The sequence below is a fragment of the Sphingomonas sp. NIBR02145 genome, from assembly GCF_027359115.1.
Lineage (GTDB): Bacteria > Pseudomonadota > Alphaproteobacteria > Sphingomonadales > Sphingomonadaceae > Sphingomonas > Sphingomonas kyeonggiensis_A.
Genome location: NZ_CP114791.1, coordinates 3,777,641 through 4,008,326, shown reverse-complemented (window position 1 = coordinate 4,008,326; position 230,686 = coordinate 3,777,641). Strand labels below are relative to the sequence as shown.

The window sequence follows — 230,686 nt, the reverse complement described above, 5'->3', positions numbered from 1 at the left end:
CGCGCGTTCAGATAGGCTGCCAGCTCGGTACCCTTGATCCAGGGCGCGCCGAAGCGGAGGAACGGGGCCTCGCCCGGCCCCTTGATGTTGACATTGGTACCCTCGAGCAAGGCCGTGCCGGCATAGGCCGTGGCTTGCGTTATGCTGCGCAGGTTAGGCGAGGGGTTGATCCACAGCAGCCCGGTCTGGTCGTACCAGTCGGCGCGCTTCCAGCCGGTCATCCGAACCACGGTCAGCCTGGCGCCGATCCTGTCCTCGGCGTTGAACAGGGTCGCCAGCTCGCCCATCGTCATACCCGGCCGCATCGGCTCGCTATGCGCATTGGTGTAGTCCTCGCGTCCCGGTGTCGAGACCGGCCCCTGCGCCGCCAGCCCGCCCAGCGGGTTCGGCCGGTCGAGTATGATCACTTCCACGCCGTTCGCCGCACAGGCCTGGAGGAAATATTTGGTGAGCGTCTGGAAGGTCCAGTAGCGCACGCCGGCATCCTGCAGGTCGATCACCACCGCGTCGAGCCCGGCAAGCTGCGCCGCGCTTGGCCGCTTCTCGGCATCGGTGCGGCCATAGAGGCTGACGATCTCCAGGCCGCTTGCCGCATCGCGCTTGTCGTCGATGTCCATGTCGTCGGTCAGCGCATTGATGCCGTGCTCGCCGCTGAACAGCTTGGCGACCACCATGCCCGGCACCGCCGCCTGCCCCTCGGTGCGCAGTACGTCGATCGTGCGCCGCCCGTCGCGGTTGACGCTGATCGGGTTGGCGAGGATCGCGAGCCGCAGCTTGCCGCCATGCCGCGCGGCCACCGCCCGTAGCTGCGCGAAGCCGGTCTGCTGCAACACATCGATCCCGGTACGCACCTGTGCCGCTGCCGGCATCGCCATCAGCAACGCCAGCAGGACTAGCAGCCGCCTCACTTCGCCGCATCCAGCGCCGTCAGCACGGCGGTGTGGATCGCCGGCCGCGCCTTGAAGATCTCGGCATTGTTGCGGGTCGGGTTCACCCGGTTGGTGAGCAGGATGATGAACGCATCGCGGTCCGGATCGATATAGATCGACGTGCCGGTAAAGCCGGTATGGATGATCGCGCGAGGCGAGCCCAGCGGCCCCGTGAATCCCTTCTCCGAAGGCATGTCCCAGCCCAGCGCGCGGCTGCTCCCGGCGGGCAGGCCCTGGGGCTGCATGAACAGCTTCACCGTCTCGGGCTTGAGCAATTGCCGCCCATGCCAGCGGCCGTGATTGAGATAGAGCTGCCCGATCCTGGCTAGGTCCACCGCGGTCGAGAACAGCCCGGCATGGCCGGCAACGCCGCCCATCACATAGGCATTCTCGTCATGCACCTGCCCGCGCATCAGCCGGTGACGGAACTTGTCGTCCTGCTCGGTCGGCACGATCCGGGACATCAGCTTCGGCGACGGGTTGAACCCCGTGTCCTTCATGCCGAGCGGCCCGAACAGCTCCTGCTTCAGGAACCTGTCCAGCGGCTGGCCGGCGATACGCTCGACGATCTCGCCAACCAGGATCAGGTTGAAGTCCTGATAGACATAGACCGTCCCCGGCGGGCTGCCGACCGGCATGGTATGGATCTGGCGCAGGATGCCGGCGCGGTCGCTGGCATTGCCCCACAGCACCCCAGCGGGTGCCTTGAACCCCGAGCTGTGGCTGAGCAGATGCCGCACGGTGATCGCCTCGTGCCCCGGCGTGCCGGCGAATTCGGGGAGGTAGCGCTGCACCGGCGCATCGAGATCGAGCCGCCCGCGATCGTAGAGCAGCGCCGCCGCGCTGGTCGTCGCCACCACCTTGGTGAGCGACGCCAGGTCGAAGATCGCATTGCGGGGCATCGCCGGCGCGCCCGCTTCGCTGTCGATATGGCCGAACGCCTTCACGGCCAGCAGCTTGCCATGCTGACCGACCGCGAGAACCGCACCGGGAAACGCCTTGCCGACCCAGGCATCGACTTCGGCAAAGGCAGGGGCCAGCTGCACATGGCGCGCGGCGGCATGGGAAGCGGGGGACGGCGCGGGATTGGCCGCACCGGGCAGGAGCAGCGCGCCGGCGGCCAGCAGCGGCCAGTATCGTCCCGTCGCGGCCATCTTCTTCTCCCCAGCGTCCCGCATTTCGCGGCAGCATGGGGTGGGTGCGGGCACGGGGTCAAGGAACCGCGCCTTGCCCGCCTATAACCAGCGGGCAAGGCGCCAGTGCATCACTGCGCGGCTTCGTCCGCGTCGATCACGCCATTCTTGTTGGCATCGGCCCGGTCGAACTTGGCGAGGTCCTCGGCCGCCAGCTCGTCGGCGCTGACACTGCCGTCGCCATTGGTGTCGAGCCGCTTGAAGCGACGATCGACCTTGGCCTGGTCCATCGTCTCGCCGCGCTTCTCGGCTGCCTTGGTCATGAACGCCAGCAGCTCCGCCGGGCTCGCCTTGCCGTCGCCATTGGTGTCGAGGTTCTTGAACTTCTTGGCCGATGCCGCCTGCGCCTCGGCGCGGGTCTGGCCGGCCTTCTGCGCCAGCGCCTGGCCCGAGATCAGCAGCGCACCCATGGTAATCGCGATCTTCAACGTCTTCATGTCCAACTCTCCTTGGTTTTTCTTCTCGATCAGAACCGGAACCCGGCGCTCGCGCGTGCGGTCACGCCCGATCCGCCGCTACCCGTCTCCCCGCGCACGCCCATGCCCAGGACGAAGCGGCCGACATTGGTGGAAGCATCGATCCGCCCGGTCACCACCGTGCGGCCGAACTGCGTCCCGCTCGCCTCGAAACCATTGCCGGTATCGACGAACTTGAACAGCCGCCGCGCTTCCGGATCGCCAAGATAGGAGCGCCCGCCCAGGTCGCCGCTCAGCGTCACGCCGTTGATCGTCGCGGTGCCGCGCACGCCGTAATTGGCCAGCGTCGTGGTGCTGCGCGCCTTGCCGGCGACCAGCGCCGCGGCGCCGCCCCATTCCTGTACCCGGTCGAAGCTCGCCGAGCTCACGCTGGCGCCGACATAGGGGCCGACGCGCGCGCCCTTGCCCATCGGCGCCATCCAGGCGAGCTCGCCGAAGCTGGTATAGCTATGGCCATCGCCGTCCGAGGTGAGGTGATTGGCAAGCCCGCCGAACGCGATCCGGCGATCGGTCGAGAAGGTATGCGCCGAATAGCCCGCGCCGCCCGCGATGCGCAGCCCGCCCCAGCTATAGCCGAAATAGGCAAAGGCCGAATTGCTCACCAGCTGGCCGTCGCTCGCCCGCGCATCGAGGCTGATGTCGTTCTTCGCATAGCGATAGGAGAAGCCGTAGCGCAGCGTATCGCCGGTCACTTCGATGCCACCCGAGATCACCTGGCGATCCGACTCGATGCCCGCCAGGCCATCGCGTGCACGCGCCTTGAGCTGGCCGAGGTCGCCCGCGATCCAGGCGGTCTTCTTCTGCCCGCGCGGCCCGTCGATCCGCCCGATCAGCTCGCGCGCGGTGTCATGCCCGTCGCGCCCGGCGACCGTCATGCCGGCCGCGAACACTTCGCCCGAAAGCTGGTCGAACGCATTCCGCGCATCACCGGCGTTGAGCCCGATCACCGCGTCGAACACCTCGCCCGAGCTTCGCGCGCCGACCGCGGCGGCAACCGCGACCTGGTTCGGCGTCTGCGCCACCGCGCCCAGGCTCACATCGTTGCGCAGCAGCCGCAGCTGCACGCTCGCCGCGCTGTAGACCAGCGACGGCGTCAGGAAGGCGAGATCGGTGACGACGCTGCCGAACGTACCGGTCAAGCTCGATCCGGACAGGATCGTGTAGGTGGTGAGCGGCAGGAAGTTGGTCGCCCCGCCGGTCAGCACCGAGACCGAGCCGCCATTGATCGTCACCGCGCCCGTCGCGATGATCTGGTCCGAGATGCCGGTCGGCGACACTTCGACCTGATAGGTCGATCCCGCCGCGAAGGTCAGGCTGCCCGCCACGTTGAGCGTGCCGATCGAATTGCCCGGCGCCACCGTGCCGGTGACGCTCAGCGATCCGGTCCTGCCGGATCCGCCCAGCCGCCCGTTCGCACCGATCGTCAGCGTGCCCGTCAGCGAGCCGTTCACCACCAGCAGGCCCTCGTTGATCGTGGTCGAGCCGGTGTAGGTGCTGGCGCCGTTCAGCGTCAGCGTGCCGGCACCCGACTTGACCAGCCGGCCGGTTCCCGAGAGCACGCCCGAATAGCTCGAGCTGTTCACGCTGTTCACGGTCAGCACCGCGCTGCCGAGCGCGATGTTGCCGTCACCGGCCAGCCCGCCCACGGTCGTCGCGAAGTTGGCCAGGTTGACCGCGCCCGGCGCCGTCACGGTCAGCACGCCGCTGCCGAATGCGTTGGCGATGCCGGCGGCCAGCGTGCCGCCGGTCACGGTCGTGCCGCCGGAGTAAGTGTTGGCGGCGCCAAGCGTCAGCGTGCCGGTCCCTGTCTTCACCAGGCTGCCGGTGCCGCTGATCACGCCGGTGAAGCTGCTGTTCGTGGTGCCGCCGGCGCTCAGCGATCCGCTGCCGAGCAGCACGCGTCCCGCGCCGCTCAGCGTCCCCGCAGCTACAGTACCGCCATTGACGTCGAGCGTCGCGCCGCTCGCCACGCTCAACGCACCGCCGCCGGCGATCGAGCCGCCATCCAGCCGCAGCGTGCCCGCCGAGACATTGGTGGCGCCGGTATAGCTGTTCGCTCCCGCCAGCGTGAACACGCCGCTGCCCGCCTTGGTCAGCCCGCCGCTGCCGCTGATCGTCCCGGCATAGCGCGTGTCGGTGTTGCCGCCGCCGGTGGTCAGGCTGCCGCCCGAAAGCGTCACGCTGCCTGTACCCGCAAGGCCGGCAATGGTCTGCGAGGCAGCAAGGTCGAGCGTTGCGCCTGTCGCAATGGTCACGCTGGTGCCCGTCGGCAACGCCCCGCCCACCCCGGCACGAAGGATACCGCCCGCAACAATCGTCGCGCCGGCATAGCTGTTGACGCCGGACAGGATCAGCGTGCCCGTATCGAGCTTGTTGATCCCGCCATTGCCGCCGATCCCGGCGCTGATCGTCGCGGCCACGCCCGGATCGACACGGATATTGGTCTGGGCATCAGCCAGGCTCAGCGTCCCGGTGCCCGCCGCGATCACATAGCCGCCGGTCATGAACTGCATGCCGGTGACGCTGATCGCGCCGTCGACCGTGACGGTACCCGCCGGCCCCTGGAACACGGCGAAGCGCCCGCCCCAGCTGTCGTTCACCGCGCCATTGGCATCGGTCCAGTTGGTTCGGGCACTGGTCCAGCTTCCCGAGCCACCGCCGACCGCGCCATTCGCGCTGGTGCCGGCACCGTCCCAGAACTGAATCTCGGGGACGATATTGTCATAGACCAGGTTGATCTGGTTCCCGACCGAGGTCTGCAGGTTGATGTGCGGGACATTGGAACCCGCCGGCAGCGCGCCGATAGCCAGGCCATTGTCGGTGAGCGCGCCCGTATAGTTGATCAGGCGATAGACGCCGACGCCGAAGCCGCCGAGATCGGTAACGTTGAGCGTGCCGTCCAGGGTCAGGTCACCATTGACCTGGATCCGGTCGCTCACGCCCGCCACGTTCGGCGCACCCAGGCCCATGTCGAGCACGGAGCCGGCGGAAAGCACCAATCCACCGGTAGTCAGCGTCCCCGCCCCGGCGCCACCGGCCGCGAGATGCGCGCCGTCGGCGATCGTCACCACGCCGCCCGCGCTGCCCGATCCGCTCAGCGTCGCGCCGCTCGCGACATTCACCGCGCCCGCGACGCTGCCATCGAGCTGCAGCGTGCCCGCATTCACCTCGGTCGCGCCGAGATAGGCATTGGCGCCGCCCAGAGTCAGCGTGCCGGTACCCGTCTTGGTCAGCCCGCCGGAGCCGCTCGTCACACCGCCGAAGCTGTCATTGGCGTTGAGCCCGCCGGTGGTGAGGTTCGCGCCGAGCAGCACGCCGCCGGCGCCGTTGAGCCCGCCGATGCTCTGGTCCGCACGGATATCCAGCGTCGCGCCTGCGGCGACATTGACGTTGCTGGTCATCGGCAAGGCCCCGCCGTTCAGCGCGACCAGTGTGCCACCCAGCACATTGGTCGCGCCGGCATAGCCGTTGGTCCCGGACAGGATCAGCGTGCCGGCATCATTCTTCACCAGCCCGCCGCTGCCGCCGATGCCGGCGCTGATCGTCGCGGCCACGCCCGGATCGACGCGGATATTGGTCAGCGGGCTGTCGGCGCTCAGCGTGCCCGTGCCGGCGGCGATCTCATAGCCATCGGTCATGAACTGCGCGCCGGTGAACAGGATTGCGTCGTCCACCGTCACCGTGCCGGCGGTGCCGCCGAACACGCCGAATGCACCGGACCAGGCGCTGTTGTTGGTCGCCGCCGCGTCGGTCCAGTTGGGGAAGCTGTTGGTCCAGCTGCCGCTACCGCCCTGTGCGATGCCGTCGCCCGAATTGTCGGTGCCATCCCAGAACTGGATCGTGGTCGCCGCCGGCGTGCCGTAGATCAGGTTCACCTGGGTCGCGACCGAGGTCTGGACGGTCATCAGGCTGCCATTGGCGCCGGCCGGCACCCCGCCGATCACCAGGCCGTTGTCGGTCAACGCGCCGGTATAGTTGATCAGCCGATAGACCCCCTCGCCGAACCCGCCGACATCGGCCACGTTGAGCGTGCCGTCGAGGATCAGGTCGCCATTCACCTGGATACGGTCGCCGGTGCCGGGCGCGGCGAGATCATAGTTGAGCACCGAGCCTGCCGAAAGGACCAGCCCGCCGGTGGTCAGCGTCCCAACCCCGCCGCTGCCGGGCGCCAGGATCGCACCGGATGCGTCAAGCACACCGTTGATCCGGCCTGCCCCGGAAAGGCTGGTGCCCGCCGCCATCGTCACATTACCCGACCAGCGGCCGGATAGCGCCACGCCGCCGCCGTTGATCGCCAGCACACCGCTCGCCGTATTCTGGCCCGACAGCGTCAGCGTGCCACCGCCGACCTTGGTCAGCCCGCCAAGCTGGCTGACCACGCCGGAGAAGCTGGTGTCGCCGCCGAGCCCGCCGGTGGTGAGCGTAGCGCCGCTGGCGCTGCCAGTGTTGACGAAGCCGTCCCCCGAAAGGTTGCCGATCGTCTGGTTGTACCCGATCTGGGTGTTGCTTCCCGAGCTGTTCACGCCATTCAGGTCGAGCGTGCTGGTGCCGGTGACGATCACCGCCGAATTCGCCGAGAAGGCGTTGTCGAGCAGGCCGCTGCGCAACATGCCGCCACCGCTGATGATGGTGTCGCCGGAATAGTTGTTGGCAGTGGTCAGCGTCAGGTTGCCGGTGTTGACGAGCTGGAGCCCGCCGGTGCCGCTGATCGCGCCGAAGCTCTGCAGGTTGCGGGTGCGGTTCAGGATCAGCGTGCCGTTGTTGACGATCGCGCTGCGGACCTCGCCGCCGGTCGTGGCGTCGAAATCGTCGAGCCGCAGGGTCGCGCCCGCTGCGATCGTCGTGCCGAAGCGCGGCGTCTGGGTGTTGATGATGCCCCAGGTGCCACCCTGCACATTGAGCGTGTCGAAGCCGGTGGTGGAAACCAGCGTCTGCGATCCCGTGCCGGTCAGGTTCAGTATGTCGTTGGAATTGGTGTTGGTGGTCGCCGCGATGGTGCCGTTGATCGTCGCGCCGGTCTCGATCGTCAGCGTGTTGACCGTGCCCGCGATCGGCGAACCGCCGAAATTCACCGCATAGCCATTCGCGTTGGTGCCGGTGCCGGCACTGGTGGTGCTACCCGCAGCCAGCGTCACGCTGTTCAGATAGCTGTTGTTGACGACCAGGCCGGTGGTCGAGCTGACCGAATAGCCCAGGTTGATCCGGATCGCCTCGTTGGTCCCGCTGCCACCGCCGGAGCTGGCGATCGTCCCGCGGTTGACGATCGCGGTATTGCCCGTGCCGATAATCCCGTACAGGCCGGTGATCACGCCGCCGGCCTGGTTGGTAACGTCCAGCGTGCCGGCATTGTGACCGCGTACCGCTTCTCCCTGGGTCGCCGCGGCACCGTTTCCGGTGATCGTCCCCGAATTGGTCAGGATCAGCGCACCGGTGCTGACGATGCCCTGCGATCCGGTGATCGAGCCCCCGGCGCGGTTGACGACGTTGAGCGTGACGCGCGTGGCGGCAAGATCGATGCCCCGCCCCTGCACGGTCACCGCGCCATTATAGTCGATCCCGGTGCTCAGGATCGTGCCGCTGTTGTCGATGGTGACGGTGCCGGCGCTGTACCCGGCCGTGGTCTCGGAAAAGCGGATCGCGCTGTTGCCCGATCGGATCGTGCCACGGTTGGTGATCAGGGTGGTGCGATCGGCGAAATCGCCGCTGCTGCTGATCCCGCGGCCGTTGCTGTTGGTCGAGGTCGCACCGGTTTCGAGCGTGCCGTCATTGGTGATCACCACGCCGGTGCCGGTGCTGGTGCCGTTGACGCTGATCGCCTGGTTGCCGGTAGGCGTCGCGATCGAGCCGGTGGATGTCACCGTCACCGTGCCGGCACCGCTCACATTCACGCCGGTGGTGCGCACCGTCGAGACCGTGGTCTGGGCATAGGCCGTGCCGGGCAGCGCCACGAAGCAGGCGGAAAGCAGCAGGCGGGTGCGCAGGCTGCGCGCGCGGATCGTTCTAGTCATGAGTCATCCCCCCATCGCGGCGCGTGCCGCATGGCCAAGTCCGGCGCGGAGCCGGGTTTCGCGATTTCTGGTGGGGCATGCGCGCGGCAGCGGCCGCGTCCCTACGGCCCCTCGTTGCGTGCGCTTATCTTCGCATCCGCATCCGGCATCTCTCCCTGGCAGCGTCCGGCTTGCCCGTGCATGCGGGTGCCGCTTTTGTCCTCAGGGATAAGGCCAGACCTTCAATCCGGAGTCAATAGAATGGTTAGTCCAGATTTGGCATATTGGTTCGCATACCAGTAAACAGACCAGTACAGCCGACTTGCATGCGAAAACGCGCGCCGCAGCAGGTGCCGGACGCGCGCTGGAGTAGCGGTATCGAAAGGAGTCCGGTCGTTCAGCTCAGCTGGGCGCTGATCAGGAAGCGGTTGCGGCTGGCCTCGGCCTTGCGGCGCAGCTCCATGATCTCGCGTTCTTCCGATGCCTTGAGCATCGCCTCGAGCAGCCGGCTGAAATGCTTGCGCATCGCCGTGCGCGCCGCCACCGAGTCGCGGTTCTTCAGCGCCTCGAGCACCGCGGCGTGCTCGTCATGCCGGCTGTCCTCGTCCTTGCTGCACACCGAGGCGTGGAGCGCGCAGATCTCCGGGATCTCGGTGCGCATCCGCCACAGGGTGGTGATCACGAACATGATCGCCTGGTTGCCCGATGCCCCGGCAATGGCGAGGTGGAAGGCGCGGTCCGCTTCGGTGGCGGCGGCGCTGCCCTCCTCGGCCTCGTCCATGGCGGCCACCAGCGATTCGAGCACCTGGAGCTGCTCGTCGCTGATCGTCGGCGCGGCGAGCGCGGCCGCCTCGGACTCGAACAGCGAACGCGCCTCGGTGAGCTCGAACGCGCTCACCACCGGCAGCTGGCCGACGCTCGGCTCGTTGCGATCGCAGACATAGACGCCCGAGCCGGTCTTGATCCGCACCAGCCCCTGGGCCTGGAGCGCGATCTCCGCCTCGCGGATCGTCACCCGGCTCACCCCCAATCGCTCCGCCATCTCGCGCTCGCCGGGCAGCCGCGAGCCGGGAGGGAAAGTGCCCTCCGCGATCATCGCCGCGATGCGTTCGGCGATATCCTGGAAGAGACGGCGTTCGGCCATTGGGTCCTCGGGTAGCTTGGTCTGACGATCAGCAATGCCCCAGGCTGCGGGATTTTGGAATAGGCAATTGGTCCGCAGCCTGCTTCCGGTCCGCCTTAACGGAGACGAACGCGGAAGCTCAGGAAATATTGCGGGCCGTAATATTCCACGTTCCGGGTGCTGCCGACGACCGGCATATACTCGACGCGCGGCTCGTTGAAGATGTTCAGCGCCTGGAAGCGGATGTCCGCCTGCTTGTTGATCTTGTAGCTCATGTTCACGTCGAAGGTGTTGTTGCCCTCGACATAGCGCAGCTGGGTGTTGTCGCTGGTGAACGACTGATAATAGCGCGAGCGATAGCGATAGATGCCCTGCAGCGAGATCGGCCCGATCTCGTAGAATGCCTGGGCCGAGAAGACGTGCTTCGAATAGCCGCTCAGCCCCGCCGCCGGGATCAGCCCGGGGATCACGTCGCCGGTCGCGCTGTCGATGATATCCCCATAACGAATGTCCTGCGTCTTGTAGGTCGACCAGGCGTAATTGTAGCTCAGCTTAACGCCCAGCCCGTCGAGCGGATGCGGCAGCCAGCTGAACCGGTTCGACGCAGTGAACTCGACGCCGTACAGGTCGGACTTGTCCTTGCTGTTGGTCGTCTGGGTGACCGGCACCGCATAATCCTGGCCGCCGATCGTGAAATTCTCGTCGGTCGTGATCGGGATCTTCCCGCCGGTGAAGCGCTTGTAATAGGCGGTCGCGGCGAACAGCGTGTCCTTGTTGGCGTAGTATTCGTACGCGAGGTCGGCGTTCCACGACATCACCGGCTTCAGCCGCGGGCTGCCGGTGGCGATGATCGAGTTGATCGCATCGGTGACCGAGGTGAAGCCGTTGCCCACTTCCAGCGTGATGTTGCGGCCGGCACCCAGCGCGCTCGGCGCGGGGCGCGACATCGCCCGGTAGATGCCGGTGCGGATGCGCGACTTGGGGCTCAGGTCGAAGATCGCGTTGACGCTCGGCAGCCAGCGCATCGAGCCCGAGGTGATCCGGGTCGGGGTGAAGCTGCCATTGGCGCGCAGCGAGATGCTGCCGTCGCTGTTGTTGATCACGTCGAGGCCCGAGCGCAGGCCCTCCGCCGTCACCTGGGTATGCACCCCGCGCACGCCGAAATTGCCGCGCACCGCCAGGCCGCCGATATGGCCCGAATAGGTCGCCATCGCATAGCCGGCCCAGGTCTCCTCGGTGACGTCCGAATTGTCGACCGAGCGCAGGTCACCGGTATTGCCGGGATCCTCGGTGCCCAGATAGTTGCGGAACTGGCAGAGCACGTCGAAGGTCGCATAGCTGCCGACGCTCGGGCTCGGCGCGTCGCCCAGGAAGCTGCGCTCCGGGAAGGGGGTGCGGCAGGCCAGGTTGACCGCGCGGTCCACCGCCAGGTCGTTCTGCTGGATGATCAGGTCGTTGCTGTAGCCGAAGAAGCTGCGCTTGGCCCAGCGCCCGCCCACGTCGATCCGCTCGATGAAGCCGTCGAGCTTGTAGCTCGCGTCCAGCCGCGCCGAATGAATCTCGTCGTCGCGCCCGTCCTGTGATCGGGTCAACTGCGCATCGTCGCTGAACGCCGTGTAGTCCGCCGGGTTGAAGCGCGAATCATAGGTGAAGACCGGCAGGAAGCTCTGCGTGAAGTCGACATGATAGGGGATGCGCTGGTTGTTGATCGCCGTGCGCACGCCGTAGATGTCGAGCGGATCGGTGCGCAGCCGTACGGTGCGCGTGATGTCGAGCCGCTTGGTGTGCGAATAGCCGTAATCGGCGCTCACCGTCAGCCGGTCGGTCGGCTTCCATTCGACATTGCCGCCAAAGCCCAGATACTTCTCGTCGCGCAGGAACAGGCCCGACAGCGTCTGCAGCGTCGCCGATCCGTCGGCCGAGAGCATCTGGTGGTCGTCGCCGATCACGACGTTGCGCAGATTGTAGCGCCCTTCCGCCGTGCCGAAGTCGTTGCGTGCCTCGCTATACTGGCGCCGCGAATATTGCAGGTCGAGATTGACGTCGATCGTCGGGCTCGGCTGCCACTGGACCGCGCCGAACACCGCGTTGCGCAGGTCCGAGGTGGTCATCTGGCGATAGAGGTACGAGTTGGACGCGTGGTAATAGGGCGTGCCCGAATTGCCCTGCTGGCGGGTCACTTCGGTGCAGTTGGTGGTCGAGACCACCGCCGCGTTGCAGGTGAACCAGGTCGAGCTGGTATAGAAGCGCTCGACCGGATCATTCACGTCGTTGCGCTGATAGCCGATCGAGATGCCGATCTTGCCCAGGTCGCCCGCGTTGAACTGGTCGATATAGCTGATCGTCGCGCGGTAGCCGTAGGGGCTCTTGCCGCTGATCCGGTCCTGATAGGGATTGTAGTTGCCCTTGATCTCCGCCTGGATGTTGCGGCGCTTGTAGTCGAGCGGCTTGCGCGTCTCGAGCTCGATCAGGCCGGCCACGCCGCCTTCGATCAGGTCGGCCTGCTGCGTCTTGTAGATCTTGATCGCGTTGAACAGCTCGGAGGGGAACTGGCCGAAATTCACCGCGCGGTCGCCCGAGCCGTTGGTCGCCTCGCGCTTGTTGAGCGTGGTCATGCTCAGCCCCGAGCCCAGGCCACGGATCGAGACTTCGGTCGGGCCGTAATTGGCGCGGTCGATCGAGGCGCCGGTGATCGTCGCGATCACTTCGCCGACCGACTGGCCCGGCAACTCGCCGATTTCCTTGGAGGAAACCGAATCCACGATCGCATCGGAATCGCGCTTGGACTGGATCGAGCTCTGGATCGTCTCGCGGATCGCGGTGACGATGATCTGGTCTTCCTGCTGCGTTTCCTGCGCCACTTCCGGCGCGGTCGCTTCGGCAGGAGCCTTGCCGGCGGGCGCCGGCTGCGTGTCCTGCGCCCAGGCAGGCGCCGCCGTCAGCGCCGCGGCGATCGACACGCCGGTCAGCAGGGCCGAGCGAGCGCGCATGCGCGCACGGATGGTGCCCAAAGCCATTCGAATCCTCCCCAATCTTCTTTTTATACCAATTCTAGGTACCACAGGTCCGAAGACTGTCAATGATATCTTGATACCAATTATCCAATCCGCTTAGTGCAATGCAGCAAAGCCACAGGGGAGGATTGGATGGCAACCGGACTAACCAGCAGCGGACCAGCACGGCTGATCGGCTTTGGCGAAGTGTTGACGCGGCTCGCGACCCAGGGTCGGGTACAGCTGCCCCAGGCGCAGAGCCTCGACGTGCATATCGGCGGGGCGGAGGCCAATGTCGCCGCCGCGCTCGCGGCGCTCGGGCACCGCACCGCGATGGTCTCGGCACTCCCCCGGGGCGGCCTGGGCGACGGCGCCTGGCGCGCACTCGCCGCCGCCGGCGTGGACCTGACCCGGAGCTTCCGCGCGCCGGGCCGCCAGGGCCTGTATTTCCTCAGCCCGGGCGGATCGTTGCGCGCCTCGGAGATCCTCTACGACCGCGCCGGCAGCGCCTTCGCGTCGCGGGACTGGTCCGCATTCGACTGGTCCGCGGCGTTCGAAGGCGCTGAATGGCTCCATGTCTCGGGCATCACCCCGGCGCTGGGTCCCGATCTCGCAGCCGCCACCGGCGCCGCGATGACGGCTGCCCGAGCCGCCGGCCTGCGCGTGTCGTTCGACGGCAACTACCGTGCGAACCTGTGGACGAGCTGGGACAGCGATCCGCGCACGATCCTCACCGGGCTGGTCCGCCAGGCCGACCTGTTCTTCGCCAATCACCGCGACATGGCGCTGCTGCTCGACCATCCCTTCTCCGGCGATGGCGAAGCGCGACGGCGAGAGGCTGCACTGGCCGGGTTCACCGCTTTCCCCAACCTGAAGTGGATCGCCTCGACGGCTCGCCATGTCGAGACCAGCGACTGCCATCGCCTGGCCGCGCGCATCGACACGCCCGAGGCCGGCTTCCAGACCGCCGAAGTCGCGATGCCCGGCATCATCGACCGGATCGGCGGCGGCGACGCCTTTGCCGCCGGCGTGCTGCACGGCCTGCTCGAAGGTGCCTCGATCCCGCGCGCCGCCGAACTCGGCCTGGCCCTGGCCTGCCTCAAGCACAGCGTGCCGGGCGACATGGCGCTGTTCTCCCGCGCCGATGTGGAGGGCTTCTCCGGCGAAGGCGCCGACGTGAAGCGCTGAGGGCCGGCCCAAGCCATATCGTCATGCTGAACTTGTTCGGCTCCCAAGGCTCCCCGGGCGATATCGCTGGTGGAGAATTGGACCCTGAAACAAGTTCAGGGTGACGATAGCTTGCAATGTAGGATTCCGCCTGCTTGGCTCACGCGGCCGGGCCACCACCCGGCCGCTCTTTCAATCTGCAGGAAAAATAGGATCACGCGCCCGCAACAATGTTGCGAGATGCAACGCGTTACCGAGAAAACAGGGAAAATAGCGGCGGCAGAAACCCGCTCTTGGACTGTACTTCGTGTACTTTGCCGAGTGACGGCCGCCGCCAATGTTGGAGCGCTAGAACCAGCCCCAGATCGGGTTCGCCGGATCGGCCAGCAGCTTCACCGTCAGCGCCGCCGAGAGCAGCACCAGCAACGGCCGAACGCCGCGCCCGCCGAAGCGGATCGCCAGCCGCGCGCCGATCTGGTTGCCCGCCATGTTCGCCAGCGCCATCGCGATGCCCAGTCCCCAGAGCAGCTTGCCGCCGGCGATCATCGCCAGCAGCCCGGCCAGGTTGGTCGACAGGTTGAGGAACTTGGTGTTGCCGATCGCCCGCACCAGCCCGAGCCCGGCCAATGCGACCAGCGCCGTGGTAAGGAACGATCCGGTGCCCGGCCCGAAGAACCCGTCGTAGAAGCCGATGCCGGTCACGATCAGCGTCAGCCCCTTCGGTCCCACCCGGGCATGCCGGTCCGCTTCGCTCATCTTCGGCGCGAGCAGGAAATAGAGCCCCATCAGGATCAGCAGCACGGGCACGAAGGCGGCAAGGAAGTGCGAGTCGATCAGCTGGAGCGTCACCGCCCCCGCCGCCGCGCCGACAAAGGCCCCCGCCGCGGGCAGCGCGAAGCGCCGGAAGTCGACATGGCCGGCCCGGGCATAGGTGAACAGCGCGGAGCCGGTGCCGCAGGCGCTCGCCAGCTTGTTGGTCGCAATCGCCGAGACCGGCGGCACGCCCATGGCCATCAGCGCGGGCAAGGTGATCAGCCCGCCGCCGCCCGCCATCGCATCGACGGTGCCGGCAAGCAGCGCCATGGTGACGAGGAAAGCGAGGATGTCGGGGGTAAGGTGCATGCGGTCCCGTTAAGGCGATGCCGCAAAATAAAAAAGAAGGCGCGGCCGAGGGAGTCGGACCGCGCCTCCAGGGACGGAGTGGGTCAGGGCAGCAGCTGGCTGCTCAATTCGGGAACCGCGATCGCCAGGTCGTAGGCGACGATCTTGGCGAAGGCCTTGGCGCCGGCTTCGCCGACATGGGTATAGTCGAACTTCTCGACGATCCGGCCGCGCGGGCCGGTCTTCGGAAGCGTCGATGCGGGCGGCGATTCCGGCGCGGGGCGCGGGCGCAGCGTGGTGCCGGCCTTGCCTGCCGCCACTTCCTCGGGAAGCGGCTCGGCCATCGCCAGCTTCATCGATTCGACTGCGCCGAGCTGCTCGACCGCCTTCGCACTGTCGCGGTTCAGCTCGATCACCGGCGCCTTCATCTCGACGCCGATCTTGCGCACCGCATCGGCCCAGGCGGCGAGCGTGTTGTTGAGCTTGCCGCCCCGGAATTCGCGGCGCGACAGCGGGGTTACCAGCACCGGCACGGCGCCGGCGGCGCGGACGTCGAGCACCATCTGCCTGAGGTTCGACTGGAAGTCGGTGTTGAGGTCGGTCCAGCGCTCGGCCTTGGTCGACTGGTCGTTATGGCCGAACTGGATCAGGACGTACTTCTTGGCATAGCCCGGAACCGCAGCCTCGCCGAGCGCGATCTTCCACGAACCCTCGGCCTGGTAGCTGCGGGTCGAGCGCCCGCCCCGGCCCATGTTGAGGCAGGCGATGTTCGACTTCACATGATAGGCGCAGAAGGCAGATGCCCAGCCGCTGCCCGGCGCCATGGTGGAGTCGCCGACCAGGATGATCTTGTAGGCGGAGATCGGCGGCGCATCGGTCCGCTTCTCGCGCTTCTCGAGCGCAGGCTGGGCCTCCGAAGTCTGGGCGAAGGCCGCCCCCGGAACCGCCAGCAACGCTGCCAGCGTGATCGCCATTTTCAGCATGTGTAACCCTCCCAGTTGCGGCCTTCTGTCCCTCGATCAGGAGAAGGCGAGGCCGCCGTTGATGTCCATGTTGACGCCCGTCAGGAACGACGAGTCGTTCGAGGCGAGGAAGACAACCGCCGACGCCACTTCGTCCGGATGGCCCTCGCGGCGCAGCGGCGTGTTGCCGGCCACCGCCTTGCGGCCCTCGGGCTTGGAGAAGGTGTCGTGGAAGCTGGTGCCGATCAGGCCCGGGCACAGCGCGTTGACGCGGATGCCCTGCGGACCCAGTTCCTTGGCGAGGCCGCGGGTGAAGGTCATCAGCGCGCCCTTGGCGGTCGCGTAGATCGACGCGCCCGGCCCGCCGCCGTCCCGCCCGGCGAGCGACGACAGGTTCACGATCGCGCTGCCCTCGCCCAGGTGCGGCAGCACCGCCTTGGTGACGAGGAAGGCGGACTTGAGGTTGAGCTCCATGACATGGTCGAAGAACGCCTCGTCCATGTCGGCCAGCGTCTTGCGGGCGACCATGCCGCCGGCCACGTTGACCAGCACGTCGACGCGCTCGCCGAACGCCGCGGTGGTCTCCTCGACCAGCTTCGCCACTTCGGCCGGCTTGGTCACATCGGCCTGGATCAAGATCGCGGTGCCCCCTGCGGCCTCGATCTCGGCGACGGTCGCCTTGGCGGCGGCTTCGTCGCTGCGATAGTTGACCGCGACCTTGGCGCCCTGCGCCGCGAGCTGCAGCGAGACCGACTTGCCGATGTCACGCCCGCCGCCGGTTACGATGGCGACCTTGTCCTTCAATTTCATGCTGGATTCCGTTCTGGGGAGGTAGTGCCCTCGGCGCGCGGAAGCCCGCGACCGAGGAGCAGGATGGAGAGGAGCGCGAGCGGGACGATCGCCGCGGCCAGCGCGAAGATCGGCGCATAGCCCTGGGTGGTCATCACCGGCACGAGCCAGGTGGTGATGAGCGTGCCGGCCACGGCGGCGGTGCCGCTGATCCCGGCGAGCGAGCCCACCGCGCCGCCGGCGAAATAGTCGCCCGGCATGGTCTGGATGTTGTTGATCGCCACCTGGAAGCCGAACAGGATCACCGCGATCAGCAGCACCGCGCTGAGCGGCGTCGAGGCCTGGGCGGTAAGCAGCAGCGCCGGCAGCATGATGACGCAGCCGATGGCGATGGCGAGCTTGCGCGCCGACAGCGCGCTCCAGCCCCGCGCGATCAGCACGCCGGAGAACCAGCCGCCGCCCAGGCTGCCGAGCATCGCGCCGACAAACGGCACCCAGCCGAACATGCCGATCTGCTTCACATCGAAGCCGAAGGTCTCGGCCAGGTAGATCGGCAGCCAGGAGACGAACAGCCACCAGACAGGATCGAGGAAGAAGCGGCTGAGCAGGATCGCCCAGCTCTGGCGGTAGCGCAGCAGCTCGAGCATGCCCGGTGCGGGTGCCTCGGCTTCGGGCGCGTCGTTGGCGGCGGGGCGCGCGTTGATATGGGCGCGCTCCTCGTCGCTCAGCCAGGGATGGCGATCGGGATCGGCGCGGTAGACGAACAGCCAGGGGATCAGCCAGACAAAGCCGAGCACGCCGACCAGCACAAAGGTCGCCCGCCACCCGAACGACCCGTAGAGCGCGGCAACAGCCGGCGCGGCGATGATCGCGCCGATCGCGGCACCGGCATTGAAGATGCCCTGCGCGAAGGCGCGCTCCTGTGGCGGGAACCACAAGGCATTGGCCTTGACCGCGCCCGGCCAGTTGCCCGCCTCGGCCACACCCAAAGTGACGCGCAGGCCGATCAGCATGCCCAGCGAGCGGACGAGTGCGTGCGCGCCGATCGACAGCGACCAGACCGCGATCGCGATGACGAAGCCGATGCGCGTGCCGATCCGGTCGAGCAGCTTGCCGAACAGCGACTGGCCGAACGCATAGGCGACCATGAACATGGTCACGAGCAGTGCATAATCCGCCTTGTCCGCGCCAATGTCCTTAGACACCGCCGGCCACATCACGGCGAGCGCGTTGCGATCGATATAGTTGATGACGGTGACCAGCCCGATCAGGCCGATCACGAGCCAGCGAAGCCCTTTGACCCTGGTCATCGGCTCAGTTTCCCTTGCCCGCATCGAAGCGCGCGAAATGGCCCTTCCAGTCGAGCTTCCTGCCATCGACCGTCGCCGAGTGCGCCGCATTGGCATCGGCCGAGACGGCGATCGCCAGCGTCACCCGGCGGCCATCGGCCAGCCCGATGGTGATCACGTCGGCATCGCCGGTGCGAACATGGGTGAACAGCTTCACCCGGCTGTTGCTCGCGGTGGTCTTCTCCTCGCCCGCGTCATAGTTGCCATGCGGCTCGAGCAGGTTGACGAACTGGGCGTTGGTCGCCCCGGTCACGCGCTCGATCAGCAGCGGCTCGCGGCGCAGGTTGAAGCGCGGATCATTCGCGCCGCTCTCGCCCAGGATCACGCTGGTGCCTGCCGGCGCGAGCATCCGGTAGGTGTAGAAACGGTTGTCGTTGATCCAGGTGACCGCGCCATTCTCGGCAGTCGGCGTACCCGTCGCATCGACCCAGATGTGCTGGTAACCCGCCGCCTTGCCGAGCACCGGCCGCTCGGCGGTGTTCGACTGGAGCGGGAAACCGATCGCGGTGATCTGCCCGGCATAGTGCAGCGGCAAGTCATAGGTGGCGGGCTTGTCGCCGGTCACGTCGAGCAGGTCGACGATCATCGGGCTCTCGACGCCGTCCACCGGCAGCTGGATCAGCGTGCGGCGATAGCGGACGCCGGGATAGGCGCCGACCATGTCGGCGGTGCTGACCGTCGCCTGCGGGGTACTCGCCCAGAAGAGCTGCTTGGGCGCGAGCTTGTCGCCCACCTTCCACTTGCCGCCGAAATTGCTGGTCTCGTTCACGACCAGCGTGTTGTGGGCGACGGTCTGCTTCGCCCAGCTCTCATTTTCCTTGAGGTAGCGCCCGCCGTCCTTGCTCTCGACATTGAGGAAGCGCGCCGCGCCGTAATCGGTCACGATGGCGTGGCCGTTGTCGTAGAGAATCCAGTTCAGCTTGTCGAAATGGCCATGGCCCATGCCCATCGCGGCATTCTTGGCGACCAGTACCTGGTCCTTGTCGCTCGGCCCCGAGCGCATGATCGCCAGGCCGCCCATATCGCCCTTGGGCCCGTCGCTCAGGAACTGCGAGGCGAAGGGGAAAGGCCTGGCCTTGCCGGCCGCGAGATCGCGCGCGACCATCAGCCCGTCGGGCGTCAGCACGGTGCGGCCCTGCCACTGCGCGATCGACAGCAGCGCCGGATCCTTGGTCACTTCATAGCCGATCGCCACCGACTGATAGAGCTCGTCGGTCTTCAGGCTCTTGTCGGGCATCGCATCGTTGAACGGGAAGAAGAAGCCGTCATAGGTCGTCTGGATCGAGGTCCGGATCGCCTTCAGGAGCACGCCGCCGCGATGCTCGAAGATCTTCTGCTCGGGCTGGTTCGCCTGAATGAAGCGGGCGAACAGCACGAAGGGCAGCATCGCATAGCGCTGATAATAGGGCCCTTCGACATAATAGCCGTCGGGCGAGAAGAGCTGGTCGATCTGCGCCAGGAAGCCGAACTTGCCGTCACGGTGCAGGCCCTTCAGCGCCACTTCGACAAAGTCCTTGTCGCGCAGCGTATAGCCGATCATCCCGACCGCAGCGCAGGCCCAGGTCGCATGGTTGTGGATCTGGTCGAATTCTTCCGCCTGGCCGGCCGACAGGAAGGTCGCCATCGGGCGGAAGACCTTGTCGTCGATCGTCGCGCGATCGGCGGCGCTCAGGCTGTCGCGGATCGCGTCATAGCCCTGCACCGCATAGACCGCCCAGACGGCGTCGTTGAGGCTCTGCCAGAAGAGCCGGCCCGGCCGCTGGTCGCTCGCCGCGGGATGGTTGCCGAGCGTCGGATAGAGCCTGGCATATTCGAGCAGCTCGGCCTTGGCGAAATCGGCATAGCGCTGCTCGCCGGTGATGCGGAACAACAGCCCGGCGCCATAGATCGCCGTGTAGTTCCGCTTGTGCTGCTCATGCGTGTAGCCGCCACCCGGATCCTTGGGCTGGGGCACGATCACGCCGGCCTTGATCGCCTTGTCGACTTCGCGGCGGACGCGCTTCAGTTCGGCGTTGAACAGAGGATAGGCCGTGGCTTCCTTGGCCGTGGCCGCCATCTCCGATGCGCGGAACAGCGTGGGCTGGGTGCCGGGCGCGGTCTGCGCCAGAGCGGGCGTGGCGAGCAGGGCGGAACCGGCTAGGAGAAAAGCGAAACGAGTCATCAATTGCTTCCCGGAAGCGGCGAGGCCGCAGGCTTGGCGTACCAGGAGACACCCGTCTCCTCGCGCGTGATGGGCTTGAGCGTGCGATCGGCACCGAGCTTGGCCAGCGCCGGATCGCTCGGATAGAGCAGGCCGTTGGCGGCGCGCTTGAGCGTCACCTGGCGGCGGTCGATCTGGATCGGCAAGGCAGCGGGTCCCGGCACGGACAGGACATTGCCGGTGAATGTGATCCCGGCGATGTCCGCCTTGGCGACAAAGGGATCGCCGCGCTTCGCGTTGACGAAGAGGTTGGCCACGAAGCGCGTCGAGACCGGCGGCAGCGACAGTTCGGCGTCCGCGCCATTGCCCAAAGTCACCGTCGCCGCTTCGATCAGGCTGTTCCGCTCGATCAATGCATCCTGCACCTGCTCGTAGCGGTTGGTCGGCGAGTTTGGCACGCCGTTCATCAGCGAGAGCGCGCTGTACGACCCGTCGCCGGCCAGACCCTCGAGATAGTTGTTCCGCACCACCTGGCGCCGGTTGATCACGCGGATACCGCCGGTGCGCTTCACGCCATTGCCGAAGAAGACATTGTCCTCGATCCGGTTGCCATGGCCGTGGCGCATCACAAAGGCGCCCTGGCTCTCGACCACGACATTGCGGCGCAGGATGTTCGCGCCCGACTTGATCGAGACGATCTCGACCTCGCCGTTGCAGCGCTCGAAGAAATTGTCCTCGACGATCGTGAAGGAATCGCTCTGCGATTGCTGGCTGGTGCCAATGCGAATCGTCTCGCCGCCATTTTCCCCCAGGGGAGGCCGCGGGCCGAAGTAATTATGGTCGATCCGGTGGTGGTTCTCGCTTGGGCCATAGGCGGCGCGGACCACCACGAGCATCGCCCCGCCATGGACCTTGCCGGCGAAGTGCGAGTGATCGACGCGGTTGCTGCTGCCGTAGAGCGAGACCCAGTGATCGGTCTTGGCCTGTGTCGGCGCGCCATAGCCGTCGACGACGATCCCAGTCAGGCGCGAATTCTCGGCCCAGCGTTTGGTATCGAAGCGAAAGGCGATCAGATCCTCATCGGTGCCGTGCCCGTCCCTGAACACCAGGTTGGAGACGACCAGCCAGTTGCCCGCCATGCGCAGGCTCGAGGCCCCGGTCAGGATAACCTTGCCCGGCGTCTCAGCGGTAAGCGTGATCGGCTTGGCCTCGCTGCCCTGGCCGGAGAAGCGCACCGCAAAGTCGCGCCACTCGCCATTGGCGAGGATGATCCGATCGCCCGGCGACAGCGCCTTCGCGGCCGCTCCATATTCCTGCTGATTATGGACAAGGGTGTCGCGCGCCGCCGCCGGACCGGCAGCCACCGCAAGCATCCCCATCGACAGCGCCCAGAGTCGCAACGAGTCCTCCCCACCGGCTCTTTTGGCCGATGTGGATGCCTACCAGTCGCATGAATTACGTGCAAGCCAATTTGAATACCAATTCACTGGACCAGAATTGGTAGAGTGGTTCTATACCAGATCAGCCTCGCGCGCTGCCTCCGAACAGCGGTGCCAGCGTCACCGCCACCGCGCCGACCAGGATCGCCGACACCATCGGATCGAGTTCGTCGGCCAGCCAGAAATAGCCGGCAACGCCCGCCACGCCGGCCAGTCCAACCGCCGCCAGCAGCGAAGCGGCGCGCACCAATGCGCCGGCGCGGCGCGGCCAGCCGTCGATGACGTGCCGTACGCGATCGAGCATCACGGCGCTGAGCCCCGCGGCTTCCGCCCGTGCGATCTCACCCGAGTCGAGCGCCGCGCCGTCGAGACGATAGAGAATGGCGAAGCGCCGCAGCGCCTCCAGCCGGGCATTGGCGAGGCCGGATACCCGGCGCGAACCGAACAGCATGGCAGCGATCCGCTCGATCCGACTCGGCCCACGCAGCGAGGCGCGACCATCGGCCTGAGAAAGCTGGAGCGTGCGTAGCTCGAGCGAGGTAAGCGCGGCTTCGGCCGAGACGGTGCCGGCGAGCCCTTCGAGCAGCCCCGCCCTGGTATCGAGATACGCCATGATGTCCTCCTGTTTGCAGCCGGGCATCTAGGCGCGTCGAACGCCGTTGATTAGCCGTGCGCGTGGCATCGCAAGGTTTCCGCAACTGCACCGATCCGCAGCGATGACGTTGCGGTTGTCCCGCTTCCGCATCTCGCCCGGCCGGAACAACCGGATATCCGAAAGTATGACCAAACAGGACTTGATACCTTATATCATCACGGCTACCGCAACGCAGCAAGTTCCATGGTTCGGGAAGATTCGTTGATGTTGTTGCGTCCGCTGTTGCTCGCCTCCGCCGCCCTGCTCGCGCTTCCCGCGCACGCCGAAGAGACTCCGGCCAACGGCAACACCGCCCCGGCAACCAGCAGCACCGAATCCAAGGCGCCGGCCACCAGCGACCAGGATCATGACCAGCCCGGCGCGCAGATCGTCGTCACCGGCACCCGCGCCCGCAACACCGCGGACGTGCTCGGCGGCACCGCAGTGCTCGCCAAGGAAGAGCTGACCCGCGACCTGCGCCCGACGATCGGCGACACACTGGCCAACCAGCCCGGCGTCTCGGCTACGTCCTTCGGTCCCAATGCCTCGCGCCCGGTGCTGCGCGGCTTCATCGGTGCCCGCGCCCCGCTGCTCACCGACGGCATCGGCAGCATCGACGTGTCGAACACCTCGGCCGATCACGCGCCGATCATCAACCCGCTCACCGCCGACCGCATCGAAGTGCTGCGCGGCCCGACCGCCTTGATCTTCGGCCCCTCGGCGATCGGCGGCGTGGTCAACGTCATCGACAGCCGCATCCCGCGCCACATGCCCGACGAAGTGGTGCATTTCGACGGCATCGCCAGCTATGGCAGCGCCGCCGATGAGCGCTCGGTCTCGGGCACGGCGGATGTGCCGGTGACGAGCAAGATCGTCCTCCACGCCGATGGCAGCTTCTCGCAGACCGGCGACCAGCGCACCGGCGGCTATGTCCTCAGCCGCGAGCTGCGTGCCCAGGCGGCCGCGAGCGCCGATCCCGAAATCCAGGAACTGGCCGACCTCAAGGGCAAGGTACCCAACACCGCCGGCAAGACTTGGGACGTCGCCGGCGGCGCCGCGATCATCGACGGCAACAACAATCTCGGCTTCTCGGTCAGCCATTTCGACACGCTCTACGGCGTGCCCGTCCGCTATTCGCTCGATCCATCGGTCGAGGCCGAGCAGGTGCGCCTCCACGCCCAGCAGACCCGCGTCGACGTGCGCGGCGAGGTCAATATCGGCGACGGCTTCTTCAAGCAGCTCCGCACCCGCTGGGCCGCAGCCGACTACAAGCATAGCGAGATCGCGGAAGACGGCGCCGTCGGCACCACCTTCTACAACCAGGGCTATGAGGGCCGGCTCGAGATGGTCCAGTCGGGCCGCGGCGGCTGGGACGGCCTGATCGGCGGCCAGTTCTCGCTGCGCGACATGCACGTCGTCGGCGACGAGAAGTTCCTGCCCAAGAACTCGGCGCAGCAGTTCGGCCTGTTCACGCTCCAGTCGCTCGATCTCGGCGCGTTCAAGGCCGAGGCGGCGGCGCGCTTCGAGCACAACAATGTCAGCGCCCAGGCCGATGCCGACATCGGCAACCCGGCGTATAACCGCAACTTCAACAGCTTCTCCGCCTCGCTCGGCGCCAGCTATGCGGTGGCCGACGGCATGCGCTTCGGCGTCAACGTCTCGCGCGCCGAGCGTGCGCCGACCCCGGAAGAGCTTTTCGCCAACGGCCCGCACGCCGGCACCCAGGCGTTCGAGATCGGCAACCCGAATTTCGGCACCGAGAAGAGCTGGGGGGTGGAAGCCACGTTCAAGGGCTCGGGCGACGGCTTCGCCTTCTCGACCGCAGCCTATTACAACTGGTTCAAGGGCTATATCTACGACTCGCCGACCGGCGCGACCCAGGATGACCTGCCCGTCTTCCAGTACAACCAGTCCGATGCCCGCTATTACGGCTTCGAGGCCGAGGGCTCGCTCCGCCTGGCGACGGTGAAGGACTTCACGGTCAACGCCACCGCGCTGGCCGATTACGTCCATGCCGAGATCGTCGGCACCGGCCCCGCCCCGCGCATCCCGCCGCTGCGCATCAATGGCGGGCTGGAAGCGACCTCGGACGCCTTCACCCTCCGCGGCGAAGTCGAGCATGTCTTCGACCAGACCCGTATCTCGGCCTTCGAGACGCCGACGAACGGCTTCACCTTCGTCAACGCCTCGGTCTCGTGGAAGCCCTGGGGCGCCGGCTCGAACACCAGCCTGCAGCTCTCGGCGAACAACATCTTCGACGTCGAGGCCCGACGCGCCGCCAGCGTGCTCAAGGACTATGCCCCACTTCCTGGCCGCGACATCCGCGTGACCGCGCGCATCCAGATCTGACCTTGCACCAATCCTCCCCCTCCCTTTGCGGGGGAGGATTGGATAGGGTCGACCGATGCACGCCGCTCCCGAAGCCCCGCCAGTCTCCCGCCGCCTGCCCTGGCCGATCCTCGCCGGCGCCGGGCTCGCGCTTTTCCTCCTCGCCCTGCTATGGTTCGGCCACGAACTTGCCGAGGGCGACGGCGCGACCATCGACCGTGCGGTCATGCTGGCGATGCGCGTCCCCGGCCATCCGCTCCAGCCGATCGGCCCCGCCTGGCTCCCCTCCGCGGTGCGCGACGTGACGGCGCTCGGCAGCACCACCGTGCTGAGCTTCATCGTGCTGGTCGCTGCGATCTTCCTCGGGCTCGCCGGGCGCCTGCGCACCGCCCTGCTCGTGGTCGGCGCTTCGCTGCTCGGCTCGATCGCAGTCGAGACGATCCGCGGCTTCGTCGCCCGCCCCCGGCCGCAGCTGACCGGCCAGCTGATGGAAGTGAACTCGGCCAGCTTCCCCAGCGGCCATGCCGCGATCAGCGCGATCGTCTATCTGACGCTCGCCACCCTGCTCTTCCCGGTGCTGCCCGACCGCCGCATCCGCGCCTTCGTGCTGATCGTCGCGCTGGCGCTTACCACCTCGGTCGGCCTCAGCCGCCTCTATCTCGGCGTTCACTGGCCGAGCGACGTCCTCGCCGGCTGGGCGTTCGGCGGGGTCTGGGCAATGCTCTGGTGGCGGATCGAGCTGGAACTGCTCGGCCGCGGAAAGCGGCGCTGAACCGTCAGCCCTGGCGCTCGGCGAGCTTGCGTTCCCAGGCAAGCGCGTCCTTGACGATACCTTCCAGGTCATCGTGCTTCGGCCGCCACGGCAGCGCCGCCAGGATCGCGCTGTTGTCGGCAACCAGCGCATCGGGATCGCCCGCACGCCGCCCCTCGAGCTTGCGCTCGATCGTCAGGTTGGTCACCCGATCCACCGCGTCGAGCACCTGCAGCACCGAGAAGCCGCGGCCATAGCCGGCGTTCATCGTGTGGTTCTCGGTCGGCTTCGCGATCAGCAGATCGAGCGCGTCGACATGCGCGGCGGCGAGATCGCTGACATGGATATAGTCACGCACGCCGGTGCCGTCGGGCGTGTCGAAATCAGTGCCGAACACCGAGACATGGCTGCGCTTGCCGGTCGCCGCCTCGGCCGCGATCTTGATCAGGTGGGTCGCACCCGCGGTCGACTGGCCGGAGCGACCCTGCGGATCGGCGCCGGCGACGTTGAAGTAGCGCAGCGCCGCATAGTTGATCGGATGGGCGGCGGCGACGTCCTTGAGCATGATCTCGGTCATCAGCTTGGACATGCCGTACGGGTTGATCGGCTGCTTCGGGCTGTCCTCGCGCACCGGCACGACTTCGGGGATGCCATAGGTCGCCGCGGTCGAGGAGAAGATGAAGTGCTTCACGCCCTCTGCCACCGCGCTCTCGATCAGCGAGCGGCTGGCGGCGGTGTTGTTGCGGTAATATTTGAGCGGGTCGGTCACGCTCTCCGGCACCACCACCGAGCCCGCGAAGTGCATGATCGCGATCACGCCGTGCTCCCGGATCGCGGCGCGGACCTTGTCGTCATCGGCGATGTTGGCGACCACCAGCTTGGCGCGCGGATCGACGGCCCAGTCGAACCCGGTGACCAGGTTGTCGACCACCACGACCTTCCAGCCCGCATCGAGCAGCGCCAGCACCGCATGGCTGCCGATATAGCCCGCCCCGCCCGTAACCAGCACCGTGCCTTCGCGCATACCAAACTCCGCATTGTTCTTCGCGCGTCCAATCCTATCTTTGCGCCGATAGCAAGGAGTTCGCGATGAGCATTGAAACCGCTACGCTGGCCGGAGGGTGCTTCTGGTGCACCGAGGCCGTGTTCAACGATGTGATCGGCGTCCAGTCGGTCGAAAGCGGCTATATCGGGGGCACCAAGGAAAACCCGACCTACAAGGAAGTCTGCTCGGGCACGACCGGCCATGCCGAGGCGATCCGGGTGAGCTTCGATACCGACCAGATCTCGTATGGCGAGATCCTCGACATCTTCCTGGCCACCCACGATCCCACCCAGCTCAACCGCCAGGGCAACGATATCGGCACCCAGTATCGCTCGGCGATCTTCCCGCATTCGGCGGAGCAGGAGCGCGAGGCGCTGGATGCGATCGACCGCGCCCGGCCGGACTGGCCCGCGCCGATCGTCACGGCGATCGAGCCGCTGGGCGAATGGTGGTCGGCCGAGGATTACCACCAGGAATATTGGCAGGGCGAAGGCCAGCGTAACCCATACTGCCTGGCGGTGATCCCGCCCAAGCTGCGCAAGCTCCGCAAGAGCTTCGCGGCGCGCAGCAAGGAAGGCGCGACGGCAGCCTGACCCGGACAATCCTCCCCCGGCATCGCCGGGGGAGGATCCTGGCCTATTCCGCGCCTCCCGGCAGCGCCGCGCCCTCGATCGGCGGACGCTTGCCCGCTTCGGCACCGAGCGCCTTGTAGACGAAGCCGCCGAGCAGCCCGCCGACGATCGGCGCAATCCAGAACCAGAGCAGTTGCTGGAGCGCGATGCCGCCCTCGAGCAGCGCCGGCCCCGTCGAGCGCGCCGGGTTGACCGAGGTGTTGGTCACGGGGATCGAGATCAGGTGGATGAGCGTCAGCGCCAGGCCGATCGCGATCGGCGCGAACCCGGCCGGCGCGCGGCTGTCGGTCGAGCCCATGATCACCATCAGGAACATGAAGGTCAGCACGACCTCGATGACCATGCCTGCCTGGAACGAGAAATGGCCGGGCGAATGTTCGCCGAAGCCATTGGAGGCAAGGCCGCCCGCATAGCCCGGCGCGCCGCTGGCGACGTACCAGAGCAGCCCCGCGCCGATCACCGCGCCGATCACTTGCGCGATCACATAGAGGGGGATGTCCCTGGCCGGAAAGCGTCCGCCGGCCCACAGGCCGAAGGTCACCGCCGGGTTGAGATGGCAGCCCGAGATATGGCCGATCGAATAGGCCATGGTGAGCACGGTCAGGCCGAAGGCGAGGCTGACGCCTGCCAGCCCGATGCCGACCTCGGGAAATGCCGCGGCCAGCACCGCGCTGCCGCATCCACCGAAGACGAGCCAGAAAGTGCCGATGAGTTCGGCGAGACCACGTTGCACATTGCTCATGCTGTTGCCCTCCTGCTGTGTTCGGCCTCTCCCCTCCAGACCTGCGCAAATTTGTAGGTCTGTGCGGCGGAAAAGCAAAGCCGGGCGGATGGCGGTTGCGGCGCCGCGGCGGCTGTGGTGAGGGGAAGGCGATGAGTCTCCCCAGTCGCAGCTTCGCCGCCTTCCTGTTCGACATGGACGGGACGCTCGTGAACTCCATGGCGGTGGTCGATCGCGTCTGGCGCGCCTGGGCGGCCCGCCACGGCGTCGAGACCGATCCGTTGATGGCAGCACTCCACGGTGTCCGCGCGATCGAGACGATCCGCCGCTTCGCGCCCGCCGGCGTGGATGCCGAGGCCGAGACCGAAGCGCTGACCCAGGCCGAGATCGACGATATCGAGGGGCTGGCCGAAGTGGGCGGCGCCGCGGCCTTCCTGGCGCGGATCCCCGCCGGGCGCTGGGCACTGGTCACCTCGGCCCCGCGCGCGCTCGCGCTGCGCCGGCTGGAAGCCGCCGGCATTCCCCGGCCCGAGGTCGTCATCACCGCCGAGGATGTCGCGCACGGCAAGCCGGCGCCCGATTGCTTCCTGCTCGGGGCCGAGCGGCTTGGTGTCGAAATCGCCGATTGCCTGGTCTGGGAAGACAGCCTGGCCGGTCTGGCCGCCGCCGATGCCGCGGGGGCTGCCGCGGTGGTGATCACCGAGACGCATCACGAGGTGATGGACACGCCGCACCCGCCACGAGTCGATTATCGCGGCCTCGACGTCGAGATCGATATGCATGGCTGGCTGAAGCTGGTCGCACGCTAGTCCGCGGCGGGCGCCATGCTTGCAATGTAGGATTTCGCCTGCTCCATACTGGTGGATGCAAGCCGGCGCCTTTTCCTCTCTGGCACACCCTCGCCGCACGCCGCCGCCCCGGGGTCCGAAAACCATCCCCCGTAGCGTAGCATATGCTTCGTAAACTTCCGTGCGCTTCAGGGGGCCGGTATCGGCCTGGGCCTGGTGCTGGCAAAGCCTCGCCTAGAAGGCGGCGCGGCGCAGGCGGTCGTTGATCGCCAGGCCGATGCCGCTAGCGGGGATCGGCGCCACGGCGATGGCGAGCGCGTCGCTCGCATCGGCGCGGTGGAGCGCGTCGAACAGGTTCGCGGCGGCTTCGGTGAGGTCACCGGTCGCGGAGAGAGTCTCGGTGCCGTGGATCGGGCCGAAGCCGATGAGGTACTCGCCGTTCTTCGCCTCGGTCGCGTGGAGGCGTACCGGCTTGGACGGGGCATAGTGGCTGTCGAGCTGGCCCGGCGCGATGATGCCTTCACCGTTCCCCGGCGAAAGCCGGGGCCCAGGGGCACCGGGGAACAACTCCGCCTGGGTCAGCGGCCCGGGCCGCAGGATCTGATTGCCCATCACGATCGTCGATTCCACCCCCGCCGGGGTCGCACCATCGTCGATCACCAGCGGGATGCGCCCGGCGAGGCTCTTCGCGACATGCTCGGCGCGGGTCGGGCTGATCGAGCCGCTGGCATTGGCCGAGGGCGCTGCGAGCGGCTTGCCCGACGCTTCGAGCAGCGCCTGCATCGCGCGATGGCGCGGCACCCGGATCGCGATCGTGTCGAGCCCGGCCGTGACCAGCGATGCGATCCCGGCGTCGGGGCGTACCGGCAACACCAGGGTCAGCGGCCCCGGCCAGAAGCGCGTCGCCAGGTCTCGTGCCTGCGGATCGAACACCGCGATACGCTCCGCGGCGGCGAGGTCCGGCACATGGACGATCAGCGGGTTGAAGCTCGGCCGACCCTTGGCCGCATAGATGCCCGCGACCGCGCGCGACTCGGTGGCGTCAGCGGCCAGGCCATAGACCGTCTCGGTCGGCACCGCGACGCATTCGCCGGCGCGAATCAGCGCCGCCGCCTCGGCGATCGCGGCCATGCCGTAGGGTAAGACTCTCGGATTTGTCGGGCTCACTTTGGGCGAGCTATACGGCGCGAAACCAGACCACAAGAGAGGCCCTATGTTCACCCCCGCCACCGCCGATCAGCGCTTCGTGCTGGAGACCATCGTCCGACTGGGCGAAATCAGCGCGGAAGCCGCCGAAATCGCCGACGCGGTGCTCGACGGTGCCGGCCAGTTCGCCGCCGGCGAATGGGCGCCGCTCGAGCGGCTCGGCGACACCGACGGGCCGAAATGGACGCCCGAGGGCGTGAAGATGCCGGCCGGCTTCGCGGCGGCCTACCAGGCCTATGTCGAGGGCGGCTGGGGCACGATCGGCTCGCCGGCCGAGCATGGCGGCCAGGGGCTGCCGGTCAGCCTGTCGATCGCGGTTCTGGAGACCTTGGGCACCGCGAACATGGGCTTCGCGCTCGCCCCGATCCTGACGGTCGGCGCGGTCGAGGCGCTGATGCATCACGGCACGCCCGAGCAGCAGGCGCTCTACCTGCCGCATCTGTCGACCGGCGCCTGGACGGGCACGATGAACCTGACCGAGCCGCAGGCAGGCAGCGATGTCGGCGCGCTCAAGACCCGCGCCGAACCGGTCGGCGACGGGACCTTCCGGATCAAGGGCACCAAGATCTTCATCAGCTTCGGCGACCACGACATGGCGGAGAACATCGTCCATCTCGTGCTGGCCCGCACGCCGGGCGCCCCGGCCGGGACCAAGGGCATCTCGCTGTTCCTGGTGCCCAAATACCGCCTCAACGCGGACGGCACCCCGGGCGACTTCAACAACGTCCGCACTGTCTCGATCGAGCATAAGATGGGGCTGCATGCCTCGCCGACCTGCGTGCTCTCGTTCGGCGACAATGACGATTGCATCGGCGAGTTGGTCGGCCCCGAGCTGGGCGGCATCCGCGCGATGTTCACGATGATGAACAATGCGCGCCTCAATGTCGGCCTGCAGGGCGTGCAGGTCGCCGAGCGCGCCACCCAGCGCGCGGTCGCCTATGCCCGCGAGCGCGTGCAGGGCTATCGCGGCGGCGAACAGGTCGCGATCGTCGAGCATCCCGATGTCCGCCGCATGCTGTTGCGCATGAAGGCGCAGACCCAGGCGGCACGGGCTTTGGTCTACTATGCCTTCGGCCAGCTCGATCGCGCCCGTGCCGGCGATGCCGAGGCGGAGAAGCGTGTCGAGCTGCTCACCCCGCTCGCCAAGGCGCACGGCACCGATCTCGGCAACGAAGTCGCCAGCCTGGGCGTCCAGGTCCACGGCGGCATGGGCTATATCGAGGAGACCGGCGCGGCCCAGCATTTCCGCGACGCCCGGATCACACCGATCTACGAAGGCACCAACGGCATCCAGGCCGCCGATCTGGTCGGCCGCAAGCTGAGCATGGACAATGGCGGCACGCTGCTCGGCCTGATCGGGCAGATGCGCGGAGACGCCGAGGATACCGGCCTCGTCAACCTGATCGACGCCTGCGAGCAGGTCGCGCGCAACCTGCTGTCAAGCGAGGCGGATGACCGGCTGGCGGCGAGCTATCCGTTCCTGACGATGCTCTCAACCGCCGTGTGCGGCTGGCTGATGGAAGCGAGCGGGCGCGCGGCGGCGCGCAGCGAGGGCGATCCGGCGTTCCTCAAGATGAAGCAGGCGGCTTCGCGCTTCTATGTCGCGCAGATCGTGCCCGAGGCGCTGGGCCTGATGCCGGCGGCGATGGCCAAGGCGGAAATGCTCTACGCGATCGATGCCGAGGGCTTCGCCGCGTAGAGCTTCCCCCTTTTGAAGGGGCCAGCATAACAAAAGCCGGCGGGATGCCCGCCGGCTTTTACCGCCGAAACGGCTGGAATTACGCGATTAGTTGTAGCGGTTGCCGCCCGGATCGGCGCGGAAGCCATTGTCGGCGCCGCCACCCTGGCAGCGCTGGTCCTCGGGGTGCTTCTTGCAGAGCTTGCGCAGCTCCTTGCCTTCGCGCGCTTCCTTCTCGCGCATCTTGCGGCCGTAGTTGCGGTCGGCCTCGTCCTGGCTGGTCGTCGCCCAGTCGGCCGCCTGCGCACCGACGCGGACCGGCATGGTGGCGACATCGACCACGGTCTTGGCGATGCAGCCGCCGCTCAGCAGCGGCAAGGCAATGATGATCGGCAGCAGAAACTTGCGCATAGAAAACCCTTATCCCCCCTTGTGCGCCCCCGCCGCAGCGTCGCGCGCCTCAACCCCAATATAGGGGAAATCGGTGAAGAAACCGTCCACGCCAAGCCCGATGAAATACAGGATCTCTTCTTTCAGGCGACCATGATCGGCCGGATTTGCGCCGGAACGGTAGCTGGGCAGGAGGAAGAAGTTCTCCGCCCGGAACGTCCAGGGATGGAGCTTGAGCCCCGCGGCATGCGCGTCGGCGATCAGCGTGGTCGCCGGGCCCGTGGCCGGCTGGATCATCGTAAGCTCCGGTCCGATGCCATAGGCATAAGCGGCAACTGCCTTGAGCCCCTCGGGCGTGATCATGGCCTTGTAGCTCGGCTGCGCGCCGTCCGCCGGCGCGCCCGCACCCGCCATCAGCTGGATCAGGCGGACCCTGGTCATCGCCTTGAGCTTCTTGAGGTTGTTCACCTCGAACGACTGGATGAACACCGGCGCATCGGCGCGGTCCCAGCCCGCCGCCTTGAGCTTCTCGACCAGCCGCTGCTCGAGCGGCAGCCCGATCGAAGCGAAATAGCTGGGGTGCTTGGTCTCGGGGTAGATGCCGATCGTCCGGCCGGTCTCCTTCGACGCCTTCTTGGCCAGCGCGATGACCTCGTCGAGCGTGGGCACTTCGGCCTGGCCATCGAACTTCGTGTTGTCCGGACGCAGCTTGGGCAGGCGCTCCTTGGCGCGCAGCGTCTTCAGCTCGGCGAGGGTGAAGTCCTCGGTGAACCAGCCGGTCATCGTCTCGCCGTCGATCATCTTGGTCGCCTTGCGATCCGCGAACTCGGGATGGCTGGCGACGTCGGTGGTCTCGGTGATGTTGTTCTCGTGCCGGGCGACGAGCACGCCGTCCTTGGTCGGCACCAGGTCCGGCTCGATGAAATCCGCGCCCTGCTCGATCGCGCGCCGGTAAGAAAGCAGAGTGTGCTCGGGGCGCTCGCCCGAGGCGCCGCGATGCGCGATGACGATAGGCTTGTCGGTCTTCCCGTGCATGGCGTGATCCTGCCCCAGCGCGGCGCCCGGCACCACCATCATCAGCGACAAAGCGGCAATCAGCGATCTCGTCACGAAACTCTCCACTCGTTACGGGGTTGGGCCTAGGCTGCGGATGTGACGGTTACGAGGCGATATGGCGGATAATGACAGCGTGCTCGCGGCGGCACGCGCCTGGAGGGGCGAAAGGCTGGCGCTGGCCACCGTCGTATCGACCTGGGGGTCGGCACCGCGCCCGCGCGGCAGCCATATGCTCGTCCATGCGGACGGGCGGTTCGCGGGCTCCGTCTCTGGCGGCTGTGTCGAGACCGATATCCTGCAGGCCGCCGCCGAGGTGATCGCGGGGTCGCCTCCGGTGGTGAAGACCTATGGCGTCGCCGATCCTGCCGCCTGGGAAGTCGGGCTACCCTGTGGTGGCCAGATCTCGGTGCTGGTGCAGCCGGTCTCCGAGGCCGGCTTTCCCCCTGCCCTGTTCGACGCGATCGATGCGGCGCGGAGCCGGGGCGAGACGCTGGACGTCGGCACGGACCTGGCCAGCGGACTTTCGGCCGAGGGGCCGGGGGCGTTCGTCAACCGCTATGATCCGCCGCGCCGGCTGCTGATCGTCGGGGCGGTGCAGATCGCCCAGACGCTTGCCGGCCTTGCCCGCGAACTGGGCATCTCGACGACGGTCATCGATCCGCGCGGGAGATTTTTGACCGCTGAACGGTTTCCCGGGGTGATGCTCGACGACCGCTGGCCAGACGAAGCCGTGACCGCGCTGCAGCCGGATCCCGCCACAGCGGTGGTGACGCTCAGCCATGATCCCAAGATCGACGATGCCGCGCTCATCGCGGCCCTCCGTGCACCTACCGGCTACGTCGCCGCGCTCGGCTCGCGCCGCAGTCAGGCCGCGCGGCTGGAACGGCTTGCCGCGGCAGGAATTGCCCCCACCGATCTCGACCGTATCGAGGGGCCCGCCGGCCTCGACATCGGCGCGATCGGCCCGGCCGAGATCGCCCTTTCGATTGCCGCCGCCATGGTGAGGAGATTCCATGCTCAAGCCTGACCAGGTCGCCCTGATCCTGCTCGCCGCCGGCCGTTCGCGCCGCTTCAACGATGGCGACAAGCTCGCCGAGCCGTTCCTCGACAAGCCGCTGGCCTATCATGTCGTCACCGCGCTGGAGCGGGTGAACTTCTGCGCGCGGATCGCGGTGGTTTCGGACACCGAGCTCGACTTCGCCGCACTTGGCTATGACGTGGTCGAGAATCCCGATCCCTCGCTCGGCCAGGCGCGCTCGCTTTGCCTGGGGGTAGCGCGGGCGAAGGCGCTGGGCGCCGAGGCGGTGCTGGTGGCGCTTGCCGACATGCCGCGCGTCACCGCCGCGCATATCCGCCGGATGATGGACGCCGCCGACGGGCCCGCGACGATCGTCGCCTCGTCCGACGGTACCCAGCCAATGCCCCCCGCGCTGTTCGGCAAGGACATGTTCGATACGCTGCTCAAGCTCGAAGGCGACCAGGGCGCCCGCGACCTGATCCGGCGCGGCCGCCACGTGATCGCGCCGCCGGCCGAACTGGTCGACATCGACACGCAGGAAGACTTGCGCGAGCTGCGCGAACTCTACGGGCTGCGCACCGATGGGCTGCCCGAGCTCCCGCCCGCGCTCGTCATTCGTGACGAAGCGCGTCGATCGGATTGAGGCTCGCCGCGCGCCGCGCCGGGAAATAGCCGAACACCACGCCGATGATCGCCGAGATCGCGAAGGCGATCACGTTGATCTGCACGTCAAACAGGAAGGGCAGCGAGCCCAGCCACGACATCAGTGCGACGGCAAATTGCGCGATCAGCAGGCCGATCACGCCGCCCAGCATCGACAGCACCACCGCCTCGACCAGGAACTGCATCAGCACCTCGCTCGCCACCGCGCCGATGGCCAGCCGGATGCCGATCTCGCGCGTACGCTCGGTGACCGACACCAGCATGATGTTCATGATGCCGATGCCGCCGACGATCAGGCTGATCATCGCCACGGCGGCGACGATCTGGGTGAGCAGCGTGGTTGTGCCGGTCAGCGTCTGGCTGATCTGGGCGGTATCGAAAATGTTGAAATCGTCCTGCTTGCCGCCGGTGATGTTGCGCCGTTCACGCAGCAGATCGGTGATCGAGGACTGGATCTGCGCGCTGTCATAGGCCGGATCGGTGCCGACCAGCATGAGCCGGATATCGGTGCTGCCGGTGAAGCGGCGCTGGACCTGCTTGATCGGCATGATCACGACATCGTCCTGATCGCCGCCGAACCCGGCCTGTCCCTTGGTTTTGAGCACGCCGATCACGTCGCAGGAGATACCGTTTACGCGGATGCGCGAGCCGGTTGCGGCGCCACCGCGGAAGAGGTTGGTCTGGATCGTGGTGCCGATGATGCACACGGCCTTTCCGGCCTGCTCCTCCGCCCGGGTCCAGGTGCGCCCTTCGATCAGTGGCCAGGGCGATACTTCGAAATAGCCATTGGTGGTGCCGTTGACCGTCGTCGACCAGTTGGCACCGTTGTAGATCACCGTCGCGGTGGTCTGCGCTTGGGGCGCGACCGCAGTGACGCCGGCGACCTGGTCGCGTATCGCCGTGACGTCGGCCGGCTTGAAATCGGGTGGGCGCGGGCCGCCGCCGCCGCGGCCGAAACCCTGGCCGGGACGGATCTGAAGGATGTTGGTGCCGAGCGCAGAGATCTGCTGCTGCACCGCCGCCGTCGTCGCCTTGCCCAGCGTCACCATGGTGACCACCGCGGCGACGCCGATGATGATGCCGAGCGCCGTCAGGATCGAGCGCAGCTTGTGGCGCAGGATCGAGCGGATCGCGAGGACGAAGGTCGTGCCGAACATTATTCCGCCACCGCCTGACCTGCATGGTGATTGCTGTCGATCCGCTCGACCAGCCCATCCTTGAAATGGACGATCGTGTGCGCGAACGCCGCCATGTCCGGCTCGTGCGTGACCATCAGCACGGTGATGCCGCTGGTCTTGTTGAGGTCGGTGAGCAGTTGCATGATCTCCACCGAACGCTCAGAATCGAGGTTGCCGGTCGGCTCGTCGGCGAGCAGCACGTCCGGGTTGGTGACGATCGCGCGGGCGATCGCGACGCGCTGCTGCTGGCCGCCGGAGAGCTCGGCGGGGGTATGGTCCCACCAGTCCTTCAGCCCGACCTTGTCCAGCGCCGCCATCGCCATCTCGCGGCGCTGCGCCTTGGGATCACCGCGATAGAGCAACGGCAGCTCGACATTCTCGAGCGCCGAAGTGCGCGCAAGCAGGTTGAAGCCCTGGAACACGAAGCCGAGATATTTCCGCCGCAACAGCGCGCGCTGGTCACGCTCCAGCTTCTCGACATGCACGCCCTTGAACAGGAACTCGCCCGCGATCGGCACGTCGAGGCATCCCAGGATGTTCATCGTGGTCGACTTGCCGGAGCCCGAAGGCCCCATCACCGCGATGAAGTCTCCGGCGTTGATGTCGAGATCCACGCCCTTCAGCGCCTGGAATGCCGTCGGCCCCTCGCCAAAGGTCTTCACGATCCCGCGCAGCCGGATCAGCGGCGCATCACTGTCCGCCACGCTGGCCTCCGGCACCCGAACCGCCCTGGCCGCCGCCCTGACGACGCTGCCCGCCCGAGCGGCGCGTGGCTGAGGCGCCATTGGCGAGCTGGCCGGTGATCACCTTGTCGCCGGGCTTGAGATTGCCGCCGGTGATCTCGGTGACGGTCCCGTCGGTGCTGCCTGTGGTCACATCCACCGCCTGCGGCTTGCCGTCGGCGCCGAGGATGTAGACGGTCTTCTGGCCGCCACGATCGCTGCCCGTCGCGGTCTTCTGCTGGCCGCTATTGCCGCGTCGCGGACGGCTGGGAACCAGCGCGCCGGCAATGCCGCTGTTGGAACCGCCACTGCCCGCGCCCTGCCCTGCCGCGGTGGGCGTGAAGCGCAGCGCCGCATTGGGGACCAGCAGGACATTCTGGCGCGCCATGGTCACGATATCCGCCGTCGCCGTCATGCCTGGGCGGAGCTGCTCATCCGCATTGGAGACCGAAAGATCAGCGGCATAGGACACGACCTGGTTCGCGGTCGTGCTGGTGCTGGTCGAAGACGAGGAGCTGGCGTCCTGGACCGACAGGTTGGAGCCGACCTCCACCCGCGTGATCTTCGCCGGGAAGGTCTTGCCCGGGAAGGCATCGACCGTGAAGCTGGCGAGCTGCCCCTCGCGAACCTGGCCGACATCGGCCTCGTCGATCGCGACTTCCAGCTTCATCTGCGACAGGTCCTGCGCGATCACGAACAGGGTCGGCGTGTTGAACGAGGCGGCGACGGTCTGACCCGGATCGACCTGGCGCGCGAGGATCACGCCGGTGACGGGGGAGCGGATGATCGCCCGGGTTCGCTGGGTCTGCGCCGAGGAAAGCTGCGCGCGTGCCGAGGTGACGTTGGCATTGGCGGCGTTGAGGTTGGCAAGTGCGCGATTGCGGTCGCCGATCGCGCTGTCCATTTCGGTCTTGGCCGGCACCTTGCCGCCCGAGAGCCGGCTGACTTCCTGATAGCGCGCCAGGGTGGCGTTGCTCTGCTGCAGCGTCGCCTTGGCCTGGCCGACCGCGGCGATGTTCGCCGCCAGCGTCGCCTCGGCCTGCTTGACCTGGTCGTCGAACTGCGAGGGGTCGATCAGCGCCAGCGGCTGGCCGGCGGTTACGCGGTCGTTCACGTCCGCCAGCACCTTGATGACCTGGCCCGAAAGCTGCGAGCCGACGGTCACCTGGTTGGTCGGCGCCAGCTTGCCGGTGGCCGAGACCGTGACGGTCAGGTTGCCGCGCGCGACATCGTCGGTCGCGTATTTCACTTCTTCCTTGCCGCCGAGGAAATGCCAGAGCAGCAGCACAACGAGCAGCGCGCCAAGGCCGATCAGCCCCCATTTGAGCCAGCGCCGCCACCACGGGCGCGGGGGCGTGCCGAGAAAGGCGTCGAGATTCTGGTTGGGATCAGTTGCCATTCGTCGTGCCGCCTGTCGTGGAAGTCGTGGAGACGCTGGGGGTGGTGCTGGCATCCCAGCCTCCACCCAGCGCCTGATAGAGCTGGATCAGCGCAGTCGATTCATCCGACCGGGCCGAGACCAGGCCGTTCTTCGCCGAGATCAGCGAGGACTCGGCCTGGTTTAGCGTGGTGAAATCGGTGAGGCCCGAGCGATACTGCATGCGGGCAAGCAGCGCCTGGTTGTTCGCCGCATCGAGCGCGACGGCGAATTCCTGCTCGCGGCGCTGCGCCGTCTGCATCGCGACAATCGCGTTCTCGATATCCTCGAGGCTGGTCAGCACGGTCGACTTGTAGGCGAGGAAGGCGCCGTCCGCCGCCGCCTCTGCCGAACGTACCTGGCTGCGCCGCGTGCCGCCGTCGAAGATGGTCTGGGCGATGTTGCCGAACAACCGCCCGGTGATCACATCGAACAGCGAGGACAGCGCGCTGCTGCCCGAATCGATGCTGCCGCCGATCGACAGAGAAGGATAGAGCTGGGCGGTGGCGACGCCGATATTGGCGCTGGCCGCGGCGAGGTTGCGCTCGGCCGCGCGGACATCGGGACGCTGGCGCAGCGTGTCCGCGGGAATGCCGGCCGCGACTTCCGCCGGCCCCTTGGGGATCGGCTTCACCGCTTCCATCTCGGCCTTGAGCGCGCCGGGTGCCTGGCCGGTGAGCACGCCGAGCCGCGATACCGCGCTGTTGTAGCTTGCCTCCAGCGTCGGGATCGTCGCGGCGAGCTGCGCGCGGCTGGCGCGCGCCTGTTCCTGGTCGACCGAGGAGACGAGACCGGCCTGGACGCGCCAGCCGGCGATCTCGAGATTGTCGTCCGCGATGCCCAGGCTATCGCGGGCATTGGCGATCTGCGCCTGCGCCACCCGGGCGAGCACATAGTTGCGCGCCGTCTCGGCCTCGACCGAGATCAGCACCGTCGCATAGTCGAACCCGCTCGCTTCATAGGCGGCCCGCGCATTCTCGACGCCGCGCCGTACCCCGCCGAACAGGTCGACCTGATAATTGGCATCGCCGCCGATCGTGTAGCTGGTGCTGCCGCCCTGCGAGATGCTGGTGACGGTACCATCCGGCAGGGTGGTCGTCCGCGTGCCGCCGCGCAGCGACTCGCTGTGCGAGACCCCGCCAGAGGCGCTGAGACTGGGCAAGAGGTTCGCGCGCTGCTGAACGAGCCCTTCGCGAGCCTGGCGCAGCCGGACGACCGCTTGCGCTACATCCAGGTTGGCGGCCTGGGCGCGCTGGACGAGGCTGGCGAGCATCGGATCGTCGAAGCGCGTCCACCACTGGCTGAGGTCTTCCCGCGCCTTTTGCTCGGCGGAGACCGACCAGGCATCGGGAACGCCAAGCTCGGACGCCGCGCGCGGATGATAGTCCGGGCCCACCGCACAGGCGGCAAGCGGCAGGGCGAGCAACAGGCTCAGGGTCAGCGGACGGTTTGCCATGGCACTCTAGATGTTTCCGAAGCCGTTTCGGTTCCAGAAGAATATTGTCGCAATATGTCGCGGGTCATGCCGGATCATGCGCGGAATGGAGATTCTGCGCTTGGCGTGGCGCCTTCGCTTCGGCAGAGAGGCGCCAAATCAAAACGAGGAGCCGCAGCGATGAGCGATACCGTCAGCGTACACCCCGTGCCCGAGAGCTGGGCGCGCACCGCTCGGGTGGATGCTGCGGGCTATGAGAAGCTCTACGGCATGAGCCTGGCCGATCCCGGCAGCTTCTGGCTGGAGCAGGCGCGCCGGCTCGACTGGATCAAGCGCCCGGAGATCGCCGGCGACTGGTCATTCGACGAGGCCGATTTCCGGATCAACTGGTTCGCCGACGGCAAGCTCAACGTCGCCGCCAACTGCGTCGACCGCCACCTCGCCAAGCGCGGCGACACGATCGCGATCATCTGGGAACCGGACGCGCCGGACGAGGAGCCCAGGCGCTTGACCTATCGCCAGCTCCATGCCGAAGTCTGCCGCTTCGCCAATGTGCTCAAGGCGCAGGGCGTCAGGAAGGGCGACCGCGTCACCATCTACATGCCGATGATCCCCGAGGCGGCGTTCGCGCTACTCGCCTGCGCGCGGATCGGCGCGATCCATTCGGTGGTGTTCGGCGGCTTCTCGCCGGAGGCACTGGCGGGCCGGATCACCGATTGCGATTCCAGCGTGGTGATCACCGCCGACGAGGGCCGGCGCGGCGGCAAGAAGGTACCGCTCAAGACCAATGTCGATGCGGCCGCGGCGCATGTCAGCTGCCTCGAAAAGGTCATCGTGGTGAAGGCCACCGGCGGCGACATCCCGATGCAGGAAGGCCGCGACCTCTGGTATCACGAGGCCGCCGCCGAGGTTCCCGCCGACTGCCCGGCCGAGCCGATGGGCGCCGAGGACCCGCTGTTCGTCCTCTACACCTCGGGATCGACCGGCAAGCCCAAGGGCGTGCTGCACTCTTCGGGCGGCTATCTGCTCTGGGCGAGCCTGACGCACGAACTGGTGTTCGATTACCGGCCCGGCCAGATCTATTGGTGCGCGGCGGACATCGGCTGGGTCACGGGCCATAGCTATATCGTCTACGGCCCGCTGGCGAACGGCGGCACCACGCTGATGTATGAGGGCGTGCCCAACTGGCCCGATGCCAGCCGCATCTGGCAGGTGGTCGACCGCCACAAGGTCGAGATCCTCTACACCGCGCCCACGGCGCTGCGTGCGCTGATGAAGGAGGGTGACAGCTACGTCACCAGCACCTCGCGCAAGTCGCTGCGGCTGCTCGGCTCGGTCGGCGAGCCGATCAACCCCGAGGCCTGGCGCTGGTACTATGATGTCGTCGGCGAGGGGCGCTGCCCGATCGTCGATACCTGGTGGCAGACCGAGACCGGCGGCCAGATGATCACCCCGCTGCCCGGCGCCACCCCGCTCAAGCCGGGCTCGGCGACCAAGCCCTTCCCCGGTGTCGATCCCCAGGTGGTCGATGCCGACGGCAATGTCCTGCATGGCGCGACCGAGGGCAATCTGGTCATCGCGCGCAGCTGGCCGGGCCAGATGCGCACCGTCTGGGGCGATCACGAGCGTTTCTTCCAGACCTATTTCAGCACCTATCGCGGCAAGTATTTCACCGGCGACGGCTGCCGCCGCGACGAGGATGGCTATTACTGGATCACTGGCCGGGTCGACGACGTCATCAACGTCTCGGGTCACCGCATGGGCACCGCCGAGGTGGAGAGTGCGCTGGTGCTCCACCCCAAGGTGGCCGAGGCCGCGGTGGTCGGCATGCCGCACGACATCAAGGGCCAGGGCATCTATGCCTATGTCACCCTCAACGCGAACTGCCAGGCCGACGACGCACTGCGCGCCGAGCTGATCAAATGGGTCCGCACCGAGATCGGCCCGATCGCCACCCCCGATGCGCTCCAGTTCGCGCCGGGCCTGCCCAAGACCCGCTCGGGCAAGATCATGCGCCGCATCCTGCGCAAGATCGCCGAGGGCGACGTCTCGTCGCTGGGCGATACCTCGACGCTCGCCGATCCTAGCGTGGTGGATGACCTGGTGAAGAACCGGGTGGGATGAGCGCGGATCGCATCCAGATCATCGAGGGGGACATTACCCGGCTCGAGGTGGATGCGATCGTCAACGCTGCCAATTCGTCGCTGCTCGGCGGCGGCGGAGTGGACGGCGCGATCCAACGCGCCGCCGGGCCGGAACTGCTCGACGAATGCCGCAAGCTCCGCTCGCTCGGCGGGTGCAAGACCGGCGATGCCAAACTGACCAAAGGCTATCGCCTGCCGGCCGGGCACATCATCCATACCGTCGGGCCGGTCTGGCAGGGCGGCGGCAAGGGCGAGCCCGAGCTGCTCGCCAGCTGCTATCGCCGCTGCTTCGAGATCGCCCGCGCCGAGAGCTTCCGCACCCTCGCCTTCCCGGCGATCAGCTGCGGCGTCTATGGCTATCCGGTCGAGGCCGCGACCGGGATCGCGGTGGCCGAGACCCGCAGGGCGCTGGCCGAGAACCCCGATCTCCGGGTGATCTTCGCGACCTTCGGCGCCGAAATCACCGCCGCCTACAGACAAGAATTGTAACCCGAATCCCGTTGCGGGCGTTACTACCCGGCGTTACACTCGCCTAATACAGTCTTACGGGGGAATCCGCATAATGAAGATGAGCAACTGGGTGCGTCTGGCCGCCGGCGTGGCGCTGGTCGCCGTTTCGCCGGCGATCGCGCAGACCGCCAAGCCGGCGCCGCGCTATGGCAGCTTCGGCGTCGATCTGTCCGCGCAGAAGCCGAGCGTGAAGCCGGGCGACGATTTCTGGAGCTTCGCGAACGGGGGCTGGAACGACCGCACCGAGATCGCCGCCGACCGCGCCTCGGCCGGCTTCGGCACCCAGCTCTCGATCGAGGCGGAAGCGAATGTCCGCGCGATTCTCGACGACATGGCGAAGAACCCGTCGGCCTATGGCGCCAGCGGCAAGCAGGTCGGCGACTTCTACGCCAGCTGGATGGACGAGGCCGCGATCGAGAAGGCCGGCACCGCGCCGCTCAAGCCCTATCTCGCCAGGATCGCCGGGGTGAACAACCTCGACGCGCTGCAGGTGCTGTTCGCCACCACCGGCTATGCCTCGCCCGTCGAGCTCGGCATCATCCCCGACCTCGCCGACCCGACCCATTACACCGCGGTCACCGGCCAGGGCAGCCTGGGCATGCCGCGCGACTATTACCTGCTGGAAGGCGCCAAGTATGACGCGTTCCGCACCGCCTATCGCGCCTATGTCCAGAAGATCCAGGAGCTGGCCGGCATCCCGGATGCCGCCGCCAAGGCCGATGCGATCATCGCGCTCGAGACCGCGATGGCCAAGGTCCAGTGGTCGCCGGCCGAGAGCCGCGACATCGCCAAGCTCAACGATCCGCAGACGCTGGCCGGGCTCAAGGCCAAGGCGCCGGACTTCAACTGGGCGCTGATGCTCAAGACCGCCGGGCTCGAGAGCTCGCCTTCGGTGCTGATGACGCAGAACACCGCCGTCACCGCGCTCGGCAAGCTGATGACCGCGACGCCGCTCGCCACCTGGAAGGACTATGTCGCCTATCGCTTCGTCAGCGATCATGCGCAGTTCCTGCCCAAGGTCTTCGACGACACCCGCTTCGGCTTCTATTCGCAGACCCTGTCGGGCGTGAAGGTGCAGCGCGAGCGCTGGAAGCGCGGCATCCAGCTGGTCAATGGCGCGCTCGGCGAAGCGGTCGGCGCAATCTATGTCGCCAAGTATTTCCCGCCGGCGGCCGAGAAGCAGATGGCCGAACTGATCGAGAACCTGCGCGGCGCATACAAGGACCGCATCACCGCCTCGACCTGGATGGACGACGCGACCAAGCAGAAGGCACTGGCCAAGCTCGCCGCCTTCGAGCCGCGCATCGGCCACCCGGACAAGTATATCGACTATTCGTCGTTCAAGGTCGTCCGTGGCGATCTGCTCGGCAATGCAATGCGCTCGGGCGAGTTCCAGCACGAGCTCGAACTGTCGCGCTTCGGCAAGCCGGTCGACCGCACCCTGTGGGACATGACCCCGCAGACGGTGAACGCCTATTACAACCCGCTGTCCAACCAGATCACCTTCCCGGCCGCGATCCTGCAGCCGCCCTTCTTCGATCCCAACGCCGATCCGGCAGTGAACTATGGCGCGATCGGCGCGATCATCGGCCATGAGATGGGCCATGGGTTCGACGACCAGGGCAGCCAGTTCGGCCCGACCGGCAAGTTCGAGAACTGGTGGACCGACAGCGCCAAGAAGGCGTTCGGCGAGCGCACCGCCGCGCTGGTCGCCCAGTATGACGGCTATGAGGCTGTTCCCGGCACCAAGATCCAGGGCAAGCTGACGCTCGGCGAGAATATCGGCGACCTGGGTGGCGTCGAGGCGGCATACGGCGCGTTCCAGAAGTACCAGGCCGAGCATGGCAAGGCCCCGGTGATCGGCGGGCTGACCGGCGACCAGCGCTTCTTCCTGTCCTATGCCCAGGCCTGGCAGACCAAGCTGCGCGAGGACACCGCCCGCCAGTACGCGCTGATCGATCCGCACTCGCCGGCCAAGTTCCGCGTCAACGGCATCGTCCGCAATGTCGACGCCTGGTACAAGGCGTTCAACATCCAGCCGGGCGACGCACTCTATCTCGCGCCCGAGCAGCGCGTGCATATCTGGTAAGCCTTTCCGGTCTTACCGACACGAAGCGGCCCGGCAGCGATGCCGGGCCGTTTTCGTTTCCGGCATTGCCAGCCGGGCCCGGCAAGCGCCAAAGGGGCACATGACTCCACGCGAACTCATCGATACCGCGATCGTCCCCGGCGGGGGCGAGGCGCTGCGCCTGTTCCGGCGCGGCGGCGACTTCATGATCGTGCTCGATCGCAACGAGCTGATGTCGAGCCGGATGAGCGGTTCGGAGGAAGCGCTGGCAACGATGACCTGCGAGCGGCTGAAGACGAAGGCGCCGCATCTGCTGATCGGCGGATATGGCATGGGCTTCACCCTGCGCGCGGCCCAGCAGGTGCTGGGGCCGGACGCGAAACTGACCATCGCCGAGCTGGTGCCAGAGATCATCGAATGGGCGAAGGGCCCGATGGCCGAGCTGGCCGCGGGCTGCCTCGACGATCCCCGCGTCGAAGTGGTGCTCGACGATGTCGCCGCGGTGATCGGCCGGGCGCGCGCGACCTATGACGCGATCCTGCTCGACGTCGACAACGGCCCGGACGGACTGACCCGCGATGCCAATGACCGGCTCTATTCGCCGCGCGGGCTGCAGAAGCAATGGGAAGCGCTAAAGCCCGGCGGCGTGCTGGCGGTGTGGTCGGCCGCGCCCGACAATGCCTTTGCCCGGCGAATGAAGGAAACCGGCTTCCAGGTGGAGGAAGTCGGCGTGCGGGCGCGCAGCAACGGCAAGGGTCCGCGGCACGTGATCTGGTTCGGGCGGAAGAGCTGATTGCACAAATTGCAATCCACACCCTGATTCATTGCAGTTGCAGAAAGCGCATGTCCCAACCATTTCCGTCTATGTTGCATTGCAGCAAGCAAATGCACGCAGAAGGGTCTTCCGATGTTCTCGCTTATCTCGCTCTTCCTCGCCGCGCGCCGCGAAATCACGATGCCGGTTGCTGCTCCGGCGCCGCGCGTTGCCGCCAACGAGCAGGTCGAGCTGCGCCGCGCCGCCTGATCCGGCGCCACCAGCAGACGCAAAAAGGGGGAGCCTCACGGCTCCCCCTTTTCGTTTGTCCAGAAGACGCGGCGCTTACTTCACGCCGTGCATCCAGTATTTCAGCGGCCAGCTCAGCAGCAGGAGCAGCACGCCGAGGATGATCGCGGCGATCGAGATCGTCGTGAACACCTTTACATAGACATCGAGGCTGACCTTGAGATTGGTCACCTGACCACCGACCGTGTCGACGCTGGCGAACTGCGCGATCACGCCGGCGACATACTGCGCCACCGAGATCGACAGGAACCACACGCCCATCATCAGGCCGACGATGCGCGCGATCGATAGCTTGGTGATCATCGACAGGCCCACCGGCGAGATGCAGAGCTCGGCCGCAGAGTGGATGAAGTAGAGGCCGGCCAGCCACCAGATGCTCACCTTGAAGCCGGCATCGGCATAGGCCGCGCCCCAGACGAGCAGCAGGAAGCCAGCCGCCACGCCGATCAGCGCGATGCCGAACTTGACCGGGATCGACGGCTCGAGCCCGCGCTTGGCCAGCGCCCCCCACATGATCGACATGAACGGCGCGAGCAGCACGATGAAGGCGGCGTTGAAGAACTGGGTCTGGCCGGCGGTGATCGTGAACAGGCCGAAGACCGAGAGATCGGTGTTGCGATCCGCGAACAAGGTGAGCGACGAGCCCGCCTGCTCGAACAGCGTCCAGAACACGACATTGAAGACGATCAGCACCATCGCGGCGAGCATCATCTGGAACTCGGTCCTGCTGCCGGCGACGAACGACCAGATCAGGATCGCCGGCACGCCGAGCAGGAACGAGCCGAACAGCAGCTTGCCCATCAACGGCAGCGAGGCGACATAGCCGAGGAAGCCCGAGCCCTCGGCCGGCGCGGCCGAATGCATCAGGTTGACGTAGAGCAGGTAGAAGAGCGGCACGACGCACAGCGCCGCCGCATAGATGATCCACTGCTGCGAATTGACCTTGGGCCTGGCCGGAGGCTCGCCATAGCCGTTGAGCTTGCCGCCGTTGAACTGGATCAGCGCCCAGGAGATCATCATGCCGATCGCGGCGAGGCCGAAGCCCCAGCTCCAGCCATAGGCGACGGCCAGCCAGGGGCAGAGGATCTGAGAGAAGAGCGAGCCGGTGTTGATGCCCATGTAGAAGATGGTGAAGCCGCTGTCGCGGCGCCGGTCGCCCTGCTCGTAGAGCTCGCCGACCATGGTGGAGATGTTGGGCTTGAAGAAGCCGTTGCCCACCGAGACCATCGACAGCGCGATGAGCAGCACCATCACATAGAGCGGGCTGCGGTCCGCGTTCGACTCGAACTTGCCCTTCTCGACCTTGCGCTCGACGGCGCCGGCATTGAGCAGGTCGACGCTGCCGTCGTCATTGCCCTTGATCTCAAGCTTCTTGCTGCCATCGACGACATAGCGGACTTCCTTGTCCGCCTGCTTCTCGATCGACACTTCGTAGCGCTGGCCGTCGATCGTCGCATAGGGCGTCGCCGTCGGGCCGCCGAAGCAGAGGATGGCATAGCCGAGTGACATGATGATCGCGCCGAACTTCACGGCGCGCTTCGAGCCGAGATACTGGTCCGCCAGATAGCCGCCGACCAGCGGGGTGAGGTAGACCAGCGCGGTGAACCCGCCATAGATGCCCGTCGCCTCGCGGTCGCCGAACATGAAATGCTGCGTCAGGTAGAGCGTGAGCAGCGCGCGCATGCCGTAATAGCCGAAGCGTTCCCACATCTCGGTGGTGAACAGGCGCGCCAGCTGGCGGGGATGCCCGAACCACGTCGCTTCCCTTGCGGGATTGACGTGGGTGATGTCCGGCTCTGCCGGACTATCGGCGGTTGGAGTGTCTACCATGCGGTGTAATGCCCTTTGAAATCGGTTCCGGGTCTGGAGCCCGGCGCATGGGCGGCCAAACTAGACGGAATGAAGCCGCTGTAAAGCATGCGCGATTCTGCGCAGCATGGCGCCCCGACCCGCCATCCGGCGAAAGCCGGGGATCGCTTCCGATCGGTCGCCAGCTTGGCGACGCGACCCTCGCACCCTAGATGCCCGGCATGACCTTCAACGACACCACTTCCCCGCTCGCACTGCTCCGCACCCGCCGCTCCGGCAAGCCGCGTGACCTGGGCGCACCCGGCCCCAGCCCCGAGCAGCTCGACGAAATGATCGCGATCGCCGCGCGCACCCCCGACCATGGCAAGCTCTTCCCCTGGCGTTTCGTCGTGGTGCCGGACGAGGCCCGCGCCGCGCTCGGCGAGAAGCTTGCGGCGATACTGCGCAGCGAGAAGGAGGGCTGCACCGAGCGTGACGAGGAAGCGGCGATCCAGTTCGCCACCCAGGCGCCGGCGCTGGTGGTGGTGCTTTCCGCGCCGGTGCTGCCGCACAAGATCCCCGTGTGGGAGCAGGAGCTCTCTGCCGGCGCCGCCTGCATGAACCTGCTCCATGCCGCGCACGCCATGGGATTTGCCGGCGGCTGGCTTACCGGTTGGGCCGCCTATTCGGACGCGGTGCGCGATCTGTTCGGCGGCGAAGGCCAGAAGATCGCCGGATTCGTCTTCATCGGAACCCCGGAGCGGCCGCTGGAGGAGCGCCCCCGCCCCGAATTGTCCGAAATCGCACATAGGTGGAATCCCGGGTATGGACCTGCCGCCTAATTGGTGTATTATAGCACCATGACAGCGCTAGAGCACGAGGACAGCCCGGTCTACCTCAAGCTGCGCGCCAGCATCGCCGCGGCGATCCTGCGTGGGCAATACCGGGCAGGGGATCAGCTTCCGTCGGTGCGCGCGCTTGCCGCCGAACATGGCGCCAATCCGCTGACGGTGGCCAAGGCCTATCAGAGCTTCCAGGACGATGGTTATGTCGAGGTCCGTCGCGGCGTCGGCATGTTCGTGCTGCCGGGCGCGGTGGAGAAGCTGCGTATCGCCGAGCGCGAGCGCTTCCTTACCGGCTACTGGCCGCGCGTGAAGGAGCATATCGCCCTGCTCGGCCTCGACGTGCACGAACTGCTCGACCGCGAAACCGCCTGAACCCGGCAATGACGCGCTGGCCCGGCGCGGCGGCGCTGCTGTTTCTCGCCGCGCTTTCCTGGCTGTGCCTCGGCGCGCATGAGCTGATCCACCATGCGACCGGCCGCATCATCTGCGGCGCCTGGGGCGGCATGACGCTTTCAACCTTCGTCCTGCCCGACAACTGCCCGGCCTCCGCCGCATGGATCGCCGCGCTGGCCGGTCCGGCGCTGAGCTGGGCGCTGATCTATGCCGGCGTCGCGCTGCGTGGGCCGATCGGCCTGCTCCTGATCTTCGCCAATCTGCCGCTTGCGCGGGTCGTCACCGTGGCGACCGGCGGCGGCGACGAGCGGATCATCGGCCGGGCGCTGTTCGGCGAGATGCTGGGCTATCTGGCGATGCTGGCGTTCACGCTCGTGCTGGCCGCGCCTCCGCTGATCCATGCCTGGCGCCATCTGCCACAGCGCCACCGCATCCTGGGCTTCGTCGCCCTGCTGGTACTGCCGTTGCTGTGGGACCTTTTCTTCAAGCGCATGCTGATCGGCGCAATGCTGCCCGCCGAACCGGCATGGAGCGGCGTGCCGGTGGCGATCTTCGCCAGCCACGCGATCGCGCTCCTGCTGCTTGCGCTGAGCTGGCACAACACCCGAGTGGAGTAACCCATGCTGATCATCACCGGCACCTTCCGCCTGCCCCCGGCCAATCTCGATGCCGCCCGCCCGGTAATGGCGGCGATGGTGGAGGGCAGCCGCGCCGAAGCGGGGTGCATCCATTACAGCTATGGCGAGGATGTGCTCGATCCCGGGCTGATCCATGTGACCGAGCAATGGGCGGACCGCACCACGCTGGAGGCGCATTGGGCGAGCCCGCATATCCAGGCTTGGCGCGCCGCCTGGCCGGAACTCGGCATCGGCGAACGCGACCTGACTTTGTTCGAGACGGACGCCGGCGCGCCCTGCTAGGCTCCGCTTCCATGGCGAAGGCCGACCAGATCCCCATCCGCTTCCGGATCGTCATCGAGCAGCCGGTCGCCGGCGTGCGGCACAGCCTGCAGGCGAAGGACGACATGCCGCTCGATCCGAAGACGTCGTTGGCGGGCGAAGCGCTGCATTTCGACTTCCCCGTGCGCTTCGAGCCCGGGCCCAAATTCTTCGGCGACCAGGTGCGTCGTGAAGGACCGGAACGGCGCTTCGTCTATATCCGCATCGGCCAGGCGGCTGGCGACCATGGCTCGCCCTGGTCGCGCCGGATGAAGATCGACATCCATGATATCGAACGGGCGCTGCTGGAGCAGGCGGCGCACGGCGGCGTCCTCGAGATCACCGTCAACGGCACCGGCAAGGACGGCACCCCGGCCTGCGCCACCGTGCGCGCGAGCGGGCGGCGCGTCGTTCCGGCCTAGGCCCAGCTTCCTAGCATCTCCGCCACGGCGCGCAACACCTTCGGCTTCATCTGGACGAAGAGATGGCTGCTGCGCACCTCGATCGCGCGGCAGGCAGCACCCTCGCCTTCGCGGCAGATCAGCCCGTTCACGAACCCGTCGCTGCGGCTCCAGATCGCGGCGGAGGGCATGGGCAGCGGCCGCGCAGCTTCCCTGAGCCGCCCGACGACGACGGGATCGGTGATCTTCTCGCCGGTGAACAGCTGGAAGGGGCGCCAGACATTGGTGGCGCTGGGCAGGCCGGCAAAAGGCGAACTGATCGTCAGCACCGCGCGCACCAGCTCGGGATGCCGATGCGCGACGATGCGGCTCATCACCCCGCCCAGCGACACGCCGACCAAGGTGACCTTTTCGCCGGTCTCGCGCTGGATCTCCTCGACCCGCGCGATCAGCCGCTCGCATTCGGGGCCGACGGTGCGCACGCCGAAATTGCGGCCGAGCTTCCAGGGATAGGGGCGGTAGCCGAGCCGGCGCAGCATGGCGCGCAGCACGAAGTTCGAGCGATCGGTGTTGCAGAGACCGGGCGAGACCAGCACCGGGCGGCCATCGCCCCGAGGAAGTCCGGCGAGGCGGAAACCCACGAGCTCGGCGATGTTGAGCGCGGCGCGCGCCGGCTCGATCGCAAGCGTGAGCCTGGGCGGCGGATCGGCGGCGGTCCTCGGTATCATAGCCACAGCATCACCCCCCAGGGCAGCGGCGTCCAGACCCCCATGCGCACTCCTGCCTTGCGCAGGCCCCGCCCGGTCCACTCGTTGCAGGTGTTGATAGCGCTATAGCCGCCCTTTGCGCTGTAGAAGGCGTCGCGCCCGCCATAACCGCGCACCACCGGCCCGGCCGCGAAGGTGCCGCGGACATATTCCACCAGCCGGCGATATTCCTCCTTGCTCAGCACCAGCGCGCGGACCGGCCCGCCGACGCGCGGCTCGGGGATATGCGCGACATGGAGCACGGTCGATCCGACCCCAGCCAGCGCCTTGGCGGTGCGCCACAGGTTGAGGTCGCTCCACCGGGCGGTGTGCAGATAGAAATCGCGATTGCCCCAGCCGAACGCCATGTACGGCTCGGCGCCGTAGCGCGGATCGGCGAGATGCTCGGGCCTGGCGACATCGCGGAAGGCGGCGGCGGGCAGGATCAGATCGGTATGCGCGCCATTGTCGGCGACATAGATTCGCACGCCCGCGGCCACCGGCTCGCGCCCGCCATTCACTGCCAGTCCGGCACCAAGTCCGGCGGCCGAGAGATAGAGCACGACCACCAGCACCAGCGCTCCCGCCAGCCGCAGCAATATCCGCAACACCGCCCTCCCCATTTCACGTCCGCCCCGCACCATGCTATGTCAGATCCATGGCGCAAGACACGCATGTACTCGACCGTCCGCCCGAAGGCGCGTCGGCAGACTGGACGATCCCGCAGAACTGGCAGGCCTATACGGCCGAGGAACACGCTACCTGGGACAAGCTCTATGAGCGCCAGGCGAAGCTGCTGCCCGGCCGCGCGAGCCAGGCCTATCTCAACGGCCTGGACGCGCTGCGCCTGTCCGAATCGGGCATCCCGAATTTCGAAGAGCTGTCCGAGCGGCTGATGAAGCTGACCGGCTGGCAGGTGGTGGCGGTGCCGGGCCTGGTACCCGACAATGTGTTTTTCGATCATATGGCCAATCGCCGCTTCGTCGCCGGCAACTTCATCCGCCGGCCCGACCAGCTCGACTATATCCAGGAGCCGGACGTCTTCCACGACGTGTTCGGCCATGTGCCGATGCTCGCCGATCCGGTGTTCGCCGATTATCTCGAAGCCTATGGCCGCGGCGGCAACCGCGCGCTCGAGCTGGGCGCGTTGAAGCAGCTCGGCCGGCTCTACTGGTACACGGTGGAGTTCGGGCTGATCCGCGAGGATGACGATCTGCGCATCTACGGCGCCGGCATCGTCTCATCCTCGGCCGAAAGCGTCTTCTCGCTGGAGAGCGCCAGCCCCAACCGCATCGGCTTCGACATGAAGCGGGTGATGCAGACCGACTATCGGATCGACGACTTCCAGCAGAATTATTTCGTTATCCCCAGCTTCGGCGAGCTGTTGCGCCAGACGGTCGAGACCGATTTCGCGCCGCTCTATGACGAGATCATCGGCAAGCCGGACATTCCGATCGCGGAGATCCTGCCGGGGGACGATGTCATCACCCGCGGCACGCAGGAATATGCGAAGGGCAAGGCTGCCTGATGGTCGGTTTCCTCAGGAAGCTGTTCGGCGGCGGCAAGCCGGCGCCGGAAGCGGAGGCGCTGCCCGAGCCGGACCTGACCCTTGCCCGGGCCGAGGAGGAGCTGAAGCTCAAGACCGAGTTCGCGATGGCGACTTGGGGCCTGGGCGAGGGCGGCACCTGGGAAGCCGATCTCGATGCCGGCACGATCAGCTTCACCAACGACAAGGGCTGGGAGATCACCGCGCCGGTGCAGGTGATCGGCACGTTCAACACGCTCGACGGCAGCTGGCTATGGGGCTGGGATCACCCGTCGGTACCCGAGTCGGCCTCGCATGACGCGCGGCGCGTGCTGGAATTCGGCGAGCAATATGGGCTGGCGGCGCTGACCACGCGCAAGATTCAGACCGACGAGACCGATGCCTGGACCTTCACCGCGCTGGCCTGCCACCTGGCCGGCGCGCAGGGCGGCTATCGCGGGCCGGCGGGCAGCACGCACGTGTTCATGACCTATGGCACCGTCTCGATCCGCAAGCCGGACGGGACAGACTCCAACTAACTGCTCCCCGGCGAACGCCGGGGAACCAGAAGGAATGCAGGTAGGCTAGCGTACTACCAGCTGCCGAAGCCCGGCGCCTCGCCCTTGCCGCGGCTGAGGCGGGTCACGCGCTCGGTGCCGTAGCGCACACGCTTGGTGAGCGTCAGCGTCGGCCAGTCGCCGCGATCGGTGCGGTTGACCAAGCGAAGCCCCTGGCGGCGATAGGCCTGGGCCACGGTCTCGGCCTGGGTCCCCAGCAGCCCCGCCAGGATCAGCGTGCCGCCCTCGGCCAGCACCGCACCCAGGCTCGGCGCCAGCTCGACCAGCGGGCCAGCGAGGATATTGGCGATGACGAGATCATAGGGTGCCCGGCCGAGCAGCAGCGGATGCTCGACGCCGGCGGCGGCTGCGAGCGCCAGTGCGCCCTGCCCGCCGCCGAGCGGCACGCGGTTGATATCGGCGTTCTCGGCCGTGACCTCGACTGCGCGCGGATCGATGTCCGAGGCGGTGGCATAGGCGCGCGGCCAGAGATGCAATGCGGCGAAGGCGAGCAGCCCGGTGCCGGTGCCGACGTCGAGGATGTTCTCGAAGCGCTTGCCCTCGGCCTTGAGCCGGTCGAGCGCGATCAGGCAGCCCGAGGTGGTCTCGTGGGTACCCGTGCCGAAGGCGAGGCCGGCATCGATGCGAAACGCCTTGGCCCCGGCCGGCACCTTGCCCTTGTTGGTGGCGGTGTGGACATAGAAGCGGCCGGCCTGGACCGGCTCGATCCCTGCCTGGCTGAGCGTTACCCAATCGGCGTCACGGATCTTCTCGGCGACAGCCTTCACGCCTCTGGAGCTGGGCGCCAGCGACTGCACCGCGGCAAGCGCGGCGCTGTTCGGCTTGGAGTCGAAATAAGCCTCGAGCTGCCACGCAAGCGGATCGTCCGCGATCACTTCGCTGGTGAGCAGCACCGGCGACGGCTCGATCTGGAACACCGCCTCGTCATCGGCGTCGATCGCCTCGGCCTCGGCGCGGGTGCAGGGCAGGATGAGCTTCCAGCTCGACATCAATCAATCTCCACAGGGCGCGCGACGACCACCTTGAGGGCGGGAATCTCGATCGCGCGATATTGCAACTTGCGGCCCTGGCGCATCAGCAATGCGACGCGCGTCGGGCTCTGCATCCAGATCTTGTCCACCCCATCCAGGCCGGTGAGCAGGAAGGCCTGGCGCCCGGTGGCGAGATCGCCGACCAGCACATCCTCCTTGCCGGCCTGCGCGCGGACGCGGAACAGATAGTAAGCGAAGGGCGGCTCGGGCTTCTTCTGCGCCGCGTCGCCGCCGGAGGCCCCGGCAAGATATTGGCGCTCGAGGATCCGCCGGCTGTTGTCGGGCAGAATCTTCCGGCTCGCGCCGCTGGCCTTGTCGAGCAGGATAACGTTGCGATCGTCCGCGGGTTCGCCAGCCGAATAGCTCCCGCCACCCCGTCCGATCGAACGCTCGGTCGCGATCACGATCTCGGTGAGATTGATGCCGCGCAGCGGCGTGACTTCCGAGACCGCGAACACTTCGTTGGCGGCCTTGGCCTCCACCTGCGCCGGCGCTTCCCGGTGGCGGGGGCCATCGTAGAACATCGCCACGGCCATCACGATCGCCAGCAGCCCGACGATCGCGCCGATCATCGCCAGCGCACCGATCACCAGCGCCCCCATCTGGCCGCCGAACGACGGACGCCACGGCTTGGGGGCTTCGACCGGCGGGCTATCGGACATAGCTGGCTCCGTTGATGTCGAGCACCGCCCCGGTCATCGAAGGCGGCGCGGAAAGCGCGCAGAAGCGGGCGAGCACCGCCACTTCATCGGTATCCGCGACCCGGCCGAGCGGGATGTCGGCGAGCAGCTTCTCGCCGCCGCGGCTGGCGAGATACTCGTCGGCCATGCCGGTCATCGTGAAGCCCGGGCAGATCGCGAAGGCGAGGATGCCCTGGCGCGCATAGCCGCGCGCGATGCTCTTGGTCATGCCGACCATGCCCGCCTTGGAGGCGGCATAGTGCCAGTGCGCCGGGCTGTCGCCGCGATAGGCCGCCCGGCTCGCCATGTTGACGATGCGGCCGGGGCGTCCTCCCGCCTGCCAGTGGCAGATGGCGAGACGGCAAAGCTCGGCGGAGGCGGTGAGGTTCACCCGCATCGTCCGCTCCCAGTTCGCCACCCAGTCGTCGTGATCGATGTCGAGCGGGTTGCTCTCGAACACGCCGGCATTGTTGATGACCACGTCGATCCGGCCGTCCAGCGCATCAAGCGCCTTCGCCCAAAGTGCCTGGGGTGCGGCGGGATCGGCGAAGTCGGCGGGCATGCCGCTTCGCGTGCCCTGGCCGATCAGGCGGACATTATCGTTCTTGAAGCTCTCGGCGATCGCGGCACCGATGCCGCGGCTCGCGCCGGTGAGGAGGATATGGGTGGCCATGCGCCTGCGTAGCGCTTCGCCCGGTCCCCGTCATCCCCGCGGAGGCGGAGGTCCAGAGTAGCAAGTGCTGTCCTGCTTGCCCCTGGATCCCTGCCTTCACGGGAATGACGAAGTTCTAGGCCGCTACGCTGCTGGAGAAGCTCTCCGCGGCGGTGCGCAGCTTGTGGAGGCGGTCGTCGACTTCGGCGACGTCCTTCTGGAGCGTGTCGATCTCGTGGGTAACCGACTTGGTGTCCTCGCGGATCGCGCCGATCGTGGCGGACATCGAGTCGGCGGCAAGCGCGGTCTCGTCCACTGCCGCGGTGATCGCAGTAACGGTCTGCGCCTGGATTTCCATCGCGCCGCGGATGCGGTTGGCACTTGCCTGGACTTCGCTGACCGTCGAGCGGATCGAGGCATTGGTCTCGACCGTGCTCTTGGTCGCCGACTGGATCGCCGCGATCTTGGCGGCGATGTCGTCGGTGGCGCGGGCGGTCTGGTTGGCCAGGCTCTTCACTTCCTGCGCGACCACCGCGAAGCCGCGGCCGGCATCACCGGCACGGGCCGCCTCGATCGTCGCGTTGAGCGCGAGCAGGTTGGTCTGGCCGGCAATGTCGCGGATCAGGCCAAGGATCGATTCGATCGACTTGGCGTGGTCGCTGAGCGCTTCGCTCATGCCCACCGCATCGGTCGCCTGGCTCGAAGCCCGCGTGGCGATACCCGCCGCCGCCTCGACTTCCATGCGCGCGTCCTCGATCGCGCGGATCAGGCCCGCGGCGGTCTGTGCCGCCTCGCGCATCGCCACCGCCGACTGCTCGGCCGCAGCGGCGACTTCCGACGCCTTGCCCAGCATCCCGCGCGCCGAGCCCGAGGCGCCCTGCGCCTGCACCCGGATGCGATTGGCGAGGCCGGTGGCCCCTTCGATCGACTCGGCGATGCTCGCCTTGAACTTCTGCGAACGGTCGCGGCGCGCCTGATCGGCATAGGCCGCGTCGCGCGCACCGAGATGGCCGGCCATCAGGTCGGCCTCGGCCATCGCCATGCGCTGGACGACGTCGCAGAGACGCCCCAGCTTCTCGGCATCGCCAGGCAGCGCCTCGCGCAGCGCGCGCATCGTCGCGCTATGGGCATAGGAGAAGGCAGCCACCACCGCCGGCAGCGGAATGCCCGCGGCATAGGTCTGGGTGGCATAGGCGCACACCATCTCGACCCATTCCTCGCTGAACGGCTTCTCGAACTTCACCGTGCCGTAGCGCGTGCCGTTGGCGACCTGCGCTTCGTAGAGCGCGGGATCGTCGAACACGTCGCGCATTGCCTGGCTCGCCGGCATCGCCTTGAAATGGACCCAGAAGCCCTCGGCGATCTCGCGCTGGCGATGGCCGATCAGCGTGACGATCTCGCGGCAGCCCGCTTCGATCGCACCATCCCAGTCATATTCGCGGCGATGGTCCTCCACCGTCCGCATGCCGCCGCTCCAGCGGCCGGGTTCGCGTGCAACTACCATCATGTCCTCCCCCTCAGGCCGCGACCTTGGCGATGAAATCGCTGGCGCTGCCCTTCAGGCTGCCGAGTTGCCCCTCGAGCGCGGCAAAGCCCTGGCCGACCCGGTCGATCTCGCTCGCCACGGCTTCGGTATCCTCGCGGATCGCGCCGATCGTGGCGGACATCGAGTCGGCGGCTAGCGCCGTCTCGTCGACCGCCGCGGTGATCGCGGTCACGGTCTGCGCCTGGACTTCCATCGCGACACGGATGCGGTTGGCGCTTTCCTGCACCTCGGTCACCGTCGAGCGGATCGAGGCATTGGTCTCCACCGTGCTCTTGGTCGCCGACTGGATCGCCGCGATCTTGGCGGCGATGTCGTCGGTGGCGCGGGCGGTCTGGTTGGCCAGGCTCTTCACTTCCTGCGCGACCACCGCGAAGCCGCGGCCGGCGTCGCCGGCACGAGCCGCCTCGATCGTCGCGTTGAGCGCGAGCAGGTTGGTCTGGCCGGCAATGTCGCGGATCAGGCCGAGGATCGATTCAATCGACTTGGCGTGGTCGCTGAGCGCTTCGCTCATGCCCACCGCATCGGTCGCCTGGCTCGAAGCGCGCGTGGCGATACCCGCTGCTGCTTCCACTTCCATGCGTGCGTCCTCGATCGCACGGATCAGGCCCGCGGCGGTCTGCGCCGCCTCGCGCATCGCCACCGCCGACTGCTCGGCCGCAGCGGCGACTTCCGACGCCTTGCCCAGCATCCCGCGCGCCGAAGCGGAGGTGTGGCTGGCCTGGACGCGGAGCTGCTCGCCTTCGCGCGAGGCGCGCTGGACGGTGCCGCCGATCGAGTCGCGGAAATCCTCGGCGAGCCGGTCGCGCGCCGCCTGGGCGCTGTGTTCGCGGTACATGTTGTAGATCTCGACCGTGATGTCGCCTTCCAGCGCCGACAGCCGCATCAGCGTGTCGATCAGCCCGGCGAGTCGCGCATTCTCGGCGCCGACACGGCGGATCAGGATCTCGAGCGCCGCCCGGTCGCTCGCGCTGATCATCGAAAGCAGCGCCATCGGCGGCACATTGGCGGCATAGGCAGCGGCAACCGAACGCTCGATCGACTCGATCCAGGCACGGCCTTCGGGATCGAGGAAACGGTTCTTGAGGAAGACCACGCCGACATCGATCATCTTCTGCGTATCGTCGGGCGCCCAGTTGCGCTCATCGGCGAAGCAGCGCAGCCACTGATGCCAATAGGCTTCGGAAACCGCGCGGATCTCGGGCTCCAGCGCTTCCCAGGCGGCCCGGCCGGAAGCGGCGAGCGATCCTTCGATATCGAAGATGCGCAGGCGCGCGCGCACATCGATGCGGGCGGCTACGGTGCCCGGCATGGGCAGGTCTTCGGACGAAACGGCGTTGGTCACGGAACAGTCCCCTGTGCGGCCGCGGGACGATCGGCCACTTGCTCCGCGATATGCGGGCGAACTGGTTAAGACCGGGTTAGTCAAGGCCCGATGTTGCGCATGCCAGCTTGCATCCGGCGACATGCGGACTAAGGAGACGGGCACCGACCGAGGAAGGACTTCAATCTTGGCCAATGTGCGCAACACCGCGCGACCCCTGTCGCCGCATATGTCGATCTGGAAATGGGGCCCATCGATGGCGGCCTCGATCACGCACCGCGTCACCGGCAGCGGGCTGGCGACCGTGGGGACGATCCTGTTCGTCTGGTGGCTTGTCGCGCTGGCTTCCGGCCCGGCGGCCTATGCCTGCTTCCTCGACGTGTTCACGGTGAAGTCCGGCGCGCTCAACATCGTCGGCTATGTCTTCGGAATCGGCCTTACCTACTCCTTCTTCCAGCACCTGAGCACCGGCGTGCGCCACTTCTTCCTGGACCAGGGCGCCAATTTCGAGCTCAAGGCCAACAAGACGACCGCGCTGCTGACCTATGTCGCCGCGATCCTCCTCACCATCGCCTTCTGGGGCTTCATCATCTGGGGTAAGACCAATGGGTAACGGCACCAGCATCGGCAAGGTCCGCGGCCTCGGCTCCGCCAAGGAAGGCGCGCATCACTGGTGGCACCAGCGGCTGACCGGCGGCGCCAACCTGATCCTCACTCTGTGGTTCGTGCTCAGCGTCGCGCTGCTGCCGGCTTATGATTTCGAGACGGTCCGCCACTGGCTGGCTCAGACCCAGGTCGCGGTGCCGCTGATCCTGCTCGTCATCGCCACCTTCTATCACTTCCGCCTCGGCCTGCAGGTGGTGATCGAAGACTATATCCATGACGAAGTGCACATCGTGCTGATGGTGCTGCTGAACTTCTTCACGCTGACGACCGGCACGCTCGCCATCTTCTCGATTCTCAAGATCGCCTTCACGGCAGGAGCTGCGCTCTGATGTCCGCCTACAAGATCATCGACCACACCTATGATGCCGTCGTCGTCGGCGCCGGCGGTTCGGGCCTGCGCGCCACCATGGGCTGCGCCGAGGCCGGGTTGAAGACCGCCTGCATCACCAAGGTGTTCCCCACCCGCTCGCACACCGTCGCCGCCCAGGGCGGCATCGCGGCGAGCCTCGGCAACAACACGCCCGATCACTGGTCGTGGCACATGTTCGACACCGTCAAGGGCTCCGACTGGCTCGGCGACCAGGACGCGATCGAGTACATGGTCCGCGAGGCTCCGGCTGCGGTCTATGAGCTCGAGCATGCCGGCGTGCCGTTCAGCCGCAACGACAATGGCACGATCTACCAGCGCCCGTTCGGCGGCCACATGCAGAACATGGGCGAAGGCCCGCCCGTGCAGCGCACCTGCGCCGCGGCGGACCGTACCGGCCACGCCATGCTCCACGCGCTCTACCAGCAGAGCCTGAAGTATGACGCCGACTTCTACGTCGAATATTTCGCGCTCGACCTGATCATGGAAGATGGCGCCTGCCGCGGCGTGATCGCCTTGTGCATGGAAGACGGCTCGATCCACCGCTTCCGTTCGCATGCCGTGGTGCTCGCCACCGGCGGCGGCGGCCGCGTCTACCAGTCGGCGACCTCGGCGCACACCTGCACCGGCGACGGCAACGGCATGGCGCTGCGCGCGGGCATCGCGCTGCAGGACATGGAGTTCGTCCAGTTCCACCCGACCGGCATCTACGGCGCCGGCGTCCTCATCACCGAGGGCGCACGCGGTGAAGGCGGCTACCTGACCAACTCCGAGGGCGAGCGCTTCATGGAGCGCTATGCCCCGTCGGCCAAGGACCTTGCCAGCCGCGACGTCGTCGCGCGCTCGATGGCGATGGAAATCCGCGAGGGCCGCGGCGTCGGCAAGGAGAAGGATCACATCTTCCTTCACCTCAACCATATCGATCCGAAGATCCTGCACGAGCGCCTGCCGGGCATCACCGAGACCGGCAAGATCTTCGCCGGCGTCGACCTGACCCGCCAGCCGCTGCCGGTGGTGCCGACCGTCCACTATAATATGGGCGGCATCCCCACGAACTATCACGGCGAAGTCGTCCGCAATAAGGACGGCGATCCGGACTCGGTCGTCCCCGGCCTGTTCGCGGTCGGCGAAGCGGCCTGCGTGTCGGTCCACGGCGCCAACCGCCTCGGCTCCAACTCGCTGATCGACCTCGTCGTGTTCGGTCGCGCCACCGGTCTCCGCCTCAAGGAGCTGCTCAAGCCCGGCATGAAGCACAACGAGCTTCCCAAGGGTTCGGAGGAGTTCGCGCTCGGCCGCCTCGATCACTTCCGCAACGCCAAGGGCGAAAAGCCCACCGCGCAGATCCGCGCCGACATGCAGAAGACGATGCAGCGCCACTGCGCCGTGTTCCGCGACAGCGCGCTGCTGGCGGAAGGCGTCGAGCACATGAAGGAAGTCTATAAGGGCTTCCAGGATGTGGGCATCCAGGACCGCTCGCTGATCTGGAACACCGACCTGGTCGAGACGCTTGAGCTCGACAACCTGATCGGCCAGGCCGTCGTCACCATCGAGTGCGCCGCCAACCGCAAGGAAAGCCGCGGCGCGCACATGCACGAGGACTTCCCCGAGCGCGACGACAAGAACTGGATGAAGCACACCGTCGCCACCTTCGAGGGCTGGGGCGGCAAGGGCGGCGCGACGACCATCGATTACCGCCCGGTCCACGACTACACGCTCACCGACGAGATCGAGTACATCAAGCCGAAGAAGCGGGTGTACTGATCCCTCGACAGCGGTTTCCGAAAGGGCCCGTTCGCCAGGCGCGAGCGGGCCCTTTTCTTGTCGTCTGCACAATAGCTCCTTTTGAACGGCGATCATGCACCGCCAGACTGGCTGCGACGCAATGGAGCGCGCCGATGCAGTCGTCCCCTTCGACATCGCCGGTGCCGCTCTCGGGCGCTTGACACCGCCCCGCCCCCCACGAAAGTGAACCGACAAGGGGGCACCAATGAGCGCATTCGAATTCATCTTCAGTTTCTTCGGGCTGCTGCTCGGCCTCGCGCTTGCCGAGGGGCTTGGCGGGCTCTCCCGCGCGCTCAAGGCCAGCCACAAGGTGCGGATCGGCTGGGCGACCATCCTGCTCGGGGTCTTCGTCTCCTGCGACGTCGTGTCCTTCTGGATGTATGGCTGGGCGTTGCGCGATCTGCTGCCGCTCAACTGGCCGGTGCTGTTCTGCGGTTTCCTGGTGACCGCGGTCTATTATGTCGCCGCCTCGCTGATCTTCCCCGACGATCCCGAGGAATGGGGCGATCTCGACCTTTATTTCGACCGGCACCGCGGCAAGGTGCTGTCCGCCGTGCTGCTCTGCAATATCGCGCTGATTGCGACGACGATCGGTTTGGCCGGCACAAAGGGCATGTTCACCTTCCGGCTCTTCGTCCTCACCTGGTCCTTCTTCCCGGTGATCCTGCTCGCGATCGCGGCGCGGGACCGGCGGATCGTCATCGCCTGCCTGGCCTGGCTGATCGCGGTCTATCCGCTCACCGCCATCTGGCATTGAGGCACGGCGCTCCCCAGATGGCTTGACACCGCTCTCGCACCCGCGAGAGTGGTCGTTAACTAAATCGGGGGTTCTCGCCTGCCCATGCGTATCGCGTTCGCCATGCTTGCGGCGGTTGCCGCGCTCGCCGTCACGCCCGCCGCCGCCCAGTACAAGGCGCCCGAGCACAAGGCGGACTGGCCGGGGATGGTCTCCGGGCCCGACGGCATCGAAGGGCTCGATCCCGGCCCCGAGCTCCAGCGCGGGCGCTCGGCCAGGGCGATGCTCGCCGATACCCGCAAGCTCAACGTCGCGCTCAACGCGCTCCAGCCGCAGCGCAAGACGCTGGTCGACGCCTATGTCGTCTCGGTCGCGCTCGACAGCGATCCGGTGTTCGGGCGCGAGGCGCGCGAGGCCGGCAAGGTGCTTTCGCGCCGCTTCGATGCCGCCGGCCGGACGATCGTGCTGGGCGGCACCGCCGGCGCCATGCCGAGCGAGCTGCCGAACGGGTCGCTCACCAGCCTCACCCTCGCCCTCGCCCGCATCGCCGAGGTGATGGACAAGGAGCAGGACGTCCTCGTCCTCTACACCACGAGCCACGGCGCCAAGGTTGGCATCGCTTATCATGACGGCGACGAGGGCTATGGCATCCTCAGCCCCCGGCGGCTCGAATCCCTCCTCGACGAACTCGGTATCAAGAACCGGCTGCTGATCCTCTCGGCCTGCTATTCGGGCATCTTCGTCAGCCCGCTCTCCAGCCCCACCACCGCGCTGTTCACCGCTGCGTCGTCCGACCGGACCTCGTTCGGCTGCCAGGCGGACAATGACTGGACCTTCTTCGGCGATGCGATGATCAACCATGCGCTGCGCAAGGGCCAGCCGCTCGAAAAGGCATCGGACGAGGCGCGCATGCTGATCAACGACTGGGAAAGCATGGCGCGCGTCATGCCGTCCAACCCGCAAGTGACGATCGGCGCGGACGTCGCGACCTGGCTCGCCCCGCTCGAGGCGCGCATGCCGCAAACGGATACCCCACCCGTCGGCCGCCCGGCGACCGACATGCTCAAACGCGGCGGATAGCATGGCAGCCGAGGAAACCCTTCTGGAGCGGTTGATCCCGGGCGATCTGGAACACCAGATCCCCGCGGCGATCCAGAAGGCGCTTCCCGGCGGCTTCCGCAATCGCGTGCTCCAGGTCGGGCTCGGCCTGCTGATCACCTTCGGCTTCGCCTTCCTGGTCCGTCGCTGGGTCGAGCGGCGCGAAGCTCGGCGCCGGGTAATCGCACCCCGGCCCGCGGCCCCCACGCTTCCGCCCGCGCCACTGGAACCCGATCCGATCGCGGAAGTTACCGCGGCGATGACCGACGCGATCGACTCCCCCGCCACCCCGCAGGACGACGGCCAGGCCGCGCGCTACCCGCTGCTCGCCCGTCCGCACGTCGCCCTGTCCGGCCCGGTCGACCAGGCGATGTATGCCAGCTTCCGCGAACAGCTCGCCGCCGCCCCGCGCGAAGGCAGCCTCGTCGTCTCGCTTTCCACGCTCGGCGGCGATCCCGAAGTCGCCCGGCTGATGGGCGACGAGATCCGCCTGCTGCGCGACTATTCTGGCCGCGAGACGCTCTTCCTCGGCAAGGTCGCCGTCTACTCCGCCGGCGCGACCTTCATGGCCGCCTTCCCCGCCGACAAGCGCTTCCTCACCCGCGGCACCCGGTTGATGATCCATGAGCGCCAGATCCAGTCGACGCTCGATCTGTCCGGACCGCTGCGCATGCAGGTCGCCAGCCTCAAGGCCAAGCTGCACGAGATCGAGGAATCGGTGCGGATCGAGGAAGAGGGTTTCCGCGCCATCATTGCCGGCTCAAGCGTGCGTTTCGAATCCCTCGCCGAGCGCGCGCCGGCCAACTGGTATATCGAGGCGGAAGAGGCCCGTTCGCTCGGTCTGGTGCTTGATATCATCTGAGAGGTTGAGCCCGGCGGTTCGATTGGCTATCGCGCGGCCAAGCATAAGGAACCCCTCGATGGCCGAATTCCGCCTTCCCAAGAACAGCCGCATCTCCACCAAGGGCAAGGAGCACAAGGCGGACCCGGGCGCGAAGAACGTCAAGAAGTTCAAGATCTACCGCTACGATCCGGATTCGGGCGAGAATCCGCGCTACGACACGTTCGAGATCGACCTCGACGAATGCGGCCCGATGGTCCTCGACGCGCTCATCAAGATCAAGTCGGAGCAGGACAGCTCGCTGACCTTCCGCCGCTCGTGCCGCGAAGGCATTTGCGGCTCGTGCTCGATGAACATGGACGGGCGCAACGGCCTCGCCTGCACCACCGCGATCGAGGACATCAAGGGCGACATCCGCATCACCCCGCTGCCGCACATGGACGTGATCAAGGATCTCGTCCCTGACTTCACCCACTTCTATGCGCAGTACGCCTCGATCAAGCCGTGGCTGCAGACCGTGTCGACCACGCCCTCGGGCAAGGAGCGCCTCCAGTCGCCGGCCGACCGCGAGAAGCTCGACGGCCTGTACGAGTGCATCCTGTGCGCCTGCTGCTCGACCTCGTGCCCGAGCTACTGGTGGAACAGCGACAAGTTTCTCGGTCCGGCGATCCTGCTCCAGGCCTATCGCTGGCTGGCCGACTCGCGCGACGAGATGACCGGCGAGCGCCTCGACAATCTCGAGGATCCGTTCCGCCTCTATCGCTGCCACACGATCATGAACTGCTCGAACGTCTGCCCGAAGGGCCTGAGCCCGGGCAAGGCGATCGCCGAGATCAAGAAGATGGAAGCCGAGCGCACGCTCTGATCCTGTGAACCAGCCCGGCCCCGAGCATTTCTTCTACGAAGATGATCCGGACCTGCCGGGCTGGAAGCGCTGGCAGATTCTGGACCAGGGCCGGTTCAACAGCTTCATCGGCTCGCTTTCGGTGAAGGCGAGCGGTGAGCGCACTGCGCTGGTCCGCCACCGCTTCGAGCGCCAGCACTCCAATTTGCGCGACCATATCCATGGCGGCGCGCTGGCCGGCTTCATCGACATGGCGCTGTTCGCCGCCGCGCGCGGGCTGGGCGTACTTGCCGGCCCCGCCTCCACCGTCGACATGTCGATCCAGTTCATCGCCGGCGGTGCGATCGGCACCGATACCGAAGCCGAGATCGACCTGCTGCGCGAGACCGGCCGGATGCTCTTCCTGCGCGGCGTGGTCCGTCAGGGCGATGTGACCGTCGCCAGCTTCCTCGGCACCATCCGCAAGAGTTCGCCCCCGCCCAGATCATGACCAGCGTAATCGAGAAATACCGTGCCCTTGTTGCCGCGGGCGAGCTTCGCCCCGACCCCGAACAGGCCGCCGCCGCCGAACGGCTGAACAGCCTGGCCGGCGAACTGGAAGCGGTGCCGAAAAAGGGCAGCATCCTGTGGCGCGCACTCGGCCGCCTGCCCGAGCCGCCGCGCGGGCTCTACATCTGGGGCAGCGTCGGCCGCGGCAAGTCGATGCTGATGGACCTGTTCTACGAGACGGTGAACATCCGCCGGAAGCGCCGCGTCCATTTCCACGAGTTCATGCTCGAAGTGCATGAGCGGCTCAACGAAGAGCGCAAGAAGGACACGCGCGATCCCGTCGTCGCGGTCGCCGATGCGATGGTCGAGGACACCCGCCTGCTCGCCTTCGACGAGATGGTGGTCAACAACCCCGCCGACGCGATGATCCTCTCGCGCCTGTTCACCGAGATGATGGGCCACGGCCTCACCATGGTCGCCACCTCAAACCGGGCGCCGCGCGATCTCTATAAGGATGGGCTCAACCGCCAGCTGTTCATCCCCTTCATCGAGCTGATCGAGGCGAAGATGGACGTGCTGACGCTGAACGGCCCGACCGACTATCGGCTCGATCGCCTGGGGCGGATGGATACCTGGCTGGTGCCGAACGGACCAGAAGCGACCAGGCAGCTCTCCGAAGCGTTCTTCCGCCTCACCGATTATCCGGTCGAGGACCGCGCCCATGTCCCGACCTGCGAGCTGCCGGTGCAGGGCGGGCGCGAGCTGCACGTGCCGAAATGCCTGAAGGGCGTCGCCGTCTTCTCGTTCAAGCGACTGTGCGGCGAGGCGCGCGGCGCCGCCGACTATCTCGCCATCGCCCGGCGCTTCCACACGGTGATCTTGGTCGGCATCCCCAAGCTGGGGCCGGAGAACCGCAACGAGGCGGCGCGCTTCGTTACGCTGATCGACGCGCTCTACGAGCACAAGGTCAAGCTGCTCGCCGCCGCCGATGCCGAGCCGCAGGACCTGTACGAGACGGGCGACGGCCGCTTCGAGTTCGACCGCACCGTCAGCCGCCTGATGGAAATGCGCTCGGATACCTACCTGGCCGAGGGCCACGGCGAGCAATAGGGCGAGCATCCGTATGCAAGTCCCCCTCCCTTCCAGGGAGGGGCGCAGAAGCAACCAATCCCGATATATTGGTCTGGCCGAATGGCCTGACCCGCGATAGGCTCCCCGCAAAAGCAAAATAGGGAGAGACTATGCGCCTGATCGGGTTCGCGCTTGCGGCGTTACTGGCACCCATGAGCGCTTCGGCGCAGACCCTGGTCGCGGCCGACCTTCGCCCGGGCCAGAGCCTGGACGGCGCCTGGCACTGGTCGGTCGATCCCTATCGCGATGGCGTCGCGGGCTTCCATGGCGGTCCGCCTTCGGAAAGCACCGCGCGCTACCAGGACAAGATCCAGGCCGAGGAAGCCGAGAAGCGCCCGACCGCGCTGTTCGAGTTCGACATGCAGCGCTCGGCGATCACGCACCTGCCCGGCGGCTGGATCGGTCATGCCCCGGAGATGCGCTATTATCAGGGCCTGGTCTGGTACCAGCGGACTTTCGACTACACGCCGGTCACCCCGGGCAAGCGCGTCTATCTGCGCTTCGGCAGCGCTGATTACGCCGCCAGCGTGTTCCTCAACGGCAAGCCGGTCGGCAAGCATGTCGGCGCCTTCACCCCCTTCGCCTTCGACGTGACCGACAGGCTGCGCCCGGGCAGCAACCAGATCACCGTGGGCGTCGATTCCGCCCGCACCGACAGCGACGTGCCGCCGCCGGTCACCGACTGGGAGACCTATGGCGGCATCACCCGCTCGGTGCGCCTGGTCACCGTGCCCGAGACGTTCGTGGACGATGCGTTCGTACGGCTCGGCAAGGACGGCCGCATCGCAGTCTCGGCGCAACTGCTCGGGTCGCAGGCCGCGAACGCACCGATCCGCCTCGCCATCCCCGCGCTCGGCGCCACGCTCGAAGGGCGTACCGATGGCGAAGGGAGATGGAGCGCCAGCCTGCCGACGCCGCGCGGGCTGCAGCGCTGGTCTCCGGAGAATCCGAAGCTCTACGACGTCGAGATCGCCTCTGGCGCGGACCGCTTCGCCGATCGCGTCGGCTTCCGTACGATCGAAGTGCAGGGCGACCGGATCCTGCTCAACGGCAAGTCGATCTTCCTGCGCGGCATCTCGACGCACGAGGAGGAGCTCGGCAAGGATCCCGTCCGTGCGATGAGCCCCGCCGCCGCGCGGGCGCTGTTCTCCGAGATCAAGCAGGGTCTGCACGGCAATTTCGTGCGCCTGGCGCATTATCCGCATGACGAGGGCACCACCCGCCTCGCCGACGAGATGGGCCTGCTCGTATGGAGCGAAGTGCCGGTCTATTGGCGCGTCGCCTGGGGCAATGCCGATACGCTCGCCACCGCGCGCCGGATGATCGCCGAGAATATCCGCCGCGACCGCAACCGCGCTGCGATCGTGCTGTGGAGCGTCGCTAATGAAACGCCGGTATCGGACGCCCGCAACGCCTTCCTCCGCACGCTGATCGGGGATGTCCGCGCGCTCGACGACAGCCGGCTCGTCACCGCCGCGCTGCTCAGCGATCGCAAGGGCAAGGAGATGCGGATCAACGATCCGCTGGTCGGCGATCTCGATGTGATGGCGATCAACACCTACAATGGCTGGTATTCGGATGACCCGCTCGCCGCGATCCCGAGCTTCACCTGGGCCAGCCCGGTGACCAAGCCGCTGATCTTCTCCGAGTTTGGTGCCGATGCGCTCTATGGCTATCACGACGGCGCCGCGGCCCCGCACAAGTTCAGCGAGGAATATCAGGCCGAATATTATCGCCGCACCCTGGAGATGGCGGCCAAGGTGCCGTTCCTGCGCGGCCTCAGCCCCTGGATCCTCAAGGACTTCCGCTCCCCGCGCCGCCAGCACCCGGTCTATCAGCAGGGCTGGAACCGCAAGGGGCTGATCTCGGAGACCGGCCAGCGCAAGCAGGCGTTCGGCGTGCTCGCCGATGACTATGCCGCGCGAGAGAAGGCGGAGCGTTAGGCCGCCAGCGCCGCCGCCAGCTCCTGCCCCTTCCTCGTCAGCGCATAGAGCGGCAGCGGCGGGTAGCGGTCCTCGAGCCGGCGGCGGACCAGTTCCTCGTCGATCACTGCCTTGAGCGTCGTCGAGAGGGCGCGCGGGGTGACCGGGGCCAGCCGCGCCTGGAGTGCGCCGAAGCGGGTCCAGTCCGGCCCCAACCCGGCAACCAGCGGCAGCGACCAGCGCGGCAGGTCGCCCGCCCCCAGCCGCAGCCGCGCCCGCGCTTCCTCGATCCGCCCGCACAATGCCGCGACCGGGCGGCCGGCATCGCTCAGCACATATTCGGGGCGCAGCGGATGGCCATGGCCGGGGTTGGGCAGCACCCAGCCGCATTCCCTGAGATACGCCAGACAGCGCGACAGGCTGTTGTGCGGCAGGTCGAACGCGCGTGCCATCACCGCGAAGCGCGCGCCCTGCTCGCGGTGGAGCAGCGCCAGCACCGGGATCGCCCAGCGATTGGACTCCAGGGTGCGCAGCAGCTGCGCGGGATCAGGGGGAATTGACTCCATCACCAAATTCATATCGACTATATAAATGTAACCATAGAGTCGGAGAATCCTGATGGCAACCACGCTTGAAGCCCCTGCCCGCGCCGCGCTCGGCTATGATGGCGGCCTGACCTGCGCAATCAACGTCACCGATCTCGACGCCGGCATCGCCTGGTATCGCGACGTTCTGGGGATGAACCTGCTCTACCGCGTCGATGAGATCGCCTGGTGCGAGTTCGAAAGCCCGGTGGCGCGCGTCAATGTCGGCCTTGCCCAGCGCGAGAGCGTGATCCAGGGCGGCGGCGCGACGCTCACTTTCGGGGTTGTCGACATCGAAGCGGCACAGAAGGTGCTCGACTCCGCGGGCGTGCGGCAGGATGGACCGATCCAGGATATCCCGGGCATGGTCCGGCTGCTCACCTTCTACGATCCCGACGGCAATGCGCTGATGCTCTACCAGGATCTGATGCAGGGCGGCTGAGCCCGATCCGCGGGGCCGGGGAAGCGCCGCGCGCCCGCGAGCAAGGCGGCGCAACCCCTTATTGCAGTTGCGAATTAGTTGCAAAGATAATCGCGGCCCATCCTTTTTCATGGGTTGCGACTCTCCTATTATGGGCCTAAGCCGCCACCGCTTTCACCGGCACGCCGGTACGTGCGTGCTGGTGTCCGGTTGAACCAGACCCATAGGGAGTATCCATGGCCCGCAAGAAGATCGCGCTGATTGGCGCCGGCAACATCGGCGGTACGCTCGCGCACCTCGCAGCACTCAAGGGCCTGGGCGACATCGTCCTGTTCGACGTCGTCGAAGGCGTGCCCCAGGGCAAGGCGCTCGACCTGTCGCAGTGCGGCCCCGTCGAGGGCTTCGACGCCAAGATCATCGGCTCGAACGACTATGCCGACATCGCGGGCGCCGACGTGATCATCGTCACCGCCGGCGTCGCCCGCAAGCCGGGGATGAGCCGCGACGACCTGCTCGGCATCAACCTCAAGGTCATGAAGGCCGTCGGCGAGGGCATCGCCGCCCATGCGCCCGACGCGTTCGTGATCTGCATCACCAACCCGCTCGACGCGATGGTCTGGGCGCTGCGCGAATTCTCGGGCCTGCCGCACACCAAGGTGGTGGGCATGGCCGGCGTGCTCGACTCGGCGCGCTTCAGCCACTTCCTCGCCGAGGAATTCGGCGTGTCGGTCAAGGACGTGAACACCTTCGTGCTCGGCGGCCATGGCGACACCATGGTCCCGGTCCTCGAATATTCGACCGTGTCGGGCATCCCCGTCGCCGACCTGATCGAGATGGGCTTCTCGACCAAGGAAAAGATCGACGAGATCGTCAAGCGCACCCGCGGCGGCGGCGGCGAGATCGTCGCGCTGCTCAAGACCGGCTCGGCCTTCTATGCGCCCGCCACCTCGGCGATCGCGATGGCCGAGGCCTATCTCTACGACCAGAAGCGCATCCTGCCCGCAGCCGCGCACCTGACCGGCCAGTACGGCGTCGACAATCTCTACGTCGGCGTGCCGGTGCTATTCGGCAAGGACGGCGTCGAGAAGATCGTCGAGGTCAAGCTGTCGGACGAGGCCAAGGCCAATCTGACGGTCTCGGTCGACGCGGTGAAGGAACTGCTGGTCGCCTGCAAGGCGATCGACGGCTCGCTCGCCTGATCATGACTGCGCAGCGCTCCGGCCTGCTCGCGATCGCCGCGCTTGCCTGTGCAAGCGCGGCTTCGCTGTTGCCGGCGCCCGCAATGGCCCAGGAGGCCACGCCCACGGCGCCCGCCGAGCCGGTGCCGCTGTTCCAGGCCGCCTGCATCAGCGGCGCGGTGCGGCTGAGCAAGAGCGTCGCCGAACCGATGACCTTCGCCTCGCTGCCCGCCGCCGCGCAGCGCGCGCTCGGCGCCGGCACCGTCGCGACGCGCGCCGAGGCCGAGAAGCTGCCCGCGCCCACCGCGGCGCAGGTGCCCAACACCATCTACCGGATCTCCGGTGGCCAGCTCTATCTGCTGCCGCCCACCGCCCAGCCCAGCCACACTCCGATCGGCGATAGCTGCATCGTGCTGTGGTACGCGCTGTCCGACGAGGATTATCCCGCCGCACGCAAGCTCGTCCTGCCGAACGAGGACGCCGTGCCGCTCTCCGCACGCCCCACCGCCAGCGCGGTCGGTGCGTCGGTTGCCACTTCCGCTCGCGAGGACGTTCGCGTGACCGCCGCCGCCTATGGCGGTTGGGTCGTGCTGCGCTCCTCCTCCCTAACCGAATCCAAAGCGCCTGGAGCCCAGTGAACGCATGAGCATCCTGATCAACAAGAACACCAAGGTCATCACCCAGGGGATGACCGGTGAGACCGGCACCTTCCACACCCAGCAGGCGCTCGCCTATGGGACGCAGATGGTCGGCGGTGTGACCCCCGGCAAGGGCGGCACCGAGCATATCGGCCTGCCCGTGTTCGACACCGTCACCGAAGCCGTCACCAAGACCGGCGCCGACGCCTCGGTCATCTACGTGCCGCCGCCCTTCGCCGCCGACTCGATCCTCGAGGCGATCGACGCCGAAGTGCCGCTGATCGTCTGCATCACCGAGGGCATTCCGGTGCTCGACATGGTCAAGGTGAAGCGCGCCCTTTCGGGTTCGAAGTCGCGCCTGATCGGCCCGAACTGCCCCGGCCTGCTGACCCCGGGCGAGTGCAAGATCGGCATCATGCCGGGCTCGATCTTCTCGAAGGGCTCGGTGGGCGTCGTCTCGCGCTCGGGCACCCTCACCTATGAGGCGGTGTTCCAGACCACCAATGCCGGCCTCGGCCAGACCACCGCGGTGGGCATCGGCGGCGACCCCGTCAACGGCACCAACTTCATCGACGTGCTCGAGCTGTTCCTCGCGGACGACGAGACCAAGTCGATGATCATGATCGGCGAAATCGGCGGCTCGGCCGAAGAGGAAGCCGCGCAGTTCCTGATCGACGAGGCCAAGCGTGGCCGCAAGAAGCCGATGGCCGGCTTCATCGCGGGCCGCACGGCGCCTCCGGGCCGCCGCATGGGCCATGCCGGTGCGATCGTCTCGGGCGGCCAGGGCGGCGCCGAGGAAAAGATCGCGAAGATGGAAGAGGCGGGCATCCGCGTCGCGGCCAGCCCGTCGGAGCTCGGCTCCACGCTGGTCGAAGTGCTCAAGGGCTGAATTGTAACGTGCGCGCTCCTATCTCCTTCACGGAATGGGAGCGCTAACACAGACTGGAATTGACTATGGGCTATGAGGGCCTGGACTTCGACGAGATCGCCGGCGGTGTGAGCCCCGCCTTCGTCGAGACGATGTACCGCCGCTACAAGGCGGATCCGACCGGCGTCGAGCCGCAGTGGCAGCAGTTCTTCGATGGCCTCGAGGATGCGGCCTCGGGCCCCAGCTGGGCGAACCCGCGCTGGCCGCTCGCCGAGACGGATGCCCTCACCGCCGGGCTCGATCCCACCCAGATGGAGCCCGCGCCCAAGCCCGCCAAGGGCGGCGCTGCCCCTGCCAAGCCGGCCGGCCCGGCCGCGTCGGAAGCAGACATCGCCCGCGCTGCCGGCGATTCGATCCGCGCGATGCTGCTGATCCGCACCTACCGGGTGCGTGGCCACCTCGCCGCTTCGCTCGATCCGCTCGGCCTGGCCCGCCAGGACCTGCCTGCCGACCTGACGCCGGAATATCATGGCTTCACCGGCGCCGATCTCGATCGCCCGATCTATCTCGGCGGCACGCTCGGCCTGGAAAAGGCGACCGTGCGCGAGATCGTCGCGATCCTGCAGGCCAATTACTGCGGCAATGTCGGCCTTGAGTACATGCACATCGCCGATGTCGAGGAGCGCCGCTTCCTCCAGGATCGGATGGAGGGCAAGGACAAGGCCATCCAGTTCACCGCCGACGGCAAGAAGGCGATCCTCTCCAAGGTCATCGAGGCCGAGGAGTGGGAGAAGTTCTGCGGCAAGAAATATGTCGGCACCAAGCGCTTCGGCCTCGACGGCGGCGAAGCGATGATCCCGGCGATGGAAGCCATCATCAAGTATGGCGGCCAGCTCGGCGTGCGCGAGATCGTGTACGGCATGGCGCATCGCGGCCGGCTGAACATGCTCACCAACGTGATGTCGAAGCCGTATCGCGCGATCTTCCACGAATTCTCGGGCGGCTCGTCCAATCCGGACGACGTCGGCGGCTCGGGCGACGTGAAGTATCACCTCGGCACCAGCACCGACCGCGAGTTCGACGGCATCAGCGTCCATATGTCGCTGGTCGCCAACCCGTCGCACCTTGAAGCGGCCGATCCGGTCGTGCTCGGCAAGACCCGCGCGATCCAGACGATCGCCAACGACCTGGAAGCGCATACCGGTTCGCTGCCCGTGCTGCTGCACGGCGACGCCGCGTTCGCCGGCCAGGGCATCGTCTGGGAGTGCCTCGGCTTCTCGGGCATCCGCGGCTACAACACCGGCGGCTGCCTCCACTTCATCATCAACAACCAGATCGGCTTCACGACGAGCCCGCAGTTCGCGCGCTCCTCGCCCTATCCGTCGGACGTCGCAAAGGGCGTCCAGGCGCCGATCTTCCACGTCAATGGCGACGATCCCGAAGCGGTCACCTTCGCCTGCAAGATGGCGATCGAGTTCCGCCAGACCTTCAAGCGCGATGTCGTGATCGACATGTGGTGCTATCGGCGCTTCGGCCATAACGAAGGCGACGAGCCCTCGTTCACCCAGCCGCTGATGTACAAGGCGATCCGCCAGCATCCGTCGGTCAGCGTCGTCTATTCGAAGAAGCTGATCGCCGAAGGCACGATCGACCAAGGCTTCGTCGACGAGAAGGTGAAGCAGTTCAACCTGCTGCTCGAAGGCGAGTTCGAAGCGGGCAAGTCGTACCTCCCCAACAAGGCGGACTGGTTCGGCGGCCGCTGGTCGGGCCTGTCGGTTCCGGGCGATGCCGAGACGGCACGCCGCTCGGTCGAGACCGGCATCGAGAAGAAACTGTTCGACAGCCTCGGCCGCACGCTGACCGAAGTCCCCTCGGACCTCGAGATCCACAAGACGCTGGGCCGCGTGCTCGATGCGAAGCGTGCGATGTTCTCGTCGGGCGAGAATTTCGACTGGGCGACCGGCGAAGCGCTGGCCTTCGGCTCGCTGCTCTCGGAAGGCTATGGCGTCCGTCTCTCGGGCCAGGACGTCGGCCGCGGCACCTTCTCGCAGCGCCACGCGGTTTGGGTCGATCAGAAGGATGAGCATCGCTACATCCCGCTCTCGACCATCCCGCACGGCACCTTCGAAGTGCTCGATTCGCCGCTCTCGGAATATGGCGTGCTCGGCTTCGAATACGGCTATGCGCTTGCCGATCCGAAGACGCTGGTACTGTGGGAAGCGCAGTTCGGCGACTTCGCCAATGGCGCGCAGATCATGATCGACCAGTTCATCGCCGCGGGCGAGGCCAAGTGGCTCCGCGCCAACGGCCTGGTGATGCTGCTGCCGCACGGCTATGAAGGCCAGGGCCCCGAGCACAGCTCGGCGCGTCCGGAGCGCTATCTGCAGCTCTGCGCGGAAGACAATATGCAGGTCGTCAACATCACGACGCCGGCAAACTACTTCCACCTGCTGCGCCGCCAGATGCACCGCACCTTCCGCAAGCCGCTGGTGCAGATGACCCCGAAGTCGCTGCTCCGCCACAAGCTGGCGGTGTCGAAGGCCGAGGACTTCCTGGGCGACAGCCACTTCATGCGCATCCTCAGCGATCCGTCGGCTCCGGCGGATACCGAGGTGAAGCGCCTGGTGCTGTGCACCGGCAAGGTCGCCTATGACCTGATCGAGGCACGTGACGCCGCCGGTGACAAGAACACCGCGATCGTCCGCATCGAGCAGCTCTATCCCTTCCCGGGCGAGGCCCTGGCCAAGCGCATCGCGCGCATGACCAACCTCGAGGAAGTGATCTGGGCGCAGGAAGAGCCGAAGAACAACGGCTACTGGTTCTTCGTCGAGCCCTTCATCGAGGCCAGCCTGGCCGAGGCGAAGTGCAAGGTGCAGCGTCCGCGCTATGCCGGCCGCGCGCCGGCCGCTGCGGTCGCCACCGGCCTGATGAAGCGCCACCAGGCCGAACAGGGCGCGCTGATCGCAGACGCGCTTGGTCACAATGTCCGCGAAGAAATTCGCCGGACCCGCAACAACTGAGATCCCCAGGGAACGAGGAAAGACAATGGCAGACGTTAAAGTCCCGGTGCTGGGTGAATCGATCACCGAAGCCACGCTTGGTGAATGGCTGAAGAACCCGGGTGACCCCGTCGCGCTCGACGAGCCGATCGCGAGCCTCGAGACCGACAAGGTCTCGGTCGAAGTCGGCAGCCCGGTTGCCGGCGTGATGGGCGATCAGCTCGTCAAGATCGGCGACACGGTCGAGGTCGGCGCGGTGATCGCCGTGGTGACCGAGGGCGGCGCCGCCGCCGCTGCTCCGGCGCCCGCCGCGGCCCCGGCTGCCGCGCCGGCTCCGGCCGCTGCGCCTGCTCCGGCAAGCTCGGAAGCCGCTGCGCTGTCGCCGTCGGTGCGCCGCGCGGTGCTCGAGACCGGCGTCGATCCGTCGACCGTGCAGGGCACCGGCAAGGACGGCCGCCTGACCAAGGACGACGTGCTGACCGCGGCGAGCAACAAGCCCGCCCCGGCCGCCGCGCCGGCACCCGCCGCTGCTCCGGCAGCTTCGGCGAGCGGCCGCAAGGAAGAGCGCGTCAAGATGACGCGTCTCCGCCAGACCGTCGCCAAGCGCCTCAAGGAAGCGCAGAACACCGCCGCGATGCTCACCACGTTCAACGACGTGGACATGACCGCGGTGATCGAGGCGCGCGCCAAGTACAAGGATTTGTTCGAGAAGAAGCACGGCGTTCGCCTCGGCTTCATGGGCTTCTTCGTGAAGGCCGCCTGCATGGCGCTCAAGGACATCCCGGGCGTCAACGGCTCGATCGAGGGCGATGAGATCGTCTATCACGACTATTGCGACATCTCGGTCGCCGTATCGGCCCCGCAGGGCCTGGTCGTCCCCGTGATCCGCGATGCCGAGACCCTGTCGGTCGCCGGCATCGAGAAGACGATCGGCGACTTCGGCAAGCGCGCCAAGGACGGTACGCTCAAGATGGAAGAGATGAAGGGCGGCACCTTCACCATCTCGAACGGCGGCGTGTTCGGCTCGCTGATGTCGACCCCGATCATCAACCCGCCGCAGTCGGCCGTGCTCGGCCTGCACCGCATCGAGGACCGCCCGGTGGTCCGCGACGGCCAGGTCGTCGTCCGCCCGATGATGTACCTCGCGCTCAGCTACGACCACCGCCTGGTCGACGGCCGCGAGGCGGTGACCTTCCTCGTCGCGCTCAAGAACGCGATCGAGGATCCGACCCGTCTGCTGATCGACCTGTAAGAACTGAAACGCATCCCTATCTTCCGTTCGTGCTGAGCTTGTCGAAGCACCGCTCTTCTCGAACGGAAGACAGGCAGCCCTTCGACAAGCTCAGGGCGAACGGAGTGAAAAATGGCTGAGTACGATTTCGACGTCCTGGTGATCGGTTCGGGCCCCGGCGGCTATGTCGCGGCGATCCGCGCGGCGCAGCTGGGCCTGCGCACCGGTTGTGTCGAGGGTCGCGAGACGCTGGGCGGCACCTGCCTCAACGTCGGCTGCATCCCGTCCAAGGCGCTGCTCAACGCGTCGGAGAAGTTCGACGAGGCCGTCAACGGCACCCTCGCCAAGCACGGCATCAAGCTGACCGGCGTCGAGCTCGACCTGGTCGGCATGATGGCCGACAAGGACAAGGCCGTGAAGGGCCTGACCGGCGGCGTCGAGTTCCTGTTCAAGAAGAACAAGGTCGAGTGGGTGAAGGGCTATGGCACCTTCGTCGACGCGCACACCGTCCAGGTCGGCGACCGCACCGTCACCGCCAAGAACATCGTCATCGCCACCGGCTCCTCGGTCACCCCGCTGCCCGGCGTCGAGATCGACCAGAAGGTCGTCGTCGATTCGACCGGCGCGATCGCGCTCGACAAGGTCCCCGGCCACATGGTCGTCATCGGCGGCGGCGTGATCGGCCTCGAGCTCGGCTCGGTCTGGCAGCGCCTCGGCGCCAAGGTGACCGTGGTCGAGTTCCTCGACCAGCTGCTCCCGGGCATGGACGGCGACGTCCGCAAGGAAGCCGCCAAGATCTTCAAGAAGCAGGGCATGGAGATCAAGCTCTCCACCAAGGTGACCGGCGTCACCGTCAATGGCGGCAAGGCCACCGTGACGGTCGAGCCCGCCGCCGGCGGCGCCGCCGAGACGCTGGAAGCCGATGCCGTGCTGGTGTCGATCGGCCGCCGTCCGAACACCGAGGGCCTTGGCCTCGACAAGATCGGCCTCGAAGTGAACAAGCGCGGCCAGGTCGAGACCGACCACAGCTTCCGCACCAAGGTCGACGGCGTCTGGGCGATCGGTGACGTGATCCCGGGCCCGATGCTCGCGCACAAGGCCGAGGACGAAGGCATCGCGGTCGCCGAGAACATCGCCGGCCTCACCGGCATCGTGAACCACGACGTGATCCCCTCGGTGGTCTATACCCACCCCGAGATCGCCGGCGTCGGCCTGACCGAGGAGCAGGCCAAGGAGCGCGGCGAGGTCAAGGTCGGCAAGTTCCCGATGGCCGGCAACAGCCGCGCCAAGGCGATCGACGACACGGTCGGCTGGGTGAAGGTGATCGCCGACGCCAAGACCGATCGCGTGCTCGGCACCTGGATCATCACCTCGGTCGCCGGCACGATGATCGCGCAGGTCGCCCAGGCGATGGAGTTCGGCGCGACGTCGGAAGACATCGCCTATACCTGCCATGCGCACCCGACGCACAGCGAGGCGATCAAGGAAGCCGCCATGGCCGTGCTGGGCAAGCCGATCCACGTCTGACGGGAAGCGTCATCCCGGTGCAAGCAGGGATGATGGACAGAAAAAGCCCCTCCCCACCCGGGAGGGGCTTTTTTCTTGTCTCAGTGCACCGCCCAGGGCCCGCTCAGCTTCGGCCGCACGCGCAGCAGCGCAAAGGCGAGCACCGCGCTGGCGATCGGCGCCAGCCACAATGCCGTCCAGCCCCAGCGACCATGGCTCGCCGCGCCCATCACCGCGCCGGCGACGAAGCCGAGCCACAGGAACAGATAGCGCGTCCACGCCCAGCGATCGGGATCGCCCATCAGCGCGCCCGCGAGCCCCTGCCCCAGCTTGACCAGCGATCCGGTCATATAGGTCACGCCCACCGTCACTTCGCCCTCGCGGTGGAGGATGCCGTTCTCGCAGCCCATCGCCATCGCCAGGAAGATCAGCACGAGCGGCCCCGGCATCAGGCTGGCGAGCGTCGCGGCGATCACCAGCAGCAGCGTCACCAGCGCCATGATGCTCTCGCGGAAGCGCGCCTGGCGCCAGCGCGTCACCACCGCGGCGAGGATCACGCCGCTAATGAAGCTCATCACCAATGCCCCCGCCACCGCCGCGACGCCGGGCATGTCATTGCCCAGGCCCACCGCCATGCGGGTGGTGTTCCCGCTCATGAACGAGGCGAAGAAACCGCCCAGGCTGGTAAAGGCCAGCGCATCGACGAAGCCGGCAAGCGCGGCGAGGCAGATGGCGATGACGACGAGCGGGGACTCTGTACGCTGCATGGCAGCCCTCATGCCCCAGCCGCGCATTTGACAGCAAGCCGTTCCCAGCATGAAACATTGGTCATGGAAGCCGTAGACGCCGCCGCCCGGATCGGGCCTATCCTCCCCTGGCTCGATATGCTCGGCATCGCCGTGTTCGCCGCCACCGGCGCGCTGGCCGCCGCGCACCGCGCCCAGACCTTCGTCACCGCAGCCTTCTTCGCGCTGGTCACCGGCGTCGGCGGCGGCACGATCCGCGACCTCCTGATCGGCGCCCCCGTCTTCTGGGTGCATGACGCCACCGTCGCCTCGCTGATCCTCGCGGTCGCGGTGCTGATCTGGATCACCCCGCAGCGCTGGTGGAACGATACCACCTTCGCCTGGCTCGATGCCTTCGGCCTGGCCGCCTATGCCGCGTTCGGCGCCGCCAAGGCGCTGGGCTATGGCATCCCGCCGGTGCCCGCCGCGGTGATGGGCGTGGTCACCGCCTGCGTCGGCGGCATCATCCGCGACGTGCTCGCCGGCGAGCCCTCGATCCTGATGCGCCCCGAGCTCTATGTCACCGCCGCCGCGCTCACCGGCGTGCTCCAGGTGGTGCTGACCCTGGCCGGCCTGCCGGTCTTCGTCGCCGGGCTGCTCGCGGCGAGTGCCGGCTTCGGGCTGCGGGCGGCGGCGATCATCTGGAAGCTCGGCCTGCCGGCCTATCGGGGAAGGCGCTGATGCTGCTTTCCCTGCTCCTCCTCGCCCACGGCCCGCTCGCCCCGCTCGATTACTGGCTGGGCAAATGCTGGCGCACGACCGAGCGCGGCCGCCGCGAGTTCACCCGCGCGGAATGAGCTAGATCGTCGCTTCCGGACTCTCGTGCGCGACACAGCCGGTCATGCCCCGCTTCCTTTCCTGGAAATCGGTGCGGAACTCCTGCTCCAGCGCTTCGATCTCCGCGCGCACCCGCCGATATTCCTCGACCGCGCGCGCCAGGTCCGGCGGGTGGAAAGCGCCCGTGGCCAGCTCCTTGCCGGTCGCGTCGGTCACGCTGAACGCCCAGTTCTGGGTCCGGTAGAGCGCCTGCAGGATCGGCCCCTTCGACAGGCCACCGCTCAAGCCGAACATCTTGCCATCCTTCCCGGTCGAGCGCCGCACCTCGCGCGCGCTGAACAGGCGCTGGCTCCCGACCGGGACGCCGTCACCCCGGAAACTGACCTGCACCGGCCCGACGACCCGGGTGTGCCAGGCATAGTTGATATGCACGTAATCGGGGCCGTCGCGCAGCACTTCCGCTTCGCTGCGCCCCTTGCGCCCGTTGTCGGGCTCGTCGGCGGGAGGGCCCTCCGGACGCGGATCGATCATCCAATAGGTGCCATGCGGTTCGTGATCATAGGATTGGATGAGATAGGGGTTGATCGTCCCGGACCCCTCGAAATCGCGCAGTATGGTGACGGTTTCCCCCTCGACTTCGAACCGGCTCCAGCAACGCCAGCCCCATTCGGGCGCCCATAACCCCGAAGATGCGAGCTCGGACTGGCGCAGGCGCCGCGCGTCGGAAGAACAGCCGCCAAGGGCGAAGACGGCGGCCACCAGCGCCAAATCGCGGATCGGATTCGCCACCCTGCATCTCCCCCATGCCAGCATCCCCAGCCAGGCTAGTTCGCCGCAACCATCCTGTCTATTTCGGCGTCTCGCGCCCGGCAGCAAAAGGTCGCGCGGGTCCCGTAAGATCCGTGCAATTGCCTGCCCCCTCCACACCCCGCATACTCCGCGCATGGAAGAGTCGAGTCGCGGCCAGCAATTGCTGTCCACGGGCGAGGCCGCCCGGCGAGACGGAGACACCGAAGCGGCACGCGCCGCCTTTTCGGAAGCGCTGCTCCTGTTCCGCCGGGAAGGCGACTTGTCGGGCGAGGCGCTGGCGCTCACCCGCCAGTCGCAGATCGCCCGCGACACCGGCGACCTCGACTGGGCGCTGCACGACCAGGCCGAAGCCATCGCGCTCTATCGCCGCGCGGGAGACGGGCTGGGCCTGGCCAGGGCGCTGCGCCATGCCGGCGACATGTTCCTCGAGCAACAGGCGCTGCCCCGGGCCACCGCCTATCTGCACGAGGCGCTGGACATCTACCGCGCCGATATCGACACGCCGCCGCTCGCCATGGCCAACATGATCCGCAGCGTCGCGCTGCTGGCCACCGCGCTCGGCGAGACCGAGGCGGCACGGGACTATTGGACGGACGCCCGCGAGCGCTATGCCGCGCTCGGCCCGCTCTTCCCGGACGGCAATGCCGGCGTGCGCGAAGCGGAGCAGAGGCTGGCGGCTTTGGGGTAGGCTGGGGCAACCCTCGGTTGAGAGCCCAAGCAAGCCTTTTTGCCAGTACCCGTCATCCCCGCGAAGGCGGGGATCCATTCTGGCTGGCTGCTGTGAGTCTCATCAGCTTCAGCGCCAATGGATCCCCGCCTTCGCGGGGATGACGATGAAGAATGTTCGTCCTCAGGACTTGCGGCGCCCGCACTTGCTATCTCCCCACGGAGACAGGATTGCAGCACCGCCAAACGCCCTTCCCCTAAACCTCCATCAGCCACGCGATCGCGCTCTCGCGATCGTCGAATATGCCCAGGTCCGGCCGCACCTCGCGCAGCCGCTGCGCCTGCAGCCGGGCGAGCGCGGTGCTCACCACGAACGCGATCTTGCGCGCCCACAGCTTGCGCACCTCGGGATTGTCGAGCGTGTGCTTGATCAGCTCCACCGTCTCCTGCGGCACGACATGCACGCCGCTGCCGTCATAGAGCGTCACATGCTGCCCGACATGGGGGCCGAGCGTGCGGATCGCCGCGCGCAGCTCCTCGCCGATCCAGGCGGCATCCTCGGGGCTGATCAGCCCGCCGATGCGCAGGTCGATCAGCTTGCGGTCAACATCCACATGGATGCTGTGGGAAACGGAGTGGGGCATCTGGGACCGGACCACGCGTTTACTGGGAGACCGCGCCGATAGCGGTCAGCCCCCCGCATGCTCAATCCCGGACAATCCCCATATCGGCGAATTTGCGTGGTTCCACAGGGGGTACGCGCGGTTCGTTCAGTTCGCACTGCCAGAAACCGATATCGATCCACTGGCCATGCTTGAAGCCGACTTCGCGATAGACGCCCTGGCGACGGAAGCCCACCGCCTCGTGCAGCCGGATCGAGCGGTCATTGGGCAGCGCGATCGTGCCGATGGCATGGACGAAGCCCTGCGCGCGCAGCGTGTCGACCAGCGCCTCGTAGAGCAGCCGCCCCACCCCCGATCCGCTCGACGCGTCGGTCAGGTAGATCGAAGTCTCGCAGACATAGCGATAGGCCGGCCGGTCGCGGAACTTGCTGGCATAGGCATAGCCGATCACCCCGGCATCCTCGCCGTCGCCGGTGGTGGCGACAAGCCACGGATAGAGTCCGTCGCTCGATGCCATGCGCTTGCGGATCTCCGCCTTTTCGGGCGGCTCGATCTCGAAGCTGGCGGTGCCGGTGAGCACGTGCGGCGCATAGATCGCCGCGATGGCGCCGGCATCCTCCGGCGTGGCTGCGCGGATGCCGATCACAGGGCGAGCCGCGCGGCGATGGCGTCGAACAGCCGGGCATCGTCCAGGCTGCCGGTGGCGGGGCCGAAGCCGCCGCACTCCAGGCAGCGTGCCTGCACCGATCCGCCGCGGGCGAGCCGGCGCGCATCGCCGATCGCCTGGATCAGCAACCCGCGCTGGGCGATCGCGGTGCGGGCGAACATGTCCGCCCCCGCCGGCTGGTCGGCCCAGTCGCCTTCCTGGTCATTGTCGCCCAGGAAGCCCTCGATCATCTTCGCCCAGCCCGACGGCTCCTTCTCGAGATAGACCGCATGGACCTTGGCCGGATCGAGCTTGGCGAGGCGCGCCGCCTCGGCGATCGCGTCGTTGATCCCGCCGAACCGGTCGACCAGCCCGAGCTGGTGCGCGGTGCCGCCGATCCAGACGCGGCCCTGCGCGATCTCGTTGACCCGCTCGGGGCTCAGCTTGCGGGCACCGGCCACCAGCCCGATGAAGCGCGCATAGCCCGCCTCGATCGCCGACTGGAGCAGCTTGTCGGTCTCTTCATTGGTGCCGCCATACAGGTCGGGCTGGCCGCTGAGCGGGGTGGTCCGCACCCCGTCCACGCCGACGCCGATCTTGGCGAGCGTCTTCTCGAAGGTCGGGATCACGCCGAAGATGCCGATCGATCCGGTGATCGTGTTCGGTTCGGCGAAGATCGTCTTGCCCGCGGTCGATACCCAATAGCCGCCGCTGGCGGCCAGGCTGCCCATCGAGACGACAACCGGCAGGCCCTGCCCCTTGGCCTGCTCGATGGCCTGGCGGATCTGCTCGGAAGCGAGCGCCGAGCCGCCGGGCGAATCGACGCGGACCACCAGCGCCTTGAGCTTCTTGCTCGCAAGGCCCTTGAGCAGCGCCGCGCTGATCGTGTCGCCCGCCGCCTTGCCGGGGCCGGCCTTGCCGTCGACGATCTCGCCGGCGACGGTCAGCACGCCGATCGCGTCGCCGCCGGTCGGCAGCGGATGCGCGGCGACGAAGTCGGCCAGCTTGATCCGGTTGAAATTGCCCGCCGGCTTGCCGCTGGCGACGCCGGCGATCTCGGCGACGCGCTTGCCGAAGGCCAGCCGGTCGCCCAGCTTGTCGACGATGCCGAGCGCGAGGTTCGACTTGGCGATGTCGCCCTTGGCACCCGCCACCACTTCGGCCGGCTTGGCGATATAGTCGGCCAGCTTGGCCTTGGGCCGCGCCTTGGCGACTTCCGCCTGCCACTGCGCCCAGATCGGCTGGTAGATCGCGAGCTCGGCTTCCTTGGCCTCGGGCGACATGTCGTCGCGCATGTACGGCTCGACCGCCGACTTGAACTTGCCGACGCGGTAGATGTGCGCGTTGACCCCCAGCTTGTCGAGCAGGCTCTTGTAGAACAGGCGGGTGCCGCCCGGGCCGGTGAACATCGCGCCGCCCAGCGGGTTGACCCAGATCTCGCTGGCATTGGCGGCCAGCGCATAGCTGTCGTCGGTATAGGCGGTCGCATAGGCGAGCACCGGCTTGCCGCTCTTGCGGACTTCGCCCACCGCGGCGGCGACTTCGCTGATCGCGGCGGGGTAGCCGCCCATGAAGCGGTCGAGGTCGAGCACCACCGCCTTCACATGATCGTCGGTCTTCGCCGCGTCGAGCGCGCGGACCACGTCGCGCAGCCGCTGCTGCTTGGCGACATCGCCGCCGCCGAGCTTGGCGAAGGGATCGGCTTCCTCGGGCTGCTCGACCAGCGCGCCGTCGAGCGAGACGAGCAGCGCGCCGTCGCGGATCGCCGCGGCGTTGGGCTTGGCGGAGAGCGCCGCGAACAGCACCGTGAAGAACAGGAGCATGAAGACCAGGACCAGAAAGTCCTTGATCCCCACCAGGATCTTCCAGGCGCCTTTGACAAGCTTCACTTCGCCGCTCTCCCATGGAAATGCCGGTTCGGGCTACTAGATATGCGCTGTGGAGTAAACGCCCGTATTAGCGGACCAACACGCCCGTTCGGGGACTCCGAAAAAACGCACTTAACGCCCGTTGACGCCGGGCAGGGGCGCACTCATATGCCGCTCCGTTGGCAGTCGGCGAGTCCGAGTGCCAGAACCATAAACCATTGCATAGAGGATCACTCGCAATGAACTTCCGTCCGTTGCACGACCGCGTGCTCGTCCGCCGCGTCGAAGCCGAGGCGAAGACCGCCGGCGGCATCATCATTCCGGACACCGCTCAGGAAAAGCCGCAGGAAGGCGAAGTCGTCGCCGTCGGTTCGGGCACCAAGAACGACAAGGGCGAGGTCACCCCGCTCGACGTCAAGGCCGGCGACCGCATCCTGTTCGGCAAGTGGTCGGGCACCGAGGTGAAGGTCAACGGTGAAGACCTCCTCATCATGAAGGAAAGCGACATCCTCGGGATCGTCGGCTGAGACTTCGAATCCCTCGCCCTAGGCGGCGAGTTCCCATTTTTCGAAAGTGAAAGGGCAGTCAAATGGCAGCCAAGGACGTAAAGTTTTCGCGCGACGCACGTGAGCGCATCCTGCGCGGCGTGGACATCCTCGCCGATGCGGTGAAGGTGACCCTGGGCCCGAAGGGCCGCAACGTCGTGATCGAGAAGAGCTTCGGCGCACCGCGCATCACCAAGGACGGCGTCAGCGTCGCCAAGGAAATCGAGCTCAAGGACAAGTTCGAGAACATGGGCGCCCAGATGGTGCGCGAAGTGGCCTCGAAGACCAACGACATCGCCGGTGACGGCACCACCACCGCGACCGTTCTCGCCCAGGCGATCGTGCGCGAGGGCATGAAGTCGGTTGCGGCCGGCATGAACCCGATGGACCTGAAGCGCGGCATCGATCTCGCCGTCACCAAGGTCGTCGAGGACATCAAGTCGCGCTCGAAGCCGGTTGCCGGCACCAATGAAGTCGCCCAGGTCGGCATCATCTCGGCGAACGGCGACACCGAAGTCGGCCAGAAGATCGCGGAAGCGATGGAGAAGGTCGGCAAGGAAGGCGTGATCACCGTCGAAGAGGCGAAGGGTCTCGAGTTCGAGCTCGACGTCGTCGAGGGCATGCAGTTCGACCGCGGCTACCTGTCGCCCTACTTCATCACCAACCCCGAGAAGATGGCCGTCGAGCTCGCCGATCCGTACATCCTGATCCACGAGAAGAAGCTGTCGAACCTCCAGTCGATGCTGCCGATCCTCGAGGCGGTGGTGCAGACCGGCCGTCCGCTGCTTATCATCGCAGAGGACATCGAGGGTGAGGCCCTGGCCACGCTCGTCGTCAACAAGCTGCGCGGCGGCCTGAAGGTCGCAGCGGTCAAGGCGCCGGGCTTCGGCGATCGCCGCAAGGCGATGCTCGAGGACATCGCCGTCCTCACCAAGGGCGAAGTCGTCTCGGAAGACCTCGGCATCAAGCTCGAGAGCGTCACCCTGGGCATGCTCGGCACCGCCAAGCGCGTCACCATCGACAAGGACAACACCACCATCGTCGATGGCGCCGGTGAAGCCGATGCGATCAAGGGCCGCACCGAGGCGATCCGCCAGCAGATCGAAGTCACCACCAGCGACTATGACCGTGAGAAGCTCCAGGAGCGTCTCGCCAAGCTCGCCGGCGGCGTGGCCGTGATCAAGGTCGGCGGTGCGACCGAGGTCGAGGTGAAGGAGCGCAAGGACCGCGTCGACGACGCGCTGCACGCGACCCGCGCAGCCGTTGAAGAAGGCATCGTCCCCGGCGGCGGCACGGCGCTGCTCTATGCCACCAAGGCGCTCGACGGCGTCACCGGTGCCAATGAGGACCAGACCCGCGGCGTCGACATCGTGCGTCGTTCGCTCTCGGCCCTGGTGCGCCAGATCGCGCAGAATGCCGGCCATGACGGCGCGGTCGTCTCGGGCAAGCTGCTCGACCAGACCGACACCTCGTTCGGCTTCAACGCGTCGACCGACACCTATGAGAACCTGGTTGCGGCCGGCGTGATCGACCCGACCAAGGTCGTCCGTACCGCGCTCCAGAACGCGGCTTCGGTCGCCGGCCTGCTCATCACCACCGAAGCGGCGGTGAGCGAGCTGCCGGAAGACAAGCCCGCCATGCCCGCCATGGGCGGCGGCATGGGTGGCATGGGCGGCATGGACTTCTAAGTCCTTCGCTCTGCGCACAAAAATGGAAGGGCCGGGGAGCGATCCTCGGCCCTTTTCATGCCCGCCGACCCGGTGCGGGCGACGTTTCGATACTTTGCCGTAACATTTCTGATTTGCGGCAAACTGAACCGATACCTGCTTGACCCTCTTCCGAGGATCAGGGAGGTAGGCGGCCATAGACCATTGGGGGTGGTTACGTGATTAATTGGATTGCCGGGCGTGCGCGTTGCATCGGAGGCCGGCACGAACGTTCCGAGAAGCATGCACAACGCATCGGCGGGGACGACAAATATGTCAGCAAGTGCCGCTATTGCGGGGTCCACATGACCCGCCGCGCCAAGCGCGACTGGATCGTCACACCCAAGGCCGCGCGCTGATCGCCGTCATCGCGGCGTTTTAGGTCCACAAAACACTTTCCCGCGTTCCGAAACCGCGACAGACTGGCGCCTCTTGCAACGGCGCCGGCCTACAGGCGCGATTTCAGGGACTGGAAATGACCGACCTTACCCGCCGCGAAGCGCTGGCTGCCGCCGCCTTTGCCAGCGCCACCGCCGCCCTGCCCGCCTGGGCCCGCCAGGCCGCTGCGCCGGCCGGCGCCGAATGGGACCTGACCGAGCTCTATCCGAACGAAGCCGCCTGGGAAGCCGCCCGCAAGCAGGCGCTCGCCGCCGTGCCGGGGATCACCAGGTACAAGGGCCGCCTTGGCGAGAGCGCCGATGTGCTGGCCGAGGCGCTGAGCCTCCAGTCCGATCTCGGCCGGACGATCGCTCGCATCTACACCTATGCCAGCCTGAAAGGCGACGAGGATGTCCGCATCTCCGCCAACCAGGAAAAGCTCGCCCAGGCCCGCGATCTTTATACCGCGTTCGGCGAGGCCAGTTCCTGGGTCGCACCCGAGCTGCTGACGCTGGGCAAGCCGAAGATCGACAGCTTCCTTGCCGCCAGCCAGGTGCTGCGCACCCGCTTCGGCTTCGCGCTCGCCGATGCGCTACGCCAGGCCGCGCACACGCTTTCGGCCGAGAGCGAGGCGATCCTCGCCAGCGCAGGCTCGCCGCTCGACGCTGTCAGCGACATCGCCGGCCAGCTGCGCTCCTCTGACATTCCCTGGCCAACCATCACCCTGTCGACCGGCAAGCAGGTCCGCCTCGATTCTCAGGGCTATTCGCTCAACCGCGACGCCCCCAACCGCGAGGACCGCAAGGCGGTGTTCAAGGCATTCTGGACCGAGCACGGCAAGTTCCAGAACTCGTTCGGCGCCACCTATGGCGGCCAGGTCCGCTCGGACATCTTCTACGCCAAGGCGCGGAAATACCCGACTTCGCTCGCCCATGCGCTGGCCGGCAACAATATCCCCGAGGCGGTGTACCGCACGCTGGTGGCTGAGGCGAACAAGGGGCTGCCCCAGCTCCACCGCTATTTCGAGCTGCGCCGCAAGATGCTCAAGCTGCCGGATATCGGCTATTACGACATCTATCCGCCGCTCGTCTCGATGGACCGCAGCTACACGCTCGACCAGATGCGGACGACGACGCTGGAAGCGGTGAAGCCGCTCGGCACCGACTATCAGGCGCGCATCGCCAAGGCGACAGCCGCCAAGTGGATGGATCCCTGGCCGCGCCCCGGCAAGCGCCCGGGCGCATATATGAATCCCGGCGCGTTCGACGTGCACCCCTATCTGCTGCTCAATCTGAGCGACAAATATGACGGGATGAGCACCTATGCCCATGAATGGGGCCATGCGCTGCACTCGCTGCTCGCCAACTCCACCCAAGTCTATGACAAGGCGGACTATCCGATCTTCCTCGCCGAGATCGCCTCGACACTGAACGAGCAGTTGCTCGTCGCCCACCTGCTCAAGGGCGCGAAGACCAAGGAGGAGAAGCTCTTCTACCTCGGCCAGCAGATGGAGAATTATCGCGGCACCTTCTTCCGCCAGACCATGTTCGCCGAGTTCGAGCTCAAGGCGCACGACATGGCGGAAGCGGGCGAGGGCCTGTCAGGCGAGAAGTTCACCAAGGTCTATGGCGAGCTGCTGCGCACCTATCACGGCCCGAAGATGATCCTCGAGCCCGAATATGCGAACGAGTGGGCCTATATCCCGCACTTCTACAACAGCTTCTATGTCTACCAATATGCCACCTGCATCTCGGCGGCGACGTTCTTCGCCCAGTCGATCCTGAAGGGCGGCACCAAGGAGCGCGACAATTATCTTTCGGTGCTCAAGGCAGGCGGATCGGACTATCCGACCGAAATCCTGAAGCGCGCCGGCCTGGATATGGCGAGCCCGGCCCCGTACCAGGCGCTCGTCGCCGACTTCAAGAATGTACTCGACCAGGCGGAAGCGCTGATCGGCTAAGCCTGTTTCCGCCGCGTCGGCGCATGGAAATCGGGCGGCTTGTCCGCGATCCATGCGACGAAGCGGCGGATATCCTCGCGCTCAAGCAGCGCGTCGAGCGTAGGATACGGCATTGCTCGCGCTGGCGTGGATTGTCCGGTGGCAGATGGGATGGAGCGGCACCGTCTCGCGACCGCCTTCGCTTTTCGGCAGCACATGATGCCATTCGATCCGCCGGCCAAACGGGCGGGCACAAAGCGCGCAGGCTTCGGGCGGCGCAGCACGCGTGGCGGTTTCCAGCGCCGCCGCGACCTGCTTGCGCCGGACCCGCCCGCTCATCCCGCCAGCTGGCGCAGCAGCCAGGCATTGACCACGAGGTCGATCACCAGGTGCACGCGGGCCGTGTCGCCCGCATTCGTGACGCTGTGCGGATCGGCGAGGCGGAGATACCAAGCCTCTCCCGGGGCCATCGCCACACGCTCGCCATTCAGGCGGAAGTCTACATCCGCATTGGTCACGATCGGCACATGGATCCGCGCGAAGCCGTCGGCGACGTCGAGGTCGAGATCCTCATGCTCCTTGATCACCGATCCCGCCGCCAACCGCATCAGCCGCGCGGAACGGATCGGGCAGGCAAAGGCGTCGATCACCGCCGACACCCCCGGCATGCGCGCGCGCCACACCGTATCGACGAATTCGGTGACGCCCGGCGCGGCATAGATCAGCTGGATCGGATGGGAGACGCCCGCCTGCGCGCGCAACGGCAGCGCACTCCATTCCCCATCATAATTCTGCTTCACGAAATGCTCGGTCCAGTCGCCCCGCTCGAGAGCCTCCACATCGGCGACGAGCGGCGCGGGATCGAAGGCAAGCGGCAAGCGCACCCGATCGGGCCAAGCGGATTGTGTGGGTGCCGTTGCCATATTAGCCTGACTGCTCCTTTCCAGAGACCCTATCCCAGCGCCCGATGATTGCAACGCCACCAACTCCGATCGAGGCGTTCCGCGCCGCAGTCATGGCCGACCCCGCTGCGCAGGCCCAGCTGGCGGAACCCTTTGACCCGGCCGTGTTCGAGGCACGGGCGATCGCCTGGGCCGCGGCACGGGGCATCCCCCTCACCGCGCAGGATCTGGCCGGATGCGGCCGCCCCGATCCGATCGGCATGTTCCGTTTCAGCGCGGCCCCGGTCATGCAAGCCGAATGGCCGCCCCAAGGCTGGCTCCCGGTCGGCTTCGTGCGCGGACCACAGCCCGCGATCCAGTGGTTCCACTTCGCCGGCATCTCGCCCAGCACCCCCTTCTTCGAGGATGCGGTGCTCGAGGCGGGCGGGCGGCCGTTCAACCGCCTGTTCCGCACCGCCACGCCGCTTGAAGGCTTTGTCGGCCGGGCGGACTTGCGCGCGCCTTCGGGCCTGATCTTCCATATGTCGCGCTGCGGCTCGACGCTGGTCTCGCAGATGCTCGGGGCCGCGCCCGGCCATGTCTCGATCTCCGAGACTTCGGTGCTGGACGCGATGATCCAGCACCCGTTCGAGGATCCCGACACGCACGCCGACGCCCTGCGCGCGCTGGTCCACGCCTATGCCCGCGGCGCCGAGCATTTGTTCCTCAAGCTCGACAGCTGGCACACCCGCGCGCTGCCGCTGCTTCGCCGCGCCTTCCCCGACACGCCCTGGATCTTCCTCTACCGCGATCCGGTGGAGGTGCTGGTATCGCAGCTGCGCCAGCGCGGCGCCCAGACGGTGCCCGGCATCGTGCCGCTGGAATGGTTCGGCCTGGCGCCCGAGGACGCCTGGCTGCCCGAGCGCAGCTTCATCGCGCGCGTGCTCGAGCGGACCTGCCAGGCCGTGATCGAGCACGGCCAGGGCCAGGGATTGCTCGTGAACTATGCCGAGTTGCCCGGTGCCTTTTTCGATCGGATCCTGCCGCATTTCGGCGTGGCGCCGGAAGGACCGGCGCGGAAAGCGATGGAAGCAGCCGCTACACGCTATTCCAAGGCGCCGGGAACCCGTTTCACCGCCGACGGAGAAGCCAAGCAACGCGAAGCCGATCCCGAGCTCCGCGCTGCCGTGGATCACCATGTCGCACCGGTCTTCGCCGAGCTGGAGGCCGTCCGCGCGGCAGGCTAGCCGCTCTTCTGCATCGCCTCGATGATCTTCTTCACTTCCTGGCTGCGCCCGCGCGGCAGCACCAGCACGTCATCGCCCGAGACGACCACGATCAGGTCCTCCACGCCGACCAAGGCGACGCGCTTGCCGCCCTCGGCACGCACCAGGCAGTTGCTCGATTCGATCACCACGGCATCGCCGCGCACCACATTGCCGCCGGCATCGGCATGGCTGATCGCGTGGAGCGCGTCCCAGCTGCCGACATCGCTCCAGCCCATGGTGACCGGCACCACCGCCACGCGCGGCGCCTTTTCCATCACCGCATAGTCGATCGAGTCCGAAGGGCTGGCGGCGAAACTGTCCGCATCGGGCCAGATCCGTGCGCCGTCGCGCCGGCCCTTTTCCATCGCCTGCTGCGCGGCCGCGAGCATTTCCGGCGCGTAGCTCGCCAGCGCTCCCAGATAGATGTCGGCGCGGAACAGGAAGATGCCCCCGTTCCAGGTATGCCCGCCATGGGCCAGCATCTCCTCCGCCTTTTCGCGCGGCGGCTTCTCGACGAAGCGCTCGACCCGGTGGACGCCGTCGCCGATCGCTTCGCCCACCTTGATCCAGCCATAGCCGGTCTCGGGCGCATCGGGCGTGATCCCGAAGGTGACCAGCCAGCCGTCGCGGACCAGCGGCAACGCCACCTGGATCGCGGCATGAAAGGCATCGACATCGGCGATGACGTGATCGGACGGCATCACCAGCAGCGGCTCGGCCCCGCCCCCGGCGGCAATCGCGGCGAGCGCGATCGCGGGCGCGGTGTTGCGGCCGATCGGCTCGAGCACGAGCGCACGCGCCGTGCTGTCGGCGGCCGCGAGCTGCTCCTCGACCATGTCGGCATGATGCGCATTGGCGACGACGATCGGCGGACCGAACTGTTCCCCGGCGGCGCGGCGCGCGGTGAGCTGCAGCATCGTTTCCTCGGCGGTGAGCGAAAGCAGCTGCTTCGGCTTCTCCGCCCTGGACATCGGCCACAGGCGCGTGCCCGATCCTCCCGACAGGATGACAGGGACGATCGGTTGCGAATCCGACATGAGTTACGGACCTCCTGAGAAAATCTGATGTGGTGCTTTGCCCGCACAATCAAACACATGGCTTTGACCACAGTTTCGTGACGGCCTCCAGATTTTTCATCCCGCCGGCGTGACGTCCGCCATGTCGGATTTGTTTACACTTCGCCCGTACAAAAGGCGGCATGATCCGGCTGTTCAAGCATTACGTGCCCAATGCCGTGCTGCTGCTCGGCTTTCTCGACATCGTCCTGCTGGCGATATCGGGCGAGCTTGGCTGGATGCTGCGCGCGCATCAGCTGGGTATCGGCCTGCCTCCCGTCCAGGAGCGCTGGCCCCAGCTCGTCAGCTACGCGCTGTTCCTCGAAGTCGCGATGGTCGCGGTCGGCGTCTATGGCTCGGATGCGCTCCAGTCGCTGCGCTATGCGATGGCGCGCCTGATCGTCGCCATCTCGCTTGGCGTCATCGGCCTCAGCGTCCTCTACTTCCTGATCCCCGAAATCGGCTTCTGGCGCTCCAACCTGCTCTACGCGATGGGCTGCTCGATCGGCCTGCTGATCGCGCTGCGCATCCTGCTCGGCAAGGCACTGGGCAGCCAGGCGTTCAAGCGACGCATCGTCGTGCTCGGCGCAGGCGCGCGGGCGCAGCGGCTCAAGGACCTGTCCAAGGCGCCCGGCGCCGGCTTCGTCGTGGTCGGCTATGTCGCGATGAGCGAAGCCAATCGCGTGATCCCCGAGGCGATCGCGCGCGATGCGATCTACAACCTCGCCGATCACGTCGTCGTCCTCAACGCCAGCGAAGTGGTGCTGGCACTCGAGGAACGCCGCAACGCGCTGCCGCTCAAGGACCTGCTGCGCATCAAGACCACCGGCGTCCACGTCAACGAGATCTCGACCTTCCTCGAGCGCGAGACCGGCCGCGTCGACCTCGACAGCGTCAATCCGAGCTGGCTGATCTTCTCCGACGGCTTCTCGTCGGGCCGCATGTTCTCGAGCATGTTCAAGCGGCTGTTCGACATCGGCGCGAGCGCGCTGCTGCTCACGCTGATGCTGCCGATCATCCTGCTCACCGCGATCCTGGTGAAGCTGGAGAGCAAGGGCCCGGCCTTTTACCGCCAGCGCCGCGTCGGCCTCTACGGCATGGGCTTCGACGTCATCAAGCTGCGCTCGATGCGTCAGGACGCCGAAGTGAACGGCCAGGCGGTTTGGGCCGAGAAGGACGACCCGCGCATCACCCGCATCGGCCGGATCATCCGCAAGACGCGGATCGACGAGCTGCCGCAATGCTGGAGCGTGCTCAAGGGCGAGATGAGCTTTGTCGGCCCACGGCCCGAGCGCCCGCAGTTCGTCGAGGACCTCGAGACCAAGCTGCCCTATTATGCCGAGCGCCACATGGTGAAGCCGGGCATCACCGGCTGGGCGCAGATCAACTATCCCTATGGCGCCTCGATCGAGGATTCGCGCCAGAAGCTCGAGTTCGACCTCTATTACGCGAAGAACTATTCGCCGTTCCTCGACGTGCTGATCCTGCTCCAGACCATCCGCGTCGTATTGTTCCCTGAAGGCGCGCGCTGATGGCCGCCCTGCTGCTCTGGCTGCACGCCCTGGCGGCGCTGCTGTTCGGGGCACTCGCGCTCTGGGCATGGCGCGCCGACCTGGCGGGGCTGCCGCGCCGTCCGCTTGCCATTGCGCTCGCCGCCACCGCGCTCTGGGCGCTCGCAGTCGCCGGCATCGGCACCGCCGATGTCGCCAGCTGGTTCGCCGAGACGCTGCGCAACCTTGCCTGGCTCGGCTTCATGCTGGTGCTCCATCGCCGCGACGCGCAGTCGCGCCCGCCGATCGCACTCGGCACCGTCTATGGCGTGGTCGCGCTCGTCCAGGTCGCCGCGCTGATCCTGACGCTCATCGTCTATACCAATCCCGAGCCGGAACTGGCCGTCCCGGTCGCAAACGCCGCGCTGCTGATGCGGATGCTGGTCGCGGTCGCCGCACTGGTGCTCGTCCAGGCGCTATGGTCCGCGCTCAGCCCCGGCGCGGGTGGGGCGCTGCGCACGCTGGTGGTCGCGCTCGCGGCGATCTGGTGCACCGAATTCGCGCTGTACACCGTCGCCTATGTCGCCGCGGAGTGGCGGATCGAGCCGCTGGTCCTGCGCGGCCTTGCCTATCTCGCCGTCGCGCTCGCCATCGGCACCGCGCTCCAGCGCAAGGGCGAATGGAAGATCGAGGTGTCGCGCGCCGTCACCTACCAGTCTCTCTCGCTGGTCGCGATCGGCGCCTATTTCGCCCTGCTGGCGCTCGCCACTTCGGCCATCGCCACGATCGGCGGCGCCAATGCCCGCGTGCTGCAGACCGCCTTCGTCCTGGGCTCCACGGCGGCGATCCTCACGCTGGTCGCCAATAGCTGGCTGCGTGCCTGGCTGAAGGTGAAGCTCGCCAAGCATCTCTTCCGTCACCGCTATGACTATCGCACCGAATGGATGCGCTTCACCGAGACGCTCGGCAATCCGCAGGGCGGCGCCGCGCTCGACGAACGCATCGTCAAGGCGATCGCCGACCTGACCGAAAGCCCCGCCGGCGTGCTGCTCGTTCCCGACGCGGGCGGGCTGGGCGTCGGCGCGAGCTGGAACTGGGACCGGGCGACCCTGCCGATCGCCGGCGACACGGCGCTTGCCGAACATCTCCGGCTGACCGGCCGTATCGTCGAGCTCGATGCGATCCGCCGCAACGAGGATCATCTCGACGCCGCCGCCGTCCCGCAATGGATGCTCGACCTGCCCGAGGCCTGGGCGATCGTGCCATTGCCGCACCTCACTGAGCTCGCCGGCGCGATCCTGCTCGCCCGCCCGACGCTGGACCGCGCGCTCGACTGGGAGGATTTCGACCTCCTCAAGGTCGCCGGCCGCCAGGTCGCCTCCTATCTCGCCGAAGCCCGCGCGCAGGACGCGCTCGCCGAGGCGCAGCGCTTCGACGAGTTCAACCGCCGCTTCGCCTTCATCCTCCACGACATCAAGAACCTTGTGAGCCAGTTGACACTGACCGCCCGCAATGCCGAGCGCCATGCCGACAACCCTGAATTCCGCGCCGACATGATCGCGACGCTGCAAAGTTCGGCCGAGCGGATGAACGGGTTGCTCGCGCGCCTTTCCCAGCATCATCGCAGCCGCCCCGAGGCGCCGCACGCGATCGAAGTGGTCACGCTGGTCGAGCGCGTCGCGGCACACCGCAAGGGCCAGCACCCGGTGGTGACCGCCGGCGTGCGCAACGCCATCGCCCATGCCGATCCCGCCAGCCTCGAGCAGCTGCTCGCCCATCTGCTCCAGAACGCCATCGACGCCAGCCCGGCAAACGAGCCCGTGACCCTGTCGGTTTCGGCGGACGGCGAGCGGGTGGCGATCGACGTGGTCGATCAGGGCTGCGGCATGTCGCCGGCCTTCATCCGCGACAAGTTGTTCAAGCCCTTCGTCTCGTCGAAGGAAGGTGGGTTCGGCATCGGCGCCTTCGAGGCGCGCCAGCTCGCCCATGCCATGGAGGGCCGCATTGAAGTGACCTCGCGCGAAGGCCGGGGCACCCGCTTCCGCGTGATCCTCAAGGCCGCGCATCCCGCCGATCTCGGCACCCGGGGCGACAATTGGGGGCGTGCCGCATGAGCGACAGCCGCGCCCTGCCCAAGCTGCTCATCGTCGAGGACGATGCCGGCCTCCAGCGCCAGTTGCGCTGGGCCTATGACGGCTATGAGATCTTCACCGCCTCCACCCGCGAGGAAGCGATCACCGTGCTGCGCGCCGAGGAGCCGCCGGTGGTCACGCTCGATCTCGGCCTGCCGCCCGATCCCGACGGCACCACCGAGGGGTTCGCCACGCTCGAGACGATCCTGTCGCTGCGCCCCGATACCAAGGTGATCGTCGCTTCGGGCCACGGCGCGCATGAATCGATGCTCCGCGCGATCTCGCTCGGCGCCTGGGACTTCTACCAGAAGCCGATCGACATCGACGCGCTCGGCCTGATCGTCGCCCGCGCCTTCCACGTCCATGCGCTGGAAGCCGAGAACCGCCGCCTCGCCGAGCGGGTCGAGGCGGGCGCGGTGCTGGGCGGCATGCTCACCGGCGCGCCGGAGATGCTCAAGGTCACCCGCACGATCGAGCGCGTCGCAAGCGCCGACGTGTCCGTCATGCTGCTTGGCGCCAGTGGCACGGGCAAGGAGCTGCTTGCCCGTGGGTTGCACGATCGCAGCGGACGCAAGGGCCGCTTCGTCGCGATCAACTGCGCCGCGATCCCCGAGACGTTGCTCGAATCCGAGCTGTTCGGGCACGAGAAGGGCGCCTTCACCGGGGCGGTGAAGACCACCGAAGGCAAGATCGAACTCGCCCAGGGCGGCACGCTGTTCCTCGACGAGATCGGCGACGTGCCCCTGCCGCTCCAGGTCAAGCTGCTGCGCTTCCTGCAGGAGCGCGTAATCGAGCGGGTCGGCGGGCGACAGGCGATCGCGGTGGATACCCGCATCGTCTGCGCCACCCACCAGGACATCGACGCGATGGTCGCCGACAATCGCTTCCGCGAAGACCTTTATTACCGCCTCGCCGAGATCGTCGTCCGCATCCCGAGCCTCGCGGAGCGCCCGGGTGACGCGGGGCTGCTCGCGCGCCATTTCCTGCAGAAATATGCCGCGCAGATGAACACGACCGCACGCAGCTTCGCGCCCGACGCGCTCGCCGCGATCGATGCCTGGGGCTGGCCCGGCAATGTCCGCGAGCTCGAGAACCGGGTGAAGCGCGCGGCGATCATGGCCGAGGGCAAGCATGTCACCGCCGGGGATCTCGATCTCGAGGCCCAGGCGGAGATCGAGCCGGTCAACCTCAAGGCCGCGCGCGAGCTCGCCGATCGCAAGGCGATCCGCCATGCCCTTGCCCGCGCCGAGGGCAATATCTCCGGCACCGCGCGCCTGCTCGGGATCAGTCGCCCCACCCTCTATGACCTGATGAAGGCCTATGACCTCCAGCCCTAGGCGCCGCCGGCGCTCCTCTTCCCGGGGCATTCCGCTCCGGCGCCTGCTGGTGATCGGCGGCGCGCTCGTCGTGCTGCTCGCCGTGCTGGCCGGCGGCTGGTTCGCGCTGAGTCCCGGCAGGATGGGCACGGCCGAAGCGGCGGAAGCCACCACCCGCGCCGAGGCGATGCTCAAGGCCGACAACGCCACCGGCGCGCGCGACCTTGCCGCGGAAGTGGTGCGCGGCGATCCCGACAACGAGAACGCCCATATCGTTCTTGCCCGCGCGCTGCTCGCGCTGGGCGACGGCGTGGGTGCCGAGGGCGAGATCCAGCGTGCGGTCGATGCCGGTTATGATCCCAAGGCGGTACCGCAATGGCGCGCCGAAGCCTGGGTGCTGCAGGGCAAGACGGATAAGGCCCCGGCAGAGGCAGATAAGGCCCCCGCCGCGATGCGCCCCTACGGACTTCGAATCCGTGCCCGCGCACTCACCGCCCAGAGCGATTTCGCCGGCGCCGGTGCCGCGCTGGACGAAGCGCTGCGCCTGGCCCCGGACAATGCCGGCGTCTGGATGGACATGGGACGCTATCGCTATGCGGCGGGCGACCTGATCGGTGCCGCCCAGGCATCAGACCGCGCGGTAAGGCTCGCCCCCGGCTATATCGACGCGCTGATCCTGCGCGGCGAAATCGTGCGCAGCCAATATGGCCTGGTCGCCGCCCTGCCCTGGTTCGAGCAGGCGCTGAAGCGCGACCCCGCCCGCCACGATGTACTGATCGAATATGCCGCGACGCTCGGGGATATCGGCCGTACCGTGGATGCTGTCACCGCCACCCGCCGCGCGCTGGCGGCGCGGCCGGGCAGCCCGCAGGCATTCTATCTCCAGGCGGTGATCGCCGCGCGCGCGGGCAATTTCGACCTTTCCCGCGCTATCCTCGAAAAAACCGGCGGCGCGATCAACGATCTGCCCGGCGTGATCCTGCTCGGCGGCACGCTCGCCCTGCAGAAGGGCGATTACGAACAGGCGATCGACAAGCTGGGCGACCTGGTCGGCATGCAGCCGATGAACATCACCGCCCGCAAGCTGCTCGCCTTCGCGCTGCTGCGCACCGATCGCGCCCGCAACGCGATCGACACGCTGCGCCCCGTGGTCGCCCGCGCCGATGCGGACAGCTACGCGCTCACCCTGGTCGCCCGCGGCTTCGAGCGGATCGGCGACCGGGCAAGCGCCGCCCGTTTCCTGGATCGCGCCGCCTTCCCGGCGATCGGCGAAGCGAGCGCGTTCAGCGCGGACGACAGCACCGCGACGCTCGCCGCCGATGCCGACCAGCGCCCCGACGATCCCCAGGCGACGCTGCCGCTGATCCGCGCACTGATCGCCAGCGGCGACAAGGGCGGCGCCCTTGCCCGTGCCCAGGCCATCGCGGCGAAGAACCCCGGCGCGCCCGCCGCCCAGGTCGTGCTCGGCGACATGCTGATGCTGCTCAATCGCCCGGCCGACGCCGTCGCCGTCTACAAGCGCGCGGCCGACCTGCGCTTCGACGAGCCGACCCTGCTCCGCCTGGTCGAAGCGCTCGACCGCAGCGGCAAGCGCGAGGACGCCGCCAACGCGCTCGCGCTGTTCCTGTCGCAGAACCCGGGCAGCATCGCCGCCCAGCGCATCTCGGCGCACTGGCAGCTCGCCGCCGGCGACTATGACGCGGCGATCGACACGCTGGAGGACATCCGCGCCCGGATCGGTGACGGCGACGCCGCGCTCAACGGCGAGCTCGCCGCCGCCTATGCCGGCGCGGGCGAAACCGGCACCGCGGTCGATTTCGGCGAGGCTGCCTATGGCCTGGCCCCGGCCAATCCGGCGGTGGTCGACGCCTATGGCTGGGCGCTGTTCAAGGGTGGCGACAAGGAAGGCGGGCTGGAGCTGCTCCAGAAGGCCGTGATCCTGGCGCCGAAGCATCCGGGCCTGCGCTGGCACCTCGCCCAGATCTACGCCGCGCTTGGCCGCAAGGCGGAAGCGAAGCAGAATGCGGCGGCCGCGCTCGCCGATCCGAGCTTTACCGAGCGGGCCGAGGCCCAGGCGATGGCAAACGGGTAACGTCCACCCGGGTATCCCAGCCGAGCATCGCGACCTCGGCGACGCCCTCCAGCTCGGCCCGGCCCGCGCCATCGCGCGCCAGGATCGACATGCCGCTCTGTACCGTCTGAACGAAGCGGGCGAGCGCATCGAGATCGACAGCAGCAGGGATTTCCCCCTGCGCGACGCCACGATCGAGACGGGCGCGTAGCCGTTCGAAGGTGATCGCTCGCGCCGAGCGCACCCGCTCGCCAAGTTCGGCATTGCCTTCGCTGCCCACCGCCGAGAGCGTGACCATGCAACCGCGCGGCATATCGGCAAGGCAGCCCGTCAACGCCGCGGCGCTATCCATCAGCAGCGAGGACACCGCACCGCGCGCCGTGTCCGCCGCAAAGAAGCCTGCCCAGACAAACGCCTCGTTACTGTCGCGATAATGGCCCAGCGCTTCGGCATAGAGTGCCTCCTTCGAGCCGAAGGCGGCGTAGAGGCTTGGCGCGCCGATCTCCATCGCCTCTGTCAGGTCGGCGATCGACGTCGCGGCATAGCCCTTTTCCCAGAACAACCGCGTCGCCCGTTCGAGCGCACGCGCGCGATCGAAGGCGCGCGGGCGCCCGCGGGATCGGGTTTGCGTCTCTTCTCCAGAATTTTGCATCGATCGTTACATAATTCCCTTGACGCCCGCCTACAAGCTTCCCAGCTATTCTGTATCGATCACTATAGAATAAGGAACGGACGAATGACTGAGCTTCTCGGCAAGCGTGCATTGGTGACCGGCGCCTCGCGCGGCATCGGTGCGGGTATTGCGCTGGCGCTGGCGGACAAGGGCGCGGATGTCGCCATCACCTATGAGCGTTCGGCCGATCGCGCGGCCGAGATCGTGCGCGCGATCGAAGCGAAGGGCCGCCGCGCCATCGCCATCCAGGCCGACAGCGCCGATCCCGAAGCAGTGAAGCGCTCGGTGACGGAAGCCGTCGCGGCATTGGGCGGGCTCGACATCCTGGTCAACAATGCCGGCATCGCCCGCTACAGTCAGGTCGTCGACCTCAACCTCGAGGAGATCGACGCACTGCTCAACGTCAATGTCCGCTCGGCAGTGATCGCCACCGGCGCGGCGATCCCGCATCTCGGCGAAGGCGGCCGGGTCATCACCATCGGATCGTGCCTGGCCGAGCGCGTGCCCTTTGCCGGCTCGACGCTCTATTCGATGACCAAGTCGGCTCTGCTTGCCTTCACGCGCGGCCTGGCGCGCGACCTGGGCCCGAACGGAATCACCGCCAATCTCGTCCAGCCCGGCCCGATCGACACCGACATGAACCCGGCGGATGGAGATTTCGCCGACACGCTGCGCGGCCTCACCGCGCTTGGCCATTACGGCAAGCCCGAGGACGTCGCGGCAGTCGTCGCGTTCCTTGCCAGCCCGGCGGCGCGGTTCGTGACCGGATCGGTTGTCACCGTCGATGGCGGCATCAACGCCTGAGGAAACCCAGGCAATAGGCGCCGATAGGCAAGTTGGGGGTGAGCCGGCGGCGGCGCCACGCTATAGCCGCCCCCATGCACGAAGAAGTCCTTGCCCGCATCGCCGACGCACTCGACCGGCTGGCTCCGCCGCCGCCCCCGCCAGCCGACCTCGAGGCACATCCGGCCTATGTATGGCGCGGGCACGGACTCTCCCCGGCACGCGTGTTCGATCCGCTGCCGATCGAGATCCTTCGCGGCGTGGACAGCCAGCGCGAGGCGCTGGTCGGCAATCTCGCACGGCTGTCGCAGGGCCATGCCGCGCAGGACGTGCTGCTCTGGGGCGCACGGGGCACCGGCAAGTCGGCGCTGGTCAAGAGCGCGGTCGCAGCGGTGCAGGCCGAGGGCGGCCGGCTGGCGCTGGTCGAGGCGGTGACCACCCAGCTCGATACGCTGCCCGAGCTGTTCGCGCTGCTCAGCACCACCGACCGGCCTTTCGCGATCTTCCTCGACGATCTCGGCTTCGACGGCGTCGGCGATGCGCGGGCGCTGCGCTCGCTGCTCCAGGGCGGGGCGGAGGCGAGGCCGGACAATGCCCGGTTGCTGGTCACTTCCAACCGCCGCCATCTCGTCACCCGCGACATTGCCGAGCAGGCGAGCGCGATCAATCCCCGCGATTCGGTCGATGACGGGCTGGCGCTGGCCGATCGCTTCGGGCTGAGCCTCGGCTTCCATGCCGTCGACCAGGATACCTATGTCGACATCGTCCGCGGCTATGCCGAGACGCATGGGCTGAGCTTCGATCCGGCCGAGGCGATCGGCTGGGCGACGCGGCGCGGCAGTCGATCCGGGCGCGTCGCCTGGCAATATGTCGTCGATCTCGCGGGACGGTCCGGCCGAAACCTCTGACCAGCAGAGGAACACCGCCCTCCGCTGCGCGTCTCCTTTCGGATTCGCAACGATGGGAGACGGCAATGCATGATTTTCGGAAACTGGCAGTGATGATCCTTGCGCCGATCGCGGCGAGTTGGGCATTGCCGGCCCAGGCGCAGACCGAGTTCAGCGGCGCGGGCGAGAATTCCGAGATCGACTGTAATGGCGGCACCGTCCAGGTCGAAGGTGCCAGCAACACGCTGACGATCCGCGGCGCGTGCACCGGTCTGAACCTGACCGGCGCAGGCAACCGGATCGTGATCGACCTCGCCACCAAGTCCACGATTCGGGTGGAAGGCGCGGATAACCAGATCCGCTGGCGTGCTCCCGGCGAGGCGCGGCCACGCATCAGCATGACGGGCGCCGGCAATCGGATCATGCGCGAGAAATGACCGAGAAGCTGACACCATGTCGTTGATTCGGCTTCACATAAACTAATCTGGATCAAAGCGACCGGCGGGAATGCTTGACTCTCGCCGGTGGCCGATGCCTCCTCCCTTCATGGGGCGAATAGGCGAAACCGATCTTGCCGACCGGCTGGCGCCGAGCGGGCGCGGCGCGTTGCTGGTGCAGCTGAGCTTCGGCCTGCTCATCACCGGGCTGGCCATTGGCCTGCGCGCGGTGATCGATGCGATCGCCCCGGCCGCCGGCCCCTTCTCGCTCGGCTTCCCCGCCGTCCTGATCGCCACGCTGTTCGGCCGCTGGCAGGCGGGCTTGCTCACCGGCGCGCTGACCCTGCTCTACAGCTGGTATTTCATCCTGCCCGAGCAGCACAGCTTCCTGCTGAAGAGTCCCGACGACATGGGCCGGCTGGTGCTCGCGACGATCAACTATGCCGCGGTGCTGCTGATCGCCGAGCTGTTCCGCCGCGCCGTGCGCCGTGCCACCCAGGAGCGAGATCGGGAGCTTGCCGAACGCGACCTGTTCCTTGCCGAATTCGACCATCGCGTGAAGAACAACTTCACCCTCGTCGCGGCGCTTCTGGACATGCAGCGGCGCCGTACGAAGGATGCGGAGACGCAGGAGGCGCTGTCCTCGGCGCTGACGCGGGTAGAGAGCATAGCCCGGGCGCATCGGCATCTTTATCGCGGCGGCGCGGCTTCGCCGGGCGATGTCGACATGGCGGTGTATCTCGAGGAGCTGAGCGCGGCGCTGGCCGAGGCGCTGTTCCTGCGCGGAGCGATCACGCTCGACTGCGTGTGCGACCATGCCGCCCTGCCCCGCGACCGCGCCGTCTCGATCGGGCTGATCGTCAACGAACTCGTGACCAATGCCGCCAAGCACGCCTTTGCAGGGCGCGAGAGCGGGCGGATCGAGATACGCTTCGAAACCGCGGCGCCGGGCTGGCTGCTTTCCGTGCGCGACGACGGAGTCGGCCTGCCCGCCGAGCCGAAGCCGCGCAAGGATGGAGGGCTCGGGCAAAAGCTCGTCGACGGCTTTGTCCGCCAGGCCCGGGGCACCGCGATTACGGAGACCGGAGCACAGGGTACGAAGGTCACCGTTGCGCTGGAAGCCTGAGCCTCAGCCCAGCGCCTCGACCATCTCGGCCAGTTCCAGCCAGCGCATCTCCGCCGCGTCCTTTTCATCCCGCAGCTTGCCGATACCGTCGCTGAGCTTCGCGAACTTGTCGGGATTCTTCGTATAAAGGTCCGGATCGGCCATCGCCGCTTCGTCCTTCGCGATCTGCGCCTCGATTTCCTCGATCCGCCTGGGCAGCAGGTCGTAGTCGCGCTGGTCCTTGTAGCTGAGCTTGGTCGCCTTTTTCGGCGCCTCCGGCGCAGCGGCGGCCTTGGGCGCCGCCTTCTTCGCATCCACCTTCGGGCGACGCTTGGCTTCCCAATCGGCATAGCCGCCGACCACCACATCGACCGTGCCCGACCCGTCGAGCCCCAGCGTCACCGTCACCGTGCGATCGAGGAAGTCGCGATCGTGGCTGACGATCAGCACGGTGCCTTCATAATCGGCGATCACTTCCTGGAGCAGGTCCAGCGTCTCGAGGTCGAGATCGTTGGTCGGCTCGTCGAGCACCAGCAGGTTCGAATGGCGGGCGAACTCGCGCGCCAGCAGCAGGCGCGAACGCTCGCCGCCGGACAGCGTGCCGATCTTCGCTTCCGCGATCGACGGATCGAACAGGAATTCCTTGAGATAGCCATGGACGTGCTTGCGCACGCCGAGAACGTCGATCCAGTCGCCGCCGTCCGCCAGCACGTCACGCACCGTCTTGGCCGGATCCATCAGGCTGCGCTGCTGGTCGATGATGACGCCGTTCAGCGTATTGGAGAGCTTGACCGTGCCCTCATCCGGCTGGATTTCGCCGGTTAGCAGCTTGAGCAGGGTCGACTTGCCCGCGCCATTGGCACCGACGATGCCGATCCGGTCGCCCTTGGTGACCCGGAAGGTCAGGTCCTTGATGATCGTCCGATCCCCAAAGCGCTTGGTGACGTGCTTGGCGTCGATCACCACCTTGGTGTTGCTGTCGTCAGCGGCGGTGACCAGCTTGGCGGCGCCCTGCGGTCCGATCATCGCGGCGCGGGTGGCGCGCATTTCCTTGAGCTTTTCGAGGCGACCCTGGTTGCGCCGGCGCCGGCCGGTGACGCCACGCTGGAGCCAATGCTCCTCGATCTTCAGCTTGGCGTCGAGCCGCTGGGCGTTGCGCTCCTCCTCGGCATAGACCTGGTCGGTCCAGGCTTCGAACCCGCCAAAGCCCACTTCGGCACGGCGAATCGTCCCGCGATCGAGCCACAGCGTCGAGCGGGTGAGGCGGGTGAGGAAGGTACGGTCATGGCTGATGGCGATGAACGCGCCATTGAAGCGGGTGAGCCAGTCTTCCAGCCATTCGATCGCGGCGAGATCGAGATGGTTGGTCGGCTCGTCGAGCAGCAGCACGTCCGGGTTCATCGCCAGCGCGCGGGCGATCGCGGCGCGGCGGCGCTCGCCGCCCGAGGCGGTCTTCGCCTCGCGGCTGAGATCGATGCCGAGCTGGTCGGCGATCGCCTCCGCCTCGTGCCTGGGCGGCGCATCGCTGCCCGAAAGGACATAGTCGAGCAAGGTCGCGCAGCCCTCCATGCGCGGCTCCTGCTCGAGCAGCACGACATGGGTGCCCGGCACGATGGTGCGGCGGCCCTCGTCCCCCTCGATCGTGCCGGCGATCAGCTTGAGCAGGGTCGTCTTGCCCGCGCCGTTACGCCCGATCAGCGCCAGCCGGTCCCGCTCGCCGACATAGAGGTTCAGCCCGCGGAACAGCCAGCCATGGCCCTGGACGAGACCGAGATTTTCAAAGGAGAGAACAGGTGCAGCCATGCTGGCCACCTAGGGGGTGGGACGATGTCCGGCAAGTTACAGCCGGCTGACTGGCACGTTCAGGGGCTATTCAATGCTCGGACCCTATGCCATCTCGCATGAAGATGTTGGTGACGCCCATCCTTTGCGCCTGCCTGGCGGCATTCGTGCCTGCCGGGGATGCGGCTGCGCAAGCGAATTGGCGCCAGGATTCGGACGGACCGCGCGCCGCCCGGCGCCAGGGCCCGCCGCTCTCGGTCCGCGAGATCGAGCGCCGGGTCGTGCCGCGCCTGCCGGGTGCCCAATATCTTGGTTTCGACTTCGATCCCGCGACGGAAGTTTACACGCTGAAGTTCCTGCGCAATGGATCGGTGATCTGGGTGGACGTCGATGGCCGCACCGGCGCGATCGTCCGCAAATCGGGCAGTTAGGCCCGCCGAGGGGAAACACATGCGACTTCTGATCGTCGAGGATGAGCCGACCCTGGGGCAGCAGCTCCGCAATGCGCTGGAAGGCGCGGGCTATGCGGTGGACCTCGCCACCGATGGCGAGGAAGGGCTCTATCTCGGCTCCAACGAGCAATATGACGCGATCATCCTCGACCTCGGCCTGCCCGAGATCGACGGCCTGACCGTGCTCGATCGCTGGCGCAAGGAAGGCAAGACCACCCCGGTGCTGGTGCTGACCGCGCGCGACAGCTGGTCGGACAAGGTGGCGGGCCTTGACGCCGGCGCCGACGACTATGTCGCCAAGCCGTTCCAGACCGAGGAGCTGATCGCCCGCCTGCGCGCGCTGATCCGCCGCGCCTCGGGCAACGCCTCGGCCGAACTGATCGCAGGCGACATCCGCCTCGACACCCGCTCGGGCAAGGTCACCAAGGCCGGCGAGCCGGTGAAGCTGACCGCGCAGGAATACAAGCTGCTGTCCTACCTGCTCCATCACAAGGGCAAGGTGGTAAGCCGCACCGAGCTGATCGAGCATATCTACGACCAGGATTTCGATCGCGATTCGAACACGATCGAAGTGTTCGTCACGCGCATCCGCAAGAAGCTGGGCGCCGACGTGATCACCACCATTCGCGGGCTGGGCTACAGCCTGGACGAGCCGGCCGACGCCTGAGTTGATGTCGAAGCTCGCCCAAAAGCTAGGCGAGCTGCGCCATCGCCTGTTCGGCCGTTCGCTGACCGAGCCCGAGCCGGTCGCGCCCGGCGAGCCACAGCCGCGCCACTATACCCAGTCCACCGGATCGGTGAGCCGGCGCATGCTGCTGGTCGCTACCGCTTGGATCATGATCCTGCTGATCGGCGGCGGCGTGGCGCTCGACCGGGTGCTGGTGACCACCGTCACCAAGAATTTCGACGAGCAGCTCGACTATCTGCTCAAGGCGATGATCTTCTCGGCCGAACTCGACCAGAATGGCGAGGTGATGCTCAACCGCGAGCTCGCCGACCAGCGCTTCCTCGAATATAATTCAGGTGCCTATTGGCAGATCAGCGGCAAGGGGCATGAAGTGTTCCCGTCGCGCTCGCTGTGGGACCAGAAGCTCGCGGTCGACCAGCAGCACAACGACACCAACGTCCATGTCTATGACAGCCGCCAGCTGCCCGGCCAGCTGCTGCGCGTCGCCGAGCGGGACGCGACGCTGCCGGGATCGAATGTGCGCTGGCGCTTCCAGGTGGCGCAGAGCCGCGCGACGCTCGACGCGCAGATCGCCACGCTGCGGCGTACGCTGGTGCGCAGCTTCGTGCTGCTGGGGCTCGGCCTCATCATCATGGTGGCGCTGCAGACCTGGTACGGCCTGTTGCCGCTGCGCCGGGTACGCCAGGAGATCGCCCGGCTGCGCGCAGGCGAATCGACCCGGGTCGAAGGCAAGATGCCCGCCGAAGTGGCGCCGATGGTCGAGGAGCTCAACGCGCTGGTCGAGCATAACGACCGCCAGGCCGAGGAAGCGCGGCTCCATGCCGGCAACCTGGCGCATGCGCTCAAGACGCCGCTCAGCGTGATCATGAACGCCGCCGCGGCCGGCCAGCCCGACCTCGCCCAGGCGGTGATCCGCGAGGCGCGGACGATGCGCCGCCAGATCGACCACCATCTCGCCCGCGCCCGCGCTGTGGGCCGGCGTGGTTCGGCGCACAGCCGCGCGGCAGTGTGGCCGTCGATCGAGGCGGTCGAGCGCGCGGTCGCGCGGCTCTATCCCAATGTCCGCATCGATATCGACGGGCAGAAGGACCTGGTCGCGCATATCGAGCGGCAGGACCTGGACGACCTGCTCGGCAACCTGGTCGAGAATGCCGCCAAATATGGCGGCGGCAGCGTGTTCATCACCGCCGGCGTGCAGGCCGGGTTCGTCGAAGTGCTGGTGGAGGATGACGGGCGCGGCATTCCGGAGGCGGACCGGATCCGCATCTTCGATCGCGGCGTGCGGCTGGACAGCGGCAAGCCGGGCACCGGCCTGGGCCTCGCCATCGTGCGCGACGTGGCCGAGATCTATGACGGTACCGTCAGCCTCGAGGAGAGCGAGGATCTCGGCGGGCTGCTCGTGCGGCTGCGGCTGCCCGCGGCGAGCTGAGCCGAACTGCAACAAACTGAAATTCTGACGCGACGAACCGGACGCAAACCGTCCGGGAACTCGCGGATTGCCCTCTTAATGTCCGTCGGGTCGCGTGGCGGCGCTGGTTCTGGGGCCAGCGTCGCCCAAACGCGAGGGTTTGAATATTATCTTTCGTTTACAATATGTTAGCACTAATCTGCTAAACTACCCGCTGGGGATTGTAGACGCAAAGGGACCAGCATGACTTCCATTTCATCGTTATCGCAGCGCCCCGATCCGCGCGCGCAGATGGATGCGCGGATCGCCGCGGCGGCATCGGCCGGCACGATCGGCAGCGACGACCAGAATGCGCTGAGCAGCGCGCTCGACACGATCGATACGAGCCTGGCTTCGGATCGCGCCAGCGGCGGCAAGCCCGGCGACATGAAGGACAGGATCAACGGGCTGATCGACAGCCAGGTCGAGAGCGGCACGCTGACCGACGATCAGGCCGAGGAGCTGAAGAGCTTCTTCGCGCAAGGCCCCGATGGCGCCCAGGGCGGGCCCGGTGGCCCGCAGGGCGCGGGCGGCCCGCCTCCCGGACCGCCGCCCTCGGGCACCAGCGATTCGGACGAGGATTCGACCAGCGATACCGACACCACCACGCAGATCAGCGAAGCGGCGGCGCGCCAGCTCGAAGCGATGACCGCTTTCCTCCAGAAGCTGCGCGACGCGGCGGCATCGGGTTCCGCCACCTATGGCAGCAACGCGGGGACGAGCAGCAATGGCAGCTCGGCGACCGGCTGGGTGATCGACCGCCAGGCCTGATCGCTCGCGCCTGTGGCGCTGAGGCGCGGCGCCGTTCCGGGGGGATCGGCGCCGCGTTTTGATTCAGAGGCCGCGCATCGCCTCGGCGGCGAGGGTGAGGCTCTTCTTGCGCGCATCGTGATCGAACATCGCGCTGGTCAGCATCAGTTCGTCGGCGCCGGTGCGGGCGATAAAGGCGGCGAGTTGCTCGCGGACCCTGCCGGGCCCGCCGATCGCGCTGGCCGACAGCACCTGGTCGAGCATCGCATTGCCGTGCCCACCCAGGCTCTCGCGATAGCCGGGCACCGGCGGCGGCAACTGGATGCCCTTGCCGGTGGTGCGGATCGCGACAAACGCCTGTTGCTGCGAGCTGGCGAGTAGTTCGGCTTCCTCGTCGGTATCGGCCGCAAACACGTTGAAGCCGAGCATCAAATGCGGCTTCTCCAGCACGTCGGACGGGCGGAAATTGCGGCGATAGACGTCGATCGCCTGATCGAGCTGGCCGGGCGCGAAATGCGAGGCGAAGGCATAGGGCAGGCCGAGCATCGCGGCGAGCTGCGCGCCGAACAGGCTGGAGCCGAGGATCCAGATATCGACCTTCGCGCCGGCGCCGGGGGTCGCGCGGATGCCGGTGCGGCCGTCATCGGCGAAATAGCTCTGCAACTCCGCCACATCGCGGGGGAACTCGTTGCCGTCGCTGTCGAGCCCGCGGCGGATCGCGGCGGAGACGCGCTGGTCGGAGCCGGGCGCGCGGCCGAGACCGAGGTCGACGCGACCCGGGAAGAGCGCATCGAGCGTACCGAACTGCTCGGCAACCTGAAGCGGCGAGTGATTCGGGAGCATGATCCCGCCAGAACCGATGCGGATCGTCGAGGTCGCCTGGCCGACATGCGCGATCACCACCGCGGTGGCTGCGCTGGCGATGCCGTCCATCCCGTGATGCTCGGCTACCCAGTAGCGGGTGTAACCGAGGCCTTCGACATGCCTGGCAAGGTCGGCGGCGTTGGCAAGGGCTTGCGATGCGGTCCCGCCCTGGATGATCGGGACGAGGTCGAGCAGGGAATAGGCTGTCATGCGCCGGGAGATGGGGAGCCCATCCGCCGACTGCCATAAAGTTTTGGTCTTCCGTGACGAAGCAATCATCCGTCGCGCTCATCATATCCGTCATCCCGCCCCACAAGCGTCTTCCAGGCGAAAGCCGGGATCTCAGGCGAAGGCGGGGGAGGCACCGCACGCGCTCCCGGCTTTCGCCGGGATGACGCTATGAATAAGAAACACTTGCTTGATAGCCGCGCCCGCTGGGCCTAACCGCGCGGCCATGACCCCTGCCCTGTCGCACGTCCGCAACTGGATCTTCGATCTGGACAACACGCTCTACCCGGCGAGCGCGAACCTGTTCGCGCTGATCGACGCGCGGATCGGGCAATATGTCCAGAACCTGCTCGGCCTCGATCCGGTCGCCGCGCACAAGGTGCAGAAGGGCTATTTCCACGCGCATGGCACGACGCTGGCCGGGCTGATGGCCGAGCATGGCACCGATCCGCACCATTATCTGGCGGACGTCCACGACGTCGACATGAGCGTGCTCGAAGTGAACGCGGCGCTGGTCGAGGGGCTGGCGCGGCTGCCCGGGCGCAAGCTGGTCTTCACCAATGGCGATGCGCCCTATGCGATGAAGGTGCTCGACCGGCTGGGCATGGGCGAGACCTTCGAGGCGATCCACGACGTGCACGCCACCCAGTATCGCCCCAAGCCCGATCCGCTCGCCTATCAGGGGCTGTGCGAGGCCTATGACCTCGATCCGCATACCAGCCTGTTCGTCGAGGACATGGCGCGCAACCTCGCGCCGGCCAAGGCGATCGGCATGACCACGGTGTGGATCGACAATGGCTCCGAACAGGCGCCGGACGTCGATCGCAGCTTCATCGACTATACCACCAACGACCTCGGAGCCTGGCTCCACAGCATCCTGGAGACTTCCGAATGACCGACCTGCAGACCATTATCGACGCCGCCTGGGAAGACCGCGCCAACCTCGGCTTCGGCACTGAGGGCGCCGTGCGCGAGGCCGTGGCCGAGGCGCTGAACCTGCTCGATCGCGGCGCAGCCCGTGTCGCCGAGCCCGTCGAGGGCGGCTGGCAGGTCAACCAGTGGCTCAAGAAGGCGGTGCTGCTGTCCTTCCGCCTCAATGACAATGTCGTGGTCCAGGGCCCGGGCGGCGCCAACTGGTTCGACAAGGTGCCCTCCAAGTTCGCCAACTGGGGTGAGGACGCCTTCCGCCAGGCCGGCTTCCGCGCGGTGCCCGGCAGCGTTGTCCGCCACGGCGCGCATGTCGCCAGGGGCGCGGTGCTGATGCCGAGCTTCGTCAATATCGGCGCCTATGTCGGCGAAGGCACGATGGTCGACACCTGGGCGACCGTCGGCAGCTGCGCGCAGATCGGCAGGAACGTCCATTTGTCGGGCGGCGTCGGCATCGGCGGCGTGCTCGAGCCGCTTCAGGCCGATCCGGTCATCATCGGCGATGGCGCGTTCATCGGTGCGCGCGCCGAAGTGGCCGAGGGCGTGCGCGTGGGCGAAGGCGCGGTGCTCTCGATGGGCGTCTATCTCGGCGCCTCGACCAAGATCATCGACCGCGCCACCGGCGAAGTGCATCGCGGCCACGTGCCGCCCTATTCGGTGGTGGTGCCGGGCACGATCCCGGGCGAGGCCGGCAAGCCGGGGCTCTACTGCGCGGTGATCGTCAAGACGGTGGACGCGCAGACCCGTAGCAAGACGGGCATCAACGAGCTGCTGCGCGACTGATTTAGTATCCAGCGTTACCGCTTTCATCCGGGCGGCGAGATGGCGTAGGGACGGATCATGACCGAAAGCATGACCTATGGACGCTATCTCGCGCTCGACGAGCTGCTCGCCGCCCAGCACCCGCTGTCGGACCGGCATGACGAGTTGCTGTTCATCATCATCCACCAGACCAAGGAGCTGTGGCTGAAGCAGGCGATCGCCGAGATTCGCCTGGCGCTCGACCTGGTCCGCGCCGACAAGCCGGTGGAGGCGTACAAGAGCCTCGCCCGGGTCAGCCGCATCCAGGCGGTGATGACGCTTTCCTGGGAAGTGCTGACCACGATGACGCCGAGCGACTATACCCGCTTCCGCGACGTGCTCGGCGCCAGCTCCGGCTTCCAGTCCGACCAGTTCCGCGCGGTAGAGACCTTGCTCGGCGTGCGCGGTGGCGGGGTGCCGGGGCCGCTCACCACCGAATTCTCCGCCCTGCCCAGCCTGTGGGACGAAGCCAATGCCGCGCTCGCCCGCGCCGGCTTCGACTTGCCCGCCGAGGTGCTGGCTCGCGACTGGGCCCAGCCCTATGAACCCAGCCAGGCGGTCGAGGATGCATGGGCGCAGGTCTATCGCGACACGGACAAATATTGGGAACTGTACCAGCTCGCGGAGAAGCTGGTCGATATCGACGACGCGCTGGCGACGTGGCGGCACAAGCACGTCCTCACCGTCAGCCGGGTGATCGGGATGAAGCCGGGGACCGGCGGCACGCCTGGCGTACCCTATCTCGCCTCGACGCTGTCGAAGCGCGCCTTCCCGGAACTGTGGACACTCAGGACGCAGCTTTGAGCTACAAGCACCTCTTCCAGCGCGCCCTGGCTGCGGCGCCCGAGCGGCTGCACTTCGCGGCGCATTCGCACCATCTCTGGCCCGATGCCTCCTATCTCGGCCAGCTCGCCGCCTGGGAAGACGGGGTACGTCTTGCCGATCGAAAATGGGAGCGGGTGATGGGCGAGATCTGGCCCGCCGCCCAGCAGCACGTCGCCGCCGAGCTCAAGCTGCCTGATCCGAGCAGCATCGTCTTCGCGCCGAACACCCACGAGCTGCTGCTGCGCATCGCCTCGGCCCGCCCGGGGCCGTTGCGCATCCTTGCCAGCGACGGCGAGTTCCACAGCTTCCGCCGACAGTCGATGCGCTGGGAAGAAGCCGGCAGCGCGACCGTGGAGCGGGTGCCGCTCGAGGCGATCGTCGAGCGGGCGAAGGCCGGCGACCACGACCTGATCTTCGTCAGCCAAGTGCAGTTCGGCACCGGCCATGTGTTCGACCGGGTCGCCGAGCTTGCCGCGCTGGCGGCGCCGGACGGCCCCTGGGTGGTGATCGACGGCTATCACGCTTTCATGGCGATGGAGGCCGACCTGTCGGCCGTGGCGGACAAGGTCTTCTACCTCGCCGGCGGCTACAAATACGCGATGGCCGGGGAAGGCTGCGCCTTTCTCCACGCCCCGCCGGGTTTCGGCATGCGACCGGAGATCACCGGCTGGTATGCCGAATTCGAGGACCTGGCGCTGCCGCCTGGCAGCATCGGCTATGCGCCCGATGCACGCCGCTTCCTGGGCGCTACCTTCGATCCTTCGGGCATCTACCGCTTCGTCGGGGTGCGCGACATGCTGCGACAGGAAGAACTGACCACCGCGAAGATCGCGGCGCATGTCGACACCTTGCGCGCACAGCTGCTGGCCGAGCTACCGATCGAGGCCGAGCTGCTCAACCCGGGCAGCCCCGCGCGCTTCCTCGCGCTGCGCTCGCCCAATGCCCAGCGCTGGAAGGCCGAACTGGAAGCGGAGGATGTCATCACCGACGTGCGGGGCGACGTGTTGCGCATCGGCCTGGGCCTGTACCAGGACGGCCGCGATGTGACGCGGTTGATCGATGCGCTTTCCTGGCTCCGCTGACAAAGCGACCGGGCACGCAATGCGCGTCGCGCCCGGCCGTGAGGGAGGTCATCGACGGGCGACCTGGGTGGCGCCCCAGCGCGCAGTGAGCTGGCGGGCAACGTCACGCTGCACGCCGTCACGGCAGCGCTTGATCGCCACCGCTTCATCGGCACCGGCACTCGCATAGGAACCGCAGACCTGCTCGGTTGCGACGGCGAGGCGGCGGTTGAGCTCGGTGCGGCCCGCCTCGCTCTTCAGATCGAGATCGGCATGGCGGATGGCGACGCTGCGGTCCCCGGCCAGGGCCGGCGTAGCGAACAGCGTGGCGGCGGCGAGGGCGGCGATGAACTTGCACATGGGATGGCTCCTTTCCGTGGAATGCCGGCGTCGTTGCCGGATGCCTCCTGATCGCCGGAAAACCCACCGGGCGAGAGGATGAGGAGCCGATGAAGAGCTGATGAAATGCCGATGATTCGCCGATAGGGTGGATTTCTACACTTGTTGCGGGGATGGGGGAAAGGTGGAGAGCCGCATCGACCTTGCGCATGAACCGGTATTCCGCCTCGGGCCGATCGAGGTGCGTCCCGCCCTGCGCCAGCTTGCGCGGGAGGATGGCAGCGAGGAAGTGCTCGAACCGCGGGTGATGCAGGTGTTGGTCGCGCTCGCCCGGGCGAACGGGGCGATCGTCAGCCGCGACGACCTGACCCGCAGCTGCTGGGAAGGCCGGGTGGTGGGCGAGGACGCGATCAATCGCGTCGTCTCGCGCCTGCGCCGCGCCGCCGAGGGGATCGGCCAAGGCGGCTTCCGGATCGAGACGATCACCAAGGTCGGCTACCGGCTGCTGCGCGAGGGCGAGGGCGGCACGCCCGCGCCCGCACCGGCGCCCGACAGCCCGCTCGCCCAGGCCCGCGCCGAGGCCCATCGCCTCCGCCTCGATCGCCGCGCGATGCTCGCAGGAGCCGGACTTGCAGTGCTCACCACGACTGGCGCGATCGGCTGGTATCGCTGGTCGCAGCCCCACAAGACTGTGCCAGATGATGTGAAGCCGCTGCTCGATCAGGCGATGGCCTCGATACGCCAGGGCACGCCGGAAGGGCTCAGCCAGGCAACCGGCCTGTTCCGGCGTCTGACCGAGCTGCACCCCGACCAGCCCGATGCCTGGGGAGCACTCGCGATCGCCTATGCGATCGGTGCGGGCGGCGGCAGCCCCCGGAACGAAGCGGCGATGCGCATGCGTGCCGAGCAGGCCGCCGCCCGCGCGCTGCAGCTCAATCCGGCCAATCCCTATGCGCGCCTTTCACGGGCGATGCTCGATGCCGCAACCGACAGCTGGCTACGGGACGAGCGGCTTTGTCGCTCGATCCTCACCACTCGCCCCGACATCGAATTCGCCTGGGGCATGCTCAGCGGCGTGCTGCTCTCGGTCGGGCGCTGCCGCGAGGCGGCCGACACATTCGTCCAGTTCTGGGGAAAAGGGCTCCCCGATCCTTCGCGCGCCTATACCCGTGCCGTGGCGCTTTGGGCCGCCGATCGGCTCGACGAGGCGGACAAGGCGATGGAGGAAGCGATGGCGCTGTTCCCCACCCATTTCGCGGTGTGGTTCACGCGCTTCTACCTGCTGCTCTATACCGGCCGCGCCGCCGATGCGCTGGCGATGTCGCGCCGGACCGACCAGCGGCCCACCGGTATCCCGGCCGACAATTTCGCGATGATCGAGGACGTCGCCCAGGCGATGATCACCCGCGCGCGCGCCGACATCGACCGGGCGATGGCGAGCAACCTGGCGGCGGCGCACAAGGGTGCGGGCTTTGCCGAAAACACGATGCAGTTCGCCGCCGCGCTGGGCCGGGTCGATACCGCGTTCGAAGTGGCCGAGGGCTATTATTTCGGCCGGGGCTTCGAGGTCGGAGAGCTGCGCTTCCAGCCCGAGCAGCGCGTCTGGACCCGGCGGGCCAACCGCCGCACGCGGCTGCTGTTCATGCCCTCCACCGCGGCGATGCGCAGCGACCCGCGCTTCGGCAAGCTGGTCGAGGAAATCGGGCTGGAGCGCTATTGGCGCGAGACAGGATCCGTGCCCGACTACCGCAAGACCTAGTCCTGCTCGATCGGCGCGACGCCGAGCCGCGGGATCTCGATCGCGGGGCAGCGGTCCATCACAACCTTGAGCCCGGCCGCCTCGGCGCGGGCCGCCGCTTCCTCGTTGATCACGCCGAGCTGCATCCACACCGCCTTGGCGCCCGCGGCGATCGCTTCGTCCACCGCCTCGCCGGCGGCCTGGGGACGGCGGAAGATATCGACCAGGTCGACCGGCTCGATCTGCGACAGGTCGCGGAACACGAACTCGCCGTGCACATGCTCGCCGGTGATCTGCGGGTTGACCGGGATCACCCGGTAGCCATGCCGCTGGAGGAAGGCCATCACGCCGTAGCTGGGACGATCGGGCCGGTCGGACGCGCCGACCATCGCGATGGTGCGCACGCTTTCGAGCAGCGCCTTGATGTCCTCGTCCCGCGTCAACGGCATTGCTTCATCCTTTCAGCCAGTCGTCCACCTGCCCGGCCAGTCCTGCAAACAATTCGGCCTGCGTACCGTTCCCGGCAGCCGGCGGCTCGCCCGCGTCGGATGCCGTGCGGATCGCCATTTCCAGCGGTATCCGGCCGAGGAAGGGGATGCCCAATTTTGCCGAAATATCCTGGGCGCCGCCGGTGCCGAAGGGATTCGAAACGCCCTCGCAGTGCGGGCAGACATAGCCCGACATGTTCTCGATCAGGCCGATAATCGGCACCCCGGCCTTGTTGAACAGGTCGATCGCCCGCGTCGCGTCGATCAGCGCGAGATCCTGCGGGGTCGAGACGATCACCGCGCCGGCCGGCTTGTGCTTCTGGATCATCGTCAGCTGCACATCGCCCGTCCCCGGCGGCAGATCGAGCACGAGCAGATCGGTCTCGCCCCAATCGGCATCGACCATCTGGCCGAGCGCACCACCCGCCATCGGGCCGCGCCAGGCGATCGCCTGCCCCTCGGCAACCAGCCCGCCCATCGACAGCATCGGCACGCCGAACCGGGTCTGGACCGGCAGCAACACTTTATCACGCGCCTGCGGCTTCACCCCTTCGACGCCGAGCAGGCGCGGCTGCGAGGGGCCATAGATATCGGCATCGACCAGCCCGACCCTGCGCCCGCGGCGCTGCAGCGCGATCGCCAGGTTGGCGGCCACGGTGGACTTGCCCACCCCGCCCTTGCCGCTCGCCACCGCGATCAGGCGCCGGGTGCGCCGCTCGCTGGTCATCAGAACGCGCACTTCCTCCACCCCGGGGAGCGCGCCGGCGGTGCGGCGGATATCGGCTTCCAGCTCCTCGCGGCTGGCCTCGGCCAGGCCGGTCACGTCGAGGACGATGCTGGCGCGGCCGCCTTCGAGGCGGCCGGTGGCGCGGCCGGCGGTGATCGGGGCGAGCGCGGCGTTCAGGGCTTCGGTATCGGTCATCGCGTGGCAGATAGGCGCACAATCGCCGCGCGCCACTGTAAATCCGCGCGCGCCTGCTTATAAAGGTCGAATGGCAAACCTCTTTGGCTGGCTCAACAAGGCCGGCAACTTGCAGAACGAGGCTCCGAAGAGCCCCTGGGGCTCTGGCAGCGGCGGCGGAAATGGCGGCGGCGGCTCGGGCGATGGCAAAGGTGGCTCCGGCGGATCGGGCGGCTCGGGTCCCCGCAATCCCTGGTCCTTCCCGCCCGAGGGGCGGCGTCCCCGCTCCGGCGGCGGTGGCGGCGGAAATGGCGGCGGCAACGGCCCGTTCGAGGACCTGCTGCGCCGCATGGGCGGCGGCGGCCTGCCGGTGCCCCCGGGCGGCGCCAAGCTCTGGCTGCTCGTCGTCGGCGGCCTGTTGCTGGCCTGGATGGCCTTTACCAGCTTCCACGCGATCGGCCCGCGCGAGCGCGGCGTGGTCACCACGCTCGGCCGCTATAGCGGCACGCTCGGCTCGGGCCTGCAGTTCACCCTGCCCGCACCCTTCCAGATCGTCGAGACCGTCGATGTCGGCAGCGTGCGGACGCTGAAATTCCCCGAGAGCGGCGCCAACCTGATGCTGACCGGCGACCAGAACATCGTCGATCTCGCCTATTCGGTGAACTGGTACATCTCCGACGCCGCCGACTATTCCTTCCAGATCAAGGACCCGACCGAGACGGTGAAGGACACCGCCGAAAGCGCAATGCGCGCGGTGATCGCGACCACGACGCTCAACGAGGCGATCGGCGAGGGCCAGGGCCGCATCTCGACCGATGTCCAGGCCGCGATGCAGAAGATCCTCGACGAATATCATTCGGGCATCCGCATCCAGAGCGTCGCGCTGACCAAGGCCGCCGCGCCCGAGCAGGTCGACGACGCCTTCAAGGCGGTGCAGGCCGCGCAGCAGGGCGCACAGGGCGCCCGCAACAATGCCAATGGCTATGCCCAGCAGGTGATCGCCGTGGCGCAGGGCGAGGCCGCCGAGTTCGACAAGATCTACGAGCAATACAAGACCGCTCCCGAAGTCACCCGCCGCCGCCTCTATTACGAGACGATGGAGCAGGTGCTCGCGCGCACCAACAAGACGATCGTCGAGGCGCCCGGCGTCACCCCCTATCTGCCATTGCCGGGGATCCGCCCCGATGCGGGCAAGGCCCAGCAAGGAGAGCAGAAGTGAGCTGGCTGCGTAGCCCCATCGGCATCGCGGTTTCCGCGATCCTCCTGCTCATCGTCGTGATGAGCACCGTCGCGATCGTGCCCGAGACCAAGCAGGCGGTGATCCTGCGACTCGAAAAGCCCTATCGCACGGTCAATCAGTGGCGCGCGGGCGAGCAGTTCGGCCGCACCAATGCCGGCCCGATCCTGCGCATCCCGTTCTTCGACCGGATCGTCTGGGTCGACAAGCGGGTGCTCTCGGTCGACCTGCCCAACGAGCCGGTGCTCTCGACCGACCAGCTCCGCCTGCAGATCGATGCCTATGCGCGCTTCCGCGTGACCGATCCGCTCAAGATGGTCGTCACCATCGGCACCGAGGACCGCGCGCGCGACCAGCTCCAGCCGCTGTTCCGCTCGGCACTGCGCAACGAGCTCGGCAAGCGCCCCTCGGCGATCCTGCTCAGCCCCGAGCGCGGCCAGGTGATGGACAATATCCAGAACTCGCTGCAGCAGCTCGCCGCGCAATATGGCGTGTCGATCGTCGACGTGCGGATCAAGCAGACCGAGCTGCCCTCGGGCTCGCCGCTCGACAGCGCGCTCGAGCGGATGCGCACCGCGCGCAACCAGGAAGCCAAGACGATCGAGGCCCAGGGCATGAAGGATGCGCAGATCATCCGCGCCAATGCCGATGCCCAGGCGGCGCAGATCTATGCCCAGGCATTCAACAAGGATGCGGACTTCTACAATTTCTGGCGCGCGATGCGGTCCTACCGGACGACGTTCCTGAACAACGATCCGGCAAAGGGCGAAACGTCGATCATCCTGAGCCCGCAGAACAGCTATCTGAAGGAATTCATGCAGCAACGATGACGCTGTCTATCCGTTCATATTCAATCGCCGTTCAGCATTTCGGCGCAAAAATCCGTTTCGAACGCTTTTCCTTCGTCTGAGAGGACTCACTCACGTGCGTTATGCCTACGCCCTGACCACCGCCATCCTGCTGAGCGGCGCCGCCGCCACGATGACGCTCAACCAGCCCGCGGGCGCCCAGACCGCGCAGAACGAGCCGGGCGCCATCCAGGCGTCCGCGCCCCGCGCCGGCGCGCCGATGAGCTTCGCCGACATGGTCGCCAAGCTGCAGCCGGCGGTCGTCAACATCTCGACTACCCAGCGCGTCACCACCAACGCCAATCCGCTCGCCGGCACGCCGTTCGAGGCATTTGGCGGCGGCAACCAGCCGGTGACCCGCCAGGCCCAGTCGCTCGGCTCGGGCTTCATCATCTCGGCCGACGGCTATGTCGTCACCAACAACCATGTGATCGCGGCCGGCGCGCAGGGCGCCACGGTCGAATCGATCACCGTCACCCTGCCCGACAAGCGCGAGTTCAAGGCCAAGGTGATCGGCAGCGACGTCCAGTCCGACCTCGCCGTGCTCAAGATCGAGGGCGCCAACCTGCCCTTCGTGAAGTTCGGCGATTCGGCCAGCGCCCGCGTCGGCGACTGGGTCGTCGCAATCGGCAATCCCTTCGGCCTGGGCGGCTCGGTGACTGCCGGCATCGTCTCGGCACTGCACCGCGTCACCGGGTCGGGCGGCGCCTATGACCGCTTCATCCAGACCGATGCCTCGATCAATCGCGGCAATTCGGGCGGCCCGATGTTCGACCTGAACGGCAATGTGATCGGCATCAACTCGCAGATCCTGTCGCCGACCGGCGGCAATGTCGGCATCGGCTTCGCGATCCCCGCGGAAGAAGCCAAGCCGGTGATCGACACGCTGATGAAGGGCCAGAAGATCGCCCGCGGCTATCTCGGCATCCAGATGCAGGACCTGACCGACGACATCGCCGACGGCCTGGGCGTGCCCAAGGGCCGCGGCACCGTGGTCGCGCGCACCGAGCCGGGCCAGCCGGCGGACAAGGCAGGGCTCAAGCAGGGCGACGTTATCGTCAAGGTCGACGGCAAGGACGTCACCCCGGACCAGACTTTGTCCTATCTCGTGGCGAACGTGAAGCCGGGCACCAGCATCCCGCTCGAGCTCTACCGCGACGGCAAGCCGATGAAGCTGACCATCACCGTCGGCACCCGCCCGCCCGAGGAGCAGCTCGCCCAGTTCGATCCGAACGACGAGAACTCGCAGGCGCCGGGCGCCGATTCGGACACGATGGCGGCCGCCTCGCTCGGCGTGCAGGTCACGCCGCTTACCCCGCAGATCGCGCAGAGCGTCGGCGTCAATCCGAGCACGACCGGCGTGGTCGTGGTCCAGGTGAACCAGGCCAGCGACGCAGCCGGCAAGGGCCTGCAGCGCGGCGACGTGATCACCACGGTGAACCGCGTGGCCGTGGCCAATGCAGGGGACGTCGCCAAGCAGGTTGCCGCCGCCAAGGCCGCGGGCAAGACCAACGTCCTGCTCTGGGTCCAGCGCCGCGCACTCGGCCGCTTCGTCTCGGTCGGCATCAACTAAAACCACGCCCAATCGGGCTGACGAATGCCCGTTTCTCCTCTATTCCAATCTCCCAACCAAGGAGATCGGACATGGCGGGAGAGACGGGCATCTTCATTGGCGCAGGTGCCGGCGGCGCAAATCCCCAGAGCCTGGTGCTCAAGCGCGCCAACCGCCACGGGCTGATCGCCGGCGCCACCGGCACCGGCAAGACGGTGACCATCCAGGGGATAATCGAGGGCCTGTCGAACGCCGGCGTTCCCTGCTTCGTCGCCGATGTGAAGGGCGACCTTTCCGGCCTGGCCATGGCCGGCTCCCCCACCGCCAAGACGCACGAGATCTTCAAGGCGCGCGCCGCCGAGATCGGCCTGGCCGACTGGGCCTATGCCGACACCCCGGTGCAGTTCTGGGATCTCTATGGCGAGCAGGGCCATCCGATCCGCACCACCATCTCCGAGATGGGGCCGTTGCTGCTTTCGCGGCTGATGGACCTCAACGAAGTGCAGGAAGGCGTGCTCACCATCGCCTTCACCGTCGCGGACAAGGACGGGCTGCTGCTGCTCGACCTGGACGACCTGCAGTCGATGCTCGCCCACTGCGCCGAGCGCGCGGACGAGCTGACCGCGACCTATGGCAATGTCTCCAAGCAGTCGGTCGGCGCGATCCAGCGCGCGCTGCTCCAGCTGCGCAGCCAGGGCGGCGCGAACTTCTTCGGCGAGCCGGCGCTGTCGATGGAGGATTTCCTCGGGCTCGACGACAAGGGCCGCGGCGTGGTCAACATCCTGGCCGCCGACAAGCTGATGGCGAGCCCCAAGCTCTACGCCACCTTCCTGCTCTGGCTGCTCTCCGCGCTGTTCGAATCGCTTCCGGAAGTCGGCGATCCGGACAAGCCCAAGCTCGCCTTCTTCTTCGACGAGGCGCATCTGCTGTTCGACGACGCGCCCAAGGCGCTGCTCGACAAGATCGAGCAGGTCGTCCGGCTGATCCGCTCCAAGGGCGTCGGCGTCTATTTCATCACCCAGAACCCGATCGACGTGCCCGACACGATCGCCGGCCAGCTCGGCAACCGGGTACAGCATGCGCTGCGCGCCTTCACTCCGCGCGACCAGCAGGCAGTGAAGGCGGCGGCGACCACCTTCCGCGCCAATCCCGATGTCGATGTCGAAAAGGCGATCACCGAGCTGAAGGTCGGCGAGGCCCTGGTCTCGGTGCTGCAGGACGATGGCTCGCCGAGCCCGGTGCAGCGCACGCTGATCCGGCCGCCGGCATCGCGCGTCGGGCCGGTCACCCCGGTGGAGCGGGGCGTGCTGGTGCAGACCGATGCGATCGGGACGAAGTACGACACTTTGGTCGATCGCGAATCGGCGGAGGAGCTGCTTGCCGCCAAGTCGGCCGAGGCGTCCGCCGCCGCGGCCGAGGCCAAGGCGCAGGACGAAGCCGAGAAGGCCGCGGCGGCCAAGGCCAAGGAAGATGCGCGGCTCGCCAAGGAAGCCGAGCGCCAGCGGCTCGCCCAGCAGCGTGACGCCGATCGCCAGGCCCGGCTCGACGCCCAGGCCCAGAAGGCGGCGGAGCGCGAGGCGGCGAACAATCCATGGAACCGGGCGATCACCTCGGCGACGCGCTCGGCCTCCTCGGCGGCGGGCCGCGCGGTGGCGAACGAAGTGTCCAAGGCGGTGTTCGGCAAGAAAAGCGGCGCGGGGGCGAGCATCCTCGGCGGGCTGGTCCGCGGAGTGCTGGGGGGATTGTTCAAGGGACGGTAGGCGCCGCGCTCCCCTTTGCTTTCGCCGGGGAGCAGTCAGGTTTCGGATAGATTCGCTGCCGCCGGCGCCAGGAACTCCCGCCACAGCATCACCAGCACCGCCATCACCGCCGGGCCGATGAACAGGCCGAGCAGGCCGAGCGTCTCGACGCCGCCGAGGATGCCGATCAGCACCCAGAGGAAGGGCAGCTGGGTCGCCCCGCCGATCATCGCCGGGCGGAGGAAATGGTCGGCGATGAAGATGATGACGAGCCCGATCGCGACCACGAGGATCGCGCCGACCACCGATCCCTGGAGCAGCAGCAGTATCGCGGCGAGCACGAACAGCAAGGGCGCGCCGAACGGGATCATCGCGGCGATGGCGGTGGCACCGCCGAGCAGCAGCGGGTGCGGCACGCCGGCGACCAGGTAGACGATCGCCATCAGCGCGCCGACGCCGAGGCCGACCAGCACCAGCCCGTCGATCGTGCCGCGCACCGACCGGATCGCCTGCGTCCCTACCCGCTCGCCGGCCGGACCGAACAGCCGCGACACGGCGATGCGTCCCTGCGCGATCAGCGCGTCGCGGTCGCGCAGCACGAAGAACAGCGTGAGCAGGGTGAAGCCGAACACCACCGCGCGGTGCGCGACATTGGCGCCGATCGCCCGGGAGTGGGTCAGCCACTCGCTGCCGCTCAGCAGGCGCAGCTGCTCGGCAGCATCCTCGGGCCGGGCGAGATGGGTCAGCCACCAGTCGCGCACCGCCTGGCTGCCGACCGGCAGGCGGGCGACCCAGTCGGGCACCGGCACGCCCTGCGCCTGCGCCTCGGCGATCAGCCGGGTGATGTCATGCGCCTCGCGCAGCGCCTGGCCGATGCCGAAGCCGAGCGGGATCAGCACCACCAGCGCCGCGAGCAGGGTGATGATCAGCGGGATGACGATGCGGTGCGAGCCGTGCAGCATCGCGCGCAGCTTGAGATGCAGCGGATCGACCGCGATCGTCAGCACCACCGCCCAGAGCAAAGCCGCGATGAAGCCATGCGCGACCCAGAGGCCAAGGAGCAGCAATGCGCCCACCAGCGCCAGGCGTGCGGCGCGCTGCGCCGTCTCGGTTCCCGTGTTCATTCCGCCAGCGTAGCGTCGCAACGCCCGATCGTTCAAGCGAGCGCGGCGGCAACCCTCTCCAGCCGGTCGAGGAACTTGCCCCAGCCGAAGCGCGCGCCGCCATAGTTGCTGGCGTTGGTGAAGCCGCTCTGCTCCATCCGCAGGCGCGTGCCGCCCGCTACCGGCTCGAGCGTCAGCGTCACCACCGATTCGAAGCGCGGCATCGCTTCCTCTCCGCCGCCGGTATCCCAGCTATACGAGAGCTGGCGCCCCGGTTCGATCTCGCGCACCGCGCAGTCGATCCGCCCGCTCCAGCCCGGCGCACCTGGGCTCTGCAGCGTGAAGCGGTGGCCCTGCTCGGCAGCGAAGTCGTTGGGCAGCAGCCATTCGGCGATCAGATGCGGCTGGGTGATCGCGCGCCACAGCTTCTCCGGCGGATGCGCAAAGTCGCGCTCCATCACCAGGGTGCGCGTCTCGATCATTGATCCATTCTCCTGAGCAGGTCCTCGAGCCGATCGAAGCTGTCGGCCCACAGCGCCTCGTGCAGGCGCATCCAGTCGAGCAGCGGCGCGAGGCCGCGGGGATTGGCGCGGTAGTGCGTCTCGCGCCCCTGGGGCCGGTCGAGCACCAGCCCCGCGCCCTTCAGCACCGCGAGATGCTTGGACACCGCCGGCTGGGAGATTCCCGCTCCCTCGGTCAGCGCACGCACCGTCAGCTCGGATCGCGCCAGCCGCTCGAACAGCGTCCGCCGGGTGGGGTCGCCCAGCGCGCGGAACAGCGCGTCAGCGGCGGAGTGGGCTATCGGCTCCATGCGCCAATCCATAACCATGTGGTTATTCAAATCAACCCGCCGCAAAAAATGCTGTCCTCGCCGGGCCTGCGGTGCCAGTTTCCCGCGATGACCGAACCATCCACTTCCGCTCGGCCGATGGCCGAGCTCACGCTCCGCGGCATCATCCTCGGCGCGCTGATCACCATCCTGTTCACCGCGGCGAACGTCTATGCCGGCCTCAAGGTCGGCCTGACCTTCGCTACCTCGATCCCGGCCGCGGTCGTCTCGATGGCGATCCTCAAGGCGTTCAAGAGCGGCACGATCCTCGAGAACAACATCGTCCAGACGATCGCATCCGCCGCGGGTACCCTCGCCGCGATCGTGTTCGTGCTGCCAGGCCTGATCATGGTCGGCTGGTGGTCGGGCTTCCCCTATTGGACGACCGTCGCGGTGTGCATCACCGGCGGTGTGCTCGGCGTGATGTTCTCGGTGCCGCTGCGCCGCGCGCTCGTCACCGGCACCGACCTGCCCTATCCGGAAGGCGTCGCCGCCGCCGAAGTGCTCAAGGTCGGCTCGGGATCGGGCGCGGGCGACAAGGAGAATGCGGCGGGCCTGCGCACGCTGATCGTCGGCACGATCTTCTCGGGCGTGTTCGCGCTGCTCGGCAAGATGAAGCTGGTCGCCGAGGAAGCGGGCAAGAATTTCGCGGTCGGCGGCACCGCCACCGGCTGGTCGACCAGCTGGTCGATGCTGCTGATCGGCGTCGGCCATCTCGTCGGCATCTCGGTCGGCGCGGCGATGTTCTTCGGCATGCTGATCTCCTGGACGGTGCTGGTGCCCTATTTCGCCCATGGCGGCGACATCAGCGGCGGGATCGACGCGCTGGTCGGCTCGACCTTCCGCGGCCAGGTGCGCTTTATCGGCGCCGGCACGATCGGCGTCGCGGCGATCTGGTCGCTGCTCAAGATCATCGGGCCGATCATCGCAGGCCTGCGCTCCGCCCTTGCCGCCTCGCGCGCGCGCCAGGACGGCCAGGCGCTCGACATCACCGAGCGCGACATGCCGATCGGCGTGGTCGCCCTCATCACCCTCGCCACGCTTGTCCCGATCGCCTGGCTGCTGTGGACCTTCTCGGCCGGCGGGCCGGTGCACGATCATGCCTTTGCGGTGATCGGCGGATCGCTTGCCTATGTCCTGATCGTCGGCGTGCTGATCGCGGCGATCTGCGGCTACATGGCCGGCCTGATTGGTGCGTCGAACTCGCCGGTCTCGGGCGTCGGCATCCTTGCCGTGCTCGGCGCCTCGCTGCTGCTGGTGGCGGTGTTCGGGCATGAGGCCGATCCGTCGCGCACCAACGCGCTGATCGCCTATGCGCTGTTCACCACCGCGATCATCTTCTCGATCGCGACCATCTCGAACGACAATCTCCAGGACCTCAAGACCGGCCAGCTGGTCGGCGCGACGCCGTGGAAGCAGCAGCTCGCGCTGATCCTGGGCGTGGTGTTCGGCTCGCTCGCCATTCCGCTGGTGCTCGACCTGCTCAAGAACACGCTCGGCTTTGTCGGCATGCCCGGCGCCGGCCCCAATGCGCTGTCGGCGCCGCAGGCCGCGTTGATCTCGTCGATCGCCAAGGGTGTGCTCGGCGGCGACATCGACTGGAACCTGATCGGGCTCGGCGCGCTGATCGGCGTCGGTGTCATCATCATCGACGAAGTGCTGGGCAAGACCGGCAAGATGCGCCTGCCGCCGCTCGCCGTCGGCATGGGCATCTATCTGCCGATGGGCCTGACCCTGCTGATCCCGGTCGGCGCGCTGATCGGCCATTTCTACGACCGCTGGGCCAAGCGCCAGGCTAACCCGGAGTTCGCCGAGCGGATGGGCGTGCTGGCCGCGACCGGGCTGATCGTGGGCGAATCGCTGTTCGGCGTCGCCTTTGCCGGCATCCTCGCCTGGGCCAACCGCAACTCGCCGATCCCGCCCAACGACGCACCGCTGGCGATCATGCCCGAGAGCTTCGAGAGCGTCGCGCTGTGGATCGCGCCGCTGCTGTTCTTCGGACTGATCGCGGTGTCGTACACGATGACGCGCAAGCTGGTCAGCAAGACGCCGACGGGCTCGGGGCCGGAGACCCCGGCGGACGATATCGCCACCTATCGCTGAGGCATGAGCGCACCCGGCCCGGCCCCTATCCCGGGCCGGGTGCCCAATCGCAGAAGCACAGAAAAGCACTGGCCAGGAGTGGGCTTAACCGTTCCCCGGCGAAGGCCGCGGCCCAGTCTCGGCGCATTATCGACGGCGCCGGAACCTCACGAACGACATTGCAATTGGGCCCCGGCCTTTGCCGGGGAACTTAGAGGTGCTCCGCTCCGGCCTCAGGCCATCTGGGCGAGCATCGAGGTGATCGGCACGAAGGCGAAGGCGACCGAGCTGTCCGCCACGCCGTACGGGATGAACAGCTTGTCGCCGTGCTTGATCGCGCCGCAGGTGTAGACGACGTTGGGCACATAGCCCTCGCGGTCCTGGTCCGCCGCCGCCAGCAACGGCTCGGCCGAGCGCGCCAGCACCTTGGACGGGTCGTTCTTGTCGAGCAAAGCCGCGCCGATCGAGTATTTGCGCATCGCGCCGACGCCGTGGGTGAGGATCAGCCAGCCCTCGTCGAGCTCGATGGGCGGCCCGCAATTGCCCATCTGGACCAGCTCCCAGGGGAATTTCGGCTTGATCAGCAGCTCGCCGCCTTCCCAGCTGGTGATGTCGTCCGAGGCATGGAGGAAGATGTTCTCGCCGTCCTGACGCCCGAGCATCATGTAGCGGCCGTTCACCGTGCGCGGGAACAGCGCCATGCCCTTGTTCCGCGAGGCGCTGCCCGACATCGGTACGAGATCGAAGGTCCGCCAGTCGCGCGTGCGCAGCAGCTCGGACTGGATCACCGAACCGTTATAGGCGGTATAAGTGCCGATCCATTCTTCCTCGCCGTCGTCATGGCGGAAATGGGTGATGCGCAGATCCTCGAGCCCGTTCGACTGCGCCTTGGTGATCGGGAAGATCACCGTGCCCGACAGGGTCGAATCGCGGTGGCGATAGACGGTGACCGGTCCCTCGGGGATATGCGCCTCGTCCTCCTCGCGCGCGTCCGCCGCGGTGGCAAAGGGCGGCTCGGGCGCCAGGGCCAGGTCGTTGCCGTCGGTAATGATGCCTTCGCGGAAGGCGACCGAGGAGATATGCCCTTCCCCAACCGCGCGCAGGCTCATCAGGATGCGCAGGCTGCCCGGCGGCATGCCGGTCTGGTCATAATGCGGCACCGCGCTGGGGTTCATCAGCGCGGCGGCGGCATAGCTGTATTCATGGCAGAAATAGGCGCCGATCAGCTGGCGCTTCTCGTCGCCGATCTGGCTGCCGTCGAGCCCGAGCATCCCCTCGATCTCGTCATAGCGCGTCATGAACACGCGGCGCGTCTGCCAGTGGCGCGCCTCGAAATCCTTGAGCACGATCTCGAGCTGGCTGCGCGCCTCGCCCGGCGACATCGCCAGCACTTCGGTCACCAGCCGCTCGCTGCGGCTCGGGCCCGACCCGTTGGAGGTCCAGGCGATATGGAAAGGGCGGACCACAACACGCGAAGGATCGGCCTTCAGGCGCAGCGCATGATTGAAAATATCGAGCATCCGGCTCCCAGCCATTGTCCCCGCACCGGCGCGAAATCGTTACGCGACGGCGGCTCGCAACGGTGTTGCCATGTTTTCGGTCGCTTTTGAAAGAGCCGAAATCGCGCAATTCGCCAGCTGGAGTGCCAGAATCGACTCGGCGCCCTGATTCCGGTTCAAGCCGTGCGGCATCAGCCCGTCGAAACAGCCGCCATCCTGGGCGCTGGCGAGCGGCAACTCCAGATCATTGGCGCCGAGATACCAGCGATAGGCGCGCACCGCTTCCTCGACCCAGCGATTCTCGCCGGTAGCCTCATGCGCGGCGACACAGGCCTCAACCGTCGCCTGCGCCTCGAGCGGCTGCTGGTCGAACTGCATCGGCGCGGCATAGGCGCGGCCGAAACTCTCGGTGCCGACGGCGCGGAAGCGTCCCTCGGGCGAGGTCTGCTGGGCGACGATCCATTCGAGCGTCTCCAGCCCGACGCTGGTGAACTCGCTGCGCCCCAGCGCCACGCCGGCGCGCAGCAGCGCCTCGGGCAGGCGGGCATTGTCATAGGCCAGGACGATCTCGAACCAGCTCCATTCCGGACGACGATTGCCGTCGAGCAGCTCGATCAGCTCCGCGCCGAAGCGAGTGAGGATTTCGCGGCTGCGGGCGTGGCCCGGATGCGCATCGAGCATCGCGGCGGCCCCCAGCATCGCAAAGGCGCGGGCGCGCGGGCTGCCCAGCTCGAGGGCGATGCCGGCCGTGGTATCGAACAGCGCCGAGGCCCAGTCGCGATGCTTCTGCGCCCTGGCATCGCGCGCGGTGACGCCAAGCGACCAGAGCGCGCGGCCGTTCGAATCCTCGGAGCCGACATCCTCGCACCAGGTGCGATCGAAGTTCATGAAGTTGCGGAAGCGCCGGAGATCCTCGTTCCAGGCATATTGGACGAAGGCGGCATAGACGCTGGTCCATTTGTCGCGCAGCGTCTCGTCGATATCGTCGATCTTCGACATCAGGATCAGCGCGCGGGCATTATCGTCGATGCAATAGCCATGACGGCGATCGGGCACCGAATAGATCGAATGCTGGAGCATGCCGGTGGCGTCGCTCATCCGCTCCACCGCGGCGATATCGGGCTTGAGCGGACGCAGCTCCTGCTTCGCCCGGCCGACCCGGCGCGGGCGCGCGGCAACGATCCGGACCAGCGCATCCATCGCGGTTTCGGCAAGGCGCGGCCACAGCATCGTGCGGCCGCGGGCATAGGCGCGCTCGGCCAGCGCCATGCGCGCCGGCTTGTCGGCGAGCAGGCGGCTGATCTCGCGGGCGAAGGCATCGCTGTCGCCGAAGCCGACCAGCACGCCGTGATCGTCGGCAAGGATTTCGGTGGCGTGGATATAGGGAGTGGAGACCACCGGCTTGCCGACCGCGACCGCATAGGAAAGCGTGCCCGAGGTGATCTGCGCGGGATTGGGATAGGGCGTCGCATAGACGTCCGCCGCCTGGAGATAATCGAGCAGTTCGTCCTGCTCGACGAACCCGTCGACAAAGGCGACATGGTCGGCCACGCCCAGCTCGGCGGTGAGCGCCTTCAACCGGTCGCGATAGGCTTCGCCTTCATGCGCGACGAGATTGGGATGGGTGGCGCCGAGGATCACATAGAGCGAATCGGGCCGCGCCCGGGCGATCGCCGGCATGGCGCCGATCATCGTCTCGATGCCCTTGCTCGGCGCGAGCAGGCCGAAGGTGAGGATCACTTCGCGGCCCTGCCAGCCGAAGCGCGGCTTGAACGCCTGCGGATCGGCGAACGGGCGATCGGGCACGCCGTGCGGGATCATCGCGACCTTGCGATCGTCAACGCCGTGGACGCGCTTGAGGATCTCGCGGCCCTTCTCGGCCATCACGATCACCTGCGAGGCGCGGCGCAGCAGCGCATCCATCACCCGGCGCTGATCGGCATTGGGGTTTTCGAGCACGGTGTGCAGCGTGGCGATCACCGGGATCGACAGGCGATCGAGCAGCGCGATCAGATATTCGCCGGCGGGGCCGCCATAGATGCCATATTCATGCTGGACCCAGAGCGCCTGGGCGCCCGAGGCCTCGATCACCCGGGCCGCGCCGAGATAGGCGGCACGGTCCTGCTCGGGGATCGAGGCGGTCACGGCATCGGGATAATCATATCGGCCCGGATGATCGTCCATCGCATAGACGTCGACCTTGAGGTCCGGGAAGCGCTGCCGGAGCGCGGCATAGGTATCGGTGGTGTAGGTCGCGAGTCCGCACTTGCGCGGGAGGAAGTTGCCGATCAGCGCGATGTGCTGGATATTCGGGGCTTTCATGCGCCGATCTTTCCTTTCGCTATCGCAAACTCAATTGCGTGTTGCCCCCACGCTCACCCTTCCAAACTCACTGTTTTCAATAAGGTTTCATCATGCTGCAACGCAGCACAATACGACTATCAAGTCGTCTTGTAAATCTGGCGTTCAGCCGCGGCCGCGATAGCCCGGAACGCCCTGATCGGGCACCCAGACACCTTCCGGCGGCGTGCCGGACTGCCAGAAAACATCGATCGGGATACCACCGCGGGGATACCAGTACCCGCCGATCCTGAGCCATTCCGGTTTCATCTCGTCGAACAGGCGCTGGCCGATGCCGACGGTGCAATCCTCATGGAAGGCGCCGTGGTTGCGGAACGATCCGAGGAACAGCTTGAGCGACTTGGATTCGACGATCGTGTCGCCGGGCACATAGTCGATCACCAGATGCGCGAAATCGGGCGCGCCGGTGATCGGGCAGAGCGAGGTGAACTCAGGTGCCGCGAAGCGGATGAGATAGCGGGTGCCCTTGCGCGGATTGGGCACATAATCGAGCTCGGCTTCTTCCGGCGTGGCGGGGAGAGTCGAGGTTTTTCCGAGATGCTTGGCGTCCATCCGGGCCATGTAGGCGTTTGCGCGCCGCTTTGCATCCTCCTAGGACATCCCGCCATGGATAGCCTCGTAACGACCGAATGGCTGGCCCGGGCCGACAATGTGCTGGTGCTGGACGCGACCTATACCTCGACGATCCCCGGATCGCCGCCGCGCGATCCCCGCGCGGAGTTCGAGGCCGAGCATATCGCCGGCGCGCGCTTCCTCGATCTCGATACGCTGATCGACGAGACCAGCCCGCTGCCCTCGACCGTGCCGACCGTCGCCAAGATCGCCGAGCGGCTACGCGCGCTGGGCGCGGATACCGAGACGCAGATCGTGCTCTACGACAATGGCCCGCACCACACCTCGTGCCGGGCCTGGTGGGTGCTGCGGCTCGCCGGCGTCGATGTCGCGCTGCTCGATGGCGGCATGGCCAAGTGGAAGGCCGAGGGGCGGGTCTGCGAGGAAGGCCTGCCATGGACCGAGCCGGGCGGCTTCGTGGTCCGCCCGCCACGTTCGCGCGTCCGCACGCTCGACGAGATGAAGGCCGAGACCGGGCAGATCGCTGATGCCCGCTCGGCGGCGCGCTTCACCGGCGACGAGGTGGATCCGCGCGCTGAAGTGGCGGCCGGGCATATCCCGGGATCGCGCAACGTCCCCTATCCCAAGTTCTTCAATGCCGACGGCACCTGGAAGACACCCGAGCATATCCGCGCGGTGTTCGAGGAGCATGGCATCGACCTGGGCCGGCCGCTGGTGACCACCTGCGGATCGGGGATCACCGCGGCGATCCTGGCGTTCGGCGCGCACCTGCTCGACAACGAGGCCGCACTTTATGACGGCAGCTGGACCGAATGGGGTAGCCGTCCCGAGACGGCCAAGGCATTGGGCCCGGCATGAGCAGCGAAAAGCACGACAAGACCAAGGTCGTTTCCGCCGGGCGGCGCAAGGAATGGACGCAGGGCATCGTCAACCCGCCGGTGTGGCGCGCCTCGACGATCCTCTATGACGATGTCGCGCATCTGCGGGCGAGCGGCGCGCGCGATACGCATCACCGGCTGTTCTACGGCCGGCGCGGGACGCCGACCCAATGGTCGCTGGCGGACGCGCTGACCGAGCTGGAGCCGGGCGCCGAGGCCACCCTGCTCTATCCGTCGGGCGTGGCGGCGATCGTCTCGACGCTGCTCGCGCTGCTGTCGCCGGGCGATCACCTGCTGGTGCCCGACAGCGCCTATGACCCCACCCGCAACTTCGCCAACGGGCTGCTCAGGCGGATCGGGGTGGAGACGACCTATTACGACCCGCTGATCGGCGAGGGCATCGCGGCCCTGTGCCGCGAGAACACCAAGGTGATCCTGCTCGAGAGCCCCGGCAGCCTGACATTCGAGGTGCAGGACGTGCCGGCGATCGTCGCGGTGGCGAAGGATCGCGGAATCGCCACGGTGCTCGACAATACCTGGGCGACGCCGCTGCTGTTCCCGGCGATCCAGCTGGGCGTGGACTATACGATCCTGGCGGCGACCAAATATGTCGTCGGCCATTCCGACGTGATGCTGGGGTCGGTCACCGCGGCGCAGGGCAGGTACCAGGCGCTGCGCGACACGACATACCAGCTGGGCCAGACGGCAAGCCCGGACGATGCCTGGCTCGGCGCGCGCGGCCTCAGGACCATGGCGATCCGGCTCGAGCAGCATGGCCGCGCCGCGCTGCAGATCGCCGAGTGGCTCAAGACCCGGCCCGAAGTGGCGCGGGTGCTCCACCCGGCGCTGCCAGATTGCCCGGGGCACGAGATCTTCCTGCGCGATTTCCGCGGCGCGTCGGGGCTGTTCTCCTTCGTGCTGGACGGTGGCGGCGAGAAGGAGCGCGCGGCGCTGATCGACACGCTCGAGCATTTCGGTATCGGCTATAGCTGGGGCGGCTATGAGAGCCTGGCGCTGCCGGTAGACCCGCAGCGCTTCCGCACCGCGACCGAGTGGAAGGCCGAGGGGCCGGTGGTCCGTCTGCAGATCGGGCTCGAGGATCCGGACGACCTGATCGCGGACCTCGACCGCGGCCTCGCCGCATTCCGGGCGGCACGCGGATGATGCAGCGCTTCGGCGACTGGCTGGCGGGGCACAATCTGCCCTCGCCACCCGAGCTCACCGAAGCGGGGGTTGCCGTCGGCCTGGTCGTCGCGGCGCTCGGACTGGGCTGGATCGCCGGGCGCAGGATCGGGCCGCGGATCGCCGAATACTGGTCGCGCGACGCCGATCACGGGCCGTTGTTCAGCGGGCGGATCTGCGAGGTACTGCGCTACGGCGTCGCCACGCTGCTGCTGGGCGTCGTCCTGGCCGGCTGGGCCTGGCACCCGCTCGCCGCACTGGGGCTGGGGCTGGTCACCGGGACGACCGCGGCGATGTTCGCGGTGGCGGTGCTGCGCGGGCTGCACATGCCGCGCTCGGTCGCCTGGACCGCGGCCGCGATCGCCTTTGCCGCGATCTTCAGCCACGCGATCGGCGGGTTCGCCGCGACGCGCGAGACGCTGGAGCGGGTCGGCATCGACATCGGCACGCGGCGGCTGACGCTGCTCTCGCTGCTCAGCATCGGGGTGACCGTGCTGACCCTGTTCGCCGGCGTGCGGCTGTTCAACCGCATCCTCACCCAGTGGATTGCCGGCGCGCGCGGCTTCGACCCAACCCAGAAGCTGCTGTTCCAGAAACTGGCGGCGATCGCGACGGTGGTGATCGCCTTCTTCGTCGGCATCGACCTGCTCGGCATCGACCTGACCGCCTTCGCGGTCTTCTCCGGCGCCTTCGGCCTCGCCATCGGCTTCGGGCTGCAGAAGACGATCGGTAACCTGATCGCCGGGATCATCCTGCTGATGGACCGCTCGATCAAGCCGGGCGACGTGATCGTGGTGGGGGACAGCTTCGGCTGGGTGAACAAGATCGGCGTGCGCGCGGTCAGCGTAGTCACCCGCGACGGCAAGGAGCATCTGATCCCGAACGAGATCCTGATGACCCAGGAAGTGGAGAACTGGTCGTATACTGACCGCAACGTCCGCGTCCGCATCCCGGTGACCGTGTCGTACGACTGCGACCTCAAGCTCGCCCAGGAGCTGATGCTGCGCGCCGCCAAGGAAAGCCCGCGCGCACTCAACGACCCGCCGACCAATGTCCGCCTCTCCGCCTTCGGCGAGAGCGGGGTGGAGCACGAGATCCTCACCTGGATCAGCGATCCCGAGAGCGGCGTTGGCAACGTGAAGAGCGACGTGCTCAACCGGCTCTGGGCGATGTTCAAGGAACACGGCATCGCGCTGGCGCTGCCACAGCGCGAGGTGCGGCTGCTCGGGCACGACGAGAAGCAACCTTAGGCCATTGCCCTGGATGGGGGGCCGTCCCTATCTTGCCTGCGTGCCCGCCTCGTCCGTGACCGCCCGCATCGCCGATGGAGTCAGCTCGATCCTGCCGGGCGACTGGGACGCGTGTGCGGGCAACCGCAATCCCTTTGTAAGCCATGCCTTCCTGTCGATCCTCGAGCGCTCGGGATCGGTGAACCCGCGCGCGGGCTGGCAGTCGCTGCCGATCGTGATCGAGGATGGCCAAGGCCGCCCCGCCGCGATCGCGCCCGCCTATGCCAAGAGCCACAGCCAGGGCGAATATGTGTTCGACCATGCCTGGGCCGATGCCTGGGAGCAGGCCGGCGGCCAATATTATCCCAAGCTCCAGATCGCCGTGCCCTTCACCCCGGTGCCCGGACCACGCCTGCTGCTGCGCGACGGGGCGCTGGCGCCGGGACTGATCGCAGGCATCGAGGCAGTTACCGACCAGAACCGTCTGTCCTCGGCGCACGTGACCTTCCTCGACGACGCGCAGCTGCCGCTGTTCGAGCAGGCAGGCTGGCTGGTGCGCGCCGGCACCCAGTTCCACTGGGCGAACGAGGGCTATGCCAATTTCGATGACTTCCTCGGCGCGCTCGCCAGCCGCAAGCGCAAGGCGATCCGCAAGGAACGCGCTGCCGCGATCTACGGCCTGGAGATCCGCCACCTGAGCGGTGCCGAGATTACCGACGCGCATTGGGACGCGTTCTGGAACTTCTACCAGGACACCGGCAGCCGCAAATGGGGCCGCCCCTATCTGACTCGCAGCTTCTTCACCCTGCTCGGCCGCGAGATGGCCGACAAGGTGTTGCTGATCTTCGCCTGCCGCGACGGCGTGCCGATCGCCGGCGCGCTCAACCTGATCGGCGCCGACACGCTCTATGGCCGCTATTGGGGCTGCACCGAGGAAGTGCCCTTCCTCCATTTCGAGCTCTGCTATTACCAGGCGATCGACGCCGCGATCGAACGCGGATTGCAGCGCGTCGAGGCCGGGGCGCAGGGCGAGCACAAGCTGGCGCGCGGCTATTCGCCGGTCACCACCTGGTCGGCGCATTACCTGCCCGATCCGGGCTTCCGCCGCGCCGTGGCCGACTATCTCGAGCGCGAGCGCGAGGCCGTGGCGCAGGAACAGGAATATCTCGGCGAGATGACGCCCTTCCGGCGGGGTGCTTGAGACAAATCGAGATTCAGTCTGCCGAATAGCTATCTCGCTCCCCGGCGAGCGCCGGGGAATCGCAATGGCTGAATGCCGTATGCCCTAGTGTTTTGCCTTCTTGTGCTTCGCCGCCTTGTGCGTCGGGCTGGGCGACGGCGTAGGCTCAGGCGTCGGCACCGGCGATTCGATCGGTTCGGGCACCGGGCTCGCCTCGGGATCGGGTAGGCGGCTTTCGCCGCCATGGCCTTCGCGCAGGATGATGTCGCGTTCCCAGCGCGGCACCGGCAGCTCGCCGGGCTTGATCACCGGCGCCGGCACCGAATGATCGATCTTGAACAGCGCGCTGGCGCCGTCGCGCCATAGCGGGATCAGGCCCTGCTCGAAGCGCGGATCATAGTTCGGCGTCTCGATCATCCAGACATAGTCGAACGCATCGCGCGGGAAGCGGGCCAGCGCCCAGGCGACCGGACGCCAATATTCGCGCGGGCACTGCACGTCGGTGACGATCTGCGAGGGATCATGGGCGAAGCGCTTGGCCGCTTCGTAGCGCACAGTGAGCAACTGGCCGCCGGCCATCGACCATTGGTCGTTGGTATAGGCGAGCTTGCGCTCCAGCGCGAGCGCGGGGACGTGCTGGAGGCGGGTCTGCTTCCACTCGTAGCGGCAGGTCTCGCCGACAAAGGTGATCAGGCGGGCGCCCTGCGGCAGATGCTCGAGCGCCTTCAGTTCGCGATCATAGGTGCCGCTGTAGAGCAGGAAGCTCCAGGTCGTCGCACCGATGCGGACGCAGAAGAACGCCATGCCGAGTGCCGCGACGGTGGCGGCGCCACGGATCGACAGGCCGGGCTTGGGCCGGATCGCGAGGATGCCGATCGCCAGCAGGAACGGCACCAGGCGCATGTCCGCATAGGCCGAGCCGAACACGACGCGCGGCAGCAGCGCATAGACCAGGGTCAGGAAGATCGCGGACAGCGCGAGGTTGCGCGAATATTGGATGTTCGGATCGCGCACCGCCTTGAACAGCAGCAGGAACAGCACGCCGACCGAGGCGAGGTCGAACAGCTGCCAGCGATCGCGGAAGACCTGGGTGATCCAGAGCATCTTCGCGCGCCAGTTGAACATGTCGAAGGTCTGGCCCGAGACATGGTCGCCCGAGCGCCACAGAACCATCATCACGGCGGGCGGGACGAGCACGATGCACTGCAGGCCGGCAAAGAAGCAGGGAAGGATCCAGCCGCCGACGATATCCTTGTACCAGGGCAGCTCCGGATTGCGGCGCAGATCGTGCTGGCGGATCAGCTCGGCCGAGAAGGCGAGCACGCCGAGCAGGCCCCAGCCATAGGTGTGGCAGACCCAGATCAGCACCGAGACCGGCACGAACACCAGCGTGCGGAAGGTGAACTTGCCGAGCCGCGCCAGCCGCAGCCACCAGCCGAAGGCGAGCAGCGCGAACGCCATCGACAGCGCGAAATTGACGAAGCCGAAATGGAAGGGGAAGGCATAGGCGAGCGGCAGCGCGAACAATGCGGTCGCCGGGATCCGGCCATGCACTTCGCGTGCAATCCACAGCATGCCCGCCACGGTCATCGCCGGAATCGCGACGACGATGATCTTCACCGCCAGCTCGAGCCCGAAGACATAATGGAGCGGGATGACCAGCAGGTCGACGCCCAGATTGCCCATCAGGCTCCAGCGGAAGTCGTACCATTCCTGGAGGAAGGGATATTGGTCATAGGTGAACTGGACACGGTAGCGCCCCATGTGACCCGGCAGATCGACCAGCGGAGGGATGGTCGGCCAGATCAGCGGAATAATGGCTATGAAGGTGCAGAGCGCCACGAACCATCGTGTCTGCCACCATTGCAACGCGTCGCCCCTGTCCATCGTGGCTCTTTAGGCCGAGCATGGCCGTGCCTACAAGCCAGTCTTGTCCATGAATCCGATGGGAATCAGCGGTGCACCCGGTAGAGATGGTCGGTGCCGTCGCTCCAGACCTCCGAAAGCTCGGCCAGCACGCGCGGATCATCGATCTGCGGTTCGATCAGCCAGACATAGTCGAACCGGCCGCGCGGCAGCCCGGCGAGCGCACCGCGCAGGTCGCGCAGTCCCGCTCCCGTTGCGCAGGGCCGGTTGGTGATCATCTCCGACGGATCCACCGCATAGCCCTTCACCCCCGGGGCGATGACATGCATCAGCCCGGTCGAGCCGAGGTCGAACTGGTCATTGGCGAACGCGCCGCGGCGGACCACGACCATGCTCGGCAGGTGGTTCTTGCGGAACAGCGCCCAGGGCGGCTTGCAATTGTTGGTGACGAAGCCGGCGACGCGGCTACCATAAGGGATGTGCTCGACCGCGGCGAGGTGGCGATCCCAGTCGCGCGCCTCGATCGTCATGCTGGTGAAGGTGCCGGCGATGCGGATCAGGCAGAAGACCAGGCCGATCATCGCCATCCGGCGCAGATCGTGCCGGCCCGCCTCGGCGCGCGGCACCACCGCGAGCAGCGCCATCATCACGCCATAGGGTGCCAGCCGGGCATCGGCATAGGCGGTGCCGAACGGCATCACGACAAAGGCGGCGCACAGACCGAGCGTCACCACGCCCAGCTGCGGCGCGAACCGCCATTTGGGCGAGCGGGCGGCGTGGTAGAGCAGCAGGCCGATCGTCGCGACCGAGGCGACGTCGAACCATTCCCAGCGATCGCGCAGCACCATGCCGATCCAGCCGGGCTTGAGCCGGAAGCTCTCCAGCCAGTCGCTGGTGCCGGCGCCGTCGCCGGGGGTCCAGCGCAGCAGCATGACGAAGGGAAGTGCGAGCGGCAGGCAGTTCAGGCCGGCCCACCAGATCGCCGCGATCCAGCCGCGCCCGGCGGCACGCTCGCGCATCAGGTCGGACAGGAAGGCGAAGCAGCCGAGCACCAGCCAGCCGAACAGGTGCGCCCCCCAGATGAGCCAGGCGATCGGCACGAACAACGCGGCACGCAGGCGGAAGCGCTGCTGGCGGCCGAGGCGCAGCCACAAGGCGAAGGCGTTGAGCGCCAGCGCCATGGCCAGCGTGTAGTTCAGGAAGCCGTAGAGAAAGATCATGCTGTAGGCGAGCGGCAGCGCGAACAGCGCCGCGGGCTGCACCCGGCCATGCGCCTCGCGCGAGACCCACAATAGGCCCGCCACGGTGAGCATCGGGATGGCGACGACGATCAGCTTCACCGCCGGCTCGAGCCCGAGCAAGGGCGCGAGCAGGTACACCAGCACATCGACGCCGAGATAGCCGATCGCGCGCCAGTGGAACTCGTACCATTGGTTGAGCGTCGCGGCGTCGGTGCCGAGCATCACCCGGTAGCGGGCCATATGGCCCGGCAGGTCGAGCAGCGGCGGCAGGCTCGGCCAGAGCAGTGGCACGGCAGCAGCCAGGATCGCGGCGAGCGCGAACCAGCGGGTCTGCCACCATTCCAGTTCGGGCCGTTCCATGTCGATCAATGCCGCTTGCCGATCCGGTAGATGCGCGGTGCGTCGCCCTTGTCGAGCGGCACCAGCCATTCGGGGATTACCCCGCGGCCAAGCTGCGCGGCAAGGCTCTCGGGCTGGGCGGATTTCGCCATATGGTCGAGGTCGCCGGGGCAGAAGGCGACATAGTCGACGCCCCATGCACGGGCGATCGCTTCGGACTGGGCAGGCTGGCGCATGAAGAAGTCGTACATGGCACGGTTCCCCTGGTTGTTGCGGTGATAGGGTGCGGCGATCACGCGGTGCGGCGTCGCGGCGAGAGCATAGGCACCGAGATCGAGCGGTGTGAGCAGGCGGCCGGGCGGAAGCGCGGCGAGCCGGGCAAGCGCATCGGGCGCGGTGCAGTTCGGGCCGGGTTCGACTTTCGGCGGGAAGAGCGCGGCGGCGGCGATCGGATAGAGGATGCCGGTGGCAGCGATCCAGGCACCGGCCAGCGCCAGGGCGTTGCGCGCGCGGGCCGCGGTGATCGTCACCGCCAGCGCGGGAGCCGCGAGCAGCGCGCCGGCATAGGCGCCGCGGAGCTGGAGCAGGGTGATCGCGAGGCTGGCCAGCTGGAGCGCGACGAGCAGCCACCAACCCGGGCTGCGAGACTTCCAGGCGATGCGGGCGCTGGCGAGAAGGCCGACCAGCGCAAGGCCGGCATAGGCGATGGCGTTGGCCGGCGGGGCCGCGAACAGGGGCTGCGCCTCGCCGACCTCGGCCAGCCAGAGCCGGGCAAGCAGCGGATCGACCGCGCCATAGGGGTGGAGGCATTGGGGGGCGAACGCCAACATCGCGACCAGGACGAACAGGCCGGCAATACCAGTGGCGATCAACCGTGCGCGCAGGCTGCGCGGAGCGGATATGGCAAACAGAGCGAGGCCGAGCGGCGCCAGTGCGGCGCACTGGGCGGCGCGCCAGAGCAGGCCGGTGAAGCCGTCACAGGCGAAAACATTCCAGCCGCTGGTGCGGAATACCACCCCCGCCCCGACCAGCGCGAGCGGCAGGACAAGGCCGAAGCCAAACAGGCGGCTGCCAGCACCGGGAGCGTCCGTGACCCATAGGATCACCATTGCGGCGCCGGCCACCGCGAGCAGCGGCACCGTCTCCAAACCGACGACCAGTGATGCGGTGATCGCCAGGGCCGCGATCATGCCGGCGCGGAAGCTTCCGGTGCCGAGCAGGGCATGGACCAGCAGCAAGAGCAGCACCATCTGCAGCGCATGGTGATCGATGCGACCGGGCATGAACAGACTGATCGCCGGATAAGCCAGGGCAGCAAGCAGGATCGCGGTGGCCGACGGCGCGCCGAGGCGCCGGGCGATCGCGCCCGTCAGCACCAGCGCGGCGAAGAACAACAGGGCGGGCGAAACGGTGAGCGCCGCCAGCGTCGCGGCGTGCGCGCCCAGCAGCGGGGTGAGCGCGAGAATCAGCGCGGCGGGCACCAGGTCGGCGAGCCGCGACCAGTGCATCTCCAGCCCGGGCGCGGCGCCTAGGCGATGCTGGGCGAGATCGGCGAATGCCTGGCCGCCGAGCCAGTCGCGAACTTGTTGGAGCCGGACCATGTCGTCGGTATCGGGCAGGCGCAGCGCGGCGAGATCCTGCCAGTCGCGCAGCGCCCAGGCCACACCCAGCACCATAGTCAGCAGCAGCGCGACGCACAGGTCGCGCCACACTGCTCGATGCGGGCTCGTTTCCATGCCCGCACGCTAGGCCGTTTTGGTTAATCGCGCGTTAGAAGCCGCTTCCGGGCCTCACGCGATCCGCACCTTGCCGATCCGGTTGATGCCCAGCTCGCTGAACCAGATGTCGCCGTCCGGCCCCTGGACGATCCGGTGCATCACCGTGCCGCGCGACGGCGCGCGATAATAGCGGATGTCGACACCGCTCAGGTCGCCCTTCTCGGCATGGAGGATGTCGGCGGAGAGGCGAACGATATAATCGTCGGCCACCGGCCCGCTCGGTGGCGGGCTAACATATTGCTGGACCCAGAGATTGCCCTGATCGTCAAAGGCCAGCCCCGCCAGGATGGCGTTCGCCGCAGTGAGCGGCACCGGGAATTCGGTGATCGATCCGTCCGCCTCGACCCGGCCGACCTTGCCGCCGGCTTCCTCGCTGAACCACATGCGACCATCCGGCCCCGGAACGATCGCGATCGGGCGGCTGTTGGCGGTGGGAATGGCGATCTCGACCGGCGCACCGCCCTCCGCCGGGATGCGCGCGATCCTGCTGCTGGTCAGCTCGGTGCACCACATCGCGCCGTCCGGCGCCGCGGCGAGATAGATCGGCACCGCACCCAGAGTCGGCAGCGCATAATGGCGCACTTCGAAGCTGTGCGGATCGACGCGGCCCACCGTGTTGGTGAGCTTGCCGGTAAACCAAAGCGCACCGTCCAACCCGATGCCGAGCCCGTGCGGACGCGTGTTGATCGGCGGATCGATGCCGGGGCCGTGGAGGCGGACATCGACGAGCCGGACGATGCTGCCGTCCGGATCGATCCGGGCGAGCTGGCCATGCCCTTCGAACGTCACCCAGAGCTGCCCGTGGAGATCGAACTTGATGCCGTGCGGCAGGCTGCCCTTCGGCATGGCGAAATAGGTTGCCTGCCCGTCGAGCGTCACCCGGGCGATGTGGTCGTAATTCTGGCCCGAGACCCAGAACACCTCGCCACCATGCCGCTGGTCATAGACCAGCTCATGCGTCGAACCGCCGCCCTCGACACAGCAATGGGTGGAATCGGCGGCGGCGCAGCCGCTGGTCGGCGCGGCCCCGGGCCAGGCCAGCGGATATTCGATCACCTGTCCGGCGACGCACGGCGTCGTATCGATCGCCGCACCGTGATCCATGTGATCCATGCCGTGATGCATCGACATGTCGTGCATAGCCGTTCCCCCTGAAAGTCGCGGAGGAAGCTATGCCTGGCCCTATGATCGCACAATGCGCGGCCATCGGGAGAAGCATCGGTTTCGGCAATATCGCGGCCGTCAGCGCGACACGATCCAACGGCCATCGCGGAAGCGATACAGATTCGGCGAGATGCAGCGCTGCTGGCTGGCGCAATCCTCGCGCACCGTCTGCTTGAACTGCTCTAGCCGGGGTCCGTCGGGCATGCGGGCGACGAAGACCATGTCGTCCGCGACGACGGTGACGAACAACTCGGGTCCGGCGACATCGGCGATGGCACGCCAGGCCTTGGTGTCGGCAAGCAACGTGGCGAGATAGGGCTGCTCCGCGAAGAGGACCGGGTTCTGCGCCATGGCGGAAGGGCTGGGCAGCGCGGGAAGCCCAGCTCGGGTCTGCTGCCAGGCGCGCGCCCAGGCCTGACCGCGGGTGAGCTTGAGCGTGCCGAGCGCCTCTGGCGGCACCGTCGATACGCTGTCCGGGGCGTTGGACACCAGCACCGCGAACAGATCCTCGCCGATCGGCTCCGCGACGATCGCCGGGACGTGCCGCACATATTGCGCGTCGCGCACAGCGATCCGCAACGATTCCGGAGTCGGCGCCGGCGGCATCGGGTTCCGCAGAACCTTGTCGAGGAATTCGGTCCGCACCGCCGTGCAATCCGCGGCCGGAGCGTGGCGGCAATAGCCATAGATGCGATGGAAGTTTAGCGTGCTCTCGGCCCGGCCGCCGCCCTTGAGAGATACCGACAGCGGATCATCGCGCTGCACGACGGTGACGCCGGGCACCCGCTGCTGAATCTGCCGGATCATCTCGGCAACGAAGCGATGCTTTTCGCTGACCTGAGCACTGCATCCCGTGCCGGAGAGCAAGGCGCCGCACGCCCCCAAAATCGCCGTCCGCCGCCTGATCTCCATCTCGCTTCCCCTCGAATCGATGAGAACAAAGCGATAACAGAATGCCGCCGGAACGGACGGGAACCATGTCCGAACCGGACATAGTTACGGCGGGCGCACCAAGGCGCCCGCCGCATATTGGGATCAGCCCTCGCGGCGACCCAGCAGGCGCAGGCGGAGCGCGTTGAGCTTGATGAAGCCCGCCGCATCGCGCTGGTCGTACGCGCCCTGGTCGTCCTCGAAGGTCACGACCTTCTCCGAGTACAGGCTGTACGGCGACTTACGGCCGGTGACGTTCACGCTGCCCTTGTAGAGCTTGAGGCGGACGGTGCCGGTGACCTTTTCCTGGCTATAGTCGATCGCGGCCTGGAGCATCTCGCGCTCCGGCGCGAACCAGAAGCCGTTATAGATCAGCTCGGCATAGCGCGGTGCCAGCTCGTCCTTGAGGTGCGCGGCGCCGCGATCGAGGGTGATCTGCTCGATGCCACGGTGCGCGAGGTGATAGATGGTGCCACCCGGCGTCTCGTACATGCCGCGCGACTTCATGCCGACGAAGCGGTTCTCGACCAGGTCGAGACGGCCGATGCCGTGCTTGCGGCCGAGCTCGTTGAGCGCGGTGAGCAGGGTGGCCGGGCTCATCGCCACGCCGTTCAGCGCCACGCCGTCGCCACGCTCGAAATCGATCGTGATGACTTCCGGCTCGTTCGGCGCGTCTTCCGGGTTCACCGTGCGCGAATAGACATAGTCGGGCACTTCCTCCCACGGATCCTCGAGCACCTTGCCCTCGGACGAGGTGTGGAGAAGGTTCGCGTCGGTCGAGAAGGGCGATTCGCCGCGCTTGTCCTTGGCGACCGGGATCTGGTGCTTCTCGGCGAACTCGATCAGCTTGGTGCGGCTGGTCAGGTCCCACTCGCGCCAGGGCGCGATCACCTTGATGTCCGGATTGAGCGCGTAATAGCCGAGCTCGAAGCGGACCTGGTCATTGCCCTTGCCGGTGGCGCCGTGGCTGACCGCGTCGGCGTTCACCAGCTTGGCGATCTCGATCTGGCGCTTGGCGATCAGCGGGCGCGCGATCGAGGTGCCGAGGAGATACAGGCCCTCATAGAGCGCGTTGGCGCGCATCATCGGGAAGACGAAGTCCTTGACGAACTCCTCGCGCAGATCGTCAATGAAGATGTGCTCGGGCTTCACGCCGGCCATCTCGGCCTTTTTGCGCGCCGGCTCGAGCTCCTCGCCCTGGCCAAGGTCGGCCGTGAAGGTCACGACCTCGCACTGATATTCCTGCTGGAGCCATTTCAGGATCACGCTCGTGTCCAGGCCGCCCGAATAGGCGAGCACGACGCGGTTGATCTTGTCTGACATGGGCGACTCCGAAGGATGTGCGGGAAAACCGGGGCGCTCTAGGGTCCATGCGCCGCTTCCGCAAGTTTTGTGGCTGGGGCATGCTCTACGGATACGACTCGGGAGGGGAAGACGCGCCCATGGCTGTATTGCTGCCGCTGCTATTCCTGGCTGCGACGCCCTGCCCCCGCGGCGAGCGGATCATGACCTGGCAGGGCATGACAATGCGCCGCCACGAAGCCCCCGAGGGGATGGACGGCGTCACGATTTCCTTTTGCCGCGCCGGGGGCCTCGTCCGCCGGTTCGATCAACCGGACGCCCTGCTGGGATGGGTTCAAGGTGCTCGACCTGGATGGCGACGGACAACCGGAGCTGGCCAGCAGCTATTGGACAGGCGGCGCGCATTGCTGCTTCACGCAGGTCGTTTTCCGCACCAACGGCAAGGGCGGTGTGATCGCGACCCGGCTGGCGCAGGAGGACTATGGGGAATCGAGCTGGCGCCGCCTGCCCGGATATCCGCGCCCGGTGATGCTGCTCTACGACTTCAGCTCGGCCTATGCCTTTGGCGGCTTCGCGGAGACCGTGACGATGCCCTATGTGGTCGAGATCGGACCGCAGGGCTTCCGCCTTGCCGCGCAATTGATGCAGGCGCGCGAGCCTGGCTGGGGACCGGCGGCATTGCGGGACGGCCCTGCGGCCTGGGCCAGTTTCCTGCGCCGCAATGATGGCAACGATACCCGGCTGGCCAGAGTCCAGGCGCCCGAGAAGCGGCTGGAAGCGCTACACCGGCTCGTGAAGGATGATCCGGGCAAAGGGGTGCTGCTCCGCGCCGCCGAGGAGCATATCAAGCTCTACTGCTATTATGATGCCCGGTGCGACGTGCCGAGCCTGATCCGCGCGATCGAAGGGCCACGACCCGGCATGCTGGGTGGCTTCCCGGAGCTGGTGAAAACGATGCGGGAATCGAACATCAGCAAGCTGCGCCGTGCGCCGGCAGGCTGGCGATAGGAGACGGGCAATGGCCGAGATCAAGACCAGGGCGACGGAAGTGAAGGTGGCGGATTTCATCGCCGCGGTGCCCGATCCCGTGCGCCGCGCCGATGCGGAGACCGTCTGCGAGATGCTGCGGTGGCTGACCGGCGAGGAACCCAGAATGTGGGGGCCGACGATCATCGGCTTCGGCAGCTACCGCTACACCTATGACAGCGGCCATTCGGGCGAGATGTGCCGGATCGGCTTCTCGCCGCGCAAGGCGGAGACAGTGCTCTATGTGCTGACCGGCCAGCCCGAGCAGGAACCGTTGCTCGCGAGGCTGGGCAAGCACCGGACCGGCAAGAGCTGCCTCTATGTCCGCAAGCTCGCCGATGTGGACCTGGCGGTGCTGGAGGAGATCACCCGCACCGCCATTGCCCATATGGACGTGACCTACCCCGCCTGACCGGCCTGACGGAGGGTCACCTTGTGCGGCTCGTGCAGCGCGCGCTCGCCCTCGAACATGTAATCGCGGGTGAGCGGCAACGCGTCGCGCGAGCGCGAGAATTGCAGCTGGTAGTTGACCAGGCCGCCATATTGGAAGCTGACATGGCAGCCGGCCAGGTAGAAGCACCACATCCGGTAGAAGCGCTCGTCGTACAGGCCGACGATCGCATCACGCGAGGCGACGGCGCGCTCGTACCAGTGCCGTAGCGTCTCGGCATAATGAAGGCGCAGCACCTCCACATCGGTCATGAAGTAGCGCAGCCCCTCATAGCCCTTGGCGATCTCGGAAAGCGCCGGGATATAGCCGCCGGGGAAGATGTACTTGAGCGTGAACGCATCGGTGACGCCGGGGCCGCCGGCGCGGCCGATCGTGTGGAGCAGCATCACGCCTTCCGGCGTCAGCAGCTCGCGCACCTTGCGGAAGAAGGTGCGGTAATGCGGCGTACCGACATGCTCGAACATGCCGACCGAAACGATCCGGTCGAACTGGCCGCTGAGGTTGCGATAGTCGATCAGCTCGAACTTCACCTTGTCCGCCACGCCCGCATCGAGCGCGCGCTGGCGAGCGACCTTGAGCTGTTCCTCGGACAAAGTGACGCCCAGCATCTCGGCGCCGGTCTTCTGGTGGATGTAGAGCGCCATGCCGCCCCAGCCGCAGCCGATGTCGAGCACCTTCATGCCCGGCCCGATCGCCAGCTTGGCGACGATGTGCGCCTTCTTGTCGAGCTGGGCCTGCTCGAGGCTGATGCCCGGCCCACTGAAATAGGCGCAGCTATATTGGCGATCGGTATCGAGAAAGAGATCGTAGAGCTTGCCCGACAGGTCGTAATGATGCGCGACGTTCTTCTTAGAACGGTGCTGCATGTTGATCCGCCCGATGCGGAACATCAGCTTGTCCAGCACCGCCTTGAAGGCGCTGGGCGACAGGGCCGAGCTATTGTCCTCCCAGAGATTGTTCGCGGCGAACAGCACCACCATGTCGAAGATGTCGCCATGTTCGATGACCATGTCGCCGTCCATGAACGACTCGGCGGCACCGAGCGAAGGATCGCGCAGGATGCGACGCACCGCGCGCGCTCCGAAACGGACCGTTACCGGCTTGAGTGTGGCGTCCGGTTCACCGAAAACCCGTTGCGTGCCATCCGCGTGGATGACGGTCAGTTGTCCGCGCTTGATTGCGCGTGCGAAAAAACGATCAATCAACGCCATTTAGCCGTCACCACCATCCAGGGTTAACAGCCCCCCATAAGCACCTTAGGGATGTACGGGATTTCCGCAATATTTCCGCACCTGCGAAGAATCCGACACAATCAGATGCCGGCGTACCATTCATAGCCGGCGATATCCTCCCAGAAGCCGCCCTTGCCCCGGCCGATTCCGGCCAGGCTGGCCACCGCTTCGATGCGCATGACGTATTTTGCGTGCTTGTAGCCGAGCTGGCGCTCGACCCGCAGCCGCAGCGGCGCGCCATGCCCCACGCCCAGCGGCTGGTCGTTCATCGACCAGGCGAGGATGGTCTGGGGATGGAAGGCATCGATCAGGTCGATCGATTCGTAATAGGGGATATGGCGCTGGCCGAAGACATCGGCGCAGTGGAAGACGATGTAGCGGACGCCGTCCCTGAGGCCGGCGAGGCGGAGCACCTCCTCCAGCCGCGGCCCCTGCCATTTGCCGATCGCGCTCCAGCCCTCGACACAATCGTGGCGGGTGATCTGGGCGCGCTGGGGCAGCGAGCGGAGCTGGGCGAGGCTGAGCGACAGCGGTTGCCGGACCATCCCGCCCACCTGCAGCCGCCAGTCGGCGAAGCGATTGGCGGCGAGGGCGTTGTACTCGGGCGTGTTCGGATTGTTGGTGCCGTTGGTGCGGAAGCGTGGGCTGCGCTGCTCGGGACGGAACTCGGCGGCGAGCGCGCCGCGGCCGACCACCGCGCGCTGGAGATAGCGATGCGCTTCGTCGGCATCGAGCAGCACCGGGCTGCCCGTCCAGGCATCGCAGCCGGCGAGCAGGGTCGCACCGCCGGAGACGATCAGGCCTCGCCGGGTGATCATGCCGCTTCCTCCAGGTCCTCGGGCGTCTTCCACCAGCCGGTGATCATCGAGCGAACCTCGTTGACGGGACCGGCGAGGATCACCAGCGTCAAATGCACCACCGTGAACAGGCTGAGCAGCGCCATCGCGATGAAATGGAGCGAGCGCGCCGATTGCCGGCCGCCGAACATGTCGGCCAGCCAGGGCCACATGCCGGGTGCGAGCGCGAGGCCGGTGAAGATCAACAGGGGCAGCAGGATGAAGAGCACCCCGGCATAACTGGCCTTCTGGAAGATGTTGTACGCCTTCGGATCGGCGGGATCGTGGAAGCGCAGCTGCCAGTGTGCCTCGAGATCCTGCGCGAGATGCGCCGGCGCCAGCTCGGCCCTGCGGATGCGCAGGTCTCGCTGGATGTGGCGGTTGAGCAGGCTCCAGGACAGATAGACCAGCAGCGAGAAGGCAAGCACCAGCGCGAAGGCCAGGTGCCAGTGCCGCGCGCCGGCCAGGTCATAGCTGGAAGGCAGGGTCAGCCAGCCGGGCCATTGCGGCAGCTTGAGCCAGGCATGGTCGAAGTTCGCGCCGTAATTGCCCCAGTAGAGCCGGGGATGGGCGTTGAAGATCATCAGCCCGCTGGGGATCATCACCAGCACGGCAAGCGCGTTGAGCCAGTGCCAGAGGCGCGTGATCAGCCGGTGGCGATAGACCTGCATGGTCCCTCCCTAGCGCATCATCCGTAAGCGCGCATGAAGAAGACAATGGTGGTGCCCGCGGTCACCAGCAAGGTCCATATCCGCACCAGCCGGTGCGAGAGCTTCTTGCCGACCCAGGCGCCGAGCCAGCCGCCCAGGATCCCGCCGAGCAGCATCGGCAGGCAGGCGGTCCAGCGCACCATGCCCATGCCGACGAAGATGAAGGCCGCCGCGAAATTGGCGACGGCGAGCATCAGCGTGCGGATCGAGAAGAGCGAGCGCGGGTCAGCCGCTGCCAGCAGGCCGTAGACCGCAGTGGTGATCAGCCCCACCCCGCCGCCGAAATAGCCGCCATAGACGCCCAGCAGGCTCTGCGCGGTCACCAGGGTGCGCGGGCCGATGGTGACGCGGGCGTGCAGCCAGTCAGAGGCGCGCTTGCCGAAGAGCATCACCACCAGCGCGAACAGCAGCAGCCAGGGGATGATGAGGTCGAAGGCGCGGGTGGGCGTGAGCACCAGCAGCGTGCTCCCGACCAGCCCGCCGGCAAAGGTGATCCCGGCCAGCACGCGCACCGGCATGCCGCCGACCGGGGCCAGCTCGTCGCGATAGGCCCAGGCGCTCGCGCCTGCACCGGGGAGCAGCGCGACATTCGAAGTGGCGTTGGCGATGTTCGAGAGCAGGCCGAGCGCGATCAGCGCGGGCAGGGTCGCGAAGGTACCGCCCCCCGCCAGCGCGTTCATCGCGCCACCCAGCGTGCCGGCCACGGCGGCGAGGATCAGGTCGGAAAGGTCCAGCACAGGGCCCCCTTCCCGTGACGGTCGACGCTTGTCGAGGAGTTTCTAGGGCTGGAGCGGCAGATGCCAGTGCAGCGCGTCCGCCGCCTGAGTGCGGACAAAGCCATGGCGCGCGAAGAAACGGCCCGCCTCGGGATTATCGGCCAGCGTCTCGAGGCGAAGCGCGGACAGGCCCTGTTCGCCAGCCCAGGCCCGGGCTTCGCCGAGCAAGCATTGGCCCACACCCTGGCCGCGCCGGACGCGATCGATCTCGATGCGGCGCACTTCAGCCGAATCGCCGTCGCGGGTGCAGGCGATGTAGCCCGCGACCTGGCCATCGACCCGGGCCAGCGCCAGCATCCGTGCCGCGCGGGGCACCGCGAAGGCGTTGTCGAAGGGATAGGCCCTGCCCGACGGGTCAAAGGCGAAATCGCAACCGGCAAGCCATGCCGGATCGAGCGTCGCGACCCGTTCGATCGCGACGCTGGAACTCAACCGAGCGCCGCCATCTTTTCCTCGGCCTCGCGGTCGAGCTGGGCGCGGCTCTTCTTCTCGGCCGCGGTCTTGAGCTGGCCGCAGGCGGCGTCGATGTCGCGGCCGCGCGGGGTGCGGACCGGCGCCGAGATGCCTGCCTCGAAGATGATGTTCGAGAAGGCACGGACACGCTCGGGCGTCGAGGTGTCATAGGGCGCGCCGGGCCAGGGATTGAACGGGATCAGGTTCACCTTGGCGGGCAGATCATACTTCTTGAGCAGGCGGACCAGCTCACGCGCCTCGGCATCGCTGTCGTTCTTGTCCTTGAGCATCACATATTCGAAGGTGATGCGACGGGCATTGTTGGCGCCGGGATAATCGGCGCAGGCCTGGAGCAGCTCCTCGATGCCGTACTTCCTGTTCAGGGGCACGATCTCGTCGCGGACTTCCTTGGTGACCGCGTGGAGCGACACCGCGAGGTTCACGCCGATCTCCTCGCCGGCGCGGGCCATCATCGGCACCACCCCCGAGGTCGACAGGGTGATGCGGCGCTTCGACAGCGCCAGGCCGTCGCCGTCCATGACGATCGACAGACCATCGCGGACATTGTCGAAATTGTAGAGCGGCTCGCCCATGCCCATCATCACGATGTTGGTGAGCATGCGGCCCTCGGGCTGGCTCGGCCATTCGCCGAGCGCGTCGCGCGCCAGCATCACCTGGCTGACGATCTCGCCGGCGGTGAGGTTGCGCACCAGCCGCATCGTGCCGGTGTGGCAGAAGCGGCAGTTGAGCGTGCAGCCGACCTGCGAGGAGACGCAGAGCGTGCCGCGGTCCGCATCGGGGATGAAGACCATCTCGTAATCCTGGCCGTCCGCCGAGCGGAGCAGCCACTTGCGCGTGCCGTCGGTGGAGACCTGCGCCTCGACCACTTCGGGGCGGCCGATCACGAACCGCTCTTCCAGCCACGGGTGCTGCGCCTTGGCGATATCGGTCATCGCCGAGAATTCGGTGGCGCCGCGATTGTAGATCCAGTGCCAGATCTGCTTGGAGCGCAGCTTGGCCTGCTTGGGCTCGAGCCCGGCATCGGCGAGCACCGCGCGCATCTGGTCGCGGGTGAGGCCGATCAGGTCGGTACGGCCGTCCTCGCGCACCACCGCGGGGCGGGGCACGGGCACGGGATCGATGTGCCCGGGAATGGGCATGGGCGCGGCCGAGGCTGTCTGCATGGCCGCGCACATAGTCGATCTCGCGCGATTATTCCAGTGACCCCAGCCCCTTGAGCGTGACCCGCAGCGATTCGACCAGATCGGTGCGGGGTTCCTCGCCGAGGAAGGCGACCAGCTCGCGATTGTCCAGGCGCATGGGGTGGCGCCAGAAGGGGCGCATTTCCAGCAGCTCGCGGATCGTCGGATTGAAGGGCGCGGCGAGCGGGAGCAGGGCCCAGGGGAGCGGCCTGGCCCTGACCTGGCGGCCGAGCGCGGCGCCGATGGCGGCCACCAGCGCGGTGCCGTCGCCGTCCCAATGACCGGCGAAATGATAGCGGGCGAAGCGGGGAAGCTCGGCCTCGCGATCGAGCAGACGGGCGAAAGTCTCCGCTACGTCAGGGAGATAGGCCCAGGCGTGCCCCGCGCCCTTGCTGCCCGGATAGGTGACTGCGCCGACCGGCTTTCCGGGGGTAATCATGCCCTGGGAAAGCCAGCCATTGCCGGGCCGGGGACCATAATAGTCGCCGGCGCGCAGGATCAGCGCGCGCGCCCCCGAATCCTCGATTCGCGCCTCCATCGCCTTGCGAATCAGCCCCTTGCGGGTGGCCGGTTCCTGGGGCGAGTCGACCCGGGCGACCGGCTGTGCCGCGGGGTCGTAATTGTAGATCGTCCCCGGCAGGGCGAGCCGGGCATCATTGACCCAGGCGGCCTCGATGCTGCTCTCGATCATCGGCAGGACCAGCTTGCCCCAGTCGCGATAGCCCGGCGGATTGACCGCATGGACCAGCGCATCGACGCCCTTGGCCGCGGCCAGCACGTCCGCCCGGATCATCGCATCCCCTTCGAACCATGTGATATTCGGGTCGAGCCCAGGGCGCAGGCCGCGGACCAGCCCACGCACCTTCCAGCCATGCGCGAGCAGCGCCCGGGCGGTCTCGCCGCCTACCCCACCGGTCGGGCCGAGCACCAAAGCCGTCCTGTCCATTCCGTCCTCCATTGCTGCCAATGGTTGCGGGAGTGACCGAATCGGACCCTGAAGAAAATTGTCGAACCTTTGCATGTCGCCTATATAAAATTGATGAGTGAGGTGGATTGGGAGCAGCAGCGCGCCTTTCTGGCGGTGCTGGAGACGGGGAGCCTGTCGGGCGCGGCGCGACATCTGAACGTTGCGCAACCGACGGTTCGGACGCGGATATTGGCACTGGAGGCCGCGCTGGGCACGGCGCTGTTCACCCGATCGCCCGGCGGGCTCACCCCCACGGAGAGGGGACAGGCGCTGCACGAGCATGCCCGCGCCATGGCACTCGCTTCGGACGCTTTTGTTCGCACTGCCTCCGCCGCGCCCGACGAAGTGGCCGGCACGGTGCGGATCACCGCCAGCGAAGTGATCGCGGTGGAGGTTCTTCCCGCCATCCTGCGCGAGGTGCAGCGCCAACATCCGCGGCTGGTGATTGCGCTGAGCCCCAGCAACCGCAACGAGGACGTGCTGCGCCGCGAGGCCGATGTCGCGGTGCGGATGGTGCCGCCGAAGCAGGAAGCGCTGGTCGCCAGGCGCATCGGCGCGGTGCCGCTGGGTGTGCATGCCCACCCCGATTACCTGGCCGGACGACCCTTCCCCACAGGCTTCGAGGACCTGGCCGGGCACCGGCTGATCGGCCCCGAACGCGACTCGGCGATGCTTCGCCAGGTGCAGGAAGCAAACTTCCCCGTACGAATCGCCGACTTCAGCTTCCGCGCCGAAAGCGACCATGCCCAGCTCGCCGCGATCCGCGCGGGACTGGGAATCGGGGTGTGCCAGGTACCGATCGGCGCGCGCAACGGACTGGTCCGTCTCCTTCCGGACTTCGAACTTCCCCTCGAAACCTGGGTGGTCTGCCATGAGGATCTGCGCGGGTTGGCACGGGTGCGGACGGTGTTCGACGCGCTCGTAACCGGTCTCAGGACCTATCTCGGCTAGCCCCGCACAGGCCACGACACACCGCGCTTTGCTTGCGGCCATGCATCCCGGGACCCCAGCCTTGCGTTCCTGGGGGCGAGTTCTTTGTGTGTTTGGAGTGCTGTAATGAAGCTTATCGCCACGATCCTTGCCGGCACGACGCTGGCCCTTGCGCCGGCCGCCATGGCGCAGACCGCACCGCAGACGACCCCGGCGACGCCGGACGCCCCGGCTGCACAGACGACCGCTCCGGCGGCACCGGCAGCTACCGCACCGGCAACCAATGCGACGGTGACCGACGCCGAGGTCGGCCAGTTCGCCACCGCCGCGCTCGAGATCGAGAAGATCCGCAAGGACACCGCCACGCCGGAAGCCGACAAGGGCGCCAAGATGGCGGCCGCCGCTTCCTCGGCAGGCCTGAGCTCGGAGCGCTTCAACGCGATCGGCCAGGCGATGCAGGGCGACGCGGCGCTCAACCAGCGCATCCAGAAGGCGGCGACCGACAAGCTCGCGGCCTCGGGCGGCGGCGCCGCGGTGAAGCAGCCGTAAACGATTGTCACTACGGACACTGTGGCGGATCGCTTCCTTGGGAGCGGTCCGCTTTTTTGTTTCGTCATCCCGGCCTTGAGCCGGGATCCCGCTTCTTCTTGGTTTGGGAGCAGGTAGTGGGACCCCGGCGCAAGGCCGGGGTGACGATGGCAATTCTGGTTTCTCCAGCTCAGCCTAAGGAAACCCGTCACCCTGAACTTGTTTCAGGGTCCAACGTGCCTCAGGCGGTATCCTTGGTGGAGGGTTGGATGCTGAAACAAGTTCAGCATGACAGGGGATTATTCAGCATGACGGGGGATTATGAGGCCTCCCCGGAACCCCTGCCCTACCGCCCCGCGCAGCCCAGCGCCGCCGCGTCGATCGCGGTCGCCGCGCCTTTCAGCGCGTAGCTGTCGGCGAAGGGCGTGCCGCTGGCGCCGACGGTTTCCACGCTCATGCTGCGGCCCGAACGCATCGCCACGACGATCGCAGCATCGGTGCGGGCATCGGGTGCCCAGGCATCGGCGTCGCCCGCCTGGAGCTCGAAGCGGCGCTCGCCGATCGAAAGGGTGACGCGGGCATTGCCGGCACGGGTGCGGCTCAGGCGGATATGGAGCTGGTTGCGCACCCCGTCGCGCGGCCAGCTGGCGATGCTGGCGAAGGGTTTCGCCTCGCGATATTTCTCGACCGGCTGGGCGATGGCGAAGCAGCGCAGCGGCGAGGAATCGCGGAAGGCGCCCCAGCTGTCGAACGTGCCGAGCGGGGTGCGCGTCTGCGCCTGCAACAGGAGAAGGAGCGCCAGCGCGCTCATGCCGGGGCGGCGCCGCGGCCGGTGCCGAGATGCACCACGGTTTCCACCCCGCCCTCGATCCGCACCACCGAGCCCTGCGGCAGATCGCGCGCGACGGGGGCGCCGAATGCGGGCGAGACCGGCAGGCCGGTCATCACCCCGCGCAGCACCCGGCTCGACATGCCGTGCATGATCACCAGCCTATCGCCCGGGTCTTCATCAGTGTCGGCGAGCCAGGACGAAACGCGCACCGCGATACCGTCATACCATTCGCCGCCCGGCGGCGGACGGGTGTAGAGGCCGTGCTCGATGTCGAGGAAGCCGGGGGCCTCGTCCATCAGATCGGCATAATAGCGGCCGCTCCATTCGCCCATGCCGATCTCGACCAGTCGGTCGTCATGCCGGGCCTGGTGCCAGTCGAGCTCGAGATGCTCGGCGATCACCGCCAGCGTCTGCAGCGCGCGGCCGGCGCTCGACGACCATAGGGTAAGCTTCGGCTTCGGCCCGAGGATCTCGCGCAATGCGGCGCCCATCGCATCGGCCTGGGCGAAGCCGGCGCGGGTGAGCGGGGTATGGGGATGATCGCCCTGCATGCGCCGGGCGATGTTGAACACGGTCTCACCGTGGCGGGCGATGAAATCGCGGCCTTTGCGCTGGGTCGTCATCACTTGCTCACAAGCCCGCATGGCAGCGGAAAGGCAAGTGCCCAATTTGCGCCCCCTTTGGTTCATCTCCCGATCAGGTGCAGTAGCCCAGTACCACACCAGCCCCGGTCGGGGCGCAACGAAAAGAGGGAGGTACCATGTCCAACACAAGCGACGCATCGGTCTGACCGCGCGACAGGCGCCTGACCTGTTGCCCGTAAGTCACGCTTTTTGTTGTTTATCTGGGGTTCATGAAACAGCGCGGGCCTCCCCCGGTTTTGAACCCTGCCCATGCCGGACAGCATGGGTGCGTACCCAAGGAGTTCCGTTATGCGTACCAAGTTCATCGCCGCCGCCGCGACCCTGCTCGCCGGCACCGCCTTTGCCGCTCCCGCCTTCGCCCAGAGCACCGATGCCGGCTTCACCGGCCCGCGTGCCGAAGCCGTGGTCGGCTGGGACCATGTGAAGGGCGACAATACGGGCGGCGTCGACGGCGCGCTCTATGGCGGCCAGATCGGCTATGACTTCCAGGCGGGCAGCGCCGTGCTGGGCGTCGAAGGCGAAATCACCGGCTCGACCGCGCGCCGCACCGAGAACAACGTGATCGTCGCCGGCGACAGCGCCCGGCTGAGCACCGGCCGCGACCTCTATGTCGGCGCGCGCGCCGGCTTCACCGTGGGCGGCAACGCCCTGATCTACGCCAAGGGCGGCTACACCAACGCCAAGCTCAACAGCCGCTACACCTCCGGCACCACCGACGTCCGCTTCGACGACAATGTCGATGGCTGGCGCCTGGGCGCGGGCGCCGAAGTGAAGCTCAACGACAAGGTCTATCTGAAGGGCGAATACCGCTATTCGCAGTACAAGAATGACGATGCCGGCATCGATGCCAAGCGCCACCAGGTGCTCGGCGGCGTGGGCGTGCGCTTCTAAGATCGCTACCACGACGCATTAACTACGCATTTAAGGTGTGAACTATAGGGCCGGAGCGCTTGCTCCGGCCCTTTTTACCGTTAAGGGTATGGTCCGGAAAATTCCCGCAAGCGGGTTCAGATTCGGGCGATAGCTGCCCCGGGGGTTCTTGATGAAGGCGACGATCGAACGCGCAACTCTGTTGAGGGGCTTGAGCCACGTCCAGTCCGTGGTCGAGCGGCGCAACACGATCCCCATCCTGTCGAACGTGCTGATCGAGGCACAGCCGGGCGGCGCGCTGCGCCTGATGGCGACCGACCTCGACCTGCAGATCGACGAGACGATCTCCGCTTCGGTCGACCAGCCGGGCGCGATCACCGTGCCGGCGCACACGCTGTTCGACATCGTGCGCAAGCTGCCCGAGGGCGCGCAGGTCGAGCTGACCGCTGCCGAAGGCCGTATCACCGTCAATGCCGGGCGCGCGCGCTTCACGCTGTCGACGCTGCCGCGCGACGATTTCCCGATGATCGCCGAGGGCGAGCTGCCGACGGTGTTCGAGCTGCCGGCCGAAACGCTCAAGCAGATCATCGACAAGACCCGCTTCGCGATCTCGACCGAAGAGACGCGCTATTATCTCAACGGCATCTATCTGCATGTCGTCGACGAGGCGACGCCTGTGCTGCGCGCCGCCGCCACCGACGGCCACCGCCTCGCCCGCGTCACCGTGGCGCGTCCGGACGGCGCCGATGCGATGCCGGGCGTGATCGTGCCGCGCAAGTGCGTGGGCGAGCTGCGCAAGCTGCTCGAGGAAGTCGACGGCTCGATCGGCGTGTCGCTCTCGGCCTCGAAGATCCGCTTCGATCTGGGCCAGGCGATCCTGACCTCGAAGCTGATCGACGGTACCTTCCCGGATTACACGCGCGTGATCCCGACGGGGAACGACAAGCTGCTCAAGCTCGATCCGAAGAGCTTCATGGAAGGCGTCGACCGCGTCTCGACCATCGCGACCGAGAAGACCCGCGCGGTGAAGATGGCGCTGGAGCGCGACAAGATCATCCTCTCGGTGACCAGCCCGGAGAATGGCGCGGCGGCCGAAGAGGTCCCGGGCGACTATGCCGCCCTGCCCTTCGAGATCGGTTTCAACAGCCGCTACCTGATGGACATCCTCAACCAGATCGAAGGCGATTTGGTGGAAGTCCATCTGGCCGATGCGGCAGCACCGACGCTGATCCGCGAGAACGACAAGTCGCCGGCGCTGTATGTGCTGATGCCGATGCGCGTCTGATCGCACGGCGATTGCGGACATGAAAAAAGCCGGTGCGGGACCATCCCGCACCGGCTTTTTCGTATCAGGCCCGACGGATCAGGCGAACATGCCCCGGCGGATCGCCGCGACGATCGACACGACCAGATAGATCGCCGTCGAGATCGTCATCAGCGTCCACAGGCTGACCTCCGCGACCAGGCCGAGTTTGGCGAGCGCCGCCCAGCCGAACAGGCCGAGCTGGGACAGCCAGAAGCTGGCGATCGATGCCTCGGCCAGCGCGGCACGGGTGAGCTCGTCGCTGTCACGCCGGATCCGGGCATTGAGCCAGACCTGGAGCGCGAGCAGTGCGGCAAGGCCGATCGCGACCGGGATCGCCGCATCGCCGGTGTAGCCGAAGCGCACGGCGAGCGGCGGGGCGAGCAGCAGCGCGGCGCCGAGGAGCAGGCCGATGCCGTTCAGCCGCAGATAGCGCAGCACCGTGCCGTCGAGCGGATCGCCCTCCTGATAGTTCTCGGCCATGCGGCGATAGAGCGCGCTGCTCGACGCGGCGACAAGCGCGAAGAGGCCGAGGAGCAGCAGCAGCGCGGCGAGCACGGTCGAGGCGATGTCCTCGCCCGGCATTTGCGCGATCCAGTCGAACAGGCCGAACTGCCCGGCGGCGAAGCCGAGAACGAGACCGAACACGGCGCCGACCGCGGCGCGGACGAGCCGGCGGCGGGTCCCGGAACTAGCCATTGGGGAGCTCGGGCGGGGTCCAGTCGTCGAGGAAGATGACATCGATGGGCACTCCAAAGATCTTCGAAAGCCGCATCGCCAGCGGCAGGCTCGGGTCGTATTTGTCGGTCTCGACCGCATTGATCGTCTGGCGCGAGACGCCGAGCAGCCCGGCCAGGTCGCCCTGGCTGAGGCCGGCCTCGGCCCGCAGCACGCGGAGCCGGTTCTTCATGCATGCTGTCCAGAACTCTGTACCATATGACAAGAGTTCTTGTCATAAGTCGGCAGCGGGTGTCAAGAACTCTTGTCAGCTCGGGTTTCCGCTACGGCAGCATTGATTCCCGGACCCGACTCCTGTATTGACACTCTTGTCAGTAAGGAATCGCATATGGCCACCCAGCCCGCCCCGCAGGTCTTCAACCCCGGCATCCCGATGAAGCGGGAATGGGGCACGGCGTTCCGTGCGCTGGGGCGGCTGCTCGCCAATGGCGACGATACCGAGCAGGTCTTCCGGATCATGCGCGCGCTCAACGGCGATGCGACGCAGAAGAGCTATCGCAAGCTGCTGACCATGCCCGATGGCGGGCGGATCGCCTTCCAGCATGTCGAGATGGCCGAGCGGCTGGGCGATCGCGCCTGGATCGACAGCTTTGCCGAGGGCACGGTGGGCGCGGCCTATCGCAACTTCCTCGATTCGACCGGCTATACCGCCGACGGGCTGGTCGCGGTGAGCATGGCCGAGGGCGCGTTCCAGAATGCCGATATCCAGCATCCCTATGCCTGGATGGGCCGGCGCGAGCGCGACATCCATGATCTGTGGCACGTGATCACCGGCTATCAGGCCGACGAGCATCTCGGCGAGGCCTGCCTGGTCGCCTTCTCCTATGCGCAGACCGGCGGGCTCGGCTGGGGCTTCATCGGCATGGGCGCGGCGCTCAAGAGCATCCGCATCACCCGCAAGCTCGATTTCTTCAAGGCCGTGATCGAGGGCTATCGCCACGGCAAGGCTGCGCAGTGGCTGCACGGCGAGGACTATGAGACCTTGCTCGCCGAGCCGCTCGATCAGGTCCGCAAGCGGCTGAACATCGGCGATCCGGTCAGGTACCGCAAGGCGCAGGCCAGCCTGGAAGCGGCCGGCCTGAAGGGGATCTAAACCCCGCGCCCTTGCTTACGGCAGGTCCTTGATCGCGCCGCCGGCGTTCGGCTTCATCAGCGCGTCCATCGCACCGAAGATCTCGTCGGCCGACGTGACGGGCGCGGGCAGCTCGAAATGCTTGGCGTCGATCTCGGCGGTGTCGAGCGACTTGAACTCGATCAGCGGGCCGTCCTGCTTGGCCGCACCTTCCTCGATCGGCGTGACGCGCAGCGGCGTGCCCTTGGCGAACAGCTCGGTCAGACGCGCGGAGAAGCCGGTCTCCTCGGGGAACATCGCACCGAAGAAGCTGTTCACCGTGTCGATCGCGCGGCGGAACACATTGCCGACGGGCGTGAGCCTGGGGTCGGCGCTGACCACCATCTCGATATGCTTCTTCTTCGAAGCCTCGTCGCCCTTGAGCATCAGCAGCTTCCACGCCTCGCCCTGCTGGCCGGCGACGACCGCGGCGGTGCCCGGCGCGATGCCGAACTGGAACTCCTTGGCCTTGGGATCCTCGCTCTTGGGGATGAAGCCCTTGACCAGATCGACCATCGCCTGGAGCTCGAAGACCTTGGTGCCTTCCTTGTCGGTGACGGCGATATAGTCGACGCCGTCGCGGTGGATGATCGTGAACTTGCCGCCGACGTCGAGGCGCGAATTGCCCCCGTCATCGACTTCGATCACCAGCTCCTTGCCGCCGGCATTATAGCGCGCGGTGACGTCGGCCAGCGCCGGCATCGGCGCGAGCGCCAGGATCGTGGCAAGGAACAGCTTGGTACGCATGGTGGAACCCCCTTATTCGACGCCGGCGATCATCCGCGATGTCGCGCGCGGCGGCAATAGCGGCTATCGGCGGGGAATGGCAGTGTCCCGCCTCGTCCTGACCGACTTCCGCAACCATGAAGACGCCGTGCTCGTGCCCGGGCCCGGCTTCGTGGTGCTGAGCGGCGAGAATGGCGCGGGGAAGACCAATGTGCTGGAGGCACTCTCGCTGCTCGCCCCCGGCCGGGGCCTGCGCCGCGCGCCGCTGACCGAGATGGCGCGGCAGGGCGGCAGCGGCGGGTTCGGCGTGGCGGCGCGGCTGGGTGAGACGGACATCGGCACCGGCACCCAGGCGAGCGCGCCCGAACGGCGGCTGGTGCGGATCAACGGCGCGACCGCCGCCGCCACCAGCCTGGCCGAATGGGTTAGCGTTCTGTGGCTGACCCCGGCGATGGACCGGCTGTTCGTCGATGCGGCGGGCGAGCGGCGGCGCTTCCTCGACCGGCTGACGCTGGCGCTGAGCCCCGGCCATGCGCACCATTCGACCCGATACGAAGCCGCGATGCGCGAGCGCAATCGGCTGCTGGCGGAGGATGCCGCGCCAGACCCCGACTGGCTGACCGCGCTCGAGGCGCGGATGGCCGAGCATGGCGCGGCGATCGATGCCGCCCGGCGTGCGCTGGTCGTGGCGCTGGCCGAGCGGCTGGCGGCGCAGCCCGAGGGACCGTTCGCGCGGGCGGGGCTGGCACTGGAAGGCTGGCAAGGCGATGCCGACGCGCTCGCCCGCGAGCTGGCGGCCGGTCGCCGGCGCGACGCGGCGGCGGGCCGCACGCTGGCGGGTCCGCACCGCGCCGACCTGCTCGTCACGCATCTGGGGAAGAATCAGGCGGCGCATCTCTGCTCCACCGGCGAGCAGAAGGCGCTGCTGCTTGGGCTCGTCCTCGCCCATGCCGAGCTGGTCGCCGAGCGCGTGGCCCGCGCACCGATCCTGCTGCTCGACGAAGTCGCGGCGCATCTCGACCCGGGCCGGCGTGCGGCACTGTTCGAACGGCTGGAAGGCCGCGGGCAGGTGTGGATGACGGGGACCGAGCCGGCCTTGTTCGAGGCGGTTCCCGGGGGTGCGACGCGGTATCGGGTCAGCGATGGGGCGGTTTCGGTCGAGTAGCTGAGGATACCAGGTGCTCCCCGGCGAAGGCCGGGGCCCAGGGTCACGAGCGACACGGCAGAGAAACCCTGGGCCCCGGCCTTCGCCGGGGAGCAGGTTAATTGGATAGCGTCAGTCCTGATTGCCGAGAACTGTCACCAGCTCGAACAGGAAGGCGCGGCCCGAATAGAGCGCGTCGACCGCGAGCCGCTCGTTGAGCCCGTGGGTACCGTTTCCATCCGGGTCGGAATAAGTGCCCGGCGGGCCATAGGAGGGGATGCCGATCGCCTCGAGGAACACGCCGTCGGTAGCGCCGGTGGACATCATCGGCACCAGCGGCACGCCGGGGCGATGCTTCGCCAGCAGCTTCTCGATCGGCTTGACGATCTTCGGATCGAGCGGCACCGGCCGGGCGAGCGGGCCGCGCAGCTCGGGCAGGGTCACCGTCATCCGGGGATCGGCGATCACCCGGACCAGTTCGTCGCGCACCGCTTCCGCCGATACGCCGGGGAAGATGCGGCAATTGATGTTGGCGCCGGCGCGCTGGGGCAGCGCATTGTTGGCATGGCCGCCATCGATCAAGGTCGCCACGCAGGTGGTGCGCAGCATCGAGTGGAAGGCCTTGTCGGTGTTGACGATCGCCTCGGCCGCCTTGTCGCCCGGATTGGCGGCGAGCGCGATCATCGCCTTGCCCATGTCGTCACCGCGCGCCGCGCCGGCCCGGGCGAAATAGGCCCTGGTCGTATCGGTCATCATCAGCGGGAATTCGAACTCGCGGACCTTCACCAGCGCGTCGGACAGCTCGTAGATCGCATTGTCCTTCACCGGCGCGGAGCTGTGACCGCCGGGATTGGTCGCCTCGATCCGGTAGTTGACCGCGGTCTTCTCGCCGACATGGAGGTTGGCGGTGAGCAGCTTGCCCTTGCCGTCGGTGCGGCCACCGCCGCCTTCGTTGAGCGCGAACTCGGCGGCGATCAGATCGGGCTTGTTCTCGGCCAGCCACTTGGCGCCGTTGAACGCCCAGCTGGTCTCCTCGCCGCAGGTGAGCGCCAGCTTGAGCGTGCGCTTGAGCTTCGCCTTGCCGAGCTTGAGGCGGAGCATCGTGTCGATCCAGATCGCATCCAGCGCCTTCATGTCGGCGGTGCCGCGACCCCAGAAATAGCCCTTCTCCTCGACCAGCTTGTACGGATCGCGGGTCCAGTCCTCACGCTTGGCGGCTACCACGTCGATATGGCCGAGCAGCAGGATCGGCTTCAGCGTCTTCGACGTGCCGGGCAGGACGACGACCAGCCCGCCCTCCTTGGGATGATCGGGCACCGCGAAGCGGGTGATGTCGGCATCGCCATACCCCGCCGCGCGCAGCCGCACCTCGACCTTGTCGGCCAGCGCGGTGCAGCTACCGGTGGTGATGCTGGTGTCGGTCTCGACCAGTTCCTGATAGAGCGAACGCAGCGCTTCATTGTCCTGGGCCTGGGCCGGGAAAGACGCCAGCAGCACCGCAAGTCCCACCGCCAAACGCTTCATCGACCGCCCCTTTTCCGCCCCGGAATCTCGTCCACAATTCATCATGTTTCCCCGCGCGGGCAAAGCGCCATTTTGCTTCCGTTTCGTGACGCCAATACCTATATGCTGGGCATGGCAAGCGACGACACCACTCCCGAAAATACCCCGAACCAGAACAGCTACGGCGCAGACTCGATCAAGGTCCTCAAGGGACTGGACGCAGTGCGCAAGCGCCCCGGCATGTATATCGGCGACACCGACGACGGTTCGGGCCTCCACCACATGGTGTTCGAGGTCTCGGACAACGCGATCGACGAGGCGCTGGCCGGGCATTGCGACAAGATCATCATCCAGCTGAACGCGGACGGCTCGGTCTCGGTCGAGGACAATGGCCGCGGCATCCCGACCGGCATCCACAAGGAAGAAGGCGTCTCGGCGGCCGAGGTCATCATGACCCAGCTCCATGCCGGCGGTAAGTTCGAGAACACCAGCGACGATAACGCCTACAAGGTATCGGGCGGCCTGCACGGCGTGGGCGTCTCGGTGGTCAACGCGCTTTCCGAGTGGCTCGACCTCAACATCTGGCGCGACGGCGAGGAGCATTGGATGCGCTTCGCCTATGGCGACGCGACCGCGCCGCTCAAGGTGATCGGCAAGGCCCCCGAGGGCAAGAAGGGCACGCGCGTGACCTTCCTCGCCTCGACCGAAAAGGCCCCGGGCGACGGCGGCACCTTCCGCAACCAGATCGAATATGACTTCGACAAGCTCGAGCACCGCTATCGCGAGCTGGCCTTCCTCAATTCGGGCGTGCGCCTGTTCCTGCGCGACGCGCGGCACGAGGAAGTGAAGGAAGTCGAGCTTTATTACGAGGGCGGCATCGCGGCCTTCGTGAAGTGGCTCGACCGCAACAAGCAGCCGCTGATGCCCGATCCCGTGGCGATCGCCGGCACCCGCGACGACGTGACCATCGACGTGGCGCTGGAGTGGAACGACTCCTATTATGAGAACGTCCTCTGCTTCACCAACAACATCCCGCAGCGGGATGGCGGCACCCACCTCGCGGCGTTCCGCGCGGCGCTGACCCGCACGATCAACAGCTATGCCGACAAGAGCGGCATGCTGAAGAAGGAGAAGGTGACGCTCACCGGCGACGACATGCGCGAAGGCCTGACCGCGATCGTCTCGGTCAAGCTGCCGGATCCGAAGTTCAGCTCGCAGACCAAGGACAAGCTGGTCTCGTCCGAAGTGCGCCAGCCGCTCGAGAGCCTGATGGCGGACAAGCTGGCCGAGTATCTCGAAGAGAACCCGGCCAACGCCAAGACGATCATCCAGAAGGTGATCGACGCTGCCGCCGCCCGCGAAGCCGCCAAGAAGGCGCGCGAGCTGACCCGGCGCAAGGGCGTGCTCGACATCGCCAGCCTGCCCGGCAAGCTTGCCGACTGCCAGGAGCGCGATCCGGCCAAGTCCGAACTGTTCTTCGTCGAGGGTGACTCGGCAGGCGGCTCCGCGAAGCAGGGCCGCGACCGCCAGTTCCAGGCGATCCTGCCGCTGCGCGGCAAGATCCTGAACGTCGAGCGCGCGCGCTTCGACCGGATGCTCGCCAGCCGCGAGATCGGCACGATCATCACGGCGCTGGGCACCGGCATCCGCGACGACTTCAACATCGAGAAGCTGCGCTACCACAAGATCGTCATCATGACCGACGCAGACGTGGACGGCGCGCATATCCGCACGCTGCTGCTCACCTTCTTCTACCGGCAGATGCCCGAGATCATCCAGGCCGGGCACCTCTATATCGCCCAGCCGCCGCTCTACAAGGCGACCAAGGGCCGCAGCGAAGTGTATCTGAAGGACGATACCGCGCTCGACCAGTATCTGGTCGAAGGCGGCGTGGGCCTCACCCGGCTCGAGACGCATGAAGGCCCGATCTTCGGCGAGGAGCTGATGAAGCTGGTCGACCATGCCCGGCGCATGCGGACCCTGATGCGCTACGTGCCGCGCCGCTATGCACCCGACATCGTCGAGGCGCTGGCGCTGGCCGGCGCGTTCGATCCGGACGCGAGCCGCGAGCAGCGCGACGAGCGGCTGGGCGCGGTGACCCGCCGGCTCGACCAGACCGACGAGGATGCGCGCTGGAGCGCCCGCGTGACCGAGGATGGCGGTTTCCACTTCGAGCGGCTGTGGCGCGGCGTGACCGATCACCACATCATCGAGGCGGCGTTCCTGGTCTCGGCCGAAGGGCGCAAGCTCCACACGCTCGCCGCCGAGCAGGCGCAGAGCTATGCGGTGCTCGCCAAGCTGGTGCCGGCAAAGACCGCCGCGACCGAGGAGGTTGCCGCGCCGGCAGCCGAGGACGGCGAGGAACTGGTCGCCGCCGCCAAGGGCGAGACGCTGGTCGCGCGCCCGAGCGAACTGCTCGACGCGATCCTGGCGGCGGGCCGCAAGGGCCTGTCGATCCAGCGCTACAAGGGTCTTGGCGAGATGAACGCCGAGCAGCTGTGGGAAACCACGCTCGATCCGGCAAACCGCTCGATGCTGGTGGTGCAGATCGACCAGGCCGATGTCGCCGACGAGATCTTCACCCAGCTGATGGGCGACGTGGTCGAGCCGCGCCGCGACTTCATCCAGGAGAACGCACTGAGCGTGGCCAACCTGGACGTCTGATCCGGGCCGGGCGCGGGCTGGAACCGCCCGCGCCCGCCTTGTGAAAATCAGCGCTCGCGCCCGGCCTCGTCGATGGTCTCGGCGATGGGCGACAGGAGATACTGGATGATCCGGCGCTCGCCGGTCCGGATCTCCGCCTGTACGGCAAGGCCAGGGCCGATTGGCATCTCCCGGCCCCCTATCGCGATCGTGCGACGCTTCAGGCGGACGCGCACCGCGTAGATCAGGCCGCGCTTCTCGTCCTCGATGGCGTCACGGCTGATCGACGCCACTTCGCCGTCGATCAGGCCATAATCGGTGAACGGGAACGCCTCCAGCTTCACCCGCACCGGCTGCCCCTCGCGGATGAAGCCGATGTCGCGATTGAGGATCTGCGCCTCGACCTCGACTTCGTCCGCCGACGGCACGATCACCAGGAGCGGCTGGGCGGGCTGGACGACGCCGCCCACGGTGTGGATCGCCAGCTGCTGCACCACGCCATCGACCGGCGAGCGGAGTTCCTGATATTGCCGGCGCCGCAGGGTCTTGCGGATTTCCTCGCTCGCCACGGCGCCCTTGTCCTCGGCTTCGGAAAGGTCGGAAAAGGCCGCTTTGCCGAAGGTCTCGCGCAGCCGGGCGATCTGCGCATCGGTATTGGCGATCGCCGCGCGTGCCTTGGCGGCGGTGCTGCGCTGCACCGCGATATTCTGGACATGCTCGACGCGCAGCTGCTCATATTCAAGCAGCTTGAGCCGCGAATAATAGCCCTTGTCGGTCAGGGTGCGCCGCCCTTCCAGCTGCTGGTCGACCAGCGGCAGGGTCTGCAGGAGCTTGGCGAGCTCGGCATTGGCCGCGGCGAGATCGGCACTGCTCTGCGCGCGCGCTTCCTGGAGGCTGGCGCGCTCGGCTTGATATTCGGCGACCGCGGCCCTGGCGAGGCCGGCCTGCGTCGCCGCGACCGCCGCCGGCGTCCCCTCGGGCGGGACATAGGCCAGGTGCCCGGTCGCGAGGTAGCGTACCAGCGCATCGCTGCGCGCCTGGGTGAGCCGTGCCGAGAGCAGGCCCTGGCTCGCCTGGGCATCGTCCGCGCCGGCGAGCGTCGGATCCAGCTCGATCAGCAGCTGCCCGCGCTTCACGCGCTGGCCGTTGCGGACATGAATCGCACGGACCGCGCCGATCTCGATCGGCTGGATGATCTTGATCTTCGCGGACGGCACGACCTTGCCGGTGGCGACCGCGACGGTATCGACCTTGCCGATCCACGACCAGAGCAGCGCCACGCCGAACAGCGAGCACAGCAGCAGCATCAGCCAGCGCAGGCCGGGGCTCGGCGGCTTCTCGATCATCTCGAGCGCGGCGGGCAGGAACTCATGGTCGAGCTTCGGCCGTCGCCGCGCCTTTGCCTCGCTCTCCATCCGCCAGGCCGTGCGCAGGACCTGCCAGTGATGCGCGAGATTGGGGAAGCGCGCCGCGAGGGTCACAGCGCAACTCCCATCTGCTTGGCATAGAGCTGCGCGTAGCGCCCGCCCGCGCGGATCAGGCTGTCATGATCGCCATCCTCGGTGAGCGCCCCCGCCTCGACGGTCACGATCCGGTCGCACTGGCGCACCGCAGACAGGCGATGCGCGATGATGATCACGGTGCGCCCCTTGGCGATGACCCCGAGGTTGCGCTGGATGATCTCCTCGCTCTCGGCATCGAGCGCGCTGGTGGCTTCGTCGAGGATCAGGATGCGCGGATCGGTCACGAGCGCACGGGCGATGGCGAGGCGCTGGCGCTGGCCGCCGGACAGGTTGCCGCCGCGCTCGTCGATCACGGTGTCGTAGCCGTGCGGCAACTCGAGCACGAAATCATGCGCGCCGGCCATCTGCGCGGCGGCGATAACCTGCTCCATCGGCCGGGTCGGATCGGTGAGCGCGATATTCTCGCGGACCGAACGGTTGAACAGGATGTTCTCCTGCAGCACCACGCCGATCTGGCGGCGCAGCCATGCCGGATCGACCAGCGCCAGATCGACGCCATCGACCAGGACCCTTCCCTGCTCCGGCACGTACAGCCGCTGGACGAGCTTGGTCAGGGTCGACTTGCCCGATCCGGAGGGCCCGACAATGCCCAGCGTCTGCCCCGCCGCGATCTCCAGGGCGACTCCGCGCAGCGCCTCCGGCGCGTCGGGCCGATAGCGGAAGCGCACGGCATCGAAGCGGATGTCGCCGCGGATCGCCGGCAGGCTGGCGCGATTGGGATTGTGCTCGGGCTCGGCGGGCGCGTTGAGCACGTCGCCCAGCCGATCGACCGAGATGCGCACCTGCTGGAAGTCCTGCCACAGCTGCGACAGCCGGAGGATCGGCGACGCGACCCGCCCCGACAGCATGTTGAAGGCGACGAGCGCCCCGACCGACAGGTCCCCCGCGATAACCTGCTTCGCGCCGAAATAGAGGATCGCGACGGTGGTGAGCTTGGAGACGAGCTGGATGCCGTGGCTGCCCCAATTGGCCAGCGTCATCACCGAGAAGCCGGTCTGGGTGTAGCCGGCGAACTGCCGTTCCCAGCGCGCGCGCATTTGCGGCTCCACCGCCATCGCCTTCAGCGTCCCGATCCCCGTCACGCTCTCGACGAGGAACGCCTGGTTCTCCGCACCGCGCCGGAACTTCTCATCGAGGCGCGCCCGCAGCGTCGGCGTGATCAGGATCGAGATCGCCGCGTAGAGCGGGATCGACAGCACCACGATCAAGGTCAGGATCGGGCTGTAGAGATACATCACCGCGAAGAACACGATGGTGAAGAAGAGATCGATGACCACCGTCACCGCGTTGGAGGTGAGGAACTCGCGGATCCGCTCCAGCTCGCGTACCCGCGCCACGCTGTCGCCGACGCGGCGCGCTTCGAAATAGGAAAGCGGCAGGTTGAGCAGGTGCCGGAAGAGCCGCGAGGAGAGCTCGGCATCGACGCGATTGGTCGAATGCGCGAACAGCCAGTTGCGCAGCGCCGACAGCGCCGTCTCCCAGGTCAGCACCACCGCCAGGCCGATCGCCAGCACATCGAGGGTGGACAGCGACTGGTGCACCAGCACCTTGTCGATCACCAGCTGGAAGAAGATCGGCGAGACCAGCCCCATCAGCTGGAGGAAGAAGGAGGCGATCAGCACGTCGCGCAGCGGCTTGCGATATTTAACGAGCGCCGGGATGAACCAGCTGATGTCGAACGGCCGGCCCGTGCCCGCGATCGCCTCGCGCGTGGTCATCAGCAGCAGGCGGCCGGTGAAGCCGGCGGCGAACTGGTCCTCGCTCCAGATCTCCGGCGCCGCCGCGCCGCCGCGCTGGACGAGCAGGCGCCGCTTCTCCTCGCTCTCGTCCACCTTGAGCAGGATCACGGCCTCGCCGTCCTCAAGCTCGGCGAGCGCGGGAAGCGGGCGCTTGATAAGATCACGGATGGCGCTGGACTGGATGCGCGCGACGATGCCGATGCGCTTGGCGGCACGCGCAAGCCCTTCAAGGCGGAAGTCCGTCCCCTGCCCCTGTTCATGGGCAATCTGCGCAGGATCGGCGGGCACCCCCAGAAAGCGGGCGACAAGCACGAATGCATCCAGCGAAGCCGACGACGCGGCTTTCTCCCCCTCGATCACAAATCCCCCCGAACGCGTTACGCGCACAACATTTGAGTAGCGTCAGCTGGTTGTTCGCTGCCCCCAGCGCCCTGGAACCAGGGTACGCAGCTATTCCTTGAGCTGCGCCGCGATCGCCTCGACCAGCCGGTCTCCCGCATCCGCCTCGATCCGCTGAACGGAGCGCAAGCCCGTCTCGAGATCGGTGCGGTGGAGATTGAAGGCCTGCCCGCGCAACGGCTTGGCAATGAGATCCGCGATCATGATCTCGAGATGGCGGTTGGTCGCATCGGCGAAGGGCGCGATGAGATCGACCAGCCAGAGGCGGTCTCCCTTGCTCCATTCGTCCATGGTCAGCCGATTCTCCGGCTCGATCATGCCGCGCTGCAGCTTGGCCTCGCCCTCCGCGGTGGTCCTGGCCCATAGCGCCAGACCCACCGGCCGATCGCCGTCGCGGAAGATGTAGAACTGCTCGTTGAGCAACGCCGGCATCACCAGCCATTCGAGATCGCCGATCGCAAGGCCGCGGTGCAGCGGCGACTGGGTGAGCAGCCAGGTCATCTCGCCCAGGAGGTGGCTGACGGTAGGAGGCGTAGTCATCTGTTCCATGGTCTTCTCTGTCATGCCGCGGTCGCGGCATAGAAATCATATGCCGGCGCAATACCGGCCCGTTCGAGACGCATCTCGGCGGCCGAGCCCGCGCCGAACCCGCTCATCGCTTGTCGCATCAACGCGAGCCGCGTGTCGAGCAGATCGGCGCCATCCCCTGCTTCTTCGCGCGACAGGCCATCCGGCGCATCCAGTTCCTGCGGCCATTGCAGATTCCGCGCGGGCACCGCGGACTGCAGGTCGGCCGAGGGGGAGAAGGCAAAGGCCACGTCGCCCATCGTGCGCGTCTTGCCGTTCTGCGTGAACAACGCCGTCGACATCAGGACGTTCGAGCCCATTTTCTGGTTCGCGACGCTGGTCGCGATGCCGCTGGTGCGGATCTCGGTGATGGAGAAGTCGCTGAGCGACCGGAGCTCCCCTTCGTCGCTGCGGCCATTATAGTTCGCGTCGAACCACACCTTGAGCTCGCCGAAGCGCGCGTCCGCCGCGGTGATCTTGCCGTCCTTGTTGCTGTCGAGCGCCGCCAGCCCCTCGAGATTGGTGCGGGCACCGGCCTTCTCGCCCAGGAAGGAAAGCTCGGCCCCGCTCGTGATCAGCCCGTCATTGTCGCGGTCGATGACCAGGAAGCCGTCTCCCCGGGCGACCCAGCCGGTGTTGTCGCGCACGCCGTTGCCGTCCATGTCGAACGATGCGTCCGAATTCACCTGGTGCTCGAGATCCATCCCGTCGCCGTCGAGATCGAGGACGAACGCGCCCAGCATGCCGATCGTCTTGTCGCGAAGGTGGATATAGGTCGCCGCCGCCATCGCGCCGGCGCCCGGATCGTACATCGTCGAGGCGTTGCGCGGGCGGACGATCAGCTGTCCGTTCGCCGCGCCGATGCGGGTCTTGCCCGATTTCCAGTCGAAACTGTCCTCGGTCATCGCCGGCTTCATGCTGGTGCCGGGATCATTGCCGGCATTCTCGAAGCTGAGCCCGGCGTCGAACAGCCTGCCGACCGTTCCGTTGCTCCGCATGAAATTTCCGATGCCATAGATCACATTGCCATTGGCGCCCGCCTGATCCGCAGCCGTCGCGCTGAGGTTGATCGAGACGATATCGGCCTCGGCCAGGCTGCGGATCTCGCCGGCATCGGAAACGCCGTTCGAGTTCGTATCGAACCACAGCTTGAATTCCGCGAAGCGCGCATCGAGCGCCGTCAGCGCGCCGTCGCCATTGCTGTCGAACGCCTTGAGGCCCTCGAGGTCCGTCTTCGCCCCGGCCAGGTCCCCGACGAACGAGATTTCCGAAATGCCGGAGATCTTCCCGTCGCTGTTGCGATCGAGCGCCAGGAACGCGTCGCCCGATTCGATCCATCCGGTTCGCTCCAGCGCGCCATCGCCGTCCATGTCGAAGCGCGTCGTGCTGCCGGCCAGCGATACCAGCCCGGCACCGTCCCCGTCGAAATCGAGGATCACCGGCGCCGCGATGTCCCGCGGCTTGGACGGATCATAGACGAGGAAGACGTCACCGACGGTTCCCGTCGTCCCGTCGGCGCGCAGATACTGCGTCGTGCCGTAGATCGTGTTCTCAACCTCGCCGGGCTCCGCCCCCGTCAGGTCGAGCGACAGGTTCATCTGGACGATACCCAGCTGCGCCAGGGTGAGGAGTTCGCTCGCCTGGCTGATCCCGTCCTGGTTGGCATCGCGCCACACGCGGAATTCGCCGAAACGCGCGTCGCCTGCATCGAGGAAGCCGTTCGCGTTGCTGTCGAACGCGCGAAGCCCCTCGAGGTCGGACATGGCGCCTTCGGCATCGGATGCGAACGAAATCTCGCTGGCGTCGTCGATGATGCCATTGCCGTTGCGATCGAGCGCCAGGAAGCCATCGTCGCTGCCCACCCAGCCGGTCTGGTCGCCGATGCCGTCGAGATCCATGTCGAAATAGATCGGCGAGTCCGGCGCACTGACCAGCTCGATGCCGTCCCCGTCCAGATCGAGGACGATCGGGGGAACGCTGTTGGTGTCGTGCTTGAGGAAGGTGATGGTCAGGTCGGTGGTGCCGACGGTGCCCGAGCTGTCCGTCATGACGAGCGTGAACTTGTAATCGAGATAGAAATAGCGCCGTCCGCCGAGCACCGGATGGTCGCGCACCCCGCCTTCCCATTCGCCGTCATTGGGCACGGTGAAGGAGAGGTGTCCGTTGGAAGTCACGAAGACGTCGGGATACCCGTTGTCGACATCCTCGCTGCTGCCCGACGAGATCTCGTACTCGCGCTTGATCAGGTTGGTGAGCTGGAAGGTGATGTTGGTGCTGCCATTGTCGGGGTCATAGGCGTAGAGCCAGCCGAAATCGCCTTCCGCCTGATCGTCGCGGATGGTGAAATGGTTGGGGCCGGACAGCACCGGCGCCTCGGGCTGGTCGGTGACGGTGATCGTCGCAATCGCGTTGCTGGTGAACTGACCGTCGCTGGCCGACACCTCGAGGTTGAAGACCGCCCGCGAGGGATCATTGCCCACGAAGACCTGCTGGGACTCATAGTGCCCGCCCGCGTCGGGATCCTCCACCCAGACATCGCGCCACTCATAGACCGCGATCAGGCTCTCATAGTCGACCGAGGCGTTCTTGAGGCTGATCTTGCCCGTCGTCGGATCGATGACGAACATCCCATATGCCTCGTCGCTGCCGTCCGCGAAGGTCCAGGTGATGTTGGGCGTGGTCGCATCGACATCGCTCAGCACCAGGTCCAGCCCGGCGATCGGGACGAGCGGCCCGGGGGATGCGCCCTCGGCCAGGAAGGTGGAATCCGAGGCGACGCTGTGGGCCTCGTTCCTGTTCTTCAGGCCGATCGTCAGCGTCGAGGTGACCTGATTATATCCCGCCCCACCCTGGTTGTCGCGCACGGCAACCGTATAGACGCCGGCCGACATCGTCTCGAAGTTGAGCGCCGCCGCGGTCTTGACCATGCCGGTGACCGCATCGATCGAGAAACGGCCATCGCTCGACGTGCTGCTCGCGACGCCGTTGTTCAGGAAGTAATAGCGCTGCTGCCCCGCCACGCTCGCGGGGCCGTCGATGTCGCTCGCAACCACCTGGGCGATATCGGTACCGATGGGCTCGTTCTCGAACACGTCCATCGCCAGCGCCGACGCCACGCTGTTGGCTTCGTTGACGTCGGCCAGCGCGATCGTGACCACCGAGCTGGCCTGCCGATAGCCGGCCGCGCCCTGATTGTCGCGGGCGATCACCGTATAGGCAGTCGATACCGGCCCGGTCTCGAAGTTCATCGCGGCAACGGTCTTGATGACGCCGCTGATGGCGTCGATCGTGTAGCGGCCGTCGCTCGAGGTGCCGCTCGCGGCGCCCTGGTCGAGGAAATAATAGCGCTGCTGGCCAAAGGCGGTGCCGGCCTTGTCGACGTCATAGGCCGAGACGGTGCCGACCACCGCGCCGCCGGCGAGGTTCTCCGCCACGCTCATCGCATAGGCGCCGGGCAGGCTGTTCGCCTCATTCACGTCGACGACGCCGATCGTGACGATGGAAGTCGACTGGGTATAGCCGGGGTTGCCCAGATTATCGCGCGCCGCGACCGTATATTCGCCGCTGGGAGTGCCGAGCTCGAAATCCAGTGCGATCGCGGTCTTGATGACGCCGGTGAGCGCATCGATGGTGTAGCGCCCATCATGGGAAGTCGCGCTGACGGTGCCGTTGTTCAGGAAGTAATAGCGCTGCTGGCCGAACGCCGCGCTCGGGCGGTCCACATCGCCAGCCGCGACCGTGCCGACAGTGGTGCCGATCGCGAGGTTCTCCGCCACGCTCATCGCATAGGCCAGCGGCAGGGAATTGGCTTCGTTCGCGTCGGTGACGCCGATGGTCACCGTCGCCGTCGCCTGATTGTAGCCGGCCGCCCCCTGATTGTCGCGCGCGGCGATCATGTAGGAGGTATTCGCGACCGTCTCGGTCTCGAAATCGACCGTCGCCACCGTCCGGATCACGCCCGTCACGACATCGATCGCATAGCGCCCGTCATGGGAAGTGGCGCTCACCACGCCGTCCTTGATGAAATAGTAGCGCTGCTGGCCGAACATGCTCCCCGGAGCATCCAGGTCGCCGGCCTTCACCGTCCCGACGGTCGTGCCGCTCGCGACATTCTCGGCCACGTTCATCGCGTAGTTCGACAGGCTGTTCGCCTCATTGGCGTCGGCGATGGCGATGCTGACCGTCGAGGTGACCTGATTGTACCCCGCCGCGCCCTGGTTGTCGCGGGCGGCGACGGTGTAGGCGACGTTGGTCGTCCCCGCCTCGAAGTCGAGCCCCGTCTTGACCCGGATGACGCCGCTCAGCGCATCGATCGTGTAGCGATCGTCGAACGAGGTCGCGCTCGCCACTCCCTGGTGGAGGAAATAGTAGCGCTGCTGGCCGAACGGCATGCCGCTGCCGTCGATGTCAGTGGCTGCCACGGCGCCAACAGTCGTGCCGGCCGCAGTCCCTTCGACCACGCCCATCGCGTAGCTTTCGGGAATGGCATTGGCCTCGTTCGCGTCGGTGACGCTGATGGTCACAGTCGACGTCGCCTGGTTATAGCCCGCCGCGCCCTGATTGTCGCGCGCGGCCACGATGTAGCTCCGGCTTCCCGTCTCCGTCTCGAAGTTCATGGTCACCGCGGTCCGGATGACACCGGAGACCGCATCGATCGCGTAGCGCCCGTCCCCGGACGTCGCACTCGCGACGCCGTCGTTGAGGAAATAATAGCGCTGCTGGCCGAACAGGACGCCGACCGCATCGAGATCGCTGGCCACCACCGTGCCGACGCTGGCGCCGACCGGAACATTCTCGGCCACGCTCATCGCCAGCTCCGCCGGCAGGCTGTTGGCTTCGTTGAGGTTGGTCACATCGATGGTGAGCTGCGACGACGCCTCGTTATAGGGGCCGTTCCCCTGATTATCGCGCGCGACGACCGTGTAGGTCATGCTTGCCGGGCCGCCCTCGTAATTGAGCGCCGCCGCCGTCCGGACCGCGCCGGATATCGCGTCGATCGTGTAGCGCCCGTCGAAGGACGTTCCGCTCGCCACGCCGTCCTTGACGAAATAATAGCGCTGCTGCCCGAACGCGGTCCCCGCGCCATCGGTATCCGTGGCGTGCACCGTATCGACCAGCGTCCCCACCGCGACATTCTCGACCACGCTCATCGCCAGGCGCGACGACAGGCTGTTGGCTTCGTTGACGTCGTTGACCGCGATCGTGAAAGTCTGCTCGACATAGGCGCCAAGCTGGTCCGTCGCGCGGATGACGATCGTGTGCGAGCCGGCATTCTCGGAGTTGAGCAGGCCGTTGTTGGCGACCCTGAGCTCGCGGCCGAACAGCGCGAAACGCCCGCCCGCATCGTCCTTCAGCTCATAGGTGATGACGTCGCCAGAGTCCGGATCGACGGCGCTTACCATCCCGACCACGGTCGCGTTCGCCGCATTCTCGCTCACCGAGCCGGTGAAGACGAGGTTCGCCGGAGAGGCATTGATGGCGACCGTCGTCTGGACGGCATCGGACACCGCCAGCGTTCCGCCCTCGGACGCACGGGCGGTCACGGTGAGCAGGAGATCCTGGCTCCACCCGGCCGGCGCGATCACCTTCAGGCCATCGGCCTGGTCCGCCGGCAGCTTCCAGACATTGTCCACCGCATCGAACGCACCGGCGCTGAGCGCCACGCCCGCCGGTACGCCAGCAACCCAGATTTCCTGGGTCTCGGACCCGTCGGTATCGGGGAAATTGACGTCGATCGTGAGAGCGATCCCGCCCTGGCCCGACGTCCCCGACCCGCCGGAGAGAAGCGCGATCGTGGGCTTGTCCGCCTTCGGCTTGATGGTGAGCTGGAACTCCTCGGTCGACGTCACGCCGCCGGCATCCTTGGCGACGATCCGGATCGTGACCGTGCCGCTGGCATAATCCTTGGGCGAGATGGTGAGGGTGCGCTGGCCCTGCGAATTGGCGAGGCCGAGGACAAGCCCCTCGGGGTCGATCAGCGACTGGGTCCCGATCGCCTCGGCGGTGACCTGCACCCCGGCATCCGGGGTGAGATCATCCGTCGCCGTTACGGTGAGGGTCAGATCGCCGCTCTCGTTCATCTCCTTGTCGGGGATGGCCTCGATCACCGGCGGCGCATTGAGGCCCCAATAGGTGGCCCATTCCACCCGATAGTTGGAATCCGCCATCAGCGTATCGCGCTGGGCCACCGTAGTCGGCTTGGTCTTGGTCGCCATCAGGGCGATCAGCCCGTCGACGTTCACCTCGCTGGTATAGCGCACATCGGCGATGATGAAGTCGATCCGGTAATTGGCCCGGCTCTGCGCATCCGAGATCAGATACCAGTCCTTGATCAGCACGCTCGTCGTGGTGCCGATCACGCTGACCCGCATGTCGTCATTGACCTGCTCGAACCAAAGATCCTTGTCCTGGATGCGCATATTGTCCTGGAAACCCAGCACGTCGATATCGTCGCCCGACGGGTCGTAGTTATAGATCGTGTCGGCTTCGGAGCTCCGCGTGACGATGTAGGTGTCGTTGTCATCCCCGCCATTGAGGATGTCGTTGCCCGCCCCGCCATCTAGGAAATCGTCGCCGCTCTCCGCGTAGAGCGTGTCGACGCCGGCGCCGCCGAGCAGCGTGTCGTTGCCGGAGCCACCCCAGATGATGTCGTCGCCGTCTTCCCCGACCAGCATGTCGTCGCCGTCATCGCCGTACAGCGTGTCGTTGCCGGTGCCGCCCCGCAATGTATCGTTGCCGCCACGGCCGCGCAGCATATCGTCGCCGTTACGCCCCCACAGCGTGTTGCTCTGGCCGTCGCCCAGCACCGTGTCGTCGCTGTTCGTGGCCATGACCGATTCGATGCTGTCGTAGACATCCCCGGCTGCCGAGCCGGCATTGGCGGCGTTGTTCTCGAGATCGACCACCAGCCCGGGCATGTTGACCACCCAGTCGCCATATTGGGCCGTGTCGTTGCCGGCGCCGCCGAAAAACTGGTCGGCACCATTGCCGCCGGACAGGAAGTCGTTGCCCGCGCCGCCATACATTATGTCATCGCCGTCGTCGCCGAGCAGCATGTCATAGCCGTCATTGAGGTCGTTGCCGTCGACGTTCCCGCCATAGAGGATGTCATTGCCGCGGCCGCCCATCAGCTGGTCGGTACCGTCGCCGCCATACAATATGTCGTTGCCGTCCTCGCCGGCAGCCCAGTCATCGCCGGCGCCGCCTTCGATCCAGTCGTTGCCCGCGTCGCCGAAGATGGAATCGCGGCCACCGAAGCCGAATATCCGATCCGCGCCGCTCTGACCGCGCAGCGTGTCGTTGCCGGTGGTGCCCTCGAAAATATCGGGCAGGTCCGCAATCGCTATATTCCAGGAATTGGCAATCTTGAACGGACTATTCACGTCCGTGGCCAGGATGGTCAGCCGGTAGGTGTTTTCCAACTCGAAGTTCATCGCCGCGCCCATCTTCAGGCGCACGACATTTCCGACGATCTCAAACCGCTCATCCAGGATCGAATAGGTGTAGCTGTTGTTGGCCCCCTCGATGTCGGGATCGGTTACCGAGAGCGTTCCGATCTCGATCGCGGGCCGGGTCGTGTTGGTGGCGACATGGTCGCGTTCGGCCAGGCTGGTGATCGAAGGCGTGAAGTGGATCGCGGTCGGCGCCTCGTTGACATCGGTGATGACGATCTTGACCTGCGAGGTCGTCAGATTGGTGACCCCGGTATCGCCGCCATGGTCCGCTGCGCCCACGGTATAGGTCCTGGGGCCGGACTCGGTTTCGTAGTTGAGCGCGTTGAACAACCGGATATTGCCCACCGCATCGATCACGTAGCGCCCATCGGACGACCACAGGCTCCGCACGCCGTTGTTGAGGAAGAAATATTCCTGCTGCGCGAATACCGACCCGCCAAGATCGCCGTCGGTTGCCACCACCGTACCGACGATCCCCGTCTGGTTCTCCGCGAAGCGCATTTCGATGTCGGCCGGCAGCCAGTTCGGATCGTTCCGGTCTTCCACCGTGATCGTGACGGTGCTGGTGGCCTGGCTATAGGCACCCTCGCCAAGATTGTCCCGCGCCACCACGGTGTAGGAAAGCGGCTCGGGCTCGGCTTCGAAGTCGATCGCCGCCGCCGTCTTGATCACGCCGGTGATGGCATCGATCGTATAGCGGCCGTCGAGCGACGTGCCGCTCACCTCTCCATTGTTGAGGAAATAATAGCGCTGCTGGCTTCCGGCGCTTCCGGCACCGTCCACGTCACTCGCCGAGACCTGGCCCAGCGCCGTGCCGATATCGACATTCTCGGCCACGCTCATCGCGTAGCTGCCCGGCATGCTGTTCGGCTCGTTGGCGTCGGCGATGCCGATCCGCACGGTCGAGCTGGTCTCGTTATAGCCGGCAGCGCCCTGATTGTCGCGGGCAATGACGACATAGTCCGTCGGCGCCGCCTCCGCTTCGAAATCGAACGTCGTCGCGGTCGTGATGATGCCGGATACGGCATCGATGGTGAAGCGTCCGTCGAACGACGTCGCACTCGCGACCCCGTCCTTGAAGAAGTAATAGCGCTGCTGGCTGAAGGCGCTGCCGCTGTGGTCCGGATCGCTCGCGACGATGGTGCCCACCTGCTTGCCGGGCGCATTGTTCTCGGCGACGCTCAGCAGATAGTCGGCAGGCAAGCTGTTCGCTTCGTTGCCATCCGCGATGCCGATCGTGACTGTCGTCGTTACCTGGTTGAAGCCGCTCGCGCCCAGATTGTCGCGTGCCGCGACGACATATTCGCCGCTGGCCATGCCCTCGAAATCGAGGACCATCGCGGTCTTGATGCGTCCAGTGGTGGCATCGATCGTGAAGCGGCCATCGAACGACGTCGCGCTCACGACGCCCTGATGGAGGAAATAATAACGCTGCCCGCCCAACGACACGCTGCCGATATCGGTGTCGCTCGCCAGCACCTCGCCGACCACCGTGCCGATCGCCTGGTTCTCGGCCACCTGCATCGCATAGCTGGATGGCATCGCGTTGGGCTCGTTCACATCGCCGATGTTGATCGTCACCGTCACCATCGCCTGAGCAAAGCCGGGATTGCCCTGGTTGTTGCGCGCCACAACCTTGTAGGCGCTGCTGGACTCGCCTTCCTCGAAGTTGAGGGGCGTTGCCGTGCTGATCGCGCCGCTGACCGCGTCGATGACGTAACGTCCGTCCGCGGAGGTCGCATAGGCCCCGCCGGAATAGTAGAAATAATAGCGGAGCTCGTCGGATGAGCCGCCCGGGCTGTTGAGATCGATCGCGGCGACCGATCCCACGGCGGCTCCCGCCGCGAGATTCTCGTCGATATGCATCGGCTCGACGGGAGCCATCGTCACGCCTTCGTTACCGTCGAGAACCGTGACCGTGAAATTCCGCGTCACGATCGCGCCGTTCGAATCGACCACGCGAACGCCGATGGCATGCGAAGGCACGGTCTCGAAATCGAGAAGCCCGGGGTCCCGCAGGATCAGCTGGCCGTCGCCGGTGATATCGAACCGTCCGCCGGCATCGTCGGTCAGCGAGAAGGTGAGCGCATCGCCTTCGATATCCGTCGCCACGAACCGGGCGATCGGGCTGTCGACCAGTGCGCCTTCGATGACTTCAAGGACTTCGCCCGCAACGAGCCGCACGTCGCGCGGGGCGTCGTTCACTGGCCGGACGACAACGGACACCGGCACTTCGGTCGTGTTGCCGTCCGCATCCTTCACCAGGATCGAGAAGCTGTCCTTGCCGGTGAAATCCGCAACGGGCGTATAGACGAACTGGCCGGTCTGCGGATTGAGCGTGACCTGGGCTTTGGCCGGCGGCGTGCCGAGCGCATAGCTGGTGATGTTGTCGTCGTGATCCACCGCCGCGACCGAAGTGAGCGCGGAAGCGCTGTCCTCGTCGACGGTCAGCGTGATCGGCGCAGCCTGAGGCCTGGCTTTGCCGCCGGCGTGCCAATATTCCCCGAGCATCGCGACGATCGACTCCGGCATCACCGCCGGCGGGGATGCCGCGGAGATCGCAGTCATCGCGTTTACGAGCGCCTGTGCGTGGCCGAGGAAGAGCGTATGCGTCTGTGTCGACACCTCTCCCATCAGGGTCGGCCAGGAGGGTGCGAAATAGTTCTGGAGCGTGACGCGGTCCGTCGTGCCGATCACGGTGATCTGCAGGTTGTTGCCGACCCGTGCGAACCAGAGCGTCTCGAGGCTCACTTCCGCAGCGAATAGGATCCGGTTCTGGCCGCCGAAATCGATGACCGTGTCGGCACCGAAGGCCGCTTCGAAGATATAGAGATCATCGCCGTCGCCGCCGGAAAGCGTGTCCGCGCCGGCACCACCCGAGATCGTGTCATTGCCGTTGCCGCCATCGATCCAGTCGACGCCGCCGCCGCCGCTGATGTTGTCGTCATCGTCTCCGCCGTAAAGGCTGTCGCTGCCTTCGCCGCCGGTGAGCACGTCCTCGCCGGCATCGCCATAAAGGGAGTCGCCGCCGTCCCCACCGGACAGCAGGTCCTTGCCGTCGCCGCCGTTAAGGTTGTCGCCGCCATCGCCGCCAGAGATGTTGTCGTCGCCCTGATCGCCGTAGATGTTGTCGCTGCCGCTGCCGCCGATCAGGACGTCGTCGCCGCCCCGGCCATAGATGATGTTGCTGCCATCGAGCCCGTCGATCACATTGGCGCTGTCGTTGCCGGTCAGCGTATCGCCGAATGCCGAACCCGTGAGGTTCTCGATGCCGACCAGGATGTCGCCGGCGGCATCGCCCCCGGCCTGGGCGGTGGTCTTGTTCAGGTCGACCCGCACCGCCGCCGTCGAGCGTACGTACCGGGCGGTGTCTCCCCATCCCTTCACGCTCGAGGCGGAGTTGCTGCCGCCGTCGAGCAGATCGGCTCCCGCGCCGCCTTCGAGCACATCGTCGCCGTCGCCGCCACGCAGGGTGTCGGCACCCGCCCCGCCGCTCATCACGTCGTTGCCCGCGCCGCCATCCATCAGGTCGGCCAGTGCGCCGGCCTGGCCCATCATCAGGTCGTCGCCGGCAGTGCCGGAAAGCAGGTTTCCATCTGTCGCGGTCAGGATGCTGGCCAGCGACACGGACAGGCCGTCGCGGAACTGGAGCGTCTCGATCCGGCTATTGGCGGTGAAATGGTCCTTGATCGTGACCTGGCTGGTCGCCAGGCCGCCAAAGCGGACGATGAGATCGCTGCCGCTGACGAGGAAGCTCAGGTCGCTGAGGCTGATCCCCGCGCCGAATTCGAGGATATCGTCGCCCGCATCGATCGCAGTATCGAAATGCGCACGTGTTACCTGCTGGCCATTGGTCCGAGCGAAGCCGCCGAGCCAGCCGGCCTGGTGATAGCTCGCCGGCTGGGGATCAGGCTGCGTCGCGCTCGCATTGTTCGGCGCGAAGAGATCATAGTCATATACGATCTCGCCGTTCGGGCCGGTGATCTGCAGGTGCCAGTAATAGCGGTCCTCATAGCCGGGCTGCAGGATGTCGGTCGCTTCCCACAGGGTCTGGGAATAGCCGCTGGCTAGCGCGCCGGCCGCGGTAACGGCTTCCTCCATGGCGAAGCTGGCGTCGCGGATCGTGTCGGCGCCGTCCCCGACATTCCAGATATAGCTGTCGTCGCCCGCGCCGCCCCACAGCGTGTCGTCGCCCTGGCTGCCGCTGAGCTCGTTGTCGCCCGCGTCGCCGCCGAGCAGGTCGGCACCGCCGCCGCCGCTCAGATTCTCGATGCTCGAATAGCTGTCGCCGGCGGCGTCGCCGATATTGAGTTCGGCATTCGCCAGATACGCCCGGACGCCCGCTCCGGCCGAAGCATAGGAGGCAGTATCGAACCCGGCGCCTCCCACCAGCACGTCCGCGCCGGTGCCGCCGTCGAGCACGTCATTGCCCGCGCCGCCGTACAGGACATCGTCGCCGACCTCGCCCTTGAGCGTGTCGGCTCCACTATTGCCTGCAAGGATATCATTGCCGGCACCACCGGCGATCACGTCATCGCCCGCGCCGCCGGTAATCCAGTCCGCCGCGGTCGAGCCCGAGAGCGGGGTGGCGGCGACGCCGTCCGCACCGTCGGTTCCCGCGATCAGATTCGTCGCGCCCGCGGAAATGTCGAGGATGCCCGTCTGATAGAAAGCCAGTTTCTCGATCTGCCCCGGCAGCGCATACCAGTCCTTGATGGTGACGCTGTCGGCGAAGGAAGTCGCGCTCGCGAACTCGGCATTCTCGCTTGCAATGGAGATGACCAGGTCGTTCGAACCGGCCGGCCGGAACAGGATCAGGTCCTGGATATCGATGCCCGGCGCGAATTCTATCGTGTCGACGCCGCTATTGGCCACGACCGGAGCGCCCGCCGGCGGATTGAACCAGCGCAGCGTGCCCGTATCGCTGTCATAGTCGAACCGGCCGACCCATTGCAGGTCGGGGAAAGCGGCGGTGCCGACATTCTTGCGCAGATAGGTGCCGCCCGGACCGGTGACTTCACCGGTCGCCGAGACATAGGCGAAGCCAGCCGCCGCATTCCAGTTGCCGTTGCTCCAGACAACGTCCCAGTTCGCCGAGAAATCGTCGAACATCATGTCCCGGCCATCGCCGCGGGCATATTTGAAGATGTCGTTGCCGGCGCCGCCGACAACCTGGTCCCCGTCGCCGCGACCGCCCGACAGGATGTCGGCATCGTCACCGCCATAGAGATCGTCGCCGCCGCCATCGCCCGACAGGGCGTCAGCGCCCTTGCCGCCGATCAGCTGATCGACGCCGAGGCCACCGACGAGCAGGTCCCGTCCCGAATGCCCGGCGATCAGATCATTGCCGGAGCCGCCGTTCCCGATATCGTCGCCGCCGAGAAGGTGCAGCTGGTCGTCGCCCTCTCCTCCATAGACGAAGTCATTGCCGTCCGTGCCGATCAGCACGTCGTTGCCGGCGCTGCCGACGATGAAGCTGGTGATGTCGCCAATGCGGACTTCGTTGCCGTCCATGAAGCGCAGCCATTCGATGCGCTTGAACGGGTTGGAGAACCAGTCCTTGACCGTCAGCTGCGTGCCCGAGAAGCTCGTCACGCCATCGACCGTCTGCATCACCCGGATGACGAGATCGTCGCTGTCGCTGCTCGAGCGGAACAGCTGGAGGTCGCCGATGTCGATATCCTTGCCGAAGACGATCGCGTCCTCGCCACCACCGATCGTCGTGCCGTTCACCCCGGCGGCGTTGCCCACCCAGTTGCGCTTGACGATGCCCGAGATCAGATCGGCGAAGCGCTGGCTGACATAGTCGCCGCCCGACTGCGCCACCGGCGCGCCCGCGGGATCTTCCTCCAGGACGTCCACGCCGTCGCCGAGGCGGACGATATACTGATCGTTGCCCGCGCCGCCGCCCATCTGGTCGCCGTCGCCGCCACCGCCCGCCAGGATATCGTCGCCGCCGCCGCCGGTCAGTATGTCGGTGCCGACACCGCCCTCGAGCCAGTCCGAGCCCTCGCGGCCATGCAGGATGTCGTTCCCCGCGCCGCCGTCGAGATAATTGCCGTCACCGCCAAGCCCGCCGGCCGCCGCGCCGGCATCGAGCGTGTCATCGCCGTCGTCGCCGAACAGCCAGTCGTCGAGCCGGCCGCCATAGAGCGTGTCGTTGCCCGCACCGCCGAAGACGTTGTCGCCCAGGTCCGAGGCATGGACGACGTCGTTGCCGGCGTTCGCGAAGACCACCGCGGCGATCTTGATGTCCTGCCCGCCGAACATCTCGGTTCGAAGATCGATGAAATCGACGGTCGCCTCGTCAGTGGCACCGTTGACGATCGTCTGCTTGTCGATGGCGATGTCGTCGGTAAGCGTCCCGCGATAGCTGCCGTTGCCGTTCGCAACGAACCACTCGCGTCCATTGGTCGTGAAGTTGAAGCGCATCTCCACGGCGCTGGCGGCAACCGAGACATCGTCGAACCGGCCGTCGTTGAGCTCGTCGAGCCAGGTCGCATAGCCGCCGATCCAGTCGGTCGCGCCGCGCCGGTCGAGATGGAGATCCGCGGCCATCGCCAGCGTGGTCGCCCAGCCCAGCGCGAAATTGCTCTGGGGATCATTCGCGATCGCCGAGGCGATGACCTTCGCGTTCTCCGCGAACATCGCATAGTCGCGCGCCGTCGAGATGACCGCCACGATCTGCTCGACGCTGAAGTTGCCGGTCGCGTCGCCCAGCTGGCCGTCCACCACGCCGTCACTGGCGTCCAGCGCGCTGAACAGGGCGCGCTTCACAAAGACGTCGCCGCCCGCGGAATTGGCGACGATGTCCTTCAGGCCCTTGGCCGCGCCATAGGCGATCAGCGCATCGGCATCATGGAATCGCGCCTCGATCGCGGATTCCGACTGGGTGGAGATCGACCGGTAGACCCAATCCTTCTTCCGCATGCCATAGTTGCCGGCCTGCACGCTCTCCGGGGCGAGCAGCTTCGACTCGGTAGCCTGCAGCACCGAATTGTAGATGTTCGCCACTGCGTCCGAAACCGACTTGGCAGCGTCCTTGCTGCCGCCTTTACGGGCATAGGCGTTCGCGACGATGAACTGGTTGTTCGAAGCGTCCCATTCCACATCGGCGCCGGAGCGCGGCGTTCCCCCGAACACCGATCCGATCAGTCCGCCGACAAGGAAGCCGACGAACGCGCCCACCAGCGCGCCGACGGGACCGCCAACCGCCGTGCCAAGCCCCAGCGCCTTGATGGCGATGGCAGAGCCCGCAATCGCACCGGCGGCTGCGCCGATCGACGATCCGAGCTGGCCGCCGATCGTATCGAATTCGGCGATTTCGGAGGCCAGCGTGCTGCCGAGCCAGGAGGCGGCGATCGAAAGCGGATCGATGCCCTTGAAGACCGCACTGAAGCTCTTCGTTCCGGCAAGGAGCTCGGGCAAGGCCTCGATGGCCGCCGACAGATAGGCGCCGCCCACCGCCTGACCGAGCGCACCCGGCACGCCGCCGATACCGATGGCATCGAAGATCTCGCTGAGCAGGAACGAGGAAAGCGCGCCGGCGCCGGCGGACTTCAGGTTCTGGAGGAACTCGCTGCCGATATCGCGAAGCGCCTCGTCGACCTTGGTCGCCGCGCTCAGCGGGGTGACCCCGTCCAGTCCATAGACGTCGTTGAGGAGATCGTCCGCCAGCTCGCCGAGATTGCCGCTTACCGTCGAAAGGACCGCGCCCAGCGCGATCTGCGCCGCTACGTTGTCGCCGGCCAGGTACCGGCCGATGTTCGAACCGAAGATCGAGCCGAATTGCTCGAGCGTGAGGATGTGGTTCTCGAACTTGATGTCGACTTTGGGATCTACTTGGTCAATGGACTCGTGCGAGGGGGCTCGTTCGCGAACATAGGTCACGGTTGCATCGTCGCCAGTCCGCGTGACCGACGAATAGACAGTCGTGTCCTGCCCCTCGAATACCGTCTGCTTGGTGACCTGAACGATACGATCCCCGACACCGGTCGTGCCGTTGTTCAAGTGGAAGGTGGTGACCGCCTCCTTGGTCCCATCGGGATTGATGCGTATCTGGTACGTCACCGGGCCGTCAGGATCGATGATGTCCTTCAAGTCTATCGGCCGGCCCTCGTCGCCGCCCATTCCAATGAGCGCGTCGGCCCGACCGAGGATGCTCGCAAGCAGCTCTGGCTCGAGGCCCGGGATGTTATTGAAATCATTGGATGCCCATTGGCCCTGATAGGCGCCGCCGCTTAGAAACAGACCTCCGGTCCGTCCGACCACGACCGGCTGATCTGGAGCCACCTCGTAGTCATGCGATACGCCATTCTGGTCCACGAAATGGACGTTGACACGCTCCCCACTCGAATCCGTCGTCGATGTCGCGGTGAGCACATCGCCGTCGAGAAAGGATATCCGATAGCCGTTCCCCGAGCGTTCGAAATTGGTGATCAATTGCGCGCTTTCGACCACCAGAAGCGTGCGATCCGCTCCGTTTACAAAGGTGACCGCAGGCGTGTCTTCGATCGAATTCGTCAGGAAGGTGACGAACTGGCCGGAATCATGATCATATTTGACTACGCGGCGCTGGCCGCTTGTCGGCGCCGGGAGGCCGCCCAGCGAGTTGCCCCCGCTGACTTCGTTCGGCGTTCCTGCGGGCACTAGGAAGATCTCATACGGCGCGAAGGTGCGATCGCCGTAAATGAGCCGTAGATGCTCCGACGGGACATGCGCGTCCATCGCCGCCTGGCTGAGCGAAGTGTTCTGATCCGAATTGAGATGAAAGCCATGGGCCTCGAGCACCCGCCGGCTGTTTGTCAGCGCGTCATTCAGAAAATCGTTTCTGGCGTTGATCAGCTTTTCGTCGCGAGGCATGATAAGACTGTTTTGCCATGCATGGATGTCTCCCAGCCGCGACTGGAGCGCACCGACAAGGTCGAGCGATGCCTGCAAGGCCTTGTCGGTGAGCGGCACGGTAAGTGGGTCACCCTGCAACGCCGGCAACACATCCAGGATGCCCATAGCCGAGCTGAGCAGGCCTGAATTGTCGGTGAGCATCTGGGAGTAGAGCAGAACGCGCGCGCGCGTCACGTCCCGCTGATAATTGCCATCGACCACCACGTTTCCGTCGGTAAGTGCCAGCTTAACGGCCGCACCAACGAAATCTCCCCTGTCGAGAAGGTTATAGAGTTCGTGCCGATAATTGTCCTTGTCCGAGTCCGACTCGGACCCCGGACCAGGCAAGAGATATCCCTGATACCCTAGATCAAAGGCGACCGCTCGCTCTATGGAAGGCAGTAGGTTCGTGTAGAGTCTGTCAATTTTCTTTTCATAATCATCATCAATTACGGAAAAAAGACTCGCCGCCTGCCCAAGAGATATTGTTTTTCCCGTAAATACATCACGCATCAATGCGTTCATATTTTCCTGGGACAAACCCGACGCATTCTTTAACCTATTCAGAAGCGTCGGGTCACTTGGCAGATCCACTCCCGCCGCGACCAAATCATTATATAGACTTGCCCGGCGCTGATATGGATCATATCCAAATCCAAGAGCAGCATTCCCCTTGCCGTCGTTAGTGGTCCATCCTTTCCCTGTTCCGGTTGCAAGAGAAAGATCTTCAAGTGTTACGAGGAGAAATTTGAACTTGTCGTAAGTAGACCACCCTAGCGGCTCTATGGTTTGAAACCATTTACTCTTATACGGCTCGGCGTTCGAACCAAGATTAACGTTGCTCAAAATAGCATCGATGAGGATCTTCAGATCCGAAAATTCGATCGTGTTCAGATCCACGAAGCTGCCGAGCTTTCCGCCCGAGATTAGACGCCGGCCCATTATCTACCCCCTTTGCAGGCACGCAGCCCGACTGCATCTTTTCCGGTATCGATGGCCGCGACAAATAGCGCGGGCCTCCCAAGAGAAATCAGGATGTAAGAACCACGAATACTGATGGAGAACTTCTCGGCCGGCGAGATCCGCCTTAACGCCGCGAGAGCATCGCCATTTATCGCCTGCGCGCGCTCATATTCGGTTCCGGTGGTGCCCAGCCGCAATTCACGCGCCTTCTGCCGCGCATCGAAGCCATCGCCGCGCCCCCAGACACTCTCGCCCCGGCTCGCGAGGAAATTGAGCACGGAGATGAAATTGCGGCTGAAATTATTCCCCTTCGGAAAGGGCTGATCGACGTCGTCCGCGTCGCGGAACGGGATCCTGGCCAGGTCGAGGAAAGGGAAGGTCGCCCCCATCGCGCGCTGGTGCTTGAGCTGCCGATGCGCGGAAAAGGGGTGATCGCTTACCGCGAACGGCATGCCCCATCTATGAAACGAATAGTCGGGCGCCACCTGCTTCGCCTCGACTTCGATTTCGACGTCGCGGAAGATCGTCGCCTCGATCTCGTCATAGACGGTCGCCGCGGAGCCAGCCTCCCTCGCCCGGACCTCGGCATAGCTGCCGGACACTCTTACCGGCAGCGGGCTCTCGTAGATGAAGTCGTACGACTGGAATTTCTTGAACCGCATCTCCTGCAGTTCAGCCTCGCACACGTCGTCCAGATAGAGGTCTGAAGCAAAATCGATAGGCTTGGCCACGTCCGGGCCGGGCTTTGTCGGCTGCGTTGCCTTTTCAGGCCGCGCCGATTGCGCCGCCTGATCCGAACGTGGCTCGACCGGCCCCGCGCGACAAGCGCCCAACGCAACCGTGGCGACACTCACACACAACAGAACCGATATGTCGCGCCCGAAGCTCATCGCCGCACGCGGCCCACGCGCAGCGCAGCCGCCAGGCTTCCGCGCAACGCGCCGCCTCCCTCCTGCAAGCTTCGCATGACACCCCCGACTGCGACGACTGAGTTCGTTATCGCATAGATCTCAGCAGCCTATGCCGCACTTCGCACAAGTCAATCGGTGAGAAAGGACCAATTCGGCGCCTTCCTCGTAACCCATTGGATTGCTGTTTTGACCGCTTGTGACAGGGGCATCTTTTTCCGCTCGGGCAGGTTCCCGACGCATGCGCCATGAGAACTTGCGCCCCAGACGTAAAGCCGCCTGGGGAGCAAGACATCGAACGGAAGCGGCTAGGCCCTACCGCTCCGCCGGCACACCCCAGGCCGGGACCGCGTAACCGGGCGCATACATGTTCACCTTGGCGCCCGCCGCCTCGAACCACGCCTTCCACGCGGCACGGACAGCCGGCGTCTGGAGCGCGCTGTTCCTGGCGCTCGCGAGCTCGAAATAGTTCACCGTGACACCGCGCAGCAGGTCGGACGGGGGCGGCGGCAACACGATCTTTCCGCTGGTGTAGATGGGCGACGCCGGCGTGTTTTCGAGGCCGTCGGTCATTAGGTTCAGGATACGCTCCTCGCCACGCCACCCGATCGTGGGATCGTTCGCCGCGCGCAGGATCTGATCGGCGATCGGAGACTGGTTGCTCTCGCGCGGAACCGCGAGCTCGGCCGCGGCCTTGCCCAAGGGAGCGACGAAGCGCGTCTCATAGTCGCGCTGGAGCCGCACCGCCCCCTCATTCAGCGTGTCGGCCTCGGCGCCCTTGCCCGGCGAGCAGATGTCGAACGCGACGGCCAGGGGCTGGCCGAGGTCGCCACCGAACGGAACGATCGTCAGACGACCGTTGCGCGGCAACGTATCCCGCACATGGTTGATCAGCCGGGTGAAATGCTGGCCGGCGCCCGCCGCCAGCGCGTCGGTCTGGTCGAGCAGCGTCAGCTCCGCGCGCGAGGTCGGGCCCCGCAGGAGGCACAGGGTGGCGGGATCGCGCTCCGTCGCATCCCCCTGCTGCGCACCGCTTGCATACCAAGCCGCCATGCCCAGCAGCATCACCACGATGGCCGCGCCGGCCAGGATCAGCCGCCAGGGAGAAGGCCGGTCGCCGGGAAATGCATTCCAGGAGGTTTTCGGAGCGCTGTCGAAGCGGACGGATCGAAATGCCATGACCTATCTCCCTACCTGCCGAACCGAAGTATATTGTCGCCGCGACCGCGCGGGTTGCTGCGCGCCGCTTCCTCGGCCGCCGCGCCCATCTCGCCGATCCTGGAGATGGCCTCATCGGCCGCCGTCCCGATCTCGTCGGTCATGATCGGCATGGCGTCGCGGATCTTGGCGAGGCGCGCGACAAGGGCCCCCTTCGCATTGGTCTCGCCCGGGTCGATCGCGAGGGGCACCACGGCGATGCGCGGCGGATCAGCGTTGAAGCGGGTCAAGCTGCCGCGCTTGGGATGCACCATCTCGACAATTTCGCGATATTCCTGCTCGCGCGCGATGGCCGCATCCGCGATCGCATTGGCGTCGCCGAGAAAGTCGTCACGAATTTCCTGCGCCTTCGCAGTCAGCGCATCACCCTGCTCGACATGATCCTCCGCGACCTTGAGCAGCCGGTCGACCATGTCGAGCGCAAGGCCCCGCGCGGCATTGCACTGCGCACGCGCCCGCTCCTTGGCAGCCTCGAAGCGGGCGGTCGCCGTGGCCGCCGCGCGCTCGAGGCGCTTGAGGTCCAGGAACCCCCACATGGAGATCGACTTCCAGCAGACCAGCGCGAAGCCGGCGAGGTTGAGGATCAGATAGGGCATCAGCGACGTGTCGGTGAGCGGGGCGAACGGGGCGCTAGCCATCGTTGCCTGCGCCATTGCGGCGGCATCCGCACTCTTGTCGGCCAGTGCCTCGCGATAATGGGCGATTCCCAGCATGAAGAAGCCGACAACACCCAGCGCGATGGCGAACAGGCCATATCCACCGATCCGACGCCCAAGCTGGGGCCTCCGGAATTGCGCCCAGCCGATACCCGCGGCAATGCCGATGAGCGCGATCGCCCCGCCGACCCCGAGCGCGAAGCCGAACGCGTCGCGAAATCCCATCTCCCCCTTGAACAGGTGCGCGTTGACCACCGCCTCCGCGAGCGCCGTCGCCAGGGTCGTGGCGAACCATTCGAGCGCCGATCGAGCAGTGGGGACATCATGGACGGCATTGAGCGCCTTGAAACCCGAGAGCGCGGATTCCGTCTGCACCTTGGCGCTTGCGAGGCCGGGCAACCGCCCCGACAGGCCTGTCAGCACCTCCGCGATGCGAGACGCGAGCCCGGCCTTGATGCGCTTGAGCTCGGCATCGCTCGCATCAATGGTCATGCCAAGGAGGCTTGCAAGAATGCGCCTAACCCTCCGGTTCGCACGACGCCGGCCGACCTCGATCTCGCGCCCATGGGTCGTCCGGATATCGAGCTCGATCGCGGTCGGGCGCAAATCTTCCGGCGCCGGCAGGCCTTCGCGCGCCTGCGGTACCGCGCGCTGCGGAATCCGGAGCTTCTTGGCAAGCGCGTCGCAGGTTTGCGAGACGTTGCGCCACAGGGCGGAGATGTCGAGCGCGACCTCCGGCCCCTCGAAGACATTGTACACCACCGAGACGATGCCCATCGTTAACCCCTTCTGCCTTCCTCCCCATTTTCAAATGGGCTGCAGGTCGGCTCTCGCGACCGCATCGAGGCCATTACCTCGAGCTTGGCACTAATTTAACCAATAATTAGCGATTCTTCTATCGACTTTATTATTAGATTATCCTAGCTGGGCCGATTTTTATCGAATCAATCTTCACACAACGATCAGGTTTCTACGCATTACTGTGCGGCAATTTGGACAGTAGTGCTTGAAACTAGGTTCGCGATGCGAACTCGGGACTTCACCATGCGCCCGACTCCGGCGTGGTTAAGAAAAATGGCGACATTGATACGATTCTGCGTAGAACCGTCCGATTAGGCGTACGGGGGAACGCAATGTTGGAAGAGGAGGATGCCCAGGCAACTGGTGCGGGTGAAGTTACGATTGACGATAAGTCACTGATGGGTTTGACGACACGTATCCTGAAGGCCGTCAATTCGACGAGCGACAGAAACCGGGTGAAGAAAGACGACCTTCCTGGCCTGACGGGCCTGACGCGCTCGCAAGTGAATGCAATTCTCAATCCGGACTCACAGCGCTCGACGAAGATCTCGCTCGAATCGATCGCGAAGGTGGTCGACTTCGGCCAGAAGTTCGCCGGCAAACACCCGGACGAAGGCGTACGAAACCAGGTGTCCACCTATTGCAGCGTCATCACGCAGCGCCTTCACGGCTATCTCGAGCGAGGCGGGTTGAACCCGACCGAGCTTGCCTTCGTGGTCAATCTTCAACTCGACGATGACCACAAGCAAAGGCACTTCAGCGAGCGCCATGCCGGCGTCTACGCCCTTGTCCGCCTCGATCGGGAGGGGCACATCCTGATATCCCGCCTCGACATCTTCCCGCGGGTCAACCGGCTCTGCCGCTTCGCGACGGACAGCAAACATCCGGGGACGCGGGAGCCGACGGTGGAGGGATTCGTATTCGCCGTCGATGACGTGGTCCAGGCGGTCGGCAGGCCGGACAATTCGGGCCGTCTTCGCACATCGATCCTGCGTTCGCGCCGGCACGAGGCCTCCTGGGACCTTATGGGGCTGCGGCTGGGCACGTCCGACTATGACGGCGGCCCCTATGCCTATCGCATCTACTGCCGGCGGATCGCGGGAGGCGAGCATGCCGGCAAGGAGCTGCCCGACTGGGCCAGGCTCTTCGGCGCCCGCAAGTTCGAGGCGATCGAGGACATCGAGCAGCGCATCCAGGATATCGGCGAGATCCTGAAGCTGCTGAAGGAAGAGGAAGACGAGGACACGCCCTGGGGAATCCGGATCCCCACGGGCATCATGTCGGACGACAATGCAGGGGCGGCCCCGGCCAGCATCGACGAGGACTGAGCCGGCCAGCCGCTCCCTCCCCCCAACGGCGCCGCGATCAATAGACATCAATAGACTTCGTGCCAGTTCTCCACCGACGAGGCGCTGCTGGCCAGCCCCCAGCAGATCAGGCTCGGGCGGCTGGCCGAGGCCTTGCCCCTGACCAGCCGATATTCGAGCCGGCGGCAGCGAAAGCCGTCGACGGTCTCCTCGCGGAGCAGCGTCAGCGTGCCGACCGAGGCCCTGCCCTGCCAGCGCAGGCTCTGCCCGACCGTCCAGGTGCCGACGCGCATCGCGCGCTCGTTATACTTGCCGCTGAATTCGTCGAACTCGAACTTCGGGCGGCCGTCCAGCTCGATCCCGCCCTCGCAATCGTTGCAACTGACTTCGCCGAACTTGTTGTACCGCGTCTTCTGGGCTTCCACGTCCGCCGGGACGGCAATGTCGCCGACATAGCGAACCGCCTTGGCGGCCGCGGGCGCCGGCGCAGGCTGCCCGTTACCACCGGCGTCGCTCGCCCCGGCATTGCCCTCGGGTGCCGCCTCGGGGTTGTGCGCGCGCTTGCGGCCGGTACCGTCCACGGCGCTGGTGACACCCTGACGAACCTTCTGCTCCGCCTCGCTCTCGGCATGACTCACCGCGCGTTCGGCGAGGCGCTTGAGGAAGCCCTGGGCCTGCGCGGCCTGGGTCGCGGCGAGAAAGGCAGCGGCGAGCGCCGCCGCACGATAGAGATGCTGCATGGTCTACTCCTGATCGATGCGGGTGATGCGCGCGGTTACCTGACCGCCTTCATGCGGCGACGGACGTCTTCCCAGTCGGTCATGAACATCGCCGCGGCGAGACGGGAGACCGGACGCTCGGGGCTGAGCCGGTCGCTGCGCAGATCGTCATTCTCCTGGGAATAGCTTGAGACATGCACGAGCAGCGGATGCACGCCCGCCGCGCCGGGCTGGTACCAGCTGCGATCCTGCTGCAGCTGCAGCGCGAGCGGCCGCGGACCCCAGGCATATTCCGCATCGGGATCATAGTCGGGCAGACGATCGGCGAGGTAGAGGCCATAGGCGGCGCCAGTGCGGACCTGGAGGCCACCGCCCCACAGCCCCTCGGCCTGGACCCGGCGGCGGGCCATCATGTCATAGGGGTTTAGGTGCACGTTGAGCACCGCGCCCTCTTCCGAGGGCGTGACGTAGCGGCCGTCGCGCAGCACCGTGTCGGGCTTGCCGGCGATGACGCTCTTGGCGCGGATGCTGAAGATCGCCGCGACCAGCCGCACGCCGTCCAGCGTCGGCACCACCGAGATGTTGATGTCCGCCTGGAGGCTGGTGCCGCGCACGTCGCGCAGCGAAGGCTGCCGCATCAGCGCCTCGAACGCGACCATCGCGCGGCGGCGCAACAGGTCGATCTCGGCCACCGGGATCCGCGCCAGATTGGCCGGCTGGTGGACATGGATGTCGGGCGCCTTAGAGGTCCAGCCGGGCAGGCCGGTGCCCGGATCGGCTGCGCCGGCGGTCCAGCGCTGGATCAGCTTCTTCGGGGCGCGGCTGTCGACGGGCGCGGCCAGGGCCGTCGGCACCGGCGCGGCGGAGGACGCCGCGAACAGGCCGAGCATGGCAAGGTTGAACATCTGTCTCATCCGTCCGGCTTTCACAAAGGGGCTCGGCTGCGCTTCGTGCGGCGAGGCGGGGGCAACGCGCCGAAGCCATTGCCGGACTCCGGACGGCGAAGAGCCGAGAACCGCGCTCCGCTAGGCTGGGCGTCCGGTGCTTTCCATCTGGGCTCGCCCAAGTCGGTCATCGGCGCTGCGGGCGAACCGCTTCGCGACGAAGCCAGCCGCATGCGCGACCACGCCGGACATCGCGCCGCCGCGCGCATCCTTCCGCCGCATGCGGCACAGGAGCGGACGGGCGAGCCCACCCGGCTCGTATCCGGCTTTGTCGCCATGGCGGCGGGCCCCATCGCGGCAGCGCCCTGCCCGTCGCGCCCGGGCCCGCCCCGGCAATTTCCGGCGCGACAGCATGCCGCGCCGGCGACAGCTGGCCGCAGCACCAACGGGAGTCTCCGGTATGATCGTCCTACGCACCTTGCCGGCGCTGGCAGCGGGCCTGATGCTGTCGAGCGCGACCGTGCCGGCAGCCGCGGGGATGAAGGCCGCGCCGGCGAAATGCACCAGCGGCTGGGTGGGCAACGTCCAGTACAGCCGGCACATCGCCAACAGCCAGGACAAGACGGTAGCGCGTGTATCGGGCAAGGGCACCGACACGACCAGCTGGTCGATGACCTATGACTATGCCGCACAGGTGACGGTGCGCGCGACGGACAATCCGGACATCAGCCTGGGCCGGGCGAACATCAATCTGAAGTCGATCTCGACAGAGACCAAGGCGGCGCAAGACACGGACATGTGCATGCAGCAGCGCATGTACCGCACGGTATCGGGCAATTTCGTCTCGAAGAGCGAGACGCGCGCCAATGGCAACGGGCTCGACGCCGACGTCAATATCGGGGTGGACAGCGAAGGTACCTACCGCGTCAGCGTGCGCCTGCCCGAGATCAAGGGCGTCGTTTCCGGATCGGAATCGGGCAGCTTCCGTGGACAGTGCAAGGCGAAGGAAGGCGCCAGCCGCACCATCGCCGACCTGCCGACGACGATCGACCCGGTGCAGTTCTCCAGCGACGGATCGGACCGGGTAGATCCGCGCGAGCCCGACCGGCTGACCGGGAGCCATTCCGAGACGCTTGCCGGGGCGACCGACACGCTGAGCTGGAACCTGCGCCGCTGCGGCGGGGCGCTGCGGCTGGTCGACCTCAAGTTCGAGGACATGCGCTTCCCGACCTGGGGCGCCTGGCGGAAGATCACCGAGCAGGTTGGCACGATCGACGGCAACCTGGTGCGGATCACCGCCACCGTCGCCAATGACGGCCCCGAGGAGAAGCTGGCGACGCTCAAGCTGCGCGAGACCTACAAGGGCGACAAATGGGACGGCGCCAAGCCGGACAGCACGCTGGACGAAGGAACGCTGAGCGTGCCGGCGGGCGAGCAGCGCGACATCACCTTCGAATGGGACAGCTCGGGTTATGCCTGGTACGACGATGGCCGCCCCCGGCTGGTCCAGCGCATCCGGGCCGAGGTGGAGGACAAGGGCAAGAAGGCCGACGAGATGACGCGCAACCTGAAGGTGGCGCCGAAGCCGGTCGTGCTCGTCCACGGCCTGTGGTCGAACTGGCAGGCCTGGGAAATCTGGCAGAACATCCTGACCACCAGCCATTCCTATGACTGGAAGGCGTTCCCGGTGGGCGAGAAGCCCGATCATGGCCGGATGCGGACCGGCGACGAGCCCGGCAATTTCGCGCCGACCAATACGATCGACGAAAATGCCGCCCAGCTTTCGCGCTATGTCGAATATGCCCAGACCGACCGCAACGCCTGGCATGTTGACATCGTCGCCCATTCGATGGGCGGCCTGATCAGCCGGCGCTATATCCATGCGGCGATGCCGATCTATCCGGACGGCAAGCCGCAGGTGGGGCACCTGGTGATGCTGGGCACGCCCAACCGGGGCAGCAGCTGCGCCGACCTGATCAGCATCCCACTGGAGCTGGCCGGCAAATCCATGGACGCGCTGCGCGAGCTGCGGCCGGGATCGGTGCTGCGATTCAACCAGGTGAACGTCAACCGCAAGGGCGTGCCCTTCTCGATCCTGGCCGGAAACCCGCTGCCGCCGGTGTGCAGGATGCTGGCGATGAACGACGGGGTGGTCGCCGAATCCTCCGCGATCTGGACGATCGAGGACCATGCGGTGGAGCGCACCATCCACACCAGCCTGACCGGGACATCGCAATTCTCGTCCTTCGTGAAGCCGCGCCTTGCCATCGGCCCAGGCAAGCAGGGCGCGCAGGGCAAGCTTGCCGCGCTGCTGCCGGGCGGCGGTGGCGGGCGGCTGTTCGAATTCGCCCGCGCCTGCCTGGAATTCCTCGGGCTCGCCGACCCGAAGGACCCGGATGCGGGCGATTTCTCCAAGATGGCGATGCTTGCACCTGGGCAGGTGATGGAGATCGCCATTCCGGTGGAGGATGCCCGGAATTTTGGAGTCACCTTCGTCGCCGCCAGCACGGTCTCCGCGACACTGGCCGACGACAAGGGCACGGCGCTGGGCAGCAACCTGGCGGGCAAGCCCGAGGCGAGCCAGCTGTTCCGCGGCATCCTGGTAGATCGGGCGATCACCCGCGCCACCTGGAAGCTGACGCTGCGCAACGAGGACAAGGTGGAGCGCCAGGTCGTGCTCTCGACCTGGTCGAACGCGCGCTAGGCGCGGGTGCGCGGGAAGCCGGCGGCGAGGTGGTCGATCAGCGCGCGCACCGCGGGCGGCAGCCCGCGGCGGGTGGTGAAGACCAGATGGACGATCCCCTGCACCCCGCGCCATTCGGGAAGCACGCGGACGAGACGGCCGGACTCCAGCGCATCGAAGCAGACATGATCGGGCAGGATCGCGACCCCCAGCCCGTCGATCGCGGCGCTGCGCACCGCCGCCATGTCCTCGCAGCCCAGGCGCGGCTCGACGCGCAACACATGGCTGCGCCCCGCCTCCGTCTCGAGATGCCATTCGAGATCATCGGCCGCGTCACTGGTCGCGAGCGCGGGCACTTCGCCGAGCTGCTCGATCGTCTCGATCCGGTTGGCCAGCTGCGGGCTGGCGACGACAATGCGGGTCGACTTGCCGAGCGAACGCATCGTCAGCGCGGCATCGCTGGTCAGGCTGGCGCGGACCCGCAGCGCGAGATCGACGCGCTCGGCGATCAGGTCGACCGGGCGATCGGTCGCCACCAGCTGGAGCCGGACCTTGGGATAGCGCTGCAGGAAGGACGAGATCAGACCGGCGATCGGCTCGAGCATGCCGGTGGGGCAACTGAAGCGGATGCGGCCATGCGGCTCGGCCTGGGCCTGCAGCACCAGCGCCTCGGCCTGTTCGGCCTCCGCCAGTATCGCCCGGCAGCGCTCGTAGAAGGCCTGGCCGGTATCGGTGACGCGGAAGCGCCGGCTCGACCGCTCGATCAGGCGCAGGCCAAGCCGCGCCTCCAGCCCGGCGATGCGGCGGCTGAGCTTCGACTTGGGCTCGCGCAATGCCCGCCCCGCCGCGGCGAACCCACCATGCGCGACGACCTCCGCGAAATAGGCATAGTCATTGAGATCCACCCGCATCATCGTTCCTCCAATGGAACGCTAAGTGCCATATTCGCCGACTACACGCATCATCGTTCACGCTGCATCTCAGGCGGGCAACGGCGCTTTGCCGAACCGAAGGAGACAGAAGATGGCGAACAAGTTCCAGGACAAGGTGGTGGTGGTGACCGGCGGCACGAGCGGCATCGGCCTGGCCACGGCCAAGGCATTCGTGGCCGAGGGCGCATCGGTGTTCATCACCGGCCGCCGCCAGGACGCGCTCGACGCCGCGGTGAAGGCGATCGGCGGGCGAGTGACCGGGGTGCGCGGCGACATGGCCCAGCTCGCCGATATCGACCGGCTCTATGACGCGGTCCAGCAGCAGCATGCGCAGATCGACGTGGTGTTCGCCAATGCCGGCGGCGGCGAGATGGCCCCGCTGGGCGCGATCAGCGAGGAGCATTACGAGAAGACCTTCGCCACCAATGTGAAGGGCGTACTGTTCACCGTGCAGAAGGCGCTGCCGCTGCTCAAGGACGGCGCCTCGGTGATCCTGACCAGCTCGACCACCAGCATCTCGGGCACGCCGGCATTCAGCGTCTATTCGGCGACCAAGGCGGCGATCCGCAACTTCGCGCGCAACTGGATCCTCGACCTCAAGGACCGCCATATCCGGGTCAACGCCGTCAGCCCCGGCGTGACCGACACCGCCGGCCTGAACGAGCTGTTCGGCGGCGGCGAGCAGGCCGAGGGCACCAAGGACTATCTGGCGAGCCTGATCCCGGCCGGCCGCGTCGGCCAGCCCGAGGAGATCGCCAGGGCGGTGCTGTTCCTCGCCTCCGACGATGCCAGCTTCGTCAACGGCGTCGAGCTGTTCGTCGATGGCGGCCAGGCACAGATCTGATGACGGAAGCTCCCCGGGGTTCTTCCCCGGGGATGTCTCTAATTGATGGAGGACGAGATGGTACCGAACAGCGAATCCGCCGATCGCATCCGCGAACTGCTGCTGCGCAACCTCGAGGAAGTCTTCGGCGAGGGCGATTCCGGGCGCCGGCGCGCCGCGATCGAGGAACTCTGGGCCGAGGACGGCGTGCTCTATGCACCGACCGGGCCGGTCACCGGCCATGCCGCGATCGACGCGTTCGCCGGCACGCTACGGGCGATGCATCCCGACTTCGCCTATGCGCCGGGCAATCCGCAGATGCTGCACAATGCCGAGCGGCTCGGCTGGGGATCGGGACCCAGGGGCGAAGCGCCCGCCTATACCGGATGGGACTTCATCCTGGTGCGCGATGGCAGGATCGCCGCGCTCTATGTGTTCCTCGACGAAGGATCGGCGGAGTCGCGGCGCATGCGGGAGGCGGCCGGGAACTGAGCCGGGCGGGGCGGCCTCTGCGGAAAGGCCGCCGTGCTCCGATCCGCGCTTGCGATTGATAGTGAATCGCAATAATCGATCGCCACACGCTTTCACGGGGGCCGATCATGCGATTTCCGAAACTGATCCTGCTGGGCACGCTGGGCGCGATCGCGCTGGGCAGCGCCGCCCAGGCGCACATGCCCTATCTGCTCCCCACCCTGTTCGACGTGGGCAAGGGCGATCATGTGACGCTCACCTCGGCGTTCGGCGAGGATCCGTTCGTGCCCGAGATCGGCATGAAGGATGCGCCCTTCCACTTCATCAAGCCGGACGGGACGCGCGGCGAAGTCGGCAAGCCGACCTATCTGCGCGACCTGACCGTGTTCGAGGCGGACCTCTCGGCCGAGGGCACCTATCGCCTCACCACAGGCCAGCGGCTGGGCCGGATGGGCAAGATGTATTCGGTGGGCGGCAAGTGGATCATCGCGGGCGAGGATGGCGCGCCGCCGGCCGGTGCCAGGGAAGTCGCGGTGCAGAGCACGACGCTGGCGGAGGCCTATGTGACGCGGGGTGCGGCGAGCAGCGGTGCGCTCAAGCCGATCGGCACCGCGCTGGAAGTGCAGGCGATCACCCATCCGAGCGAGATCAGCTCGGGCAGCGACGCGAAGTTCCGGCTGTTCTTCGACGGCAAGCCGCTGGCGAACACCGAAGTCACGCTGTTCCGCGCGGCGGGCAATTATGACGGCAAGAAGATCGTCGCCACGACGACCTCCGATCCGCAGGGCAATTTCACCCTGAAGCCGAGCGATGCCGGCATCTATCTGATGCTGGTACGCCACCGCACCGAGGCGCCGGCGGGATCTGCGACTCCCTATCGCAGCTATACCTACACCCTCGCCTTCGACGCGGCCTGACTAGCGCGGCGGTTGCGCGGTTCGTCGCCGCGCAACCACCATATGCCGCAGGATCGGCTCGCCGGTGTGGATTTGTTCACCGATCGGCGGCAGGCCCGCGCCGGGGACAACTGCAAGGCGCGGGTAATGGGGGCAAGATTTGAGCGGGTGCTGGCGATTGCCATTGCGGCAATGCTGCTTTCCCCTTGCGCGATCTCCCATGCCAATGCCCCCGGACTGCCCCCCGAAGCCGCGATCGCCACCGGCGAGGCCAGCTATTATGCCGACCGCTTCGCCGGCAAGCGCACCGCCAGCGGCGAGGCCTATGACCCCAGCGACTTCACCGCCGCGCATCGCAGCCTGCCCTTCGGCACGCGGGTGCGGGTGACCGATGTCGCGAGCGGGCGGAGCGTGGTGGTGCGGATCAACGATCGCGGGCCCTGGGGCAGGGATCGGCTGATCGACGTCTCGCGCGCCGCCGCCAACGAGATCGGGCTGGCCCGTCGTGGCCGGGGTACCGTTTCGATCGCGCTGGCGCAGGACGACACCGACACCGAGGCCGCCCAGGACTAACGGAACGCCCAGCGCAGGGTGCTGGCGACGCCGCGGGTGCCGATGCGCACCGCCGGGGTGGCCAGGCCGGCGCTGGAGAGGCCGTGCATCGTCCGCGCCCAATCGGGCAGCAGATCGACCGCCGCACCGAAGGTCAGCGCCTGGAAGGGCTTCACCGCCATGCTCGGCGCCGGCTGGTCGAGGACCATGCGGGCAACTTCCCGGGTACGCGCATCGACGAGCAGCTCGGGACGCATTTCCGCGATAAAATTATCCGCGTCGGCCCGACGGCGAGGGATTCGAACCGCGCCCAGCGCTTCGGCGATACGGGCGAAATCGGCGAAATACCGGTCCTGATCCGCGAGACTCATGCCCGGCTCGGCATAGCGGATCCACGCATCGAGAAAGCTCACCGCCTCCGTCACATGCACCCAGGCGAGCAGGTGCGGATCGTCCGCCGCATAGGGCGTGCCGTCGGGCAGCACCCCCTTCACCCGCGTATGCACGTCGCGGACCTTGTCGATCATCTCCTGCGCCTCGGCCGCCGAGCCATAGGTCGTCACCGCGATGAAGCGCGCAGTACGGCGCAGCCGGCCGAGCATGTCGCCGCGGAAGGTCGAATGATCCCACACGCCCGCAAGCACCGCGGGATGGAGCATCTGGAGCAGCAGCGCCGCGACGCCGCCGACCATCATCGTCGTGACGTCGCCATGCACCCGCCACACCACCGACCGGGGACCGAACAGGCTCTCGTCCGGCTTGCGCTGGACCGGCTTCTCGCCGCGCGCCTGATCATTGAACACTGCGCGCACCTGCCCGATCAGCGCGGTGCGCAGCCGGTTCGCGATGCCGTCCGCCGGAGTCATGCACCCAAGTTAGGGTGTCCCGCACGCCGTGCAACCGCCCGGTTTTCGGAACGCCTCCGTGCTGATAGGATGTCATGACGTCATTCCCCCGGGGGCCCCAGCCTTGTTCCGATCGACGCGCTTCCGCGCGCTTGCCCTCACTACCGCCACCGCGCTGCTCGCCACCGCGGGCGCCGCGCAGATGCAGCCGATCGGCGACGGCACGGTGATGGCATCGGTGGAGCGGCTGCGGCCCGGCCAGTTCCTCTGGGTGCCCGAGATCGCCCCGAAAGGCCCAATGCTGGTGGTGGTCAACATCGCGACCCAGCGCGTGGTCGCCTACCGCAATGGGGTCCCCATCGCGGTCTCCACCGTATCGACCGGCAAGGCGGGCCACCGCACCCCGACCGGGGTCTTCACCATCCTGCAAAAGGCGAAGTGGCACCGATCGAGCAAATATTCGAACGCGCCGATGCCGTTCATGCAGCGGCTGACCTGGTACGGGATCGCGCTGCACGCGGGCAATTTGCCCGGCTATCCCGCCTCGCATGGCTGCATCCGCCTGCCGCATGAATTCGCGCGGCTGCTGTTCGACGAGACCGCGCTGGGGATGACGGTGATCGTCACCAACCAGGCGCCGGCGCTGCGGATCGGCGCCCAGCCCAATATGCCCGCCCTGCCCGCCGGCCCGGCGGTGTGGCGGCCCGAACTCTCGCGCTCCGGCCCGGTCTCTATCGTGGTGAGCGGCGCGGACCGGCGGATGGTGGTGCTGCGCGGCGGCGTGGAGATCGGATCGGCGCCGGTGGCGTTCAACGGCGTGATCGAGCGCACCCAGGCCTATGTGCTGCAGGACGTGACGGCGGGCCGGTATAACTGGAAGCGGCTGGCGCTGCCCGGCGAAGGCTATGCGGGCGGCAATGGCTTTACCGCGCAGGCGGACGGCTTCCAGGGCAGCGACCCGTTCCGCCGCGCGCTGGCCGAAGTGGTCGGCCCCGGCACCACCATGGTGGTGATCCCCGATTCGCTCGGCCTCGGGCCGGATCTCGCGCCGCCGCAGGAACCGGACGTGCTGATCGAGAATGATCCGGGGGTGGCGGACTGGATGGAGGATGCCAGCGTGATCGCGCGCTGAGAGTCAGTGCGTTCCGCTCCCCGGCGAAAGCCGGGGCCCAAGGTAACAGAGCGATCCGGCGGAGAAACCCTGGGACCCGGCTTTCGCCGGGGAACAGCTTCCGGGGAGGCCGGCCTCGGAATCCCCCCTCAAGTCGCCGCAATCCAAGCGAAGAAGCGAAACTAAACGCACCCCCAAGCGCTTTGCCGTTGACCCCGTAACGTTTCGCAGTGCAGCAACGCGCCTCATGGCTAGCCTCGCAATCGCAAATAACGAGGATGTTCGCTTCCTCGGTCGGCTCCTCGGCAACGTGATCCGTGCCTATGGCGGCGAGGAGCTGTTCAAGCGCATCGAATATATTCGATCGACCTCGGTCGACCGGGCGCGCGGCGTGGCCGGATCGGGATCGGTCGATCGCGGGCTCGACCGGCTGAGCCTGGACGAGACGCTCGATTTCACCCGCGGCTTCATGCTGTTCTCGATGCTCGCCAATCTGGCCGAGGACCGGCAGGGCGTGGCGAGCGAGAAGGATGCCGATATCGCCTCCGCGCTCAAGCGGCTGGAGAGCGAAGGCATCGGCCGCGACTCGGTGATGGCGCTGCTCGACCATGCGCTGGTCGCCCCGGTGCTGACCGCGCACCCGACCGAAGTGCGCCGCAAGTCGATGATCGACCACAAGAACCGGATCGCCGAGCTGATGCTGCTGCGCGACCAGGGCGTGGCCGAGACCGAGGACGGCGACCAGGTGGAGGAAGCGATCCTGCGCCAGATCGCACTCCTTTGGCAGACGCGCGTGCTGCGCCGCGAGAAGCTGGGCGTGGCCGACGAGGTGGAGACCGCCCTCTCCTATCTGCGCGACATCTTCCTGCCGGTGCTGCCGGCGCTCTATGCCCGCTGGGACCGGGCGCTGGGCAACCGCACGCCGAGTTTCCTGCGCCCCGGCAGCTGGATCGGCGGCGACCGCGACGGCAATCCCTTCGTCACCGCCGATTCGATGCAGTTCGCGCTGGCCCGCGCGGCCGAGGCGGTGCTCGGCTATTATCTCGACGCGGTCCACGCGCTCGGCGCCGAGCTGTCGATCTCGACCGAACATGTCGAAGTGAGCGAAGCGCTGCTCAAGCTGGCCGAAGCCAGCCATGACGAAGCGCGCAGCCGCGCCGACGAACCCTATCGCCGGGCGATCACCGGCGTGTACGCACGGCTTTCCGCCACGCATGAGAAGCTGACCGGCAAGGCGCCGCCGCGCCCGGCCGCGATCGCCGCCGAGCCCTATGCGACGCCAGCCGAGTTCCGCGACGAGCTGGTGACGATCGCCCGCGCGCTCGCCGACGAGGGCGCCGGCCCGCTCGCCACCGGCGGTGCGCTGGGCCGGCTGATCCGCGCGACCGAGACCTTCGGCTTCCACCTCGCCACGCTCGACATGCGCCAGAACAGCGCGGTGCACGAACGCGTGATCGCCGAACTGCTCAAGGCCGGCGGCGTGGTCGAGGATTATGCCGCGCTTTCGGAAGACGAACGCATCGCGCTGCTCCGCAAGGAGCTCGCCAATGCCCGGCCGCTGACCAGCCCCTATGCCGAATATTCGGAGGAGACCGCTTCCGAGCTGGCGATCGTCCGCGCCGCGGCGCAGGCGCATGCGAAGTACGGCCGCGCCTGCATCACCCATTACATCGTCTCGATGGCGCAGTCGGTGTCGGACCTGCTCGAGGTCCATATCCTGCTCAAGGAAGCGGGCCTCTACATCCCCGGCGACGAGCCGCAGGCGCATATCATGGCGATCCCGCTGTTCGAGACGATCGGCGATCTCGAAGCCGCGCCGCCGATCATGGAAGCCTGGCTCGGCCTGCCCGAAGTCGCGGCGATCGCGGCGAAGCGCGGCCACCAGGAAGTGATGATCGGCTATTCCGATTCGAACAAGGATGGCGGCTATCTGACTTCGACCTGGCAGCTGTCGCGCGGATCGACCGCGCTCAAGCCGGTGTTCGAGAAGGCCAATCTCGGCATGCAGCTGTTCCATGGCCGCGGCGGCGCGGTGGGTCGCGGCGGCGGATCGAGCTTCGCGGCGATCCTCGCCCAGCCCCGGGGCACGGTGCAGGGCCGCATCCGGGTGACCGAGCAGGGCGAGATCATCGCGGCGAAGTACGGCACGCGCGAGAGCGCGCGGACCAACCTCGAGGCGATGGCTTCGGCGACGCTGCTTGCCAGCCTGGAACCGGAGAAGCTGAACAAGGCCGATGCGGAGCGTTTCGCGGCGGCGATGGACCAGCTCTCCGACGCCGCGTTCAAGGCCTATCGCGGGCTGGTCTATGAGACCGAGGGCTTCACCAGCTTCTTCCGCCAGGCGACGCCGATCGCCGAGATCGCCGGGCTCAAGATCGGCTCGCGCCCGGCCAGCCGCAAGAAGAGCGACGCGATCGAGGACCTGCGCGCGATTCCCTGGGTGTTCAGCTGGGCGCAGGCGCGCGTGATGCTGCCGGGCTGGTACGGCGTCGGCCAGGCGATGGAGCAGTTCGAGGACAAGGGGCTGCTGCGCGAGATGGCGACGGCCTGGCCGCTGTTCGCCTCGACGCTGGCGAACATGGAGCAGGTGCTGGCCAAGTCCGACATGGAGATCGCCGCGCACTATGCCGCGCTGGTCGAGGATGCGGGCCTGCGCGACAAGATCTTCGGGCAGATCCGCGAGGGCTGGCAGAAGACGCATGACGGGCTGCTCCAGGCGACGCGCCAGACGCGGCTGCTGGAGAAGCACCAGGCGCTGGAGACCTCGATCCGGCTGCGGCTGCCCTATATCGAGCCGCTGAACCTGCTGCAGATCGAGCTGCTCAAGCGCCACCGCGCCGGCGAGGAGGATCCGCGGATCGGCGAAGGCATCCTGCTGTCGATCAACGCGATCGCGACGGCGCTGCGGAACAGCGGGTAAGGCAGAGCGCGGTTCTACTCTCGTCATGCCCGCGAGGGCGGGGATGACGGTAATTCCGGCTTCGGAATCCCTATCCCCGTCATGCTGAACTTGTTTCAGCATCCAACGCGCCTCAGGCCATATCCTTGGTGGAGCGTTGGACCCTGAAACAAGTTCAGGGTGACGGTGGTTCTGTGGCCGCCTCAGTCCAGGAACGGCGCCGCGACTTCGGGGGGCACGCGGATCAGGCGTTGCGTCGCGCGGTCGATGATCGCCCAGGTGGTCTTGGCCTCGACCCGCACCTTCCCGTCGGCGCCGGTGAACTTCATGTGGCGATCGAAGCGCGCGCCGCGCGGGGAATGGGGTACCCAGGTCTCGGCGGTTACCGTCTCGCCTTCGCTGACATTGCCGCGATAATCGATCTCGTGCCGGGTCACGACCCAGAAATAGGCCGCCTCATGCTCGGGCGCGGCGACGGCATACCAATGCGCCACCGCCACGTCCTGGATCCACTTCACCCAGACGGCATTGTTGACATGGCCGAGCTCGTCGATGTCTTCGGGCCCGGCGGTGATCGTCGCGGTGTAGCTGGGCATCTGTCCTTCCGGCTTGATCGGGCGAGCTTCCCCCGCTTCGCCTTGCGCTGCAAGATGCCGCTGCACCCTATTCGGGATTTCTCGTCATCCCGGCTCAAGGCCGGGATGACGGTGTAGGGGCCGAGACGGGCTCAGCCGCGAATGGCGGTGCAGGCGATCGGCGGCTGGCCCGGCGCCTCGTACGACATGGCGTCGCCCTTGCCCTGGAAGGTCACCTGGCCGTCCGAATAGCGGATGCCCGAGGCCATGACCTGCTGCTGGAGCGTGACGCTCGTGCCGGCGCGGGTGACGACGGCGCTGCCCTTGTCGGGATCGAAGCGGGCGACGATGCGGACGCCGTCCATGCAGCGGAAGCGCGCGGTGATCGCCTTGCCCGCGCCCTTCGCGGGCGCCTTGTCGAGCGGCGCGGGCGAGGCATCGGTGGTGATGTTGGTCTCTTCGGCCTGCGCGGCGTTGACCGGTGCGGCGGGCTGCTGGCTGGAGCAGGCGCCGAGCGCGAGCAGGGCGATAAGGGGTAGGCGCATCGGGGAAATCCTTGGTTCGTTCGGCAGCGTAACGAACGCCCGATGCGCCCGTTCCCGTCAATCTTCCAGGGGTCGATTTCCGACAAAGCCGAGCTTGGTGATGCCCGCGCGCTTCACGGTCGCGAGCACGCCGTCGAACCGCTCATAGCGCGCTTCGGGATCGGTCTGGAGATGCAGCGCCGCCCCCGATTGCTGGAGCGCGGTCAGCCTGGCGGGCAGCGCTGCATCGGGGAGCGCGGCGCCGTTCCAGTAGAGCGAACCCTGGCGATCGATCGCGAGCACCGCGGGCGGCTGCGGATCGACGGTGCCGTGGCCGACGGGGAGATCGACCGGCACCTTGTGGCTGGCGATCGGGATGGCGATGATGATCACGACGAGCAGGACGAGCATCACGTCGATCAGCGGCGTGATGTTGATCGCGCCGATCGGGGCGGCATCGGGAAGACGACGGACACGTATTGCACGGGCCATGGCAGCTCTCCTCGTTATGATGATATACCGTAACACAACGAAGAAGGTTGGCAAGACTGGCTTATCGCCTCAGCAATTCTCGTATTTCCAGTTGCGGCGCTTGCCCTCGCGCATCCAGGCGACCGCCTCGGCGACGCGCCTGGCCTTGGTCTCGGGCCGCTTGGCCTCGGCGATCCATTCGCAATATTCGCGGCGGCAGCCGGGCGGGAAGGCGGTGAAGGCGGCCTGGGCGGCGGCGTCTCCGGCCAGCGCCTCGGCGAGCTCGGGCGGGACTTCGGCCTCGCCCTTGGGGGCGGCACGGGGACGGGCGGGCTTCGCTTCGCCGAGCCGGGCCACCGCGTCGCGGATCAGCTGCTCGACCTCCTCGGCCGGCGGCAGGTCGGCGAGCGATTCGATGCGGCCGAACTGGCCCATCGCCTCGCCTTCCCTGCCGGTTTCATTCTCCTGGCGGTTCCAGAAGCCGAAGCTCGCATGCGCCTTGAACGCGGCCATGTTGGCGAGCGGCTTGCCGCCCAGGGTGAAGAAGGGGTGCGACCATTTGATCGTCTCCTCCACCTGCGGCACCGCGACGTGGAAGCGATCGCGCAGCCAAGTGAGGATCGGCCGCGCGAACTCGGCGCGGCCCTCGATATAGGCGTCCACCCTGGGGTCCCTGGTCATGGGGCGGCATGTTCCGCCGCTCCATGCCGCAGGTCAATACGGGGTTTCAGGGCTCGAGCGAGTCCTCGTCGGCATCGTCGAGATCGTCGTCATCCTCGAGCTCGTCCTCGTCGAAATCGTCCTGGACCTCGTCCTCGGAGATGGCGCGCTCGGTCTGCTCGGCCTCGTCATCCTCCTCGCCGATCTCGTCGTCGACCATGCGGAGGTCGTCCGCGTCGTCATCGTCGTCGTCGCCGAAATCGGGGGACAGGTCGGTCAGGATATCGCCGTCGCTCGGGCCGTCATTGGTCGCCTCGAGGATCTCGGCGCGCTGGCTCTCGTCATAGCCTTCCTCGTCGAAACCGTCGTCACCCGAACCACGTCCCGGAACCTGGTAACCGCCCATTGCCTGTCCTCACGTAACGCGCCCGCCACCGCGGCGGGCCTCGTGAGTGCGAACGGCGATGGCGCCCGAGCGTTCCCTAGCCGGGGCGGAACATGCGTCCGCGCTCGGTCACCGCTACTACCACGAAAGCGATGACCCCCATAAGCAGGAATCCGGCGTAGAGCGGCACGGTGGTGCCATCGAACGCCTGGCCGATCGCCGCGCCGATCACCGCCGAGCCGAGCGTGGTGACGAAGCCCTGGAGGCTGGACGCGGTGCCGGCGATCTCGCCCATCTTCTCCATCGCCATCGCCGAGAAGTTCGAGGTGGAGAGGCCGACACAGCCCATCATCAGCGCCTGGAGCACCGTGAAGCTCCAGATCGATTCGAAGCCGGCCAGGGCGATGGCAAGGTGGACCGCGGCAAAGGCGATCATGCCCGCCAGAGCCGTGTGCGATATCCGGCGCATGCCGACCTTCATCACCAGCCGCGAATTGAGGAAGGAGCCGAGCGCCATGGTCGAGGCGACGCAGGGGAAGACCACCGCGAGCAGCCCGGGCGCGTGGAACACGTCCTCCATCACCTGCTGCACCGAGCCGATGAAGCCGAACATGCCGCCCGAGAGCAGCATGATGCCGATCGTGTAGCCCACCGCCTGGCGATCGCGCAGCATCAGGCCGTAATCGGCGACGATGCGCGCCGGGTTGAGCGAGAGGCGGCTCTCCTGGTCCAGCGTCTCGGGCATGCGCAGCCAGAACCACAGCACCACCGCGGCCGCGACACCGCCGATCGCCCAGAAGATCAGCCGCCAGGAACCGGCGTAGAGGATCAGCTGCCCCAGGCTGGGCGCGACGATCGGCGCCGCCATGAAGACGATGAAGGCCAGGCTCATCACCCGCGCCATCGCGCGGCCGGCGAAACAGTCGCGCACCAGCGCCACCGATACGACGCGTGCACCCGCCGCCGACGCGCCCATCGCGGCGCGGGCGATCAGCAACAGGGTGAAGCTGCCCGAGGCAGCGGCGACCACGCTGGTCACCACATAGGAAGTGAGCGCGATCGCCAGCACCGGGCGGCGCCCGAAGCGATCCGACAGCGGGCCATAGGCAAGCTGGGCGACGGCGAAACCGATCAGGAAGGCCGTGATGACGTACTGGCGATGATTGGGCTCGGCCACGCCGAGGCTGTGGCCGATCGCCGGCAGGGCAGGCAGCATCGAATCGATGCCGAGCGCGGTGAGCGCCATCATCGCGGCGACGAGGCTGACGAACTCGCCGAACGCGAGCGGCGCCTTATTCTGGGCGCTTGCTGTGAGGTGCGGCTCTTCCATAGCCGCGCAAATGGCGCATCCTCGCCGCTACGTCACCCCCTGTTGCATTGCCGGCATGCGTCCGTCCTTGCGTCCAAGGTCGCCATTCCGGCGACCAGGGGCCCGCGCCCTGCTTGGTCGGCGCCAGGGCCCATAGTAGCCCGGACGAAAGGTACATCGGGATCGCCGCGGCCAATGCGCCGGCCGACGCCAGACCTACCGCGTTCGAGGGAGCCGATGAGCAAGCTGCGCCTTATCCCGTCCCTGGCTTTCGGCCTGATCCTCACCAGCGCGGCGAACCCGCCGGCACCCGCCGGAACGCCAGGCGCCGCCCAATGCCCCAGAGGATGGTCGGGGTCGGTCCAATTCACGCGGAAGCAAATGAGTACGCTGTCCAAATCCGCGCCACGGATCGCCGGCAAGGGCATCCAGACCTCCAATTCGACGACGAACTATGATTATTCGGCGCGGATCAGGGTGCGCGAGACGCCCGAACGGCGCGGCTACAGCGTCGCCACAGCCAATGCGAGCTCGCTGCTCAGCTTCTCCGAAAGCCGTTCGTCTACGGATCAGGCCGTGTGCAGCGGCGAGCGCCAGCCGCGGACGATGTCAGGCTCCTTCACCACGCAACGGGAAACCCGCGCCAGCACCCCCGGCGTCGAGGCGAACGTCAGCGTCACGATGAGCGCGAACGGCGCTTATTCGATCGGCATATCCGTGCCCGCGCTGCATTCGACCACCACCGGGTCGAGCTCGAGCAGCTACAGCGGCCAGTGCTATCCCAAGAAGGGCGGCACCACCAACGTGCCGCCCGTCGAAGGCCGCACCGACCCCATCTCCTTCTCCACCGACGGCTCGCACCGGGTGCCGCTCTCCAACCTCGACCATCTGTCGGGCAGCTATTCGAAGAAGTATGGCAACGTCACCGATACGCTTGTCTGGGATCTCCGGCGGTGCGGCACGCCGTTGCGCCTGGTGGACCTCAAGTTCGAGGACATGAAGTTCCCGCTCTGGGAAGCATGGCGGGAGGTGACGCCCGAAACCACAACGGTCGACGGCAACATCGTGCGGATGCGAGCGATCGTCGCCAATGACTCGGGCGAGGACCAGTCGGCCACGCTGATGTTCAAGGACAGGGATCAGCCAGGAAAGAACATGCCGGAAGGCCCGGCCAAGCTGCTGAAGCAGGTCTCTTTCAACGTCCCGGCCGGCGAGGAGAAAACCGTCGATTTCCTTTGGGATACATCGGGCCACGCCTGGTACGATGACGGCCGCCCGAAGCACCGCCAGTCGATCAAGGCCGAAATCTGGGACAACAACAAGAAGATCGACGACCTCTCACGGAATCTGAATCTGGCGCCCAGGCCGCTCGTGCTGGTCCATGGCTACTGGGCCGATTGGTCGATGTGGAGAACCTGGCCCTCCATGCTCAACGAAACGCACTATGCCGGCTGGAATGCATTCGCGGTCGGCGAGAGGCCGGGCAATGGGAAGATGGACATGGGCGAGAGCGCGACGTCGCTGAAGCCCACCAAGACGATCAGCCAGAATGCCGCGGAACTGACGCGCTATATCCGCTATGCGCAGGAATTCTCCAATGCCTGGCACGTCGATATCGTCGCGCATACGATGGGGGGTCTGGTGGCGCGGCAATATATTCACCTGTCGATGCCGATCTACCCCGATGGCAAGCCGCAGGTCGCCCACCTTTTGATGCTGGGAACGCCGAATCTGGGCAGCCCCTGCGCCGACGTGATGAGCGCGCCCCTGGAGGCCATCGGCAAGCCGGTCGAGGCGTTGCGCGAGATGCGGACGGGCGCCGTCGCGCAGTTCAACAAGCATATTGTCGAGCGCAAGGGCGTGGAGTTCTCGGCCCTCGCCGGCACCCATGGCGTTCCCAGATGCTATTCGCTGGACTTCAATGACGGCTTCACCCCGGTGCCGTCGGCGCTCTGGACGATTGCGGACACCGCCAGGATGAACATCCTGTACGACACCATGGCCAGCGGCGGCGTGTTTTCCGACTTCGTGATGCCAAGGATCGCGAAGGGACCGGGGGTTCGACCGGCCGGGATCAAGCTGGAAGGCCCCAAATCCCGCACCCCATAGCGCCGGGCCGACTTTCAGGAATGACTATTGGCTGGCATGGCTCTTCCATCGCCGCGCCGCAGCGCCAAGCCCTGTTGCGCTGCCGGCATGCTTCCGCTAGTGTGTTGCGTAGATAATACGCTGGAGACTGGTCGATGCGTTATTTGCCGCTGCTGCTCCTTCCCCTCGCGCTTGCCGCCTGCGGCGGCGAGGGTACCTCGATCTCGATCAACGCGCATTCGGGCGATGGCGACAATGCTGTGTTCGCGATGAACAACGGCGCCGTATCGGTGAAGAGCGACGGCTTCGAGGGCAGCTTCAAGGTCCCGAACATCAAGATGACCGCCGAGAATTTCGACATGGACGGCGTGAAGCTCTATCCCAATTCGACGATCACCAGCTTCAACGTCGATGCTACGGACCATGCCGGCAAGCAGAAGGACGAAGGCAAGGTGACCGCCGCCTTCTCCAGCCCCGCCGACCTTGCCAAGGTGCAGGGCTGGTTCCGCGAGAAGCTGACCGACAAGGGCTTCAAGTTCAACGAGAAGGGCAATGGCTTCGCCGGCACCACCGATGATGGCGAGAGCTTCACCATCGATCTTTCGGCGGACGGCGGGGCGAAGACCAGCGGCAAGATGGTGATTGTCGGGAGCTAGAGCTGGGCGGTTCGCCGCCTGGCTGTTCCCCGGCGAAAGCCGGGGGCCAGGGTAACAGAGCGACACGGCAGAGAAACCCTGGGCCCCGGCTTTCGCCGGGGAAGCGGGTTGGGCGCATAGCGCTTTGACCCCGCGCAATTCGCGCGGCGGCCGATCGAGTCATGGCGGCGCCGGGGCGCCTCTTGTCGCGCCGGTATCGGCGGGTCTAACTGACCGCCAAGGAGACTCGATAAAATGGCTACTATTCTCGACGAGGTGCCTCTCGTCTCGATGGCCGAGCAGGCGAACGACCCTGAGGGGTTCGCCCAGAAGTTCGGCCAGTCGTTCCGCCGCTTCGGCTTCGCGATGGTCGCCGATCACGGCGTGCCGCAGGAGCTGATCGATCGCGCCTGGGCGAAGACCAAGGAATTCTTCGCGCTGAGCGAGGAAGAGAAGCGCCAATATCATATTCCCGGCGGCGGCGGCGCGCGTGGCCTGACGCCGTTCAAGACCGAGATCGCCAAGGGCGCGACGCATGTCGACCTGAAGGAATTCTGGCATATCGGCCGCGAGCTGGCCAAGGGCCACCGCTTCGAGGAGCAGATGGCGCCGAACATCTGGCCGCACGCGCCGGAAGGCTTCAAGGAGACCTTCCTCGAGCTGTTCCAGGCGCTGGACGATGCCGGCGACCGGCTGCTCTCGGCGATCGCGGTCTATCTCGGCCTCGAGCCGCACTGGTTCGACCGCGCGGTGAAGGACGGCAATTCGGTGCTACGCCTGCTCCACTATCCGCCGGTGCCGGCCGATGCTCCCGAAGTGCGCGCCGGCGCGCATGAGGACATCAACCTGATCACGCTGCTGCTCGGCGCCGAGGAAGCAGGCCTCGAGCTGCTCGACAAGGACGGCCGCTGGCTGCCGGTCAAGCCGCCCGAAGGCGCGATGGTGGTCAATGTCGGCGACATGCTGCAGCGGCTGACCAACCATTACCTGCCCTCGACGACGCACCGCGTCGTGAACCCGCCGGTCGAGCGCCGCGGCACGCCGCGCTACTCGATGCCCTTCTTCCTGCATCCGGCGCCGGACTTCCTGATCGAGACGCTGCCGTCGACGATCACGGACGAGAATCCGAACCGCTATCCGACGCCGATCACCGCGCACGACTATCTGTTCGAGCGGCTGGTCGAGATCGGGCTGATCAAGAAATAGTATCTTGAAAGCCCCTCCCCCTCGGGGGAGGGGTTTGGGGTGGGGCCTATCCGCGGGCGCAAGTCTCTGCGAGACGTCCCCCACCCCCAACCCCTCCCCTGAAGGGGAGGGGCTTTTCTTTTCGTGAGAGAGATAGATGACCGAACCGCTTCGTATCGCACTTGCTGGCCTTGGCACCGTCGGGGCGGGCGTGATCCGCCTGATCGACGCGAATGCGGAGCTCATCGCCCGCCGCGCCGGCCGGCCGATCGAAGTGGTCGCCGTATCCGCCCGCGATCGCGCCAAGGATCGCGGCGTCGATATCACCCGCTTCGACTGGGTGGACGACACCGCCGAGCTGGCGCGCCATCCCAAGGCCGATGTCGTCGTCGAGCTGGTCGGCGGGTCGGACGGCCCGGCACTTACCCTCGCCCGCGCCTCGCTCGCCGGGGGCAAGAGCTTCGTCACCGCCAACAAGGCGATGATCGCGCATCACGGGCTCGAGCTCGCCAATGCCGCCGAGACCGCCGGGCTGGCGCTCAAGTTCGAAGCCGCGGTGGCCGGCGGCGTGCCGGTGATCAAGGGGCTGCGCGAAGGCGCCGCCGCCAACGAGATCGCCCGCGTCTACGGCATCCTCAACGGCACCTGCAATTTCATCCTGTCCAAGATGGAGGCCGAGGGCCGCGACTTCGCCGAGATCCTCGCCGAGGCGCAGCGGCTGGGCTATGCGGAAGCCGATCCGAGCTTCGACATCGACGGCGTCGATGCCGCGCACAAGCTGTCGATCCTCGCCAGCCTGGCCTTCGGCACCCAGCCGGCGTTCGACCAGGTGGCGATCACCGGCGTGCGCCATGTGCTCGCCGCCGACATCGCCGAGGCGGCGTCGCTGGGCTATCGCATCCGCCTGCTCGGCGTGGCCGATGCCGGCAGCGGCGGGCTGTTCCAGCGCGTCCACCCGCACCTCGTGCCGCTGAGCCATCCGCTGGCGCATGTGACCGGCTCGACCAACGCGGTGGTGGCGGAAGGCAATTTCGTCGGCCGGCTGCTGTTCCAGGGCGCGGGCGCGGGCGACGGCCCGACGGCAAGCGCCGTGGTCGCCGACCTGATCGACATCGCCCGCGGCGAATTCGGTCCGCCCTATGCGATGCCGGCCGCGGCGCTTGCCGCGCCGGGCGCCGCCGACACCGGCGAGCGGACCGGCCGCGCCTATGTGCGCTTCACCGTGGCGGACAAGGTGGGCGTGCTCGCCGAGATCGCCGCGGCGATGCGCGATGCCGGCGTCTCGATCGAGAGCCTGATGCAGCGCGGCGCCAATCCCGATGGCAGCGTGCTCGTGGCGATCGTCACGCATGAAGGGCCGGAACGCGCGGTGGCGCAGGCGCTCGACAAGCTGCGCGGCTCGGCCAGCCTGACCGGCGAGCCGATGTGGATGCACATCCTGGGCGGTTAATCGCTCAGGCTGGTCTTCACCAGCGCCTTCCCCTTGCTCGGGCAGACCGGCGCACCGGTGGTGCCGCACGCCATGCCGGTGTTGCGCACCGCATCGCCCTTGGCATCGGCGATCTCGGTGCTGGGCAGCGGCAGGCGGTAGCGCTGGTTGGGATCGACCTTTACGATCGGGATCGCCGCCACCGGCCGGGCGCTGGCCGGGATGCGGGTGACCCGCGTCACCCGCGCCTTGGCCCGGCGGCGCTGCGGATCGATCGCGGGCGTGGCACCGGACAGGGTGAGGGCGACGAGCAGCAGCATAACAGGACTCTCCGAAGCGGGTTCATCGCGCCCAACGCACGTCCCGCCGTCCGGGTCCCTCAGGGGGCGAGGTCGCGGCGGACATAGCGCACGCCGCGCGCGCTGACCGTGGCGGTGACGCCCACCGATCCGCAGCGCACGGTGAAGGCGCCCTGGCCGCAGGGCAGGCTGCCATCGGCGCGATCGAACAACCGGTCGAGGCGGCCCTGATCGGTGTCCGGGCCATTATAGGTCGTCTCCAGCGGCACGCGGTACCGGTCCGCCTCGCGCCGCGAGCAGACGACGATCTCGCTCTCGTCGCGGGCACGCTGGCAAGCCGGATTGGCGGACCAGCGCTCGCGGTGAAGCGCCAGCACCTCGGCAGGTGTCGGGGCATGGTCCTGGGCAAGCAACAGCAACGCGATCACCAGCATCTGCACGTCCTCCGCCCCCGGATTTCGTTACGCTAGCGCCATGTTGTGGCGGAATTGGGAGCAGTGCCGGCCTGACAACGTTAGCGGCATCGACAAGCGCCACGGCGCTGCCTAATCGCCGCCCCAAGTCCAATCACCGGGGTACCCCATGACTCAGCCCAGCCACGCCCTTGACCGTGTCCTCGTCCTCGAAATGGTACGCGTGACCGAAGCGGCGGCGATCGCCGCTTCCACCCTGGTCGGGCGCGGCGACGAGAAGGCGGCCGATGCCGCCGCGGTCGAGGCGATGCGCGACGCCCTCAACAAGCTCTATCTCGACGGCACCGTGGTGATCGGCGAGGGCGAGCGCGACGAGGCGCCGATGCTGTTCATCGGCGAGAAGGTCGGCGCGGCGCAGGGCAAGGGCCCGGCGATCGACATCGCGCTCGATCCGCTCGAAGGCACCACGATCTGCGCCAAGGCCGGGCCGAACGCGCTGGCCGTGCTGGCAGTCGCCGAGAAGGGCGGCCTGCTCAACGCGCCGGACGTGTACATGGACAAGATCGCGGTCGGCCCGGGCTATCCCGAGGGCGTGATCGACCTCACCAGGACTCCGACCGAGAATGTCTGCGCGATCGCCAAGGCCAAGGGCGTGCAGCCCCACGAGATCATCGCCTGCGTGCTCGACCGCCCGCGCCACGAGAAGCTGATCGCCGAGCTGCGCGACATCGGCTGCGGCGTGGTGCTGATCGGCGACGGCGACGTGGCCGGCGTGATCGCCACCACCGATCCCGAGACCACGATCGACGTCTATATGGGCCAGGGCGGCGCCCCCGAGGGCGTGCTCGCCTGCGCGGCGCTGCGCTGCGTCGGCGGCCAGTTCAAGGGCCGGCTGGTGTTCCGCAACGACGACGAGCGCCAGCGCGCGCGCAAATGGGGCATCGAGGATCTCGACAAGATCTATGACCTGACCGAGCTGGCCAAGGGCGACTGCATCTTCGCGGCGACGGGTGTCACGGACGGCTCGCTGCTCGAGGGCGTGAAGCGCTTCGCCACCAAGATGACCACCGAGAGCGTGGTGATGCGCGCGCATTCGGGCACGGTGCGCTGGGTGAAGGGCGAGCACCGGCTGTAAGGGCTGGCGGTTCGGCCGGCCCCACAGCTCCCTGGCTTTCGCCGGGGAGCCGGCAGGAGTGAGTCAGGCGCTCGCCACCAGGCCCTGCGCCACTGCGAAGGGTAGCCAGCTTGCCACGGCGGCATCCGCCGGCACCGCTTGCGCGGGATCGTCGGGCAGCAGCACCAGCCAGTCATATTGCCAGGGCTTGAGCGGCAGGCAGGAAACGCGGTAGTTCGCCCGCGCCACAGCGAGCAGCGTCGGATCGGGCCTGGGCGGAATCGGCTCGCCGCCGGCGAGCATCTCGCTGAAGTCGAAGGGCAGTGCGAGCAGGCGCATGCTGTCCGGCCGGTAGAAGTGCCGGGTACCGGCCATGGCGAGCAGCTCCGCGATCGCCGGATCGATGCCGGGCCAGGCCGGTCCTGCGCCCTCCACCCCACGCGCGCGGTGCACTTCCGCCTTGGTCCGCTCGATCCGCGCAAGCGCGCCAGGGATCGCCTCTACCGCTTGGGGATTGCCCGGTGGCCGCGCCGCTTCGAGCCAGTCGGCGAAGCGGGCGCCGAAATCGTAAAGCGTGTAGCTGTGAGATGGGTATGCCGCAATATAGCCCTGGGCGAAGAGCTGGAACGCCGTCGGCCCGGCCAGCGCGGCGAGCAGCGGATATTCGCTCTCCAGGCACTCGACCAGCCGCTGGCGATAGCTGCGAGCATAGATATGGATGCGGTCCTCGGCGGTGAGGCGGTTGTCGCCGCGGACATGGTCGCGCGCGCCCTGGTCGGACGCGGCGAGGATCGCTTCCTGCATCCAGTCCTGGAGACCGGCAAACTCGGGTTCAGGCGGCAAGCGGCAGCCCTTCGCGCACGCGCCGCGCCTTGGCCAGTTCGCCTGCGACCACGTCGAAGGCCGGGATATTGGCATCCCACTCGACCATCGTCGCGACCGGGCCGCAGCGCTCCCAGACATGCGCATAGAGCGGCCACACCGCGTCGGGCACCGGCGCGTCATGCGTGTCGATCAGATGGGTACCGTGATCGCTCGGCCCGGCGAGATGGACCTGGACGACATGGTCGGCCGGGATCGCGTCGAGATATTCGAACGGATCGAGCGCGTGGTTGAAGCTCGAGACATGGACATTGTTGACGTCGAGCAGCAGCCCGCAGCCGGTGCGCTCGCACAGCCGGGCGAGGAACTCCGCCTCGGGCATCTGGCTGGCGCGGAACTCGAGATAGGTGCTGGGGTTCTCGACGATCAGCGGGCGGCCGAGGAAATCCTGCACAGCAAGCACCCGATCGGCGACATGCGCCAGCGCCGCCTCGGTCAACGGCAGGGGTAGCAGGTCGTGGCTGTTCACCCCCTGCACCCCGGTCCAGCAGAGATGATCGGAGACCCAGAGCGGCCGGAAGCGCTCGGCAAGGTCGCGCAGCTTGCCGAGATAGGCAATGTCGAGCGGCGCGGTGCTGCCGATCGACAGCGACACGCCGTGGAGCACGACCGGCCGGTGCGCCGCGACATGCTCGAACACGCGCATGCCCCAGCCGTGATTGTCGAGCAGGTTCTCGGTGATCGCCTCGAACCAGTCGACGCCCCAATTCTCCGGGGGCGTCGACATCAGATGCGGAAAATGCTCCTCGCGCAGCCCCAGCCCGTCGCCGGGATTGGGCAGGCCGAGCCGGGGCTGCGTCATCCTCCTGCAGCTCCTAGGTCGAGGGCGGATAGGCGAGGCGCAGGTCGTTCGGCGGCTGCTGGACCAGCCCCTCGACCGGCTTGTCCGGATCGCCATTGACCTTGAACGCCACCACCTTGGCAAAGGCCTGGAAGGCGATGTCTTCCACCTTATCGCCTTCCTTGAAGTCGATCGTGGCGATCTTCTTCGAGGAAGGCGCGCCGCAGCCCGGGGGGGTGGGCGTCGGCGAAGGTGAAGGGGTACCGCACAGATTCTTGTCGGCCTGGGCCTTGGGCGCACCGCACAGCACCGGCTTCGAACTGCCGACCAGTGCCCAGACTTCCATCGTGCCCGACTTGGGATAGAGCTGCATTGCCGAGATCGGCACTGCGCAGCCGCCGAACCCGCCGCAGATATTGTCGCTGGGCGCCGTATACATCGGCCCGCTCGGCGTCGGGGTGGGCGAAGGCGAGGGAGTCGGCGTGCCGCACAGGCCGCCATAGGTCCGGATCGTCACCGCCGAGCAGCCGCCGCCCTTGACCGTGGTCGGCGTGCCGCAGCTGCCGCTCGCCACCGGATTGGCCTTGGGCGCGTTCGAGGTCTTCGAGGCGGAACCGCACCCGCTGCTCGCCCCGCCGCAGCTGCCGCCGCCACTGGTCAGCTGGACGAAGCCGCAGCCGCCCTGGCCCTTGCACAGGTTCGAGCCGCGGCAGGTGTGGTAGATCGAAGTCTCGGCGCAGGCATTGGCGCCCCATTTCCCGCCGGTTTCCTCGACATCGAGTCCCTGGCAGGCGTGGTTGACGATATATTTGTCCGGCTCGCCGACGCCGACCGAAAGGTCCGGCGTCTTGCCGAATACCGCCCAGGCGGTCGACATGCGGTCGCCCGATCCGGCCATTGACGGGAAGGGGAAGGACACGGTGGCACCGGCCGGGTTCCAGTAATTGTCGAGCACGGTGGTGACGCCCTTGATCGCACCGCACACCGCCTGGCTCATCTTCTGGAAATTGGCTGCCGCGTCGCCGCCATTGTTGAGCGCATTGAGCGCGCCGGCAATCGCCTCGGGCGTGGGCAGGCCATAGGGGTTGTTGTTCGGATCATAGCCTTCGGTGGTGAGATCCGCGGCGGCCCATTTGCCGACCTTGGGAGACTGGTTCCAGGTCTCGAGCCCGCCGCTGCCGCGGATATCCTCGATCTCGCGGAAGCGGGTATAGTGATCGACACCGTCATTGTCGGCACGCGCCGCAGCATCCGACGAGGGGATCAGCTTCCCTTCCATCGAGTAGCTCGGATAATCCGAGGCGAGGGCGTCGCGGTTCGGGCAATAGCTCGGGTTGACGTCGCCCTGGACAAGCTTGGCCTTCCCGTCATTGAGCCGCTGGCCCTTCTCGTCATAGCGGGCACCGAGCGTGGCGCCTTCGCCCTGATCGGTGATCGCGTTCATCATGTTGAGCGCTTGGCGGAGCGCGATCTCCGGATCGGTCATCGCGATCGTGGTCTCGAAGCCCATGAACTCGCGCATCGGATGGCCGGGAAAGCTGAAATTGTTGAACAGGTCGTTCTGCTGGCCGCCGGGGTTCATCACATGATCCCAGAGCCGCGTGCCGTCCGCGTAGCGGATCAGCAGATAGTCGCGGTAGCACTGGTACATATAGCCGATCGAGCCGAACATGATGTTGGCATCGAGCTCGGCCACCGTGTCGTACTTGAACGGCACCTTGGGGAAATAGCGGTCCTTGTTGCGGACGATATCCTGCTCCGCCGTCTCCTGCGGCTGCTCGATCGCGAGGAACAGCTTGATCCGCTCCTCGTCGAGCGGGCCGACATTGACCTTCACGTCCTTGAACCGGTTGGTGTCGGTCAGGTCGACAATGCCGGGGATCGCGGTGAGCGAAGGGCCATAGCAGGTCCAGCCATGGTCGCCGCTCTGCAGCGTGGTCGCGGTGAAGCTGGGCACGGCGCCGATCGAGGTGGCGAGGTTCGCCGCCATCTGCAGGTGGAGCATCTCCTGGATGAACACCGAGAAGACGATGTTGAACGCCTTCTTGTTGCCCCAGCCCTTCTTGCCCGGCTTGTAGTCGGTGAAGGCGCTGGTCTTGGCGCCGGGCCATTGCCGGCCCTTGTAGAAGCTGTTCCCCTGGCTGGTGATCGGGTGCATGCCGGTGATCGAGTAGAGCGACGTCATGTAGAGCGGGATGGTGAACAGCTCGACATTGACCGCGGCCTGCGCGATCCAGCGCACCACCAGCTTGTCGGTTTCGAGGAAGGAAATAGGGCGCGCGGAAAGCTCGCCTGCCTTGTGCGTCAAATGCATGACAATATCCCCCAAGCTTCACAGATTACTGCGATGCCATTGGGTTCCACCAATGCAATTGCTCCGTCAATCGACGAAAGAACCGATATAGTTGGAAGCACTATTTGTTACGGTTGCTACTCGATTTACTTTCTACTTGCGTAACTTCGAAGAACTTGCCCCGCCGCCGCCACACGCTATCCCTGTTCGCATGGGCGGAGGGGGAATGACGCACGCGCTGATCGCGCCGGCACTGCTGGCGGTGTCGCTGGCGGCGCTCGCCTGGCTCCACCGGGGCGGCCGGCGCCGCTTCGATCGCTTCCGGGGGATCGAGGACAGCGCCGATCGCCGGCAGACCTATCTGCGCTGGGCAGTGCATGGCTGCCTGAGCAATCTCGGCATTCCGCTGGTCGGCCTGGCGCTGCTCGGCCGGATCGACGCGATCTGGTCCTTTCCGGAGGAATTCGCCGCGCTCGCCTGGACGCTGCCCTATTTCTCGATGGCCGACCCGACGCTCCTTCCCATCCTGCTGATCGGGCTGCCGCTGGGAAGCCTGTTGAGCATCTGGATCGCGCTGCGCGGTCCGTCGCCCCGCGCGCGGCAAGGCTATGACCTTACCCCGATGCTGCCGCGCAACCGCGCCGAGCTGCTGGCGATCCTGCCGCTGGTGCTCAATGCCGGGATCAGCGAGGAAATCTATTTCCGGCTCTACCTGCCGCTGCTGCTGGTGCTGTGCGGGGTTCCAGCCTGGGCGGCCTTCCTGATCGCCCTTGCCATCTTCGCCGCGGTCCATCGCTACCAGGGCTGGCTGGGGATCGTGCTGACCGGTGCCGGCGGCGCGGCGTTCACCCTCTTCTATCTCGGCAGCTGGGGCCTGATGCTGCCGATCCTGCTGCACCTGATGGCGAACCTGAATGCGCTGGTGCTGCGCCCCGCCGTGCGCCTGCGCTTTCGGCCGCGAACCGATTGACAGCGGCAACACACCGATTACCCCCTCCCGCATTCGAGTTTCTTGGGGAGGTTAGCATGCGGTTGGTCAGTCTCTTTGCCCTGGCGGTCGCCGCCGGCACACCACTCACCGCGCTTCCCGCGAAGCAGACCGCACCGGCTCCTGCGGCCCAGACCGATGACGGTGCCTTCATCGTCGAGGAAGCGATGATCCCGATGCGCGACGGGACGAAGCTCCACACCGTGATCCTGCGCCCCAGGGGCCAGACCGGACCGCTGCCGATCCTGCTCAGCCGCACGCCCTATGGCGCGTCGGGCCGCTCGCCCAGGACCGTGCCGTTCAGCTGGGCGGCGCTGGCCAAGGACGGCTATATCTTCGTCAACCAGGACATGCGCGGCCGCTTCGCCTCGGAAGGCGGGCCCTTCACCCTCTCCACGGAGATCAAGACCGGCAAGAACGCCGTCGATGAATCGACCGACGCCTATGATTCGGTCGATTGGCTGGTGAAGAATGTGAAGCCGAACAACGGCAAGGTCGGCATGTGGGGCGTCTCCTATCCCGGCCTGACCGCCGCGATCTCGCTCGCCCGGCCGCACCCGGCGCTCAAGGCGATCAGCCCGCAGGCGGCGTGGATCGATTACTGGAAGAATGACGACCTGCACCGCTGGGGCGCGATGCGGCTGACCTATGCCAGCGACTGGGTGAACAGCCTCCAGGCCGACAAGACCAATGACGGCATCGAACTGTACGACCGCTACGACACCTATGAATGGTTCCTCAAGGCGGGCTCGCCCGCCGATATCGAGGAGAAGTATTTCAAGGGCCGGGTGCCGCTCTACAAGCAGATGATCGAGCATCCCGATTATGACGAATTCTGGAAGAAGCAGGTCTGGTCGGACACGCTGAAGAAGACCACCGTTCCGACGCTCAACGTCGCCGGATATTGGGACCAGGAAGATCCCTGGGGCAGCTGGCAGATCTTCTACAAGCAGCGCGAGAACGACCCCAACAACCTGGCGCTGATGGTCGCCGGGCCGTGGAACCATGGCAGCTGGCGCTCGCCGGGCAACGCCGTGGGCCGCATCCCGTTCGGCGTCGATAGCGGCACCCAGTTCATGCAGGAGGTGGAGGCGCCGTTCTTCGCCTATTGGCTGCACGGCAAGGGCAGCAAGCCGGACTATCGGATGAAGAGCTTCCAGTCGGGCAGCTGGCAGTGGAAGACCTACAACCAGTGGCCGCTGGCCGGTGCCAGCCAGAAGAGCCTCTATCTCCACGCCGATGGCAGCATGTCGTTCACCGCGCCGGCGCAGGGCGAGGGTTGCCGCGAATATATCTCCGATCCCGCCAACCCGGTGCCGTTCCGTGCGCGGCCGATGTCGGCGACCTATGCCACGCCCGAATGGCGCTGGTGGGAAGCCGAGGACCAGCGCTTCGTCGAGTATCGCCCGGACGTGCTGAGCTATACCAGCGCTCCGCTCGATGCCGACCTGACCGTGACCGGCGCGATCACCGCCAGCCTTATGGCGGCGACCAGCGGGACCGACAGCGACTTTGTGGTCAAGCTGATGGACGTCTTCCCCGAGGATTACGAGAAGCCGCCAACGGCCGCGGGCGCCTATGCGCGCGGCCTCAACGGCTATCAGCTGCCGATCGCGATGGAAGTGAAGCGCGGCCGCTATCTCCAGTCGTTCGAGAAGGCGACGCCGCTGGTGCCGAACCAGGTGAACGACTGGTCGATCCCGCTGCGCGACCATGATCATGTCTTCAAGAAGGGCCACCGGATCATGGTGCAAATCCAGTCGAGCTGGTTCCCGATGATCGACCGCAACCCGCAAACCTTCGTGCCGAACATCTACAAGGCGAAGCCGGCGGACTACCAGAAGGCCACGCAGAAGGTGTGCTCGGGCTCGGCGATCATGCTGCCGGTGGTCGGCAACTAGGCGAGGACGCGCTCCCGATAGTGCTCGAGCACCGCATCGAGCGCATCGGGGGAGATGGAGAGGCGCAGCCCCTGGGCGGCGCCCTCCGCCGCGACCGCCGCGCGATCGGCCATCGCGGCCTCGCAGCGCGCCACTGCTTCCCACCCCTCATTCGAGAGCAGCGCCTCGGCGAGGTCGGCGGCATCGGCGAGCGCGAGGTTTACGCCCTCGCCGCTGAACGGCGACATCACATGCGCGGCGTCGCCGAGCAGCGTGACGCCCTGGCGGGTCTCCCACCGATGGCCGATCGGCAGTGCCACCATCGGCCGTATCGCCAGTGCATCGCCTTCGGCAATCAACGCCTGCAGCTCGGGCGACCAGCCGGCGAATTCGGCCAGCACCAGCCCGCGAACTTCCTCGATCGGCATCGCCTGCCAGGCCTGCACGGTCGCTTCGGGGACGCGCAGCCCGGCATAGCCGCGGATATGGCCGGCGCCATTGCGCTGCGCGATCAGCAGGCGGTTGTCGCCCGCCGCGAACATCTTGCCATGGCCGGTCAGCGCATCGACCCGAGGATGGCGCTCCACGTCGAAGCCGAGCTCGAACAGGGTTGCGCCCTCATAGGCGGGCACCGCGTCGGACAGCAGCGGCCGCACCCGCGACCAGACTCCATCGGCGCCGACAACCACGTCGAAACGCTGCGCCCTGCCGTCGACAATGACCTCCCAGCCCGCGCCCGACGGCAGGATCGCCTCGACCGGGCTACCCCAGCGCACCGTTCCCGGCGCCAGAGCGGCGAGCAGGATGATGCGCAGCGCCGTGCGATCGATCTCAGGCCGGTCATGCCCGGCACCGTCATGGTCGAACACCAGCCTGCCGGCGGAGTCATATAGCCGGTCGCCCTGATCCTCGGGCCGTGCCTCGGCCATGAACTCGGCCTCGAGCCCGGCCAGCCGCATCGCGCGCTGGCCGGTTTCGGCATGCAGGTCGAGCGAGCCGCCCTGCGGGCGCGCACCGGCATGGGAATCGCGCTCGAACACAGTGACGGCACGGCCGCCCCGTTGCAGCAGCCGCGCCAGCATCAACCCGCCAGGGCCGCCGCCGATGATCGCGATCGAAGGATTGGTTGTCATGGTGAGTCGCTCCAGTTACATAGGAGCCTATACGTTAAACATAGGATGCTATGCAATGCCCGTCGACTTCGCCGCCGAGACGCATATGCCGGGCCATTATTTCAGCCGGATCGCGCGGGCGATGGCGCGGATCGGTGACGCGCGGTTGAAGCCGCTGGGCTTCGCCACGGCGCAGCTGCCGGTACTGACTGCATTGCGCGACGGATCGGCGAAGCCGCAGGGCGAGCTGGCGCGCTGGGCCAAGGTCGAGCAGCCGACCATGGCGCAATTACTGGCGCGAATGGAGCGCGACGGCATCATCCGGCGCGAGCCCGATCCGCGCGACCGGCGCAGCAGCCTGGTGTCGCTGACCGAGGAAGCCCGCGCCAAGCTGCCCGCCGGACGCAAGGTCCTGGAGGAGGGCAATCGCGACGCCACCGCCGGGCTTTCCGAGGCGGAGGTGGCGACGCTGGTCGGGCTGATGCAGCGCGTGCTGGCGAACCTCGACGCGCTGGAGGCCTAGGCCGCCGCCTCGCCCCTGGCCGCGAGGATCTGCACCCAGGGATTCGGCTTCGCCACGCCGACCCGGTGCAGGGTATTGCGGTCATGATGGTCGAACGGTCCCCGCCCCTTCACTTCGAGCGTGGTGTGGATGTCGTAGCTCCAGCCACCATCCTCGGCGAAGGCGATGTCGATCGTATAGGCGTCGGTGCGGAAGGCATATTCGAGGAAGTCGGTCGAGCAGATGCCATAGCTGGTCTGCCCACGCTTCGCCTCGACATGGATCGTCCTGTCGCCTGCCGCGCCCTTGCCGCTGGCAAGCAGCACCTGGCCGCGCGGGATCGCCAGCGTCTGCAGGATCAGGCCGGTGGCCGGCTCCCACAGCCAATATCCCACCTGATCGTGGAAGGTGATGTCCTCTTCCTCGGTGGTGATGTGGATATGATAGCGCAGCCCGTAGAAGAGCTGCGGCCCGTTGGCCTGCGGGTCGATCGGCACGCACTCGATCCGCTCGATGAACTCGCGCCGCTCCGGCCCCTCAGCCTTGGGGTTGAGGTCTATGCCCTTGCGCCCCTCCCAGCGACCGGCGAGCGGTGCCAGGGGGCCCAGGTTGGCGAGCGTGTGGGGATCGACGTCCTCGGGCTCGGTGAAGATATCCAGCGGGAAAGGTGTCATCAGTTCTTGAGCCTGTAGCCGGTCCGGAAGATCGTGACGATTAGACCAAGGCATAGGGCCAAGAACAGTACGACAAAGCCCAGGCTCCAGCGCACGTCGATATCGCCGACATCGCCGAAGAACGCCCAGCGGAAGCCGCTGATCAGATAGGCCACCGGATTGAACAGGCTGACCGTGCGCCACGGCTCGGGCAGGAAGCTCAGCGGATAGAAGCTGCCGCCGAGGAAGGTGAGCGGCGTGAGGATCAGCGCCGGCACCACGTTCAGCTGCTCGAAGCCCTTGGCCCAGATGCCGATGATGAAACCGAACATCGAAAAGCTGATCGAGGTGAGCAACAGGAAGGCAAGCATCGCCAGCGGATGATCGACGCGCAGCGGCACGAACAGCCCCGAGGTGAGCAGGATGATCAGGCCGATCACCATCGACTTGGTCGCCGCAGCACCAACGAAGCCGACCACCAGCTCGACCGCCGAGATCGGCGCCGAGAGCAGCTCGAACACCGTGCCGGTGAACTTGGGGAAATAGATGCCGATCGAGGCATTGGCGACGCTCTGGGTGAGCAGCGACAGCATGATCAGCCCGGGCACGATGAAGCTGCCATAGGTGACGCCGTTGATGTCGGCGATGCGGCTTCCCATGCCGGCACCGAACACGATAAAATAGAGCGAGGTGGTGATCACCGGGGTAGCGATCGACTGCCAGAGGGTGCGTAGCGTGCGCGCCATCTCGAACTTGTAGATCGCCCAGATGCCGTGGAAGTTGATGCCGGTCATGCCGCGGCTCCCTCATTGGAGGTTTCGCGCTGTTCGACCAGCCCGACGAAGATATCCTCGAGGCTCGACTTGGAGGTATCGAGATCCTTGAACGCGACGCCCATCTCGCCGAGCTTGCGCAGCAGCGAGGGAATGCCCGTGCGCTCGGCCTGGGCATCGAAGGTGTAGCGCAGCCGCGTGCCCTCATCCTCAAGGCTGAGATGCCATTCCTCCAGCCCCGCCGGGATCGTTGCCATCGGCTCGACCAGGCTGAGATCCAGTTCGCGCTTGCCGAGCTTCTTCATCAGCTCGGCCTTGTCCTCGACCAGCAGCAGCTGGCCCTTGTTGATCACGCCCACCCGGTCGGCCATTTCCTCGGCCTCCTCGATGTAATGGGTGGTCAGGATGATGGTGACGCCGCGCTCGCGCAGCTTGCCGATCATCTTCCACATGTCGCGGCGGAGCGACACGTCGACACCGGCAGTGGGCTCGTCGAGGAACAGGATGTCGGGCTCGTGCGACAGCGCCTTCGCGATCATCACGCGGCGCTTCATGCCGCCCGACAGCTCCATGATCTTGGCGTCGCGCTTGTCCCACAGCGACAGGTCCTTGAGGATCTGGTCGCAATAGTCCTGGTTCGGCGCCTTGCCGAACAGGCCGCGCGAGAAACGCAGTGCGCTGCCGACAGTCGAGAACATGTCGACCGCGATCTCCTGCGGCACCAGCCCGATCCTCGAGCGCGCCTCGCGCGGGGAACGGATCGCGTCATGCCCATCGACCAGAATCGTGCCGGTGCTCGGCGTGACGATACCGCAGATGATCGAGATCAGCGTGGTCTTGCCCGCGCCATTCGGCCCGAGGAGCGCGAAGATCTCGCCGCGGCGGATCTCCAGGTCGACATGATCGAGCGCCTTGTGGCCTGAGCCATAGGTCTTGCTCACGCCGTTTATCGAAAGAATGGATGTCATGATGCCCCCGGCCGGGAAAGGACCCGCTAATTAGGCACGCAGATGCGGCGCGGCAACCGGTCGGTACAAAAATCGGATGACTTTAAATCCTCCCCCAGCGAGCTCGGGAAGGATTTATCTCGTTACTTCTTCCGCGCCTCGGCCACCGCCGCCGCGAGGCCGGCATAATCGCGCATGCCGTAGAGCAGCTTGCCGCCGACCACCCAGCTCGGCGTGCCGGTCATCGCCAGCTTCTGGCCGAACTTGTGGTTGGCGATGATCTCGCCCTCGACCGCTTTCGATCCGATGACCTGCCTGGCCTTCGCCATGTCGAGCCCGGCCTTCCCGGCCGCCGCCTCGACATTAGCGGCGCTCGGCCCGTCCATCGCGAACAGCGCGTCGTGGAAGGCGCGGAACTTGTCCTGCTCGGCCGCGGCCAGCGCCCAGCGCGCCGCGACCAGACTGTCCGGCCCCAGCACCGGATATTCGCGGTAGACGACCTTCACATTGGGATCGCGTTTCAGCAGTTCCTCGATCGCCGGCAGGCTGGCGCGGCAATAGCCACAGGCATAGTCCATGAAGGCGACCAGCGTGACGTCGCCGTTCGGGTTGCCCGCCCAGGCGCCGGCATAGGGCGCCTCAAGCTTCGGCCGCTCGGCGGGGAGGAGCTTTTCCGCAGCCGCTGCCGCGTCGGCCTGAGCCTTCTCGGCATTGGCGCTCTGCTTCTGGTTGTAGCGCTCGACGGATTCGAGAAGCACTTCGGGATGGGCGAGTACCCAGTCGTGAATCGACCGTTCGCTGGCGCCCCGCGCGCCTATTCCGGGGACCAGCGCCTGGATGCCCGCGAAGATGCCCGCACCGAGCAGCGCGCACAGCACGAACGCGCCGGCCAGCGCCAGCGGCGACCGCAGAAGCCGTTCGATCATTGCCTCTATCGGTCCTTCTTCTTTTTCCGGATTTCGTCCCAGGCGGTCTGCGAGACCATGTTGAGGTCCTGCGCGCGCACCCAGTCGGCCGAGCCCTGGGGCAGGCCCGACATCGCCGCGCGCGAGCTCATCAGCGCCGTGCCGACATCGCCCATCAGATGCGCGCGCTCGGCCGTGGCCAGCGCGGTGCGCGGCTCGTCGCCCTTGCGGTCATAGACCGTGCCCAGGTTCATCCAGGCAAAGGGATTGTCATTGTCGCGCGCCACCGCCGTCTTGAGCACGCGCTCGGCTTCTTCCAGATTGGCCTTGTCCTCGGTGGCGAGCAGCGCATGGCCGAGCGTGGCGGCGATCAGCGGCTGGTTGCCGGACAGCGACGTCGCCTCGCGCAGGGGCACGATCGCGCCCCTAGGATCGCCCGATTCGAGCATGATCTGCCCTTCGAGCTCGAGGAAATAGGGATCCTTGGGCGCGGCCTTGACCAGCGCCTGGGTCTCCGCGGCCGCCTGCTCGGGATAGCCCGACTTATGATAGGCATAGGCGCGGGCATAATGCGCCTGCACCGACTGGTCGCTCGTCGGATATTTGGTCAGCGTGTCCTTGGGATCGCTGACATAGCCGCGCAGCTTGGCCTGCACGCGCTTGAAGCGGCGCTCGAGATCCTGGTCGAGCGGCTTGTTCCAGCTCGGCGCGTTCATCAGGTCGGCCTTGAGCGTCTCCACACGGTCCTGCGACATCGGGTGGGTCTGGGCGAAGGGATCGACCTCGGGATTGGTGCTGTAATAGCCGTAGCGATGCATCTGGGCGGTGAGCTTGTTGAAGAAGCTCAGCATGCCCTTGCCGCTGATCCCGGCGCTGTTGATGAACCGGGCGCCGGCGGCGTCGGCCGAGCTTTCCTGGACACGGCTGAACGCGAGATACTTGCCGATCGCGGCGCGCTGGCCGGCCATCAGGATGCCGGTACCCGCCTCGCCACTGCCCGCCGCCATCGCCGCGACGCCGAGCAACAGGCTGAGGATCGAGATATTGGTGTAGCCGCCGTCATTCTGGAACACGGCATGGCCGCCGACGATATGGCCGATTTCGTGCGCGATCACACCCTGCACTTCATTGGCGCTGTCGGCCGCGTCGATCAGCCCCGAATGGACATAGACGATCTGGCCGCCGGCCACGAAGGCGTTGATCGAGCTGTCCTGGATCAGCACGACCTTGCCATTGGCGGGCGAGAGGCCGGCCGCGAGGAACAGCGGCTTGGCCATGTCGTTGAGCAGCGCCTCGGTCTCGGCGTCGCGCAGGACCGACTGGGCGACAGCCGGCTGGATCCAGAGCAGCAAGGCGGCCGAGAGCAGGGCGAGGATGCGCTTCATGGGGCCTCGTATCCTCCGAATTCCACCGGCGATCAATGGCATTGGCCGTGCCTGCGGCTCGATGAACCGCGTGTGAAGTCATGAAAAAGGGCGCCGGTCCCTGTCGGACCGACGCCCCTTTTTCTCAGTCCCTCGGATCAGGCGCCGAAGGTGCGCTGCCACCAGCCGCGACGCGGCGTGCCGTCCTCGCCTTCACCTTCGCCTTCCGCTTCGGCATCAGCCTCTGCGACCGACTCCGCCGGCGCAGCCTGCTCGGCAACCGGGGTGGCCTCGACTGCCGGGGCGGGTTCCGCCTCGACGGTCTCGACCTTCTTCTTGCGGGTCCGCTTCGGCTTGGCCGGCGCTTCCTCGGCGACCGGCTCGGCCACGACCTCTGCCGGCGCTTCGACCACAGGCGCGGCTTCGGCTTCGACGGCCTCGACCTTCTTCTTGCGGGTCCGCTTCGGCTTGGCCGGCGCTTCCTCGGCGACCGGCTCGGCCACGACCTCTACCGGCGCTTCGACCGCAGGCGCGGCTTCGGCCTCGACAGCTTCCACCTTCTTCTTGCGGGTGCGCTTCGGCTTGGCGGGCGCGGCTTCCTCGACGGCCGGCTCCGGCGCGACTTCGGCCGGCTCGGCGACTTCGGCCGCAGCCTCGGCCACGTCTTCGCCGCCGTCCTCGGCGCCCTCGCCACCCTCGGCGCGATCGCCACGGCGACCGCCGCGACGGCCACGACGGCGACGCTTGCGGTTGCCCTCACGGCCTTCACCCTCGGCGGCAGCGGAGGCTTCCTCGCCCTCGACGACTTCGCCTTCGGCTTCGACTTCCTCGCCGGCCTCGGCTTCACCCTCGGCGCCTTCGCCTTCCTCGCGACGGCCACGACCGCGGCCACGGCGGCGGCGGCGGCGCTTGCCACGGCCCTCGCCATCCTCGTCGCGCTCGCGGCGCTCGCCGCGACCTTCGCGACGATTGCCGGCTTCGGCTTCTTCCTCGAGCTCCTCTTCCTCTTCGTCGATCTCCTCGACGTAGTCGTCGTCCTCGGGCTCTTCGATCAGCTTCTCGAACTTCGGGGCATGCGCCGGCGGCGGGCCGGAGCATTCGACCGACATGCGCGCGCCCTCGAGCTCGCCGTCCGACAGGATCTCGACGGTCACGCCGTAGCGGTCCTCGATCTCGGCGATGTCGGCGCGCTTCTTGTTGAGCACGTAGAAGGCGGCTTCCTGGCTCGCGCGCAGCGTGATCACCGAGCCGCGGCCGCGGGCAGCCTCGTCCTCGATCATGCGCAGCGCGGACAGGCCGGCCGACGATGCGGTGCGGACCAGGCCGGTGCCTTCGCAATGCGGGCACTGCACGGTCGAGGCTTCGAGCACGCCGGTGCGCAGGCGCTGGCGGCTCATCTCCATCAGGCCGAAGGCCGAGATGCGACCGACCTGGATGCGGGCGCGATCGTTCTTCAGCGCCTCCTTCATCGCCTTCTCGACCTTACGGACGTTCGAGCCATGATCCATGTCGATGAAGTCGATCACGACCAGGCCGGCCATGTCGCGCAGGCGAAGCTGGCGGGCGATCTCGTGCGCAGCTTCGAGATTGGTCGCGGTCGCGGTCTGCTCGATATTGTGCTCGCGCGTCGAGCGACCCGAGTTGATGTCGATCGAGACGAGCGCCTCGGTCGGGTTGATCACCAGATAGCCGCCCGACTTCAGCTGGACGACGGGATTGTACATCGCCGAGAGCTGGTCCTCGACGCCGGCACGCTGGAACAGCGGCACCGCGTCGGCATATTGCTTCACCTTCTTGGCATGGCTCGGCATCAGGAGCTTCATGAAGTCCTTGGCCTGGCGATAGCCGTCCTCGCCCTCGACGATCACTTCGTCGATGTCGCGATTATAGATGTCGCGGATCGCGCGCTTGAGCAGATCCGAATCGCCATAGACCAGCGCCGGCGCGGTCGACTTGAGCGTCTCCTCGCGGATGCCGTCCCACAGGCGCGCCAGATAGTCGAAGTCACGCTTGATCTCGACCTTGGTGCGCTGGAGGCCCGCGGTGCGGACGATGCAGCCCATCGTCGGCGGCAGCTTGAGGTCCGCCATGATGCCCTTGAGGCGCTTGCGGTCGGCAGCCGACGAGATCTTGCGCGAGATGCCGCCGCCATGCGCGGTGTTCGGCATCAGCACGCAGTAGCGGCCGGCGAGGCTGAGATAGGTGGTGAGGGCCGCGCCCTTGTTGCCGCGCTCTTCCTTGACGACCTGGACCAGCAGCACCTGGCGGCGGCGGATCACGTCCTGGATCTTGTAGCGGCGGCGCAGGTTCATGCGGCGCTGGCGCAGGGCCTCGGCCGGGCTGTCCTCGCCGCCATTGCCCTTGCCGCGGCGCTTGCGCGAACGGCCGCCCTCGCGGGCTTCCTCGCCTTCGCCGGCATCGGCTTCGCTGTCCCCTTCGCCGTCCTCGTCGTCGACCGGACGCTCGAGCACTTCCACGCCGCCTTCGTCGTCATGGTCGTGGTCGTGATCGTCGTCGCCATCCTCCTCGGCGCGCAGCGCGGCTTCCTCGGCCGCATGCTCGGCTTCCTCGCGGAGCAGCGCTTCGCGATCTTCCTTGGGGATCTGGTAATAGTCGGGATGGATTTCGCTAAAGGCCAGGAAGCCGTGGCGGTTGCCACCGTAATCCACGAACGCCGCCTGGAGCGACGGCTCCACGCGGGTTACCTTGGCCAGATAGATATTGCCCTTGAGCTGCTTGCGCTCGGCGGACTCGAAATCAAACTCCTCGATTCGGCTTCCCTTGACGACGGCCACGCGGGTTTCCTCCCGGTGGCGTGCGTCGATCAGCATACGCATGGTCATTTATGATTCTCCGGGCGCGCCGGCCCCAGCCCTCTGAATCTGGATTGCGGAGGGCTCGCGCAGGCGCGCGACATACAATGCGGCCCTGGCCGGCGGGTTCGCCGGCTGCGGTCTCGCGGGTTTCGAAAACTGCTGCTGCTCGCAGGGCACGCGCGAACCGGTGGTCCGCAGGCTCCGCCGCCATCACGCGACCGGCCGGTTCGGCCAATCGGTGCAGACGTTGCGGAAATTGCCTCATGTGAGCGTCAACCTGAACTGTCGCGACAAGATGTGGCCGCGAGAAAGGTCCGGCGCAAGGGCCGGGACAATGCTGCCTAGCATTACCGTAACGGCGCGGCAACCTTGGCTAAAAGCGGCAAACAGACCGGCAAGCCCTTGCCGCCTTGCCGGCAAAAATATGCCGAATCGAAAATTAACCGCACAATTTCACGGCGATTTGAGGCGCGCCCTCTAGTCCGGTCTCGTCAGGGCAGACGCGTAACTCAGAGTATCAATCTATGGTTTTGGGCTGGACCCCCAGAGCCCCGGCGCGGCATAGCGTCAGGGTGCTGTTCCTGCTCGCCTTGCTCTCCGGCTGGTTGACCGGAGTCCCCAGCTGGGCGGGCGTCGTGCAGGAAGTGCGCGTGAAGGGCGACCGGGTGATCGTCAGGTTTGACGCACCCGTTTCCCAGGCAAGCGCTTTCATGCTCGCTGGACCACAGCGTATCGTGCTGGACGCCAAGGGCGCCGAGCCGGGTGATCGCGCCTATGCCGAAGGGCCGGTGACGAGCATCCGACAGGGCTCGCAAGGCGCCGAGGGCGCGCGCATCGTGCTCGACCTGGCACGCCCGGCGATCGTGACCGAGGGCCGCTTCGGCAACGACGGCCGCACGCTCACGCTCCAGTTGCGCACCGTAGACGACGCGCAATTCGCCCGTGCCGCCGCCGAGCGCCGGATGAGCTTCCTGCCACCCTTCTCCTATCTGCAGCCCGCTGGCCACAGCCGCTACAGCGAGACGATCGCGCTGCCCCGGCGCGCGCCGCCGGCCGCGCTGCCGCGCGTCTATGGCGAGGCGGACCGCCCGCTCGTCGTGATCGATGCCGGCCATGGCGGGCACGACCCCGGTGCGATCGGCGCGAGCGGCCTGCGCGAGAAGGACCTCACGCTCAAGACCGCGCTGGCGATCAAGGACGCGCTGCTCGCCTCCGGCCGGGTGCGCGTGGCACTCACCCGCGAGGACGATCGCTTCCTGGTCCTCCAGGAACGCTATGGCCTTGCCCGCAAGCTGGGCGCGGACCTGTTCATCTCTGTGCACTGCGACAGCGCCGGCAACGGCGATGCCTCCGGCGCGACCGTCTATACCCTGTCCGAAGTCGCATCCGACAAGGAAGCGGCACGGCTGGCGGCGCGCGAGAACAAGGCCGACATCATCGCCGGCGTCGATCTCGGCACGCAGAATCCGGATATTTCCTCGATCCTCATCGACCTCACCCAGCGCGAGACGATGAACGCATCGGCGGGCTTTGCCCGGCTGCTCGGCCGCGAGGCCCAGCCGCTAATCCCGATCAAGGCGAACTTCCACCGCATGGCTTCGCTGATGGTGCTCAAGGCACCGGACATGCCCTCGATCCTGTTCGAGACGGGCTATATCTCGAACGAATCCGACGCCGCATTCCTCGCCTCGGACGAAGGGCGCAGGAAAGTGGCGCAGAGCGTGCGCAAGGCCGTGGAAATCCACTTCGCGACGCGCATGGCGTCACGGACTTTAGCTTCTCGGTGAAACCATCTCCTCAATCCCCTTGTGCCCTCATTATAGGCGGGTACGAGGGGAAGTGGTTTCACATTGGGAATAAACCCGTTTTGGGGCAATCACGGGCAATCCCCCTCCGCAACAGGGGCGTGCGGCGAGCCGCCAGACTCCCGGCTTCCTTCCCCGGCCAATCCTGCTAAACCG

At 67.0% G+C, this 230,686-nt stretch carries 193 protein-coding genes and 1 pseudogene (1 of these 194 only partly in view); 95 read left to right on the top strand and 99 right to left on the bottom strand.

Going from position 1 to position 230,686, the window contains the following annotated elements; translation table 11 throughout:
• From O3305_RS18180 to O3305_RS18155, 6 genes are all read right to left on the bottom strand, one after another.
• Nucleotides 1–908: the 5' portion of an exo-beta-N-acetylmuramidase NamZ family protein gene (locus O3305_RS18180; protein WP_269573789.1), read on the bottom strand. 331 nt of this gene lie to the left of the window's left edge; only the first 908 of its 1,239 coding nucleotides appear in the window; the start codon lies at nt 906–908; its stop codon lies beyond the left edge, outside the window.
• Entirely contained in the window at nt 905–2,107 is a 1,203-nt protein-coding gene (locus tag O3305_RS18175; protein ID WP_269573788.1) for a serine hydrolase domain-containing protein, read from the bottom strand. Before O3305_RS18175 ends, O3305_RS18180 begins: the two co-directional genes overlap by 4 nt.
• An 86-nt stretch (nt 2,108–2,193) precedes the next feature.
• Nucleotides 2,194–2,559, bottom strand: a complete 366-nt coding sequence (locus O3305_RS18170; RefSeq protein ID WP_269573787.1) for an EF-hand domain-containing protein — start codon at nt 2,557–2,559, stop codon at nt 2,194–2,196.
• 29 nt (nt 2,560–2,588) lie between these two features.
• Nucleotides 2,589–8,606, bottom strand: coding sequence for an autotransporter-associated beta strand repeat-containing protein (locus O3305_RS18165; protein ID WP_269573786.1), 6,018 nt, complete (start codon nt 8,604–8,606; stop codon nt 2,589–2,591).
• Nucleotides 8,607–8,982: 376 nt separating this feature from the next.
• The gene (locus tag O3305_RS18160) at nt 8,983–9,729 is read right to left on the bottom strand and encodes a FadR/GntR family transcriptional regulator (RefSeq protein ID WP_269573785.1); all 747 of its coding nucleotides are present in this window, start codon (nt 9,727–9,729) and stop codon (nt 8,983–8,985) included.
• Between the two features lie 95 nt (nt 9,730–9,824).
• Nucleotides 9,825–12,725, bottom strand: a complete 2,901-nt coding sequence (locus O3305_RS18155; RefSeq protein WP_269573784.1) for a TonB-dependent receptor — start codon at nt 12,723–12,725, stop codon at nt 9,825–9,827.
• A 129-nt stretch (nt 12,726–12,854) separates the two neighbouring features.
• Between O3305_RS18155 and O3305_RS18150 the strand changes: the two genes are divergently transcribed.
• The gene (locus O3305_RS18150) at nt 12,855–13,889 is read left to right on the top strand and encodes a sugar kinase (protein WP_269573783.1); all 1,035 of its coding nucleotides are present in this window, start codon (nt 12,855–12,857) and stop codon (nt 13,887–13,889) included.
• Between the two features lie 327 nt (nt 13,890–14,216).
• Here O3305_RS18150 and O3305_RS18145 read toward each other — a convergent pair whose 3' ends face one another.
• From O3305_RS18145 to O3305_RS18115, 7 genes are all read right to left on the bottom strand, one after another.
• Nucleotides 14,217–14,990, bottom strand: a complete 774-nt coding sequence (locus tag O3305_RS18145; RefSeq protein WP_269573782.1) for a TSUP family transporter — start codon at nt 14,988–14,990, stop codon at nt 14,217–14,219.
• Between the two features lie 83 nt (nt 14,991–15,073).
• Nucleotides 15,074–15,952 carry a rhamnogalacturonan acetylesterase gene (locus O3305_RS18140; RefSeq protein ID WP_269573781.1) on the bottom strand — a complete coding sequence of 293 codons (879 nt, stop codon included), beginning with the start codon at nt 15,950–15,952 and terminating at the stop codon, nt 15,074–15,076.
• 36 nt (nt 15,953–15,988) lie between these two features.
• On the bottom strand, nt 15,989–16,741 hold the full coding sequence (locus tag O3305_RS18135) for an SDR family NAD(P)-dependent oxidoreductase (protein ID WP_269573780.1): 753 nt from the start codon (nt 16,739–16,741) through the stop codon (nt 15,989–15,991).
• Nucleotides 16,738–18,030: an MFS transporter gene (locus O3305_RS18130; RefSeq protein WP_269573779.1), complete on the bottom strand. Its 1,293-nt coding sequence runs from the start codon at nt 18,028–18,030 to the stop codon at nt 16,738–16,740. Before O3305_RS18130 ends, O3305_RS18135 begins: the two co-directional genes overlap by 4 nt.
• Before the next feature lie 4 nt (nt 18,031–18,034).
• Nucleotides 18,035–20,230 (bottom strand): alginate lyase family protein, encoded by a 2,196-nt coding sequence (locus O3305_RS18125; RefSeq protein ID WP_269573778.1) that lies wholly within the window; start codon nt 20,228–20,230, stop codon nt 18,035–18,037.
• On the bottom strand, nt 20,230–21,609 hold the full coding sequence (locus O3305_RS18120) for a polysaccharide lyase 6 family protein (RefSeq protein WP_269573777.1): 1,380 nt from the start codon (nt 21,607–21,609) through the stop codon (nt 20,230–20,232). Before O3305_RS18120 ends, O3305_RS18125 begins: the two co-directional genes overlap by 1 nt.
• A 121-nt stretch (nt 21,610–21,730) precedes the next feature.
• Nucleotides 21,731–22,261 carry a hypothetical protein gene (locus O3305_RS18115; RefSeq protein ID WP_269573776.1) on the bottom strand — a complete coding sequence of 177 codons (531 nt, stop codon included), beginning with the start codon at nt 22,259–22,261 and terminating at the stop codon, nt 21,731–21,733.
• A gap of 246 nt (nt 22,262–22,507) precedes the next feature.
• On the opposite strand from O3305_RS18115, the gene O3305_RS18110 reads away from it, so the two are divergent.
• Together O3305_RS18110 and O3305_RS18105 are read left to right on the top strand one after the other, a co-directional pair.
• Nucleotides 22,508–24,631: a TonB-dependent receptor gene (locus O3305_RS18110; protein WP_269573775.1), complete on the top strand. Its 2,124-nt coding sequence runs from the start codon at nt 22,508–22,510 to the stop codon at nt 24,629–24,631.
• A gap of 55 nt (nt 24,632–24,686) precedes the next feature.
• On the top strand, nt 24,687–25,382 hold the full coding sequence (locus O3305_RS18105; RefSeq protein WP_269573774.1) for a phosphatase PAP2 family protein: 696 nt from the start codon (nt 24,687–24,689) through the stop codon (nt 25,380–25,382).
• A 4-nt stretch (nt 25,383–25,386) separates the two neighbouring features.
• Here O3305_RS18105 and galE read toward each other — a convergent pair whose 3' ends face one another.
• Nucleotides 25,387–26,385, bottom strand: a complete 999-nt coding sequence (gene galE / locus O3305_RS18100; protein WP_269573773.1) for a UDP-glucose 4-epimerase GalE — start codon at nt 26,383–26,385, stop codon at nt 25,387–25,389.
• Nucleotides 26,386–26,450: 65 nt separating this feature from the next.
• Here galE and msrA point away from each other — a divergent pair, with 65 nt between their 5' ends.
• Nucleotides 26,451–26,999, top strand: a complete 549-nt coding sequence (gene msrA, locus O3305_RS18095; protein WP_269573772.1) for a peptide-methionine (S)-S-oxide reductase MsrA — start codon at nt 26,451–26,453, stop codon at nt 26,997–26,999.
• Nucleotides 27,000–27,042: 43 nt separating this feature from the next.
• Here msrA and aqpZ read toward each other — a convergent pair whose 3' ends face one another.
• A complete protein-coding gene (aqpZ, locus tag O3305_RS18090) occupies nt 27,043–27,780 on the bottom strand; it encodes an aquaporin Z (protein WP_269573771.1) in 738 nt (245 codons plus the stop codon).
• Nucleotides 27,781–27,911: 131 nt separating this feature from the next.
• On the opposite strand from aqpZ, the gene O3305_RS18085 reads away from it, so the two are divergent.
• Nucleotides 27,912–28,568 carry an HAD-IA family hydrolase gene (locus tag O3305_RS18085; protein WP_269573770.1) on the top strand — a complete coding sequence of 219 codons (657 nt, stop codon included), beginning with the start codon at nt 27,912–27,914 and terminating at the stop codon, nt 28,566–28,568.
• Between the two features lie 213 nt (nt 28,569–28,781).
• On the opposite strand, the gene O3305_RS18080 is transcribed toward O3305_RS18085, so the two are convergent.
• Nucleotides 28,782–29,678, bottom strand: a complete 897-nt coding sequence (locus tag O3305_RS18080) for an L-threonylcarbamoyladenylate synthase (protein ID WP_269573769.1) — start codon at nt 29,676–29,678, stop codon at nt 28,782–28,784.
• 82 nt (nt 29,679–29,760) lie between these two features.
• Between O3305_RS18080 and O3305_RS18075 the strand changes: the two genes are divergently transcribed.
• Nucleotides 29,761–31,452 (top strand): acyl-CoA dehydrogenase family protein, encoded by a 1,692-nt coding sequence (locus O3305_RS18075; protein WP_269573768.1) that lies wholly within the window; start codon nt 29,761–29,763, stop codon nt 31,450–31,452.
• 87 nt (nt 31,453–31,539) lie between these two features.
• On the opposite strand, the gene O3305_RS18070 is transcribed toward O3305_RS18075, so the two are convergent.
• Together O3305_RS18070 and O3305_RS18065 are read right to left on the bottom strand one after the other, a co-directional pair.
• On the bottom strand, nt 31,540–31,842 hold the full coding sequence (locus O3305_RS18070; protein WP_269573767.1) for a hypothetical protein: 303 nt from the start codon (nt 31,840–31,842) through the stop codon (nt 31,540–31,542).
• Between the two features lie 9 nt (nt 31,843–31,851).
• The gene (locus O3305_RS18065; protein ID WP_493114673.1) at nt 31,852–32,895 is read right to left on the bottom strand and encodes a glycerophosphodiester phosphodiesterase; all 1,044 of its coding nucleotides are present in this window, start codon (nt 32,893–32,895) and stop codon (nt 31,852–31,854) included.
• A 97-nt stretch (nt 32,896–32,992) separates the two neighbouring features.
• Here O3305_RS18065 and O3305_RS18060 point away from each other — a divergent pair, with 97 nt between their 5' ends.
• Together O3305_RS18060 and O3305_RS18055 are read left to right on the top strand one after the other, a co-directional pair.
• The gene (locus tag O3305_RS18060) at nt 32,993–33,904 is read left to right on the top strand and encodes an XdhC family protein (protein WP_269573766.1); all 912 of its coding nucleotides are present in this window, start codon (nt 32,993–32,995) and stop codon (nt 33,902–33,904) included.
• Nucleotides 33,891–34,538 (top strand): nucleotidyltransferase family protein, encoded by a 648-nt coding sequence (locus O3305_RS18055; protein ID WP_269573765.1) that lies wholly within the window; start codon nt 33,891–33,893, stop codon nt 34,536–34,538. The genes O3305_RS18060 and O3305_RS18055 overlap by 14 nt, the downstream gene beginning before the upstream one ends.
• On the opposite strand, the gene O3305_RS18050 is transcribed toward O3305_RS18055, so the two are convergent.
• The 4 genes from O3305_RS18050 to O3305_RS18035 are packed head-to-tail and all read right to left on the bottom strand — an operon-like array spanning nt 34,507 to nt 39,331.
• On the bottom strand, nt 34,507–35,715 hold the full coding sequence (locus O3305_RS18050) for an ABC transporter permease (protein ID WP_269573764.1): 1,209 nt from the start codon (nt 35,713–35,715) through the stop codon (nt 34,507–34,509). The two genes, O3305_RS18055 and O3305_RS18050, sit on opposite strands and share 32 nt — an antisense overlap.
• Nucleotides 35,715–36,521: an ABC transporter ATP-binding protein gene (locus O3305_RS18045; protein ID WP_502958146.1), complete on the bottom strand. Its 807-nt coding sequence runs from the start codon at nt 36,519–36,521 to the stop codon at nt 35,715–35,717. The genes O3305_RS18050 and O3305_RS18045 overlap by 1 nt, the downstream gene beginning before the upstream one ends.
• On the bottom strand, nt 36,427–37,857 hold the full coding sequence (locus tag O3305_RS18040; protein WP_269573762.1) for an efflux RND transporter periplasmic adaptor subunit: 1,431 nt from the start codon (nt 37,855–37,857) through the stop codon (nt 36,427–36,429). Before O3305_RS18040 ends, O3305_RS18045 begins: the two co-directional genes overlap by 95 nt.
• Nucleotides 37,847–39,331 (bottom strand): efflux transporter outer membrane subunit, encoded by a 1,485-nt coding sequence (locus tag O3305_RS18035; RefSeq protein WP_269573761.1) that lies wholly within the window; start codon nt 39,329–39,331, stop codon nt 37,847–37,849. Before O3305_RS18035 ends, O3305_RS18040 begins: the two co-directional genes overlap by 11 nt.
• 159 nt (nt 39,332–39,490) lie before the next feature.
• Between O3305_RS18035 and acs the strand changes: the two genes are divergently transcribed.
• The 4 genes from acs (at nt 39,491) to O3305_RS18015 (ending at nt 44,825) form a co-directional block, all read left to right on the top strand.
• On the top strand, nt 39,491–41,434 hold the full coding sequence (acs, locus tag O3305_RS18030) for an acetate--CoA ligase (RefSeq protein WP_269573760.1): 1,944 nt from the start codon (nt 39,491–39,493) through the stop codon (nt 41,432–41,434).
• Nucleotides 41,431–41,943 carry an O-acetyl-ADP-ribose deacetylase gene (locus tag O3305_RS18025; protein ID WP_269573759.1) on the top strand — a complete coding sequence of 171 codons (513 nt, stop codon included), beginning with the start codon at nt 41,431–41,433 and terminating at the stop codon, nt 41,941–41,943. Before acs ends, O3305_RS18025 begins: the two co-directional genes overlap by 4 nt.
• 73 nt (nt 41,944–42,016) lie before the next feature.
• The gene (locus O3305_RS18020; protein WP_269573758.1) at nt 42,017–44,053 is read left to right on the top strand and encodes a M13 family metallopeptidase; all 2,037 of its coding nucleotides are present in this window, start codon (nt 42,017–42,019) and stop codon (nt 44,051–44,053) included.
• A gap of 100 nt (nt 44,054–44,153) precedes the next feature.
• Entirely contained in the window at nt 44,154–44,825 is a 672-nt protein-coding gene (locus tag O3305_RS18015) for a spermidine synthase (RefSeq protein ID WP_269573757.1), read from the top strand.
• A gap of 306 nt (nt 44,826–45,131) precedes the next feature.
• On the opposite strand, the gene O3305_RS18010 is transcribed toward O3305_RS18015, so the two are convergent.
• Nucleotides 45,132–46,925, bottom strand: coding sequence for a peptide MFS transporter (locus O3305_RS18010; RefSeq protein ID WP_269573756.1), 1,794 nt, complete (start codon nt 46,923–46,925; stop codon nt 45,132–45,134).
• A gap of 200 nt (nt 46,926–47,125) precedes the next feature.
• Here O3305_RS18010 and O3305_RS18005 point away from each other — a divergent pair, with 200 nt between their 5' ends.
• From O3305_RS18005 to O3305_RS17985, 5 genes are read left to right on the top strand one after another with little or no spacing between them, the layout of a single operon-like run.
• On the top strand, nt 47,126–47,725 hold the full coding sequence (locus O3305_RS18005; protein ID WP_269573755.1) for a nitroreductase family protein: 600 nt from the start codon (nt 47,126–47,128) through the stop codon (nt 47,723–47,725).
• An 18-nt stretch (nt 47,726–47,743) separates the two neighbouring features.
• Nucleotides 47,744–48,100: a GntR family transcriptional regulator gene (locus tag O3305_RS18000; RefSeq protein ID WP_116840148.1), complete on the top strand. Its 357-nt coding sequence runs from the start codon at nt 47,744–47,746 to the stop codon at nt 48,098–48,100.
• Nucleotides 48,101–48,108: 8 nt separating this feature from the next.
• Nucleotides 48,109–48,738 carry a hypothetical protein gene (locus tag O3305_RS17995; RefSeq protein ID WP_269573754.1) on the top strand — a complete coding sequence of 210 codons (630 nt, stop codon included), beginning with the start codon at nt 48,109–48,111 and terminating at the stop codon, nt 48,736–48,738.
• Nucleotides 48,739–48,741: 3 nt separating this feature from the next.
• Nucleotides 48,742–49,041 carry a putative quinol monooxygenase gene (locus tag O3305_RS17990; protein WP_269573753.1) on the top strand — a complete coding sequence of 100 codons (300 nt, stop codon included), beginning with the start codon at nt 48,742–48,744 and terminating at the stop codon, nt 49,039–49,041.
• 11 nt (nt 49,042–49,052) lie between these two features.
• Nucleotides 49,053–49,481, top strand: a complete 429-nt coding sequence (locus O3305_RS17985) for a DUF5990 family protein (protein ID WP_269573752.1) — start codon at nt 49,053–49,055, stop codon at nt 49,479–49,481.
• On the opposite strand, the gene O3305_RS17980 is transcribed toward O3305_RS17985, so the two are convergent.
• Both O3305_RS17980 and O3305_RS17975 read right to left on the bottom strand, forming a co-directional pair.
• Entirely contained in the window at nt 49,478–50,188 is a 711-nt protein-coding gene (locus tag O3305_RS17980) for an esterase/lipase family protein (RefSeq protein WP_269576556.1), read from the bottom strand. The two genes, O3305_RS17985 and O3305_RS17980, sit on opposite strands and share 4 nt — an antisense overlap.
• The gene (locus O3305_RS17975) at nt 50,185–50,814 is read right to left on the bottom strand and encodes a TIGR02117 family protein (protein WP_269573751.1); all 630 of its coding nucleotides are present in this window, start codon (nt 50,812–50,814) and stop codon (nt 50,185–50,187) included. The genes O3305_RS17980 and O3305_RS17975 overlap by 4 nt, the downstream gene beginning before the upstream one ends.
• Before the next feature lie 50 nt (nt 50,815–50,864).
• Here O3305_RS17975 and phhA point away from each other — a divergent pair, with 50 nt between their 5' ends.
• Complete coding sequence (phhA, locus tag O3305_RS17970) at nt 50,865–51,734, top strand: phenylalanine 4-monooxygenase (protein WP_269573750.1); 870 nt, start codon at nt 50,865–50,867, stop codon at nt 51,732–51,734.
• Nucleotides 51,734–52,270, top strand: a complete 537-nt coding sequence (locus O3305_RS17965; protein WP_269573749.1) for a DUF6882 domain-containing protein — start codon at nt 51,734–51,736, stop codon at nt 52,268–52,270. The genes phhA and O3305_RS17965 overlap by 1 nt, the downstream gene beginning before the upstream one ends.
• Nucleotides 52,271–52,323: 53 nt before the next feature.
• Here O3305_RS17965 and O3305_RS17960 read toward each other — a convergent pair whose 3' ends face one another.
• From O3305_RS17960 to O3305_RS17940, 5 genes are all read right to left on the bottom strand, one after another.
• Entirely contained in the window at nt 52,324–53,298 is a 975-nt protein-coding gene (locus O3305_RS17960) for a 50S ribosomal protein L11 methyltransferase (protein WP_269573748.1), read from the bottom strand.
• Complete coding sequence (locus O3305_RS17955; protein ID WP_269573747.1) at nt 53,298–54,002, bottom strand: hypothetical protein; 705 nt, start codon at nt 54,000–54,002, stop codon at nt 53,298–53,300. The genes O3305_RS17960 and O3305_RS17955 overlap by 1 nt, the downstream gene beginning before the upstream one ends.
• Entirely contained in the window at nt 53,992–54,693 is a 702-nt protein-coding gene (locus O3305_RS17950; protein ID WP_269573746.1) for an SDR family NAD(P)-dependent oxidoreductase, read from the bottom strand. Before O3305_RS17950 ends, O3305_RS17955 begins: the two co-directional genes overlap by 11 nt.
• Nucleotides 54,694–54,808: 115 nt before the next feature.
• A complete protein-coding gene (locus O3305_RS17945) occupies nt 54,809–56,179 on the bottom strand; it encodes a methyl-accepting chemotaxis protein (protein WP_269573745.1) in 1,371 nt (456 codons plus the stop codon).
• 10 nt (nt 56,180–56,189) lie between these two features.
• On the bottom strand, nt 56,190–57,533 hold the full coding sequence (locus O3305_RS17940; protein ID WP_260395968.1) for a methyl-accepting chemotaxis protein: 1,344 nt from the start codon (nt 57,531–57,533) through the stop codon (nt 56,190–56,192).
• Between the two features lie 235 nt (nt 57,534–57,768).
• On the opposite strand from O3305_RS17940, the gene sdhC reads away from it, so the two are divergent.
• From sdhC to O3305_RS17890, 10 genes are all read left to right on the top strand, one after another.
• Nucleotides 57,769–58,152 (top strand): succinate dehydrogenase, cytochrome b556 subunit, encoded by a 384-nt coding sequence (gene sdhC / locus O3305_RS17935; protein ID WP_446745940.1) that lies wholly within the window; start codon nt 57,769–57,771, stop codon nt 58,150–58,152.
• Nucleotides 58,145–58,534, top strand: a complete 390-nt coding sequence (gene sdhD, locus O3305_RS17930) for a succinate dehydrogenase, hydrophobic membrane anchor protein (protein ID WP_269573743.1) — start codon at nt 58,145–58,147, stop codon at nt 58,532–58,534. Before sdhC ends, sdhD begins: the two co-directional genes overlap by 8 nt.
• Nucleotides 58,531–60,333 carry a succinate dehydrogenase flavoprotein subunit gene (sdhA, locus tag O3305_RS17925; RefSeq protein ID WP_269576555.1) on the top strand — a complete coding sequence of 601 codons (1,803 nt, stop codon included), beginning with the start codon at nt 58,531–58,533 and terminating at the stop codon, nt 60,331–60,333. The genes sdhD and sdhA overlap by 4 nt, the downstream gene beginning before the upstream one ends.
• A 226-nt stretch (nt 60,334–60,559) precedes the next feature.
• Nucleotides 60,560–61,111: a hypothetical protein gene (locus O3305_RS17920; protein ID WP_269573742.1), complete on the top strand. Its 552-nt coding sequence runs from the start codon at nt 60,560–60,562 to the stop codon at nt 61,109–61,111.
• An 84-nt stretch (nt 61,112–61,195) separates the two neighbouring features.
• Complete coding sequence (locus O3305_RS17915; RefSeq protein WP_269573741.1) at nt 61,196–62,170, top strand: C13 family peptidase; 975 nt, start codon at nt 61,196–61,198, stop codon at nt 62,168–62,170.
• Nucleotides 62,171–62,447: 277 nt separating this feature from the next.
• A complete protein-coding gene (locus O3305_RS17910) occupies nt 62,448–63,050 on the top strand; it encodes an ATP-dependent Clp protease proteolytic subunit (RefSeq protein ID WP_269576554.1) in 603 nt (200 codons plus the stop codon).
• Between the two features lie 58 nt (nt 63,051–63,108).
• Nucleotides 63,109–63,894, top strand: a complete 786-nt coding sequence (locus tag O3305_RS17905) for a succinate dehydrogenase iron-sulfur subunit (RefSeq protein WP_184161923.1) — start codon at nt 63,109–63,111, stop codon at nt 63,892–63,894.
• A 4-nt stretch (nt 63,895–63,898) separates the two neighbouring features.
• On the top strand, nt 63,899–64,363 hold the full coding sequence (locus O3305_RS17900; RefSeq protein ID WP_269573740.1) for a PaaI family thioesterase: 465 nt from the start codon (nt 63,899–63,901) through the stop codon (nt 64,361–64,363).
• On the top strand, nt 64,360–65,472 hold the full coding sequence (gene zapE / locus O3305_RS17895; protein WP_269573739.1) for a cell division protein ZapE: 1,113 nt from the start codon (nt 64,360–64,362) through the stop codon (nt 65,470–65,472). The genes O3305_RS17900 and zapE overlap by 4 nt, the downstream gene beginning before the upstream one ends.
• A 131-nt stretch (nt 65,473–65,603) precedes the next feature.
• Complete coding sequence (locus O3305_RS17890; protein ID WP_269573738.1) at nt 65,604–67,436, top strand: glycoside hydrolase family 2 protein; 1,833 nt, start codon at nt 65,604–65,606, stop codon at nt 67,434–67,436.
• On the opposite strand, the gene O3305_RS17885 is transcribed toward O3305_RS17890, so the two are convergent.
• Nucleotides 67,433–67,981 (bottom strand): winged helix-turn-helix transcriptional regulator, encoded by a 549-nt coding sequence (locus O3305_RS17885; RefSeq protein ID WP_269573737.1) that lies wholly within the window; start codon nt 67,979–67,981, stop codon nt 67,433–67,435. The genes O3305_RS17890 and O3305_RS17885 overlap by 4 nt on opposite strands.
• A gap of 52 nt (nt 67,982–68,033) precedes the next feature.
• On the opposite strand from O3305_RS17885, the gene O3305_RS17880 reads away from it, so the two are divergent.
• From O3305_RS17880 to lpdA, 7 genes are all read left to right on the top strand, one after another.
• The gene (locus O3305_RS17880; protein ID WP_269573736.1) at nt 68,034–68,441 is read left to right on the top strand and encodes a VOC family protein; all 408 of its coding nucleotides are present in this window, start codon (nt 68,034–68,036) and stop codon (nt 68,439–68,441) included.
• A 215-nt stretch (nt 68,442–68,656) separates the two neighbouring features.
• The gene (gene mdh, locus O3305_RS17875) at nt 68,657–69,619 is read left to right on the top strand and encodes a malate dehydrogenase (RefSeq protein WP_184161941.1); all 963 of its coding nucleotides are present in this window, start codon (nt 68,657–68,659) and stop codon (nt 69,617–69,619) included.
• 2 nt (nt 69,620–69,621) lie between these two features.
• On the top strand, nt 69,622–70,236 hold the full coding sequence (locus O3305_RS17870) for a hypothetical protein (protein WP_269573735.1): 615 nt from the start codon (nt 69,622–69,624) through the stop codon (nt 70,234–70,236).
• Between the two features lie 4 nt (nt 70,237–70,240).
• Nucleotides 70,241–71,125 carry a succinate--CoA ligase subunit alpha gene (gene sucD, locus O3305_RS17865; RefSeq protein ID WP_269573734.1) on the top strand — a complete coding sequence of 295 codons (885 nt, stop codon included), beginning with the start codon at nt 70,241–70,243 and terminating at the stop codon, nt 71,123–71,125.
• Nucleotides 71,126–71,190: 65 nt separating this feature from the next.
• Nucleotides 71,191–74,124 (top strand): 2-oxoglutarate dehydrogenase E1 component, encoded by a 2,934-nt coding sequence (locus tag O3305_RS17860; protein ID WP_269576553.1) that lies wholly within the window; start codon nt 71,191–71,193, stop codon nt 74,122–74,124.
• 25 nt (nt 74,125–74,149) lie between these two features.
• Nucleotides 74,150–75,355: a 2-oxoglutarate dehydrogenase complex dihydrolipoyllysine-residue succinyltransferase gene (gene odhB, locus O3305_RS17855; protein WP_269573733.1), complete on the top strand. Its 1,206-nt coding sequence runs from the start codon at nt 74,150–74,152 to the stop codon at nt 75,353–75,355.
• 111 nt (nt 75,356–75,466) lie between these two features.
• Nucleotides 75,467–76,861 carry a dihydrolipoyl dehydrogenase gene (gene lpdA / locus O3305_RS17850; RefSeq protein WP_269573732.1) on the top strand — a complete coding sequence of 465 codons (1,395 nt, stop codon included), beginning with the start codon at nt 75,467–75,469 and terminating at the stop codon, nt 76,859–76,861.
• An 80-nt stretch (nt 76,862–76,941) separates the two neighbouring features.
• Here the strand turns inward: lpdA and O3305_RS17845 are convergent, their stop codons facing one another.
• The gene (locus O3305_RS17845) at nt 76,942–77,607 is read right to left on the bottom strand and encodes a YoaK family protein (RefSeq protein WP_269573731.1); all 666 of its coding nucleotides are present in this window, start codon (nt 77,605–77,607) and stop codon (nt 76,942–76,944) included.
• 63 nt (nt 77,608–77,670) lie between these two features.
• Here O3305_RS17845 and O3305_RS17840 point away from each other — a divergent pair, with 63 nt between their 5' ends.
• Nucleotides 77,671–78,306 carry a trimeric intracellular cation channel family protein gene (locus O3305_RS17840; protein WP_269573730.1) on the top strand — a complete coding sequence of 212 codons (636 nt, stop codon included), beginning with the start codon at nt 77,671–77,673 and terminating at the stop codon, nt 78,304–78,306.
• A 117-nt stretch (nt 78,307–78,423) separates the two neighbouring features.
• Here the strand turns inward: O3305_RS17840 and O3305_RS17835 are convergent, their stop codons facing one another.
• A complete protein-coding gene (locus O3305_RS17835; protein WP_269573729.1) occupies nt 78,424–79,191 on the bottom strand; it encodes a hypothetical protein in 768 nt (255 codons plus the stop codon).
• 154 nt (nt 79,192–79,345) lie between these two features.
• Between O3305_RS17835 and O3305_RS17830 the strand changes: the two genes are divergently transcribed.
• A complete protein-coding gene (locus tag O3305_RS17830) occupies nt 79,346–79,900 on the top strand; it encodes a tetratricopeptide repeat protein (protein ID WP_269573728.1) in 555 nt (184 codons plus the stop codon).
• Between the two features lie 235 nt (nt 79,901–80,135).
• Here the strand turns inward: O3305_RS17830 and O3305_RS17825 are convergent, their stop codons facing one another.
• From O3305_RS17825 to sppA, 3 genes are all read right to left on the bottom strand, one after another.
• A complete protein-coding gene (locus O3305_RS17825) occupies nt 80,136–80,492 on the bottom strand; it encodes a hypothetical protein (protein WP_184161975.1) in 357 nt (118 codons plus the stop codon).
• Between the two features lie 91 nt (nt 80,493–80,583).
• Nucleotides 80,584–81,147, bottom strand: coding sequence for a GNAT family N-acetyltransferase (locus tag O3305_RS17820; protein ID WP_184161979.1), 564 nt, complete (start codon nt 81,145–81,147; stop codon nt 80,584–80,586).
• Nucleotides 81,144–83,036, bottom strand: coding sequence for a signal peptide peptidase SppA (gene sppA / locus O3305_RS17815; RefSeq protein WP_269573727.1), 1,893 nt, complete (start codon nt 83,034–83,036; stop codon nt 81,144–81,146). The genes O3305_RS17820 and sppA overlap by 4 nt, the downstream gene beginning before the upstream one ends.
• A 218-nt stretch (nt 83,037–83,254) precedes the next feature.
• On the opposite strand from sppA, the gene groES reads away from it, so the two are divergent.
• The 4 genes from groES (at nt 83,255) to pepF (ending at nt 87,604) form a co-directional block, all read left to right on the top strand.
• Nucleotides 83,255–83,542: a co-chaperone GroES gene (gene groES / locus O3305_RS17810; RefSeq protein WP_184161985.1), complete on the top strand. Its 288-nt coding sequence runs from the start codon at nt 83,255–83,257 to the stop codon at nt 83,540–83,542.
• A 62-nt stretch (nt 83,543–83,604) separates the two neighbouring features.
• Nucleotides 83,605–85,248, top strand: a complete 1,644-nt coding sequence (groL, locus tag O3305_RS17805; protein ID WP_269573726.1) for a chaperonin GroEL — start codon at nt 83,605–83,607, stop codon at nt 85,246–85,248.
• A gap of 197 nt (nt 85,249–85,445) precedes the next feature.
• Nucleotides 85,446–85,625 carry a hypothetical protein gene (locus O3305_RS17800; protein ID WP_269573725.1) on the top strand — a complete coding sequence of 60 codons (180 nt, stop codon included), beginning with the start codon at nt 85,446–85,448 and terminating at the stop codon, nt 85,623–85,625.
• Nucleotides 85,626–85,741: 116 nt separating this feature from the next.
• The gene (gene pepF / locus O3305_RS17795) at nt 85,742–87,604 is read left to right on the top strand and encodes an oligoendopeptidase F (RefSeq protein ID WP_269573724.1); all 1,863 of its coding nucleotides are present in this window, start codon (nt 85,742–85,744) and stop codon (nt 87,602–87,604) included.
• Here the strand turns inward: pepF and O3305_RS17790 are convergent.
• Nucleotides 87,601–87,922 (bottom strand): annotated as a pseudogene (locus tag O3305_RS17790) (HNH endonuclease signature motif containing protein). The gene pepF and the pseudogene O3305_RS17790 sit on opposite strands and share 4 nt — an antisense overlap.
• Entirely contained in the window at nt 87,919–88,461 is a 543-nt protein-coding gene (locus O3305_RS17785) for an aspartyl/asparaginyl beta-hydroxylase domain-containing protein (protein WP_269573723.1), read from the bottom strand. The pseudogene O3305_RS17790 and the gene O3305_RS17785 overlap by 4 nt, the downstream one beginning before the upstream one ends.
• A gap of 89 nt (nt 88,462–88,550) precedes the next feature.
• Between O3305_RS17785 and O3305_RS17780 the strand changes: the two genes are divergently transcribed.
• Nucleotides 88,551–89,711, top strand: a complete 1,161-nt coding sequence (locus tag O3305_RS17780) for a sulfotransferase family protein (RefSeq protein WP_269573722.1) — start codon at nt 88,551–88,553, stop codon at nt 89,709–89,711.
• Here the strand turns inward: O3305_RS17780 and O3305_RS17775 are convergent.
• The gene (locus O3305_RS17775) at nt 89,708–90,703 is read right to left on the bottom strand and encodes a mannose-1-phosphate guanylyltransferase (protein WP_502958208.1); all 996 of its coding nucleotides are present in this window, start codon (nt 90,701–90,703) and stop codon (nt 89,708–89,710) included. The genes O3305_RS17780 and O3305_RS17775 overlap by 4 nt on opposite strands.
• A gap of 227 nt (nt 90,704–90,930) precedes the next feature.
• Between O3305_RS17775 and O3305_RS17770 the strand changes: the two genes are divergently transcribed.
• Genes O3305_RS17770 through O3305_RS17755 form a run of 4 tightly spaced genes read left to right on the top strand, consistent with a single transcriptional unit; the run spans nt 90,931 to nt 97,817 of the window.
• On the top strand, nt 90,931–92,319 hold the full coding sequence (locus O3305_RS17770) for a TIGR03013 family XrtA/PEP-CTERM system glycosyltransferase (protein WP_269573720.1): 1,389 nt from the start codon (nt 90,931–90,933) through the stop codon (nt 92,317–92,319).
• Nucleotides 92,319–94,391: an XrtA/PEP-CTERM system histidine kinase PrsK gene (gene prsK, locus O3305_RS17765; RefSeq protein WP_269573719.1), complete on the top strand. Its 2,073-nt coding sequence runs from the start codon at nt 92,319–92,321 to the stop codon at nt 94,389–94,391. Before O3305_RS17770 ends, prsK begins: the two co-directional genes overlap by 1 nt.
• Entirely contained in the window at nt 94,388–95,746 is a 1,359-nt protein-coding gene (prsR, locus tag O3305_RS17760) for a PEP-CTERM-box response regulator transcription factor (protein WP_184162015.1), read from the top strand. Before prsK ends, prsR begins: the two co-directional genes overlap by 4 nt.
• 49 nt (nt 95,747–95,795) lie before the next feature.
• Complete coding sequence (locus O3305_RS17755) at nt 95,796–97,817, top strand: tetratricopeptide repeat protein (RefSeq protein ID WP_269573718.1); 2,022 nt, start codon at nt 95,796–95,798, stop codon at nt 97,815–97,817.
• Here O3305_RS17755 and O3305_RS17750 read toward each other — a convergent pair.
• Nucleotides 97,777–98,358 (bottom strand): TetR/AcrR family transcriptional regulator, encoded by a 582-nt coding sequence (locus tag O3305_RS17750; RefSeq protein ID WP_269573717.1) that lies wholly within the window; start codon nt 98,356–98,358, stop codon nt 97,777–97,779. The genes O3305_RS17755 and O3305_RS17750 overlap by 41 nt on opposite strands.
• A 174-nt stretch (nt 98,359–98,532) precedes the next feature.
• Here O3305_RS17750 and O3305_RS17745 point away from each other — a divergent pair, with 174 nt between their 5' ends.
• From O3305_RS17745 to O3305_RS17730, 4 genes are all read left to right on the top strand, one after another.
• On the top strand, nt 98,533–99,273 hold the full coding sequence (locus O3305_RS17745) for a 3-oxoacyl-ACP reductase family protein (protein ID WP_184162024.1): 741 nt from the start codon (nt 98,533–98,535) through the stop codon (nt 99,271–99,273).
• Between the two features lie 74 nt (nt 99,274–99,347).
• Nucleotides 99,348–100,160 carry an ATP-binding protein gene (locus O3305_RS17740; RefSeq protein ID WP_269573716.1) on the top strand — a complete coding sequence of 271 codons (813 nt, stop codon included), beginning with the start codon at nt 99,348–99,350 and terminating at the stop codon, nt 100,158–100,160.
• Between the two features lie 65 nt (nt 100,161–100,225).
• A complete protein-coding gene (locus O3305_RS17735) occupies nt 100,226–100,576 on the top strand; it encodes a DUF3060 domain-containing protein (protein WP_269573715.1) in 351 nt (116 codons plus the stop codon).
• Between the two features lie 109 nt (nt 100,577–100,685).
• Nucleotides 100,686–101,702, top strand: a complete 1,017-nt coding sequence (locus O3305_RS17730; RefSeq protein ID WP_269573714.1) for a sensor histidine kinase — start codon at nt 100,686–100,688, stop codon at nt 101,700–101,702.
• 3 nt (nt 101,703–101,705) lie between these two features.
• Here the strand turns inward: O3305_RS17730 and O3305_RS17725 are convergent, their stop codons facing one another.
• Complete coding sequence (locus O3305_RS17725) at nt 101,706–103,484, bottom strand: ABC-F family ATP-binding cassette domain-containing protein (RefSeq protein ID WP_269573713.1); 1,779 nt, start codon at nt 103,482–103,484, stop codon at nt 101,706–101,708.
• 98 nt (nt 103,485–103,582) lie between these two features.
• Here O3305_RS17725 and O3305_RS17720 point away from each other — a divergent pair, with 98 nt between their 5' ends.
• From O3305_RS17720 to O3305_RS17705, 4 genes are all read left to right on the top strand, one after another.
• Nucleotides 103,583–103,894 (top strand): hypothetical protein, encoded by a 312-nt coding sequence (locus O3305_RS17720; protein ID WP_269573712.1) that lies wholly within the window; start codon nt 103,583–103,585, stop codon nt 103,892–103,894.
• A gap of 19 nt (nt 103,895–103,913) precedes the next feature.
• A complete protein-coding gene (locus tag O3305_RS17715; RefSeq protein WP_184162042.1) occupies nt 103,914–104,582 on the top strand; it encodes a response regulator transcription factor in 669 nt (222 codons plus the stop codon).
• Between the two features lie 142 nt (nt 104,583–104,724).
• Nucleotides 104,725–106,032: a sensor histidine kinase gene (locus tag O3305_RS17710; protein WP_184164921.1), complete on the top strand. Its 1,308-nt coding sequence runs from the start codon at nt 104,725–104,727 to the stop codon at nt 106,030–106,032.
• Nucleotides 106,033–106,254: 222 nt separating this feature from the next.
• Entirely contained in the window at nt 106,255–106,821 is a 567-nt protein-coding gene (locus tag O3305_RS17705; protein ID WP_269573711.1) for a hypothetical protein, read from the top strand.
• 63 nt (nt 106,822–106,884) lie between these two features.
• Here O3305_RS17705 and O3305_RS17700 read toward each other — a convergent pair whose 3' ends face one another.
• Complete coding sequence (locus tag O3305_RS17700; RefSeq protein WP_269573710.1) at nt 106,885–107,874, bottom strand: LLM class flavin-dependent oxidoreductase; 990 nt, start codon at nt 107,872–107,874, stop codon at nt 106,885–106,887.
• Nucleotides 107,875–108,118: 244 nt separating this feature from the next.
• On the opposite strand from O3305_RS17700, the gene O3305_RS17695 reads away from it, so the two are divergent.
• Genes O3305_RS17695 through O3305_RS17680 form a run of 4 tightly spaced genes read left to right on the top strand, consistent with a single transcriptional unit; the run spans nt 108,119 to nt 111,527 of the window.
• Nucleotides 108,119–108,787 carry a pyrimidine 5'-nucleotidase gene (locus tag O3305_RS17695; RefSeq protein ID WP_184162051.1) on the top strand — a complete coding sequence of 223 codons (669 nt, stop codon included), beginning with the start codon at nt 108,119–108,121 and terminating at the stop codon, nt 108,785–108,787.
• The gene (gene dapD, locus O3305_RS17690) at nt 108,784–109,602 is read left to right on the top strand and encodes a 2,3,4,5-tetrahydropyridine-2,6-dicarboxylate N-succinyltransferase (RefSeq protein ID WP_269573709.1); all 819 of its coding nucleotides are present in this window, start codon (nt 108,784–108,786) and stop codon (nt 109,600–109,602) included. The genes O3305_RS17695 and dapD overlap by 4 nt, the downstream gene beginning before the upstream one ends.
• A 57-nt stretch (nt 109,603–109,659) precedes the next feature.
• Entirely contained in the window at nt 109,660–110,424 is a 765-nt protein-coding gene (locus tag O3305_RS17685) for a tryptophan 2,3-dioxygenase (protein ID WP_269573708.1), read from the top strand.
• The gene (locus O3305_RS17680; protein ID WP_269573707.1) at nt 110,421–111,527 is read left to right on the top strand and encodes an aminotransferase class V-fold PLP-dependent enzyme; all 1,107 of its coding nucleotides are present in this window, start codon (nt 110,421–110,423) and stop codon (nt 111,525–111,527) included. Before O3305_RS17685 ends, O3305_RS17680 begins: the two co-directional genes overlap by 4 nt.
• A gap of 48 nt (nt 111,528–111,575) precedes the next feature.
• Here O3305_RS17680 and O3305_RS17675 read toward each other — a convergent pair whose 3' ends face one another.
• Nucleotides 111,576–111,866, bottom strand: coding sequence for a UrcA family protein (locus O3305_RS17675; protein ID WP_269573706.1), 291 nt, complete (start codon nt 111,864–111,866; stop codon nt 111,576–111,578).
• A 163-nt stretch (nt 111,867–112,029) separates the two neighbouring features.
• Between O3305_RS17675 and O3305_RS17670 the strand changes: the two genes are divergently transcribed.
• A complete protein-coding gene (locus tag O3305_RS17670) occupies nt 112,030–113,604 on the top strand; it encodes a winged helix-turn-helix domain-containing protein (RefSeq protein WP_269573705.1) in 1,575 nt (524 codons plus the stop codon).
• Here the strand turns inward: O3305_RS17670 and O3305_RS17665 are convergent.
• Nucleotides 113,601–114,032 carry a CoA-binding protein gene (locus O3305_RS17665; protein WP_269573704.1) on the bottom strand — a complete coding sequence of 144 codons (432 nt, stop codon included), beginning with the start codon at nt 114,030–114,032 and terminating at the stop codon, nt 113,601–113,603. The genes O3305_RS17670 and O3305_RS17665 overlap by 4 nt on opposite strands.
• 4 nt (nt 114,033–114,036) lie before the next feature.
• Complete coding sequence (locus tag O3305_RS17660; RefSeq protein WP_269573703.1) at nt 114,037–114,993, bottom strand: P-loop NTPase; 957 nt, start codon at nt 114,991–114,993, stop codon at nt 114,037–114,039.
• A gap of 70 nt (nt 114,994–115,063) precedes the next feature.
• On the opposite strand from O3305_RS17660, the gene hflK reads away from it, so the two are divergent.
• The 4 genes from hflK (at nt 115,064) to O3305_RS17640 (ending at nt 120,369) form a co-directional block, all read left to right on the top strand.
• Nucleotides 115,064–116,191 (top strand): protease modulator HflK, encoded by a 1,128-nt coding sequence (gene hflK, locus O3305_RS17655; protein ID WP_269573702.1) that lies wholly within the window; start codon nt 115,064–115,066, stop codon nt 116,189–116,191.
• A gap of 59 nt (nt 116,192–116,250) precedes the next feature.
• Nucleotides 116,251–117,039 carry a protease modulator HflC gene (gene hflC, locus O3305_RS17650; protein ID WP_269576552.1) on the top strand — a complete coding sequence of 263 codons (789 nt, stop codon included), beginning with the start codon at nt 116,251–116,253 and terminating at the stop codon, nt 117,037–117,039.
• A gap of 94 nt (nt 117,040–117,133) precedes the next feature.
• Nucleotides 117,134–118,630, top strand: a complete 1,497-nt coding sequence (locus tag O3305_RS17645) for a Do family serine endopeptidase (protein WP_269573701.1) — start codon at nt 117,134–117,136, stop codon at nt 118,628–118,630.
• A 71-nt stretch (nt 118,631–118,701) separates the two neighbouring features.
• Nucleotides 118,702–120,369 carry a helicase HerA-like domain-containing protein gene (locus tag O3305_RS17640; protein WP_184162076.1) on the top strand — a complete coding sequence of 556 codons (1,668 nt, stop codon included), beginning with the start codon at nt 118,702–118,704 and terminating at the stop codon, nt 120,367–120,369.
• A gap of 35 nt (nt 120,370–120,404) precedes the next feature.
• On the opposite strand, the gene O3305_RS17635 is transcribed toward O3305_RS17640, so the two are convergent.
• From O3305_RS17635 to O3305_RS17625, 3 genes are read right to left on the bottom strand one after another with little or no spacing between them, the layout of a single operon-like run.
• Nucleotides 120,405–121,472, bottom strand: a complete 1,068-nt coding sequence (locus O3305_RS17635; protein ID WP_269573700.1) for an AI-2E family transporter — start codon at nt 121,470–121,472, stop codon at nt 120,405–120,407.
• 32 nt (nt 121,473–121,504) lie between these two features.
• Entirely contained in the window at nt 121,505–121,933 is a 429-nt protein-coding gene (locus tag O3305_RS17630) for an SRPBCC family protein (RefSeq protein ID WP_269573699.1), read from the bottom strand.
• Nucleotides 121,930–122,262 (bottom strand): ArsR/SmtB family transcription factor, encoded by a 333-nt coding sequence (locus O3305_RS17625; RefSeq protein WP_269573698.1) that lies wholly within the window; start codon nt 122,260–122,262, stop codon nt 121,930–121,932. The genes O3305_RS17630 and O3305_RS17625 overlap by 4 nt, the downstream gene beginning before the upstream one ends.
• Before the next feature lie 87 nt (nt 122,263–122,349).
• Between O3305_RS17625 and O3305_RS17620 the strand changes: the two genes are divergently transcribed.
• Nucleotides 122,350–124,383, top strand: a complete 2,034-nt coding sequence (locus tag O3305_RS17620; protein ID WP_269573697.1) for an OPT family oligopeptide transporter — start codon at nt 122,350–122,352, stop codon at nt 124,381–124,383.
• Nucleotides 124,384–124,595: 212 nt separating this feature from the next.
• Here the strand turns inward: O3305_RS17620 and O3305_RS17615 are convergent, their stop codons facing one another.
• The 3 genes from O3305_RS17615 to queF all read right to left on the bottom strand — a co-directional run bounded on the left by O3305_RS17615 (nt 124,596) and on the right by queF (nt 128,774).
• A complete protein-coding gene (locus tag O3305_RS17615; RefSeq protein WP_269573696.1) occupies nt 124,596–125,882 on the bottom strand; it encodes a glycoside hydrolase family 130 protein in 1,287 nt (428 codons plus the stop codon).
• A 39-nt stretch (nt 125,883–125,921) separates the two neighbouring features.
• Nucleotides 125,922–128,183 (bottom strand): glycosyltransferase family 4 protein, encoded by a 2,262-nt coding sequence (locus O3305_RS17610; RefSeq protein ID WP_184162094.1) that lies wholly within the window; start codon nt 128,181–128,183, stop codon nt 125,922–125,924.
• A 144-nt stretch (nt 128,184–128,327) separates the two neighbouring features.
• Complete coding sequence (gene queF, locus O3305_RS17605; protein ID WP_269573695.1) at nt 128,328–128,774, bottom strand: preQ(1) synthase; 447 nt, start codon at nt 128,772–128,774, stop codon at nt 128,328–128,330.
• A gap of 54 nt (nt 128,775–128,828) precedes the next feature.
• On the opposite strand from queF, the gene O3305_RS17600 reads away from it, so the two are divergent.
• Genes O3305_RS17600 through O3305_RS17585 form a run of 4 tightly spaced genes read left to right on the top strand, consistent with a single transcriptional unit; the run spans nt 128,829 to nt 133,285 of the window.
• Complete coding sequence (locus O3305_RS17600) at nt 128,829–129,653, top strand: sulfurtransferase (RefSeq protein WP_269573694.1); 825 nt, start codon at nt 128,829–128,831, stop codon at nt 129,651–129,653.
• The gene (gene metC, locus O3305_RS17595) at nt 129,650–130,837 is read left to right on the top strand and encodes a cystathionine beta-lyase (protein WP_269573693.1); all 1,188 of its coding nucleotides are present in this window, start codon (nt 129,650–129,652) and stop codon (nt 130,835–130,837) included. Before O3305_RS17600 ends, metC begins: the two co-directional genes overlap by 4 nt.
• Entirely contained in the window at nt 130,834–132,105 is a 1,272-nt protein-coding gene (locus tag O3305_RS17590; RefSeq protein ID WP_269573692.1) for a mechanosensitive ion channel family protein, read from the top strand. Before metC ends, O3305_RS17590 begins: the two co-directional genes overlap by 4 nt.
• 40 nt (nt 132,106–132,145) lie before the next feature.
• Nucleotides 132,146–133,285: a GNAT family N-acetyltransferase gene (locus O3305_RS17585; protein WP_269573691.1), complete on the top strand. Its 1,140-nt coding sequence runs from the start codon at nt 132,146–132,148 to the stop codon at nt 133,283–133,285.
• 84 nt (nt 133,286–133,369) lie between these two features.
• Here O3305_RS17585 and O3305_RS17580 read toward each other — a convergent pair whose 3' ends face one another.
• The 6 genes from O3305_RS17580 to O3305_RS17555 all read right to left on the bottom strand — a co-directional run bounded on the left by O3305_RS17580 (nt 133,370) and on the right by O3305_RS17555 (nt 141,905).
• Nucleotides 133,370–135,151 (bottom strand): hypothetical protein, encoded by a 1,782-nt coding sequence (locus tag O3305_RS17580; RefSeq protein WP_269573690.1) that lies wholly within the window; start codon nt 135,149–135,151, stop codon nt 133,370–133,372.
• Between the two features lie 65 nt (nt 135,152–135,216).
• Entirely contained in the window at nt 135,217–136,731 is a 1,515-nt protein-coding gene (locus tag O3305_RS17575; RefSeq protein ID WP_269573689.1) for a hypothetical protein, read from the bottom strand.
• A gap of 5 nt (nt 136,732–136,736) precedes the next feature.
• Nucleotides 136,737–138,446, bottom strand: coding sequence for a hypothetical protein (locus O3305_RS17570; protein WP_269573688.1), 1,710 nt, complete (start codon nt 138,444–138,446; stop codon nt 136,737–136,739).
• Nucleotides 138,447–138,500: 54 nt separating this feature from the next.
• On the bottom strand, nt 138,501–139,628 hold the full coding sequence (locus O3305_RS17565; RefSeq protein ID WP_269573687.1) for a Vgb family protein: 1,128 nt from the start codon (nt 139,626–139,628) through the stop codon (nt 138,501–138,503).
• Nucleotides 139,629–139,730: 102 nt separating this feature from the next.
• Entirely contained in the window at nt 139,731–140,459 is a 729-nt protein-coding gene (locus O3305_RS17560; RefSeq protein WP_269573686.1) for a hypothetical protein, read from the bottom strand.
• A 228-nt stretch (nt 140,460–140,687) separates the two neighbouring features.
• Nucleotides 140,688–141,905, bottom strand: coding sequence for an argininosuccinate synthase (locus O3305_RS17555; RefSeq protein ID WP_184162124.1), 1,218 nt, complete (start codon nt 141,903–141,905; stop codon nt 140,688–140,690).
• A 318-nt stretch (nt 141,906–142,223) separates the two neighbouring features.
• On the opposite strand from O3305_RS17555, the gene O3305_RS17550 reads away from it, so the two are divergent.
• Nucleotides 142,224–142,892 carry a hypothetical protein gene (locus O3305_RS17550; protein ID WP_269573685.1) on the top strand — a complete coding sequence of 223 codons (669 nt, stop codon included), beginning with the start codon at nt 142,224–142,226 and terminating at the stop codon, nt 142,890–142,892.
• Between the two features lie 10 nt (nt 142,893–142,902).
• Nucleotides 142,903–143,322, top strand: coding sequence for a DUF1801 domain-containing protein (locus O3305_RS17545; protein WP_269573684.1), 420 nt, complete (start codon nt 142,903–142,905; stop codon nt 143,320–143,322).
• Here the strand turns inward: O3305_RS17545 and O3305_RS17540 are convergent.
• From O3305_RS17540 to O3305_RS17510, 7 genes are all read right to left on the bottom strand, one after another.
• The gene (locus tag O3305_RS17540; protein WP_269573683.1) at nt 143,310–144,572 is read right to left on the bottom strand and encodes an SAM-dependent methyltransferase; all 1,263 of its coding nucleotides are present in this window, start codon (nt 144,570–144,572) and stop codon (nt 143,310–143,312) included. The two genes, O3305_RS17545 and O3305_RS17540, sit on opposite strands and share 13 nt — an antisense overlap.
• 101 nt (nt 144,573–144,673) lie before the next feature.
• A complete protein-coding gene (locus O3305_RS17535) occupies nt 144,674–145,411 on the bottom strand; it encodes a molybdopterin-binding protein (RefSeq protein ID WP_269573682.1) in 738 nt (245 codons plus the stop codon).
• A complete protein-coding gene (locus tag O3305_RS17530) occupies nt 145,408–146,100 on the bottom strand; it encodes a cytochrome b/b6 domain-containing protein (RefSeq protein ID WP_269573681.1) in 693 nt (230 codons plus the stop codon). Before O3305_RS17530 ends, O3305_RS17535 begins: the two co-directional genes overlap by 4 nt.
• A gap of 17 nt (nt 146,101–146,117) precedes the next feature.
• Entirely contained in the window at nt 146,118–146,876 is a 759-nt protein-coding gene (locus O3305_RS17525) for a sulfite exporter TauE/SafE family protein (protein WP_269573680.1), read from the bottom strand.
• Between the two features lie 42 nt (nt 146,877–146,918).
• A complete protein-coding gene (locus O3305_RS17520) occupies nt 146,919–147,347 on the bottom strand; it encodes a GNAT family N-acetyltransferase (protein WP_269573679.1) in 429 nt (142 codons plus the stop codon).
• Nucleotides 147,344–148,552, bottom strand: coding sequence for a dual-specificity RNA methyltransferase RlmN (gene rlmN, locus O3305_RS17515; RefSeq protein ID WP_269573678.1), 1,209 nt, complete (start codon nt 148,550–148,552; stop codon nt 147,344–147,346). The genes O3305_RS17520 and rlmN overlap by 4 nt, the downstream gene beginning before the upstream one ends.
• A gap of 28 nt (nt 148,553–148,580) precedes the next feature.
• Nucleotides 148,581–149,516, bottom strand: a complete 936-nt coding sequence (locus O3305_RS17510) for an NAD-dependent epimerase/dehydratase family protein (RefSeq protein WP_269573677.1) — start codon at nt 149,514–149,516, stop codon at nt 148,581–148,583.
• A 93-nt stretch (nt 149,517–149,609) separates the two neighbouring features.
• On the opposite strand from O3305_RS17510, the gene O3305_RS17505 reads away from it, so the two are divergent.
• Nucleotides 149,610–150,488, top strand: a complete 879-nt coding sequence (locus tag O3305_RS17505; RefSeq protein ID WP_269573676.1) for a LysR family transcriptional regulator — start codon at nt 149,610–149,612, stop codon at nt 150,486–150,488.
• Between the two features lie 105 nt (nt 150,489–150,593).
• Nucleotides 150,594–151,016 (top strand): DUF4168 domain-containing protein, encoded by a 423-nt coding sequence (locus tag O3305_RS17500; RefSeq protein WP_269573675.1) that lies wholly within the window; start codon nt 150,594–150,596, stop codon nt 151,014–151,016.
• Between the two features lie 325 nt (nt 151,017–151,341).
• Here the strand turns inward: O3305_RS17500 and O3305_RS17495 are convergent, their stop codons facing one another.
• Nucleotides 151,342–151,806, bottom strand: coding sequence for an invasion associated locus B family protein (locus O3305_RS17495; protein WP_269573674.1), 465 nt, complete (start codon nt 151,804–151,806; stop codon nt 151,342–151,344).
• Nucleotides 151,803–152,450, bottom strand: coding sequence for a histidine phosphatase family protein (locus O3305_RS17490; RefSeq protein WP_269573673.1), 648 nt, complete (start codon nt 152,448–152,450; stop codon nt 151,803–151,805). The genes O3305_RS17495 and O3305_RS17490 overlap by 4 nt, the downstream gene beginning before the upstream one ends.
• Nucleotides 152,451–152,759: 309 nt before the next feature.
• Here O3305_RS17490 and O3305_RS17485 point away from each other — a divergent pair, with 309 nt between their 5' ends.
• The gene (locus O3305_RS17485) at nt 152,760–153,362 is read left to right on the top strand and encodes an outer membrane protein (RefSeq protein WP_269573672.1); all 603 of its coding nucleotides are present in this window, start codon (nt 152,760–152,762) and stop codon (nt 153,360–153,362) included.
• Nucleotides 153,363–153,513: 151 nt separating this feature from the next.
• The gene (gene dnaN, locus O3305_RS17480; RefSeq protein WP_269573671.1) at nt 153,514–154,626 is read left to right on the top strand and encodes a DNA polymerase III subunit beta; all 1,113 of its coding nucleotides are present in this window, start codon (nt 153,514–153,516) and stop codon (nt 154,624–154,626) included.
• 78 nt (nt 154,627–154,704) lie between these two features.
• Here the strand turns inward: dnaN and O3305_RS17475 are convergent, their stop codons facing one another.
• Nucleotides 154,705–155,343: a hypothetical protein gene (locus O3305_RS17475; RefSeq protein WP_269573670.1), complete on the bottom strand. Its 639-nt coding sequence runs from the start codon at nt 155,341–155,343 to the stop codon at nt 154,705–154,707.
• Nucleotides 155,336–155,554, bottom strand: a complete 219-nt coding sequence (locus O3305_RS17470) for a helix-turn-helix transcriptional regulator (protein WP_184162158.1) — start codon at nt 155,552–155,554, stop codon at nt 155,336–155,338. The genes O3305_RS17475 and O3305_RS17470 overlap by 8 nt, the downstream gene beginning before the upstream one ends.
• 156 nt (nt 155,555–155,710) lie before the next feature.
• Here O3305_RS17470 and O3305_RS17465 point away from each other — a divergent pair, with 156 nt between their 5' ends.
• Nucleotides 155,711–156,475 carry a Coq4 family protein gene (locus O3305_RS17465; protein WP_269573669.1) on the top strand — a complete coding sequence of 255 codons (765 nt, stop codon included), beginning with the start codon at nt 155,711–155,713 and terminating at the stop codon, nt 156,473–156,475.
• A 15-nt stretch (nt 156,476–156,490) separates the two neighbouring features.
• On the opposite strand, the gene O3305_RS17460 is transcribed toward O3305_RS17465, so the two are convergent.
• Nucleotides 156,491–157,240, bottom strand: a complete 750-nt coding sequence (locus tag O3305_RS17460) for a hypothetical protein (protein ID WP_184162164.1) — start codon at nt 157,238–157,240, stop codon at nt 156,491–156,493.
• A gap of 76 nt (nt 157,241–157,316) precedes the next feature.
• On the opposite strand from O3305_RS17460, the gene recF reads away from it, so the two are divergent.
• Nucleotides 157,317–158,384 (top strand): DNA replication/repair protein RecF, encoded by a 1,068-nt coding sequence (recF, locus tag O3305_RS17455; protein WP_269576551.1) that lies wholly within the window; start codon nt 157,317–157,319, stop codon nt 158,382–158,384.
• A 111-nt stretch (nt 158,385–158,495) separates the two neighbouring features.
• Here recF and O3305_RS17450 read toward each other — a convergent pair whose 3' ends face one another.
• A complete protein-coding gene (locus O3305_RS17450) occupies nt 158,496–159,887 on the bottom strand; it encodes a M20/M25/M40 family metallo-hydrolase (RefSeq protein WP_269573668.1) in 1,392 nt (463 codons plus the stop codon).
• Between the two features lie 111 nt (nt 159,888–159,998).
• Between O3305_RS17450 and gyrB the strand changes: the two genes are divergently transcribed.
• Nucleotides 159,999–162,530 carry a DNA topoisomerase (ATP-hydrolyzing) subunit B gene (gene gyrB, locus O3305_RS17445; RefSeq protein WP_409372581.1) on the top strand — a complete coding sequence of 844 codons (2,532 nt, stop codon included), beginning with the start codon at nt 159,999–160,001 and terminating at the stop codon, nt 162,528–162,530.
• Between the two features lie 47 nt (nt 162,531–162,577).
• Here the strand turns inward: gyrB and O3305_RS17440 are convergent, their stop codons facing one another.
• From O3305_RS17440 to O3305_RS17410, 7 genes are all read right to left on the bottom strand, one after another.
• A complete protein-coding gene (locus O3305_RS17440) occupies nt 162,578–163,990 on the bottom strand; it encodes an HlyD family type I secretion periplasmic adaptor subunit (RefSeq protein ID WP_269573667.1) in 1,413 nt (470 codons plus the stop codon).
• Complete coding sequence (locus O3305_RS17435; RefSeq protein ID WP_269573666.1) at nt 163,987–166,083, bottom strand: type I secretion system permease/ATPase; 2,097 nt, start codon at nt 166,081–166,083, stop codon at nt 163,987–163,989. Before O3305_RS17435 ends, O3305_RS17440 begins: the two co-directional genes overlap by 4 nt.
• A gap of 138 nt (nt 166,084–166,221) precedes the next feature.
• On the bottom strand, nt 166,222–166,719 hold the full coding sequence (locus O3305_RS17430) for a toxin-activating lysine-acyltransferase (protein WP_269573665.1): 498 nt from the start codon (nt 166,717–166,719) through the stop codon (nt 166,222–166,224).
• Nucleotides 166,720–166,730: 11 nt separating this feature from the next.
• Nucleotides 166,731–183,422, bottom strand: a complete 16,692-nt coding sequence (locus O3305_RS17425) for an SPM autocatalytic domain-containing protein (RefSeq protein WP_269573664.1) — start codon at nt 183,420–183,422, stop codon at nt 166,731–166,733.
• Nucleotides 183,423–184,015: 593 nt separating this feature from the next.
• Nucleotides 184,016–184,927, bottom strand: a complete 912-nt coding sequence (locus tag O3305_RS17420) for a hypothetical protein (protein ID WP_269573663.1) — start codon at nt 184,925–184,927, stop codon at nt 184,016–184,018.
• Between the two features lie 333 nt (nt 184,928–185,260).
• A complete protein-coding gene (locus O3305_RS17415) occupies nt 185,261–186,124 on the bottom strand; it encodes a hypothetical protein (protein ID WP_269573662.1) in 864 nt (287 codons plus the stop codon).
• An 11-nt stretch (nt 186,125–186,135) separates the two neighbouring features.
• Entirely contained in the window at nt 186,136–187,596 is a 1,461-nt protein-coding gene (locus O3305_RS17410; RefSeq protein WP_269573661.1) for a hypothetical protein, read from the bottom strand.
• A gap of 356 nt (nt 187,597–187,952) precedes the next feature.
• On the opposite strand from O3305_RS17410, the gene O3305_RS17405 reads away from it, so the two are divergent.
• Nucleotides 187,953–188,948, top strand: a complete 996-nt coding sequence (locus O3305_RS17405; protein WP_269573660.1) for a hypothetical protein — start codon at nt 187,953–187,955, stop codon at nt 188,946–188,948.
• A gap of 47 nt (nt 188,949–188,995) precedes the next feature.
• Here O3305_RS17405 and O3305_RS17400 read toward each other — a convergent pair whose 3' ends face one another.
• Nucleotides 188,996–189,667: a hypothetical protein gene (locus tag O3305_RS17400; protein ID WP_269573659.1), complete on the bottom strand. Its 672-nt coding sequence runs from the start codon at nt 189,665–189,667 to the stop codon at nt 188,996–188,998.
• Between the two features lie 35 nt (nt 189,668–189,702).
• Nucleotides 189,703–190,551, bottom strand: a complete 849-nt coding sequence (locus O3305_RS17395) for a hypothetical protein (protein WP_269573658.1) — start codon at nt 190,549–190,551, stop codon at nt 189,703–189,705.
• Nucleotides 190,552–190,990: 439 nt separating this feature from the next.
• Between O3305_RS17395 and O3305_RS17390 the strand changes: the two genes are divergently transcribed.
• Nucleotides 190,991–193,234, top strand: coding sequence for an esterase/lipase family protein (locus O3305_RS17390; RefSeq protein WP_269573657.1), 2,244 nt, complete (start codon nt 190,991–190,993; stop codon nt 193,232–193,234).
• On the opposite strand, the gene O3305_RS17385 is transcribed toward O3305_RS17390, so the two are convergent.
• On the bottom strand, nt 193,231–194,124 hold the full coding sequence (locus tag O3305_RS17385; protein WP_269573656.1) for a LysR family transcriptional regulator: 894 nt from the start codon (nt 194,122–194,124) through the stop codon (nt 193,231–193,233). The two genes, O3305_RS17390 and O3305_RS17385, sit on opposite strands and share 4 nt — an antisense overlap.
• Nucleotides 194,125–194,236: 112 nt before the next feature.
• Between O3305_RS17385 and O3305_RS17380 the strand changes: the two genes are divergently transcribed.
• The 4 genes from O3305_RS17380 (at nt 194,237) to O3305_RS17365 (ending at nt 196,908) form a co-directional block, all read left to right on the top strand.
• On the top strand, nt 194,237–194,989 hold the full coding sequence (locus O3305_RS17380) for an SDR family NAD(P)-dependent oxidoreductase (RefSeq protein ID WP_269573655.1): 753 nt from the start codon (nt 194,237–194,239) through the stop codon (nt 194,987–194,989).
• A gap of 57 nt (nt 194,990–195,046) precedes the next feature.
• A complete protein-coding gene (locus O3305_RS17375) occupies nt 195,047–195,460 on the top strand; it encodes a nuclear transport factor 2 family protein (RefSeq protein WP_269573654.1) in 414 nt (137 codons plus the stop codon).
• Nucleotides 195,461–195,567: 107 nt separating this feature from the next.
• Nucleotides 195,568–196,356 carry a DUF4198 domain-containing protein gene (locus tag O3305_RS17370; protein WP_269573653.1) on the top strand — a complete coding sequence of 263 codons (789 nt, stop codon included), beginning with the start codon at nt 195,568–195,570 and terminating at the stop codon, nt 196,354–196,356.
• A gap of 126 nt (nt 196,357–196,482) precedes the next feature.
• The gene (locus O3305_RS17365) at nt 196,483–196,908 is read left to right on the top strand and encodes a septal ring lytic transglycosylase RlpA family protein (protein WP_269573652.1); all 426 of its coding nucleotides are present in this window, start codon (nt 196,483–196,485) and stop codon (nt 196,906–196,908) included.
• On the opposite strand, the gene O3305_RS17360 is transcribed toward O3305_RS17365, so the two are convergent.
• The gene (locus O3305_RS17360) at nt 196,905–197,753 is read right to left on the bottom strand and encodes an oxygenase MpaB family protein (protein ID WP_269573651.1); all 849 of its coding nucleotides are present in this window, start codon (nt 197,751–197,753) and stop codon (nt 196,905–196,907) included. The two genes, O3305_RS17365 and O3305_RS17360, sit on opposite strands and share 4 nt — an antisense overlap.
• Nucleotides 197,754–197,856: 103 nt before the next feature.
• On the opposite strand from O3305_RS17360, the gene O3305_RS17355 reads away from it, so the two are divergent.
• Nucleotides 197,857–198,864, top strand: a complete 1,008-nt coding sequence (locus tag O3305_RS17355; RefSeq protein ID WP_269573650.1) for a L,D-transpeptidase — start codon at nt 197,857–197,859, stop codon at nt 198,862–198,864.
• 226 nt (nt 198,865–199,090) lie between these two features.
• Nucleotides 199,091–201,763, top strand: a complete 2,673-nt coding sequence (gene ppc, locus O3305_RS17350) for a phosphoenolpyruvate carboxylase (RefSeq protein ID WP_269573649.1) — start codon at nt 199,091–199,093, stop codon at nt 201,761–201,763.
• 182 nt (nt 201,764–201,945) lie between these two features.
• On the opposite strand, the gene O3305_RS17345 is transcribed toward ppc, so the two are convergent.
• The 6 genes from O3305_RS17345 to O3305_RS17320 form a co-directional block, all read right to left on the bottom strand.
• Nucleotides 201,946–202,338 carry an acyl-CoA thioesterase gene (locus tag O3305_RS17345; RefSeq protein WP_269573648.1) on the bottom strand — a complete coding sequence of 131 codons (393 nt, stop codon included), beginning with the start codon at nt 202,336–202,338 and terminating at the stop codon, nt 201,946–201,948.
• 131 nt (nt 202,339–202,469) lie between these two features.
• Nucleotides 202,470–202,862, bottom strand: coding sequence for an MliC family protein (locus O3305_RS17340; RefSeq protein WP_269573647.1), 393 nt, complete (start codon nt 202,860–202,862; stop codon nt 202,470–202,472).
• 57 nt (nt 202,863–202,919) lie between these two features.
• Nucleotides 202,920–203,333, bottom strand: coding sequence for an ExbD/TolR family protein (locus tag O3305_RS17335; RefSeq protein WP_269573646.1), 414 nt, complete (start codon nt 203,331–203,333; stop codon nt 202,920–202,922).
• A 69-nt stretch (nt 203,334–203,402) separates the two neighbouring features.
• Nucleotides 203,403–203,993, bottom strand: coding sequence for a YdeI/OmpD-associated family protein (locus O3305_RS17330; RefSeq protein ID WP_269573645.1), 591 nt, complete (start codon nt 203,991–203,993; stop codon nt 203,403–203,405).
• Between the two features lie 46 nt (nt 203,994–204,039).
• Nucleotides 204,040–204,378, bottom strand: coding sequence for a DNA primase (locus O3305_RS17325; RefSeq protein WP_269573644.1), 339 nt, complete (start codon nt 204,376–204,378; stop codon nt 204,040–204,042).
• A gap of 76 nt (nt 204,379–204,454) precedes the next feature.
• Complete coding sequence (locus tag O3305_RS17320) at nt 204,455–205,687, bottom strand: multidrug effflux MFS transporter (RefSeq protein ID WP_269573643.1); 1,233 nt, start codon at nt 205,685–205,687, stop codon at nt 204,455–204,457.
• A 174-nt stretch (nt 205,688–205,861) separates the two neighbouring features.
• Here O3305_RS17320 and O3305_RS17315 point away from each other — a divergent pair, with 174 nt between their 5' ends.
• The 4 genes from O3305_RS17315 to O3305_RS17300 all read left to right on the top strand — a co-directional run bounded on the left by O3305_RS17315 (nt 205,862) and on the right by O3305_RS17300 (nt 211,024).
• Entirely contained in the window at nt 205,862–207,775 is a 1,914-nt protein-coding gene (locus tag O3305_RS17315; RefSeq protein ID WP_269573642.1) for an esterase/lipase family protein, read from the top strand.
• A 134-nt stretch (nt 207,776–207,909) separates the two neighbouring features.
• Nucleotides 207,910–208,410 carry a hypothetical protein gene (locus tag O3305_RS17310; protein ID WP_269573641.1) on the top strand — a complete coding sequence of 167 codons (501 nt, stop codon included), beginning with the start codon at nt 207,910–207,912 and terminating at the stop codon, nt 208,408–208,410.
• 234 nt (nt 208,411–208,644) lie between these two features.
• On the top strand, nt 208,645–209,595 hold the full coding sequence (locus O3305_RS17305; protein ID WP_269573640.1) for an isopenicillin N synthase family dioxygenase: 951 nt from the start codon (nt 208,645–208,647) through the stop codon (nt 209,593–209,595).
• A 136-nt stretch (nt 209,596–209,731) separates the two neighbouring features.
• Nucleotides 209,732–211,024, top strand: coding sequence for a homoserine dehydrogenase (locus O3305_RS17300; RefSeq protein ID WP_269573639.1), 1,293 nt, complete (start codon nt 209,732–209,734; stop codon nt 211,022–211,024).
• Here the strand turns inward: O3305_RS17300 and O3305_RS17295 are convergent.
• Entirely contained in the window at nt 211,021–211,323 is a 303-nt protein-coding gene (locus tag O3305_RS17295; protein WP_269573638.1) for a hypothetical protein, read from the bottom strand. The two genes, O3305_RS17300 and O3305_RS17295, sit on opposite strands and share 4 nt — an antisense overlap.
• Before the next feature lie 59 nt (nt 211,324–211,382).
• The gene (locus tag O3305_RS17290; protein WP_269573637.1) at nt 211,383–211,736 is read right to left on the bottom strand and encodes a hypothetical protein; all 354 of its coding nucleotides are present in this window, start codon (nt 211,734–211,736) and stop codon (nt 211,383–211,385) included.
• 148 nt (nt 211,737–211,884) lie between these two features.
• Here O3305_RS17290 and glpX point away from each other — a divergent pair, with 148 nt between their 5' ends.
• Complete coding sequence (gene glpX, locus O3305_RS17285; RefSeq protein ID WP_269573636.1) at nt 211,885–212,850, top strand: class II fructose-bisphosphatase; 966 nt, start codon at nt 211,885–211,887, stop codon at nt 212,848–212,850.
• Nucleotides 212,851–212,913: 63 nt separating this feature from the next.
• Here glpX and O3305_RS17280 read toward each other — a convergent pair whose 3' ends face one another.
• Genes O3305_RS17280 through O3305_RS17270 form a run of 3 tightly spaced genes read right to left on the bottom strand, consistent with a single transcriptional unit; the run spans nt 212,914 to nt 216,806 of the window.
• Nucleotides 212,914–213,672: an HvfC/BufC N-terminal domain-containing protein gene (locus tag O3305_RS17280; protein ID WP_269573635.1), complete on the bottom strand. Its 759-nt coding sequence runs from the start codon at nt 213,670–213,672 to the stop codon at nt 212,914–212,916.
• Nucleotides 213,662–214,513, bottom strand: a complete 852-nt coding sequence (bufB, locus tag O3305_RS17275) for an MNIO family bufferin maturase (protein WP_269573634.1) — start codon at nt 214,511–214,513, stop codon at nt 213,662–213,664. The genes O3305_RS17280 and bufB overlap by 11 nt, the downstream gene beginning before the upstream one ends.
• A 13-nt stretch (nt 214,514–214,526) precedes the next feature.
• Entirely contained in the window at nt 214,527–216,806 is a 2,280-nt protein-coding gene (locus O3305_RS17270; RefSeq protein WP_269573633.1) for a ferritin-like domain-containing protein, read from the bottom strand.
• Between the two features lie 205 nt (nt 216,807–217,011).
• Here O3305_RS17270 and O3305_RS17265 point away from each other — a divergent pair, with 205 nt between their 5' ends.
• Both O3305_RS17265 and O3305_RS17260 read left to right on the top strand, forming a co-directional pair.
• Entirely contained in the window at nt 217,012–217,755 is a 744-nt protein-coding gene (locus O3305_RS17265) for a CPBP family intramembrane glutamic endopeptidase (protein ID WP_269573632.1), read from the top strand.
• Nucleotides 217,756–217,811: 56 nt separating this feature from the next.
• Nucleotides 217,812–219,674 carry a CocE/NonD family hydrolase gene (locus tag O3305_RS17260; RefSeq protein WP_269573631.1) on the top strand — a complete coding sequence of 621 codons (1,863 nt, stop codon included), beginning with the start codon at nt 217,812–217,814 and terminating at the stop codon, nt 219,672–219,674.
• On the opposite strand, the gene O3305_RS17255 is transcribed toward O3305_RS17260, so the two are convergent.
• Nucleotides 219,671–220,786 (bottom strand): FAD-dependent oxidoreductase, encoded by a 1,116-nt coding sequence (locus tag O3305_RS17255; RefSeq protein WP_269573630.1) that lies wholly within the window; start codon nt 220,784–220,786, stop codon nt 219,671–219,673. The two genes, O3305_RS17260 and O3305_RS17255, sit on opposite strands and share 4 nt — an antisense overlap.
• A gap of 55 nt (nt 220,787–220,841) precedes the next feature.
• Between O3305_RS17255 and O3305_RS17250 the strand changes: the two genes are divergently transcribed.
• Nucleotides 220,842–221,288, top strand: coding sequence for a MarR family winged helix-turn-helix transcriptional regulator (locus O3305_RS17250; protein WP_269573629.1), 447 nt, complete (start codon nt 220,842–220,844; stop codon nt 221,286–221,288).
• Here O3305_RS17250 and O3305_RS17245 read toward each other — a convergent pair.
• From O3305_RS17245 to O3305_RS17220, 6 genes are all read right to left on the bottom strand, one after another.
• Nucleotides 221,285–221,941 (bottom strand): FABP family protein, encoded by a 657-nt coding sequence (locus tag O3305_RS17245; RefSeq protein WP_269573628.1) that lies wholly within the window; start codon nt 221,939–221,941, stop codon nt 221,285–221,287. The genes O3305_RS17250 and O3305_RS17245 overlap by 4 nt on opposite strands.
• A complete protein-coding gene (locus O3305_RS17240) occupies nt 221,941–222,714 on the bottom strand; it encodes an ABC transporter permease (RefSeq protein WP_269573627.1) in 774 nt (257 codons plus the stop codon). The genes O3305_RS17245 and O3305_RS17240 overlap by 1 nt, the downstream gene beginning before the upstream one ends.
• Nucleotides 222,711–223,661 carry an ABC transporter ATP-binding protein gene (locus tag O3305_RS17235; protein WP_269573626.1) on the bottom strand — a complete coding sequence of 317 codons (951 nt, stop codon included), beginning with the start codon at nt 223,659–223,661 and terminating at the stop codon, nt 222,711–222,713. Before O3305_RS17235 ends, O3305_RS17240 begins: the two co-directional genes overlap by 4 nt.
• A gap of 122 nt (nt 223,662–223,783) precedes the next feature.
• Nucleotides 223,784–224,566 carry a DsbA family protein gene (locus O3305_RS17230; RefSeq protein ID WP_269573625.1) on the bottom strand — a complete coding sequence of 261 codons (783 nt, stop codon included), beginning with the start codon at nt 224,564–224,566 and terminating at the stop codon, nt 223,784–223,786.
• Between the two features lie 5 nt (nt 224,567–224,571).
• Nucleotides 224,572–225,930, bottom strand: coding sequence for a M48 family metalloprotease (locus O3305_RS17225; RefSeq protein ID WP_269573624.1), 1,359 nt, complete (start codon nt 225,928–225,930; stop codon nt 224,572–224,574).
• A 137-nt stretch (nt 225,931–226,067) separates the two neighbouring features.
• Nucleotides 226,068–228,752 (bottom strand): Rne/Rng family ribonuclease, encoded by a 2,685-nt coding sequence (locus O3305_RS17220; protein ID WP_269573623.1) that lies wholly within the window; start codon nt 228,750–228,752, stop codon nt 226,068–226,070.
• 497 nt (nt 228,753–229,249) lie between these two features.
• Between O3305_RS17220 and O3305_RS17215 the strand changes: the two genes are divergently transcribed.
• The gene (locus O3305_RS17215; protein WP_502958144.1) at nt 229,250–230,512 is read left to right on the top strand and encodes an N-acetylmuramoyl-L-alanine amidase; all 1,263 of its coding nucleotides are present in this window, start codon (nt 229,250–229,252) and stop codon (nt 230,510–230,512) included.
• Nucleotides 230,513–230,686 lie beyond the last annotated feature (174 nt).

Coding starts and splice junctions, on each gene's coding strand:
- O3305_RS18055 (WP_269573765.1), top strand. CDS start 33,891: ATGCTCAAGCCTGACCAGGTCGCCCTGATCCTGCTCGCCGCCGGCCGT.
- groL (WP_269573726.1), top strand. CDS start 83,605: ATGGCAGCCAAGGACGTAAAGTTTTCGCGCGACGCACGTGAGCGCATC.
- O3305_RS17780 (WP_269573722.1), top strand. CDS start 88,551: ATGATTGCAACGCCACCAACTCCGATCGAGGCGTTCCGCGCCGCAGTC.
- O3305_RS17325 (WP_269573644.1), bottom strand. CDS start 204,378: ATGGGCGGTTACCAGGTTCCGGGACGTGGTTCGGGTGACGACGGTTTC.
- O3305_RS17475 (WP_269573670.1), bottom strand. CDS start 155,343: ATGGCTAGTTCCGGGACCCGCCGCCGGCTCGTCCGCGCCGCGGTCGGC.
- O3305_RS17240 (WP_269573627.1), bottom strand. CDS start 222,714: ATGACCGGCATCAACTTCCACGGCATCTGGGCGATCTACAAGTTCGAG.
- dnaN (WP_269573671.1), top strand. CDS start 153,514: ATGAAGGCGACGATCGAACGCGCAACTCTGTTGAGGGGCTTGAGCCAC.
- O3305_RS17430 (WP_269573665.1), bottom strand. CDS start 166,719: ATGGAACAGATGACTACGCCTCCTACCGTCAGCCACCTCCTGGGCGAG.
- O3305_RS17960 (WP_269573748.1), bottom strand. CDS start 53,298: ATGTCGAGCTGGAAGCTCATCCTGCCCTGCACCCGCGCCGAGGCCGAG.
- prsR (WP_184162015.1), top strand. CDS start 94,388: ATGAGCGACAGCCGCGCCCTGCCCAAGCTGCTCATCGTCGAGGACGAT.
- O3305_RS17710 (WP_184164921.1), top strand. CDS start 104,725: ATGCTGCTGGTCGCTACCGCTTGGATCATGATCCTGCTGATCGGCGGC.
- O3305_RS17265 (WP_269573632.1), top strand. CDS start 217,012: ATGACGCACGCGCTGATCGCGCCGGCACTGCTGGCGGTGTCGCTGGCG.
- O3305_RS17920 (WP_269573742.1), top strand. CDS start 60,560: ATGAGCGCATTCGAATTCATCTTCAGTTTCTTCGGGCTGCTGCTCGGC.
- glpX (WP_269573636.1), top strand. CDS start 211,885: ATGACTCAGCCCAGCCACGCCCTTGACCGTGTCCTCGTCCTCGAAATG.
- O3305_RS17870 (WP_269573735.1), top strand. CDS start 69,622: ATGACTGCGCAGCGCTCCGGCCTGCTCGCGATCGCCGCGCTTGCCTGT.
- O3305_RS17310 (WP_269573641.1), top strand. CDS start 207,910: ATGCGTTATTTGCCGCTGCTGCTCCTTCCCCTCGCGCTTGCCGCCTGC.
- O3305_RS18040 (WP_269573762.1), bottom strand. CDS start 37,857: ATGGCAACTGATCCCAACCAGAATCTCGACGCCTTTCTCGGCACGCCC.
- O3305_RS17230 (WP_269573625.1), bottom strand. CDS start 224,566: ATGATCGAACGGCTTCTGCGGTCGCCGCTGGCGCTGGCCGGCGCGTTC.
- O3305_RS17375 (WP_269573654.1), top strand. CDS start 195,047: ATGGTACCGAACAGCGAATCCGCCGATCGCATCCGCGAACTGCTGCTG.
- O3305_RS17630 (WP_269573699.1), bottom strand. CDS start 121,933: ATGATCGAGACGCGCACCCTGGTGATGGAGCGCGACTTTGCGCATCCG.
- O3305_RS17320 (WP_269573643.1), bottom strand. CDS start 205,687: ATGGAAGAGCCGCACCTCACAGCAAGCGCCCAGAATAAGGCGCCGCTC.
- O3305_RS17250 (WP_269573629.1), top strand. CDS start 220,842: ATGCCCGTCGACTTCGCCGCCGAGACGCATATGCCGGGCCATTATTTC.
- O3305_RS18160 (WP_269573785.1), bottom strand. CDS start 9,729: ATGGCCGAACGCCGTCTCTTCCAGGATATCGCCGAACGCATCGCGGCG.
- sdhD (WP_269573743.1), top strand. CDS start 58,145: ATGGGTAACGGCACCAGCATCGGCAAGGTCCGCGGCCTCGGCTCCGCC.
- O3305_RS17345 (WP_269573648.1), bottom strand. CDS start 202,338: ATGCCCAGCTACACCGCGACGATCACCGCCGGGCCCGAAGACATCGAC.
- O3305_RS17575 (WP_269573689.1), bottom strand. CDS start 136,731: ATGGAACGGCCCGAACTGGAATGGTGGCAGACCCGCTGGTTCGCGCTC.
- O3305_RS17420 (WP_269573663.1), bottom strand. CDS start 184,927: ATGAGCTTCGGGCGCGACATATCGGTTCTGTTGTGTGTGAGTGTCGCC.
- O3305_RS17505 (WP_269573676.1), top strand. CDS start 149,610: ATGAGTGAGGTGGATTGGGAGCAGCAGCGCGCCTTTCTGGCGGTGCTG.
- O3305_RS17640 (WP_184162076.1), top strand. CDS start 118,702: ATGGCGGGAGAGACGGGCATCTTCATTGGCGCAGGTGCCGGCGGCGCA.
- O3305_RS17860 (WP_269576553.1), top strand. CDS start 71,191: ATGGGCTATGAGGGCCTGGACTTCGACGAGATCGCCGGCGGTGTGAGC.
- O3305_RS18175 (WP_269573788.1), bottom strand. CDS start 2,107: ATGCGGGACGCTGGGGAGAAGAAGATGGCCGCGACGGGACGATACTGG.
- O3305_RS17245 (WP_269573628.1), bottom strand. CDS start 221,941: ATGACACCTTTCCCGCTGGATATCTTCACCGAGCCCGAGGACGTCGAT.
- acs (WP_269573760.1), top strand. CDS start 39,491: ATGAGCGATACCGTCAGCGTACACCCCGTGCCCGAGAGCTGGGCGCGC.
- prsK (WP_269573719.1), top strand. CDS start 92,319: ATGGCCGCCCTGCTGCTCTGGCTGCACGCCCTGGCGGCGCTGCTGTTC.
- O3305_RS17360 (WP_269573651.1), bottom strand. CDS start 197,753: ATGACTCCGGCGGACGGCATCGCGAACCGGCTGCGCACCGCGCTGATC.
- O3305_RS17370 (WP_269573653.1), top strand. CDS start 195,568: ATGCGATTTCCGAAACTGATCCTGCTGGGCACGCTGGGCGCGATCGCG.
- O3305_RS18080 (WP_269573769.1), bottom strand. CDS start 29,678: ATGGCCGCGATCGCCGAGGCGGCGGCGCTGATTCGCGCCGGCGAATGC.
- O3305_RS17700 (WP_269573710.1), bottom strand. CDS start 107,874: ATGACAGCCTATTCCCTGCTCGACCTCGTCCCGATCATCCAGGGCGGG.
- O3305_RS17460 (WP_184162164.1), bottom strand. CDS start 157,240: ATGCGTACCAAGCTGTTCCTTGCCACGATCCTGGCGCTCGCGCCGATG.
- O3305_RS17305 (WP_269573640.1), top strand. CDS start 208,645: ATGGCTACTATTCTCGACGAGGTGCCTCTCGTCTCGATGGCCGAGCAG.
- O3305_RS18005 (WP_269573755.1), top strand. CDS start 47,126: ATGACCTTCAACGACACCACTTCCCCGCTCGCACTGCTCCGCACCCGC.
- dapD (WP_269573709.1), top strand. CDS start 108,784: ATGACCGACCTGCAGACCATTATCGACGCCGCCTGGGAAGACCGCGCC.
- O3305_RS18085 (WP_269573770.1), top strand. CDS start 27,912: ATGAGTCTCCCCAGTCGCAGCTTCGCCGCCTTCCTGTTCGACATGGAC.
- O3305_RS17980 (WP_269576556.1), bottom strand. CDS start 50,188: ATGATACCGAGGACCGCCGCCGATCCGCCGCCCAGGCTCACGCTTGCG.
- lpdA (WP_269573732.1), top strand. CDS start 75,467: ATGGCTGAGTACGATTTCGACGTCCTGGTGATCGGTTCGGGCCCCGGC.
- O3305_RS17315 (WP_269573642.1), top strand. CDS start 205,862: ATGCGCCGGCCGACGCCAGACCTACCGCGTTCGAGGGAGCCGATGAGC.
- O3305_RS17830 (WP_269573728.1), top strand. CDS start 79,346: ATGGAAGAGTCGAGTCGCGGCCAGCAATTGCTGTCCACGGGCGAGGCC.
- O3305_RS17450 (WP_269573668.1), bottom strand. CDS start 159,887: ATGAAGCGTTTGGCGGTGGGACTTGCGGTGCTGCTGGCGTCTTTCCCG.
- O3305_RS17235 (WP_269573626.1), bottom strand. CDS start 223,661: ATGACATCCATTCTTTCGATAAACGGCGTGAGCAAGACCTATGGCTCA.
- O3305_RS18155 (WP_269573784.1), bottom strand. CDS start 12,725: ATGGCTTTGGGCACCATCCGTGCGCGCATGCGCGCTCGCTCGGCCCTG.
- O3305_RS17625 (WP_269573698.1), bottom strand. CDS start 122,262: ATGGAGCCGATAGCCCACTCCGCCGCTGACGCGCTGTTCCGCGCGCTG.
- O3305_RS17365 (WP_269573652.1), top strand. CDS start 196,483: ATGGGGGCAAGATTTGAGCGGGTGCTGGCGATTGCCATTGCGGCAATG.
- O3305_RS18075 (WP_269573768.1), top strand. CDS start 29,761: ATGTTCACCCCCGCCACCGCCGATCAGCGCTTCGTGCTGGAGACCATC.
- O3305_RS18015 (WP_269573757.1), top strand. CDS start 44,154: ATGACTCCACGCGAACTCATCGATACCGCGATCGTCCCCGGCGGGGGC.
- O3305_RS18135 (WP_269573780.1), bottom strand. CDS start 16,741: ATGAAATTGAAGGACAAGGTCGCCATCGTAACCGGCGGCGGGCGTGAC.
- hflC (WP_269576552.1), top strand. CDS start 116,251: ATGAGCACCGTCGCGATCGTGCCCGAGACCAAGCAGGCGGTGATCCTG.
- O3305_RS18070 (WP_269573767.1), bottom strand. CDS start 31,842: ATGCGCAAGTTTCTGCTGCCGATCATCATTGCCTTGCCGCTGCTGAGC.
- O3305_RS18125 (WP_269573778.1), bottom strand. CDS start 20,230: ATGACTCGTTTCGCTTTTCTCCTAGCCGGTTCCGCCCTGCTCGCCACG.
- O3305_RS18170 (WP_269573787.1), bottom strand. CDS start 2,559: ATGAAGACGTTGAAGATCGCGATTACCATGGGTGCGCTGCTGATCTCG.
- O3305_RS17570 (WP_269573688.1), bottom strand. CDS start 138,446: ATGGAAACGAGCCCGCATCGAGCAGTGTGGCGCGACCTGTGCGTCGCG.
- O3305_RS17260 (WP_269573631.1), top strand. CDS start 217,812: ATGCGGTTGGTCAGTCTCTTTGCCCTGGCGGTCGCCGCCGGCACACCA.
- O3305_RS17400 (WP_269573659.1), bottom strand. CDS start 189,667: ATGCAGCATCTCTATCGTGCGGCGGCGCTCGCCGCTGCCTTTCTCGCC.
- metC (WP_269573693.1), top strand. CDS start 129,650: ATGAGCAGCGAAAAGCACGACAAGACCAAGGTCGTTTCCGCCGGGCGG.
- ppc (WP_269573649.1), top strand. CDS start 199,091: ATGGCTAGCCTCGCAATCGCAAATAACGAGGATGTTCGCTTCCTCGGT.
- rlmN (WP_269573678.1), bottom strand. CDS start 148,552: ATGCAGACAGCCTCGGCCGCGCCCATGCCCATTCCCGGGCACATCGAT.
- O3305_RS17945 (WP_269573745.1), bottom strand. CDS start 56,179: ATGATGGTAGTTGCACGCGAACCCGGCCGCTGGAGCGGCGGCATGCGG.
- galE (WP_269573773.1), bottom strand. CDS start 26,385: ATGCGCGAAGGCACGGTGCTGGTTACGGGCGGGGCGGGCTATATCGGC.
- O3305_RS17635 (WP_269573700.1), bottom strand. CDS start 121,472: ATGAACACGGGAACCGAGACGGCGCAGCGCGCCGCACGCCTGGCGCTG.
- O3305_RS17845 (WP_269573731.1), bottom strand. CDS start 77,607: ATGCAGCGTACAGAGTCCCCGCTCGTCGTCATCGCCATCTGCCTCGCC.
- O3305_RS17770 (WP_269573720.1), top strand. CDS start 90,931: ATGATCCGGCTGTTCAAGCATTACGTGCCCAATGCCGTGCTGCTGCTC.
- O3305_RS17380 (WP_269573655.1), top strand. CDS start 194,237: ATGGCGAACAAGTTCCAGGACAAGGTGGTGGTGGTGACCGGCGGCACG.
- O3305_RS18130 (WP_269573779.1), bottom strand. CDS start 18,030: ATGACCAGGGTCAAAGGGCTTCGCTGGCTCGTGATCGGCCTGATCGGG.
- O3305_RS17985 (WP_269573752.1), top strand. CDS start 49,053: ATGGCGAAGGCCGACCAGATCCCCATCCGCTTCCGGATCGTCATCGAG.
- O3305_RS17495 (WP_269573674.1), bottom strand. CDS start 151,806: ATGAGCGCGCTGGCGCTCCTTCTCCTGTTGCAGGCGCAGACGCGCACC.
- O3305_RS17530 (WP_269573681.1), bottom strand. CDS start 146,100: ATGCAGGTCTATCGCCACCGGCTGATCACGCGCCTCTGGCACTGGCTC.
- O3305_RS17735 (WP_269573715.1), top strand. CDS start 100,226: ATGCATGATTTTCGGAAACTGGCAGTGATGATCCTTGCGCCGATCGCG.
- O3305_RS18145 (WP_269573782.1), bottom strand. CDS start 14,990: ATGCACCTTACCCCCGACATCCTCGCTTTCCTCGTCACCATGGCGCTG.
- O3305_RS17915 (WP_269573741.1), top strand. CDS start 61,196: ATGCGTATCGCGTTCGCCATGCTTGCGGCGGTTGCCGCGCTCGCCGTC.
- O3305_RS17225 (WP_269573624.1), bottom strand. CDS start 225,930: ATGAAGCGCATCCTCGCCCTGCTCTCGGCCGCCTTGCTGCTCTGGATC.
- O3305_RS17545 (WP_269573684.1), top strand. CDS start 142,903: ATGGCCGAGATCAAGACCAGGGCGACGGAAGTGAAGGTGGCGGATTTC.
- O3305_RS18165 (WP_269573786.1), bottom strand. CDS start 8,606: ATGACTAGAACGATCCGCGCGCGCAGCCTGCGCACCCGCCTGCTGCTT.
- O3305_RS17660 (WP_269573703.1), bottom strand. CDS start 114,993: ATGACCGATACCGAAGCCCTGAACGCCGCGCTCGCCCCGATCACCGCC.
- O3305_RS17840 (WP_269573730.1), top strand. CDS start 77,671: ATGGAAGCCGTAGACGCCGCCGCCCGGATCGGGCCTATCCTCCCCTGG.
- O3305_RS18110 (WP_269573775.1), top strand. CDS start 22,508: ATGTTGTTGCGTCCGCTGTTGCTCGCCTCCGCCGCCCTGCTCGCGCTT.
- O3305_RS17740 (WP_269573716.1), top strand. CDS start 99,348: ATGCACGAAGAAGTCCTTGCCCGCATCGCCGACGCACTCGACCGGCTG.
- O3305_RS17880 (WP_269573736.1), top strand. CDS start 68,034: ATGGCAACCACGCTTGAAGCCCCTGCCCGCGCCGCGCTCGGCTATGAT.
- O3305_RS17500 (WP_269573675.1), top strand. CDS start 150,594: ATGAAGCTTATCGCCACGATCCTTGCCGGCACGACGCTGGCCCTTGCG.
- O3305_RS18020 (WP_269573758.1), top strand. CDS start 42,017: ATGAAGATGAGCAACTGGGTGCGTCTGGCCGCCGGCGTGGCGCTGGTC.
- gyrB (WP_409372581.1), top strand. CDS start 159,999: ATGGCAAGCGACGACACCACTCCCGAAAATACCCCGAACCAGAACAGC.
- sucD (WP_269573734.1), top strand. CDS start 70,241: ATGAGCATCCTGATCAACAAGAACACCAAGGTCATCACCCAGGGGATG.
- O3305_RS17560 (WP_269573686.1), bottom strand. CDS start 140,459: ATGATCCGGCAGATTCAGCAGCGGGTGCCCGGCGTCACCGTCGTGCAG.
- O3305_RS17715 (WP_184162042.1), top strand. CDS start 103,914: ATGCGACTTCTGATCGTCGAGGATGAGCCGACCCTGGGGCAGCAGCTC.
- sdhC (WP_446745940.1), top strand. CDS start 57,769: ATGTCGATCTGGAAATGGGGCCCATCGATGGCGGCCTCGATCACGCAC.
- O3305_RS17470 (WP_184162158.1), bottom strand. CDS start 155,554: ATGAAGAACCGGCTCCGCGTGCTGCGGGCCGAGGCCGGCCTCAGCCAG.
- O3305_RS17905 (WP_184161923.1), top strand. CDS start 63,109: ATGGCCGAATTCCGCCTTCCCAAGAACAGCCGCATCTCCACCAAGGGC.
- O3305_RS17615 (WP_269573696.1), bottom strand. CDS start 125,882: ATGCTCGATATTTTCAATCATGCGCTGCGCCTGAAGGCCGATCCTTCG.
- O3305_RS17675 (WP_269573706.1), bottom strand. CDS start 111,866: ATGTGCAAGTTCATCGCCGCCCTCGCCGCCGCCACGCTGTTCGCTACG.
- O3305_RS18045 (WP_502958146.1), bottom strand. CDS start 36,521: ATGGCGCCTCAGCCACGCGCCGCTCGGGCGGGCAGCGTCGTCAGGGCG.
- O3305_RS18105 (WP_269573774.1), top strand. CDS start 24,687: ATGCACGCCGCTCCCGAAGCCCCGCCAGTCTCCCGCCGCCTGCCCTGG.
- O3305_RS17535 (WP_269573682.1), bottom strand. CDS start 145,411: ATGATCACCCGGCGAGGCCTGATCGTCTCCGGCGGTGCGACCCTGCTC.
- O3305_RS18050 (WP_269573764.1), bottom strand. CDS start 35,715: ATGTTCGGCACGACCTTCGTCCTCGCGATCCGCTCGATCCTGCGCCAC.
- phhA (WP_269573750.1), top strand. CDS start 50,865: ATGGCGCAAGACACGCATGTACTCGACCGTCCGCCCGAAGGCGCGTCG.
- O3305_RS18150 (WP_269573783.1), top strand. CDS start 12,855: ATGGCAACCGGACTAACCAGCAGCGGACCAGCACGGCTGATCGGCTTT.
- O3305_RS18025 (WP_269573759.1), top strand. CDS start 41,431: ATGAGCGCGGATCGCATCCAGATCATCGAGGGGGACATTACCCGGCTC.
- O3305_RS17510 (WP_269573677.1), bottom strand. CDS start 149,516: ATGGACAGGACGGCTTTGGTGCTCGGCCCGACCGGTGGGGTAGGCGGC.
- O3305_RS17620 (WP_269573697.1), top strand. CDS start 122,350: ATGACCGAACCATCCACTTCCGCTCGGCCGATGGCCGAGCTCACGCTC.
- O3305_RS17395 (WP_269573658.1), bottom strand. CDS start 190,551: ATGTTCAACCTTGCCATGCTCGGCCTGTTCGCGGCGTCCTCCGCCGCG.
- O3305_RS18115 (WP_269573776.1), bottom strand. CDS start 22,261: ATGGCGTATCTCGATACCAGGGCGGGGCTGCTCGAAGGGCTCGCCGGC.
- O3305_RS17385 (WP_269573656.1), bottom strand. CDS start 194,124: ATGCGGGTGGATCTCAATGACTATGCCTATTTCGCGGAGGTCGTCGCG.
- mdh (WP_184161941.1), top strand. CDS start 68,657: ATGGCCCGCAAGAAGATCGCGCTGATTGGCGCCGGCAACATCGGCGGT.
- odhB (WP_269573733.1), top strand. CDS start 74,150: ATGGCAGACGTTAAAGTCCCGGTGCTGGGTGAATCGATCACCGAAGCC.
- O3305_RS17890 (WP_269573738.1), top strand. CDS start 65,604: ATGCGCCTGATCGGGTTCGCGCTTGCGGCGTTACTGGCACCCATGAGC.
- O3305_RS17745 (WP_184162024.1), top strand. CDS start 98,533: ATGACTGAGCTTCTCGGCAAGCGTGCATTGGTGACCGGCGCCTCGCGC.
- O3305_RS17730 (WP_269573714.1), top strand. CDS start 100,686: ATGGGGCGAATAGGCGAAACCGATCTTGCCGACCGGCTGGCGCCGAGC.
- O3305_RS17990 (WP_269573753.1), top strand. CDS start 48,742: ATGCTGATCATCACCGGCACCTTCCGCCTGCCCCCGGCCAATCTCGAT.
- O3305_RS17405 (WP_269573660.1), top strand. CDS start 187,953: ATGTTGGAAGAGGAGGATGCCCAGGCAACTGGTGCGGGTGAAGTTACG.
- O3305_RS17300 (WP_269573639.1), top strand. CDS start 209,732: ATGACCGAACCGCTTCGTATCGCACTTGCTGGCCTTGGCACCGTCGGG.
- O3305_RS17950 (WP_269573746.1), bottom strand. CDS start 54,693: ATGGCCACCCATATCCTCCTCACCGGCGCGAGCCGCGGCATCGGTGCC.
- pepF (WP_269573724.1), top strand. CDS start 85,742: ATGACCGACCTTACCCGCCGCGAAGCGCTGGCTGCCGCCGCCTTTGCC.
- hflK (WP_269573702.1), top strand. CDS start 115,064: ATGGCAAACCTCTTTGGCTGGCTCAACAAGGCCGGCAACTTGCAGAAC.
- O3305_RS17775 (WP_502958208.1), bottom strand. CDS start 90,703: ATGTCCAGGGCGGAGAAGCCGAAGCAGCTGCTTTCGCTCACCGCCGAG.
- groES (WP_184161985.1), top strand. CDS start 83,255: ATGAACTTCCGTCCGTTGCACGACCGCGTGCTCGTCCGCCGCGTCGAA.
- O3305_RS17695 (WP_184162051.1), top strand. CDS start 108,119: ATGACCCCTGCCCTGTCGCACGTCCGCAACTGGATCTTCGATCTGGAC.
- bufB (WP_269573634.1), bottom strand. CDS start 214,513: ATGACGCAGCCCCGGCTCGGCCTGCCCAATCCCGGCGACGGGCTGGGG.
- O3305_RS17665 (WP_269573704.1), bottom strand. CDS start 114,032: ATGCCGTTGACGCGGGACGAGGACATCAAGGCGCTGCTCGAAAGCGTG.
- recF (WP_269576551.1), top strand. CDS start 157,317: ATGGCAGTGTCCCGCCTCGTCCTGACCGACTTCCGCAACCATGAAGAC.
- O3305_RS18010 (WP_269573756.1), bottom strand. CDS start 46,925: ATGGTAGACACTCCAACCGCCGATAGTCCGGCAGAGCCGGACATCACC.
- O3305_RS17295 (WP_269573638.1), bottom strand. CDS start 211,323: ATGCTGCTGCTCGTCGCCCTCACCCTGTCCGGTGCCACGCCCGCGATC.
- O3305_RS17720 (WP_269573712.1), top strand. CDS start 103,583: ATGAAGATGTTGGTGACGCCCATCCTTTGCGCCTGCCTGGCGGCATTC.
- O3305_RS17485 (WP_269573672.1), top strand. CDS start 152,760: ATGCGTACCAAGTTCATCGCCGCCGCCGCGACCCTGCTCGCCGGCACC.
- msrA (WP_269573772.1), top strand. CDS start 26,451: ATGAGCATTGAAACCGCTACGCTGGCCGGAGGGTGCTTCTGGTGCACC.
- O3305_RS17580 (WP_269573690.1), bottom strand. CDS start 135,151: ATGGACAGGGGCGACGCGTTGCAATGGTGGCAGACACGATGGTTCGTG.
- O3305_RS17725 (WP_269573713.1), bottom strand. CDS start 103,484: ATGGCTGCACCTGTTCTCTCCTTTGAAAATCTCGGTCTCGTCCAGGGC.
- O3305_RS17955 (WP_269573747.1), bottom strand. CDS start 54,002: ATGTCCGATAGCCCGCCGGTCGAAGCCCCCAAGCCGTGGCGTCCGTCG.
- zapE (WP_269573739.1), top strand. CDS start 64,360: ATGACCAGCGTAATCGAGAAATACCGTGCCCTTGTTGCCGCGGGCGAG.
- O3305_RS17885 (WP_269573737.1), bottom strand. CDS start 67,981: ATGGAGTCAATTCCCCCTGATCCCGCGCAGCTGCTGCGCACCCTGGAG.
- O3305_RS17390 (WP_269573657.1), top strand. CDS start 190,991: ATGATCGTCCTACGCACCTTGCCGGCGCTGGCAGCGGGCCTGATGCTG.
- aqpZ (WP_269573771.1), bottom strand. CDS start 27,780: ATGAGCAATGTGCAACGTGGTCTCGCCGAACTCATCGGCACTTTCTGG.
- O3305_RS17270 (WP_269573633.1), bottom strand. CDS start 216,806: ATGCATTTGACGCACAAGGCAGGCGAGCTTTCCGCGCGCCCTATTTCC.
- O3305_RS17415 (WP_269573662.1), bottom strand. CDS start 186,124: ATGGCATTTCGATCCGTCCGCTTCGACAGCGCTCCGAAAACCTCCTGG.
- O3305_RS17490 (WP_269573673.1), bottom strand. CDS start 152,450: ATGACGACCCAGCGCAAAGGCCGCGATTTCATCGCCCGCCACGGTGAG.
- O3305_RS17590 (WP_269573692.1), top strand. CDS start 130,834: ATGATGCAGCGCTTCGGCGACTGGCTGGCGGGGCACAATCTGCCCTCG.
- queF (WP_269573695.1), bottom strand. CDS start 128,774: ATGGACGCCAAGCATCTCGGAAAAACCTCGACTCTCCCCGCCACGCCG.
- O3305_RS17340 (WP_269573647.1), bottom strand. CDS start 202,862: ATGCGCCTACCCCTTATCGCCCTGCTCGCGCTCGGCGCCTGCTCCAGC.
- O3305_RS18035 (WP_269573761.1), bottom strand. CDS start 39,331: ATGGCAAACCGTCCGCTGACCCTGAGCCTGTTGCTCGCCCTGCCGCTT.
- O3305_RS17565 (WP_269573687.1), bottom strand. CDS start 139,628: ATGCACGACATGTCGATGCATCACGGCATGGATCACATGGATCACGGT.
- O3305_RS18065 (WP_493114673.1), bottom strand. CDS start 32,895: ATGGTGGTGCCGGGCGCCGCGCTGGGGCAGGATCACGCCATGCACGGG.
- O3305_RS17600 (WP_269573694.1), top strand. CDS start 128,829: ATGGATAGCCTCGTAACGACCGAATGGCTGGCCCGGGCCGACAATGTG.
- O3305_RS17965 (WP_269573749.1), top strand. CDS start 51,734: ATGGTCGGTTTCCTCAGGAAGCTGTTCGGCGGCGGCAAGCCGGCGCCG.
- O3305_RS17555 (WP_184162124.1), bottom strand. CDS start 141,905: ATGTCAGACAAGATCAACCGCGTCGTGCTCGCCTATTCGGGCGGCCTG.
- O3305_RS17610 (WP_184162094.1), bottom strand. CDS start 128,183: ATGAAAGCCCCGAATATCCAGCACATCGCGCTGATCGGCAACTTCCTC.
- O3305_RS17410 (WP_269573661.1), bottom strand. CDS start 187,596: ATGGGCATCGTCTCGGTGGTGTACAATGTCTTCGAGGGGCCGGAGGTC.
- O3305_RS17685 (WP_269573708.1), top strand. CDS start 109,660: ATGACCGAAAGCATGACCTATGGACGCTATCTCGCGCTCGACGAGCTG.
- O3305_RS17290 (WP_269573637.1), bottom strand. CDS start 211,736: ATGCTGGTGATCGCGTTGCTGTTGCTTGCCCAGGACCATGCCCCGACA.
- O3305_RS17330 (WP_269573645.1), bottom strand. CDS start 203,993: ATGACCAGGGACCCCAGGGTGGACGCCTATATCGAGGGCCGCGCCGAG.
- O3305_RS17335 (WP_269573646.1), bottom strand. CDS start 203,333: ATGGCCCGTGCAATACGTGTCCGTCGTCTTCCCGATGCCGCCCCGATC.
- O3305_RS17705 (WP_269573711.1), top strand. CDS start 106,255: ATGACTTCCATTTCATCGTTATCGCAGCGCCCCGATCCGCGCGCGCAG.
- O3305_RS17465 (WP_269573669.1), top strand. CDS start 155,711: ATGGCCACCCAGCCCGCCCCGCAGGTCTTCAACCCCGGCATCCCGATG.
- O3305_RS17255 (WP_269573630.1), bottom strand. CDS start 220,786: ATGACAACCAATCCTTCGATCGCGATCATCGGCGGCGGCCCTGGCGGG.
- O3305_RS17995 (WP_269573754.1), top strand. CDS start 48,109: ATGACGCGCTGGCCCGGCGCGGCGGCGCTGCTGTTTCTCGCCGCGCTT.
- O3305_RS17910 (WP_269576554.1), top strand. CDS start 62,448: ATGACCGACGCGATCGACTCCCCCGCCACCCCGCAGGACGACGGCCAG.
- O3305_RS17215 (WP_502958144.1), top strand. CDS start 229,250: ATGGTTTTGGGCTGGACCCCCAGAGCCCCGGCGCGGCATAGCGTCAGG.
- O3305_RS17220 (WP_269573623.1), bottom strand. CDS start 228,752: ATGACCATGCGTATGCTGATCGACGCACGCCACCGGGAGGAAACCCGC.
- O3305_RS17540 (WP_269573683.1), bottom strand. CDS start 144,572: ATGGCGTTGATTGATCGTTTTTTCGCACGCGCAATCAAGCGCGGACAA.
- O3305_RS18060 (WP_269573766.1), top strand. CDS start 32,993: ATGGCGGATAATGACAGCGTGCTCGCGGCGGCACGCGCCTGGAGGGGC.
- O3305_RS18000 (WP_116840148.1), top strand. CDS start 47,744: ATGACAGCGCTAGAGCACGAGGACAGCCCGGTCTACCTCAAGCTGCGC.
- O3305_RS18140 (WP_269573781.1), bottom strand. CDS start 15,952: ATGCTGAAAATGGCGATCACGCTGGCAGCGTTGCTGGCGGTTCCGGGG.